Here is a 226,451-nt window from a genome sequence, read left to right on the forward strand (position 1 = left end):
TGAGCGCAACCACGATCAACAGAGCGACGATCTTGTATTCCGCCAGAAACTTTCGAAGGCTTTTGCCCGTCATCGTCATATCATGCACCGGTCATATTTTGAGCATTTCCAGCGAAGACGAGACAGGTTCTTGCGCCCGGAAATGCGTGAAAACAAAGAGTTGATCGCGGATCAGGCCGCATTGCTTGTCGGCTTGCCGATTGCAGCGGCAAGCACCTTCTCCTGGGTCAGATTTTCATTGGGGAAATCCCCGCGCAGCCGGCCCTCGCCGATCACGAGCACACGGTCGCTGATGCCGAGAACTTCCGGCATTTCGGATGACACCATCAGCACCGCAACGCCCTGCTTCGCAAGGGCGAAGATCAGTTTGTAGATTTCATATTTCGCGCCCACATCGACGCCCCGCGTCGGCTCGTCCAGAATGAGCACCTTGGGGTCCGGCAGCATCATTTTCGACAGCACGGCCTTCTGCTGGTTGCCGCCCGACAGCGAGGCGATTTCCAGCATTGGGTCGGCAGTCTTTACCTTGAGACGCAGAATTTCACGCTGGATCGTTGCCAGTTCCGCTTCCTTGTCGAGCAGTCCGCGCAAGGAAAACCGATCCAGCACCGAGATCGTCATATTGTAGCCCACCGGCATGATGGGCAGGATGCCATCCTTCTTGCGGTCTTCCGGCACCATGCAGATGCCTTGTCGAACCGCATCGCGCGGGGTGCGGATCTTCAGTGCCCGGCCCTCCAGGAACACCTGCCCGTCATGAGCGCCTGGCCAGACGCCGAACAGGCTGGACACCAGTTCCGTCCGCCCCGCGCCAACCAGCCCGGCAATGCCGAGGATTTCCCCGCGCCGAAGAGCGAACGAAACATTATCGACCACCTTGCGGTCGGGGTTCGTCACATCCCAGCAATTGATATTGCGCGCTTCGAAAATGACCTCGCCAATATCATGCGGCTCGCGCGGAAACAGGTTTTTCATTTCGCGCCCCACCATCATGGTGATGATGGCTGGCGTCGTGAGTTCCGCCATCGGCTTCGTGCCGATATGCGTCCCGTCGCGGATGACCGTCACCGTATCGGAAATTTCTGCCACTTCGTCCAGCTTATGGGAGATATAGACGCAGGCCATGCCTTGCGCCTTGAAGTCCTTGATGAGATCGAGAAGGACGCGCGTTTCGGATGCCGTCAACGCCGATGTCGGCTCGTCGAGAATGAGCAGCTTCGCATTCTTGTTGATGGCCTTGGCGATCTCGATCAATTGCTGCTTGCCGCCCGGATAGTGGTAGACCGGAAGCGCGACATTGATGTCGTGAATATTGAGCCGCGCCAGAAGTTCCGTCGCACGCGCATTCATCTGGTCGTAATCGATAAAGCCTCCGCTTGTCGGCTCTGATCCCAGAAAGATGTTTTCCGCAACCGACAGATGCGGCACCATCATGAGTTCCTGATGGATGATGACGATGCCCGCCGCCTCCGTGTCGCGGATGCCCGTCGCCTTCAATTCCTGGCCTTCCCAGAGAATTTCCCCGCTCCAGGTGCTATGGGGATAAACGCCGGAAAGCACTTTCATCAGCGTGGATTTGCCTGCGCCGTTCTCACCGCAAAGGCCGACACACTCGCCCGCGCGCACTTTCAGGTAAATTCCGTCCAGCGCTTTCACGCCGTTGAAGTCCTTACCGATATTGCGCATCTCTAGAAGATATTCGGACATCGCATATGACCTTGCAGTAACGTAGAGAATGGACCGCCGGGTTCGAGACATTCCGGCGGAACTCCTCCCAGACAACGCTGTCACCGACAGCATCGACAAGTCGGCGAGGCCAGAAGCTGGATCATGATTTCCAGACTTCCGGCCCCACTGTTTCACATCGGGCTGGCTCACCGGAGCAACTCCGGCGACACCCGCCGGAAAGGCTTACTTTCCGTAGATCTGCTCCTTGGTATAGAAGCCGTCCTGAACGTAGATGTCGATATTGTCCTTGGTCACGGCGGTCGGCGTCAGCAGAAGCGTGTCGACCTGCTTGCCGCCATTGTCGAGCTTGGAATTGAATTCAGGCGTTTCGCCCTTGACCATCTGGACTGTCAGCTTGGCGGCTTCCGAAGCAATGAGCTTCAGCGGCTTGTAGACCGTTACGGTCTGCGTGCCGTCGATCAGGCGCTTGACGGCAGCAAGGTCGCTGTCCTGCCCGGAAACGGCGGTCTTTCCGGCCAGTCCCTGCGCAGCAAGCGCCTGGATGGCGCCACCGGCGGTGCCGTCGTTCGAAGCGACGACCGCATCGATCTTGTTCTGCGCAGCCGTCAGCGCGTTTTCCATGATGGAGAGCGCTTCCGTCGGGCTCCATTCCTTGACCCACTGCGAGCCAATGACCTTCACCTTGCCGGAATCGATGGCTTCCTTGAGGGCCTTTTCCTGACCGGCGCGGAGAAGCTTGGCGTTGTTATCCGTCGGCGAGCCGCCGAGGAGATAATAATTGCCTTCCGGCTTGGCCTTCAGGACCGCTTCCGCCTGCATGAAACCGACGCGTTCATTGTCGAACGAAATATAGGCATCGATATCGGCATTGAGGATCAGGCGATCATAGGAAAGAACCTTGATGCCGGAAGCCTTGGCGTCAGCCACGACGGCGTCGAAAACCTTGGAGTTCATCGGCACGATGACGATGGCGTCAACGCCCTGCGCAATCAGGTTTTCAACCTGCTTGACCTGCTTTTCCTCATTGCCGTCAGCCGACTGCACATTGACCTTGGCGCCCAGCTTTTCGGCAGCTTCGATGAAATAGTCGCGGTCGCGCGCCCAGCGCTCGACACGCAGGTCGTCGATGGAAAAGCCGATAACCGGATTTTCCGGCGAAGCATAGACCGGCGTCGCCGCCATGGCGCCGATGCCCAAAGCCGCAGCAACCAACGCGCCGGTCAGAAAATTACGACGTTTCATGCAAATCTCCTCCAAACAACACCGGCTTGCTGCCGGCTGATACCAATCCGCGCCCCCGAACGTATTCCGCCCCCGGAGTTCGGCACGACAAAACAGCCCACTTTGGAGCTGCTTATTTCTTGAATGGCTGATCCTCCCGAAGGCGCCCCGCGCCAAGATCACTCCATCGGACAGCATTGCAAAAGCGACACTGCCCCATCCTCGAACACCATTGATACGTGAAGAAAAATGAATAGCAAGCATTTTTTGATTTACGTACCTCATTTTTGATCTTATGGTCCGCGTCGAGGAGCGAGGATGAAACCTACAGTCCATGATATAGCCAGAACAGCGGGCGTCAGCCTCGCCACGGTAGACCGTGTGCTGAACGAACGTCCGGGCGTGAGAGCGAAGACGCGCGACCGGGTCATGGCCGCGATGAACACGCTTGGCTATGTCCGCGATGTGGGTGCTGCCAACCTTGCTCGCGGACGGCTTTATCAGTTCGATTTTATTCTGCCGGACAATGAAAACACTTTCATGCTGAGCCTGCGCGCGGAACTGCAATCCGCGACCGAACGGGCCTTGGCCGAGCGTGTGCTGATCAATCTCGTCCTTGTCCCCGCCTTCGATGAAGCGGCGCTCGTGGCGGCGCTGGATGATTGCGCCACGCGCAAGCCTGACGGCGTAGCATTCGTCGCGGTCGATACTGACCCCGTGCGTGCAGCCTGCGACCGATTGGGAGAGCAAGGCGTCCACGCCGTCACGCTCGTATCCGATCTCGGGCATTCCACGCGGACGCATTATGTCGGCGTCGACAACGGTGCGGCGGGACGCACGGCGGCGCGGCTTCTGGGACTTTTCGCCAACGGAACCGAAGGCGCGCTTGCAGTCGTCGCCGGTTCGTTGAAGGTCCGCGACCATCAGGAACGTTTCGAAGGTTTTACCGCTGCCATGAAAGCGGACTTTCCTGGCCGCGAGATATTGCCCGTTCTGGAAGGCTTCGATGAGGGCCCGCGCGTGGAGAAACTCGTAGCCGAGTTGCTTGACGAGCGCAGCGATATCGCCGGAATTTACAGCCTCGGAGCAGGCAATAGCGGTCTGGTGAAGGCGCTGGCAAGGCACAACGCCAATCGGCCGCTCGTCATCGCCCATGAGCGCGATAGCGTGACGTCCAAGGCGCTGACGGATGGCATCATCCACGCTGTGCTGGCGCAGGATGCGGGCCATGAAATCCGCAGCGCCATCAGGGTTCTGAAGGCGTCTGCCGATCGTCTGGCTATCGTGCCCGGACAGGAGCACATCCGTATTGAAATTTTCCTCAAAGACAACCTGCCGCATCTCGACTGAAGCGCAGGCGACAAGGCCTTTCCAACAGGAGCAAATATGTATCTCGGGATCGATCTAGGAACATCCGGTGTCAAGGCGCTGTTGATCGATGACGCACAGACCGTCATCGGGTCGGCCCATGGCGAACTGGATGTTTCGCGACCCCATCCGGGCTGGAGCGAACAGGACCCCGCACATTGGATCGACGCCTGCCGGACAGCGATTGACGGCCTGCGCACGGCCCATCCGAAGGAGTTTTCGGCGATTGCCGGCATCGGTCTTTCCGGTCAGATGCATGGCGCTACCTTGCTGGACGAACGGGACCAGGTACTGCGTCCCTGCATCCTATGGAACGACACGCGCAGCTATCGCGAAGCAGCCGCACTCGATGCCAACCCGGCTTTTCGCGCCATCACCGGCAATATTGTCTTTCCGGGATTTACCGCGCCCAAAATCGTCTGGGTTGCCAATAACGAACCCGATATTTTCGCACGCACCCGCAAGGTGCTGCTGCCGAAGGATTACCTTCGCCTCTGGCTGACCGGCGAGTATGTCTCCGACATGTCGGATTCGGCGGGCACAAGCTGGCTCGACATCGGCGCACGCCGTTGGTCGCGCGAACTTCTGGACAAGACCGGCCTCGATGAAAGCCGGATGCCGCGTCTTGCCGAAGGCACGGACGCAACCGGACGGCTGCGGGCGGAACTGGCCGCCGAATGGGGCATTGCCGGACTACCGGTTGTCGCAGGCGGTGCAGGCGATAATGCGGCATCGGCCTGCGGCATGGGCACGGTCAAACCCGGTCACGCCTTCGTTTCGCTCGGCACATCAGGCGTGCTGTTTGCTGCAAACGGCGCCTATCAGCCGAAGCCAGAAAGCGCGGTTCATGCCTTCTGCCATGCCCTGCCCGATACGTGGCACCAGATGGGTGTCATCCTGTCCGCAGCAAGCGCGCTCGACTGGTATGCGCGGCTTGTCGGAAAGACGGCGCATGAGCTTGTTAGGGAACTCGGCGACAGGCTCAATGCGCCGGGCAGCACGACCTTCCTGCCCTATCTGTCGGGTGAACGCACCCCGTATAACGATGCGAAGATACGCGGCGTGTTTTCAGGTCTGGAACATGAATCCGATCAGCGCGCCCTGACGCAAGCCGTGCTGGAAGGCGTTGCCTTCGCGATCCGCGACAATCTCGCCGCGCTTCAGTCTGCCGGTACCGAGATCAGTTCCCTTACAGCGGTCGGTGGCGGCTCCCGCTCCACCTATTGGCTGAAGGCAATCGCAACCGCGTTGAATGTGCCGATCGCCTTGCCGGAAGAAGGCGATTTCGGCGCAGCCTTCGGCGCTGCCCGGCTGGGTCTCATCGCCGCTACCGGCGTAGACCCGCTGGCTGTCTGCACGCCGCCGCGCACCGAGCGAACCATAGAGCCGGAAGCCGCCCTCATCCCGGCCTATGAGGAAGCCTATCAGCGCTATCGCGCCCTTTATCCGGCACTTCACGCCCTCGCCGGTCAGTGACGTTGCCTCAACCAATCAGACATGACGACATTCGAACGGGAGGACACAATGAGCACCGGATTTTTCGGCGACATTCAGAAGATCAAGTATGAGGGGCCGGACAGCGACAACCCGCTGGCATTCCGTCACTATGATCCGAATGAGATCGTGCTGGGCAAGCGTATGGAAGATCATCTGCGCTTCGCGGTCGCCTACTGGCACAGCTTTGCCTGGGAGGGTGGCGATCCGTTCGGTGGTCGCACCTTCGACCGCCCGTGGTATTCCAACGAGTTGGATGCGGCAAAACTCAAGGCCGACGTGGCTTTCGAGTTCTTTTCCCTGCTTGGCGCGCCCTATTACTGCTTCCACGATGCAGATGTGCGGCCCGAGGGGCGCAACTTTGCGGAAAACACCCGATATCTCAACGAGATCGTCGATATCTTCGAGAAGAAGCAGGCCGAAACCGGCGTAAAGCTTCTCTGGGGCACGGCCAACCTGTTCTCCAACCGCCGCTATATGAGCGGGGCCGCAACCAATCCTGACCCGGACGTCTTCGCCTTTGCCGCGGCGACCGTGAAAAGCTGCATCGATGCCACCAAGCAGCTCGGCGGCGAGAACTATGTGCTGTGGGGCGGTCGCGAAGGTTATGAAACGCTGCTCAACACCGATCTTGGACGTGAACTCGACCAGATGGGGCGGTTCCTCAATCTGGTGGTCGAGTACAAGCACAAGATCGGCTTCAAGGGTACGATCCTGATCGAACCGAAGCCCCAGGAGCCGACCAAGCATCAATATGATTACGACGTCGCGACGGTCTATGGCTTCCTGAAGCGCTATGGCCTCGAAAACGAGGTGAAGCTCAATATCGAGCAGGGCCACGCCATTCTGGCTGGTCACTCCTTCGAGCATGAACTGGCACTTGCCCGCACACTTGGCATTTTCGGCTCCATCGATATGAACCGAAATGACTACCAGTCCGGCTGGGACACGGACCAGTTCCCAAACAATGTGCCGGAAATGGCGCTCGCCTATTATCAGGTCCTGCTCGCAGGCGGCTTCACGACCGGCGGCACGAATTTCGACGCCAAGCTGCGCCGCCAGTCGCTCGATCCGCAGGATCTGCTGATCGGCCATATCGGGGGCATGGATTGCTGTGCACGCGGGCTGAAGGCAGCCGCCGGAATGCTGGAGGACGGCGCGTTGTCCAAGCCGCTCGATGAGCGTTATGCGGGCTGGAACGGCGATTTCGGCAAGAAACTTCTGACCGGCCTCTCGCTGGACCAGATCACGGCGGAAGTCGAAGCGAAGGACATCAATCCGCAGCCGAAATCTGGCCGTCAGGAATATCTCGAAAACGTCGTCAATCGGTATGTCTGAACCGGCAAGGCGGTGAAAACAAAAAAGGGCGCCACTGGCGCCCTTTCTTTATTCCCCTATCAATTTCTAAAGCTTGACCCACCCACCGTTTTTCTGCGACGAGCGCACACAGGCATCGATGAAAGCAACGCCCTTCAAACCGTCATCGACGGTCGGATAGATCACGGCGCTATCCGGCTTCTTGCCATTGCGATGGGCCTCGATGGCATTGGCCGCTTCCGAATAAATGGTGGCGAAAGCCTCCAGATAGCCTTCCGGATGGCCGCCCGGCACACGGGTCACGCGGGTCGCAGCATTACCAACGCCTGCACCGCCCCGCGTGATAAGCCGCTTCTGTTCCCCAAAAGGCGTGAACCAGAGATAGTTTGGGTCTTCCTGCGCCCATTCAATGCCGCCCTTTGTGCCATAGACACGCAAGCGCAGAGCGTTTTCATTGCCCGGCGCAACCTGGCTGCACCAGAGCATGCCCTTGGCCCCGCCTGCAAAACGCAGCATCACATGGGCATTGTCGTCCAGACGACGCCCCTCGACAAAACTGTCGAGATCAGCAGCGAGACTATCGACCGTGAGGCCGGTCACGAAGGAGGCGAGATTGAAGGCGTGTGTGCCGATATCGCCCGTTGCGCCGCCAAGACCGGATTGCGCCGGATCGGTGCGCCAGACAGCCCCCTTGGCTCCGGTTGCCTCAACCGCTTCGGTGAGCCAGTCCTGCGCATATTCCACCTGTACGACGCGAAGATCGCCAAGTTCGCCATTGGCGATCATCTCACGCGCCTGCCGCACCATCGGATAGCCGGTATAATTATGCGTCAGGACGAACAATGCGCCGCTTTCGTCGGCGACCTTCTTCAGTTTCTTCGCATCGGCAAGGGTCGAGGTCAGCGGCTTGTCGCAGATGACATGGATGCCGCGTCGCAAAAACTCCTTGGCAGCTTCGTAATGAATGTGGTTCGGCGTCACGATAGAAACGGCTTCGATGCCGTTTTTCAGGCGCGCCTCGCGAATGGCCATGTCCTTGTAGCTGGAATAGATGCGGTCTTCGGCCAGCCCCAGTTCACGCCCCGAGGCCTGCGCCTTTTCCGCTGACGACGACAAGGCGCCTGCCACCAGTTCAAACCGGTTGTCGAGCCGCGCCGCCATGCGGTGAACGCCGCCGATGAACGCGCCCGCGCCGCCGCCCACCATGCCGAGACGAATACGTGAAACGGCGGTTTCCTTGGTTTTAGCTTCGATGGTCATTGCGTCCTCATAATCCAAGCATGCGTCGGTTGGCGGCGTCGTCGGTGCCACCGGATGCGAAATCGTCAAATGCCTTGTCGGTCACGCGGATGATGTGCGCCTTGACGAACTCCGCGCCTTCGCGTGCCCCGTCTTCCGGGTGCTTCAGCGCGCATTCCCACTCGACGACGGCCCAGCCGTCAAAATCGTTCGCGGCCATCTTGGAGAACACCGCGCCGAAATCAACCTGCCCGTCACCGAGCGACCGGAAGCGACCAGCCCGGTTGACCCAGCCCTGATAGCCGCCATAGACGCCCTGCCGTCCGGTCGGATTGAACTCCGCATCCTTGACGTGGAACATCTTGATGCGGTCCTTGTAGATGTCGATATTGTCGAGATAATCGAGGCATTGCAGGACATAATGGGACGGGTCATAGAGCATATTGGCCCGCGGGTGGTTTTTGACCTGCTCCAGAAACATCTCGAAGGTCACGCCGTCGTGCAGGTCTTCGCCCGGATGGATTTCATAGCAGATATCGACGCCGTGTTCATCGGCATGATCAAGGATCGGCTTCCAGCGGCGGGCGAGTTCCTCAAATGCCGTTTCCACCAGACCGGCAGGACGCTGCGGCCATGGATAGATGAAGGGCCATGCCAGCGCACCGGAAAAGGTCGCATGCGCGCCGATGCCGAGGTTGCGCGATGCACGGATCGCCATCTTCACCTGCTCAACCGCCCATTGCTGGCGCGCCTTGGGATTGCCGCGCACTTCGGGCACCGCGAAGCCATCGAAAGCTTCGTCATAGGCCGGGTGCACCGCGACGAGCTGGCCCTGCAAGTGGGTCGAAAGCTCCGTGACTTCGACACCGTTCTGACGCGCCACACCGGCGAATTCGTCACAATAATCCTTCGATTCAGAAGCCTTTTTCAGATCGATCAGCTGGCTCGCCCATGTGGGAACCTGCACCCCGGCATAGCCTTTTTCGGCGGCCCATTTGGTGATGCCATCCCATGTGTTGAACGGCGCTTCATCGCCTGCGAACTGCCCGAGAAAAATGCCCGGCCCCTTGATCGTCTTCATCAAACTTCTCCTGAATATGCTCGGACCCCGCCATCGACCGGCATCGAGCAATTTGAGAGCGCGCTTCGCGCTGCATTTCGGGATTGAAAAAGAAAAGCGTGCGCCCGCACATGCAGGCGCACGATATCTGTTCACCTTAGAACGGCGAATCCGGGAAATAGAAGTCCTTGGCGTTATCCTTCGTCACGAGCGTCGCATCGAGGATGTAATTGCCGCTCACCGGAATCTGGTCGTAGAAATGACCGGCGGCAAGCTGCATCGCCGTCGAAACCATCGCTGGCGGATAGAGGACATCGACCGGCACGAGCTTGTCGCCGTCCATGACCTTCTTGATCATATCCTTGGAGCCTGCGCCGCCTACCACATACTGAATGTCGGAGCGGTTCGCCTGCTTGATGGCTTCGAGAACGCCGACAAGCATGTCGTCATCCTGTGCCCAGACCACATCGATCTTCGGATATTTGGTCAGGAAATCCTGCATGACGCGGAAGGCATCGTCACGGTTCCAGTTGCCATACTGGCGATCCAGAACCTTCACGTTGGAGCCTTCAATGCCCTTGTCGAAACCGTCCTGACGCTGCTGATCGATCGGGATCGGCAGACCGCGAATGACGACGACCTGTGCGTCGGGCGTGGTCTTCTTGATATATTCGCCAGCCACCTGTCCGAGCGCCGGGTTGTTGCCGGCGACGTAGAGATCGCGGATGGTGTTGTCGTTGCTGCTCGGCGCGCGGTCGACCAGAGCGACAAAGGTTCCCTTGTCCTTGATCTCCTTGATGGCGTTGACGAGCGGATCGGGATCGGTCGGCAGAACGACCAGCCCGTCGAGGCCCTGTACGGCCAGATCCTGCAACGCATTGGCCTGCGATGCCGCATCGGGCGATGTCTTGACGATGACATTGAGGCCCGGATGTTCTTCCATCAGGAGCTTCGCCACGCGTTCGGCGTGATAGACGACGCCCGCCGTCCAGCCGTGGTCGGCAGCCGGGATCGACACGCCGATCGTCACTTTCTTGTCCTGAGCGCTTGCCGCGCCGCCAAAGGCCAGCGCCCCCGCCGTCAGAGCGGCGAAAGCAAGCTTCATCAAATTCCCTCGCATAGTCTTCCTCCCAGTAAACGCGGGGCTCTCATTCCTCTCTGGCTGGAATCGCCCCACCAATCCCGCCAATCTCCAAAACCTATCTCCGCGCCAGCGAACGCTGCACCAGCATGGCGATGATGATAATCGCGCCCTGAATGGCTCCCAGCAGATACTCGCTGATGAAATTCGACAGGATCATGATGTTGCCGATGAACTCCAGTATGAACGCACCACAGATCGTCCCCCAGATACGGCCTACGCCACCGCGCATCAGCGTACCGCCGACGACGACAGCGGTAATGGCATGCAGTTCCCACATCATGCCGGTCTGGGCCGAGGTGGAGCCGAGACGCGGTACATAAAGCAGCACCGCAACAGCCACGCACAACCCTTGCACCACATAAGCAATAGTGCGCACCTTCTTGACCGAGATACCGGAATAGCGCGCCACATCTTCGTTGGAACCTGCCGCCAGCAAATGACGGCCATAGCGTGTGCGATAAAGCACAAAAGCTGCTAGCGCCGCCGTCGCAAAGATGAAGATAACGGGGACCGGAACGCCAGCTATGTATCCAGAGTAAACCGGGCGATACATGGCCTGAACTTCGGAATTGCGAAGGGTGATCGCGCCGCCCTGCGACAGCCAGGTCGTCAAACCTCTGTAGATCCCCATGGTTCCAAGCGTAGCAATGAAAGGCTCAATTCCGCCAACGGTAGTAATGAGTCCGTTCAGAAGTCCGCAGGCTGCTCCAAGTACCAGAGCCAGCAGGACGGCAACCAGCAGCAGCAGGACCGGGTCGGCAATGACGCCGGAATTGATGAAAAGGATCATCAAACTCGCCACAAAGGCCACCATTGATCCTACTGACAGGTCCAGACAACCTGAAGAGATAACATAGGTCGCGCCCACTGCAATAATCCCGATAAATGCAGCGCGTGTCATGACATTGAGCAAATTGTCTAGGCCAATGAAATTCGGACTAACAATAGCACCAAGTACAAGCAGCAAAGCGAGCGCTACAAAAGGCGCAATTGCGCGCAAGTCCCAATCCTTGGACGTCCTCGGCACTCTGCTTTTATCGGTCGCAACCTGTGTCATCTATTTCCCACTTTATTGTTTTTATGCGGCGTCTTCGGCTTCAACGCCGGTTGCAAGCACGACGATGCCATGTTCCGTCATGCGGTCGCCGGATACCTCGCCGGCGACCCGCCCTTCCCGCATCACGACGATGCGGTCGCAGATGCCGATCAGTTCCGGCATTTCCGACGAAACGACGATGATCGATTTCCCCTCATCGGCCAGATTGGCGATGAATTGATAAATCTGCTCCTTCGTGCCGACATCGATGCCGCGCGTCGGTTCATCGATGATGACGATGGACGGTTCGAGCATCATCATCTTGGCGAGCAGCAGCTTCTGCTGGTTTCCGCCCGAGAGCTGGCCTGCAAGAATGTCCTTGCGGCCCGTACGAATATCGAACTCGCGGATCGCATCATCAAGCGCGGTGCGTTCCCTGTTGCGATCGATCTGCAAACCGCGCACGAATTTCTTCAGCGACGCAAGCGTCAGATTGACACCCAGGTCCTTGGTCAGCAGCAGCCCTTTGCCCTTGCGGTCCTCGCTGAGATAAACGATCCCCGCCTTCTGGCTTTCATGCGCATTGCGAAAATGAACCGGATTTCCATTGTGGCGCGCATCGCCCTTGCCGGGCCGCAGACCGACGATGCCTTCCATCAGTTCCGTGCGCCCTGCGCCAACCAGCCCGGCAAAGCCGAGTATTTCGCCCCGGTTCAGGTGAAAGCTCGCATTGTGGACGTAACCCGGCACGCTGAAGTTCTCGATTTCCAGAATGGCAGCGTTGTCATGCTGGCTTGCGCGGTCAGGGTAGAGTTTTGCGACATCGCGGCCAACCATCAGGCGGGCCATATCGGATGGCTGCAATTCGGAAGCCAGATGCGCGGAAACGAGCTTCCCGTCACGAAGCACGGTCACACGATCGGATATTTCCTTAACTTCCGGCAGGCGATGCGAAATATAGAGGACAGCTACGCCCTTGGCGCGAATATCGCGAATGACTTTCAGCAGCGCTTCCGTCTCGAAAGGCGTCAGCGAAGCGGTCGGCTCATCGAAGATCACAACACGATGCGGCACCAGAAGCACGCGGGCGATCTGGACCAACTGGCGCTGTGCAATCGACAGAGAGCCGACGACCGTATCGGGGTCGATATCGGCGCCAAGATCACGGATGGCCTTGCGCGCGCCCTCGCGCATCGACTTGTCGTCGACGACGACGCCCCGGTTCAGTTCACGGCCCAGATAAATGTTCTGCGCGACTGTCAGATCGGGTGCGAGCAGGATTTCCTGATGCACGAGCACGATGCCCTGCGCTTCGGCCTCGACCGGCCCCGAGAAGGACACCGGCTTGCCGTCAATGCGGATTTCTCCGCCCGTCGGACGCTCATTGCCCGCCAGCAGCTTCATCAGCGTCGATTTTCCGGCACCGTTCTCACCGATGATCGCGTGGACTTCGCCGCCGAAAATGCGCAGATCAATGTTTTTCAGAACCTGAACGGGACCGAACGACTTGGAAAGCGACACGGCCTCCAGCAGCGCTGGCCTGCCATCTTCTCCCGGCGCGCTCATAGGCAGCCGCCCACGGCGAATCGCCGCTTCTGGCGCTTTTTCAGCCCAGTCTTTTCCAAAGCTTTCGCCGCTGTTTGTGGCTGCACGTGAACTCCTCCCAAAGCATCACGATTAAAAGATTAGCTTTCGTTTTGAGGTACGTAAAGCAAAATATACGCGTTCTCTCACATGATCCGTCTTTGGGCAAAAGTCCGTCAGTCGTCCTGATGGATGGGCTCATCGACAAATGCGCCGCCCTGGTAGACCGCGAGCGCGGAATCCGGCGCGGGCCGCGGGATCGTGTTCTCCAGTCCGGCGCGGAAGCGTTCGGCATTGTCCTTCGGATGCCAGCCGAGGAAACGGGCGTGGCTGTTATCCCACCACATCGAATCATTGTTGGAAACGCCCCAGATGACGGGGCATCCCAGCATCGGTGCCCGGAAAACGCATTCGATCAGGCTGGCAAAATCGTCATACGACATCCAGGTGGAGAGCATGCGATGGTTGCGCGGCTCCTCAAAACAGGAACCGATGCGAACGATTGCCGTCTCCTGTCCGAACTTGTCGTGATAGAGGCTGGCGATGGACTCGCCAAAGCATTTTGAAACGCCGTAAAGGCCATCCGGTCGCGTGGGCGCCTTTGCGTCGATATATTCGTCCTGTCGATAGAAACCGATCGTGTGATTGGAACTGGCGAAGATGATGCGCGGACGGCCATGCGCCCGCGCTGCCTCGTAGAGATTGTACATCCCGACGATATTCGCGTTCAGTATCTTGCTGAAAGACGCCTCGGTGGAAATCCCGCCAAGATGCAGAATGCCGTCACAGCCCTCGACAAGGCGCATGACCGCATCCAGATCGCCAAGGTCGCATTGCACAAGCTCTTCATGGGGCCCGGCCTCGCCCATATCGACAACATCGGAAAGGCGCAACAGTTCGGCCTGTCCGACCAGCTTTTCGCGCATCACGCGCCCCAGTCCACCCGCAGCACCGGTAATCAGAAGTCGTTTCACGAAAATCTCCATTCGGACGGGATAGGGCATAATTCGACCGTTCGGCTTGCGGCCACCGGCCCTCGCCTACGGTAATCCTATGGATGGAAAAGCAGCGTCCCCTCCCAGGCATCTCGCCGCTCTGGCCATCATACATGCCAGATGGTGACGGTCAACGCCGCCCGGACTCCACTCTGCTCAGTCCGAACCATGGGGATCATTGATCCGGCAACAGGCTTATCAGATTGTCGATCAGCGGAGACCGGTTATTCTTCATCGAAACCAGGCCCAGCCGTGCCAGAAGCGGCTCCCCCTTGATCGGCCTGTAAGTGACACCGGCCAGTTTGATCTGCGCAATGGCGGCGGGAACGATCGAGACGCCGAGATCGGCTGCGACCAGATTGACGACGGACGGCATCTGTGGCGCTTCCTGCGCCACGATCATTTCAAAGCCTGCCTTCCGGCAGGCCTCGACCACATCGTCATAAAGGCTTAGCCCCACTATGCGTGGGAAAAGCACGAATGCCTCGTTTGCCAGGGCTGAAATCGGGAGCTCAGGATGAACCGCAAGCGGATGATGGCTTGGCAGGGCGATCATCATCGGCTCGTCGGCCAGCCGCTTCACGCGCACATCCTTGGGGTTTTCGAGACCGGGTCGGATAAAAGCTGCGTCTACCTCGCCCCGCATCAGGCTCTGCATCAGGAGATGGCTGTTCATCTCGGTCAGGGTCAGCCGGACTTCGGGCCATCTGGCACGAAACTTTCGGATCGTACCGCTCACCACCGGATTGAACGCGGATGATGCGGTGAAGCCCAATGCAAGCCTTCCTGTCTCTCCGCGCGCGGCACCTTGCGCCGCAAGCCTCGCCTTCTCGGCGGCGGCAAGGGAAGCCTTGGCTTCGTCCAGAAACGCCGTACCTGCCGCCGTCAATTCTGCGCCGTGCGGTACGCGGTGAAACAGCGCCACGCCAATCTCGTTTTCGAGATCACGTATCTGCTGGCTGAGCGGCGGCTGGCCGATCCCGAGCTTGGCAGCCGCTCGGGTAAAATTACCCTCTTCGGCCACCGCCAGAAAATACCGTAGATGACGCAGTTCCATCGCCATATCCAAAAGCTATTAAAATCGTCACTTCCATATATTGGACAAATGGAACGGCTTTGACTAGATCGAAAAGCGGGAGGATTTGAAAAGGCAAAGTCATGTCACGCCTCGCAGAACGCAGCCTCGACAGCGTAAGAACACCGGAAAGCCAGCTCAAGCTCGTTTCAGCTCCCGCTGCGTCCGAACAAAGACATTATCTCACCAAGGGAACCCCAGCGTTTCGCAATGCGAGCATCGCGCTGTTCCTGTCAGGATTTGCAACCTTCTCGCTGCTCTACTGCGTCCAGCCGCTGATGCCGCTTTTCGCGCATGATTTCAATATCACGCCTGCGGCCAGTTCGCTGTCGCTTTCCGTTTCGACAGGCTTTCTCGCCTTCGCAATTTTCTGTGCCGCCGCCATATCCGAGCGCTTCGGACGCAGGACGCTGATGTTCGTCTCGCTTCTCGGCTCCGCGCTCTGCACGATAGCCAGCGCGATTGTGCCGGACTGGCATATGCTGCTCGCCATTCGCGCATTGCAGGGCTTGTTGCTGGGCGGCGTTCCGGCAGTCGCCATGACCTATCTTGCGGAAGAAATCGACCCTCGCGGCCTTGGCGCATCGATGGGGCTCTATATTGCCGGAAATGCTTTCGGGGGCATGGCAGGCCGCGTCATTGCCGGAACGCTTGCCGAATATTTCTCCTGGCGTGTCGGGCTCGCGGGCATGGGCCTGCTTGGACTGGCTGCATCGATCGGTTTTCTCTTCCTTCTGCCCCCATCGCAGAACTTCATTGCGCGTCCCGGCTTCAACGCACGATTCCACCTCGGCGCATGGCTCGGCCACATCCGCAACCCGGCGCTGCCGCTGCTCTTCGCCATCGGGTTTCTGGTGATGGGTTCGTTCGTCACCATCTATAACTATATCGGTTTCCGCCTCGTTGCCGCGCCCTATAGCCTTAGCCAGACGGCGCTTGGCGCTATTTTCACGGTCTATCTCTTCGGCATCGCAGCCTCCTGGCTTGCTGGCAGAATGGGTGACAGGCTTGGCTATTTCACGGTTCTTCCCATCGGCCTTGCCATCCAGGCCGCGGGCTGTCTTCTGACCCTGTTTGCGCCGCTCCCCGTCATCGTCGCCGGTATCATCCTTGTCACCGTCGGCTTCTTCGTCAGCCATTCGGTCGCCAGTGCGCTGGTTGGAAGGCTGGCGCTCCAGACCAAGGGTCATGCCTCATCGCTCTATCTGCTGGCCTATTATCTGGGTTCCAGCGTTGCCGGGGCAGCGGGCGGCTATTTCTGGACTGCCGACGGATGGTCCGCGGTCGCTGAGTTCACCTTCGTCATGCTCGCCCTTGCCTTTGCAGCGGCGTTGGGTGCAGCCCGTCTCTCCCGGCGGAAATGACGGCAGGCAAAAAGATAAAATTTTATGGAACCATATCCTCCACGGCGCGTTCATGCGGCTCGGAAGGAGAATTATTGCATGCAAATCGTCGATGCTCTGGTCAAAAGATGCGGCAAGGAAAATTCCTATCAGGTCGAATTCATCGGTGAAGATGGTGAGACTGTCTGCGTTTCCTTCCGCCACGATTCCGAGGAAGAATTGAGCCACCACGACGCCATTGCGAGCGCACTTGCAAAGATGGCGCCGCTCACGGCCTACGGGGCTGCGATTATCAGCATCCTGTCGGCCAACAAGTTGAACACAGCAGCAACCGCTGCCTGATATTGTCCAGACAGAGCCCCTGCGATCCAGCCGGACCGCAGGGCATTTGTGTCTGCCTGGATGGCCTTTCGTAACCGGTTCGGGATTGATATCCTTCTGGAAATTGCCTAGCTGCTTGACAGGAGCAAGGCGATCGACGGAGGTGCGGACATGAGCGAACTGGCCGATTGGCTATCGGACACCCATCCGGTTACGCGCAAGAATGCGGCAGAAGTCGTATTCGACGATATTCGTTCCGCCATTACATCCGGCCGTCTTGCGGTCGGCACCCGCCTCCCCTCCGAAACGCAACTGGCTGGCCGGTTCGGCGTCAGCCGCCCCATCGTGCGAGAAGCGTTGCGGTCCCTGCAGACGCTCGGCCTTACCCATACGCGGACAGGCAGCGGCACCTATGTCCTGAATGCTTCTCCCGCAAGCGAACTGAATTACGGCAGCTATTCGGCCCGCGATCTGATCGAAGCGCGCCCCTTCATCGAAGTCCCTGCGGCTGGCTGGGCAGCAAAGCGCCGCGACGCCGGGCAGCTCGCCCGTCTGCTCGAACTCTGCGACAAGATGGACCGCCAGACCGACCTCCAGAAGTGGGAGCTGCTCGATTCCGAATTTCATTGCGCCATTGCCGAAGCCTCCGGAAATTCGGTCTTTACCAAGATCGTGGCGGATGCGCGTGAAGCGCTGATCCAGCAATCCGAACTCGTCAACTTCATGACGGGCCGCCGCGAAGCATCGAATGTCGAGCATCGCCGTATCGCGGAAGCCATCGAGGCGGGATCGGAAGCTGAAGCCCGCACCGCCATGGAAGCGCATCTGAGCAAGGTCAAGACGGCGGTAACCACCATCATCGGCAGGGATGAGGTCAGCTGATATTTCCACAGGGTCGCCACCTGCCTTGGTGCCGAACCGGACCGGAACGCTGCTTTCGTGCCATTTTAGCAAATGCCGATAAAGCGTTCTTCCGGCTGAATTTTTCACCGCCAACATAGTTCAAGCGACACAAGCGAAGCTCGTCAGTTGGCGCGCGATACTTGACGCGCGTTCTGCGATATGCGTTAAAACCGCCCAAAACCTGTCATGCAGCTTTACAGAATACCCCATCAAACGGGATGAAATCCGTCCCTCATTGAATGGCTGGCGGCGTGCCCTAAGTGGCCTTGCACGCCCCATGGCCGTCCCCGCAAACCGCGCTCTCAGGGAGGAGCAATGCCGACTGAAACCATGAAAGCCGTCCCGGCCCCACGCGAAGTGTTCGTCGAAGAGGAACGCGGCTATCACAAGGCCCTGCGACCGAGGCAGATCCAGATGATCGCCATCGGCGGCGCAATCGGAACCGGGCTGTTTCTCGGCGCTGGCGGACGTCTGGCGCTGGCGGGCCCGGCTCTCGTCTTCGTCTATGCCCTGTGCGGGTTCTTTGCGTTTCTGGTGCTGCGCGCCCTGGGCGAACTCATCATGCATCGCCCCAGCTCCGGCTCCTTCGTCTCCTATGCCCGCGAGTTCTACGGCGAGAAGCTGGCTTTCGTGGCAGGCTGGATGTACTGGCTCAACTGGGCCATGACCTCGGTCGCCGACGTGACGGCGGTTGCGCTCTACATGAATTTCTTCAAGCACTATGTGCCTTGGCTGCAAGGCATCGACCAATGGATATTCGCGCTGACGGCGCTTGTCATCGTGCTGTCGATGAACCTCATGTCGGTCAAGGTGTTTGGCGAACTGGAATTCTGGTTCAGCCTCGTCAAGGTCATCGCGCTCGTGACGTTTCTGGTGGTCGGCATTTATTTCGTCGTGACCGGAACGCCGATTGATGGCCATCCGGCGGGTTTCAGCATCATCCCGAACAGCGGAGGCCTGTTCCCGAACGGCATATTGCCGGCCTTCATCATCATACAGGGCGTCGTTTTCGCCTATGCGTCCATCGAGTTGCTGGGCACCACGGCTGGAGAAACCGAAGACCCGCGCAAGGTCATGCCCCGCGCAATCCGCACCGTCGTGTTCCGCCTGCTGGTCTTTTATGTGGGTTCGGTCCTGCTGCTGTCGCTGCTTCTCCCCTATACGGCCTATTCCGCAGGCGAGAGCCCCTTCGTCACCTTCTTCGGCAAGATCGGCGTCGAGGGGGCGGATATCATCATGAACCTCGTGGTCCTGACAGCGGTTCTGTCGTCGCTGAATGCCGGTCTCTATTCCACGGGCCGCATCCTGCATTCCATGGCGATATCCGGCTCTGCACCGGCGTCTTTGGCCAGAATGAACAAGAACGGCGTTCCCTATATGGGCATTGCCGTCACCGCCGTCGTCACCGTGATCGGCGTCATTCTCAATGCTGTCGTGCCTGCGGAAGCGTTTGAAATCGCGCTCAATCTTTCCGCGCTCGGCATCATCACGGCATGGGGCGTCATCATCCTTTGCCAGCTCAAGCTTTGGCATCTCGCGCGCCTTGGTGAAATCGCGCGTCCGGATTTCCGCATGTTCGGAGCGCCCTATACCGGTATCCTCACGCTGGCATTTCTGCTGGGCGTGCTCGTCCTGATGGCGCTCGATTATCCGGTGGGCACCTGGACGATCGCTTCGCTGGCTATTATCGGCCCGGCCCTCATCGTCGGCTGGTATATGATGCGGGAACGCATCCATCGACTTGCCGCCGAACGTGCTGTAGACGCCAGCGTTCCTGATAAATAAGAGGATTCGGAAATATGACGCTTGCAACGCCGTCCATAGCGCTGATTACCACTGGCGGGACCATCGCCAGCAAGCGTGGGGAAAATGGAGCAAGCACGCCGGTCCTGTCGGGTGGAGACCTCATGGGACTGGTGCCGGGTGCGGAAGCAAAGCTTCGCGCCGTCAATCTGATGACCAAGGATTCCGCGAGCCTCACCCTTTCAGACATGCAACGTATCAGCAGTGCCGTCGAAGCCGAACTCGAGGATGGCGCGGTCGATGGCATCATCGTCCTGCACGGAACCGACGCGATGGAAGAAACCGCGCTGCTGGTGCAGTTGCAGTGTCGCATCGGCAAGCCGGTGATTTTTACCGGCGCGCAATTTACCGCCGACCACCCCGACGCGGACGGCCCGGAAAACATCGCCGCCGCCATTCGCCTTGCCAGCGATCCGTCCAATGCGGAAAAAGGCGTCCAGATCGCCTTCGGCGGACGCATCATCCCGGCGTGGGGAGCCTATAAATTCAGCAGCGACAATGGCGATGCCTTCCGCTCCGCCCGTCCGCTCATCGTCCAGAGCCCGGTGTTCCCTGCCCCGGTCGGCGATCGCCGCGTCGACCTGATTGCCATCTATCCGGGCTGCGACGCCCTCCATATTGAAGCGAGCATTGCAGCCGGTGCAAGCGGCGTCGTGCTTGCGGCGCTCGGTTCGGGCAACGCCACGCCTTGCATTGTCGAAGCCGTCCGCGAGTGTACCCGCCGCAATATCCCGGTCGTGGTTTCAAGCCGCGTGCCGGAAGGCCTGCTGGTCCCCGGCTATGGCGGCGGCGGCGGCGGATATGATCTTGGCGAAGCGGGCGCCATCCATGCGAGCACGCTTCGTCCCGGTCAGGCCCGCATACTGCTTGCCGCGCTGATCGCCAGCGGCAGCACCAGAGAGGCGATGGTGCAGGCTTTCAGCGACTATCGATAAAGGCGGTTTAGCTCGGAAACTGGCGATAGCATTCTTCCGCCACCTGCCGCAGCCGGTCCCGCGATATCTCGCCGCTCACCGCATAACCGAGATCTTTGTCGATCCAGTAGAAGGTTTCGACGCCGTCGCTCGAAGCGAAGCGAAAACTCGTATCGCGGTTATCCGGATTGCGCCCGACGATCACCGAAAGCCGCTTTCCCGTCTCGTCTTCATACAAGAAGAAAGCGCCAGCCTTGCCCCCGACCGGCAAGAGGCGTCCGCCGACAAGCTGAAAGCCGAGGGAGCGGAGATCGGGTAGCCGAAGGTCGGCTATGTCGAGCCTTTTGCCAAGCCATGCCGCCAGATGTGCTTCTTCGTTGGAAAAGACCTCGACCGGATGCCGCACTTCGCTGGCATAGATGAGATAGGCCGCCTGAGCCTGCTCCGGCAGGGTCTGCACGCTGGCGAGTTGCGGCGCATTTTCCGAAAGCAGGCGCGAACCTGCAAAGCCGCCCGCACCGCCGATCAGCAAGGCCGCCAGAACGGCAGCAGCAACGGCTCCGTGATAGGTTCGCGACTGGCGCGTTTCCGCCTGCCGGATCATTCCGGCGTCTTCGTTCCGGGGCTCGGCATAGCGGGAAAATAAGTGCCTGATCCCCTCGTTCTGCCTGCGCCATTCGTCGGCCAGCGCCGCCTGTTCGGGGTTTTCATCAAGAAGCCCGGCAATGCGCATATGCTCTTCTTCGGACAATTGTCCGTCGACAAAGGCAAGCAGTTCCGCTTCGGTTATGGGAGAATTGGAGGCTGTCATCGGTTTCTCCGAAGCGTTACGATATTTGAGCCGTTCATATGTTCGGCAAGGCGATTGCGCGCTCGCGACAGCCGGGACATGACGGTTCCTACTGGTATGCCCAGCATTTCCGCCGCCTCGCCATAGCTGTAGCCTTCGACGACGATGAGCATCAGCACCGCGCGGTTATCTTCCAGCAGGGTGTTTATCGCCTCTTCCAGCTGCTGCAACTGGAACGGATCGGTTTCGGAAGCCGCAACGCTGACATTCTCGGCGGCGTCCAGCGTTTCGTGCCGGGTGCGCGCGCGGCTTTTATAGCCGTTGCGATAGAGGTTGGTCATCATCGTGAGTATCCACCCACGCAGGTTGAGGCCGCGCCACTGGCCGCGACGGGCCAGTGCCTTGGCCACACAGTCCTGCAGCAGGTCCTCGCCTTCCGCATCGGACTTTGCAAGGCTGCGCGAATAGCGCCGCATGACCGGCAGGAGGGCCAGAAGCTGGCCCTCGAAAGTTTCCGGAGCGGGATGGCTCACATCAGCCTCATGGCTTTGCGACGTGCCAGACCCCATTAACGCCGTCTCCGGTCACATCGCCGGGCTTCTTGTCCTTCACCCAGTAATAGAGCGGCATTCCATCCTTTGCCCATTGCTCGCTGCCATCCTTGCGCTTGACCAGCGTATATGCGCCTGAAGCCTTCGCCCCCTTCATCGCCTTGAAGGGCGGCCAGTTTTTCGCACAGGTATCATAGCAGCTGGATTCGCCCTTGCTATCCTTGTCGAAAGTATAAAGCGTCATGTCCTTGGCGCCTGCCAGGACCTGCCCCTTCGAGCTTTCCATCGTCTTGACGGATGGCGCTGCGACAGCAGCGGACGCCGCGACTGCTGCAATTGCCAGTACGGACATAAAACCAAACGTTTTCATGATTTGCCTCACAGGGTTCCAATCGCGACATGCGATATGGAGGTAAGACAATCGGCAACCGCGATTTATTCCCGCAGGCGCAGATTTTTTTCAGTTCCGTGCTTTGCAGGGGCACACGCGGCATTGATTAGCAGGCAATAAATTATTATGTATAGCTACACATATAATAGATAGCTATACAATGTCTCAATCAAAACTCGATCTCGAAGCGGCCTTCACCATGGAGCTGTCCACGGCCGCGCGCAAAATGCGCAACCTGTTCGATTCCCGTGTTCGCGAACGCGGGCTGACGCTGGCGCGCGCCCGCGTGCTCCTGCTTCTGGCCCAGGAGCGCGACTGGAACCAGCGCGAGCTGGCGGATGCGCTGGAAATCGAGCACCCATCGGTGGTGCGCCTTCTGGATGGCCTTGAGAAGCAGGGTTTGATCTATCGTGCCGCAGTCGAAGGCGACCGCCGCGCGAAACGGATCGAACTGACCGACGAAGCGCAGGCACAGGTGCGCGAGTTGCAGGAAATCACCCGCAGCATCCGGTCGGAGCTTTTGCAGCGCATCGACAGGCCCACGCTGGAAGCCGCGTTATCGGTGCTTCGGGAAATCAGCCAGACGGTAGAGACGACGCTCGCGGATAAAGACCGCTAGAACCATGTCGGAAGAAAACAAAGCCAATCAATCAGACCAGACACCCCCGGCAGCGCAACCGGCTGCGGCACCGCCCGCTCCGCATATGCCGGTTTACATTTCGGCCATCTATATTGCAGCGTCCATCCTCATGTGGTCGACACGCGGTCTCAGCATGTATTTCATTTCTGCCAATACGCAGCAGATACAGGGGTCACTCGGCGCAACGCTGACGGAAACTTCATGGCTGATCGCGGCCTATATGGCTCCCTATGCCAGCCTGACGATCCTTCTCGTCAAGATCCGCACGCAGTTCGGCCTGCGCCGCTTCGCGGAAATCGCCATCGCCGTCTTTCTGGTGTCCTCGCTCTTGCATCTGCTCGTCTATGACATCTGGTCGGCGATCCCGATCCGCTTCATCGCGGGTGCGGCTGCGGCACCGGTTTCGACGATCGGCTTTCTCTACATGCTCGAAGCCTTTCCTCCGCCCAAGAAGATGACGTGGGGCCTCAGCCTCGCGCTCACCTGTTCGGCTGCGGCAGGCCCGCTGGCGCGCGTCATCTCGCCGTTGCTGTTCGACATCGGGCAATGGCAGCAGCTCTATATGGTCGAGATCGGCCTGTCGCTCGCCGCCTTCGCCGTGGTCTATATTCTGCCGATGACACAGGCCCCGCGCGCCAAGGTGCTGCACTGGCTGGATTTCGTCGCCTATGGGCTGATTGCCATCGGCTTCGGCCTTCTCGCGGTGGTTCTGGTTCAGGGAAAGAATTACTGGTGGTTTGAAGCGCCGTGGATCGGCATATGCCTTGCGATCTCGATAGCGGCGCTGGCCTGCGCCGCCGCGCTCGAGCTCAACCGCGAGCAGCCGCTGATGAACCTGCACTGGCTGTTCTCGCCGGAAATCCTGCGCTTCACGCTGATCCTCTTCATATTCCGCATCGTGCTTGCCGAGCAGACGACGGGCGCGGTCGGTCTCTTTCAGGCATTCGGCCTGCAGGACGGCCAGAGCCGCGGGCTTTATCTCGTCATTCTCGCCGCTTCGCTGGCGGGCGGCATTGCCTGCGGCATTTGGATGAAGCTGGAACGTGTATCGTTCATCTTCGGGCTGGCATTGGTTTTCATCGCGGTCGGCGCCTTTCTGGACAGCCATGCGACCAACCTTACCCGCCCGCACAACGCCTATCTCAGCCAGGGCCTGATCGCCTTCGGCGGCGCCCTGTTCCTGCCTCCGGCCATGCTTGCGGGCATTACCAAGGCCCTCAAACAGGGACCGACCTACATGACGAGTTTCATCGTCATCTTCCTTTTCACGCAGAATATCGGCGGGCTTATCGGTTCTGCCGTATTCAGCACGTTCATCACGATCCGGGAGAAATACCATTCCGCCTATCTGGTGGAGCAACTGGTCATGTCCAACCCGATAGTCGCCCAGCGCGTTCAGGCGCTATCCGGCACCTATGCGAAGGTTCTGGCCGATCAGGGACTGACCAGGGCCGAAGGGCTGGCGCTTCTCGGGCAACAGGTCACCAAGGAGGCGACGGTGCTGTCCTATAACGATGCCTTTCTCGCGATCTCCGTCATTGCGGTCCTCTCGCTCGCATGCCTGATCGCCTATCGCCTCTATGAAAACATGCAGGCCCGCCGCCATAGTGCGACGATGGCTGGTTAAATCGACGAGTAATGAAGATGTTAGTTGGAAAACAGTATATTCGCGGCGGTCTCGCCCTCATCATCGGCCTTGCAGGTGTCCTGATGGTACTGTGGGCGTGGCAGTTGCCGCCGTTCAAGCACAGCGTCGAGACGACCGACAATGCCTATGTCCGCGGTCAGGTGACCGTTATCAGCCCGCAGGTCGCCGGCTATGTCACCAAGGTCAATGTGAACGACTATCAGTCCGTGAAGCAGGGCGACCTCCTTTTCGAGATCGACAGCCGCAGCTATCAGCAGAAGCTGGATCAGGCGCTGGCCGCGCTCAACAGCAAGAAGGCAGCGCTCGCCAATTCGGAACAGAGCCAGCGCTCGGCGGAAGCGACGATCCAGTCGCGGCAGGCGCAGATTTCCGGCGCCAAGGCAGCACTTGAGGTTGCCGAAGCCAATGCCAAGCGCGTCGAGGCATTGCTGCCGCGCGGCGTGACCACGCAAAGCTCCGCCGACACGGCGCATGGCAGTCTGCTTCAGGCACAGGCCGCAGTGGAGGAAGCGGAAGCCGCGCTGGCCGTCGCGCAACAGGACCTGCAATCCATCATCGTCAATCGCGACAGCCTCAATGCCGATATCGCCAATGCGGAAGCAACTGTCGAGCTGGCGCGGATCGACCTTCAGAACACTCATATCATCGCCCCGCGTGACGGCACGCTCGGCGAAGTGGGCGTGCGGCTTGGGCAATATGTGACAGCGGGAACGCAGCTCGTCTCCGTCGTGCCGAAGTCCAAATGGGTGATGGCCAATTTCAAGGAAACACAGCTCTACGGCATGAAGGTCGGCCAGCCGGTCACGTTCACCGTCGATGCGCTGCGCCATGCGAAGCTGACCGGGCGTATCGAAGCCTTCGCGCCTGCCGCCGGTTCAGAGTTCAGCGTGATCAAATCCGATAACGCCACCGGCAACTTCACAAAGATCACGCAACGCCTTTCCGTTCGCATCGCCATCGACGAAGATCAGCCGGATGCAGCACGTCTGGCGCCGGGCATGTCGGTGGTCGTCCGTGTCGACACCAATGCGGAGCCGATTGCAAACTAGAACAACCGCAGCTTTCTGGCATGAAAAGCCTCGGCATAAGTCTCGGGCGCACGGCATTCCATGCCGCGCAGCCGCGCCAGACCGCGAAATGTTTCGGAGTCGAACCAATCCTTGGAGCGCTGGGTGCCGAAGTGCTTCATCAACAGTTCGATCTTGCGATCCATGATTGCGACCGGTAGCGCCGAATAGGCGTTGGGCTGGCCCAGATCGCCATCCCATTTCGGAATTTCATATTCGAGGATCACCTGATCCCGAAACAGGTTCCATGTCAGTTCATTGACCGTCCGGTGATCCTGATGAGCGTCGCCATGGCGATGGGTGAACACCATGTCCGGCACCCTTCGCCCGCGCTGTTCGATCAGCCATTGCTTGATTTCGCGGCCCTGCGCGGGAAAGTAGCTATCCTCGAAAGAGGCGAGATGAATGTTGAAACTGTCTATCCCACGCAGAAAATCGCGGGCTGAAGCTTCCGCCTCCGCCCGCCTTTCCTCATTTCCCGAAAGCACGCACCATTCCACATGCAGCGGCGCGCCGCTCTCGATCAGGCTGAGAAGCGTGCCGCCGCAGCCGATCTCGATATCGTCCGAATGCGCGCCCAGACAAAGCAATTGCAGCGGGCGGCTGTGATTTGCGAGCGAACGCAGGTCGATCATAGCGCTATCGCGACATTGGTGGCGCGGCGCCTGGCCTCTTCCGCCTTGTGCCTCTTCCAGGGCATGTCGCCCTTCTCCACCATATCCTCAAGCGTCTGCCAGTCGCGCAGCGTATCCATGGAGCGCCAGAAGCCCTCATATTTATAGGCCATCAGCTGGTTTTCCGCGATCAGGCGGCCAAACGGCTCCAGCACCAGTTCCTCACCCTCGCGCATATAGTCGAAGATCTCCTTGCGGAAGAGGAAGTAGCCGCCATTGATCCAGATGTCCGAAGTGTTCGACGTCCGGAAAGCACGCACGTCGCCGCCTTCGGCAATATCGGCAAGGTGATAGGTCAGCGGCGGACGGACGGCGAGAAAACAGGCGATCTTGCCGCTGGCACGGAAGCGTTCCGTCATGTCGTCGAGGTCTACATCGCTGAGACCATCGCTGTAATTGGCGAGGAACATGTCCTCGTTCGCCACATGCGACCGGGCGCTCCACAGTCTTTCGCCGATATTGCGCCATATGCCGGTATCGAGCAGCGTGACACTCCAGTCGCGATCCACTTCCTCAAGCAGTTGCACATTGCGCCCGCCATCGGAAACCACACAGTCCGCAAAGGTCTGTGGGCGGATGGTCAGGAAGAAATCCTTCACGACATTGGCCTTGTAGCCGAGGCACAGAACGAATTCGTTGTGCCCGTAATCGCCGTAATATTCCATGACGTGATGCAGGATCGGCTGATGGCCGAGCGGGATCATCGGCTTCGGTATATTCTCCGAATATTCGCGAATTCTGGTTCCAAGACCGCCGCAGAACAGAACGACTTTCATGATTACCGCTCCTCAGTGAGTAGTGCCGGATCAATCAACGTGACGTGCGGAATGGGAATGATGAACTTCGCCCCCCATTCGACCACGTGCTGCATTTGCCGGATGATCTCATCCTTGAAGTTCCACGGCAGGATGAGGATGTAATCGGGCCGGTACTTGTCGATTGCCGATACATCATAGATCGGAATGTGCATGCCGGGCGTGAAACGGCCATGCTTGTACGGGTTTCGATCCACCGTGAAATCCAGGAAATCCGTGCCGATGCCGCAATAGTTCAACAGCGTGTTGCCCTTGCCCGGCGCGCCATAGCCGCAGATGCGCTTGCCCGCATTCTTGGCGGCGATCAGGAAGGACAGGAGATCGCGCTTGGTACGCCGGGTCTTTTCGGCGAACTGCTCATAGGTCGAAATCTCGTTGAGGCCGAAACTCTCTTCGCGCTTCAGGAGTGCCGCGACACGCGGTCCCGCCTTCCGCTTGCTGCTGTTATGCGCAAGATACACCCGCAGCGACCCGCCATGGGTCGGCAGTTCCTCCACGTCGATGACCTTGAGGTGGTGGCGATGCGCCATGAAGCGGATCGTCAGCAGCGAGAAATACGAGAAATGCTCGTGATAGATGGTGTCGAACTGGTTCTGCTCGATCAGGTTGGCGAGATGCGGAAACTCCAGCGTGATCACACCTTCCGGCTTCAACAGCAGTTGCAGGCCACGAACAAAGTCATTGAGATCAGGCACTTGCGCCAGAACATTGTTACCGATCAGGAGGTCGGCCTTGCGTCCTGCGCCGACCAGTTCGGCGGCAAGCGTCGAGCCGAAGAAATCCACGCGCGTCGGCACGCCCTTGGCGATTGCCGTTTCGGCCACATTGGCCGCCGGTTCGATGCCAAGGATCGGGATGCCCTTCGGCAGAAAATGCTGCAGCAGATAGCCGTCATTGCTGGCGATCTCGACCACGAAGCTGTTTTCATTCAACCCCAGCCGCTCGGTGATCTCGTCGCAATAGGTCTTCGCATGGCTGACCCAGCTTGTGGCAAAGGATGAGAAATAGGCATATTCGGTGAATATCTCGGCAGGCGAGAAATACTCCTTCAGCTGCACCAGATAGCAATGATCGCAGACGAGCGCATAGAGCGGGTAGTATGGCTCCATACGGTCCAGGCGATCCGCGGTGATGAAGCTTTCACAAGGCGGCGACATACCGAGGTCGACAAAGCTATGCTTGAGTAGTTTACCGCACAGCCGACAGCCGGTCTGCTCTTGCGCCATGCTCGTGCTCCGCGAAATATCCGGCGTCTGGATGGTCATACGTCATTCCTCGCCTTTTAAACCTATATGGCCGGGTCTTCTGTAGGGTTGAATTCCGATCCGCGTCGGATAGCCAAAACTACTAAGCGGTCTAAAAATTGCCGAGACTGTCATCAGGGGCGAGCCGTACATACGATCGGGCGCAACATTCACCGGATGGACTATGAAGCGTAGATACCCGATCTTCGCCCAATGGCGATGGGGGCGTAGGCGCGTACCTCTTTCGGGCAGGGTCGGCTCATCCGCAAGCCTGCCAAATGCGTCGAAGAAGGTCCTATCGCCCGAAATACCCGCTGGCAGAATGACGCTTGCACAAATCGGGGCACGACATGCGTTTCACTTCGCTCAATATTGACGGCGCCTGGTCCATCGAGCCTGAAAGGCTTGAGGACGAGCGCGGCTGGTTTGCACGCGTCTTTTGCGAAGGCGCCTTCGCCGAGCGCCAGATGGAAACGCATTTTCCGCAGCACAGCCTCTCCTTTTCCCGCGAGGAAGGAACGTTGCGCGGCCTGCATTATCAGAGCGAGCCGCACTCGGAGACAAAGCTCGTCACCTGCCTGCAAGGCGTGATCTGGGACGTTCTTGTCGATCTGCGTCCGCATTCGCCAACCTATCGGCGCTGGACCGGCGTGGAGCTTTCAGCGGAAAACGGCGTGCAGCTCTATATTCCGGAAGGCTGCGCGCACGGTTTCCAGACCCTGACGCCTGATGTGCTCGTGCGATACATGATCTCGAAGCCCTATGCGCCTGATTATGCAACAGGTTTGCGCTATGATGATCCTTCATTGGGCATTCCCTGGCCCAACAGGCCGAGCGTCATTTCCGACAAGGATCTGGCGTGGCCGCTGCTTTAGGTCGCCGCCAGCAAACCCGCATCGCGGAGCCGGTCGGCCGCATCGGCAAGGGTTGCGAAGGGCAATTTCGCCCGCTCTGCCATATCGAGGATGGAATGCTCGCCATCCGCCAGATTGAGCACCCATAACAGCGCCATTGCGTTTTGTGCGGCACGGCTGTCGCCGCCCGTGCTTCCATAAAGCCCGCGCCTTCCAAGCTGCGGTTCTCCCTTTGGAGAAAGGTTTACTGGACGCCAGTTTCGTTCAGCGATTTCAATGGCCTGCATGACCAAGTTGAAAGATTGATCGAGATATTCGGGTTTGATGAAATCGAGATTGTCGGCCGATGTGTGGTATTCGGGAAAAGTGCCATAAAGGCTGCGCTGGAACATGCCGACCGGTAGATCGAATCCCGGCGAACAGAACTGGCGCTCGTCATAGCCATAGGGCCAGAAATCATGGAGCGCCGCATCGGCGCGGCCGGCAAGCACATGGCCCATGATCCGATCGATCTCGGCATCGCCGCGACGGCTGCGCTTGTAGTTCGGCCCGCCCGCATCGCCGACGCAGGACAGGACCAGCCCATGCCGCACCAATCCCAGATGCGCCTCGTTCTGTTGAAGCCATGCAAGCGCGCCGAAAGTCGCCGGACCGAAAAGCAGGCGATAGGTCAGGCGCGTGCGCCTTGATTGCAGCACTTCGCCGAGGTGGGCCAGCAGCGCCAGTCCGGAGCAATTGTCATTGGCGAGCGACGGATGGCAGAGATGGGCTGACAGGATAAACGTCTCGTCGGTCTCTCCCCGGTGAATGAACTCGCCGAAGGTCAGAAAGCCGTCGCGCCGCTCCGCGTCGATCACAACGTCATAATCGCCATCCTGCATCACCAGAAATTCAATATGCGCCATGCAGAAACCCCATCCCTCCGCATGATAACAGGTACGGTAGGGAATGAGGTCCGGCTGGTCGGGCAGCGTATGAATATGCGCCTTCAGCGCACCGAGCGGCATTCGCGCCCGCACGCCCACGCTGAAATTCACCACATGCAGATTGTGCCGGGCGAAATCGACGATGCGATTGCCGCTCGTATCCGCGATATAGGCCTCACGAATGATCCATTCCTGCGGCGCTTTCCAGTCGTAAAGCGGCGTGCCGCTCGGCACCTGATGGACCGTCAGCGGCAGATTTTCGCCGATGATGGCGAGCGTCTCGCGCACGCCGTCGCCCGCCAGACTGCGGCAAAGCGGATAAAGGCGGGCAGCAAGTTCGTATATGGCCGTTCCGTCCGTTGGCGGTGGAACGGCCCATTCGGTGCTTCTGCCCGCCCCCGTATCCATCATGCCGTGGCCCGCAGAGGTTGCGACTGTTCTTCGACACGCCGCAGATCGGCATCCAGCACGCCTTCGGCTATCAGCTTGCGGATATGGGCGATGCGCTGGAACCGTGGCCCCTCGAACTCCTCAAGCGTGAGGGTCGAGCGGCTATAGGCTGCAAGCAGTTCACGCGTGCCGGCAACGGCATCCCATTCCGGCTTGGCTTCCGGCAGCACCCGCGCCAACTTTTCAAAACTGACGCGATAGGAGCGCGTATCCGGCCCCGCATCATCCGCATATTCGATGCGGCAATCGGGGACATTCTCGGCAACGATCCCCGCAATATCGCGGATGCGGTAATTGTGCTCGGTCGAGCCGACATTGAAAGCCTCATTCCAGACTTTCTCGCGCGGGGCTTCCATCGCCACCATGAAGGCGCGGGAAATATCGCGAATATGGACGATGGGACGCCAGGGCGTGCCGTCGGACTTGAGATAGATCAGTCCCTTCGTCACCGCCCATGCCACCAGATTGTTGAGCACGATATCGAAGCGCAGGAAGGGCGAAACGCCGTAGGCGGTCGCGGGCCGCAGATAGACCGGGCAGAAGCTTGCATCGGCGAGTTCCCGGATTTCCTGTTCCGCCCGCACCTTGGACCGGCCATAGGCCGTTACCGGCTTCAGGTCGCCGGTTTCATCGATCAGGTCGGCATCGCTGATGCCGTAATTGCTGCAGGATGAGGCAAACAGAAAACGCCCCACACCGGCGCGCTTGGCAGCTTTGGCCATGGCGACGCTCGCCCGGTGATTGATGTCGTAGGTCAGTTCCTCATTGAGATTGCCGAGCGGATCGTTGGAAAGTGCTGCAAGATGAATGACCGCATCGAACCCCTCGAGATCGCGCGGCGACACATCGCGCACGTCCTTGCGAATGGTCGGCACATTCATCACCGCGCCGCCTTCTTCAAAATGGCAATGTTCGTAAAGGCCAATGTCATAGCCAGACACTTCATGCCCCGCATTTATCAGGACCGGCACCATGACCGACCCGATATAGCCCTGATTGCCCGTAACCAGTACCTTCATGTCCGACTCCTCAAGCTTTGATAAATGCATGTTAGCGATGGAGGGCGGGAGCGACGACTTGACCGAAGGCATGTCCGGTTAGGACAAGCGTTTATGAAAGGGGGAAAAGGGCGTATCGCCTACTCCTTTCGGATGCAGCGCAGGCGCTCGGTGCTGCCGATCAGCAAAAGCCAGTCGGTTCCCCCGCCCGCGTTTTTTGCCTGCGCGGGCATATAGGTCGCAACCGTTCCCTCGATCTTCGGCGGGCCCGCATCCGCGAACATGCCGGAAACCGGATCGAACCAGATTGCCTTCCTGCCTTGCCCGACCGCTTGCTTTGCCACCGCAAAGCCGTCGGCGTCGCCATAGATGACCGACAGCGTGCCATCAGGCAGGGACGAGGCGTAGCTTTCCGGCTTCAATGCGATCCGCTTTTCACGATCAGGTTGCAAATGCGGCCATGGCAGCCTGTCGAACAGTTTCTTCATCACGGTCATCGATCGCGCGCCGGGGCTGCCGAGCGCTTCCTGCCAGCTGCGGTCAGCGTTGAAGATACCGGGGCCGGTGAAATGCCAGATCGGGTTATTGCCGAAGAACTGTCCGGCGGCACCGGCCAGAAGCGCGCCATAGGCATTGCGGCGGATCATGCGCGCCGTGGCTTCGCGCTCGAACTCATAGGCGCCTTCCAGCAGGATGACGGGCATCCTGCCCGCTTGCCGCCGGGCAGAAATCGCCGCATGAACATCGTCATAGGTATAAACCGTATCGAGGCTCAGCCATGGCTGGTCGGCCCAGAGTTCCGCCGTATCGGTGTTGCGGCCGGAATGTATCGTCTGGAGCGCATTGGGGGAAACCAGCGCTATGCCCTCGGCCAGATCAGAGACGAGCTGGCGATCCGGCGCATTGAAATCACCGCCCAGAACCCAGACGATATTGTGAAATCCGGCAAATCGCCGGGCAATCGCTTCGCCATAGCCCCGCATTTTCGCCGGTCCCGCAGCCTGAACCTTGGAAAACCAGCCCTGACTGTTGCCGTTGACGCCCAGATAGGCGGGCGCCAGAAAGACAGCCATTCCCAGTTGCTCCGCCCGCCCGATCACCCAGGCGGCATGGTCGAAATATCTCGGATTGAGCTCACCGAACGCATCGCCCTCGAAGGGCTTCTCTCCATAGGCATTGGCAGGCGGATGGCTGGAAAACCGGTGTTCGAGAAGATTGACCAGAATGGCGTTGAAGCCGCGCTTCCTGCGATCCTGAAGATAGATTTCGACGTCTTCCCGTTTCAATTCGGCGATCAGCGACCATGCCGTATCGCCCTGCAACAGGAAGGGCTTGCCCATCGCATCCTCGAAAATACGTCCGTCCTCAGCGACCCTGATCGGAAACTGGCCAGCCGCATGGGACGACCCTGCCGCCATAGACAGCAGGATCGTGGCGATCAGAACCGCCGCGAGGCGCTTCATCGCATCGCGGGCGGATAGGTCGGCGCTTCGTTGAAGCGGCGATAGACCACCTGCGAGGGACGCCCGGTCAGATAGGAACCTACCCCGTCATTGAGGGCGCGAACATAAATGCCGAGCGCACCGTCGATTGCATCCACCGTGCGCGCAATGTCGGTGTCGCTATGGGTGTAGCTGACGACCAGCGACGGCATCAGCACGCCGCGCCGGATCGTCTCCTGAAGGAACAGCGTGCGGAAAGCCTGCGACGACTGGCCCGCTTCATCGAGCGTTCCATAGGCAAGGCAGCACGGACGCCCGAACAGGCGAACATGGTTCTGAAGTCCGTGGGCGGCAATCGCCGCATTCACGCCCGCCGCCAGTTTGGAACCCTGCTCATAGAGCCTTTCGATCACCGGTTCGTCGCGATAGATCGTCATCGTGGCAATCGCCGCCGCCATTGCATGGGTTTCCGCGCCATGGGTGGTGGAAAGCAGGAACACACGGGGGTGATCCGTCTGGATCAGACCGCCAAGCTGCATATATTCCGCCTTGCCCGCGAGCGCCGAAATGGCAAACCCGTTACCCAGCGCCTTGCCGAAACAGGAAAGATCGGGTTCGACATCGTAAAGCTTCTGCGCCCCGCGCATATGCCAGCGAAAGCCGGTAATCATCTCGTCCAGAATGAACAGGGCCCCGTTTTCATGGGCGATGCGCCTTGCTTCGTGCAGGAAATTGTCCTGCGGCTCATCGGCCTTGGCGGGCTCCAGGATAATGGCGGCGATCCGCCCCGGATAATCGTCGAACACGGCCTGCACGCTTGCGATGTCGTTGTAGCGGAAAGTCGCCGTCAGGGCCGAGACCGATGCGGGAATGCCCGCATTCATTTTCGTGGTTCCGATAAACCAGTCATCGGTCGAGAAGAATGGATGATCGGCGCAGCAGGCAACCATGTCGCGCCCGGTATAGGCGCGCGCCAACCGCACCGCGCCTGAAGTCGCATCGGACCCGTCCTTGCAGAATTTCACCATGTCCGCGCTGTCGATCAGCTCGAGAAAGCTTTCCGCGCATTCGACCTCGATAGCGCTCGGGCGTGTGAAATTGCATCCATCCTGCAAGGCATCGCGCACCGCGCGGACGACTGGCGGATAGGCATGACCGAGCCCGACGGCGCGATTGCCCATGCCGTATTCGATATATTCATGGCCGTCGACATCGAAGACATGCGAGCCGGAGCCGCGCTGGATGAAGCCGGGCGCCAGAACCGGATACTGGTCGTCGCCCTTGGCATAGGTGTGACAGCCGCCGGGAATAAGCGCATGCGCCTTGCTGGCGAGCAATTGCGAATTGCGGAACTGCGGTGTGAAAAGGTTCATGCCCTTCTCCTTTCTATTCACAGGTCATGCTGCCGACCATCCCGCATGCAGGCGCTCGCGCATCTGGCGCAGCCAGTTCTTCACGGGCTTCGGCAGGCGGCTGCGCAGGCTGGAATGAAGCGCGTTCGGCATCGCCCATTGCGAAAGCGCCAGCGGCGGGGCGATGGCAGGGCGTTCCGCCGCCAGATGTTCGAGCAGGCCCGCATAGGCGCGCCCGACAACATCATTGTCGAACACCGTTTCCACCTTCTGCCGGGCGGCGGTGGCCATGCCCGCAAGCAGTTTCCGGTCACTGGCAAGCCGTTCGATATGGCGTGCCGCCTGGCGAAAATCGCCGACGCGGAACAAGAGCCCGTCCTCGCCATCGGTGACGATGGTATCCGTCACGCCGGCGATCCTCGATACAACCGCAGGGCAACCCTGGCTCATCGCCTCGATGAGCGTGAGGCCGAACCCTTCGAAGCGCGAGGGCATGACCAGCACGTCATGCTGGCTGACCCGCCACGGAACATCGGAAGGCGCAACCCAGCCGGTAAAGCTGACGTTATCGCCAAACGGCGCCAGACGGCGGCGCAGTTCCGCCAGATCGGGGCCGTCACCGGCGACTGTCAGGTGATAGGGGCAGTTGAGCTCGCGCAATATGTTCGGCAGCCAGAAAATGCCCTTGGAGTTGTCCTCGATGCGCCCGAGATAAAGCAGGCGCAGCGGCCCGCTTTCGTCCTGCTTCGTCACATTGCGCGCCAGATGAATATCCCGGTTCAAACCGTGCGGGATGACCAGAGTCCGGGCGGCATCGAAGCCGTGCTGGCGGACGAGGTCATCGCGGCAGCGCTTTGAAACGCCAACCGTCGCATGGACATGATCGCGGATCGCCCTTGCCGCCGCATAGGTGCCGGGCGTGATGTTGTGCACGATCATGACGCGCAGGATATCGGCAGGCAGATAGCGCACCAGATTGGTTTCAAAACGGTTCGCGAGAACATTGACGAAAACGGCGTCGAAGCGATTGTCGCGCAGAAAGCCGATCATGTGCCGGGCGCGGGTTTCTTCATCCAGCAGCCCCATGCGGTCGATCGCATCGCCCTTGCGCAGCGCATCCTCAAGCCCCTGCCCGCTTGGCACGTTGACCGTATCGCCAGCAGCGCCCGCCGCAAGCCAGCGAAGCTCGATCCCGGACTGGCCGAGCGACGAACGCAGCCGCGTGAAGACCGAATAGGTCCCGCCGATGTGAGGACGGACAAAGTAAGCACATTTCATGGCCAGAACCTTGTTGCCCACCTTGCAAGGGAGAGAAGACTTCGAGGGAACAACTCCCTCGAAGCCTTACTCCGGTATATCGGGGGGCAATGGATATACCGCAGGCCAGTGTATCGAAATCGCAACGCTGCGCATTTCGGCTATGAGGGGTACATGCCCTCCTACAATAGAGGATGGTGTTCACCCTTCTGCCAGTTTTCCCGACAGCGCGTCCGGCATTAGCTTCTAGCTGTAGCGGGAGACACGCGTATGAGAATTGGACTTTTCGGGCAGTTTGGTTCCGGCAATACCGGCAATGACGGTTCGCTGGAGGCCATGTTGCAGCTTTTGAAACGCAATTGCCCCGGCGCTCAACTTGTCTGTATCTGTTCCAGACCCGACATCGTTGCGCAGAAGTTCGATCTTACGGCCCGTCCGGTCTCTCAGCCCTACCCGTCCAACTGGCTGCTGCGCGCCGTCAACAAGGCCATGCTGCATGTTCCGCGCAGAGCAGTCGGCTTCTGCTGCGCGCTGCTACTCGCTTCCCAGCTCGACCTCATCGTCGTGCCGGGAACGGGCATTCTGGACGACTTCAACGAGAACCCGTTCGGCTGGCCTTTCGCGGTGCTGCGGTGGTCTCTCGCAGCGAGGCTCACCGGCACGCGCATGATTTTTGTGTCGATCGGCGCCGGGCCCGTCAGTCATCCATTGAGCCGGCGCTTCGTTCGCTGGGCCTCGACGCTTGCCGCTTTCCGCTCCTACCGGGATCAGGTTTCGCACGACTTCATGAAGCAGCTCGGCGTTGCCCCTTCCGGCGATTTCGTCAGTGCTGATATCGCCTTCGCGCTGCCGACGGCTCCCGATGGACGACAGGACGAAAGGGATCAATGTGTCGGCATCGGTGTAATGTCCTATCGCGGGTGGAAGAAGAAGAGCAGTGACGGGGATGCCGTTTACGCCGATTACCTCGCCAAAATGACCACACTTGCAAAAAGACTTCTTGGTGACGGACGGCAGGTCCGGCTGCTGATCGGCGACAAGGGCGACATGGAAGCGGCGCGCGATATACTGGAGCAGCTTGGCCCGGCGGAAGCGGGCAAGGTGATATTTGAACCCTCCGCATCCCTGCACGACCTCATGCAGCAGATCGCAAGGACCGACATCGTGGTCGCCAGCCGCTACCACAATATCGTCTCAGCCCTTGCCATGGGGCGTCCGGCAATTTCACTCGCTTATGCGAGCAAGAACGATGCCTTGCTGCACGATACCGGGCTTTCGGCATTCTGCCACCGGATCGATAGTTTCGACCCCGAAACCATTCTCTCCCAGATCGATTTTGCCTTTGCGGAGCGAACGGCATTGACCAGACAAGTCGAGGCGGGCGTGGAGCGCTATCGAAGCCGGCTGGCCGGACAGGAAGAAATCCTTCGCGCCCTTTTTCTCGATCCGACAACGCAGAAGGCTGATTGCGCGGCCCAGTCATGCACCCCGTCCGTTTCGCCAGGCGGATCGTTTCAACAGGTAGTCGAACGGGGGCATGACTGCCAGTAAGGGCTCCCGCTTCAGCGCGAACGCCATCAGCGAACCCGCCACTTTCGGCTGCCGCGCCAGACTGGAGATCGCAGACCAGTAGGCGCGCTTGGTCAGGCAATCCCGCACCATCGCGAACAACCGGTCCCGTTGCGGCAGGCTGGCACCTTCGTGCTCGAAAAAGGACCGGAAGCCGGCCTCGAATTCCCGATTCCAGTTCAGGATGCCATTCACCGCCGCCGACTGGTTCTGCGGATGCGAACGCGCGAAAGCCTGTATCCGGTTCGTCGATGCAACGCATCCACGCATGGCGATGCGCAGCCACATCTCCAGATCGTCCGTATGGGATAGCGACGTGCGGTAATATCCAGCCTGTTTTTGGATCGCGGTCCGCACCACCGCCGTCGGACCGATCACCGGGTTAATCGCATACCGGCATGCAAATTCTATGAATTCTTCCCCGGACCGTATTCGCCATTCATCCGGCACGGTGTCTGCAACGGCCAGAGGTGGCTCGCCGTCATCGGCCTTCATCCTTCCGGTCGCACCGTGCGCCAGATGAACGTCCTCCTGTTGCGAAAGCAAACCTGCCGCCCTTTCCAGCGCACCGCCTGCCAGCAGGTCATCCGAACACAGGATCAGGAAATAGTCCGATGCGGCCCAGTCTATGCCTTCGTTGAACGAAGCATGCGGCCCCCGGTTCTTCCGGCGCAGAAGCAATTCCACACGGCTGTCCCCGGCAGCAAGGCCCTTCGCCACGTCGACGCTGTTGTCGGTCGAGGCATTGTCAATAATGAGCAGGCGGACATTGACGCCTGTCTGTCCCAGAACGCTGTTGGCGCAGAGGGAAAGATAGCGGCCATAGTTGAAATTGGGGATGACAACGTCGATCGTCGGCAGTCTGTTTTCGCCCATGACCCGCCGCCCTATTCCGCAAGCCTGGAAGCTGGCGGATGCACGCTCCGCGTCCGGATCTTACCGGCAAGCCAGCCCAGTATCGGTTCAACCTCGATGATGAAGGGATGCCGCACCACGAACAGCGCGCCAAGCCAGCTGAATGCCGCGATGAGGCCCATCACAACGCCGCGCGACCAGTGAACTTCGAGCGAAAAGCCGTTCGCCGCCACCATGGCAAGCGGTATGGCGAGCGTGATCAGGGTTACGAGCCCGCTTCTCAGCAAGGCCCGGCCAAGCACCGCATAGGAAAAGGCCACATGCCTGCGCACGAACACGATGGCGATGACCATCTGGATCGGCAGGCTGATGAACTGGCCGAGCGCAACGGCAAGCAGCCCGTAGAAAGCGGCGGCGCTGATGACGGTGACCGCCACCAGCCGCGAAATCAGGTTGGACAGGAATGCCTCGCGGTTCTGGCCCAATGCCATCAGCAGCGGATAGGTCAGGATGGATGGAAACCAGAAAAGGCAGGCCAGGCTGAGGATCGCGACGATGGGTGCCGCTTCGGACCAGCCGGGACCGAGAACGATATGCACCGCCGGATAGGCAAGGAGCGCAAGCAAAGCCTGCGCAGGCCAGTAGACCACGGTGATATAGGACAAGGCCCGTATGTAGGATTGGCTGATATCGGCTCCTTCACGGACCTGTGCCGAAAGCATCGGAAACGCAACCGTGAAAACGGCGGAAAGGATGATGCGATCCGGCAGGCCGCTCAGCGTGTCGGCACGATTGTAGATTCCGACCGCCGATATCGGCATGAAGCGCCCGAGGAGGAGCTGCGGAAGCGTCATGCAGATCTTGTTCAGCCCGGCATTGCCGCCAAGAAAAATCCCGAACCGCCAGGCCGTATCGAAACTGGCCAGCGATGGGCGCAGCAAGGTGCCCAAAGGATGGATCGCAACCGCCAGCCCCGTCGTCATCAGCGCGCTTGCCAGCAGGCCGAAGGCAAAACACATATGCCCGAACCCGCAGAAGGCCATGGCAATGGTTACAAGTGCGCCGAGCCCGGAGCCTGCGGTCCGAATGCGCGCCAGTCTTCCAAAGGCCATTTCGCGCCTCAACAGCGCAACGATCGGCAAGGACAGGCTTTCGACCAGCGCAGCCACAATCGTGATGCTGAGGAAAAGCTTCAGTTGCGGATCATTGTAGGTTTCGGCGAAGTAGCCCAGCGAGAGATAGAGAGCGGCGGACAGCAGGACCGTCACGCTCATCAGGAACGTAAGCGAAGTCCGGATGTCCTGATCGCGCACCTTGTCGATCTTGATCAAGAACTCCGGACTGGCGAATTCACGCAGTGAAAACACGATTGCCGTAAGGCTGAGGCCAATCACACCCATTCCGGTTTCCGCTGGCCCCAGAAAGCGCGATACCGCAGCAACCGTCACGAAGTTGAAGAGCAGCCCCGCATACTGCTCCAGCGCCGCCATGAGAAAGCCTCTGCGACCGCCATTCATGATGCGCTCCAACAAGTGGTATTCCCCGGCGCGGCCGGCGGTTTTCGTGTCACCTTTTCGTCCCCCATCCATTTCAATCCGGCAGCAGCGCCCGCAGGCGCAATCTTCCCGTTTCCGCCCAGAATAGTCTTTTGCGACAGGCACGAAATGTCGCCCTTGGTGTTAGCACCCGACCTGAAAGGAGTATGCGGCACGCTCTAAAGCCAAGTCGTGGACCCGGGTCGCAATGCGTAAAAATTTGCCGAGTTCTATCTTTTGCACGCGCCCTTTTGCACACGCCTTGGAGGAGACATGGCGAGTCTTTCCTGGATCCCGCTTCTGGCCTTTGTCCTTTCCGTGGCCTTTTGCCTCGGCTTTCGCGGGCTGGCACGCGAATGGTATCTCATCGACGTCCCGGACGCCCGCAAGACGCATGACGGAAATGTCCCGCTTTGCGGAGGCATCGCCATTTTTCTGTCGTTTTCCGTTGCCGCGCTGCTGGCGCTCGGCGTTTCCGGTCATGCCAATGCCGTGACCCTGCTGCCGGGGCTGGTGCTGATCCTCGTTACCGGCGTTCTCGATGACCGCTTCAATCTGCCCGTAGCGCCACGCCTTGCGATTCAGCTGCTGGCAGCCTTCCTGATGCTGGGCATGGCCGGGGTTTGGCAGATCTATCTGGGCCTTGCCCCGGACGGGATCGCAACGCCCGCCGCTGACATGCTGATCCAGCTTCTTACCGGACCGCTTTTCCTCTTCATCGCGCTTGCTTTCATTGTCGGCCTCGTCAACGCGGTCAATATGAGCGATGGCGTCGACGGACTGGCGGGATCCGCGAGCGCCGCCGCCTTCTTCTGGCTGGCCGTCATCGGCTTCGGCGTGGGCGAGCATCGCCTCGGCCTGCAGGCCCTCGCCATTGCCGCCGCCTGCCTCGGCTTTCTGGTCTTCAACATGCGGCACCGCTGGCGCGCGAAGGCAAGCCTTTTCCTCGGCGATGGCGGCAGCACCTTTCTGGGCGCAGCCCTTGCCGGATTTATCCTCATCCTCGCAAGCCGAACAGCCGCCGTCCCCTTTCCCGTCCTGATCTGGATCGTCATCGTGCCAGTCATCGATACGCTGAGCCTGATCGTGCGCCGCATGTCGGCGCGCCGGAGCCCCTTCTCGCCAGACCGGCAGCATCTGCATCATCTGCTGATGGATGCAGGGCTTTCCTGTGGGCAAACAGCCGTCGCCATCATGGGGCTCAACCTCATCGCCGGTGCCGTCGCCTATGTCGCCGTCCGGTTCGACATGCCTGTCTGGCCGATGCTTCTGGCGCTGGCGATCCCCGCTGCGACGCACACGCTTTTCGTACTGCACATGACCAGAGGTCCGCGTCAGGCCGTCGCCGCCTCAATGGCCGAGGCCAATCCGGCCACCAAACCGAAAATCACTTATCCCGGGGCAACTTCATGAATGTTTCCGTACTCATCATGACGCTGAACGAAGAGGTCAACCTGCCGGCCTGCCTGGCATCGCTGGACTGGTGCGACGATATCGTCGTGCTCGATTCCTTCAGCAGCGACCGCACGGTCGAAATCGCCAGGGCAGCAGGCGCCCGCGTTTTCCAGCGCGCCTACAACACCGAGGACCGCCAGCGCATGTATGGCCTGACGGAAATCAAATTCAAGCATGACTGGGTATACACGCCTGACGCGGACGAGATCACCCCGCCGGATCTGCGTGACGAAATGCTGGCAATCGCCGCCGACCCCGACCGGCCGGAGGTGTTCTTCAAGGCGCGTTACAAGAACATGTTCATGGGGCGCTGGATTCGTCATGCCAGCCTCTATCCCACCTGGATCACACGGCTGGTGAGGCCGGACCGCGTGCGGTTCGAACGTTCGGTGCATTCGCGCGCCAGCGGCGGGCCGGAAGGTGCCTTGCAGGCCCATTTCATCCATTACAGCTTCAACAAGGGCCTCGAAGCCTGGTACGACAAACATAATCGCTATTCTTCCGCCGAGGCTGATCTGTCCGCCTCGCGCCAGCTCGAACGCAAGATCGACTGGGGCGGCATGCTTTCGGCAGTGCCGGAACGGCGGCGGCGGGCGCTGAAATCGCTTTCCTATCACATGCCGTTCAGGCCGGGCCTGCGCTTTCTCTACATGTACCTGCTGCGCGGCGGCTTTCTCGACGGCAAGCCCGGCTATCTCTATTGCCGCCTGCTTTCGGCCTACGAGTTCATGATCGTGGTCAAGATGGAAGAGCAACGCCAGCGCCGGTTGGCCACCCTCGCGGAAACAACTCCGGCGAGGCAACCGCTGGAAACCGAAGCACCAGAACGGCGTATGGTATGATGCTTCTCGTCGTTCTGCCCTGCGCCATCCTGTTCGGGATTGCCGCGATGTTCTTCTCGCAACCGGTCCTGACCTTGCAGGACGATGGCGGCAGGGCGGATGTCATCGTCGTGCCGGGAGGAGACGGCCCGCCCCGCGCGGCGCAGGCCGCACGCCTTTGGAAGGAAGGCCGCTCGCCGGTGATCCTCGTTACCGGCGATGGCGACTGCCTCTATAACAAGCGGATCATGGTGCGCAACGGCGTGAACCCGTCGGCGATCTTCGTCGAATGCCAGTCGGGCAGCACCTGGCAGAACGCGCAATTTTCCGCTCCCGTCCTGCGCGAAATCCGGGCCAGAAGCGCACTGGTCGTAACCAACTGGTATCACTCGCGCCGGGCCATAGCGAGCTTTCGCGCCGCCTGCCCGCAGATGCGCTTCATCTCGTCACCCATCGGCGGCGATGACGGACGCCCCGGCTTTCCGGCAACGCCCGCAGACATGGAACTCGTCGCCAAGGAATATGTGAAGCTCGGCTGGTATCTGGTTTCGGGCCGCATTTTCCCGCACGATCTTTCCGCGGGCGAACCCGCGCCCGACCTTTCAGACACATGCGCTGCGGCGGGGGTCACGCAATGAACCTGTCGCTCACCTGGATCTTTGTCGGCTTCGTCCTCTACCTTCTGGCTGGCGGCCTCTTCTCCCGGCCGGAGCGCATGTATCAGTTTCCCTTCCTTGCCGGGGTGATGACCTTCGGTTTCCTGCTGCCGCAGCTCCCGGCTCTCGTCTATGACCAGTTCCTGCCTTCCGGCGCTTATGCCAAGACGATGATCATGGGCATCCTGTCATTCGCAATGCTTGTGATCGGGTGGCGGATGACGAAAAAGCCGATCCGGTTTCTCCGCATGAGTTTCAGCGAGCGGCGCCTGATCTGGGCCGCAGCAGGGCTGTCGGCTTTCGGCGCCGTATTCTATTTTCTCCTGAGCCGTCTTCCCGGAGATGTCTCCATCGGCATGCAGATGACCGGAATGCCTGTTGTCTACCTCTTCTTCGCGCAGCTCATGCCCTATGGTCTTGCCATCGCCGTCCTGTGTTTTGCGCGGCGTCCCTCATGGTCGGCGCTGGCGATCATCCTGTTCGATCTGGTTTTCTATCTGGACCGGATTCTGGTGACGGGAAAACGGGCAGAGACAATTCAGCTCGTCCTCATGTTCCTTCTCGCCTTCTGGTTCTACCGGCGGATCGTCGTGCCTCGAACCGTCATGGCGATCGGCATCCTCGCCGGCACTTTCCTGATGACCAGCATGGGCGATTATCGACAGGTCACCCGCACGGATGCTAGTTTCGTTCTCGATGAGATTCTGGAAATCGACTATGCCGCCAATTTCCGCAGCACCCTTGAGCGCGGCGGCCCCGAAATGCGCAATGCCGTGCAGCGCATCGATGAAATCGACCGTCGGCTGGAATTCGACTACGGCAAATATCACTGGAACCGGATCATCTTCACATTCGTTCCGGCGCAGCTCGTCGGCGGCGACGTCAAGGAAGCGCTCTATCTCAACGTCCCCGAACCCAGCCGCGATTACAATCCGCTGACCGGCACCACCGAGACCGGGCTGGTCGACGCATTTTCGTCGTTCTGGTATTTCGGCGCGCTGAAATTCCTGGTGCTCGCCTGGGCGATGCGCAGGCTCTGGGAAACCGCGATGGCGGGCGAAATGCTCGGCCAGCTGGTTTACATGCTTTCCATCGTCCCGGCCATGCATTCCATTTCCCACCACACGGATTGGGTCGTGCCGGTCTGGATTCACATGTCATTGTTCCTCATTCCCGTTCTTTCGTTCTGCGTGATCCGCAATCGATCGATCCACCTGCCGCTTCCGGCATCGCCCAGCGGCAAGCTTCAGGAAGGATGGTCATCATGACCGTAACGTCGAACCACAATGCACTCGGAGAAGGCATCAGGGGCAGAATGAATGCGTCGCGTCCGCTTGAGGGCGGGGCGACCTTCACGCTCGGGCATCGCGTCCAGCGCCTGTGCTGGCAGGCAAGCTGGCTGCTGCTCGCCGCATGGACGCCGTCCTTCCTGTGGCGCTGGCGCGGCGCGGTGCTGCGCGCCTTCGGTGCGAGGCTGCACAAGACGGCCATCGTGCGCGGCAGCGCCCGCATCTGGTGGCCGGGCAACCTGACCATGGGCGCGCATTCATCGCTTGGTCCCGGCGCGCTATGCTACAACGTGGCCCATGTGACGCTTGCGCCTTTCGCCATCGTCTCGCAGCGCGCGCATCTGTGCACGGCCGGACATAATATCGATCAGGCCGACTTTCCGCTGACGGCGGCGCCCATTCATGTAGGCGCTTATGGCTGGGTTGCGGCGGAAGCCTTCGTCGGACCGGGGGTGAATATCGGTGAAGGGGCGGTTCTGGGCGCACGCGGGGTCAGTTTCCGCGACATGGAACCTTGGATGGTCTATGCGGGCAATCCGGCCAAGCCGGTGCGGCCAAGGCGAAAGCCCTGACCCTCAGCTTGCAGTAACGGACCGGAGCGCCTTGCGGCTTGCAACCGCGTCCGGCTTTTGTGACTGAAAATCCTGATAGGCCGCAATCGTCTGGACCGCGATGCGCGGCCAGGTGTAATTGTCGCGCACCAGTTTTGCACCGGCGACACCCATCCGCGCCGCGCGATCCGGGTCTTCCAGAATCCGCTCAAGCGCCACAGCGACCGCCATCGGATCAAGCGGGGAAACAATACCGGCCCCCGCCTCGCCCACCTCCGGAAAATGGCAGGCATCGGTAATCGCCACCGGCACGCCGCAGGCAAGCGCCTCGGTAATGGCGACGCTGAACCCCTCCTGACGGCTGGGCAGGCAGAAACAGGCCGCTCGCTTGAGGGCGGCGATCTTGGCCGGGCCGTAAAGCCCGCCGGTCATGTGCACGCGCTCTTGCAGCCCGTATTGACGGATACGCTCGCGAAATTCGTCTTCCGCCCCGCCATCGGGACCAGCCACCACCAGATCGACATCGGGAAACAGGGGTGCAACCCGGCGAAAGGCATCGGCAAGAATGTCGAGACCCTTCTTGTAGTGAAGCCGCGACAGAAACAGCACATAGGGCCGTCCGGGCAAGCCGCCCACATCGGCCTCTCCCCCCTCCACCTCGTTCAGAAAAATCCCGTTCGGGATAATCACCGGCGGAGCCTTCAGGCCCAGGGGCCGCATCAGCTCGATCTCATCCGCATTCAGCGCATGAATAAAGGCCGCGCCGTCGAGCATCCGGCGAAACCCCAGCCTCATCGCGAGTTTCTTCTTCCACGCGCTTTGCTGCATGCTCCACACGTCGAGCATCCCGCAGCAGCACACGCAATAGGGCACGGAAAAGCGGCGGCAGAGCATCGATGCGCGCAACAGATTGGTTTCCCACACGCCATGCAGATGCACGAAATCCGTGGCCCGCAACAGTGCCTCCATCGCCTTCGCTGCGGCGCTTCCAGACAGCGTCTCGCGCAGATCGGGCATCGGCAGCAACAGGGTGCGCACCCTGTCGAACCCGGGAATTGCAGCAGTCGCCGCGACAGCGCGACTGCTCACCTCATCGTCACTGTAGCTTACGATTGTCACCTCATGGCCGAGCGCCGCCTGTGCCGCTGCCAGCCGCACCACGACCGCCTGCGGCCCGCCCTTCGCAGGATCGTAGGAGCCGATGACATGGACGATGTTCATGCCGCCCTCTCCCCGAATATCGCCGCAGCAAGCCTTTCGCCATAGCGTGACAGGGTATAATCGGCCGCACGCTCGCGTGCATTTTCCCCCATCCGTTCCAGTGCCGCCGGATTGCCCGCCAGTTCCCGCAAGATTTCGGACGTCTCCCTGACGTCGCGGATCGGCACGATGTAGCCATCGACACCGTTGCGAACCACGCTGCCAGTGTTCTCGGTACAGATCACGGGCAGTCCTGCGGCCAATGCTTCATAAACGGAAATCGCCGACCCTTCGCACAAGGACGGAAGCAGGAAAGCATCGGCCCATTCAAACTGCTTGCGCATTTCGCTGCGCGGAATGGGGCCGGTCAGTTCAACTGTTGCAGCCAGCTTTGCCTGCGCGTCGGGCAGGAGTTCCAGCGGCCCCACCATCCGGAACTCCGCCTGCTCCGCCAGCAGTTTTGAAACCGCGCCGACATAGGGCGAGCCCTTGCGCAACCCCACCGCGCCCACCGTCAACACGCGCAATTTACCCGGCGCCCGCGCCTTTCGTTCGATCTGGAAGCGTGTATCGACCCCGGTCGGAACCACCACGATCTTTTCGGGCGCGCAGCCTTCCTCGGCAACATGACGGGCAACGAAAGGCGACGGACACACGACCAGATCGGCGAGCTGCCATTCGGTTCGCTCACGTTCCGCGAAAGCCTCGCAATAGCCATCGTCTTCGACTGGCAATTGCCAGCCCGGATTCAGCAATTCCTCTTCCTGCCCCAGCCGATCGACAATCGCGCGCGGCGCGATGACCTGATCGACAGCGGTCCACAGCCCCGCTTTCCGCGCAGCAGACAGCACTTCCACGGCTTCGCCGCTGAACGCATAGACCCCGCCCGCGCCGTGGAAACCGCTTTCGGCCACCAACCTGCCGAATGTTTCGCCCGCCCAGATCGCATTGGCGGTGGATTTCGGCCCGGTCTGGTTCGCCAGCCTGCGGATAGCGGAATGCAGTCCGAAAACCGGAAAGGTCGTCATCTGCTTCAGTGGGATTCCCTGCGGCTTGCGCCCGACCAGCCGGCGCACCGAGGATGGGAGCGCATTGGGCGGAACGTTACCGAGCAGACGCGGCCATCCCTGAAAGGCGCAGATATCCGTATAGAAATGCGCCAGCCTCTGATTGTTTGCGAAAATGCGCGGGACCGCATAATGCCGGCGCGCGCCAAGCTGGCTGACAACGACCGAGCCTTCCATCACAGTTCCCTCGGCTGGAACTGGCGGTCGAGAACCGGCATGGCCTGCGGCACCACCTTTTCCTCAAGCCGCGAGATGGCGGACTGCCAGACGGCTGCGCCATATTCCCGCGAATAGGCGGTTTCCATCAGATAGCGGGCATTGTTGCCCATCGACATGCGTCCGACCGGCGAGTGGCGCAGATGAAGGATCGCATCGACCAGCGCATCGACATCGCCCGGCCTCAGCGCCATGCCGCACTGGAAATCGCGGACAATCGTGCCGATCTCGCCTTCCGTGTCGCCGATGAAGATTGTCGGGCGGGCGGCGGCAAGGACGCCGTAAAACTTGCTGGGGACGATGCAATGTTCCAGTTCCGGCTTCAGCGAAACCAGATGCACATTGGCCGCGCCAAGGCTTTCGGAAAGCTTTTCCACGGGCTGGAACGGCTTCATCATCACATTGGTGAGGCCCCGCCGCCTGACCTCGCTTTCGACGAAACCGCGCTGCTGCCCTTCACCGATCATCAAAAACACTATGCTTTTCATGTGCTTGAGCCGCTCGGCTGCATCAAGCACCGTCTGAAACTCATGCGCGCGCCCGAAATTGCCCGAATAGCCGATGACGAATTTGCGCCCGAGGCCCCAGGCGCGACGGAGCGGATTTTGCGCGGGTTCCACCGGAACGATCTCGTTTCGGTCAGCCCAGTGGTGAACCACGCTCAGGCTTTCCGCCGGAATGTCCCGCGTCGAAAGATAATGCGCCATGCGCTCGATCGGACAGATGGTCAGCGCCGACTGGCGCATCGACCAGTTGCGCAGGATCAGCGCAAGCTTGCCGGAAACCGTATTGGACCTGATGAGCCCCAGTTCCATCGCCGTTTCGGGAAAAAGGTCCATCACCCAGTTGACGAGCTTTGCCCGGCGAAGACGGACGGGCAGCGCAGCCGAAACCGACAGAAGCGGCGGATCGGTGCAGACGACGCAGACATCGTCCTTTTTGGCATTGGACGCGAACCATACGGCAGCGGACAGATGGAAGGTCGCATAATCGACCGCACGCCCCACGAGCCTGCCCCGACCGAAGCCGGAGGTCCATATGCGGTGCACATCCACGCCGCCGATGGTCTCGCGCGCCGGGAGCACGTCCTTTCGCCGGTCGTGATAGCTGCGGCTTGCCAGCACCGTCGTTTCGATGCCTTCGCGCACCAGCGTGTGGGCAAGGCTCGTCACCATCCGGCTCGTCGCCGACTGGTCCGGATAGTAGTAACGATTGGCAAGCACCACACGCATGATTTCGCTTCCTGTGCATGTTTCTCTTGAACAGAGGATCGCAACAGCGCAGCCGAACCCGCAAGAAACACAAAGGCATGGCAGGCACCGACAGCGGGCGAACCGCCTACCTCTTTGGGTGAAACAGGCCATGCCGGGCGCGCCGCCAGCCTCATCCTAAGAGGGAGGTTACCGCCCGCGATTGCCGTTTTGGAGCCGTTCTGCCCGCGCCGGAAATCGCTAACATGGCTTCATCGAGTTTCTGATCGGAGGCAGGGTCTTGCAGGAGAAAACAGCTCTCATCGTCGGTGTGACCGGACAGGACGGCGCTTATCTAAGCGAGCTTCTGCTCAAGAAAGGCTATCGCGTGCATGGTCTGAAACGGCGGTCTTCCTCGTTCAACACGGCCCGCATCGACCATCTCTATCAGGACCCGCACGAAGACGACATTCGCTTTCGCCTGCATTTCGGCGACCTGACGGATGCGACCAATCTGTGCCGGGTCATTCAGGAAGTGCGGCCCGACGAGATTTACAATCTCGGCGCCCAGAGCCATGTGCAGGTGAGCTTTGAAACGCCTGAATACACGGCAAATGCCGATGCGCTCGGCACGCTTCGCCTGCTTGAATCCATGCGGATTCTGGGGCTCGGCAAGACATGCCGCTTCTACCAGGCTTCCACATCGGAGCTTTTCGGCAACAGCTCGCCCACGGCCCAGAACGAACAGACGCCTTTTGCGCCGCGCAGCCCTTATGCGACCGCGAAGCTCTATGCCTACTGGACAACGGTCAATTATCGGGACGCCTATGGCTTCCATGCCTCCAACGGCATTTTGTTCAATCACGAAAGCCCGCTACGCGGCGAGACCTTCGTCACCCGCAAGATCACGCGGGCCGTCGCGGCAATCGAACGCGGCCTTCAGGACAGGCTTCGCCTCGGCAATCTCGATGCCCGCCGCGACTGGGGCCATGCCCGTGATTATGTCGAGGGCATGTGGCGCATCCTGCAGGAAGATGTTCCCGACGATTATGTGCTTGCCACCGGCGAAACGCATACGGTGCGTGAATTTGTCGAACACGCCTTCAAGGCGGTCGACAAGGAGATCGAATGGCAGGGCGACGGCGTGGAGGAGATTGGCCGCGACCGCAAATCCGGCAATTGCCTGATCGAGATCGATCCGCGCTATTTCCGCCCGAACGAAGTCGATTTCCTGCTCGGCGATGCCTCCAAGGCGAGAAACCGCCTCGGCTGGCAGCATACGACCGGCTTCGACAATCTCGTCGCCGAAATGGTCGACTGGGATTTGCGCAACATCATGCGGGAGGTCGGACGCAATGACTTCTACGGCTGAGATCGCCCCTCTCTATTCGCTCGAAGGCAAGAAAATCTTCGTTGCCGGGCATACGGGCATGGTCGGTTCGGCCATCCTTCGCCGCCTGCAAGACACGGATTGCGACATCATCACTGCCGCGCATAACACGCTCGACCTGACCCGGCAGGGACCGACGGAAAATTTCATCAGCGGTCGCAAGCCGGATGTCATCATCATCGCCGCCGCCCGCGTCGGCGGTATTCTTGCCAATTCGCAATATCCGGCGGATTTTCTATACGACAATCTCGCCATCGGCATGAACCTCATCCGCGCCGCCCACCAGAACGGCGTCGAGCGCCTCTTGTGGCTCGGCTCAAGCTGCATCTATCCCCGCGACGCGGCGCAGCCGCTCACCGAGGACGCGCTGCTGACCGGCCCTCTGGAGCCGACAAATGAAGCCTATGCCATCGCCAAGATCGCCGGACTGAAATATGCCGAGGCCTGCGCGCGGCAATATGGCAACCGCTTCATGACGGCGATGCCGACCAATCTCTACGGCCCGAACGACAATTTCGATCCCGAAAGCTCGCATGTGCTGCCAGCGCTAATCCGGCGGATTCATGAGGCCAAGGTGCGCGGCATCGATCACGTCACGCTGTGGGGCAGCGGCAAGCCCTTGCGGGAATTTTTGCATGTGGACGACCTTGCCGATGCCTGCCTGCACATGCTGCGCTTCTATGACGGCATCGAGCCGATGAATATCGGAACGGGCGACGAGATTTCGATCAGGGACCTGGCGCTCACCGTCGCCCGCGCCGTCGGCTACGAGGGCCGCTTCGAGCATGATCTCAGCAAGCCCGACGGCACGCCGCGCAAGCTTCTCGACACGTCGCGCATGCGGGCGCTTGGCTGGAAACCGCGCATCCGTCTGGAAGACGGCCTGCGCGACGTCTATCGCGATTGGGCGCGGGAAACCGCCGATCCTGTCGCGGCCTGAAAACCGGCGCTGAAAAATTCCTAATCCTGACTGAATCTTGGCTGAAGAAAAAGCTCGCCCTATGAGGGCGAGCCGCCGACCCTGCTCATGTCGAGCTCGACGCGCAGGATATCGCCGGGCCTGATCTCCGTGCGCTCATCGGCAACGATATCCTGGAAACTTCCATCAACGATGCGGCTGATCGAGAAGATCAGCTTCTGGCGCAGCGTGGACGAGGCGATATTGCCGGAGGACTTGGCGATTTCGGCCATGGTCTGAAGCTGCGCATTGCTGCGGCGCTCCATCCGGGCAATGTTGAGGTCTATGTCCTGCAAGGCCGTCGCAGCCTCGCTCTTGCGGATTTCGTCCAGATTGGCGATGCGCTGCTGCATGGCAAGCTGGTTCTGCCTCGCCCGCGCGAGGAAGGAGGCAAGCTCCAGCGCGGCGCGCCGGGTCGCCGACAGATCGCGCTCCATGTCGCGCAGGTTGGACTTGGCGGCCAGCCCACGATCCACCAGCGACTTGCTGGAATCCACATTCTCCTGCAACAGCCCGATTTCCGTGTCGTGCAGCTTGATGCTCTGCTGCAAGGTCTCTATTTCGTCGCCATAGCTCGCGGCCTGCGCTTCCAGCGCCTGACGTTCAGCGGCGAGATTGTTGCGGCGGACATTGAAGACGGTCTTTTCCCCGTCCAGCATCTGCTGCGTCAGCGCCGCCGTTTCCTTGCTGGCGGCAGGCTGTTCCGGAAGGACATAGTTGAATTCCGTGCCGTTCAGTTCCGCCTCGAAGCGGGCGCGCCGTATCGTCATGGCGGTGATCTGCATCTGCAGATCCACATATTCCTGCTGGACGGTGATAAGCTGCATCCCGGCGGTCAGCGCCGGCGTCTCCGCTTTGCCGGCCCCGCCGCCCAGCGCCATCAGTTCAAGCGCCACCATGCCGGGCCGGAACTGGTATTTTCCCGGCGCCTTCACGTCGCCGACGACAAACACCGGCGCGTACTGGTTGATGGTTGCGGTAACCGTCAGGCCGGGAATGTGCTGCGACAGCGACCCGGCGATTTTCTCGCCGATCTCGTTGATGGTGAGCCCGCTCACCGGAATATTGCCCACGATCGGATAGCCGATATTGCCGTCCACATCGACCGGGTAAAGCCCCGTCAGGGACGGCTGGCCATAAACTGTCACCTGCAACACGTCGTTGGCCCCGACCCGGTAGGCCTGCCCTTCGCCAAGCGCGGCGAGGCTTCCGCCAACCAGAATGAGCCCCGCGAGCATGGTGGCCCGCAGATGGGCGGCGATGCGGTTTTTCATGATCCTGTGTGCCATTGGCTTGCCCTCACGCCTATTCCTGAACGCTGCCTGCGACCGGTTTTCGCCGTCGCGTGAAAATGCCGCCTATAGCCTGCCCCGTCTTGCGCAGGCCCAGCCCGCACAGCGCGACGGGAAGCGAGATCCAGCTTCGATAGGAGGCAATGTTCTGATTCACCACCGCCAGCGCCGGCTTGCGCCCGAAGGAGGCCATCGTCTGTATCAGCGCATTGGTTGCAAGCTGGTCCTGGCGGTCTGACTGGACCACGAGCAGCGCCGTATCGGTTGCCCGTGAAAGGAGAACCGAGCGCTTGTCTTCCATGACCGCCGGAAGATCGACGAGAATGATCTTGTGATCGGCGCGAAGCTGGGCAATCAGTTCGGCCAGCCAGTCTCCCTCGCGCATCAGGCTGTTCGGCTTGATGATATCGATACCGGAGCCATGGTCGTGCACGAGCGTCGCGCCGGTGAGCTGCCGACCGGTGGACACACCGCCAAAATCATTGTGCGGCAACCCGAAGGCCTCCGCCAGCCCCGACCGCCTGTTGGTCGCGTCGATGACTGCAACCGTCAGTCCGGTGGCGGCGATCTGTTGTGCGAGCGCGGTGATCAGCAGTGTCTTTCCTTCGCCGCTGGACAGGGAAACCACCGAAAGCGCCAGCGAATCCCGACCGCGCGTCAGCGCCCGAACACGATCATGCACGGACTTGATGGCGCGACCGAACGGGCTTGCCGGATCGAGACCGCGATTGACCAGAAGCGGCACGGTCATCTGCGGCGAGACCGGCAGCAGCGTCGCCGCCGGAATGCCGGGCAGCACCAGCGATGCCGTCTGTGCGGGCCTGATCTTGTCGAATGTTTCCTTCAGCATCGTGCCTGCAAGCGCAACCAGCCCGCCAAGCCCCAGCCCCAGCAACAGCCAGTTGGGCAGGTTCGGGCTGGCCTTGGCCATTGCCGGTTCCGCCGGAGAAATCATCTGCGCTTCCGGCGCAGCCATGCCGTCCTGCTCGATCAGTTGCTTGTAACGCGTCAGATAGCTTTCATAGACCGTGCGGCTGGCATTGGCTTCACGGTCAAGCTGCACGGCTTTCACCTGCGCCTGATTGGCCTCGGCAAGGTCGGCCTCCGCCTTCTTCAACGCTTCTTCCAGTCCACTGCGCCGCTGGCGCGCTATCTGGATTTCGTTGCCAAGGCTCTTGATGATATCGCCGACCTGGCTGGAAATCTGCTGTTTCAACGCTTCCTGTTCGGCTTTCAGCACGGGGATTTCGGCGCTCTTCAGCGCACCGTTCGACTGCAATTCGCCAAGCTGCCGCTCGACGCGCGCCTGCTCGCTGCGCAAGGTCTGGATCGCGGGCGACGCCAAAACTTCAGCCAGCGCGGGCGCTTCATCCTTATCCTTCAATTCTTCCGCCGTGCGCAGCCGCGCCTCGGCAAGCGAAACGGCGCCCGTTGCGGCGACGATCTCGCTGTTCAGCGCCGCCACGCGCTGGGCCTGAAAGCTGATCTGCCCCTGATCGCCCGCAAGCCGCGACTTCTGGCGGAATTCTTCCGCGGCACGCTCCGCGCTTTCAAGGTCGCTGCGCAAGTTCCCAAGCTTGTCGCCAAGCCACTCGCTGATGCGCCGCGTTGCCGATTGCTGCACGTCGATCTGGTGGTCGAGATAGGCCGTGGCGAACGCATTGGCGACCTGTGCCGCATAGACCCGGTCGGATGCGCGATAGGAAATGAAGATCGTGTAGGACCGTCCGTCATTGGTGACGCGCAACCGCGAAAGAAGCAGGTCTATCTGCTGGCGCTCACGCAGGGCCGGATCGACCTCGCGCGCGCCCTTGGCCTGCGACGCCGCATCCGAGGCGGACGACAAGACCGTGCGCGAGCGGAATTGCGTCGGCACGGTTATGTTCTCCGCTTGCAATATGTCGATGACCTTGCGCGCCATCATGCGGGAATTGATGATATCGAGTTCCGAACGCAGAACGGGACTGTCCTGCGGCAGCGGCGTGATGGCGCTTTCATTGGGAAGCGCCTGCAACCGCCGCATATCCAGCACCAGCACGGACTCCGACACATAACTGACCGGCGCTGTGAGATAGCCTGCAAAACCGACGCCAATGCCCGCGACCACCGGCACGATCAGCATCATTTTTCTGCGTTTTATAATGTCGAGCAGGTCAGCCACCGGCTGCCGCCCGTTTCCTGCCGAAACGTCGGAGATAATCACCCAAATTCTCCTTCACGGAATAGTTCAGTCCGCTGAATGTCCCCTTGCCCCTAAAGCGGGCGTCGGGTCGCGCCCTATTGCAGGTCGGAAAACGATGTTTCCGACGGGAACAGCTCGTTGATGATGCAAGCCACCTCGGTGCGGTTGGATGCCTTCAGCTTCTTCATGATGTTGCGGATATGAACCTTCACGGTGCTTTCCCGCAGTTTCAGTTCATAGGCGATGATCTTGTTCGCCTTGCCGCGGCGCAGCGCATTGACCACTTCGGCCTGGCGCTGGGTGAACATTCCGCCGAGAGGCTGCAGGCGCTGCGAATTCGGATCGGTGGCGTGCCGCAGGGCGAGCACGCTGCTGGCCGGCACGAAGGTTCCTCCCGCCATGGCAAGCCGCAATGCTTCGACGCAGACATTCACATTGACCGAGGTGGGGATATAACCCTTCACTCCATGGTCGAGCGCCTTGAGGACCTGCGAGATTTCTTCCTTGTCGGCCAGAAGAATGACGGGCGCCGGGGCGCAGTCCGTAACGATGCGATTGAGATAATTGCCGACCGCCGGGTCGGAAACCTTCTGGCCGCCGATATTGAAAAGCACCGCGCCCGCCGTGCGGCCCCGACGCTGATGCTGCCACTGCTCGAACGAGCTGAATGTGGCAATCGACATTTCGATACTGTGATTGGTCAATCCGTGTGCCAGGCACTCGCGATCCAGCGCACGGTTATCTATGATAACCAGCAACGGCAACACGCTGTCACTGGGCAGTTCAGGCTTGAAGGAAGCATCTCTTGTCGCTCCAAAGCCGTTATTCTTTATTTCAGTGGTTCTGTTGCTGAATTTTGGTGAAATGTTCATTTGTTCGCCCTCTAACCCAATTTAATTACACGCCTCCGTTTCTTGCGCATGACAATCAAGCATGCGCATCGGTTACCCTGTTTTATTGATCTTTGTGATATATAGACAACCAACGGGGGAAACTAGTCTGGAAAGTTGCCTGAAATTTTCTACAGTGTCATTAACCTAGATTAAGGGCTTCGGCAAAATATGGTTTAGAAGAAGCGCGGATATATACCCAATTAGTGGTAGAAATTACTACCTTGCCAAAACAACCGCCCTCGATAAAACTCTTGCGATGCCCCGCTTCCGGGCGAGAGCGGGGAAAAAACGAATGCGGGGACACCTGACTTAAAATTTATATTTCCTTTGCTGGGCGAAACGGCAGGTAGGCTCAATGGTGGTAAATGCCGACGAAGCAAAATCGCTGCGCCATTTTCTGGAAAGCGCGCCCATAGGCGCGGTTTTTGAAGAAAGCGATCTCAGCGTGCTCGCCGCCCTGCCCATGGCTTCCAAAACCTATGCCGCCCACACCGTGGTAAGCAGCCAGGGAGACTGGGCCAATTCGGTCCATATCATAAAGAGCGGCTGGGGCTGCATCTATCGCGATCTTCCCGATGGTGACCGCCAGATACTCGACTTTCCCATGAAAGGCGATTTTCTCGGTTTCCGCACCGGGCTCGGTTTCAACTATTACACGCTCATTTCGGTTACGGAGCTTTCCGTCCTCGAAATCTCGCTGGACCATCTCACCGAAAGCCTGCTCAAGTCGCCCCGCCTCGCCATGACGTTCATGGAACTGATGGCCCGGCAGCGTGCTATCCTGATCGAACATCTCATCAGCATCGGCCGCCGCAGCGCACTTGTTCGCATCGCGCATCTTCTGCTGGAACTCGGCCACCGGGCGCGCATCAACGGCACGGGCGACGAGAACAGCTTCTTTTGCCCGCTGACCCAGAGCGAACTTGCCGATGCGCTCGGGCTGACGCCGATCCATATCAACCGCATGCTGCGCGAACTTCGCGAAGACGAACTTCTTGTGTTCCGCAACAATGAGGTGGAGTTCTTCAACCGGTCCGCCCTCGTCCATATTTCCAGTTTCGACGAGCACTACCTGACCATGGAAATTTTTCCACGCGTCCGGATCAGCCGGTAGGTCCGGGTTTCCGGTTTTGCGGTTCTTCAACAGTTCGTCATTTGCGGCGGGCTGGAATAGTTGCTCTCGTCGTCCTAGATTCTGGAGACATATCAAGGGAGCGCACATCATGACCTACAGCAAGAACCCGGAAGCGATTGCCAGGCTGACGCCGGAGCAATATCGCGTCACGCAGGAAAGCGGCACCGAGCGCCCTGGAACCGGCGAATATCTCTATAACAAGGAGCCGGGAATCTATGTCGACATCGTTTCGGGCGAACCGCTTTTCGCCTCTGCCGACAAATATGAGTCCCATTGCGGCTGGCCCAGCTTCACAAAGCCCATCGAACCCGCCAATGTCGCGGAACTGACCGATGTTTCGCATGGCATGGTGCGGACGGAAGTGCGTTCGGCCCATGGCGACAGCCATCTGGGGCATGTCTTTCCTGACGGCCCGGTCGATCGCGGCGGGCTTCGCTACTGCATCAATTCCGCATCGCTGCGCTTCATTCCGAAGGACCGGATGGAAGCCGAAGGATATGGCCAGTATCTCGACCAGGTCGAAGATATCGGCTGAACGGAAGTCAAATCAAAGGCATGGCCGTGCGAAGTATTTGAAATAAACTTTGTGCGATTTGAAATTAATCCGGGTCCGGATTAATTGATCCACAGCCATTCCTTGCCCCTACGAAGTAAGACTTCTTTCTGTCGCAATGATCACTAATCTGATTTCGCGCACCGCTTCGGCGGAATCAGGCAAATGCGCAGCCTCGGTATGATTATGCTATCACCACACATACCGAGGCTTTTTGGGGCTATCGACCGGCTTTCCGCCATCCCCTCGCCAATTTCGTCCCCTTACCACCGGACGAGCCGCCAGTAACATCGGTTGTATTGGCCGCGTGAATTCCATTGCAAATAGCGGGCAATTATATTCAATATACTGTCTTGCTATTACTGGATGACGGATTTCGATCACGCGACATTTTGGGAGGCGGCTTGGATAGTGCGGTTGGGGCCTATCGGATCTATTCCGAAACGGAGTGCGCGGAGGCGCCGGCACTCGACTGGCCCTATGTCTGCGCATTGCATCTGCTTCGGAAACCTGTCGGAAACGCCATTTCGGAATTTCTCGCCGCCGTCGGCAATGCTTCGCGGGCGGACCGGGCATGGATGATCGAATATACGCCCGATCTCCTGCGGTTTCGCAATTCGCATGAATGGTGCAAGGGCAGTACGACGCCCTATATCGCCGAGCTTCAGGAAATTCCGACTACGCTGATCGCATGGCTGCACCGCTATCTGACCAGGGGACAGGCCGTCGCGGTTCACGACGTCCGAGGGCTGCCACGCACCGCCCGCGCCCTTCAGGCGGAGTTTCTGCGGCAGGGAAACCAGAGCATTCTCAGCATTCCCCTCTTTCATCACGATCGGCTGCGCGGGATCATCGGCTTCGATACGACAGTGGAAGCCAGACGATGGTCGCGGGCCGAGATCAAGGCCATGTTCCAATGCGCAAGCCTGATCGCCCAGGCGAAATATGCGACGCCTGAAGACGAGCCCGTCAGGCATGAGGAAACCGACCCGACCTCGGTGATCTATGTCAGCAAACGCGGCGTAATGCGCGGTGTTTCACCGGAAGAAATCATAGGGGTCCGCTCGGCAGGCAATTACAGCGAGATATGGTTTGGCGACGGTTCCAAGGTTCTCGATTCCCGACCGCTCGGCATATGGGCGGGCATTCTTCCGCCAAGTCTCTTTTTGCGCATTCACCGCACGACATTCATCAATGTTCTGCATGTTTCGGACATAGACAGAAGCATGATCGACAAATGGCTGATCAGGATGCGCGGCGTTGATCAGTCATGGCCGGTTTCGCGATCCTATCGGAAGCCCCTGCGGGAGCGAATGGGCTTCTAGCCTTGATTTCGCCATGATTTAGTCGGTTCTTCGCCACAAAAATCGATGCGAAAAGGGCACACTTTCGTTCCCCAAGCAGCGTTTCGCTGCCGGTTTTGCGGAATTCGCGGTTCTGCCTCAATTTGAAATCGCTGCTCAAGACAGGTCGAGATGCGCCTTGAGCGGCATGTCGTCATGCACCGGAACCGTCTGCCTTTCGATCATGCGATGGACCAGCGGCGGCTTGTCTCCCTTGTGCAAGGCGAGCAGCCTTTCCGACACTTCGGCATCGGCCTTGGTCCGGCGCTGGTTATGGCGGACATATTCCACCCAGGTCGGCACGTGATAGCTTTCCGTCCAGGTTTCCGGGTTCTCAAGATCGCGCAGCAGCACCCATTGCCGGGCGCCGTCGCGGATACGCATGCGCCGCCGCAAGGCCATGGCGGAAAGGAATGCGGGAACGTCTTCCTGCGCGATCTTGTAGTCGACCATGATCATGATCGGGCCGCTGCGTGAGCGAAGATCAAGCCGAAGCTGCGGCTCGCTGAAACGGTTGAGCGGATCGAGATTGAGGGATTCGAACTCGGGCTGCGGCAGGAGAAGACCGATCAGAGCGCCGAAAACGAGCACGACAGCGGCAGCAAGAAGCGCACCCGGCACGTTATATTCATCCGCCACGGCACCCCAGAGCCAGCTGCCCGCAGCCATTCCGCCGAAGGTCGCCGTCTGGTAAAACGCCAGCGCGCGCCCCACCACCCAGCGCGGCGTGGAAAGCTGCACGGTGACGTTGAACAGAGACAGCGCCAGGACCCACGACACACCGGCAGGCAGCAGGAAAATGCAGCTGAGCCACATGTTCCGGCTGATCGACAGCAGGCCGCAGCTGACCGCAAAGGCCACGAAAGCTCCGCGCACCAGCCATTCATTGCCGAGAAGCTCGCGCAGCCGGGCGCTGAGCAAGGCACCGCCAATGGCGCCAAGCCCGAAGAAACCCAGCATGATGCCGTAGGTCAGCGCCGTTCCGTGGACGAGATCGCGGGCGACCAGCGGAAGAAGCGCCAGGATGACGATCGCGGACAGGCCGAACAGAAAGCCCCTGAACATCACTTTCAGCAGGTTCGGCGACATGGCCACATAACGCAGCCCCGCCATCATGGCCGGTCCCAGCGTTTCGCGCGGCAAGGTGGATTTGACCGTTTCGGGCTTCCACTGCCAGAGCGCCAGAATGAGCGCGCAATAGCTGAACGCATTGAAAATAAAGGCAAAAGCAGCACCAGCCGCCGCAACGATGATACCGCCGATGGCCGGACCGATGCTGCGCATGAGATTGAAGCTCATGCTGTTGAGCGCCACGGCGGCAGGCAGGTCGGTGCGGGGCACGATGTCGCCCATCGACGCCTGCCATGAAGGATTGTGCAAGGCCCCGCCGCAGCCGATGAGGAACGTGAAGCTCAGCAGCATCCAGGGCGTCAATATGCCAAGATAGGCGAAAGCCGCCAGCGCGACCGAAATGACCAGCAGCAGAACCTGCGCGGTGAGCATGATGCGGCGGCGGTCGAAATTGTCGGCCAGGGCACCGGCGGCGACCGAAAAGATCATCACGGGCAAGGTTGTCGAAGCCTGCACCAGAGCAACCATATCGTCCGAATGGGCGATGGTTGCCATCATCCAGCCAGCGCCGACGGTCTGCACCAGACCGCCAAGGTTGGAAACCAGTGTAGCTGACCAAAGCGCCCGGAATGTCTTGTATTGGAAAGGCGCGAGGGGGGAAATTCTCTGCGGCACCGGACGACCTCCCGTTCCATCTGCCTCACATAGGCGATACGTGAATCTCTCCCGGGGGACAAGGGGGATAGTGCCAAACTTGTCACGACATCCCATCAACGTTTATATGTGCTGTAAATATTGAGCCAAGCCTTTATTCCTGATTATTATTTTTCCTGTTGGAGTGCAGTTGCCCATGGGCTTGCGAACAGCACAAATTTCTGACGCTTCTGTTCTCGCAGCCATCTCGATTGAGGTTTGGCTGGGCACCTACATCCGCCGGGGCGTGAACGCATTTTTTGCCGATTATGCTCTAAGCGAGTTCACGGAGGAAAAATTCCGGAACCTCATCGAAGACGCCGATGAACATATTGTCGTTTCGGAGAATAAAGACGGTCTGGATGGCTTCACCCGGATCAGTTCCAAAAGCTCCGCTCCGATAGATAATTGTTCGACAATGGAAATTTCGACGCTTTACGTCCAGCCGCGACATCACGGAAACGGGATCGGGCGAGCACTGTTGCAGGAAGCCTTGCGCCACGCGCGCGATGCGAGGGCTCCTTCCGTATGGCTGACCACGAACTCGGAAAATACCTCCGCAATCAACTTCTACACGTCCCAAGGCTTTGAACGAATTGGAACGACGCACTTCCGATTCAGAATGAGGCCTATTTGAACGACGTGTTTCGATATGCCTTTCCCTGACAACTGACAGGTCTGTTCGGGTCAGACGTCAAGGCTGACCCCGGATTGACTCCATCCTTCGATTAGGTAGACTGGTCTACCTAATCATCTAGGCATGTATTATGAGCGATTCCGTCACACCAACTTCAAAACCGGCGCGGGAGCGGCTTCTGCAAGCGGCAGCAGAACTGTTTTACGACGAGGGCATTTCGGCCACCGGGATCGACGCGATCATCCAGCGCGCAGGCGTGGCGAAGCAGAGCCTCTACAACAACTTCACCTCCAAGGCGGAGCTGGTGGCAACCTATCTGGAGCATCGCCACGCCGAATGGCTGAACCTCTATGAAAAGCGGCTGGAGAAGGCAGCAGGCCCGATGGGCGGGCTGCTGGCGGTGTTCGACGCCTATCGCGATCACGCGGAATTTGCCTATGAACACGGGTTTCGCGGCTGCGGCCTCCTGAATGCGGCGGCGGAACTGCCCGCTGGCGATCCGGGCCGCGAGGCGGTGAGAAAGCACAAGGAAGAGGTCGAGGGCCTGCTCGTGACCCACCTCACCGGCCTGATCCCCGACGATCCGCCACGCGTCCGCCAGCTGGCCGTGCAGCTCTCCTTCATACTCGAAGGAGCGATCATGCGGGCCGGGCTGGAGGGCAACAGTGCGCGTCTTGGCGAAGCCAGGGCGATGGTCGCAACGATTTTGAAACCCGTGTAAAAATGCAATCATCGAAAAGCTATTTTCTGGGCGTGGCCGCCATCATCGCCGCTTCCACGATCTGGGGGACAACCGGCACCGCGGCGACTTTCGCGCCCGAAGTCGGCGCGGCTGCAATCGGCGCCGCCGCCATGGGCCTTGGCGGGCTTGCACAGGCGGCAATCGCCTGGCGCGGCATCATCGCCTCGCGAAAGGCGCTCGCCGATCAATGGCGCATCCTAATGCTGGGCGCGATCTGCGTCGCCATCTATCCCCTCGCCTTCTATGCCTCCATGCGGATGGCGGGCGTAACCATCGGGACGGTCATTTCGCTCGGCTCCGCCCCGCTGCTTTCCGCCGGGATCGAATACAGGCAAAGCGGCTTTCGCCCATCGCTCCGCTGGCTGGCGGGGGCCACGATAGGCATCATCGGCATGGTCCTGCTCAGCATATCGGAGGATGGCGGCAGTCACGCCGTCTCCGCTGACGGCTCACCGCTCATCGGCTCGCTGCTCGGCCTCGTGGCAGGCTTTACCTATGCGCTTTATTCCTCCTGCGCGCGCCAGCTGATGCAGGGCGGCATATCGTCGACGACCGCCATGGGCGCAACCTTCGGCATAGGCGGCATTCTGCTGATGCCGGTTCTGATCGCGACCGGCGGACCGTTTCTCGCCTCCTGGAACAATGCGGCAGTCGGGCTTTACATGGCTTTCGTGCCGATGTTCCTCGGCTATGTCTGCTTCGGCTACGGCTTGAGCCGCGTGGAAACAAGCGTGGCGACCACGATCACCCTGTTCGAGCCGGTCGTCGCCGCGTTCTTCGCGGTGGTGATCGTCGGCGAGCGACTGTCCGCCCTCGGCTGGTTTGGCGTCCTTCTGGTCGTCATCTGCCTCGTCTGCATCACCATGCCGGCCCGCAGCCGCAAAAATCCGCTGGAAGTGCCTGAGCCATCAACCTGATGGGCTCGCGCTTTATCTGCATTGCGCGCATCTTTTCCAAAAACCGTTTCACACTTTTCGGGATGCGCTATGTTTGTATCGACGCGCATCTCATCCGAAAACCGTTTCACACTTTTCGGGATGCGCTTTTCAGCCAGCCCTTCACGGCCTCAACGGATTCAGGATGGCGCGGTTTTCGCAGCGAAACCGCATAGAAATCCGCGCCCACCCGCAATTCGGTGGCCAGCGCCTGAACGAGACTGCCCGCGGCAATTTCCTTTTCCACGAAGAAGCGGCTTGCCAGCGCCAGCCCGTGCCCGGCGATTGCCGCATCGATGGCGAGCGAGGTCTGGTTGAAGCGCGTATTTTTCGGTGAAGCCGACACGCCGCCGGGAAACGCCTTTTCCAGATATCGCGGCCAGAAATTATGCGCATCGTGCAGCAGCGGATAGCGCTGCAGATTTTCCGGCAGGCCCGGATCACCCAGCCTCTCAACCAGAACCGGACTTGCGACGGCAACGATCACGTGCTCGAAAAGCAGCTCCGCATTCAGCCCCGGGCCGAAAGGCGGCTCGCCATAACGCACCGCAAGATCGACGGCATCTGTCTGGAAATTGGCGACCTTGTCGCTGGCGACAATGCGCAATTCTATATCGGGATGCGCTTGCGTAAATTCGGCCAGACGCGGGATCAGCCATTTCGACGCGAAGGTCGGCGTCACGCTCACGGTCAGGTGCTGCGGCTCGGGTCGCAGCATTTCGGTCGCTTCCGAAAGCAGGTCGAAGGCCCGCCGCACACTGGCGATATAGGCGCGGGCCGCCTCGGTCATGACCAGCGTGCGGGGTTGGCGTTCAAAGAGTTTCAGTCCAAGCTCCGCCTCAAGGCCGCGTATCTGCTGGGCCACCGCCGCCTGCGTCACGCCAAGTTCTTCCGCCGCCAGACGGAAGTTCAGATGGCGCGTGACGACTTCGAACACACGCAGACCATTGAGCGAAGGAAGCCTTTTCATGAACTGAACCCGATAGGTTTTCTACTGCCTGACGTTACGCATTTTCGTTCGTCAGGATAGTGGCTCTCGGCTATAACTGCAAAGAATGGTTATCGGCGGCTGACCGCTCGTGCAACATTTTTCCCGAAAGGAAAGCATCATGACAGTAGAAAAAGTAGCGATTGTGACGGCTGGCGGAAGCGGCATGGGCGCCGCCGCCGCACGCAGGCTTGCGCAGGACGGTTTCAAGGTTGCAATCCTTTCGTCCTCCGGCAAGGGCGAGGCATTGGCGCAGGAACTGGGCGGCGTCGGCGTCACGGGCTCCAACCAGTCGAACGATGATCTGAAGCGCCTTGTTGACCTTGTTCTGGAAAAATGGGGCCGTATCGACGTGCTGGTCAACAGCGCAGGCCACGGCCCGCGCGCGCCGATCCTCGAAATCACCGATGAAGACTGGCACAAGGGAATGGACACCTATTTCCTCAATGCGGTTCGCCCGGCCCGTCTTGTCGTGCCGACGATGCAGAAGCAGAAATCCGGCGTCATCATCAATATCTCGACCGCATGGGCCTTCGAGCCGAGCGCCATGTTCCCGACTTCGGCTGTGTTCCGTGCCGGGCTTGCCTCCTTCACCAAGATTTTCGCCGACACCTATGCCGCCGACAATATCCGCATGAACAATGTTCTTCCGGGATGGATCGACAGCCTGCCGAAGACGGAAGAGCGGCGCGCCAGCGTTCCGTTGCAGCGCTATGGCAAGAGCGAGGAAATCGCCGCGACGATCTCCTTCCTCGCATCGGATGGCGCCGCCTATATCACCGGGCAGAACCTGCGCGTGGATGGCGGCTTGAGCCGTTCAGTGTGATTGGTGTTTGAAACGGTCGTCCGCCGCATGGGGGCGACCGTTGTGCGCACCGGCGAAGCTGCAAGACTGGAGATACAGCCTTGCTCCTTTTTCGGTTTAAAGCACGATCTTTTGTAACATCAATAGAAATACAACTTGTCACGCCAGATCGTAACCGCAGCAAAAATACCTGCAAAGAGCGCGACAATCATAATAGCACCACCGGCTAAAGCGGCTCCAAACACTTCTACAAAGACGCTGAGAATGTCTACGACAATTTTCATAATCCCGTGATATCCGCCATCGGAGATATTCACGCCCGCCTGAATCGTGTATCCAACAAGAAATATAAAGCCGAAGACAGCAGAGGTAAGAGCGATGTAAAACAACTTCCTTAATCGTATCATTAGTGCCTTCCATTATTCATTTCATTCTACATTACAATATTATTGGACCGCTATTCAGCGCCATCCATCCAGCTCATCGAACTTGATTACGTCCGGACACTCGCCCAGCTTGATGCCGGGGCTTCCTTACGGTGAAAACGAGGGGCTTTTCAATCGCCTCTGTCGTCTCGGGTCGCTTGATCTTCACGCCCTGGATTTTTTCCGCGTCTTTTTTGCTTGATTATGCGCGATGGCAGCGTGAACGAGCGCGATGAAGGCGTCTTCATCCACCGTTTCACCCTCGCTGATATCCAGCGCGCGGCGCGTATTGCCTTCGAGACTGGAATTGAAGATGCGGGCGGGGTCGTCCAGCGCCGCGCCATTGGCGAAAGTCAGCTTCACGACTTTCTTGTAGGTCTCGCCGGTGCAGATGATGCCGTCATGCGACCAGACCGGAACGCCGCGCCATTTCCATTCCTCGACCACTTCCGGGTCGGCCTGCCTTATGAGTGCGCGCATTCTGGCCAGCGTCTCGCCGCGCCAGTCGCCAAGCTCCGCAATGCGCCCGTCAATCAGCCTGGACGCCTCGTTATCGTCTGCCATGAAGGCCTCCCGTAGTCTAAACTGCAAATTCCTCCGGCCGTGGCGCATCACGAATCTGCGCCTACATTTTCTCGCCCGGCAGGCGGCTCGCCTGTCCGATCCAGTCCGCAAGCTGGGCTTCGTCCACCGCGTCATGCTCGTGGATGTGGAAGTAGCGCGTGTCCTTGCTCTTCGATCCGACGGGCGGCATCGGCTTCAGCCCTGCACCGCGAAAGAACGCAACCTTTATATATTTCTCGAAGCAATGATAGCTGAGGAACCAGCCCTCTCCCTTCATGCCGTAAAACGGTGAGTTCCATTTGACCGCCTTATGCACGTCCGGCACCGTGCGCACGATCAGGGCATCGAGGCGGCGGCCTGCCTCGCTCTTCCAGCCCGGCATGGCCGCGATATAGGCCTGCACCGGCCCGTCCCCTTCCCCCTTGGCGATCTGCGGGTTGCCGCCCGATAAAAGTACCGGGCCGTCAGGTTTCTTGTCGGCCATGATGCTTCCTCCACCTTTTCCAACGCGGACCATAACATCTGGCCCGGCTTGCGCCCAAGCCCCGGATGACTGGAAAGAACGACTCCCGTTTCTGCCCGGCCTCATGTAAGCCAGACGCACGATATCAAACGAGAAAATTGCGATGAGACGATTTTTCTACCTTTCGGCCCTCGGATTTGCGCTGGCCTTTCTGTCGCCGGGCCAGATGAACCGCGCTTTCGCGGAAGAGGATCTTCCGCGCCTCCTGCCGGAACCGGGCGTGAGCGCGCATATCGAAAGGCGCGAAGAGGGTTATGTTCTGATCCAGCCCGACGGATCGAAACTGGTCTTGCTGGATTCCGACTGGCTCACCGGGCTCGACGGACCTGTCGGCTTTGACACCGCCGACTATGATTTCGATGGCTATACGGACCTAGCCTTGCGTGCCCGCGAGGCGGGAAGCCTCGACGTCGGCGTCGCCCTTTATCTCTACGATCCGAAATCCAGATCTTTTTCTCCCCTGATCATCGAGGACGAACTCGGCGGAAAACTGAACTGCGGCGAACTGTGGAACGTCGAGCGCCTGGCGGAGCGAAAGCTGATCAAAAGCAGTTGCAGCCGCGACGGGCATTACACCCGGGTCGATATCCTGTCGATCGGCCCTGACAGGTCGCCACGGCTTGTGGAACAGTCGCGCCCGGAGGAACAGATGTCCGGCTGGCCCTATATGGAAAAACCCATGCGCATGGTCACTTACGACCCGCAGGGGAATATCGTCCTCGAACTGCCGCTGGCGCCCGATGAAACGGAACAGGGCTGGGAAGTTCCGATAGAAAAGCTGGCGCTTTACAGCAATCCCGACCGGGAAAGCGCCACAAATTCCCATCTGGTCCGGGGCGACAAGGCGCGCAAGCTCGCTTTTGCCGGTGGCGACTGGATGAAGATCGCTTATCAGGACAAAACCGGGCCGCTTGAACGCTGGATATCCCTGAGCGAAGCCTATGACCTTGCAGAATGGCAGGCCGAAAACGGGCAGAAGCCGCAATCCCTGCAGCTTGGTCTCGCGGATTACAGCGATGTCGACAAGGACCGGGATTACTACAGGCACCTGTTCACCCTGACGCTGGCGAACAAGGGGAGCGAAGCGGTGGAACTGAGCTATGCCGAGTTGCATCTGCTTTTCACCTCCGCCGACGGCCAGCAGACCACCCACAAGCTCTACGACCTTTTCAACAAGACCATTGAGCCGGGAAAAAGCGAAACGCTCGACGACAATCCCGTCCAGAAGCGCGACGGCCAATATGTCATCTACCATCCGGTTGGCGATGAAGACGCCTATTCGCCGTTCTTTCCGCAAGGACTTCCCGCCGGGAAATACAGAATCCGCCCTGTCGTGACCGGCCCCAACCTCAAGGCCCCCATTTACGGCCGGGACGAGATCGAGATGGACTATCCGCCCCGGCTACCGGACAGCCTGATCGACCCTTGAACCGGCGCTCGACCGGGCAAGGGCTGCGAGCGCCATGCCCATCGGCAGGGCGGGGGCGAACAGGAAGCCCTGCCCGCTGCTGCAGCCAAGCGCGCACAGCATGTCCCGGTCTTCCTCCGTCTCGATGCCTTCGGCGGTCACCTTGACGCCAAGGGCGTCGGCCAAAGCGACCATCGCCCGCACGATGTGCTGGTCGCCCTCCGATTCCGCGATGCCGCGCACAAACACCTGATCGATCTTGATCTTGTCGACGAGACCTTTCTTCAACGAAGCAAAGGTCGCAAAGCCGGTGCCGAAATCGTCGAGCGCGATGGAAACACCGGCATTCGACAGCGCATCCAGACTGTCATTCATCCCGCGCTGGTCGAAGGGCGCTTCCTCCGTGATCTCGATTTCCAGCATGGAAACAGGCAGGTCGCGTCGTTCCATCTGGGACAGGATTTCGTGCGGAATGCGGCCTCCCGCCATTTCGCGCGGCGACAGGTTCATGGCAACCGTCAGATCGCAGCGACCGCTTTCGGTGAGCTTGTCGATCATCTCGCAGCAATTGAAGAAGACATTCTTCGTAAGCTGCCGCACCACGCCCACTTCGCAGGCAACATCAATGATTTCAGGCGGGGCGATGGTGCCGTGCTGCGGATGGTCCCAGCGCAGCAGCGCCTCGAATCCCACCATCTTCCCGCTGGAAAGTTCCACCACCGGCTGGAAATAGGTCTGTATCTGCCCGGTCTCGATGGCGATGCGCAGATCGCGCTCGATGCTCTGCTTGCGCTCCCACTCGTGATGCAGGCGCTTTTCAAAAAAGAAATATTCGTTGCGGCCACGCCTCTTGGCGGCATAAAGCGCGAAATCGGCGCGCAGCAGCATTTCAACCGGGTCGAGCCGCTCCAGCCGGCAGATGCCGACGCAGGCACCGATCTCGACCGACAGGATGCCTTCGTAATGCGCGCTCAGGCTGCCGATGATGCGCGCTGCCACCAGCCCCGCCTCGATGGTCGCCGATGGTTCGGGATAGACGAGCACGAACTCGTCGCCACCGATGCGCGCCAGCACGGAGCGCTCGGGTGAAATCTGCCGGATACGCTGCGCGATGGCGACGAGGAGATCGTCCCCGACCTTGTGTCCGTAGGTATCGTTGACGGACTTGAACCCGTCGAGGTCAATCAGCATGACGATGAAGGGACCTTCCGCGACGGGAAAAAGCCGGATGGAATTTTCCAGCCCGCGCCGGTTGAAGAGGCCGGTCAGCGGGTCTTCCTGCGACTTGAGCGCCATTTCGTCGGCGAGTTGCTTGGCCTCGTGCTTCAGCCTGCTTGTCTGGATGAAGCGGTTTTGCCCCAGTAGCGCGCCGCGCGTAAGCCCGCACCAGAACAGCACGACTGAAACGGCGATCACGCCGCGTTGCAGGTCGGCTTGCACGGCCAGACATATCACCGTGACGACGAGCGGCGGGGTTATGAAATTGATCGCAATCGAAGCATAGGACGAACCGTAGGTGACGGCGCCTGCGCAAATTCCGGCAAGGATGACGAGATAGACCGGCGATTGCGGGTCGGTGAACCCACTGGAAAGGACGGCGACGCCGGACCAGAAAAAGCCCGACAGGGCGGCAAGAAACTGGAACCGCCTGATCTGGCGCTGCAAATCCGCGACATTTTCAATGGGCGCCTGACGGCGGCTATAGGCAATTGCCTCGAAGAAGCGCAGCGCATTAACGATATTGACGAGCGCGAACCAGACAATCGACTCCCAGAAATGCCCGGCGGCGCTCTGCACCAGCACGATGAGCACCGAGAGAATCGTGCTTATGGGCATCGAGAAGCGAGCGCCCTCGCAAATCTCGCCAAGCTGGTCCGCCAGTATCTTGTCGGCTATCGGACTGTCGTGGCTGCCATATGCCGACCTGACCAGTTGAAGCCAATATGCAGTTTTCGACCCCATCGATACGCAACCACCGGCCAGAGCACGTTCAGCTTTTCCCGATCGGGACGCCCCCGAGTTTCCGACCAGAAAGGAATGCAGAAAACCTGCCCCCAACTGCCAAGTATAACATGCACTTTATCTAAAATGCCAATGGTCCAGCGGTTCAATCGATACAATTACTTCGGTGGATGGGGCATACCACCCGGCAAGCCCCATCCAGCGTGGTTTCAAGAAAGCAGGGTCACTCGGTCGCGGGTTCTTCCGCCGTCAGCAGCAGCTTGTCGATACGGCGGCCGTCAAGGTCGACGATCTCGAACACCCATCCGTTCTTGACGAAGGTTTCGCCCACGTCCGGCAGGTGTTTCATTTCCTCGAGCGCCAGTCCGGCAACAGTGTTGTATTCCGCGTCCTCGTCGATCGGGAAACGCAGGAATTCCGAGAATTCGTCAATCGGCATCCAGCCGGAGACAAGATAGGAACCATCCGCACGGCGAACGATCGCCTTTTCCTCGATATGGTCCTCTTCCTGCATGGCGCCGATGATTGCCTCGATCACGTCGCCCGCAGTAATCACCCCTTCAAAATGGCCGTATTCGTCATAGACGAGCACCATATGTGTCGGCGTACCGCGAATGGCCTCCACCACGTCCAGCGCATCGGAAAAATCCGACACGACCGGAACGTCCCGGACGATCTCGCGCAGATTGACGCTGCCCGTGGAGGAAAGCTGGTTGAAGAAATCACGCACTTGCAGGACGCCGATCACTTCATCGGAATTCTCGCCGCGTACCGGCAGCCGTGAACGGCTCGTATTGTGAAGCTGTTGGCGGATTTCATCGAAACTGTCTTCAATATCGACCATTTCGACGTCCATGCGCGGCGTCATCAGCCCGCGCGCCGTCCGGTCCGCAAGGCGCATCACGCCTGCGATCATGCGGGATTCTTCCGTCTCGATCACGCCCGCGCTATGCGCTTCGGCGAGAACGGACTTGATCTCTTCATCGGTCACGCTGTCGCTCGACTTGCCGGACTGACCGAGCAGCTTGAGGACCAGACGGCCCGACGTATCGAGAAGCCAGACGAGCGGCGCAGCCATTTTCGACAGGAGCGTCATGGTCGGGGCGACGCGGCTTGCTACCGCCTCCGGCTCGCGCAGCGCGATCTGCTTCGGCACGAGTTCGCCGACGATCAGCGACAGATAGGTGATGACCACCACGACCGAACCGACGCCGAGCGCATCGGCAAGGGCTGGCGATATGCCCTGCGCCAGAAGCCAGCCGGAGAGACGGGCGCCCAATGTCGCGCCCGAAAACGCACCTGACAGAATGCCGACCAGCGTAATGCCGATCTGGACGGTGGACAGGAAACGGCCTGGATTATCGGCAAGTTCGATGGCCATGCGGGCGCCGCGGCTGCCCTTGTCCGCCATTACCCTCAGTCGTGCCGGGCGGGAGGAAACCACTGCGAGTTCCGACATGGCGAGAACACCATTGAGGATCGTCAGCAGCACGACCGTAATTATTTCAAAATACAAAACTGCCCCTCGGGATCAGATGATCGGAATATAGAGCGTTTCCAGTTAAAACGGGTTCGCAGAACCGCTCCATCTCTTTTTGTCTACGCATTATCCTATGCAAAACCGCTTCGCGCTTTTGCTGGAAATGCTCTAATAATAGAAAGGAACGCCCCCTCTTTCCAGAGGCGGCCCGCATAAAATACTGCGATACTGTCACAATAACAGTCATGATGCGCTTTCTTCTGGCTCGCTTCTGATCGACAGCAGCGGCCATTTGTCGTCCTCATAATAAATGATTCACAATTCAGGCAAAACGAGAAAAGAGAAGTTTGGTCAGGCCAATTGGGTCTAACAATAGCAATTAGGGGCCGGGCCAACCGATCATAACGAGTTTGTTGCTGCCTGCACAAAATTGGCTTGACCAGAAACCGCGTGCCTTCTACTTCTTCTGTCAATAGTTGACGAAACTTTGCGCGAGGAGGAAGCGCGATGGGAGGATTACCGTCAGCATCAGCGCGCGCGGATGCTGCGCCTGTATTGCTGAATCTGGATTCCGTTTCCAAGGAATTTCCGGGCGTCAAAGCCCTGTCGAACGTCAGCTTTGAATTGCGGGCGGGCGAGGTTCATGCCGTCTGCGGCGAAAATGGTGCGGGCAAATCAACCCTGATGAAGATCGTCAGCGGCGTCTATCAGCCCGATGGCGGGACGATCCATTATCGCGGCCAGCCGGTTCGCTTCGGCTCCACGCTTGAATCGGAAGCGGCAGGCATCGCCATCATCCATCAGGAACTGAACCTCATTCCGCACCTGAGCGTTGCGGAGAATATCTATCTTGCCCGCGAGCCGAAACGCGGTTTCTTTGTCGACCGCCGCAAGCTGAAGGAAGACGCGCAGCACTGCCTCGACCGGCTTGGCGTGAAGATCGATCCGTCCACGCAGGTGCTGAACCTTTCCGTTGCCCAATGCCAGATGGTCGAGATCGCCAAGGCGCTTTCGCTCAATGCCTCCGTCCTCATCATGGACGAGCCTACCTCCTCGCTGACCGAGCAGGAAGCGCAGCTTCTGTTCAGGGTCATCCGCGAGCTGAAGGCGCAGGGCACCGGCATCGTCTATATTTCGCATCGTCTCGATGAAATGGCGGAGATTGTCGACCGCGTCACCATCCTGCGCGACGGGCGCTATGTCTGGACCAAGGATTTCCACGATGTCACCGTCGATGAGATCGTGGCCGGGATGGTCGGGCGCTCGCTGGACGAGAAATTTCCCGAACCGACGCGAAAGCCGACGCAGGAAGTGATGTTCTCCGTCGCCGGGCTGACGCGGGGCGGTGTCTTCGAGAATATCGGCTTTGAACTCAGGCGCGGCGAAATCCTTGGCTTTGCCGGGCTGATGGGCGCGGGACGAACCGAAGTTGCGCGCGCTATCTTCGGCGCCGATCCGCATGACGCCGGAACCATCGTGCTCGAAGGCGAAACGCTTTCCATCACCAGCCCGCGCGACGCCATCGAGGCAGGCATCGCCTACCTGTCGGAAGACCGCAAGGCGCAGGGACTGGCCGTCAAGATGCCGGTCGATGCCAATCTGACCCTCGCCAATATGGAAGCCGTCAGCAGCGCCTATGGCGTTATCGATTTCGAGCGCCACCGGCAGGCAAGCCAGCGCTATGTCGATCTTCTCAACATCAAGACGCCGGGGCTGGCCCAGCCCGTTCGCCTGCTGTCAGGCGGCAACCAGCAGAAGATCATCATCGGCAAGTGGCTCTTCCGCGAGCCGCGCATCATGTTCTTCGACGAACCGACGCGCGGCATCGACGTGGGAGCGAAATTCGCCATCTACCAGATCATGGACGAACTGGCCGCAAGAGGCATTGGCATCGTGCTGATCAGCTCGGAACTGCCGGAAATTCTGGGGCTTTCGGACCGCGTGGCGGTCTTTCACGAGGGGCGCATCACCGCGGTCCTCGATACGGCTGCGACAACGCAGGAAGAAATCATGACCTATGCCTCCGGTCGGGGCCGGCAGGATAAATGAGGACGCAGTAATGGCCGAAATCACCACGGACAAGCCCCAGCAGACGGCAAAATCCAAAGGGCTCAGCGACCGCCAGAAGGATATCATCCAGAAGTTTGCGGCCGTCGGCAGCCTGATCATTCTGGCGGCGATCTTTTCCGTCACCAGCAGCGCTTTCATGACCGTCAACAATGCGATGACCATCGCCTTGCAAGTGACGTCCATCGCGCTGCTCGGCATCGGCGCGACCTATGTCATCATCACCGGCGGTATCGATCTTTCGGTCGGCTCCGTGCTGGCGCTTGCCGGTGTGGTGGCGGCGCTTGCGGTCAAGGAACTTTCACTGCCGATCCCGCTCGCCATGCTGCTCGGCATCCTGATGGGATCGCTCTGCGGTCTCATCAACGGCTTTGTCATCACCAGGCTCAAGCTGCCGCCCTTCATCGCCACGCTTGGCATGATGCTGATCGCGCGCGGCGTCGCGCTCCAGATCACCGGCGCGCGCGCCGTCTCCGGCCTTGGTGAATCCTTCGGCGTGCTCGGCAACGGATCGCTGTTCCGCATCGAGAGCATCGACGAACAGGGCTTTCCGGTCGTCACCTTCCCCGGCATCCCCTATCCGGTGGTGCTGATGATCGTGATCGCGATCGCGGCTGCACTCGTATTGAACCGCACGGTGCTTGGCCGCCACATCTATGCCATCGGGTCGAACGCCGAGGCAGCGCGGCTTTCCGGCGTCAATGTCGCCCGCGTGACAGCCTTCACCTATATCGTTTCGGGAACGCTTGCCGGGCTTACGGGCTGCGTTCTCATGTCCCGCCTCGTGACCGCACAGCCCAATGAGGGCGTCGCCTACGAACTCGACGCCATTGCGAGCGCGGTCATCGGCGGCACGTCGCTCATCGGCGGCGTCGGCACCATTTCGGGCACGTTCATCGGCTCGTTCGTCATCGGAATCCTGCGGAACGGCCTCAACATGAACGGCATTTCCGCTTTCACGCAGCAGATCATCATCGGCCTCGTCATTCTGGTCACCGTTTGGATCGACCAGATGCGCAACCGTCGATGAGAGGGGAGACGGAATGCGAGGCATTCCGGCAAGGGTAGAGCCAAGAGCTCGATAACAGGAGGAAAACATGCGTAAACTGGTGTCTGCATTGATGGCTTCGGCCTTCGTCCTTGCCGGGGCGGCAAGCGCTTCGGCTGGCGAAATCGCCGTTATCGTGAAGACCGTGAATTCGACTTTCTGGCAGAACGTCCAGAAGGGCGCCGAAGCCGCGATCAAGGATTCCAAGGACCACACCATGACCTTCCAGGGTCCGGCGGCTGAATCGGCCATCGCCGACCAGGTGAACATGGTGGAAAATGCCGTGAACCGCAAAGTGGACGCAATCCTGCTTGCACCTTCCGACCCGGACGCGCTGACGCCCGCCGTGAAGAAGGCATGGGAAGCTCGCATTCCGGTCGTCATCATCGACTCGCAGCTCGCCGATGGCGGCGACAAATATTACCAGTCCTTCCTCGCCACCGATAACCGCAAGGCCGGTGAAGCCGCGGCCAAGGCCCTGATCGACAAGGCTGGCACCACCGGCAAGATCGCCGTCATGTCCTATGTCGCGGGCGCAGGGTCCGAGATCGGCCGCGTCGGCGGCTTCGTGGACTACATCAAGGCCAATTCCAAGCTGGAAATCGTCGGTCCCTATTACTCGCAGTCGCAGATGGCGACCGCGCTCAACCAGACCACCGACGTTCTGGCGGCCAATGGCGATCTCGTCGGCATCTTCGGCGCCAACGAACCGACCGCCATCGGCATGGGCCGCGCGATCAAGCAGGCAGGCAAGTCCGGCAAGCTGACCGCCATCGGCTTCGACGGCAATCAGGACCTGCAGGAATTCGTCAAGGACGGCACGCTGAACGCCATCGTCGTTCAGGGTTCCTACCAGATGGGCGAAAAGGGCATCGAAACCCTGCTGAAGGTGCTGAACAAGGAAAAGGTCGAGAAGTTCGTCGATACGGGCGCCGTTGTCGTCACCAAGGACAATATCGACAAGCCGGAAGCCAAGAACGTGCTTTATTAAACCACGGCAGTCCCAAATGTTCGAAAGGGAGGCGCAACGCCTCCCTTTTTTGTTGGAGCGCATCCCGAAAATTGTGAAATGATGCGCGTTCCAATCGGACCGAAACTGCTCTAACGGCCCTTCCTTTCGCGCCAGTTCTGGAACTTGCGCTCGTTCTCTTCCTTCGTGCACGGATAAAGGCCCACAATGGCTGCGCCGTTCAGCACCTCTTCCAGCACGAAATCCTCATAGGTTTCCATGGCCGTGCATTCGGCGGCAATCTCATCGGCAAGATGCGCGGGAACGACCATGACGCCATCGGCATCGCCGACCAGCACATCGCCGGGAAACACCGCCGCATCGCCGCAGGCGATCGGCACGTTGATGTCCACCGCCTCATGCAGCGTCAGATTGGTCGGCGCGGAGGGCTTTGCGCAATAGGCGGGCATGTCCAGCTCGCCGATGCCGCTCACATCGCGAAAGCCGCCGTCCGAAACGATGCCCGCCGCGCCGCGCAAGGCGAGCCTCGTCACCAGAATCGATCCGGCGGTCGCCGCGCGCGCATCCTTGCGCGCGTCCATCACCAGCACGCAACCGGGCGGGCAGGTTTCTATCGCAACGCGCTGCTTGTGGTCCGGATTGCGGAAAACCGTGATGGGATTGCGATCCTCGCGCGCCGGGATATAGCGCAGCGTGAAGGCCTGCCCGACCATGTTCTCGCGCTTGCGCGCTACCGGCAGCACGCCCTGGATGAACTGGTTGCGCAGGCCACGCTTGTAAAGCGCGGTCGCGACGGAAGCCGTCGAAACCGCCTTCAGCTTCGCCCGCGTTTCGTCGGAAAGCACATAATCTGACATCGAAGCTGCCTCTCAATAGATGACCGGTTCGTCGACGGGACGGCCGAAATCGGTTTTCAGGAAGTCGAAATCGCAGCCCTTGTCGGCCTGTTCGACATGCTTGGAGAACACAAACCCGTAGCCGCGCTCATATTTGGGCGGCGGCGCCTGCCAGGCTGCGCGCCGTGCCGCCAGTTCCGCCTCCGAAACCAGCGTGTTGAGGCTGCGTGCCGGAATGTCGAGTTCCACCATGTCGCCGGTCTTCAACAGGGCGAGCGGCCCGCCGATGAAGGATTCAGGGGCGACATGCAGGACGCAGGCGCCGAAACTGGTTCCCGACATGCGCGCATCCGAAATGCGCACCATATCGCGCAGCCCAAGCTTCAAAAGCGCCTTCGGCATAGGGATCATCCCCCATTCCGGCATCCCCGGCCCGCCCTGCGGACCGGCATTGCGCAGCACCAGAACCGTGTCCGGCGTCATCGGATAGTCGGGATCGTCGATGATCTTCTTCAGGTCGGGATAGCTGTCGGCCACAAGCGCCGGTCCCGTGTGGCGGTGAAAGCGCGGATCGCAGGCCGCAGGCTTTATCACCGCGCCATCGGGACAGAGATTGCCTTTCAGCACCGCAAGCGACCCCTCGTGATAGACCGGATTGGAAAGCGGGCGGATCACGTCCTCATTCCAGATTTTGACGTCCTCCAGCCCATCGGTGAGCGGCTTGCCGGTCACGGTTATCGCAGACGGATCGAGCTTGCCGCCAAGCTGCTTCATCAATGCCCGCAGCCCGCCCGCATAAAAGAAATCCTCCATCAGATAGGTGGTGCCGGACGGCCTGATATTGGCGATCACCGGCGTCGTGCGGCCGATGCGGTCGAGATCGTCCAGCTCCAGCGGCACGCCCGCCCGGCGCGCCATCGCGATCAGATGAATGATGGCGTTTGTCGAGCATCCGGTGGCCATCGCAACCGTGACCGCATTGGTGATCGCGGCAGGCGTCATGATCTTTTCCGGCGTCAGGTCTTCCCAGACCATTTCCACGATGCGGCGGCCGCACTGCGTGGACATGCGCTGGTGATTGGCGTCGGCGGCCGGGATGGACGACGCGCCGGGAAGCGTCAGCCCCATGGCTTCGGCAATCGCGGTCATGGTCGATGCGGTTCCCATGGTCATGCAATGGCCGTAGGACCTTGCGATGCCGCCCTCGATCCCCTGCCATTCCTCCTTCGAGATGGTGCCTGCGCGGCGCTCGTCCCAATATTTGAAGCCGTCGGTGCCGGAGCCCAGAAATTTACCGGCATAATTGCCGCGCAACATCGGCCCGGCAGGAAGGAAGATGAACGGCAGGCCCATGCTGACCGCGCCCATGACGAGGCCCGGCGTGGTCTTGTCGCAGCCGCCCATCAGCACCGCGCCGTCGATCGGATGCGAGCGCAGCAGTTCCTCGGTCTCCATCGCCAGCATGTTGCGGTAGAGCATGGTGGTCGGCTTCACGAAATTTTCCGACAGCGACAATGCAGGCAACTCCATCGGGAAGCCGCCCGCCTGCAGGATGCCGCGCTTGACCCACTCCACCCGGTCCTTGAAATGCATGTGGCACGGCTGCGCATCGGACCATGTATTTATGACGGCGATGATCGGACGGCCTTCCCAGTCGACCGGATCATACCCCATCTGCATGGTGCGCGAGCGATGCCCGAATGAACGTTGGTCGTCCGGCAGCATCCAGCGCGCCGAACGCAGATCACCATAGGTCTTTCTGGTCATTTCCTACCTTCCCGATCAGAGCGCGTCCCGAAAGGCAAAAGCGGCTTCCGGGAGAAATAAATGGTTTGGGAGCATCCGGGCGGTCACGTCACACGCCCCTCATCCGGTGCACCGCGGCTCCGGCAACCGAAGCTGCGGCCAGAAACACGCCGCCCGACAGGGGTGCTGCGTCCAGTGCCGCGCCCGGCACCTGCCGGTGCGAAGTGATGGCCAGAAGTGTGAGGTCCGGTCCGCAAAAACAGGGCATTGTCGGGGCTGGAACCGGGACCGACACCTTTTCCAGCAGATTGCCGTCACGGTCGAAGCGGTTCAGGACACCCGCCGATACGCCCGCGCTCCAATAAGCGCCCCCGGCATCGCAAGCCCCGCCATCCGGCCTGCCGCCCTGCTCATCAAGATCGCGAATGCGCTTGCGCCCGCTGACGCCGCCTGTCTCCGGGTCGAAGTCATAGCGGTCGATCCACGGCCCGCGTGAATCCGTATGGAACATGGTTCTGCCATCCGCCGTCCAGGCGAGGCCGTTTGAAATCCTGAAGCCCTCGGCCTTCACGGAGGCATCGCCATCCCCCGTCACCCGATAAAGCCGCGATATGGGTTCGCGCTCGGGACGGCCATCCATGCTGCCGACCCAGAACGCGCCGTCGGGACCGACCTTGCCGTCATTGAGGCGGGACGTTGCAGGCTCATCAAAGGCGGACCATAACGCTTCCTGACTGCCGGTTTCAGGATCGAACAGCACCACCTCGCGCGAAAGCGCCACGACAAGCCGTCCGCTTTCGGTCAATCCGAGGCTTGCCACCTTGCTGTCGAAAGACCATTCGCGAAGCGGGCCCCGGTCAAGGTCGATTTCATATATGCGTCGCCCCTCGATATCGCAGGCAAAGAGTGTCTGCCTGCGGTCATCCCAGACCGGGCTTTCCATCAATTCCCCGCGCAGATCGGCTATGCAGCGAAACGGCCCCATCATTCAGCCTCCGTCTTTCTCCTGACGACGTCAGGGTGATCGAGCACGAAACCGGAGAGTTCCAGTCCAAGGCCCGCGCCTTCGAATGGATAGATCACGCCTTTTTCGATGCGCGGCATCACCGTCACCAGATCGCGATACCAGGACGTGTAATAGGCGCGGACCGACTCCTGATAGATCGCGTTCGGCGCATTGAGCGACAGGTGGATGGAAGCGGCAAACACCACCGGGCCGGTGCAGTCATGCGGCGCGATGGGTCGCTGGAAGGCCTCGGCCATGGTGGCGATCTTCTTGGCTTCGGAAAGCCCGCCGCACCATGAAATGTCGAGCATCACATAGTCGGACGCATCGGCGCGCAGCACATCGAGAAACTGCGCGCGCGTCGCCATGGTTTCGCTGGCGCAGACCGGAATGCCGGACTGGCGCGCATAAACGGCAAGCGCCTGCGAGTTCATCATCTTGATCGGATCTTCCGACCAGAATGGCCGGAAGGCCTTCAGCTCGCGCGCGATGGCGAGCGCCGATGTGAGGTCCCACATGGAGTGGAACTCGACCATGATTTCCATCCGGTCGCCAACCGCATCGCGTATCTGGCGGAACGGTTGCAGCGCCTTGTCGAGATCACCGGCATGGATGAAGTTCCCGCCGGAAGCGACGGCAAACGGATCGAAGGGCCAGATTTTCATGGCCGTTATGCCTTCCGACAGAAGGCTTTCGGCAAGCGCGCCCGCATCCCTGTGAAAGGCGACCTGGTCCTCGTATGGCCCTTCCTTCGCTTCGTCCGCATCGCCGATATAGCGGCGCGCCCCGCTCTTGTTATAGGTGTAACCGGCGCAGGTATTGTAGGTCCGGATCGATTGGCGCGACAGGCCGCCCAGCAGCTGGTGGATCGGCTGGCCGGTCAGCTTGCCGAAAATATCCCAAAGCGCGATGTCGATTGCCGATGCGGCGCGGATTTCCACGCCCGAGGAGCGAAAGCCGACATAGGGTTCCAGCAGCAGTTTTGAAATGCGGTCGATCTCCAGCGGGTTCTGGCCAAGGAGCAGCGGCGCAACATCGCTGTGGATATAGGCTGCAACCGCATTTGCCCCACGAAATGTTTCGCCAAGCCCGACGATACCTTCGTCGGTGTGAACCTGCACCCACAAGATGTTGTTGAGGTGCGGAAGCTGCACCGTTTCGATTGCGGTGATTTTCATCCCATAGCCTCAATGCGCGGACGGTTGACGGTTGCGTGCCACGATCTGCGTCGGATTGACGAAACGCAGCGCCAGAAGCAGCCAGACCAGCGAAGTGACCATGTAGATGACCGCCATGGCATCGATGGACTGCACCGAGCGGACCCCGGCGGCGAACACCGAATAATAGAGCGCGACCACCAAAGTTTGCGACGTCGGCCCGGCGGTGAGGAAGGTCAGTTCGAACATCGCCACCGTGCGCACCAGAACCAGAAGCATGGCCGCGAGAACGCCCGGCATCAGCATGGGCAGAAGCACATGGATGAAGAGCTTGAAAGTGCCTGCGCCGAACACGCGCGCCGCCGCTTCCACCTTCGGGTCGATCTGCTCGATGAAGGGGATCATCACCAGAATGACGAAGGGAACCGTCGGCACGAGATTGGCGAGCACCACGCCCCAGAAAGTGCCGCCCACGCCGAACTTGTAGAGCACGGTCGCCAGCGGAATGCCGAAGGTTATCGGCGGCACCAGAAGCGGCAGCAGGAAGACCAGGAGCACCAGCTTCTTGCCGGGAAAATCGCGGCGCGCCATGGCATAGGCTGCCGTCACGCCCAGAATGCCCGACAGGATCACCACGGCAAAGACCACCTGAAACGTGACCAGCAGCACCTGATCGAGCTGGAATTCGGCCCAGGCCGCCGCATACCAGCGCGTGGTGAACGCTTCCGGCAGCCAGGTGCCGAGCCAGCGCGTGCCGAAGCTCGAAACCACCACAGCCGTGATGACCGCAAGGACATTGAACACGAAGAAGCCGGTCACGAGCCAGACGAGGGTGATCCAGAGTTTGGAAAGGACGGAAGTATCGCGGATCATGGCCTATCCCTTTCCGCCGGCGGTGGAACCGCGATAGAAGAGCGAACGCACGCCGAGCAGCGCGCCGACGACAAGCAACTGCACGCCCGCCATGATCATCGCGATGGATGAAGCCATGGAGTCGTCATATTGCTCGAACGCCGCCTGTGCCGCGGCAATCGAGATCACCCGCGTCGGACCCGACGGCGCACCCAGAAGGACGGCGGAGGGAAACACGGCGAATGCCTGCACGAAGGTGAGACAGGCCGCGACGACCAGCCCCGGCACCAGCAATGGCAGCATGACATGGCGAAAGCGCTGCCAGCTGTTTGCGCCATGGGTGGCGGCGGCGCGTTCCAGCGCGGGATCGATGCCGGTGATATAGGAAAGCGTCAGCAGGAAGGTGAACGGAAACACCGTGATGACCAGCGATGCGAAGACGCCCCAGTAATTGTTGGTGAGCTTCAACGGGCTGTCGATAAGGCCGATGGTGATCAGCGTGCGGCTGAACCAGCCTTGCGGTCCCAGATAGTTCAGCAGCCCCTCCGCGATCAGGACGGTGCCGAGCGTTACCGGCAGGACGAGGATCGTGGTCAGCAGCCGCTGGCGGCGCATCAGCCGCACGCGCATGGCAATGGGAACCGCGAAAAGGACGCTGATGAGGGTAACGGGAACCGCCAGCCACAGCGTCGCGCCGATGGTCTTGTAGAGGTAGGGATCGGAGAAGAACTTGCTGTAATTGGCAAGCGCCCCCCCACCGTCGAGCGGGTTGAAGGACAGGACCAGCCCGTAAAGAAACGGATAGATAAACACGCCCACCACAAAAAGCAGCGCGGGCAGGATCAGAAGCGTGACGCCATCGAAGCCGCGATTGGCGAGGCGTTGCCGCAGGCCGGGCCGCAAGGCGGGATTGAGCGGTGCGTCTACATAGGTTTCAACTGCCATCGCTCAGCCCTCCGCCGGAAAGACCAGCGCATGGCCGGCATCGATGCCGAGCACGATGCGGCTGCCGGGTTCAACGCCGTGCGGCCCGTGAAAGATCAGTTCCATCCCGGTTTCGGTGCGGGCAGTGCCGACATATTCGCGCCCGCGATATTCGATGGTCTCGACGGTGGCCTGCAAGTCGTTGCGATGGCCCGAGCCAGACACGACATCATCGCCGCGCGCCATCAGCACGGCATCATCGCCCGGCCGAAGCTCGTCCATGGCGCGCCCGATGAGTTCGCTTCCGGCCACGGCAATGACCGCCTGCCCGTTTTCGACGCGCAGGACCTTGCCCGGCAAGGCGTTGCGGAAGCCCATGAAGGCGGCAACGTCGCGATAGCGCGGCTCTTCGTAAAGTTCGTGCGGCTTGCCGACCTGACGGATTTCGCCATCGCGCAGGACCACGATGCGGTCGGCAAGCGACAGGGCCTCGTCCTGGTCATGGGTCACATAGATCGTCGTCGAGCCGAGCTGGTTATGGATGCGGCGGATTTCGGCGCGCATCTCAAGGCGCAGCTTGGCATCGAGATTGGAAAGCGGCTCGTCCATCAGAACCAGCGGCGGCTCGATGACGATGGCGCGGGCAATCGCCACGCGCTGCTGCTGGCCGCCGGAAAGCTGCCCGGGCAGTTTTTCTTCCTGCCCTTGCAGGCGCACCAGAGCCAATGCGGCTCGCGCGCGCTTTTCGATCTCGCTTTTCGCCAGACCGCGCATCTTGAGGCCGAAGCCGACATTCTGCAAAACGTTCATATGCGGAAACAGCGCATAATTCTGGAACACCATGCCGAAGCCGCGATCCTCGGGCTTCAGCTGGTCCACCCGCCGCTCGTCGATATAGATGCCGCCGCCCGTCGTGCCGAGAAGTCCGGCGATGCAGTTGAGAGCCGTCGATTTTCCGCAGCCCGAGGGCCCCAGAAGCGCGATGAACTCGCCCTTGCGGATGGTGAGGTTGATATCCCTCAGGGCAGCGAAAGTCCCGAATGAACGGCTCATGCGGTCGAGCCGGAGTTCTTGAAATGACATTGACGCAAGCACCATGGTTTGGAATTGGCGAGTATCGGCGCCCCGCGACGGGCCGTTTGAGCCCGTCACGCAGCCGTCGGTTCATCAGCCCCCGGCGACCTCTTCGTCCCAGCGGCGGAACGCGGCGACCAGCGCCTCCGGCTCAAGCGGCAGCTCGATCGGATTGTTGGCGATCCAGTCAGCATATTCCGGACGGCCGAACTCCGCGATGATGTTCTGGCTTTCCTTCGGCGCCATCTCGATGGTGACATCCTTCACCGCCGGGCCCGGATAGAAATATCCGGCGTCATAGGAATAGGCCTGCTGGTCGGGCTTGAGCGCGAACTTGATGAACTCCATCAGCACCGCCACCTTTTCCTCCGGCACGCCCTTGGGGATCGCGAAATAATGCGCGTCGCAAACCCAGTGGAAGCCGTCGAGCTTGCTGACGCCCATCTCCTTCGGCACCACGCCCAGCGCACGCGGGTTGATGTCCCAGCCGGTTGTCGTCACCGTCATGTCGCGCGTGCCTTCGCCCAGTTCCTTCATGAGCGCGCCCGTGCCTGCCGGGTAATATTCGATGTTCTTGTGCAGTTCCTTCAGATAAGCCCAGGTCTTGTCCCAGCCCTTGACCGGGTCTTTCGGGTCGCTGTCCTTCAGAAGATAGGGAAGCCCCATCAGGAAGGTGCGCCCCGGACCGGAATTGGCCGGGCGGGCATAGATGAACTTGTTCGGATTTTCCTTTGCCCAGGCGAGCAGTTCTTCCGCGGTCTTCGGCGGCGTCTTCACCTTGTCGGGATGATATTCAAGCAGGGGGCCGGAAGGATAATAGGAAACGACGACGCCCTTGCCCTTCGACATTTCCTGCATGCGCCAGGCGGGTTCCAGATATATATCCTGCAACTTCGGCAGGCCGTTGTCCGGCAGCGCAATGATGTCGGTCCATATGTCGTCGGCAAGCCCGGCGGAAAGCGCGTCCGGTCCGACGATCACCATGTCGATGTCGATGCGGTTGGCGCGCTGCTGCGCCTTGATCTTTCCCGGCAGTTCCGGCGCCGGTGCCTTGTTGAAGGTGAAGCGCGAGACGAGCGCCTTCTGCCCGGCTGCGAAATTATCGAAGATCGGCTGTGTCAGCGCCAGATTGCCAGCGGCATCGATGACGTTGAGCGCCACCGGCGAGGACGGCAGCTTCGCCGACTGCGCCCATGCGCCCTTCGGCAGCATGATGCCCATGCCGGTCGCAATCCCGGCCCCCGCCATGAATGTGCGGCGTGAAATTCCCTTGTTCATGTTCTCCTCCACTTTCTGGTTATCCGGTGCGCCCCTCTTCTCCCTGTCAGGACGCCCGGGTTCATTTGTCAGACAATGCCATCGGTCTCCCAGCCGGAGACGATCTTGCGAAGCGTCTCGCGATCATTCGCTTCAAGCTGCGGCAATCCGGGAAGCCGCACCTTGCCCACATCGAGCCCCTGAATCTGCAAGGCTTCCTTCACAACAGTCACATTGGCGCCGTTGCGGTATTTGGTGCGCATGGTCTCGAAATCGGCAATGCTTTCGGCCACTGCCCGCGCCCTTGCGAAATCTCCCGCCTCCAGCGCGTTCCACACGGCGAGCGAGCGCTTCGGCGCGACATTGACGAGGCCGGAGGTGAAACCGCGCCCGCCAAGGGCATAGAACGGCAAGGCCCAGCTTTCCGCCAGACCGCAGATCCAGGTCGCTTCCATGCCCTTCGTCGCCCGGCAGCACTCGAAGAAAAGCATCGTGTTCTGCGATGCGAACTTGACGCCTGCGACCTTCGGATGGGTGGCAAGGCGCACCATTTCTTCGAGCGGGATCAGGTCCGAGCGGATATAGGCGACGATGGGCAGATCGATGGCTTCGGCAATGGCGATGAAGTAATCCACCTGCGCGTGGGGTGCGGCGAAGGGATCGAGCGGATGATGGATCATCACGCCATCGGCTCCCGCCTTTCCTGCCGCGCTCGCGACCCGGATCGCCTCACGCACCGAACGCCCGGCGGCAGCCGTTACAGCCGCCTTTCCGTCAACCGCGGCAATGGCAATCGCCTGAAGCCGGATGACTTCATCCTCGGTAAGACTGTAGAATTCGCCGGTATTCCCCCCGGTGACGATGTTATGAACACCTGCCTGCGCGATGCGCCCGACGATTTCACCCGTCAGTCCGGCATCGATCTCGCCCCTTGCGTCATAGGCAGTCGCATGCACGCCCGAAATGCCGCGAAGCACCCGGCGGTAGCCCGCTAAATCCATTATTTCCTCCCAATGTACCGGTCAGAAGACCAGTTCGATATGCGTATCCCCCGCTTTCACGATGTGCTCACGCATCAGCCGCTCGGCCAGATCGCCGTTGCGCGCCGTGATTGCCTGCATGATAGCCTCATGCTCCTTGAACGACTGGCGGCGCACATCCTCGCGCGACAGGACTGTCACCCTTGCGGCGTGGTCGTACATGCGCTGCGCATTCTGCAACCGGCGCAGATATTCGCAGCCCGATGCCTCGTGGATGCCGTCGTGGAACTTCTCGTTCAACTCGATCAGCAGATCGACATTGCCCGCTTCCACCGCCGCGCGCATTTCCTCGATCACCGCGCGAAGAAAGCCGAACGCCTCCTCGCCGCCGTGTTTGGCCGCCTGCCGCGCAATGATGCTTTCCAGCGCGGCGCGGGCGAGCGTCATTTCCTCGGCCTGCCGCGCATTGAACGATACGAACGTCCCGCGCCGCGCCTCGGTCCTGACCAGCCCTTCCCCTTCGAGCTGGCGCAGCGCCTCTTTCAACGGGCTCGTGCTGATGCCCAGATCGGAAGCCAACTGCCTCTCGTTCAGCTTCTCGCCAGACTTGATGCGTCCGGAAATGATCGCCTCCCGCAGATTGTCATGCACATGGTCTCTGAGGCTCTTCACCTTGATCGGAGAAAGGGGGGAAACGTTATCACCCAAGGCAGCACCTGTTTGTCACGAACTTTCGGCCACGATCCTGAAACAGCGAATCTGATATGTCAATATCTGATACATCAGATATCAAATGAAACTGACTCACAGACTGACGGACGGCAAAAAGACGGCGAAACGCCGTCTTTCCCGGATAGGTTCATAAAGAATATGGGAATGGGCCGTGCCTGAAACCGGCAGCAAAATGGGAGCGGTTGTTCGGGTGGGCCTGATGCGCCGCCAGAGCATTTTCAGCAAAAGTGTGCAACGTCCACGCGGGGAAATCAGTTCACTGGACTGATTTCTATCCCGCTTTGATGCGTTGGATAATGCGATAAAACAAATAGTTAGAGCGGTTCCGGCGTTTCTGCCAGAACAGGAACCGCTCTAGAACTGATCCAGCCCGGCCTGCGCGACATGCAGGCGCCTGTAGCGCCCATCCTTCATTTCCAGAAGCGCCGCATGACTGCCCTGCTCGGCGATGCGCCCGCCCTCCACCACCAGAATGCGGTCGGCATTGACGATGGTTGCGAGGCGATGCGCGATCACCAGCGTGGTGCGGCCTTGCGAAAGCTCGGCCAGCGACTGCTGGATGGCGCGTTCGGTTTCCGTATCGAGCGCCGACGTCGCTTCATCGAGGATAAGGATGGGCGGGTTTTTGAGGAATATGCGCGCAATGGCCAGGCGCTGCTTCTGCCCGCCGGAAAGCTTCACGCCACGCTCGCCGATAATCGTGTCATAGCCGTCCGGCAGGCTGGCGATCACGCCATCGAGCCGCGCGCGGCGCGCGGCCTCGGCGATTTCCGCGTCGGTCGCATCAAGACGGCCATAGGCTATGTTTTCCCGGATCGTTCCGGCGAACAGGAAAACATCCTGGCTGACGATACCAATGTTGGAGCGCAGGGATTTCAGCGTCATATCGCGAATGTCGATGCCATCGGCAAGGATCGCGCCCTTCGTCACGTCATAAAAGCGCGGCAGCAGCGAGCAGATCGTGGTCTTGCCCGCACCCGATGGACCCACGAAGGCAATGGTTTCGCCGGCGCGGATAGAAATATCGAGGCCGTCGACAATAGGACGCGCGGCGCTGTAGCCGAAGCTCACATCGCGATATTCGATATCACCGGTCAGGCGCGTAACCGTCTGCGCACCGGGGCGGTCCGCAATATCCGGGCGCGTGTCGAGAAACTCCGTATAGCGCTGGAAACCGGCAATGCCCTTGGGATAGGTCTCGATGACCGAATTGATCTTTTCGATCGGGCGGAAGAACACGTTGACCAGCAGCAGGAAGCCGACAAACCCGCCAGCCGTCAGTTCGCCGCGCACCACGAACCACGCGCCCGCCAGCATCACCACGACCTGCACGAAACGCATTGACAGATAGGAGAGCGACATGGACGCCGCCATGATCTTGTAGGCAGCAAGCTTGGTGGTCAGGTATTTGTCGTTGCTTTCGGCGAAAAGCTGCCGCTCATGGTCCTCGTTCGTAAAGGCCTGAACGACGCGGATGCCGCCGACATTCTCCTCGATGCGGGCGTTGAAATCGCCGACGCGCCGGTAAAGCGCGTGCCATGTGTTGGTCATGCGCCCGCCGTAACGGGTGGTGACATAGGCCGACAGCGGAACGATGACGGCGGTAATCAGCGCCAACGGCGGATGCACCCACAGCATAAGGATGAAGGCGCCGATAAGCGTCATGATCGCGATGAAGACATCCTCGGGGCCGTGATGCGCCACCTCGCCGATTTCTTCCAGATCCTTGGTCAGCCGCGCGACCAGATGGCCGGTCTTCTGGTTGTCGAAGAAGCCGAAGGAGAGCTTCTGCAAATGATCGAAAGCCTTGCGCCGCATCTCTGTCTCGATCTTGATGCCGAGCATATGCCCCCAATAGGTAACGATGACCTGCAAGAAGGCATTGAGAACATAGATGGCAAGCAGGCCAACCGCAGCGATGGCGATCACGCCGAGCTGCCCGGTGGGCAGCAGCTTGTCGATGAAAAGCGTGACGGCGACCGGAAAGGCAAGCTCAAGCAGGCCGGATGCCACCGCACTGGAAAAATCCAGAGCGAACAGCCCACGATGCGGACGGTAATATCCGGCAAAGCGTTTCAGCAACCCAGCCATGATGCGGCTCCCTCGAAATCAATCACAGGGTGCCTAACTCATTCATCTCCCTATTAAAAGGGTAATCTGACCCCATAGTTCAAGATTGAGGCGCCACCGTTGCCCTCCGGTTGAGAAAGCGGTCGTGGAAAAGCATTCCCAGACACATCATCGCGACGAAGAGCCAGACCTGCGGCAGGCCCATCGAGAGCGCCGATACGACAGGGCCGGGACAGAATCCGGCGAGCCCCCAGCCCGCGCCGAATATCGCGGAACCGGCAATCAGCCGCCGGTCGATTTCGGTCTTTTCCGGCAGATGGAAGGATTGGCCGAGCACGGGCCGCGCCATGCGCCGCTGCAATAGGACGCCGGGGATTGCCACCAGCAGAGCACCGCCCAGCACGAAGGCAAGGCTCGGGTCCCAATGGCCGCTGGCAATATTCAGGAATCCCGTCACGCGGGCGGGATCGATCATGCCCGACAGCGACAGGCCGAAACCGAAGATCGCACCGGCAAGCAAGGTCACGGAGAGACGCGCGAATACCGACTGTTTCATAGGAACGCTCCCGAAATGGTGGCAACCACGATGCCGGTTATGAGGAAAGTGAGCGTCGCCGCTATCGAGCGCCCGGAAAACCGCGCCATGCCGAGAATGCCGTGGCCTGACGTACAGCCCGACCCCATGCGGGTTCCGATGCCGACCAGAAGCCCGGCCACGACGATGACGGGCCATGACATGGCCATGGTGACGGGGGGAAAGGAGCCATAGATTGCGGCATAGATAATCGGTCCCAGAACGAGGCCGACGACGAAGACCGCATTGGCCGGAATCTGCTGGCCACCCAGAAGCCGCCCGACGATGCCGCTGATACCGGCGATGCGCCCGTTCACGACAAGAAGCAGGATAGCGGAAAGGCCAAGCAGCATTCCGCCTGCCAGCGATTGCAGATAGGTGGCGATCATGACCGGGCCTCCGATACACAGAAAATGCCGTAGAGAGCCTCGATCAGCTGCGCGGCCCTCGCTTCCGTCAGCCGGTAAAAAATCTGCTTCGCTTCGCGGCGGGTTTCGACCACGCCCGCCTCCCGCAGCACGCCCAGTTGCTGCGACAGCGTCGGCTGATGGATGCCTAGCGCTTCCTCCAGCTCGCCGACCGAATATTCACCTTCTGCAAGCGTGCAGGCCAGCATGAGCCGCGCCGGATGCGACAACGTCCTGAGGAGTTCGGCAACCTCTGTTGCCCGCCCTTCCATTTCCGCGCGCGTCATCCTCTTTTCATCGGCGGGCGCACGGCCCGAAATCGCATCCATCTCGTCACCTCATAATCAATATACAATTAAATATAATATATAATGAGTTTTGCAAGAGGAAGCCGGAACAATGATGCCGCCGTTCATTTCCGAACGGCGGCACCAAAGTCAGTATGCGAGAAGCGACTGGACTGCGGCCAGTTCCGTCTGGCGCAATTCGTGCCCGCCCGGATGCCAGACAAGCTCGACATCGGCTTTCTGGCGCTCGAAATATTGCGCCAGCGCTTCCGTCAGGTCCGGCGGACAGATGGGGTCCATCCGCCCGGCGGTCACGAGGATTTTCGCTCCTTCAAGCGCCGGATTGTCCTTCGGCCTGAACGGAACCAGCGGATGCAGAAGCGCTGCCTTGTCGAAGACCCTGCCTTTCTCGATCAGCAGGTTCGCCATGATGTTGGCCCCGTTGGAATAGCCGAGCCCGATCACTTCGGACGGCTTGTATTCAGCCGCAAGGGCGGCAATGAACCCGGCCATCTTGTCCGTGGCGCGGGCAAGGTCTTCCATGTCATAGACGCCCTCGCCCGTGCGGCGGAAGAAGCGTGCGGCGCCATATTCCGACACGTCGCCGCGCGGCGACACGATGGTCGCGTCCGGCAAAAGCTGTTCCGCCAGTCCGAAGAACTGGTTTTCGTCGCCGCCTGTGCCGTGAAACACGATGAAGAGCGGCGCACCCTTTGCACCGGCCTTCAGCCGGTGCTCATAGGTTTGAGTGGTCATGTTCGTTTCCTCCCTGCGCCTCATATCTTGTCGAGATGTTCTTCAAGATAGCTGCGCAGATGCTGGTGCTGCGTCGGCAGCTTCAAAGCTTCGCCAAGATGCGCCGTGTCCTCGTCGCGGTCGAAACCGGGTTCGTTGGTCGCCACCTCGAACAATACGCCGCCCGGCGTGCGGAAATAGATCGCCCAGAAATAATCGCGGTCGATGACCGGCGTGACGTGATAGCCCGTATCCATCAGCGCCTTGCGCACTTCCAATTGCTTCTCGCGATTTTCGACGGCGAAAGCCACATGATGCACGGAACCCGCGCCCTGCTGGTTGCGGCCGAGTGCCGGAAGTGTCTCCAGATCGACGACGCCCGCGCCATTGCCCCCCGGCATGATGAAGCGGCTGACGCCGTCCTTCGCGTCGAGCTTCTGGTATCCCATATATTTCAGCAGTTCGGCTGTAGCGCCCTCGTCGCGAAGCCGCATCGAGACCGAATGAAAGCCACGGATGGCATTGTCGGGATCGATCCCTTCATGCGCCCATGGCGCACGCGGATCGTCCTTCACTTCGACCAGCGCAAAGCTGTCGCCGTCCGGCCCACGAAAATGGACACGCTTTTCGCCGAACGCCTCGCCTTCCGATTCCACGTTGACGGCAGACTGATCGAACCGGTCCTTCCAGAAACCGAGCGAGCCCTGCGGCACCGCAAAGACGGTCGTTCCCACCTCGCCCGTGCCGTCGCGTCCGCGCGGTATGCCGGGGAACGGGAAATAGGTCATGACAGTACCGGGCGTGCCAACTTCGTCACCATAGTAAAGGTGGTACACGCTCGGATCGTCAAAATTGACGGTTTTCTTGACGCGGCGCAGCCCCAGGACATCGGTAAAGAACCGGTTGTTGGAGCGCGCATCGGCGGCAAGCGAGGTGACGTGGTGGAGGCCCTTGATCTGGTTAAGCATGGCGATCTCTCCTATTGTGTTGCCGCTAATATAACCATCGTCATGGGACTTGAAATATTGACGATGCTACACAGATTGTATCTGTTTCAGATACAGTTGCGGGCAATCGCGATTTCCATCTGGACGCAGCACCCTTTGAACGTTTAGCTACCGCTAACCCAACACAGAAAGGTTTCCCATGGCATCCGGCTTGTTCGCACTTCTCGATGATGTCGCGGCCATTGCGAAAATGGCGGCAGCCTCGCTCGACGATGTCGCAGGACAGACGGCAAAGGCCAGCGCCAAGGCGGCGGGCATCGTCATCGACGACACGGCCGTCACCCCGAAATATGTCGTGGGGCTGAAGCCTGAACGCGAATTGCCGGTCATCTGGAAGATCACCAAGGGATCGCTGCGCAACAAGCTCGTCTTCCTGCTGCCGCTGGCGCTCATCCTCGGCTATTTCGCGCCGTCCTTCATCATGCCGCTTCTCATGATCGGCGGTGTCTATCTGGCTTTTGAAGGAACGGAAAAGCTGGTGGAATTCTTCATTCCGCACAGCGAAGATGCACATGAGGAAACCAAGGCCGGCACGCCACAGGAGATCGAGGAAACGACCGTCAATGGCGCGATCCGCACCGATTTCATCCTGTCAGCGGAAATCATGGCGCTGGCGCTTGCGGGGCTCGCCCCTTCAAGCATCTATACGCAGGCGGCTATCCTCGCCAGCGTCGCCATACTGATCACCTTCGTCGTTTACGGCGTGGTCGGCATCATCGTGAAGCTCGATGACGTGGGCGTCTCGCTGGTGCGCAACAGCCATACCGCTTTCGGCAGGCAGCTCGGCAAGGGGCTGGTCGCGGGCATGCCCATCATTCTCAAGGTCCTGAGCACCGTCGGCACCGTCGCCATGCTCTGGGTCGGCGGCAGCATCATCGTTCACGGGCTGGATTCCATCGGCATCCACAGTGTCGAAGCCTTCATCCATTCCCTCGTTTCGCACCTGCCGACCGAAGGCACCCGTTTTGCAGCCGTCTTCGAATGGATCGCAACGTCCTTCCTGCAGGCAGTGCTCGCCGTCCTGATCGGCATTGTCGTGGTTATCGTCGTCAAGGGCTACAAGTCCCTGAAGGCGAAGGCCTGAATGAGAAAGCCCGGCAAAGGCCGGGCTTTTCAATGAATTATATCGTGAAGCTCAGATATTGGGCTCGATCTTGCCCTTCCCCTTGGCTCCGCCCTTGTCCTTGGCGGTGAGCCTGTCGATATAGGCGAGGAACAGCGCCGAGAATACGAATGCCAGATGGATGATGGTGAACCACATCAGCTGGCCCGACGTATAGCTGGTCGCGTTGAGGAATATCTGCAGCAGGTGGATCGACGAGATCGCAACGATGGTCGAGGCGACCTTGATCTTGAGCGAACCGGCATCGATGGTGCCGAGCCAGTGCACCTCGTCGCCCGCCTGATCGAAGCGGCTGACGAAATTCTCATAGCCCGAAATGATGACCATCACCACGAGGCTCGCAATCAGCGCCGCGTCGATGAGCCCGAGGACTTTCAGGATCGTGTCGGTGTCGTTGAGCGCGGTGACTTTCGTGGCAAAATCGAACAGCTTGCCCACGAAGGATACGGCATAGATCGCCAGCGCCACGGCAAGGCCGAGATAAAAGACCACCAGCAGCCAGCGCGACGCCAGAATGATGTTTTCGATCAGGAGTTCAATTCGTTTCATCGATCCGTTTCCAGGTAATCATGCGGATACCCTCTTAAAAAACATCGCGCCTTTGACAAGCGCGCGAGATATTGAATGATGTGCAAAAGTAGGAACGCGACCGCTTTCCTGCAATATCAGCCTGCCTCTGTCGCCTCGAGCAATTCCAGCGCGAGCCTTCGTGCGCCTGCGGAAATATCCGGATTGAAGATCAGCCAGTAGCCCTTGTCGCTCGTCTGCGACACCTCGCAGGCGTGGACAAGCTGACCGCGCTGCACGGCGCCGTCGATCAGCCCTGCCCAGCCGAGCGCCACGCCCTGATCGGCAATCGCTGCCTCGATCACCAGGTTATAGGTGTTGAAGACCAGCCCGTAATTGCCGTCCTCAATATCTTCACCGATAGCATCGAGCCATGACTGCCATGTGAACCAGCGGTCGCCCTGCAAGGTGTCGAGATGCAGGAGCGAGGCCGCGCCGAGCCGTTTTCCGTCCGGAAACGGACCATGCGCGGCAAGATAGGCCGGAGAGCAGACCGGCACGACCTTTTCGCCGATGAAGGCTATGGCGTCCTTCGGGAAGTCCCCGCGTCCGCCGAAGAGGATTGAAATGTCCGCGTCGCGCCGGTCGAGCGGCTGAAGCATGGACGATGCCGTGATGCGCACATCCACTTCCGGATGTTTCGGGCGGAATTGCGCGACACGCGGCATCAGCCAGAAGGTTGCGAAGCCGTAATCGGTCGCGATGCGCAATCCCGGCGCACGCTGGCGACGTCTGATCTGCTGCACCGCCTCATCGATTCCATCCAGACCGCTGCGCACCGCATCGTAAAGAATGCGGCCTTCGGGCAGAATTTCGACCCCGCGGGCGCGCCGGGCGAACAGCGCGACACCCAGACGCTCCTCGATGCGTTTTATCTGATAACTCACTGCCGGTTGTGTCATGCCCAGTTCACGCGCTGCGAGGGTCAGATTTTCCAATCGTCCCACCGCTTCGAAAACGCCAAGGCTGCCTAGATCCCAGGATGGAGAAACCATAAAAACTTTCTATAGCTTCGATAAAAAATGAATGGGTTTCTCCTTAGCCTAAATGATGTTTTCCTTAAAGTAGGAATGCGAGACATAACCGGTTTTAATCTATAAGAGGGGTCATCAAATGCGCTACTTCAAGATTGCGGCACTGGCGTTCACGGCACTGGCGGGGCTTTCGGGAACGGCTTCCGCTGCCGATCCGGCGGCTTGCGAAACCATCCGCCTGTCCGATCCGGGCTGGACCGACATTACCTCCACCAACTCCATCGCCAGCGTCTTGCTGGAAGACCTCGGCTATAAGCCGGATGTAAAGACCATGTCCGTGCCGATCGGCTATGAGGCGCTGAAAACCGGCAATCTGGACGTCTTCCTTGGCAACTGGATGCCCGCGCAGCAGAAATTCCGCGACGATCTCGACAAGGCCAAGGCTGCCGAAGTCATCGTGAAAAACCTCGAAGGTGCGAAGTTCACGCTGGCCGTGCCGGACTATGTGGCAAGCGAAGGCGTAAAGAATTTCACCGACCTTGCCGCCCATGCCGACAAGTTCGGCAAGGAAATCTACGGCATCGAACCGGGCGCGCCCGCCAACCAGAACATCCAGAAGATCATCGAGGACCAGAAATTCAAGCTCGACGGTTGGAAGCTGGTGGAATCGAGCGAGCAGGCGATGCTCGCGCAGGTGGACCGCAAGAACAAGGACAAGAACTGGGTCGTATTCCTCGCCTGGGCACCGCACCCGATGAACACAAGGCTGAACATCGAATATCTGGCGGGCGGCGATGACTATTTCGGCCCGAATTTCGGTGGCGCGGAAGTCTACACGCTTGGCCGCACCGGATGGGCCGCACAGTGCCCGAATGCGGCAAGCTTCTTCAAGAACCTCGTCTTCACCGTCGACATCGAGAACGAACTGATGGGCAAGATTCTCGATGGCGGTGCGGAAGGTCCCGCAGCCGCGAAGGAATGGCTGAAGGCGCATCCCGACCAGATCGACAAGTGGCTTGCAGGCGTCACCACCTTCAAGGGCGAACCGGGCGCGGAAGCCGTCAAGGCAAGCCTCGGCCTCTGATCCTGACAAGCACGACGAGCAAGGCGGGCGTTTCGGCGCCCGCCATTTCGCGTTTCCACACCTGCCAACGGTTCCGCACAATGAAAAAGCCGAATATCCTCATCCTCATGGTCGACCAGCTGAACGGCACCTTCTTTCCGGACGGCCCGGCCAAATTTCTCCACGTTCCACATTTGAGAAAGCTTGCCGAACGCTCTGCCCGTTTTGCCAATTGCTACACGGCCAGCCCGCTTTGTGCTCCCGCGCGCGCATCGTTCATGTCAGGCCAGTTGCCGTTCCGCACCGGCGTCTACGACAATGCGGCGGAATTTTCGTCGGAAATCCCGACCTATGCGCATCATCTGCGCAACGCCGGCTACCAGACGGCGCTTTCCGGCAAGATGCATTTCGTCGGGCCGGACCAACTCCACGGTTTTGAACAGCGGCTTACGACCGACATCTACCCGGCGGATTTCGGCTGGACGCCCGATTATCGCAAGCCCGGCGAGCGCATCGACTGGTGGTATCACAATCTCGGCTCCATCACCGGAGCAGGTTCCGCCGAAATAACCAACCAGCTCGAATATGACGATGAGGTGGCCTATCAGGCCGAAGCAAAGCTCTATGATCTGGCTCGCGGCCACGACCAGCGGCCATGGTGCCTGACGGTCAGTTTCACCCATCCGCACGATCCCTATGTGGCGCGCAAGCGCTTCTTCGATCTCTATGCGGATATTCCCGAACTCGATCCGAAAATCGGACCGCTTGATGAAAGCGGGATCGACCCGCATACCGAGCGGCTGCTGCGGGCCTGCAAGGCGGAGGACTACGACCTCACCCGCGAACAGGTTCGCGCGGCGCGGCAGGCATATTTCGCCAATATTTCCTATGTGGACGAGAAGATCGGCGCGCTGCTCGATGTAATCGAGCGCTGCGGCATGGCTGACGACACGATTGTGGTCTTCACTTCCGACCATGGCGACATGCTGGGCGAACGCGGCCTGTGGTTCAAGATGAGCTTCTTTGAAGGTTCCGCCCGCGTTCCTTTGATGATTGCCGCGCCGCAATTGCAGGCTGGCCGCGTGGACGCGCCGGTCTCCACGCTCGACGTCCTGCCGACACTGGCAGACCTTGCCGGCATAGACCTCAAGGGCATCATGCCATGGACCGATGGCGTTGCGCTGGCAGGCGTTGCTTCGGGCTCCGCCGAACGCGGCGCGGTGCCTGTCGAATATGCCGCCGAGGGCACGGTCGCGCCGATGGTTTCGCTGCGTGACGGAGACTGGAAGCTCAACCTGTGCCGGGCCGACCCGCCGCAACTTTTCAATCTTGCCGACGATCCGGACGAGATGCGCAATCTGGCGGAAGATCCGGAGTTCAAGGCAGTTCTGGACAATCTTCTGGCCAAGGCGGAACAGCGCTGGAATCTGGATCGCTACGATGCCGACGTTCGCGCCAGCCAGGCGCGCCGCCATGTCGTCTACCCGGCGCTGCGTAACGGCGCCTATTATCCGTGGGATTACCAGCCGCTGCAAAAGGCGTCCGAGCGCTATATGCGCAACCATATGGACCTGAACGTGCTGGAAGAAAACCAGCGCTTTCCACGCTGAGTGAGAAAGCGGGGCCTCGCGGCCCCGCTTGATCAAGTTCTTACTGTTCCGAGAACTCCAGAACCGTGCCGCTGGCATTTTCCGGCAGCACGGCGATGCCTGCCGATGTCGTCACGTGGGAAACGCCGTTGGCATCGAGAACGCCACGCGCCTTGTCCAGCGACCCAACGCGAATGCGCAGGGCGGCAAAAGCCTTGCCCGGCGTCTGGCCGAAATCCACACCGGGATAGAGTGCGGCGGCTTTCTCGGCGGTCACAACCCATATGTCAGCCGAACGCGTGCCGGTCGAAACCTTCCATCCGCCATCCTGCGCACCGGCCTTGCCGTCCGCGAAAAGGCGGGCAAACCCCTTGGCGGCTGTTTGCGGGTCGGACGAAATGGCAATAATGGCGGAAAGGCCATTCGCGCCATTTGCATGTTCGATCAGCTCCGGCAGCCAGACAGTCTCGCGGGTCTTGTGCTGGCACATGAACACCATGCCTTGCGGAACTTCGCTTTCCGCGAAGGATACGGTTTCAAAGGCCGCCACACCCTCGCCGCCGCCCGGCAGTTGAACCGGACGCTGGAACGCGCCGACCTCACCCGTCTCTATGCCGAGCGCGCCCAGTTCCGCCTTGGCGTCGCGCGCATTGTCGATCCGGCAGGCAATGGCATGGAGGCCTTCGCCTTGCGCCGCCAGTTTCTCGCGCTGGTGCAGATTGCCCGGCGTCTCCGCGACGATGCCAAGCAGCTCGAAATAATCCTCCGGGAACATGATCGTGTAGTTGCCGGTTCCCTTCTCCTTGCTGTGCAGCCCGCGCGGGCTCAGCGTGAAACCGAAACGGCGATATTGCGCGGCACTTTTCTCCAGGTCGCCGACCAGCAGGAAAATATGATCGACGCCTTTGACCGGATGAGACATGCAAAACTTCCTTTTACTTCTTGGTCGGAGCCAGAACGATCTCGTGGATCGTAACCTTGGGATTCATATTGGCAACATAAAGTGCCGTTTCAGCCATATCCTCGGGCTGGATGACCTCATCCATGCGGGAAAGATCGAAACCCGGACGGCGTGCCAGAAGCGGCGTCGCCACCTCGCCGGGGCAAAGCACGGTCGACCGGATGCCGTTCTGCCCTTCCTGCGCATTGAGGCTGGCGCTCAGATCGTTGAGCGCATGTTTGGACGCACCATAGGGAACGCCGCCGCCGGGCGACGAAAACCGCCCTGCCCATGACGATGTGTGGATCATCAACCCGCCCCCTTGCGCGCGCATGGGCGTCAGGGCGGCAGCAATCACGTTGATCGCCCCCTTGATGTTGATATCGATGACATCGTCCCAGGAATCGAAATCGATATCCGCCCAGCTGCGGCGCGGAATATTGAGACCGGCATTGTTGCAGAGCACGTCCAGACGGCCCGCCCATTCGACGATAGCTCCGGCAGTAGCGGCGATTGCCTCCCGGTCGAGAACATCTGCCGGAAAAATCCGCGCCTCGCCGCCATTGGCAGCAATTTCCCCGGCAATTGCTGCCAGCGCATCCGCCTTGCGGCCCGTAAGCGCCACCCGCCAGCCTTCACGAGCGAAGCGGCGCGCCATGGCAGCGCCGATGCCCGACCCGGCGCCGGTAATCCACACCGTACCGGGTACGATTTTGCCCGAATTGGCGTTCAGCTCGGGAGAATTTTGGCTCATCAACAAACTCCGTCGTAAAAAATCGACATTTAATAACGCAGGCTGGTCGAGAATTTTTACCAATTTTGCGACGCATATTAGTTTATCTTGACAATATCGCCACGGAATCTAGCATATCAATGCTTGCATACAATAACGACCCTCTGAAGCGGCATTTCGTTGCAATTTCAGGGGCTTGCACAATATTGGGACGTGCGGGAAAAGAGGCTGGAAAGCCCTCCCTCAACGTCCTTCAGGGGAACAGAGAATGCATATCAGAAAAGCTGGCCTTGGCCTGTTTGTTGCGGCGTTTTCGCTTGCGGCGGTGTCTTCGCACGCCGAAGAAGTCAAGCGCGGCGGCACTGTCATCGTCCATATGAACACCGAACAGGGTGTACTCAACCCTGCGCTGCGCGCCTCCACCGGCGTCTATCAGATTACCGGCCGCATCATGGAGCCGCTGATTGACCGCACCTATGAGGGCTATGTGCCGGTTCTGGCCACAAGCTGGTCGTCCTCGGAAGACGGCAAGGCCATCACCTTCAAGCTGCGCGAGAATGTGCGCTGGCATGACGGTCAGCCCTTCACCTGCGATGACGTTTCGTACAGCGCGATGAACCTCTGGAAGAAGCTGCTCAACTATTCGACGACGCTTCAGGCCAATCTCGAAGCCGTGGATTGCACCGATCCGCACACGGCGGTGTTCCGCTATTCCAAGCCGATGCCGCTCGACCTTCTGGTCGCCGCCATGCCAGATCTCGGCCACCCCGTGCCGAAGCATCTTTATGAAGGCACGGATGTTCTGAAGAACAAGTACAACGCCGCGCCGGTTGGCACGGGGCCGTTCAAGTTCGTCGAATATGAACGCGGCCAGCACATCATTGCCGAGCGCAACGAAGATTACTGGCGCGGCAAGGAATATCCTTACCTCGACCGCATCATCTGGCGCTTCATGCCGGACAAGGCAGCGGCTGCGGCGGCGCTCGAGGCCGGTGAAATGATGGAAACCGCCTTCAACGGCATTTCCATGTCGGATACCGAGCGTCTCCAGAAGGATGGCCGCTTCGATACCGGCACCAAGGGTTTTGAAAACAACGTCGCCCACTCGACAATCGAGTTCAACCTGCGCAATCCGATCCTTTCCAATCTGAAGGTTCGTCAGGCGATCTACCACGCGCTCGATATCGATTTCGCGATCAAGACGATCATGCGCGGCTATGCCAAGCCGGGTCGTGGCCCGATCCCGAGCACCGGCGGTGCCAACTATACGGATCAGGTTCAGACTTACCCGTATGATGTTGAAAAGGCAAAGAAACTGCTTGACGAAGCCGGATACCCCGTCAAGGAAAACGGCATCCGCTTCAAGCTGCGCCATCGCCCGGCACCATGGGGCGAATATACGCAGCTCTGGGCTGAATATTACGCTCAGGCGATGAAGGAAGTCGGCATCGATGTCGAAATCCTCACCAATGACGCACCGGGCTTCCTCAACGGCGTTTATCGCGATCATGACTTCGACACCGCCAATGGCTGGCACCAGTTCCGCTCCGACCCGGCGGTTTCCACCACGGTGTGGCTGCGCTCCGGCGCTCCGGTCGGCACGGCATGGTCCAACCAGTTCGGCTACCAGTCCGACGAAATGGACAGCCTGATCGACAAGGCCGCGTCGGAACTCGATCCGACCAAGCGCGCCGATCTCTATCATCAGATCCAGCAGCTTGAGATGAAGGACCTGCCGGTCATCTTCGCCATCGAACATCCGTTCGTCGGCGTGACCAACAAGGTGTTGAAGAACCACCACAACACGCCGCGCTGGGATTCTTCCAGCTGGTATGACCTGTGGATCGACCAATAAGCCAAAGGCAGTCGCTGCCGGTCATCCGGCAGCGGCTTCTCTCTTAAATCAATGCCGAAATGAATATCTTGCAGGATAATCCGCAATGCCCCTGCCCCCGATCCTGACCTTTGCGCTGCGACGTATCTTGCAGGCGATCCCCGTCATTCTCCTCATCATGATCGGGTCATTCCTGCTGATCAAGCTTGCCCCCGGCGACACGGTGGACGCGCTTGTCGGCGATATGGGCGGCGCCGACCCGCAATTCGTCGCCAATCTGCGCACCGAATATGGCCTCGACCAGCCGGTCTGGACGCAGCTCTGGATCTACATGACCAAGCTGGCGCAGTTCGATTTCGGCTGGTCCTATGTCTACGAGCAGCCGGTGCTGGACGTGCTGATGGCCCGCCTCGTGCCGACCCTCCTGCTGATGGTTTCCTCGCTTTCGGTGGCTTTCATTTTCGGCATCGCGCTCGGCGCTTTTGCGGCGCGACGCGCCTATTCGCTCACCGACAATGCGATCTCCACGCTCGGCCTCGTCTTCTATGCCATGCCAAGCTTCTTCCTCAGCCTCATCCTGATGTTCATCTTTTCCGTCAAGCTCGGCTGGCTGCCGGTCGGCGGCTACAAGACGCTGGGCGGGTTCTATACCGGGTGGAAGAATGTCTGGGATATTGCCGTCCACCTCGTCATGCCGACAACGGCGCTGTCACTCATCTATCTTGCCTTCTACATGCGCCTGATGCGCACCAGCGTGCTGGAAGTGGCCGACCTCGACTATGTGCGCACAGCGCGCGCCAAGGGCGCCAGCGGCGCAAGGCTGATGTTCCATCACATCATGCGCAACGCATTCCTGCCCGTCGTCACGCTGCTCGGCCTGCAATTTTCCACCGTTCTCGGCGGCTCGGTCGTGATCGAGACGATCTTCTCGCTGCCCGGCCTCGGCCAGCTTGCCTACACCTCCGTGATCAAGCGCGACCTCAACACGCTGATGGGCATCATCTTCCTGTGCTCGGTGCTGGTGGTGATCGTGAATTTCATCACCGATCTCATCTATGCGCGGCTTGATTCCAGGATCGAACTGTCATGACTTCCCAGGACCTCTCCCTCACTCGCCCGCAGGTCTCCCGCACGAAAATTCTGTGGCAGCGCTTCAGCCGCAACCGCGCCGCCGTGCTTGGCCTTGTCCTCTTCATCGCCGTGGTCCTGATCGCACTGCTGGCGGATATCATTGCGCTCGGCGATCCGCTGCGGCGCGCTGGCGATCCGCTCGTCTGGCCGTTCCTCAACGCGGCAACGCCGCTCGGCACCGACCAGCTTGGCCGCGATATCATGGCGGGCATCTTCCATGGCGCACGCATCTCGCTGCTGATCGGCGTGGTGGCCACCCTGATTTCCATCGTGATCGGCATCATCATCGGCGCGCTTGCCGGATATTACGGCGGCTGGGTGGACGACGTTCTGATGCGCATCACCGAAGCCTTCCAGACCGTGCCGAGCTTCGTGCTGCTTTTGACACTGGTGGCGATCTTCGGCTCGTCCATCGAGAACATCATCATCTGCATCGGCATCGTTTCGTGGACAGCGCCTGCCCGCATGGTGCGCGCCGAATTTCTGGCGCTGCGCAAGCGCGAATTCATCGACGCCGCACGCAATCTGGGCGTCGGCAATGTCTCGATCATCTTCCGCGAAATCCTGCCGAATGCCCTGCCGCCGGTGATCGTCTTCGCATCCGTAGTGATGGCAACCTCCATCCTGATGGAAAGCGCGCTCGCCTTTCTTGGTCTCGGCGATCCGAACTATGCAAGCTGGGGCAACATGATCGGCCAGGGCCGCGCCGTGCTGCGCACCGACTGGTTCTGCTCGGTCATTCCCGGCATCGCCATTCTGCTTACCGTCCTGTCCTTCAGCCTGCTCGGCGAGGGCCTCAACGACGCGCTTAATCCGAGGCAGAAGAAATAATGACGGCCGCACCTGTTCTTGAAATCAAAAACCTGCAAATCGCGCTGCCGAAAGGCGCCGACCGGCCTTTTGCCTTGCAGGACCTTTCGCTAACCATCAATCCCGGCGAGATCGTCTGCCTCGTCGGTGAAAGCGGCTCCGGCAAATCGCTTTCGGCGGGTGCGATTATGCGCCTTCTGCCGGAACCGCATGTGCACGTGACCCATGGCACGATCAGGCTCGAAGGCACCGATCTTTATTCGCTCAGCGAAGCGGATATGAAGAAGCTGCGCGGCAACCGCATCGGCATGATCTTTCAGGAGCCGATGACCGCGCTCAATCCCCAGAAGACGGTCGGCTGGCAGATCGATGAGGTGCTGCGCCTGCACACGAAACTCGGCCGCAAGGAGCGCCGCGCCGCCGTGCTGGACATGCTAGCAGAAGTGAAGATTCCGGACCCGGAATCCGCCTATAACGCCTATCCGCACCAGATTTCCGGCGGGCAGCGCCAGCGTGTCATGATCGCCATGGCGCTGATCCTGAAACCGCGCCTCATAATCGCCGACGAGCCGACAACCGCGCTCGACGTGACCACGCAGGCGCAAATCCTGAAACTGATCCGCGACCTGCAACGCGAGCACAATACCGGCATTCTGTTCATCACGCACGACTTCGGCGTGGTGGCGGAAATCGCCGACCGCGTGGCCGTGCTGCGGCTTGGCGAACTGGTGGAGGAAGGTCCGGCCAACGAAGTGCTGAACCACCCGCAGCACCCTTACACCAGGGCGCTGATCGCATCGGTTCCGGCGCTCACCCCGCCGCCAGTCAAACCGTCTCTTGAACAGCCGATCATTCTGAGGGCGACCGCCCTGCGCAAGACCTTCAAGGCGCGCGGCGGCTTGCTCACCGGCAAACGCAGCGCCGTGTCCGCCGTGAAGGACCTTTCGTTCGAGTTGCGCCAGGGGGAAACGCTGGGCGTCGTCGGTGAAAGCGGCTCCGGCAAGACGACCGTCTCGCGCATCGTCACCCGCCTGCTGGAAGCCGATAGCGGCAAGGTCGATGTGAATGGCAGGGATTTTCTGAGCGCCAGCCCGCGGGAAGTCCGCGCCATGCGCAAGGACATCCAGATGGTCTTTCAGGACCCTATGGCCTCGCTCAACCCGCGCCGCCGTGTCGTGGACCTCATTGCGCAGGGACCGATCGTCCATGGCGTGCCGAAGGAACAGGCACACGCGAAAGCCCGCGAATTGCTGGAGCTGGTCGAGCTTTCGCCCGCTGCCGCCGACCGTTTCCCGCATGAGTTTTCAGGCGGACAGCGCCAGCGCATCGGCATCGCCCGCGCTTTGGCGCTTGAACCCCGCATCATCGTCGCGGATGAACCGGTCTCCGCGCTCGATGTTTCGGTGCAGGCACAGGTGCTGCGTCTTCTGGCCGACCTGCGCGAAAGGCTCAACCTGTCGCTGCTTTTCGTAACGCACGACCTGCGCGTTGCAGCACAGCTTTGCGACCGCATCATCGTCATGTCGAAGGGCGAGATCGCCGAAGCCGGGTCAACGGCGCAAGTCTTCGCCAATCCGCAACATGAATATACACAGCGCCTGCTTGCCTCCATTCCCGGCAAGGGCTGGACACCGCCTCGTTTGGAACATGCGTGAAGCCATGCAAAAAGTAGAATTTCCACCCTCCATATGGGCTGCAACCGCCCCGGCTCGCACCCCGGCCACGCCGCTGACAACGGACGCGGAAGCCGATGTCGTCATCGTCGGCGGCGGTTTTACGGGGCTTTCGGCTGCACTCCATCTGGCAAAGCGCGGGAAGCGCGTCATCCTGCTGGAAGGCAATGCCGTCGGCTGGGGCGCATCGGGCCGCAATAATGGCCAGGTGATCCCCACCATGACCTCGGCGGAACCTGATGCAATCGCCAAACGCTACGGCGCGTCGGGCGAACGCTTCGCCAGACTGATCGGCAACAGCGCCGATATTCTTTTCTCCATCGTGCGCGATGAGAATATCGATGCCGAAGCCGAACAGAACGGCTGGTTCCAGCCCGCTCATTCGCCGGGCCGGGTGAAGCTGTCGCAAACCCGCGTGGAAGCATGGAAACGTTTCGGCTTCCCGGCAGAATTTCTCGACCGCGCCGCGACATCGCGTCTGCTGGGCAGCGATTTCTGGTATGGCGGCATGTTCAACCCGACCGGCGGTCATATCAATCCGCTGGCATTTGCTCGCGGGCTTGCAGCCGCCGCCGAGCGCCACGGCGCAATCATCCGCGAGCAAAGCCCGGTCATTTCCTATGCCCGAGCGGGCGACCACTGGGAGGTGAAGACCGCAAGCGCCACCGTGCGCGCCAAGGGCTTCCTGCTCGCCACCAACGCCTATACCGGCGAGTTGCGCGAGGGGCTGGCCCCGCGCCTTGCCCGCACCATCGTGCCGGTTCTCTCGTGGCAGATGGCGACAGCGCCCGTCAGCGACAATCTGCGCGCAACCATCCTGCCCGGACGGCAGGCGGTTTCCGATACACGCGGGGACCTGCGCTTCTTCCGCTACGATGCCCGCAACCGGCTCATTACCGGCGGCGTGGTGATGGGCGATTTCAACGTGGCGGAGCGCGTCAGGCGCAAGACGGCGCGCAACATGGCGGAAGCCTTTCCAGCGCTGGGCGAGCCGGAAATCACCCATGTGTGGAGCGGCTATATCGGCATGACGTGGGATCGTTTCCCGCGTGTCCATCAGCTCGGACCCAATGGCTGGGCGTGGATCGGCTGCAACGGTCGCGGCGTGGCGCTTGGCACATCGCTTGGCCGGGAGTTTGCGCGCGCGCTGGATGGCGAGCCTGTGCAGGAGCTTGCGCTTCCCGTCTCGGAACCTGCGCCGTTGCCTTTTCACAAGGTCGCACGGAAGATTGCGCCGTTCTATCTCGCATGGCTTCGGCGCAAGGATCTCTCGGAACCGAACCTGTAAATCCGCTTCTTCAATGTTCATGTGAAAGGTCAGGTCCATGAATCAAATGTCAATTCTCGAACGTCGCCGCATCGAAGCGCTGGTTCTCAAGAACGTCTACGAAGTCATTCGCGAGCGTTCCGGTGAGGACGAAGCGCAGGCCGCAATCGGCGAGGCAGTCAGCCGCTCGGCAATCGAACAGGGCAAGAGCTTTGCCGATGAGCTGGGCCGCACGCCGACGATACAGGATTTCGCCGATATCCAGCCGCTGTGGACGAAGGAAAACGCGCTGGAAATCGATGTTATTTCGCAGGGCGAAGATCATTTCGATTTCAACGTCACGCGCTGCCGCTATTCGGAAATGTATCGCGACATGGGGCTTGGCCATATCGGTCACCTGCTGTCATGCAATCGCGATGGCGATTTCTGCATCGGCTACAACCCGGCCATGAAGCTGGAGCGCACGCAGACCATCATGAAGGGCGCCAGCCACTGCGATTTCCGCTATCGCCTTGAACAGAACGACACGAAAGACGGGGAAGCCTGACATGCCGGTTGAAAACTGGACTTCAAACCAGATCGAGGAACTGGTCGCATTCCGCCGCGACCTGCACCAGAATCCGGAATTGCTCTATGACGTCAACCGTACCGCCGAAAAGGTGGCCGAAGCGCTGCGCGCCGCAGGCGTCGACGAGGTGGTGACAGGCATCGGGCGCACCGGCGTCGTCGGCGTCATTCGCGGCCAGTCGAACCGCTCCGGCCGCGCCATCGGCCTGCGCGCCGACATGGATGCGCTGCCGATCCTCGAAGAAACCGGGGCTGAATGGTCGTCGAAAGTGCCGGGCAAGATGCATGCCTGCGGTCATGACGGCCACACGACCATGCTTCTGGGCGCTGCCCGCGAACTGGCGCAAAGCCGCGCCTTTGACGGCACGGTCATCGTGATCTTCCAGCCTGCCGAAGAAGGCGGCGCGGGCGCAAAGGCGATGATCGATGACGGCCTGTTCAAGCGCTGGCCGGTCAATGAAGTCTATGGCATGCATAACCGTCCGAACCTCGCAGTGGGCCATTTCACCATCAATTCCGGCCCGATCATGGGATCGGTCGATGTTCTCGACATCACCATAGAGGGCGTCGGCGGCCATGCCGCTTCGCCCCACCAGACGATTGACCCCATCCCGGTGACCGCAGCGCTTATTCAGGCGATCCAGACGCTGACGGCGCGCACCATCGACCCGCTCGATTCCGCCGTGATTTCCATCACCACCATTCAGGGCGGCGACGCGTTCAACGTCATTCCGCAGAAAATCCGCCTCACCGGCACTGTCCGCACGTTGCGCGAGGAAGTGCGCAACCATATCGAGGAAAAGCTGACCCGCGCCGTGCAGGGCATTGCCGATGCTTTCGGCGCAAAGGCGACGCTCGACTACCAGCGCAACTATCCGGTGACGGTCAATCACGAGCAGGAAACGGAACTTGCAGCGATTGCCGCCGAGGCGGTGGCCGGCGCGGAACGCGTCACCCGCGACATGCCGGCGACGCTTGGCGGCGAGGACTTCGCCTTCATGCTCAATGAAGTGCCGGGCGCGATGATCAATATCGGCAACGGCCCCAGCGCCAATCTGCATCATCCGAAATATGACTTTAACGATGATGTGATCGCCTGGGGTTGCTCCTACTGGACGACGCTCGTCCGTCACCGGCTGCCGATCAGCAACTGAATAATCGAGTTTGACGCTTTATGACGGGCGGTCCAGCGGGCCGCCCGTTCTTTTTTCAAGCTCAGGAAGCCGCCAGTGCGGTGGCTTTGAAACCGAAATTCCTTAGCAACACTGCTCCAAAGTTGTACGAAATTCGGATTTGCCGCACTAGTCTATCCAAGATAACCGTAATATAAGGCCCTCCCAATAACCATCGCGGCTTTTCCCGATGGGACGGACAACGCATCCCGGACATTGTGAGACGGCTTTCCATCTGGACACGTGTTTCGGCAAAAAGTTGGAACGGAATCCATGAATATCGAGTCTGCCCTGAGCGACAGCGCCAATATTTTTGACCTCGCCCCAATCTCCCTGTGGCTTGAGGACTATAGCGGCCTGCGCAAGCAGTTCGAGGAATGGCGTGCGCTTGGCGTTACCGATCTCAGGGCCTTCCTGCATGAGGACACGACCCGGCTGCGCATCTGCACCAGCCATATCCGCGTTCTCAAGGTCAATCGCAAGACGCTTTCGCTCTTCGAGGCCGATAGCGTCGACCATCTGGTGACCAATCTTGAACGCGTGTTCCGCGACGACATGCTGGACCCGCATATCGAAGAGATGGTGCAGCTCTGGGAGGGCGGCAACGCCTTTTCCAGCGATACCATCAACTATACGCTCAAGGGCAAGCGGCTTGATATCCAGCTCAAGGGCGTCGTGCTGCCCGGCTATGAACACACCTGGGAGCGCGTCCTGCTTGCCATCGAGGACGTGACCGCCCGCGAGGATGCCCGCCGCGAACAGGACCGCCACAAGCAGCATGCGCAGGGGCTTTTCGAGCATTCGCCGGTTTCGCTCTGGGTCGAGGATTTCAGCCGCATCAAGCATTTGATGGACGATGTGCGCCAGCGCGGGATCGTCGATTTTCGCGTGTTCACCGACGTGCATCCAGAATTCGTGCGTCAGTGCATGAGCGAGATCCGCGTGCTCGAAATCAACTCCGAAACGCTCGCCCTCTTCCTCGCGCCGGACAAGAAGACCCTGCTGCAGAACCTGCCGCACATCTTCAAGGACGAGATGGAGGCATCATTCCGCGAGCAACTGATCGACCTGTGGAACGGCGTGCTGTTCCAGCGCCGCGAGGTGGTCAATTATGCGCTCGACGGCACCGAGCGGCATGTGCTGCTGCAATTCTCTGTCCTGCCTGGGCATGAGCAGGACTGGTCGCTGGTGCAGGTCGCGCTCACCGACATTACGGCCCGCAAAAAGGCGGAAGCCTATCTGGAATATCTCGGCAAGCACGATGTGCTGACAAAGCTGCACAACCGCGCCTTCTATGTCGATGAACTCAACCGGCTCGAGCGCAAGGGCCATGCGCCGATCTCGATCATCATCATCGATCTCAACGGCCTCAAGGCCGCCAACGATCAATGGGGCCATGCGACAGGCGATGGCTTGTTGCGGCGCCTTGGCGAAGTGCTGAACGAAGCGGTAAGGCAGCCGGGCCATGCAGCCCGCATCGGCGGCGACGAATTTGCGGTCGTGCTGCCTTATGTGGACGAGCGCGGTGCGGAAGCGATGGTCGAGGACATCCAGCGGCTGGTCGATATCAACAACCAGTATTATTCCCAGCTGAAGCTCAATCTTTCGATCGGCACGGCCACCAGCACGCCCGGCGAAAAGCTGGAAACCGTCGCGAAACGCGCCGACCTGCTGATGTATGAGAACAAGCGCCAGCAATATACGAGCCGGGTCTAGAGCATTTCCAGCAAAAGTGTGAAACGGTTTTGCGTTGGATAATGCGACAAAACAAATAGTTAGAGCGGTTCCGGCGATTCTGTTAGAATAGGAACCGCTCTAGGTGCTAATCATCAAACTTGATAACAGTCTTTCCGCGTGTCAGGTCGGTCACCAGCCTTGAAAGATCGTTCTGCGCGGCAATGGGCATGAGGCCTGCAAGCTCGACGCCCGTTCCGGTAAAGTTTTCTTCGGTGATGGCGAGATTTTCAACCGCGGTGAGACGCGCCTTCAAAAGCGCATGATCGGAAAAATCGCAGGCAAAATGAAAGCCGACCAGCGGAATGACTTCGGTCTTTTCGGCCTGTCGCAGACAGGTCGCGGCCGTGCCGCCATAGGCGCGCATCAAGCCGCCGCTGCCGAGCAGAATGCCGCCGAACCAGCGTGTCACCACCACCACGATATTGTCGAGCTGCTGGCCGTCAATGGCTTGCAGGATCGGCTTGCCCGCCGTGCCGCTCGGCTCGCCGTCATCGCTGAACCGGTAGTTCTGCCCCATGCGCCACGCCCAGCAATTGTGGTTGGCGGCAAGGTCCGAATGCTCGCTCAAAAAATCCTTCGCCGCCTGCTCGTTCGCAACAGGCGCGGCAATGGCAAGAAACCGGCTTTTCCTGATCTCCTGACTGAAGGTTTCAACGCGGCTGATCGTGAACATGGCAATCCCGAAAATATCATCCTTTGCGCCCTAACATTTTCCATTGAGAATGACGACCCCTGCCGACCTTATATCAGGGCACCGGCATGCTGGCGCATCACGCCCGGAAAATGCGCAATCGCCGCACGGGCCTGCCCAAAACTCGCTGAGCCAAACTCATTGGGTTTTGGCATTTCCCGGCATTGCGCCCACCGGTTATAGGGTATAAGGCAATTCAAAAATGAGCCCATCTTTTTGGGCTCGGTTCTTGCATACCCAGAGGAAAGGTCCCGCCGATGTTCGATTTGATCGTGAGAAACGCCAATCTCCCCGACGGTCGCGAGAAGCAGGACATTCTGGTCAAGGATGGCAAGATTGCCGATATCGTGCCTTCCACGGGAGAGCATCAGGCGGCTCAGGAAATCGATGCGACAAACCGGCTCGTAACCCCGCCTTTCGTCGACCCGCATTTCCACATGGACGCGACGCTGTCGCTCGGCCTGCCGCGCCTCAATCGGTCCGGCACCCTTCTGGAAGGCATCGCGCTGTGGGGCGAATTGAAGCCAATGCTGACCGTGGAAGCCATGGTCGAACGCGCGCTGCGCTATTGCGATCTGGCCGTCAGCCAGGGCCTGCTTGCGATCCGCAGCCATGTCGATGTCAGCGACCCGCGCCTCCTCACTGCTGAAGCGATGATCGAAGTGCGCGAGAAGGTGAAGCCTTACATCGACCTGCAACTGGTCGCCTTCCCGCAGGACGGCTACTACCGTTCGCCGGGCGCGGTCGATCTCGTCAACCGTTCGCTCGACATGGGCCTCGACGTCGTGGGCGGCATCCCGCATTTCGAGCGCACGATGGTCGACGGCGCAGCCTCGCTGGAAGCGCTCTGCCGCATCGCCGCCGAACGCGGCCTGCCGGTCGATATCCATTGCGACGAAAGCGACGATCCGATGTCCCGCCATGTCGAAACCCTGGCGGCTGAGACCATGCGCTTCGGACTGCAGGGCCGGGTTTCCGGCTCGCATCTCACCTCCATGCATTCCATGGACAATTATTACGTCTCCAAGCTCATTCCGCTGATCGCGGAAGCGAAGATGAACGCCATTCCGAACCCGCTCATCAACATCACGCTGCAGGGACGCGCCGACACCTATCCGAAGCGCCGCGGCATGACCCGCGTGCCGGAGCTGATGGCTGCCGGCATCAACGTCGCCTTCGGCCACGACTGCGTCATGGACCCGTGGTACTCGATGGGCTCCGGCGACATGCTGGAAGTCGGCCACATGGCGATCCATGTCGCGCAGATGACGTCCATCGAGGGCAAGCGACAGGTTTTCGACGCGCTGACCGTCAACTCCGCCAGGGCGCTCGGTCTGGAAGGCTATGGTCTCGCCAAGGGCTGCAATGCCGATTTCGTGGTGCTGCAGGCACGCGATCCGATCGAAGCGCTGCGCCTCAAGGCGAACCGCCTCAAGGTCGTGAAGCGCGGCAAGATCATCGCCGAAACCCCGCAGCGCGTAAGCGCGCTCAACCTCGAAGGCCGCCCGTCTTCGGTTGACGGAGCTGACTACGCACCAGTCGGCCAGCTTTAGAATCTTCTTGAATTAAAGGCGGTTTGGGCAATGATGGAAATCGTTGCTCATCAAATCCGCACGTCAAAACGAAGCAACCGGCTGCGCGCACCCGCGCGCCGAAAACACACATGAGGGGTCCCAGACCAAATGACCAAAATCATCAAGACATCCAACTTCACCCGCCGCGATATTCTTGCAATGTCGGCGGCACTGGGCGCAACGGCGATCACCAGCCGGGTCTTCGCCGCCGATGAAAAACTGAAAGTGGCGGGCATCCACGCTTCGCCGGTGGAAAATGCCTGGAACTCGCGCCTGCATGAAGCCCTGAAACAGGCCAACGACGCAGGCGTGATCGAATATGTCTTCTCGGAAGGTGTTTCGGCGAGCGACTATCCCCGCGCCATGCGCGAATATGCCGAACAGGGCATCAAGCTGATCGTGGGCGAATCCTATGCCGTGGAACGCGAAGCGCGTCAGGTTGCGGGCGACTATCCGCAGACGGCTTTCGTCATGGGCTCTTCCGGCAAGCCGCAGGGCGACAATTTCGGCGTCTTCGGCACCTGGAATTTCGAAGCGGGCTATCTCACCGGTATGCTGGCGGGCGCGATGAGCAAGTCCGGCATCTTCGGTTCCGTCGGCGCAGTGCCGATCCCGGAAATCAACATGCTGATCAACGCCTTTCAGGACGGCGTGCGCGAAACGCGTCCGGACGCGAAGTTCGTCGCGTCCTTCATGGGCACCTTCTTCGACCCGCCGAAAGCACGCGAGGCAGGCCTTGCGGCCATCGATTCCGGCGCCGACATCCTGTTTGGCGAGCGCATCGGCACGGCCGACGCGGCCAAGGAGCGCGGCATCAAGGCCATCGGCTCGCTGACCGACTATACGCCGCGTTATCCCGACACGGTTTTTGCCAATGCAATCTGGAACTTCGGGCCGATCCTTAATGCTGCAATCGCAGACGTGAAGGCTGGAAAGCCCGCAGGCAAGGACTACACGCCTTTCAGCATGATGAAGGAAGGCGGCAACGACATCATCTACGTCAAGGGCGTCGCACCGGCGGAAGCCGAAGCGAAGATGGAAGCGCGTCGCAACGAGATCAAATCGGGCGCATTCACGCTCAAGCTCAACGCCGAAGAGCCGAAATAATCACGCCTCGCGCCGGTGCCTGACACCTGTTCCAGCACCGGCGCGCCTTCTGGTTCGGATAACAATCCGCAAAACCGGCTCCCGCTTTTCAGGCCCGCTTCATGTCTTCAACCGTCCTCGAACTTCGCAACATAACAAAGCGCTTTGGTCCCCTGACCGCCAATGACGATATTTCGCTGAAGCTCGGACGCGGCGAAATTCTCGCTTTCCTCGGGGAAAACGGCGCTGGCAAGACCACGCTGATGAACATCCTGTTCGGCCATTATGTGCCGGATGAAGGCCGTGTGTTCGTCAAGGGCGAGGAAATCCCGCAAGGCAAGCCCCGCGCCGCCATCGAGGCGGGGGTGGGCATGGTGCACCAGCATTTTACGCTCGCGCCCAATCTTACCGTGCTTGAAAACATCATCACCGGCACGGAAAGCCTCTGGAAGCTCAAATCCGCGCACGGCCCCGCACGCACCAAGATCGCCGCAATCGCGAAACGCTTCGGATTGCAGGTCGATCCCGATGCGCGGCTTGGCGATCTCTCGGTAGGCGAGCAGCAGCGCGTCGAAATTCTGAAAGCGCTCTATAACGACGCCGATATCCTCATTCTGGATGAACCGACGGCGGTTCTCACCACGCAGGAAGCCGAAAACCTGTTCGCCACGCTGAAAGAGATGGCGCGGCAGGGTCTGTCGCTGATTTTCATTTCTCACAAGCTGCATGAAGTCATGTCCGCCGCCGACCGCGTGGTCGTCCTGCGCGGCGGCAAGCTTGTGGCCGAACGCAAGGCTTCCGAAACCTCCAAGGAGGAACTGGCCGAACTGATGGTCGGCCGCCGCGTCTCGCGCCCTTCCCGCGCCGCTTCCACGCCCGGCGAAACCCTGCTGGAAGCACGGAATGCAACGGTTGTGGAGGACGGCGCAACCCGTCTTTCTGACCTCGACTTTCACGTTCGCGCCGGTGAAACGCTGGGGATCATCGGTGTGTCGGGCAATGGGCAGGCAGCGCTTGGACGCCTCGTTTCCGGCCTCAGCCAGCCGGCAAGCGGTGAACTTGTCATGTTCGGGCAGACGGTGACGAAATTCGACCCCCGCCAGTTCGTGGCCGAAGGTGTGGGCCGCATTCCGGAAGACCGCAATGCGGAAGGCGCAATCGGCGATCTGACGCTTTGGGAGAATGCTGTGCTGGAGCGCGTGCGCGACCGGCAATTCTCCAATGGTCTTCTGGTCAACCGCGCGGCAGCGCGCGAGTTTACCGATCGTATCATCAAGGATTTCGATGTGCGCGGCGGCACGCCTGACAGCCGCATTCGCCTGCTTTCCGGCGGCAACATGCAAAAGCTCATTCTGGGCCGCAATCTGGAAACCGCCCCGCGTATCCTGATCGCGGCACAGCCGACGCGCGGCCTTGACGAAGGCGCAGTAGCGGCTATCCACGCCCGCATTCTGGAAGCGCGCGCCAAGGGTGCGGCGGTGCTGCTCATCTCCGAAGATCTGGATGAAATCATTGGCTTGGCGGATCGTGTTCAAGCGATTGTCAAAGGTCGGCTCTCGCCCCCGATCGATGCCGGGGAAGCAAACGCGCAACGACTGGGCCTGATGATGGCAGGTGAATGGGGCAAAGCATGATCCCGAAAAGTGTGAAGCGGTTTTCAGATAAGATCATGCTCAAGCAATTGAAGGGGCTGAACTGATGCGTATCGAACGACGCGAAACCCTGCCCGTGGCACTGGTGGCAACCGCACCGGTCATCGCCGTTCTCGCCGCCTTCGTGCTTGCCGGCCTGCTGATCGCCGCCGCCGGTGCGCCGGTTCTGGAATCCTTCCGCCAGATCGCCATCGGTGCCTTCGGCAACAAGCTTTCGATCACCGAAACGCTCACCCGCGCAACGCCCTTGATGCTGACCGGTCTGGCCGCTGCCGTCGCCTTCCGCTCCAAACTCTGGAATATCGGTGCCGAAGGCCAGTTCTACATGGGTGCGCTGGCGGTCGTCGCCTGCGGCACGCAGTTGCAGCTTCCAGCCGCCATTCTCATTCCGCTTCTGCTGATCGTCGGTGCGATTGCAGGCATGATCTTTCTTCTCATCCCGCTCGGGCTTCGCCTGCGCTTCGGCGTCGACGAGGTTGTGACGACGCTGCTCTTGAACTTCGTGGCGGTGCTTATCGTATCCATGATGATCGAAGGGCCGATGAAAGACCCCCTCGCCTTTGGCTGGCCGCAATCCGAGCCCGTACCGGACGCGGCGGTGCTGCCGAAAATCATGTCCGGCATGCGGCTTCACATCGGCATCGTGATAGCCATCGCCCTGGCGCTCATCATCGCCTATGTGCAGAAGCGAACCGTCTTCGGCCTTGAAACCAAGGCTGCGGGCCTCAATCCGCGCGCCGCGCGCTTTGCCGGTGTCCCGCTGGCAAGGACGCTGGTAAAGGTCGCCTGCATTTCCGGTGGCCTTGCGGGGCTTGCAGGCGCGATACAGGTCATGGGCGTGAAAGGCTACGTCACGACCGATCTTTCGCCGGGCTTCGGCTATTCCGGCATCATCGTCGCCATGCTCGCCAATCTGAACCCCATCGGCGCGATCTTCTCTGCACTTTTTGCTGCCGCCATGTTTGTCGGCGCCGACGGCATGAGCCGCGCCATCGGCATTCCGAGCTTCATCGCCGATGTCACCGTCGCGCTGTCGCTCCTGACCATGCTGGTCGCTCTGTTTTTCACACAATACAGGATCGCCCGATGAACGAGCTGATGGATATTCTTCTCTCCGCCGGCCTGTGGGTCTCGGTCCTGCGCATCGCAACACCGCTTATCTTCGGCACGCTCGGCGCGCTTTATTGCGAACGGGCGGGCGTACTCAATCTCGGCATTGAAGGCATCATGACCTTCGGCGCAATGATCGGCTGGCTGACTGTGTTCAACGGCGCCGACCTGTGGACCGGCGTGGCGGTTGCGGCAGCTTCCGGCGCACTGTTCGGCCTGCTTCATGCAGCGCTCACCGTGCCGCTCGGCCTGTCGCAGCATGTGGTGGGCCTCGGCATCACGCTCTTTGCATCGAGCCTCAGCTATTTCCTGTTCCGGCTTCTGGTGCCGCTGTCCTCGACACCGCCGTCCATCACGCCTTTTCAGCCGCTCAATCCGTCATGGCTTGCGGAAATCCCGTTCATCGGACAGGTGCTTGGCACGCAGACGGCGCTGACCTGGATCGCCATTCCGCTGGCGCTTCTGCTCGGTTACGTGCTTTTCCGCACGCCGCTCGGCCTTGCCATCCGCATGACCGGCGAAAACCCGCATGCAGCGGAAGCGCAGGGCATCAACCCGATCCGTGTGCGCATTTTCACGATCATGTTCGGCAGCGCGCTTATGGCTGTCGGTGGAGCATTTCTTACGCTCTCCGCCTTCAACTCGTTCTTCCCGACCATGATGCAGGGGCGCGGCTGGGTCTGTATCGCACTTGTCGTCTTCGCCTCGTGGAAACCGGCGCGTGCGCTTGTCGGCGCGCTTTTGTTCGCGCTGTTCGATGCGTTCCAGCTTCGATTACAGACGGTCTACGGCAAGGCCGTGCCCTACCAGCTCTTCCTGATGATCCCCTACATCATGTCGATCGTGGCGCTCATCGTCATGGCGCGGCGCGCACGTGTTCCGCAGGCGCTGATGCAGCCCTATCGTCGCGGAGAACGGTAAGCGCTTCACGCACACCAGCTCCTCATACTGAGGACCGCCCCACGCGCGCCCTGAGCCCTGAGCTTGGCGACAGGGCGACGAACCTGTGCTTGAGATTGGCCGCTACGCAAGCCCCTCATCCTGAGGAGCCGCCGCAGGCGGCGTCTCGAAGGGCAAGGGGCGGCAATGCCGTGCGGCAGCGCGGTTTAGACGAGATAATTTCAAATAAAAACGGCGCCCGAAGGCGCCGTTTTCTTTATGCTGTCGGGCTTATGCAGCGCTCGACTTGCTCTTTTCAAAGCGCTTGCGCTCGTTCGGGTCAAGATAGAGCTTGCGCAGGCGGATGGACTTCGGCGTCACTTCCACCAGCTCGTCATCCTGAATCCACGACAGGGCGCGTTCCAGCGTCATCTTGATCGGCGGGGTGAGCTTCACGGCTTCATCCTTGCCGGCGGCACGGATGTTGGTGAGCTTCTTGCCCTTGAGCACGTTGACTTCCAGATCGTTGTCGCGGCTGTGAATGCCGATCAGCATGCCCTGATAGACTTTGACGCCAGCGTCGATGATCATCGGGCCGCGATCTTCAAGGTTGAACAGCGCATAGGCGACAGCTTCACCCTGATCGTTGGAGATCAGAACACCGTTGTTGCGGCCAGCGATTTCGCCCTTGTATGGCTGATAGTCGTGGAACAGGCGGTTCATGATCGCCGTGCCGCGCGTATCGGTCAGAAGTTCCGACTGATAGCCGATAAGGCCACGGGTCGGAGCGTAAAACACCATGCGAACGCGATTGCCGCCCGAAGGACGCAGTTCGACCATTTCGGCCTTGCGTTCGGACATCTTCTGCACGACCGTGCCGGAATATTCTTCATCGACGTCGATGACGACTTCTTCCACCGGCTCGAGCTTTTCGCCGTTCTCGCCGTCCTTCATGACGACGCGCGGACGCGAAACGCCAAGCTCGAAACCTTCGCGGCGCATGTTTTCGATCAGAACTGCAAGCTGCAATTCACCGCGTCCGGAAACGAAGAACGAATCCTTTTCGTTCGATTCCTCGATCTTCAGCGCGACATTGCCTTCAGCTTCCTTGAGCAGGCGGTCGCGGATGACGCGGCTCGTTACCTTGTCGCCTTCCGTGCCCGCATATGGGCTGTCATTGACGATGAAGGACATGGTCACGGTCGGCGGATCGATCGGCTGTGCGGCGAGCGGTTCGCTCACGGACGGGTCGCAGAATGTGTCGGCAACCGTACCCTTGGAAAGACCGGCGATAGCGACGATGTCGCCCGCATGCGCTTCATCGATGGCCTGGCGCTCGATGCCGCGGAAAGCGAGGATCTTCGAGATACGGCCATTTTCGAGCAGCGAACCGTCCTGACCGAGAACCTTGACGGCCTGGTTCGGCTTGATCGAGCCGGAATGGATGCGCCCGGTGATGATGCGGCCCAGGAACGGATCGGCTTCGAGGATCGTGCCGATCATGCGGAACGGACCTTCAGCAACCTTCGGTGCCGGAACGTGCTTCAGCACGAGGTCGAACAGCGGTGCGAGGCCTTCGTCCTGCGGACCTTCCGGGTTCAGCGCCATCCAGCCGTTACGGCCTGAACCGTAAAGGATCGGGAAGTCGAGCTGTTCGTCGGTCGCATCGAGATTGGCGAAGAGGTCGAACACTTCGTTGATGACTTCCTCATGACGGCCATCCGGACGGTCGATCTTGTTGATCGCAACGATCGGACGCAGACCAACCTTCAGCGCCTTGCCGACGACGAACTTCGTCTGCGGCATCGGGCCTTCGGCAGCGTCGACGAGAACGATAGCGCCGTCCACCATCGAGAGGATACGCTCAACCTCACCGCCGAAATCGGCGTGGCCCGGCGTGTCGACGATGTTGATGCGCGTATTTTTCCAGACAACCGAAGTGGCCTTGGCGAGAATGGTGATCCCGCGTTCCTTTTCGATGTCGTTGGAATCCATCATGCGTTCTGCAACGCGCTGGTTGTCGCGGAACGAGCCGGACTGCTTCAGGAGTTCATCGACCAGAGTTGTTTTGCCATGATCGACGTGTGCGATAATAGCGATATTACGCAATTCCATATGGAGATCACTTCTATATGAGTTGGGAGCCGCGCCAACAGACCCGCGCGGAAAAACAATGCAGCGCTCTTACAGGTTTTTTTGCATTTTAGAAAGGGGCAGCACGAAACTGCCCCTCAATTAACCCGAAAAACCCGGATTTCATTGCGTTTTTACACTGTCAATTTGACAGTTTTTTGTACTCATTAGGGCATGTCGTTGTTACGCCCATGGCTGGCCTTACAAAAGCGTACCGGACAGAATGACCATCGCCACGCTGAAATAGATGACGAGACCCGTCACGTCGACCAGTGTGGCGACGAACGGCGCCGATGCGCTGGCCGGATCGAAACCCAGCCTTTGCAGGATGAATGGCAGCATGGAGCCCGTCAGCGAGCCGAAGGTGACGATGGCCACCAGCGCCATGCCCACGGTGAGCGCCACCAGCATCCAGTGCTCGCCATAATCGTAGATGCCGAGCGTCTGCCAGGCGATGATGCGCAGAATGCCGATGCAACCCAGAAAGCTGCCGAGCGCAAGACCGGACGGAATTTCACGCAGCGCGACACGCCACCAGTCCTTGAGCCTGATTTCCTGCAAGGCAAGCGCGCGGATGATCAGCGACGTTGCCTGCGAGCCGGAATTGCCGCCCGAAGACATGATGAGCGGAATAAAGAGCGTCAGCACCAGCGCCTTTTCCAGTTCCGCCTCGAAATGCTGCATGGCGCTTGCCGTCAGCATTTCGCCGAGGAACAGGATGCCGAGCCAGCCGGCGCGCTTCTTCAGCATCTCGCCGAAGCCGATGCGCATATAGGGCTTGTCCAGCGCCTCCATGCCACCGAAACGGTAAGCGTCCTCGCTTGCCTCTTCGGTCATGGCGTCAAGCACGTCATCGACGGTCACGATGCCGATGATATGGCGGCTCTCATCCACCACGGGCACGGCCAGAAGGTCGTGCTTGCGGAAAAGCCGGGCGACTTCCTCGCGGCTTGCCAGCGGGGAAATCGTGATCGGCTCGTCATCCCGCGCGATGGACAGAATCGGTTCGTCCGGCTGGCGGATAATAAGACGGCGAAGGCTGACCACGCCCAACAGGACGCGACTGGCCGGATCGACGACATAAATGGCATAAACCGTTTCGCGCGTGCGCTCGACCTTGCGGATATAATCCAGCGTCTGGCCGACATTCCAGTTGGAAGGCACCGCGATGAATTCGATGGTCATGAGCGAACCCGCCGTGTTCGGCGGATAGCCCATCAGTTTCTTCAGCGCGACCTTGGTTTCAGGCGCGAGGATGGGAAACAGGCCCGCGCGGTCATCGTCTTCCAGTTCCTGAAAAACGTCGGTTGCACGGTCCGCCGACATGCCGTCAAGCAGGAGGCTTGCAAGGCCGGGCGGAAGCATGGCGATGATTTCGGTGGCACGGTGCAGTTCCGGCTGATCGAGCAGACGGATGGCATCTTCGTGCGAAAGCTGTGCGATGACGGCGACTGCATCATCGGCATCGAGTTCGTTAACGAGTTCCACTGCGTCGCCGGTACGCATGTCCGCAATGCGGCTTGCGATGGCAGCAGCAGGGAGGTCGGCAACATTGAGTACTTCCGGGAAGAAGTTGTTGTCGGTCATGGGCTTGCCTTTCTGTCGATCCGCCGTCAAAGGCAGACCGTGCAAGCCGACCGCGAGCGATCAGATCACGAACTGCCTTGACGGCTGAAACAATCGACTGTGACTGTCGCTTGGCATAAGAGAATAAAACTCCGGTTGAAAATGCTGCCGCAGAAATTCGGCTGCGGGCGTGATTTGCGCTTGGTCGCCCATAAAGTCAAGCCCTGACGGATAATGTAGAACGGTTTTCCCGCAGCCTGTCATAACGACAACTTGCCCTTGCCGGCATGCAAGGCAGCGCCTAAATCTGGTTCAGCTTATCAACACCATCCGAACCGGAGTTCATCATGTCCGACAACACCGCCCACAATCACGCGCTGACAGACTGGAGCGGACCGTTGGGCCTGTCGGATTTCACCGCGTTCGGCGACGGGGATTTCGCACCTGCCTTCGATGTGGCGCTGGCTGAGGACCTCGCGGAAGTGGAAGCCATCGCCGGGGCGACCGAAGACGCCACCATCGAAAACACACTCAAAGTCCTGCAACTGACCGGCAAGGCGCTCGACCGCGTGTCAGCCATTTTCTGGCTGCGCGCCGGTGCGCACAGCAACGACACGATCCAGGCGCTGGAGCGCGAAATCGCGCCTAAAATGTCGCGTCATTATTCGCGCATCATGATGGACCCGGCGCTTTTCGCCCGCATCGACGCGCTTTATGAAAACCGCGACATGCTGGATCTCGACACCGAGACCAGACGGGTCCTTGAAAAGACCTGGAAAGGTTTCGTCCGCTCGGGTGCGAAGCTTGATGAAGCGGGCAAGACGGAACTTGCCGGCATCAATGAAAAGCTCGCCGGGCTTGGCGCCCGTTTTGGTCAGAACGTATTGAAGGATGAATCAAGCTGGGCGCTGTTCATCACCGATGAAGCCGACCTCGCGGGTCTGCCTGATTTCCTGAAAAACGCCATGCAGAGTGCTGCCGCCGAGCGCGGCAAACCGGATGCATGGGCCGTCACGCTGTCGCGCTCGATTGTGGAGCCGTTCCTTTCCTTCTCGCAAAACCGTGCACTCCGCGAACAGGCGTTCAACGCCTGGGCAAAGCGCGGTGAAAATGGCGGTGAAAGCGACAATCGCGACATCGTGCGCGAAATGGTGGAACTGCGCGAGCGCAAGGCGCATCTGCTCGGCTACGCCAACTTTGCCGCCTACAAACTTGACGACACCATGGCCAAGACGCCCAAGGCAGTCATGAACCTGCTGGAACCGGTCTGGGACAAGGCCCGCGCCAAGGCCCGTGAGGAAGAAGTCGAACTCGAACGGCTGATCGCAGGCGATGGCGGCAATCACAAGGTCGCACCGTGGGACTGGCGCTTCTATGCGGAAAAACTGCGTGCCGAACGCTTCGCCTTCGATGAAGCGGAACTGAAGCCTTATCTGCAGCTTGAAAAGATCATCGAAGCCGCCTTCGACGTCGCTCAACGCCTTTTCGGCATCCGCTTCGAGGAAAAGAAAGGCATCGCCGCATGGCATCCGGACGTGCGCGTGTTTCAGGTGCTCAATGCTGATGGCAGCGAACGCGGCCTGTTCCTTGGCGACTATTTCGCCCGGACATCGAAGCGTTCAGGCGCATGGATGAGTTCGCTGCAATCGAGCCACAAGCTCGATGGCGGGCAGAAGCCGATCATCTACAATGTGATGAATTTTGCCAAGCCAAAGGCCGGTGAACCGGCCCTGCTCTCGCTCGACGACGCACGCACCCTGTTCCACGAATTCGGCCACGCGCTGCATGGGCTTCTCTCGGATGTGACCTGGCCCGCTGTTTCCGGCACTGCCGTTTCGCGCGATTTCGTGGAACTTCCGTCGCAGCTTTACGAACACTGGCTCACCGTTCCGGCGGTCCTCGAAAAATACGCCGTGCACTATCGCACCGGCGAGGCCATGCCGAAGGCGCTTCTGGACAAGGTTCTCGCAGCCCGCACCTTCAATGCAGGTTTCAACACGGTCGAGTTCACTTCATCCGCGCTGGTGGACATGGCATTCCACACCGGCACGGAAAAGATCGCCGATCCGCTCGCCTTCGAGGTAAAGACGCTGGAAAAGCTTTCCATGCCGGATGCGATCATCATGCGCCATCGCACGCCGCACTTCACCCACGTCTTTTCCGGTGACGGTTATTCCGCGGGCTACTACTCCTATATGTGGTCGGAAGTGCTGGACGCAGACGCGTTTTCGGCATTCGAGGAAACCGGCGATGCCTTCAACCCGGAACTGGCAGCGAAGCTTAAGCAGCATATCTATGCCGCCGGTGGCAGCCGCGACCCGGAAGAGCTTTACAAGGCCTTCCGTGGCAAGATGCCGACACCGGACGCGATGATTGAAAAGCGCGGCTTGAACTAGAACCAAAGCAAAAGGCCGGGAAACCGGCCTTTTTCAATTCTTGTGGGTCAGGATATTCACGAGCCGCCCATGGGGATCACGCGTGAAGAAACGGCGCACGCCCCATTCCTCATCCGCCGGGCCGTATTCTACGGGAAATCCCAGCGCGATCGCGCGCTCCAGCATGGCGTCGACGTCATCGACCTCGATGGAAAGGTCGGGTACCGGCGTGCCGGACCCGCCTTCGCTCATTATGCTCACCTGCACCCGTGCCTGCGCATCCGCGGCATAGGTGACGATCCAGCCGAAATCCATCGCCACATCGAGGCCCAGCAAGTCGCTGTAGAAGCGCTTTGCCGCCGCCGGGTCGCCGGCCGCGATATTGGCAACGATGCGGCGCACAGTCATCAGTATTCGCCGAGCTTGATGTCCGGCGTGTAATCGACGCCGTCGACTTCCTTCACCACCGGCTGGCCGCAATGCATGACACCCGTGGCGGCATTGAAGGCGTAGGTCGGCGAGCCGTAAAGCTGCCAGCCCTTGTTGAGCGCCGCCGTGACGCGATGGCAGAAAGCGGAATCGTCCGGGCCTGTAATGAAACGGTATAACTTCATGCTTTTACTTCCTCTGTTATAACTTCACGCCGGTTCTGGCGAGCACGCGCTCGGCCATCTGAAGATGCAGGCGCTCGACCATCTGCCCGTCCAGCGAGATGACACCCTTATCGGCATTTTCAGGGCGGGCAAAGATTTCAACGACGCGGCGGGCGTGTGCCACTTCCTCCTCGCTCGGGGAGAATGCCCGGTTGGCCGCTTCGATCTGCCCCGGGTGAATGAGCGTCTTGCCGTCAAAACCCATGGCAGCGCCTTGGGCGCATTCTGCCTCGAAACCCACGCTGTCGCGAAAATCGTTATAAACGCCGTCAAGCACGGTGATCCCGCCAGCGCGCGCGGCAAGAACGATTTGCATCAGCCAGGGGATCAGATAGGGTCGCCCCTGCTGCGGACGCACACCCGTTTCCCGCGCGATATCATTCGGCCCGACGACAAAACAGGCAAGCCGCACTGCCGAACGATGTCCAAGAACCGCAATTTCGTCGGCGTTGAGAATGCCCCTTGGCGTCTCGATCATCGCCCAGACACCAACGGCCGGATCGGCGTCATGGCGATCAAGCCGGTTGGCTGCGTCGATTATATCCTGCGGACGTTCGACCTTGGGCAGAAGGATCGCATCCGCGCCCATATTCGCAGCCGCCGCAACATCGTCCTTGCCCCACGGCGTTTCTGCCGTATTCACCCGCACGACCCGTTCGAAGCCTGCCTTCGGATGGTTTGCTAAATGCGCCGCCAGCGCATCGCGCGCCGGAACCTTTGCATCGGGCGCTACGGAATCTTCCAGATCGTAGATCACACAATCCGCCGGCAGCGTCAGCGACTTCTCCAGGGCGCGGGCATTGGAAGCAGGAACGAACAGGACGGAACGGCGGGGGCGAACAATGGTTTTCATGTCCCGATTTGTGCACCGAACCGTGTAAACGCGCAAGGTCCCGAAGCGTTCGGCGTGGTCCCGCAAGCCTTCCCGGAAAGGGACTTGAAATCCGCATCACGGCTGCCTATTTTCCGGCCTTCGGTTGAATGCACCTGCCGCCCGCAGCTTCCAAGCCATGGTAAAGCATTCTGAAACTTCGTTTTTGTTCCGGTGACGGCAGAAACGGCAATGCGGGCACCCGTTCATGAAAACGCCGCTCACAATCAGGAGCGAAAACAATGACCACAGCTATCATCGCTGGGACCAATAATGTTGACTTCAAGCATCAGGCCCGCCGTCTGCGGCAGGCTTTGAGCGAGGAAGGCATCGCCATCAGCCACGGCAAGGCCCTCGACCTCGTGGCGCGCCAGTCCGGCAAGCGTGACTGGAACACACTTGCCGCCAATGGCAGCAAGGTTGAAGCCGCATCCATGCAGGACGATACCGCGCCTTACCGCGTCGGCCAGCGCATCACCGGCCTGTTTCACACCACGCCGTTCGACGCCCGCATTATCGCGGTCGAGGAAACGATCAAGCCGGAGTTGTGGCGTATCACGCTTCAGTTCGATCCGGCTATCAATGTGGCGGTTTCGCCCAACCTTTCGATGCTGCGCAGGCGCGTCACGGCTGTTGTCGGCACCGACGGGAAATCCCGCCGCCTGACCGGCAGCGAGACCGGCGGCATCGCGTTGAACGTCTGATAATTGCTCAAATTGCATCGCATACGCATGATCCGCAAACCTTGACGCGGTTTACAGACAGGATTATGCGCATAACCCGACAGTCGAACTATCCGGCGTGCTTGCAAGCGCGCCGGATAAATCGCAAGACGGGTCGGGAGTTGCGACCTATTGGGCAGTTTCGGCCTCAAACGTTGACTCTCGGTCAAGCTGATGTAAACCAGTTTGCAAATTGCAAATTCCCAACCGACAGGTTCAGGACATGGATAAGTTCACCAAGCTCACGGGCGTCGCCGCCCCCCTGCCGATCGTCAACATCGATACGGACATGATCATTCCGAAGGATTACCTGAAGACGATCAAGCGCACGGGTCTGAGCAAGGGTCTTTTCGCCGAAATGCGCTTCAACGAAGACGGCACGGAAAACCCGGATTTCGTCCTGAACAAGCCGGGGTACCGCAACGCGCAGATTCTCGTCGCAGGCGACAATTTCGGCTGCGGTTCGTCGCGCGAGCATGCGCCGTGGGCCCTGCTCGACTTCGGCATCCGCTGCGTGATCTCGACTTCTTTCGCCGACATCTTCTACAATAACTGCTTCAAGAACGGCATTCTGCCGATCAAGGTCAGCCAGGAAGATCTGGACAAGCTGATGGACGACGCTTCGCGCGGCGCTAATGCAACCCTCACCATCGATCTCGAAGCCAAGGAAATTCACGGGCCCGATGGCGGCACGATTTCCTTCGACCTCGACGATTTCAAGCGCCATTGCCTGCTCAACGGTCTGGACGATATCGGCCTGACCATGGAAAAGGCTGGCAGCATCGACGCATTCGAGGCCAAGCGCGCCGAACAGCGTCCCTGGGCATAATGACGGCATGCGCTATATATACTCGGCCAGAATGCCCGCCAGAACGCCCGGCTGCAGGTCTGGCGGCCTGCACAAGTGAATAGGACACGATTGGCTGGAATGGCCCGAGAAGATCAAAGCGGCGACTGGGCGGGACGTCTTTCGCCCTCGCTGGACGAAATCGAATCCATCGCGATTGAAGCTCTTGCGCATCTGCCGCAGGAGTTTCGTGCGTTGTGCGGCGACATCATCATCCAGATCGCCGACTTTCCTGACGACCAGATCATCGAGGATATGGGGCTGGAAACGCCTTTCGACCTGCTCGGCCTTTTTGAAGGACGCGGCATCGGCGAACGTTTCAGCCTGCAGACCGGCGAAGGTCCGAACCGCATCACGCTTTATCGTCGCGCGATCCTCGACTACTGGTCCGAACATGAAGAAGTGCTGGGCGATATCATCACCCATGTGCTGATTCACGAGATCGGCCACCATTTCGGCCTGTCGGACGACGATATGGAAAATATCGAGGCTCAGGCGGAGTAGCCGCTGCCGATTTTTTTTGGAGCGGCTTAAAACGCGCCATCTTCCTCCAGGAATTTGATCGCCATGAGCGCAGCGCATCGGCTGAGCAAGATGTCTCGTTCATCTGAAAGGTCGGCGGCAAAGCGATCCGCAAGCCTGCGATATGAAGAGTCAATTGCCGGATTTATAAGGTAGCGCGTTTCCATTCTGTCACAAGTCGAGCTATCCGGTTTTATACTCATCGACATGGCTTCCTGCTGAAATCCGGAAAGTATCATAAAAAAGGCGCCCTCACCGGGCGCCTTTTCCATTTCCTGTTACGCCACGCTCAGGCGAACATCGATATTGCCGCGCGTTGCATGCGAGTAGGGGCAGACGATGTGCGCTGCCTGAACCAGTTCTTCGGCCTTCGCCTTGTCCACGCCCGGCAATGCCACTTGCAGTGCGACATCAAGGCCAAAGCCGGTGCCGTCCTCACGCGGACCGATACCGACCGTCGCGGTCACGGTGCTGTCGGCTGCAATGGCAACTTTTTCCTTTGCGGCAACGAACTTCAACGCACCGAGGAAGCAGGCCGCATAACCGGAAGCGAAAAGCTGCTCGGGATTGGTGCCCTCGCCGCCCGAGCCGCCCAGTTCCTTCGGCGTATCGAGAACGACGCTCAGCCGTCCGTCAGCGGTTTTGGCGCTTCCCGTGCGGCCGCCGGTTGCTGTGGACTGGGTGGTGTACAGAATTGACATCTGGGTTTCTCCTTTGGTTTGTCTTCGCAGCCAAACTCGCAGATTTTTAAATTGCGCGCAATCTAATTTTGCAAAATATAATATCACGATTATATGATGCACAATCCAATTGCGTATGCTGTATATATCGACCAAGGAGTTGTCTGAATGAAGCGCGACGATCAGGATTCGAATCTCGACCTTTCCAACATGGTCTGCTTTGCGATCTATTCGACCGCAAATGCGTTGACGCGCGCCTATCAGCCGATCCTCAACAAACTCGACCTCACCTATTCGCAGTTTCTGGTGATGATCGTGCTGTGGGAACAGGACGATCGGACAGTCTCGGAGATCGGCGCACAACTCAATCTGGACTCAGGCACGCTGACGCCGCTGCTGAAACGCCTCGAAGCAGCCGGACGCATTGCGCGGCGACGCGATGCGCGGGACGAGCGGCAGGTGCGCATCACATTGACCGACGAAGGCCGGGAATTGCGCAAGCAGGCCGAGAACATCCCGGAGCAGGTGTTCTGCGCACTGGGTCAGCCTGTCGATGAGTTGCAGGATCTGCGCGCACGCTTGCTCGGTATACGCGGCAATCTCGCCAACAGCCTCAACCGCTAACAAAAAGCGCCGGAAAACCGGCGCTTGGACTTCTGATAAGGCTACGCAGATCAGCGATAATGGTTGTTGAAACGCTTGTCGTACCAAAGCCAGCCAAGACCGGCGGCCGCTACGATCAGCGGGAAAATGTACCAAAAGAAGACCCCCGAAGTCATGGCTTCAATCTCCCTAAAACGCGTCTTGCCATAAGATGTAATACGATCGCCGGCAAAATCCAAGCTGTGACGCCGAGAAAAGAGACGACCAGGCCGCTCCCCGGCGTGAAATTAAAGGTGTTGCCCAGAACCCCGACAGCGAGAAACGCCGTGGAAAGGCGATCAAGATTGTTCGCCAGCAACTTGGTTCGTTCGTTGTGTATCAAACTCATATCGCCCTCATCCCGATCAATTCTTATCCCGAAGCTTAAGGGACCGCCACCCGCATCAAACAAAAAGCGCCGGTTTCCCGGCGCTTTTCAATCTCAGTGCTGAGAAAGCAGATCAGACCGCAAGCGCCTTCGGCTTGATGAGGCCGCGCGCGACCAGCAGTTCAGCAATCTGGATCGTGTTGAGAGCAGCGCCCTTGCGCAGATTGTCCGAGACCACCCACATGGCAAGACCGTTTTCGACGGTGATATCCTCGCGGATGCGGCTGATATAGGTCGCGTCTTCGCCAGCGGATTCATAAGGCGTGATGTAGCCGCCATTCTCGTGCTTGTCGACAACCTGGCAGCCCGGGGCTTCGCGCAGGATTTCGCGCGCTTCTTCCGGCGTGATCGGGTTTTCGAACTCGATATTGACCGCCTCGGAGTGGCCGATGAAGACCGGAACGCGGACAGCGGTTGCCGTCAGCTTGATCTTCGGATCGAGCATCTTCTTGGTTTCGGCCACCATCTTCCATTCTTCCTTGGTGTAGCCGTCTTCCATGAAGACATCGATATGCGGGATCACGTTGAACGCGATGCGCTTGGTGAACTTCTTGGCCGTGACCGGATCGGCTACGAAAACAGCGCGTGACTGTTCAAAAAGCTCATCCATGCCTTCCTTGCCCGCACCCGAAACCGACTGATAGGTCGACACGACAACGCGCCTGATCTTGGCGACATCGTGCAGCGGCTTCAAGGCCACGACGAGCTGGGCGGTCGAGCAGTTCGGATTGGCAATGATGTTCTTCTTGCGGAAGCCTTCGATTGCGTCCGGGTTCACTTCCGGCACGATCAGCGGCACTTCGGCGTCATAACGCCAGGCCGAGGAATTATCGATGACGACACAGCCCTGCTTGCCGATCTTCGGCGACCATTCCTTGGAAATCTCGCCGCCGGCAGACATCAGGCAGATGTCCGTATCGGAGAAATCATACGTGTCGAGCGCCTTGACCTTCAGCGTCCGGTCACCATAGGACACTTCCGTACCCTGGCTGCGGCGCGATGCAAGCGCGACAACTTCGTCAGCCGGAAAGCCGCGTTCCTCGAGGATATTGAGCATTTCGCGCCCGACATTTCCGGTGGCGCCGACAACTGCAACCTTGAAACCCATTTTTCGTCTCCTGTCCCTCTCCGCTTCCAGATTCGGAACCCCGCAGGCCACGCGGGACTTCCGCCCCCGGGCCAGACCCGGGGAGAGGGCGAGCAGGCCAAGGGAATCAGACCGTTTTCGTGGTCGTTTTGGTAATGGCCGTGAGTGTTTTGGAAATCGAAGGCATGCGCGCTGCCCCGGCAAGAATGCCGGCAGTTCCAAGCGAAACTGACGCTACGTTGACGCGATCCACGCGGGTTCTCCTTCGTTCGCCACTGCTTTTACGCGGTTTATAGATGGAGTCAATTCTCCATCCCCGCAAGGAGCGCATTTTTTGGCGCTTTATTGCTTCCCTTCAGTATTTCAAGCCGTCAGTTCTGTCTCATACTAAAGACTACTGCACGAATCCCCTTTTTCGGTTCATCATGCAAGTGTGAGGAGAGCGCCCGGACAGTTGAGAGGAATTGTCCCGGCGCACCAGGCGAACTTCATTTACCCGGTGAAGAAGTATCGCCCTACATTTGCCCGCAGGGCTCTGTTTGGGAGGACAGATTAATGGCAGTCTCGTCAAGTGCCGAGGTCGGCACGCAGAAAATGACGAGCGAAGAACGCAAGGTAATTTTTGCGTCATCGCTTGGTACCGTCTTCGAATGGTACGATTTCTATCTCTATGGAACGCTTGCAGCCTTCATCGGCGCGGCATTCTTCAACGAATATCCGGAAGCAACCCGAAACATCTTCGTTCTGCTCGCCTTCGCGGCAGGCTTCCTCGTGCGCCCCTTCGGCGCCCTTGTTTTCGGACGCATCGGCGATCTCGTCGGGCGTAAATACACATTCCTTGTGACCATCGTCATCATGGGCGCGTCCACGTTTCTCGTGGGTATCCTGCCCGGCTCGGCCACGCTTGGCATTTTCGCACCGATCATCCTGATCGTCCTTCGCATGCTGCAGGGTCTCGCACTCGGCGGTGAATATGGCGGTGCGGCAACCTATGTTGCGGAACATGCTCCGAACAATCGCCGTGGTTTCTTCACGTCATGGATCCAGACCACGGCAACGCTTGGCCTGTTCCTGTCGCTGCTGGTCATTCTGGGCATCCAGACCATGATGAGCAAGGAAGCCTTCGCCGCCTGGGGCTGGCGCATTCCGTTCCTCGTCTCGATCCTCCTGCTTGGCATTTCCGTCTGGATTCGCATGCAGATGAGCGAGTCGCCCGCATTCAAGCGCATGAAGGAAGAAGGCAAGACTTCGAAGGCACCGCTTTCTGAAGCTTTCGGCCAGTGGAAGAATGCAAAGATCGCGCTCATCGCCCTTTTCGGCCTCACCGCCGGTCAGGCCGTCGTCTGGTATTGCGGTCAGTTCTACGCCCTGTTCTTCCTTCAGAACGTTCTGAAGGTCGAAAACCAGTCGGCCAATATCATGGTCGCCATCGCACTCCTGATCGGCACCGGCGGTTTCGTCTTCTTTGGCTGGCTGTCCGACAAGATCGGTCGCAAGCCAATCATTATGGCGGGCCTGCTTCTGGCCGCCGTAACCTACTTCCCGCTGTTCAAGGCGCTGACCCATGCCGCAAACCCGGCTCTGGCCCAGGCCGAACAGACGATCAAGGCGACCGTTACGGCTGCTCCCGGCGATTGCAACTTCCAGTTCAACGCCACCGGCACGTCGAAGTTCACCACGTCTTGCGATGTCGCGACAAGCTTCCTCGCCAAGAGTTCGGTGCCTTATGAGATCGTGCAGACGGCAGCGGCCGGAACGCCTGCAACCATCACGCTCGGTGACAGCACGATCACGTCTTACGACGCCGTTCAGGCTGGCGCCGATGCTGCGGCCAAGCAGTCGGCTCTGTCTCACGACGTGAACCTTGCCTTGCAGAAGGCTGGCTTCCCGCTCGTTCGCGATCCCGCGAAGGTGCCGGACAGCAAGCTCGACGCATTTGTCGCCGCCAATCCGGAACTTCAGCTGAATGCCGAAGCGATCCGCGGCGGCGAGAAGGCCATGGTTCCGGCTGCCGATCTGGTGAAGCAGAAGCTTCTGACCCAGACTGAGGCGGACGGACTGGGTGTCAGCACGCCACAGGCCGTCTTCACGATCCCGGGCGCCGGCGCATTCAAGATGGTTGCCGACCCCGCAGAGGTCAATTGGGTTCTGACAATCGCTATCCTGACCGTCCTCGTCATCTATGTGACGATGGTGTATGGCCCGATTGCCGCGATCCTCGTCGAGATGTTCCCGACCCGCATCCGCTACACCGGCATGTCGTTGCCATATCATATCGGCAATGGCTGGTTCGGCGGTCTGCTTCCGGCTGGCGTGTTCGCACTCAGCGCGGCCAAGGGCGATATCTACTACGGCCTCTGGTATCCGATCATCATCGCCTCCATCACCTTTGTGATCGGCATGATCTTCGTCAAGGAAACCAAGGGCGTCGACCTGCACAAGCTCGACTGACCATCGTCAACCGCACAAATTGAAACGCCGCCCTCCCGGGGCGGCGTTTTCATGTTCGTATGGTGCCACTATCGGCGGTATTGCGCCTCGATTTCGATCAGCTTCTGCTTGCGCCACAGACCGCCACCGTAGCCCGTCAGCGATCCGTCCGCGCCGATCACGCGATGGCAGGGGATAATGATGGCAATCTGGTTCGCCCCGTTGGCCCGCGCCACCGCGCGCACCGCAAGCGGCTTTTCCATGGCCTGCGCAAGTTCGCTGTAGCTACGCGTGTCCCCTGCCCGGATATTCTGAAGTTCGCGCCAGACATGCTGCGTGAAAGCACTGCCATGCAGAACCAGCGGCAGGTCGAACGTCGGGGAATTGCCCTCGAAAAAGGCATTCAGCTGTCGCTCGACAAGATCATGCGTGTCGAAACGGCCAATCCCCAGATCGCCGCGGCAGGTGGCATATAGTTTCTTGAGCTCAGCGGGCAGCGCCTTGCGATCGACGAATTCGAGAAGATGCAGGTTTCGCGCGTCACAGATGGCTATCATCGTGCCGAGCGGCGTCCTGATCCAATCGGCCCGCAGCAAGCCATCGCCGCGCAATTTTCCGGGCGGCAGTCCGAGAATACGCGCAAAGGCGCCGCGGAAAGCTTCGGGAGATTCAAATCCCGCGTCGATCTGCGCATCGATCACACGCCCGCCATCGGCAAGCGCCTGGAACCCGTGCCGCAGGCGCTCCTGCCGCGCCATTTCGAGAAACGTCATTCCGAAATGGCGGCGGAAACTGCGACGGACGGTCGAAGGATCAAGCCCCAGCCGGGCCACATCCTCTTCGCTCCAGCGTCGCTCCGGTTCGGCTTCAAGCGCGTCGAGAAGCTTCCTGACGGCCGGTTCCGCTTCGGCGGCGGGCTGTAACGGATGGCATCTTTTGCATGGCCTGAATCCATCGGCCATGCATTCGGCAACCGATGCGAAGAAACGGCAGTTTTCCTGTTTCGGTTTGCGCGCCGGACAGGTCAGGCGGCAGAAAATTCCGGTCGAGATAACGCCGACATAGGCCCTGCCCTCAAAAGCGGCATCGCGGGCGACAAGTGCATCGTAAAGTTTGTTTTGATCAGGGAGCGTGAACAACATGCCGCTATTCTTATGCAGCGAAGCACGAATTTACAGCCTCAAATCGGGCACTTATTCAAAAAAGAAAAGCCCGCCATGCAGAATGCATGACGGGCCATATATCAAGCGATCCTGTCGCGCTTATGCAGCGGAAAGCTTAGAGAACTTGTCGAGGATTGCGTCGCCCATTTCGACGGTGCCGACCTTGGACTTGCCTTCCGACCAGATGTCGGCAGTGCGCAGGCCATCATTGAGAACCTGTGCAATCGCTGCTTCCAGACGATCCGCTTCGTCGACGAGATTGAACGAATAACGCAGGCACATGGCAAGCGAAGCAATCATCGCAATCGGATTGGCAACGCCCTTGCCGGCGATATCCGGTGCCGAACCGTGAACCGGCTCGTAAAGCGCCTTGCGCTTGCCGGTTTTGGAATCGACCGCACCGAGCGAAGCCGACGGCAGCATGCCCAGCGAGCCGGTCAGCATCGCGGCCACGTCCGACAGCATATCGCCGAACAGGTTGTCCGTAACGATGACGTCGAACTGCTTCGGCCAGCGCACAAGCTGCATGCCGCCAGCATCGGCCAGCATATGCTCCAGTTCCACGTCGGCGTGTTTTTCCTTGTGGCGCGCGGTGACGACCTGATTCCACAGAACGCCGGACTTCATCACGTTGCGCTTTTCCATCGACGTGACCTTGTTGCGGCGCGTGCGCGCCAGCTCGAAGGCGACATCGGCGATGCGTTCGATTTCGTAGGTGTCGTAGACCTGCGTATCGATGCCGCGCTTCTGGCCGTTGCCGAGGTCGATGATTTCCTTAGGCTCGCCGAAATAGACGCCGCCGGTCAACTCGCGCAGGATAAGGATATCGAGACCTTCGATAACTTCCGGCTTCAGCGAGGAAGAATGGGCCAGTGCCGGATAGCAGATGGCCGGGCGAAGATTTGCATAAAGCTGCATCTCCTTGCGCAGACGCAGAAGACCGGCTTCAGGGCGCACTTCATAAGGCACGCTGTCCCACTTCGGACCGCCAACGGCACCGAAAAGCACGGCATCGGCGGCCAGCGCCTTCTCCATATCCGCATCGGAAATCGCCTGGCCATGCGCATCATAGGCGGAACCGCCAACCAGACCTTCTTCCGTCTCGAAACCGAGATTGAGGCCTGAGTTGAGGAAAGCGATGATCTTGCGGACTTCCGCCATCGCCTCTGGGCCGATGCCGTCGCCGGGCAGGAGAAGGAGTTTTCTGGATGCCATAATGCCAAGCCTCTGTTTTATTTCGCATATTCCACAAAACGGAGATCCGCTTTTTTCAAGAATATCGCGTTCAAATTCACGACAACAACAAACAGCAGGAGGCCGTCCGCCATCATCTTTATCAAGTTCCGCGAGGGTTATAGAGCCCCGTTGTCCGACAAGCAATAATGCGCGTGGCTGAAACTAATGAAAAAGATAGGGGCTTGTGTGGAAATTATATAACAGCGGGAAAAGCAGACATGTTCCGCGCGCCAAGCCTCCGGCCAGCACCAGAAAGGCCCGCTATCACTCCGTCAAACTGCGCGCTTCTGACGGGAGCATGATGGGAATGCCGCCCCGGACCGGATATGCAAGCTTTGCCTTGTGCGAGATCAGTTCGCCATGTTCCGCGTCATATTCAAGCGCCCCTTTGGTTATAGGGCATACGAGAAGTTCCAGCAGGCGCACGTCGATATTGCCGGTTTCCGTCTTGTCGTCCATGATCCTATTCCTGAAATCTACTGTAAACGCGATCCGAAATCGTCGTCCTTCACTCGGGCCAGCACCATTTCGGTGATGGCGATCAACGTCGCTGCACGCGTCTTCAAATCCGGGGCTTCCAGAAGCGCCTGTTTTTCAGCCGGGCCGAAAGGCGACATGATGGAGAGCGCATTGACGAGGGTCTCGTTGTTTGCCCGCGCGATGCTATCCCAATCGGCTTCCAGATTGTGCGCCTCGAGATAATCCCGGAACGCACCCAGCAAGGCTTCACGGTCGATCTCCGATGACTCCCGCGACTGCTCCAGGTCGGCAAGGAACGGCATGATCCGGCACTGCCGATAAGGCTGGCGGCAATTGATCTCCTCGCGCACGCGAAAACGGCAGATGCCCTGCAAGGTGATCAGCAAGCGGCCATCGCCGGTTTCGGCAAAAGTGGTGATACGGCCAAGACAACCGACACTGCTCAACTGCGGGCGAAGGCTTTCGTCCAGTTCGTCGGTCGGCTCATCATCCTCGCCGTCGATTTTCGGCTGGATCATGCCGATGATGCGCTTGCCGGCCAGCGCATTCTCGACCATCGCCAGATAGCGCGGTTCGAAAATGTTGAGCGGAAGCTGGCCACCGGGCAGAAGCAGCGCCCCTTTCAACGGGAAAACCGGCACAGTCTCAGGAATATCCGCGCCCGTCCTGTAACGGGCATTGCCCACTTGCATTACAACCTCCCTTTAGGGCTCACGCGACATGCGCCCTAACAGTTGGAATCCGCATGGCGGGCAAAGCGCAATTTGTCCGCCATGCTCCCGACCGCTCGCGGTCAGGAAAACAGAAGCGACGACAGCTTGCGCCGTGCGCCGAGCGTCGCGGGATCGGCATTGCCCCACGCCTCGAAGAACTGGAGCAACTGCTTGCGCGCACCGTCATCGTTCCACTCGCGGCTGGCCTTCATGATGAAAAGCAGCTCATTGGCCGCATCTTCACGCCGCCCCTGCGCGTTACGCACCTGCGCAAGATCGAACCGGGCCTGATAATCATTGGGATCAGCCTGAATTCGCTTTTCGAGTTCAATCGGATCACCGATGAGCTTGACCTGGTCGGCCAGTGCAAGACGTGCTTCCAGCGCCCGGACGGCAGGCGCGTTCTGCTTGTCTGCAGGAATCTGGGCCAGAATTTCCCGCGCCTTTTCCGCGTCGCCGGATTCCAGAAGGCAGGTCGCAAGACCGACAACTGCGTCGACATTATCCGGGACGGCATGAAGGATCGACGAGAATATCTCAGACGCCTGAACGAAATCGCCAGCTTCAACCAGTTCGTTCGCCGCCGCGATTGCCTCGGCAATCGCAGTTTCAGCGTCACTCGGCCCGCCAACCTTGGCGATGAACTCCTTCACCTTCGATTCAGGCACAGCCCCCATGAAACCGTCAACCGGCTGGCCGTTGACGAAAGCGATGACCGCCGGAATGGATTGAATGCCAAGCTGGCCGGCAATCGCCGGATGGTCGTCGATATTCATCTTGACCAGCTTGACGGCGCCGCCAGCCTCGCGGACCGCCTTTTCAATGATCGGGGTCAACTGCTTGCAGGGACCGCACCATGGCGCCCAGAAATCCACCAGCACCGGCTGCTTGCGGGATTCTGCGATTACATCCGCCTGAAAGCCTGCCGTCGTGGTGTCCTTGACGAGATCCGCTCCTCCAGCAGCGGCCTGCGGCGCGCCGAAAGAGACATTCGCCGTCATCTGGCCACCCGCGCCAGCATAAGGATTGTTTTGGCTGCTCATAAGAAATTCCTTCGTATTTTCCGGTCGATGCAACGCTCCGCATGCAAGCCCGCGTCGTTCATTCAGTTCGTATCTTCGAAAGCCAATTTCAAGACGGTCGATTCAGCAGTTGCGCTGTAACTTAGCGCTTCTGTTTCCCACTTCAATCGCCAATCGCCGCGTGGGAAAGCTGCCGTTCCGACCACCAGTCTATACCTAAGCATCAGCCTTGGCACGCTCGGAAACGGCCAGAATGCGCGGTTCGTGTCCCGTGGACTTGAGGAAAGCAACCAGATCATCGCGCTTGATGGAAGTCGTGGCTTCGTTGGTCAGCGGATGCCCGTTGATGACATCATGCTTCATGAGATCGGCATCAAGGATTACCTGCACATTGTGTGCGGTATCGTTGACCGCGCCGAACACGGTGACCGAACCGGGAATCACACCCAGATATTCCATCAGCTTTTCCGGCTTGCCAAACGAAACACGGCTTGCCGCACCGATCAGTTGATGGATCGATTTCAGATCGACCACCGCGTCCTCCTCGACCGTCACGAGAAAGAAATTGTCCTTCTTGTCTTTCAGGAAGAGATTCTTCGTGTGACCGCCCGGAATTTCACCGCGCAGGCTTTGGGAATCGGCAACCGTGAACAAAGGAGGATGTTCAACAGTCTTTACTTCGATACCGAGTTTATCAAGATAGTCGTGTAGCTCGCTCGGCGACAAAGGCATGGTCCCACCCCATTCTGTTCGGCATTGAATATGTTGCACATGTCGCCGCGCTCCTCACGCTTCGGCGACACACCACAGCTTATAGACCATGGATAGAGGCTTAGAAACCACGCAAAACAAATTGGATTGCTTGTCAGAAGCACAGCGGTTTGACTCGCACCAATCCTACAGAGTTCAGCCCCCCGAGCAGGCGCTTACCTCCTGTCTGGGGAAGAAATCACAGCGGAATCCAGGCCCTACACCTCAAAATAACGACATGAATACAGATAGTTAGCCAACGGCTCACAGCCAATTTCGTCGAAAAGACATTTTCATGTAATTTCCCTGTTGCAATCTCGGAAGCGTTAGTTCATATACCGCCTGCCTGACGGAAACGACTGGCGCGAGCGGGTGTAGCTCAGGGGTAGAGCACAACCTTGCCAAGGTTGGGGTCGAGGGTTCGAATCCCTTCGCCCGCTCCAGTTTTCCGATCAGATAGGCAACAAAGTCCCGGCTTCGTCCGGGATTTTTGCTTTTTCAGGCGTGTTTCCATACGATTTCTGCAAGGTCATCTGTTCAGCCAGCGCCAAGCGCCAGCTGAATCCTCGACCTGTGAATAAAGCGAACGTCACGTGACCACGTTTTCTTCGTATGTCCGTTTAACCCCCGGCACACAGAGACAAGCTGGTACGATCAACACGGCAATAAGCATCATCGCTATGAAAGTCGTGTGCAGCGCGTGTTGAAGCGCCAGTCGAAGTTCCTGCTGATCTATGAGCATGTCGGCGCCATTCAGGAGATCCCGCAGTTGGTCTGACGTAATAGCCTGGCCATGATTGGCGTTGGCAAGACCGTATGTCAGCACCGCGCCCAGAATGGCCGCTCCGAGCGTGCTGCCAAGATTGCGCGAAAAGACATTCGATGCAGTGGCACTGCCGCGTTCGGACCAGTTCACGCTGTCCTGCGTCAGGATCAGCGCCCCGATGTTGAGCAGGCCCATTCCGAAACCCATGATCAGCGAACCGGCGCCCGCCATCGTGGCCGAGCTGGACGGGTCAAGCATGACGAGCAACGAGGTTCCGATCGGAATACAAATGCTTCCGACAATCATGATCGGGCGCAATCCGAACCGCGTAAACTGCCGCGAAGCAATCGTCGCCCCGCAAGGCCAGCCCAGCAGCAGCATGGTCAGGGCAAAGCCCGCGACCACCAGAGAACGGTCGAGAACCGTCTGCACATACATCGGCAGAAACGTCGTCAGTCCCATGATCGACATGCTGGCAAGGAAAACCGCCAGATTGGAAAATGCTATCGGGCGCTTCAGCCACAAGCCGGGCGCGACCATGGGTTCCTTTGCGCGCCGTTCCTGCCAGATGAAGGCAACCAACGACAAGCCGAAGAGAACCAATGCCAGAATCGCTTCCGGCGAGACGGCGCTTTCCATGAGGGTAAGCGCAATCATCAGGGATGAAATCGAGACGGCAAAAAGCGCTGCGCCAAGCACATCGACCGATACGGGTTTGGAGCGTTTTTCTTCATGCAGGAAGAGGAGAAAGCCCGACGCCGCCAGCATACCGACCGGCACGTTTATCCAGAACACCCACGCCCAGCTGAGATTGTGAATGATCAGGCTGCCCAGGAGCGGGCCGACAACGGCTGACAGCGCCCACACGCTGGCGAGGTATCCCTGAACCTTGCTGCGCTGTGCGCCCGGAAAAAGGTCGGCGACAACAGTCATGGATGCGGGCTGGATCGCCCCTGCCCCAATGCCCTGCAATAGCCGGAAGACAATCATGGAAGGCATCGACCATGCAAAGCCCGCCAGTATCGACGCGATCAGGAACAGGGCAATGCCGAAAATGAGCACTGGCTTGCGACCGTATATATCGGCCAGTTTTCCAAACACGACGGTCGTCGCGGTCTGGGTCAAGAGGAACGATGAGAAAACCCAGGAATAGAGATTGAGCTGACCCAATTGCGCAGCGATCTGCGGCATTGCGGTCGATACGATTGTAGCCTCGACTGCAATCATGGCCATGCTTGCCATGATCGCGGCAACAACGAGCCCGCGATGAGAATGTTTTTCTGTCATGGATTGCCTTCAGACCGGAACGGTCGTCGTTGAGTGGAAGCCTCCTCGCTCCCAACCCTGTTTCTTAGACCTGCCCGATCACCACCGCAATAGGTTGCCCGCCCCGGTCGGTACACATTATTGCTACCACGTTTCCACCTATCAGCGGTCAGGCGTGCCAGAACAGCTATCGAGCCGTTTGTCCATCACGATGCGGCTTGTTTTAACAGGCAACCTGTCCGACAACGCTTCACACTTTTGAGACTCTTGGAGAATGACCATGACAAACAGCACGACGCCCTATTTCCTTGAAGACACGGACGAGAGCGAGATTTCCTCCGATGTCGCAGGCATCGGCAACTTGCTGGTAACCACGCATATTCCCATCCGGGCAGATGGCACAATGGAAACCGGCGATATAACCGCTCAGAGCGAATGCACGCTCAACAGTCTCAGGATCTCACTGGAAAAGGCAGGCAGCAGCCTGGCAAACGTCATTCATTTGACGATCTACCTGACCGATATCAACGAACGTCCTGCCTTTAACGAGGTTTACCTGCGCTTCTTCAAGAAACCTTTTCCGGTTCGCTGCGCTGTCGGCGTGGCGGGACTGGCCACGCCGGAGATGCGGGTCGAAGTCACGGCTATGGCGGTACGCAATCAGTAGCCGCCGACACACGGCGTAACTCGCCTTATCGGGGCCGCGGGACATGAACGGCCCCGAATTCGCGCTCCCTCAGCGGAATCCTGCACGATAAGCATATAATCATACGCTAATTTCATAATTCGTTTCCGCGAGCGGCCTAGCCGACGCTTGCGTGTTTATGCAATGCTCGTGCGTCAGACCAGTGGAGGGGTCGATAAGATGAGAAAAATCATAACAATAATGGGTATCGCAGGCGCTATTCTGGCAACGGGGTTCGCGGCTCATGCGGGAGAGACGCTGGATCGCGTCATGGAAAAGAAGGCCATGGTTGTCGCAACCAATGCAGGCTGGCCTCCGCAAAGCTTTCTGGACGATTCCAACCAGCTCGTGGGATTCGACGTTGACGTTGCCAATGAGATCGGCAAGCGTCTGGGCGTCGCCGTATCCTTCGAGACACCGGACTGGGCAACCTTGACCGGCGGACGCTGGCAGGGACGCTATGACGTAGGCGTCGGATCGGTCACGCCGACCAAGGCGCGCGCCAATGTCATCGATTTTGCCGGTATTTATTATTACAGCCCATATGTCTATGTCGTACACAAGGACAGCGAAGCGAAATCGGTCGCTGACCTCAAAGGCAAGGTTATCGGCGTCGAGACAGCCACCACGTCGGAAGATTATGCGCGTCACCAGCTGGAGATCGACGCCCCCGGCCTTCCCCCCATCGAATACAAGCTCGAACCCGGTGAAATTCGCACCTTCGCAGATTCCATGCTGCCGTTCGACGACCTGAGACTGGGAGATGGCGTTCGTATCGATGCGATCGTCGCACCGGAGCAGACGGCCCAGAACGCCATCAAGAACGGCTATCCCGTAAAAATCCTCGAAGGCGACTATGCCTTCCGTGAGCCGCTCGTCGTTATCGCCGAAAAGAACGATCCCGAATGGACCGCCAAGATTGGCGAAATCATCAAGCAGATGAAGACCGACGGCACTCTCGGGACACTCACCGCAAAGTGGTACGGCAAGGACTACAGCGCCGACTGACCTGTCCCTTGCTTCGATATTGAAATGAGCCATCCATGCGGTGGCTCATCCGATACCCCTATTTTGGTGTTACGATGACATATCCCGTCACTTACTACAGCCGTACCAAGGCAGACGACTTCGCACGTCCGACGCTGGAGCGTGAGATAACAGCAGATGTCGCGGTGATTGGCGGCGGACTTGCCGGATTGTCGGCGGCCTTGCAGATGGCGCGCGCCGGCAAGAAAGTAGCTGTTCTGGAAGCCGAAAGCATTGGCTTTGGCGCATCAGGGCGCAATGGCGGATTTGTCAGCCCCGGTTTTGCGACCGGCGGCGATGCGATTGCCGCCCGTGCCGGGAGCAATGTCGCCAGAACGCTTCACGAAATGTCGATCGAAGGCGTCGAGTTCGTTCGCCAGAACATTGCCTCGCTGAATATCGAGGAAGCCCAGCTATCACCCGGCATCATGAGCGTTCGTCGCCATGACGATGGCGACAGCCTGAAACACTACGCCGACGAACTCTACCGCGACTACGGCTACAAGCTCGATTTCCATACAACAGCCGAAACCCGCAACATTTTGAATTCCAGGCGCTATTTCCAGTCTGTCACTGATCCCAATGCCTTTCATATCCATCCCTTGAATTATCTGCGGGCGCTTGGGCGCGAGATAGAGCGGCTTGGCGGACGGATATTCGAGCACAGCCGTGTCGTTCAATTGCTCGACCACGGTGATGGCAAGCTTGTAAAGACGGCTCAGGGACAGGTCAAAGCAGGCGCCGTACTGATAACCACCGGCGGCTACACAGACGGTCTCGTCGGGCAGATCAAGCGGGCCTACCTGCCCATCGCAACCTATGTGATGGTAAGCGAGGAAGCGCCCGAACTGATTGCGTCGGCAATTCGCACCACATCCGCCATCGGTGATAACCGGCGGGCGGGCGACTATTACCGTGTGATCGACGGTGGCCGCAGACTGTTGTGGGGCGGACGCATCACGACAAGAGCAGCGGATACCCCCGGCGTCGTGCGGGAACTGCGCAGCGAAATGGAGGGGACCTACCCTCAGCTCGCTTCGCTGAAGACGGAACTCGCATGGTCGGGCCTTATGTCCTATGCGAGACATCTCATGCCACAGATCGGCAAGCTGGACCGCGCCACATGGTATTGCACGGCATTTGGCGGCCACGGGCTCAATACGACCGCCATCGGCGGCAAGGTCGTCGCCGAAGCCATCTGCGGACAAAGTGACCGGTACAAGCTTTTCGAGAAATTCGGGCTGGTCTGGGCCGGAGGAGCTGCGGGTCTCGCAGCTGCCCAGCTGACCTATTGGAAATTGCAGATGCAGGATTGGCTTGCCGAGCGAAAAGCAGGCTGACAGGGGAGAGAATATGCTCGGGAGGTTTTTTCTGACACGGCCAGAGGCCGCTAAACGGACTGTTCAGGTAGCGTTTTTTGTTATCCTGACAGCGCTCTTCTGTTTCATGAATGTCCGGTTCTCGGGCATAACAAACTGGCTGGGGATCGACCCCAAAGTCGCGAAGGCGGGTTTCACCAAGGCGACGTTGCTTTCCTCCGTTCTGCTCAGTCTCATAATCTTCGCCAATTGGAGCTTTCTGAGACTTTTTCCGCGTTGGGCACAGATCATCGCCATTTGGACGGAACTGTTCCTGCTGCTGATGATCTTCTTTTATTCATTCAATCTCTCGTTTGAATTCATCGCCAGAAAGATCGGATTTCTCATCAGTCAGGGCGTCGTCACGACGCTTTATATTTCCACCGCCTCCATCTTCTTCGCAACCGTTCTGGCGCTCATCGGCGCCGTGGCCAAACTCTCCAAGAACGGTCTGGTCTACGGTCTGGCGACGTTCTACACATCGCTCTTCCGCGGCCTGCCATTGCTGATGCAGATTTACATTATTTACCTGGGCTTGCCGCAGGTGGGTTATGTCATCGGGCCGATTCCCGCCGGTATTCTGGCGCTGTCCCTGTGCTATGGCGCTTACATGACGGAAATCTTTCGTGCCGGCATCGAAAGCATCCCGCGCGGACAGCAGGAAGGTGCCGCGGCCTTGGGCCTCGGACCATCACAAACAATGTGGCTGGTCATTCTTCCTCAGGCGATGCGCATCATCATTCCGCCAACGGGCAACCAGTTCATCGCCATGCTGAAAGACTCGTCGCTGGTCTCCGTCATCGGCGTATGGGAACTCATGTATCTTGCCCGCACACAAGGCCAGACCGAGTTCCGGCACATCGAAATGCTCATAACCGCATCGATGATCTACTGGGCCCTGTCCGTCGTTCTGGAATATGGCCAGGCGAAACTCGAAGCTCGCTTCAAACGTTCTCTCGTGCGTTGAACGCGTCATCGTAGAGGCGTCGGGCCTGAAGCAACATCAAACGAAAATCGGCGCGGAATTACCGCGCCGATCCATTTTTAGAACCTTTTTTTGACTATCGCCGCCATCTGAGCGACATGCATGACAGGCCTGCATCGATCCGCCCGATTTCGCCTGTCTTGAGGGCAACAACCTTATATCCCTCCTTATCAAGCTTATCGATCGTGCGGGGATAGTCCGCGCCGACGAAAACGACATCGTTGACCCGAAGCGCATTGGCGGCTGCCTCTTCACCTTCCGGCGTCACAATTTCACGCATGCCTCGAAAGAAGCCGGAGCCCGCCAGCCTGTGCGTCGCAAGCACCGTCTCCTCGTCCAGCAGCGAACAGTCGGTCTTGAAGTGCAGTACACCCTTGGGCGTCTCTACAATTTCGGCGGCGTGTCCGAGCGCTGCCAGTGCAGCCCGAAGCCCTTCGGCGCCACTCTTGTCGGTACGCGCCGACAGGCCGATCATCACCACCTTGGGCGTCACCAGCACATCACCGCCATCGGCAAAACCGGGCGAAGGGAGCGACACGACATTCTCAAAGAGCGAACGCAGAACCGGTTCGATTTCAGCCGTCTCACCCATGCGCGATGGTGCGCCAGGACGCAGCAGAACTGCGCCTTCGTGGAACACCAGCGCCGGATCTTCTACAAATATCGAATCCGGAAAATCCTCCATCGGCGGCAGAACCGTCACCTCGACACCAGCGTTTCGCAACGCCTGCACATAGGCTTCGTGTTCTTCCCTGACACCTTCGTAGGTCGGATTACCCCTGTCATCGGCGCGCAAACCATTGACGACGGATCGTCCCGGCGTGCGGACGATAGCTGCATTGAATTGATAAACGGCGGTCATGGAAATCACTCGGGTTTGAGATAGGCTTCAGCAAGCTCGGTCCAGAAGGCCGCGCCGATGGGGATCAGATCATCGTTGAAATCGTAAGACGGGTGGTGGAGCTGGAAATCGTTCTCGCCCTTGCCGCCCCCCACAAAGAAGTAGGTTCCGGGTCGCTCACGGAGCATATAGGCAAAATCCTCGCTGCCCATGAAAGGACGCTCCAGATCGATCACGTTCGTCGCGCCAAACGACTTCACCGCCAGGGAGCGTGCGAAATCAGTTTCCGCGGTATGGTTGATCGTCGCATCATAACTGCGCAGATACTCCACTTCAGCAGTTAGTCCGAAGCTCTCTGCCTGATGCGCTGCAACACGTTTGATGCGTTGCTCGATCTGATCGCGGATGGTGGGCGAAAAAGTGCGAATACCGACGACGATTTCTGCCGTCGACGGAATGATATTGCTGGCCGAACCACCATGGAATGCGGCAACCGTCACAACTGCCGGATCGAGCGCTGGCACGTTACGCGACTTGATGGTCTGCAGGGCCATCACAATCGAAGCCCCCGCTGTTATGGGATCGGCAGTTTTTTCCGGTTCCGAACCGTGACCGCCGTAGCCGTTCACCCTGATAAACGCCTCATCGACCGCAGCCATGATCGGCCCATCGCGGAAGGCAAACTTGCCGAGGGGAATGCCGGGATCGTTGTGAAGGGCAAAAACAGCATCACAAGGAAAACGGTCGAACAATCCTTCGTCTATCATGATCTTGGCGCCGCCGAAATTCTCTTCCGCCGGCTGGAAAATCAGATGAATGGTTCCGTCGAAATTGCGCCGCTCAGCCAGAGCCTTGGCAGCACCGAGCAACATGGTCGTATGGCCATCATGTCCACAGGCATGCATCAGACCCGGGGACTTGCTGGAATAGGGCAGATTTGTCTGCTCATGAATGGGAAGCGCGTCGATATCGGCACGAATGCCGACCGACTTCCGGCCCGATCCATTCGTCAAAGTCCCGATGACCCCGGTTTTCGCAAGTCCTCGCGTGACCTTGTATCCCAGAGCCTCGAGCTGCCGCGCAATGATATCGGAAGTCCGTTTCTCCTCGAGTCCCAGTTCGGGGTGGGCATGAAGGTCGTGCCGCAAGGCTGTCAGCTCTGGAAGGTTGTTGCGAATAGCAGTTGAAAAATCGCGCATTCAAGCACCTCTTGTCGGAATTCGGTTCTCGAGACGCCGGAAGACCAGGACCAGACCCGCGGTCAATATCATGTAGATCAAGGCCAGCAGCAGAAGCGGCTCATAAGTGAGATAGGTTTCCTGGCGCACCCGCGAAACGACGCCGTAGACATCGACGACGGTTATGGTTGCTACCAGCGGCGTCGCTTTCAATTGAAGGACCGTTTCGCCGTTCAGTGTCGGCAGGGCGCGATGGATCGCGCGCGGCAGCCAGATGCGGCGAAACACTTTCCAGGGCGACATGCCGAATGCACGACCGGCCTGCAGCTCACCGGACGGCACACCGGCAAACGCACCGCGCATGACCTCCCCCTCATAGGCCGCGAAAGAGATCGTCAGCGCGGCAAGTCCATACGGCCATGCCTCGCGCAGATAAGGCCAGATAAAGGAGCCGCGAATGCCGGGAATGGAGGGGAACAGCGAACCAAGGCCGTAATAGAGCAGCCAAAGCTGCAGCAGCAATGGTGTTCCCCGGATGACGGTGCAGAACGCCTTCGCTGGCCAGCTCAACCACCATGGGCCAGTCACCTGAAGCAATCCCAGCGGCAGAGCCAGCATAAACCCCAGAATTGCAGACCCGAACAGCATGAACAGAGTTACCACGATGCCGGAACCCAGACGGGGCAGGTATTGCGGCAGCCAGTCCCAGCGGCCAAACACCACCGCCGAGGTGAACAGTGCGATAGCGATGACAATCAGCACAAGGCGGTGCGGTTCGAGCCAGTTTCTGGCGGATGTCCGGTTTTCCAATACTGCTGAAGATGTGCTCATCTCAGTCAATCCGTGCGAAACCACGGCGCGCGCGCCGCTCGACAATGCCGATGAAGACGTTCGAAATCAGGGTAAGCCCGAGGTACAGCACGCCAGCCGCCATGAAGAACAGCAGATAATGCTTGGTCGTGCCCGCTGCCTGTCTCGTCACCAGCGTCAGTTCGCTAAAGCCGACAACCGCCAGAAGTGCTGTATCCTTGGTTGAGATAAGCCACAGATTGGCAAGGCCAGGTATGGCGAAGGGCAGCATGGCCGGTATCGTGATGCGTCTGAGCATCTTGGACGGGGGCATGCCGAATGCGCGGGCCGCCTCGATCTGGCCGGGCGCGATCGCTTTGATCGCACCGCGCAGGACTTCCGTCGAATATGCGCCCTGCACGACACCGATGACGAAAATGCCGGCCGCAAGCCCGCTGATATCGACTTTGCCATGGCCAAACAGAGCAAGCAGCTGGTTCAACAGGTCGGTGCCCGCGTAGTACAGGATAAGGATCAGGACCAGTTCCGGCACGGCGCGGACCACTGTCGTATACACTTCCAGAAGGTCGCGAATGATCGGGCCGCCATAGAGCTTGCCCAGCGCACCGAACATGCCGATCAGCAGACCGAGCGAATAACCGCCAACGGCAATTTGCAGCGTGTGCCAGAAACCCTGCAGAAGCACCCCTCCCCAACCCGGCGGATTGAGAGCAAGCAGGCTCCAGTTGATCAGTGGTGCATCCATGGGCAGTTCCGTTCATGCTGAAATCAGGGAGGCCAGCCGAAGAGATACCGGCTGGCCAGGAAACTCACTGGCCGTAAATGTCGAAATCGAAATATTTTTTGGTGAAGGTATCGTAGGTTCCATTCGCGCGGATGGTCTTGATCGCGGCGTTCAGCTTGTCCTTGAGTTCCGTATCGCCCTTGCGCAATCCGATGCCCACGCCCGGCCCCAGAACTTCAACATCCTTAGCGACGGTTCCCTTTTCCTCGCAGCATGCCTTGCCGTTATCCGTCGCAAGGAACGTCCGCAGAGCCAGCGAGTCCGCCTGCACGGCATCGATGCGCCCGGCGGTGAGGTCGTTGTTGGCTTCGTCCTGCGTCTGATACTCCTTGATCGTGGCACCGGCGGGCGCGAAATGCTTCACCGCGTAAGCCTGATGGATGGTAGAAACCTGCACGCCAATCGTCTTGTCCTTCAACCCCTCCGGCGTCGCGTCGAATTTGAGATCCTTGGTGCCGATGACAATCGTCGGTGTATTATAATATTTGTCCGAGAAATCGATCGTCTTGAGACGTTCAGGCGTCATCGACATTGAGCCGACGATCATGTCGATCTTGCCGGTGGTGAGTGCGGGAATGATGCCATCCCAGGCGACCGGCGTGACCACGCAATCAAGCTTGGCCTCTTTGCAGACTGCATCCGCAAAATCGATTTCCCAGCCGTGCCATTTTCCCGTGGCGTCCGGTTCCGTGAAAGGGGGATAAGGTTCGGCTGCGATACCGAGCTTCACCTGTTCAGCACTTGCCGCCCCCACGCCCGCAAGGGCAAATGCTACACCGACGCACAGACTAGCTAAAAGACACTTCATTGGTACTCCTCCCATTCCCATTTCAGTGTGTTGAACTGATAAATTTCTTCAATCGCTCGGATTTGGGCGCCCCGAAGACCTCTTCGGGAGGTCCCTCTTCCTCAATCCTGCCATCGTGCAGAAAAACGATGTGATTGGCGACCTTGCGGGCGAACTTCATCTCGTGCGTAACCAGGATCATCGTGCGCTTTTCCTTGGCCAGATCACCGATAACAGTGAGAACCTCGCCGACCAGTTCAGGGTCCAGCGCGGATGTCGGCTCGTCGAAAAGCATCACCAATGGCTCTATCGCCAGCGCCCGCGCAATCGCGGCACGCTGCTGCTGGCCACCGGACATGAAAGCCGGATAGACGTCTCGCTTCTCGTAAAGTCCGACGCGCCTTAAAAGCGCTTCGGCCCGCTCTGTCGCTTCGGCCTTGGGCACGCCCAGCACATGCACAGGCGCTTCGATCACATTCTCCAGAACGGTCATGTGCTGCCATAGATTGAAGCTCTGGAAGACCATTCCAAGCCGCGTGCGAATACGCTCGATCTGCCTTCGGTCCGCGGGTATCTGGCCGCCATTGCCGGTGTTTCGCATGGCGATGGTTTCACCGTGGATGGTGACCGCCCCCGATGTCGGCAATTCCAGCATGTTGATGCAGCGAAGAAATGTCGATTTGCCGGAGCCCGATCCGCCAATAATGGCGATAACATCGCCCTCGCGCGCCCTGAGTGAAACGCCTTTAAGCACCTCGAGATCACCGAAACGCTTGTGAAGGTCGACGACGGAGATCGCCTCTTCGCCTTGACTCATGCGGCACAAACCTCCCTTGGCCCGACACCTTTACGGTTTGTCGCAAGCCACCTGGATATTGCTTTATTATCAGCCACTTCGGAGTTCTTTCGACTTCTCGACAAGCGGCCAACCGTTCCCTTGACGTTGACTATACACTTGAATAAGTATTGCGCAAGTGCATAGTCAGACATCGAGGGAGGAGAGGATGACCGCATCGTTTCGACGTGCGCCGGACTTCGATCGTCGCACGGACATGATAGAGGCAACGCTCGACTGCATTGCCGATCTCGGAATACAGGCGACAACGGTTCGTGCAGTTGCGGCGCGTGCAGGCGTGAGCAATGGCCTGATCCGCCATCATTTCGCATCGAAGGCCAATCTCATCGCCGCCGCCTACCAGCGCATGATCGAAATGATGACCCTGCCCGCATTGAGCGTTCTGGAATCGGACGGCGGCACGCCTCACGACCGGCTGACGCGGTTCATCGCAGCCAGCCTTGGCGGAGCCGTGGCCGATCCCCGGATGCTTTCGCTCTGGGCGACTTTCGTGAGCCAGGTTCATCTTGATCCGGATCTGGAGCACGAACATCGCGAAGGGTATCTGGCTTTCCGGCGGGCCACGGAAACCTTGATTGCCGAGGTGTTATCGGCAGAAGGCCGGGAACCGGCCCCGCAATCGTGCCGAAACCTTGCCATCGCGGTCAACGCCCTGATTGACGGCCTTTGGATCGAAGGCTGTCTCAGCGCGGATGAAATCGACGAAACCACGCAAATTGGCATCGGACTAAGCTCAATCGGCGCTCTTCTCGGCATCGAGCTTCCTGACGCGCCACCACTTCCGAGAGAATGACATGCATTACGCCTCCATCACCGATAGACTCTCAGGGCTGGGTTCGGACAAATGGCGGGTCCATGCACGAGGCAGGGAACTGCGCGCGCTTGGCCATCCCGTCATAGAATTTACGATCGGCGAACCTGACGTTGCCCCAGATGCCTCGCTGCTCGAAGCCTGCAATAATGCCATGCGCGCCGGACGCACACGCTATTCCAGCGGTCGCGGCGAACCGGCGGTGCTGGCGGCCCTGGCGGCAAAATATTCAAAGCGCACCGGCCGTGCCATCACGACCAGTAATGTCCTCTATTTTCCCGGAACCCAAACAGCGCTTTATGCCGTTCTGACAGGATTGGTCGAGAGCGGCGACAAGGTTCTCGTCCCCGACCCCTATTACGCGACCTATGAAGGCGTCGTGCGGGCGCCGGGAGCCGATATCGTCCCGGTGCCACTGCGGGCCGAAGATGGCTTTCATCTTCGAGCGGAAATACTGGAAGCGGCAATCACGCCCGGCTGCCGGGCATTGCTTCTCAACAACCCGCACAATCCGACCGGAGCGGTTCTCACAAAACCCGAAATTGCTGCGATCAGCGAAGTCTGCCGCAAGCACGATCTCTGGATCGTGTGCGATGAGGTCTATGAAGAGCTTACTTTCGGCGCCGCATTTGCGTCGCCGCTCGACCTTCCTGAAATGGCTGACCGCACCATCGTGGTCTCCTCCATATCGAAGTCACACGCGGCCCCCGGCTTTCGTGCAGGCTGGGCAGTCGGTTCCGAGGAGTTTTGCCAGAGATTGCTGCCTTTCTCTGAATCCATGCTCTTCGGTGGACAGCCGTTCATTGCCGACATGGCAGCCTATGCGCTGACACATGATCTGCCTACAGCCTCAATCATGCGCGCGCAGTACCAGGCGCGGTCCGAGCTGATCGTAGAGCGTTTGCAAGGCGTTGCGGGGATCAAGCCCCTGATGCCGGAAGCGGGCATGTTCGTGCTGCTGGATATTGGCGGCACTGGCCTCGATGGCGAGGAATTCGCCAGCCGGCTGCTTGAGGAACACTATGTCTCGATGATGCCTGGCACGTCTTTCGGTCAGGTCGCGAAGAATCTGGTCCGCATGAGCGTCACCGTTCCTGAAGTCAGCATAATCGAGGCATGTGACCGCATTGCCCGTTTTGCCCGCAGCCTCAACTACAGAGCGGAAAGTCTGGTTTCATGAGCAGCGAAATAACGGTCGGACAAGCGCTGATCCGCCTTCTGGAAGCTTACGATGTCGATACAGTATTTGGCATTCCGGGCGTGCACACAGCCGAACTTTATCGTGGCCTTGCCGGATCGAGCATCCGGCATGTTACCCCGCGCGACGAACAGGATGCGGGCTTCATGGCAGATGGCTATGCGCGAGTTTCGGGCAAGCCGGGTGTCTGCCTGCTGATTACCGGTCCGGGCCTCACCAATGCGATAACCCCGATGGCCCAGGCCCGAGCCGATTCCATACCGATGCTCGTCATCTCGGGCGTCAACGCGCGCCACACGCTTGGACAATATAAGGGGCACCTGCATGAGCTTCCCGACCAGTCCGCGACCATGCGAACAATCGCCCTGTCGTCAGAGCGACTGGAACAGCCCGGCGATCTTGCAGAAGTGGTTGGCCGTGCCTTCGCCCGGATGAAATCCGGACGTCCGGGCCCTGTCCATATTGAAATCCCGACGGACCTTATGGAAGCTCCGTTTGAAGGAAACTTGCGCAAGTCCCCGGCAACTGCGACCGCTACGGCTGTGGGTTCCAATGTCGGAAAAATCAAAGCCGCCGCAACACTTTGCGCCGAAGCCCGCCGTCCTTTGATCCTCGCAGGCGGAGGCGCCAACCGGACGGGTGATGCGGTTTCCACCCTTTCGCAGATGCTCGACGCCCCGGTGGTGACCACAACGAACGCCCGTGGTTTGCTTGGCCGTCATCCGCTCGTAGTGCAGGCAAGCCCCAGCCTGCCGCCTATCCGCCAGCTGATCGCCGATGCCGATCTCGTCATTGCGATAGGAACCCAGTTCGGTCCGACCGATTACGATATGTATGTGGATGGAGGTTTCGAGCCTCCTGCCAGAATGATCCGCATCGACATCGACCCGGATGCGGAGGCAACCGGCGCCCCGGCTAGCCTGATGATCGTGGGCGATGCCGCCCCAATAACGGCAGAGCTCATCTCTGCTCTGCAGCTTCTTCCTCAGGCACCACGTGAGGACGGAAAGGAGCGCGCAACGGCGGCCAAGGCTGCGGCATACGACTTCCTTTCACCCAAGATGCAGGCTTTGACCGGAGTTCTGGACACCATTCGGGATGCGCTGCCCGGCAGTATCATAGTCGGGGATTCCACGCAGCTCGCCTATGCTGGCAACCTTTTCTTCGAGGCCGATGGCGCACGAAGCTGGTTCAATGCTTCGACCGGGTACGGCGCGCTCGGATTTGGTCCTCCGGCCGCAGTGGGCGCCAGTCTTGCGCAGGCCGACACACCGGTGGTCTGCCTGGTGGGAGACGGCGGTTTCCAGTTCTGCCTCGGCACCCTCGGTACTGCCGCAGACGAAAAAGCGCCGGTGATCTTCGTCGTCTGGAACAATCACGGTTATCAGGAAATCGAAGATTACATGCTTTCTCGGGGTATCGAGCCCGTGGGCGTGCGCCCGACACCTCCCGATTTTCTCAAGCTCGCGCAGGCCTATGGCATCCCGGGGGAACATATCCGTCTGACTAATCAACACAATCAGGATGCGCTTCATCCAGGCGCCCTCGACCTTGCGCAACTCGCCGGTGCGCTTCACCGCGCCCAGGCGGTCGAGGGGCCCGCACTTATAGAAATAACGACGCCATAGGCCGGGACGGTCTGGCAAAGCGACTGGGAGGAACGCTATGCATTTCGGACTGACTGAAGAACAGGAAATGATCGTCTCGACAGTTCGAAGCTTTGTCGAGAACGAGATTTATCCGCATGAAACGACCGTCGAGCGGCTTGGTTACGTGCCGGAGGAAATCGGTGACGAAATCAAGCGGAAGACCATCGAACTTGGCTTCTATGCCAGCAATTTCCCGGAATCGGCGGGTGGCCCCGGACTTTCCCATCTGGAGTTCGCGCTGGTGGAGCGCGAGCTGGGACGCGGGTCGATGGCGCTCACCCATTTTTTCGGACGCCCGCAAAATATCCTGATGGCCTGCAAGGGTGAGCAGATCGAGCGCTATCTCCTGCCAGCGGTGCGCGGCGAAAGGATGGATGCACTTGCCATGACAGAACCTGACGCCGGCTCCGACATTCGGGGCATGAAAGCCAATGCGCGCCGCGATGGTGACGACTGGGTACTGAACGGCACCAAGCATTTCATTTCCGGCGCCGAGCACGCCGACTTCGTCATTGTCTTCATGGCGACGGGCGAGGAACAGTCCTCCGCCGGAACGAAGAAGAAAATCACGACCTTTCTGGTGGATCGTGGAACACCGGGCTTCACCATCCGCGAGGGTTACAAATCCGTCAGCCATCGCGGCTACAAGAACATGATCCTTGAATTCGACGACTGCCGTCTTCCCGATGCGCAGGTGCTCGGAGAGGTGGATGGTGGCTTTGCGGTCATGAATGAGTGGCTTTACGCTACCCGCATAACAGTTGCGACAATGGCGGTGGGGCGCGCGCGCCGCGTATTCGACATGATGGTCGACTACGCCGCCCAGCGTAAGCAATTTGGCCAGCCCATCGGTCGCTTTCAGGGCGTCGGCTTCCAGCTTGCCGATTCCGTCACCGAAATCGATGCCGCCGACTGGCTGACGCTGGCAGCGGCCTGGCGTCTCGATCAGGGATTGCCCGCAAACCGCGAGATCGCCTCGGCGAAAGTCTACGCATCGGAAATGCTGGCTCGCGTCACCGATCGGGCCATTCAGGTGCATGGAGGCATGGGCCTGATGGACGACCTCCCGCTGGAACGCTTCTGGCGTGATGCGCGTGTCGAGCGGATATGGGACGGCACAAGCGAAATCCAGCGCCATATCATCGCCCGCGACCTCCTTCGCCCGCTCGGAGCCTGACCGTGAGCAAAAAGAACCTGTCTCGTGTCTTGCGTCCCCGTTCCATAGCCATCTTTGGCGGAGGATGGTCTACGGCTGTGCTCAGGCAATGCCGCAAAATGGGCTTTGAGGGAGAACTCTGGCCTGTCCACCCCACCCGCGATACTATCGACGATATTCCCTGCTATCGATCTGTCGCCGACCTTCCCGGCGCACCGGATGTAAGCTTCATCGGCGTCAACCGCGACGGAACAATCGAAATTGTTCGCCAGCTCTCGGCGCGAGGAAGTGGCGGCGCGGTGTGCTTTGCATCTGGCTTCAACGAAGTATCCGACGGCGCCGAACGCAATCAGGCCCTGCTGGCGGCGGCAGGCGAAATGCCGATCCTCGGCCCCAACTGCTACGGCTTCATCAACTACCTTGATGGAGCCTTGCTGTGGCCCGATCAGCATGGCGGCAAGAGGGTGGAAAGCGGCGCCGCCATCGTCGTGCAATCGTCCAATATAGCTATCAATCTTACGATGCAGCGTCGGGGTCTTCCCATAGCCTATGTGCTGACAGCCGGAAATCAGGCACAGACCGGTCTTTCCGAATTGGCGGAAGCCGCGCTCGAAGACCCGCGGGTTACCGTTCTAGGTTTGCATATAGAAGGCTTCGACAATATTTCACGGTTGGAACGTGTTTTCGCCAGAGCACGTGAGATGAGAAAACCGGTTGTCGCCATCAAGGTCGGAACTTCCGCCGCGGCACAGGCGATGACCCTCTCACACACGGCATCGCTAGCTGGAGCCGACACGCTTGCCGACGCTTTCTTTGCGCGATGTGGCGTCCTGCGTGTTGGAACGCTCGACGAATTTGTCGAAACGCTGAAGCTGCTTCATGTGCTTGGCCCCTCACCGGACAACAGCCTCGGCTCTATGAGCTGTTCGGGCGGCGAAGCTTCACTCGTCGGCGATCTTGCAAGCGCCGCTGGTCTCGATCTCAGACCGTTGGCGCCGGACGAGGCAAACAGGCTTCGCGCCACCCTGCCCGAGATGGTTACCATCTCGAACCCCCTCGACTATCACACCTTTACATGGGGAAACGGGCCGTCGCTGACTGAGACCTATCGCGCTATGCTCGATGGCAATTTCGGTCTGACCATACTGGTGCTCGACTTCCCCCGTGGGGACCGTTGTGTTGACAATGGTTGCGAAACATCGCTCGAAGCGGCGATAGCGGCGCACGAAGCTGGAGGCGGTCGCTTTGCGCTGGTTGCCAGTTTGCCGGAGAATATGACGGAAGCCCACGCCGAACGTCTGATAGCAGCTGGAATAGCCCCGATGATGGGGCTTGCAACTGCGCTTGCGGCAGCAGCCAATGCTGCCTGGATTGGCGAAATCTGGTCGAAACCGCAATCTCCAATGCTGGCTGACCAAGCGCCGGCGTCGCCATCTGCAGCCACCGCATTGGACGAGTGGTCATCGAAATCCGCCTTGCGCGAAATCGGCCTCATCACCCCGACGGGCGGCGTAGTATCGACTATCGACGATGCTGTCGCCCTTGCCGAAAAGCTGGGTTACCCCGTCGTCCTCAAGGGGGTGGGTGAGAACTTGCTTCACAAAACGGAAATGGCGGCGGTGTGCCTCAATCTGGCGAATGCCGAAGCAGTACGCGCTGCCGCCCTTTCGCTTGCCCCTTTGAAATGCGATTTTCTGGTCGAGAAAATGGTTCAGGGTGGTGTGGCTGAACTGATTATCGGCATCGCGCGCGACCCGCAATTCGGGCTTTATCTGACCATTGGCGCAGGTGGCGTGATGGTTGAGCTTTGGAACGATACACGGTCGCTGCTCTTACCTGCGAGCCGCGATGAAATCCGCGAGGCGCTTCTTACCCTGCGCTCCGCCCCCCTTCTCACCGGCTTTCGCGGCAGGCCAAAAGCCAATATCGAAGCCGCCGTCGAGGCCGCGTGGCTGGTTGGCAACTATGCGCTCGAACAGGCAGGGAAACTTGAGGAACTCGACATCAACCCGCTCATTGTCACAGCGGACAATGCAATCGCCGTCGATGCCCTGATACGCAACAGGAGAGCTTGATGACTGACGAGGTAAAGGCCGTTCGCAACGGTCAGATATTGGAGATCACGCTCGACCGGCCAAAGGCCAATGCCATCGACCAGCCAACCAGCCGAAAGCTGGGCGATGCCTTCGCCATGTTTCGCGACGACCCGGATCTGCGCGTTGCTATTTTCACAGGTGGGGGCGAGAAGTTTTTTTCCGCCGGCTGGGATCTGAACGAAGCGGCTTCGACCGGCGGAGATGGCTATATCGCCGACTATGGTCAGGGCGGAATCTATGGCTTTTCCGAATTGCCCGGATTGGAGAAGCCCATCATCTGCGCGGTCAACGGTTATGCCATCGGCGCGGGTTTCGAAATTCTCCTTACTGCCGATTTCATCATTGCCGCCGACCACGCGCAATTCTGGCTGCCGGAAACTTCGCTCGGGGTTCTGCCGGATATCGGCTCATTCGTTCTGCCCAAGCTCCTGCCCAAGGTTATAGCGAACGAAGTTCTTTATGGAGGGCGGCGCTTTAGCGCGCAGGACTGCCTCCGCTGGGGTTTGGTCAATGACGTGGTGCCGCAGGCGGAGCTGATGAGCGCAGCCCGTGCGCTCGCTGCCCGTATCCTGCGCTCCGCACCGCTTTCTGTTGCCGCAGCCAAACAGACAGCGCGTATGGCCGAACATATGGGTCTGGCCGAAAGTTACGCCGCCATGCGGGCCGGTAATTTCCCGCTGTTCAAATTGCTGATCGAAAGCGAAGACGCACTGGAAGGACCGCGCGCAGCGGTCGAAAAGCGCGATCCCGTATGGAAAGGCAGATGAAATGAGCGCACATGCCGAAGACGCCATAACAACCCGCCGGGACGGGGCTATTCTGGAAGTTACGCTGGATCGGCCCAAGGCCAACGCCATCGACTTGCCGACATCGCGCGCGATGGGTCAAACTTTTGCAGCCTTCCGCGATGACCCGGAATTGCGTATCGCCATCCTCAAGACCGCTGGCGACCGTTTCTTTTCTGCCGGTTGGGATTTGAAAGCCGCGGCAGAAGGCGCGCCTATCGATGGTGACTACGGAATTGGCGGTTTCGGCGGCATCCAGGAACTGCGAGACCTGAACAAACCTGTCATCGCCTGTGTCAGCGGCATGGCCGCGGGCGGCGGCTTCGAACTGGCGCTGTCCTGTGACCTGATCTATGCCTCGGAGCATTCAACCTTTTCGCTTCCCGAAATTCGCTCCGGAACCATTGCAGACGCGGCAAGTATCCGGCTTCCGAAACGCATTCCATACCACATAGCCATGGAACTTTTGCTGACTGGCCGCTGGATCGACGCTCACGAAGCTCATCGCTGGGGTTTCGTCAACGAGGTCCTGCCTCAGGAGAAGCTCGAAGAACGTGTCTGGGAAATTGCCCGTCTGCTCGCCTCCGGTCCTCCACTCGTTTACGCCGCGATCAAGGAGACAGTCCGGCGCGCGGAAAGCGAGGACTTCCAAACCATGATGAACCTCATCATGCGGCGCAAGTTGGCGACGGTCGACATTCTGTATGGATCGGAGGATAATTTGGAAGGCGCCAGAGCTTTCGCCGAAAAGCGCGATCCTGTCTGGAAGGGAAAATAGCGACTGTTGTATCAAGGAGCAGACGCGCTGCCGGTGGCAGATACCATCCGCCAGACCGGCTTTTTATCGCAGGCTGCCGATCAGAAAGTCCGGCAGCTTTTTTCTGCGTTCAATATGTCCCGCAATTATTGATTGCGGAGTTTCTCCAGCTTCTCCGAAACCAGGTCCTCAGCGACCAGTTTGGCGAATTCATCACCATCCTGCGGTTCGGAATGCTTGAACACGTACCAGCCGCCGGTGGGTTCCTTCCTCTGGTAGATCATCTGGCCATCGATCATGTGCTCGAAACACGTCCTGTCGCTGGATGTGCCGTTTGGAGCATGCCAGTCGGCCTCAAGGCACATCCGTCCGGTGTCGGCCACGGTCCAATGTCCCAGTGCCCAGGAAGCACGGGCACCCGAGCCTGCCCATCCCTTGAATATCCGCTCCTTGTCCTGCATGTAAGCGGCGCCATCGCACCATTTCCAGCTCTTGTCGCGGTAGAGTTCATGAAGTTCCACTGCGGTCATTGGCCGTGCATTCTCCGGCAAACGCAGGCTGACCCGCGCTTCGCCATTTTCCGGAGCGCTACAGGTTAATTCGTCAGCCACGGCTGAGGACCACGCCATCATCACGCCCACCGACGCGGCCATGATTGCCATGCAGGTCTTTCCGATACGTGATGTAAAATGTTGGAATTCGTTGGTCTTTAACATCGTTTTCGCCCTCTACGTGAAACTTTACATCTCTTGAATTAACGACAGGCCAGAGTTGGTGCGATTTACAGCCTTCTCCCGAGCAACCCTCAAGAAGCCTCCCGCACTATCGTTCTTTACCGGCGATTAGCCTTCAGCCGCGCCACTTCTGCGCCCACCCGGTCACCTTTGACCAGTTTGCGTATCTCATCGTCTTTCCGAACTGGATTGTGCGCAAAGACATACCATTTTCCGCCAAGAGCGGGTTTCTGGTAGACCACGCCATTTTTCTCGCGGTGCAGGAAGCAGGTGACTGCGCCGCTGCTGTCGCCTTGGCTACTCCAGAGCGCGCGCAAGCAGAGCTTTCCGCCATCGGTCACGTACCAATAGCCTGTTGCATGGGTTGTGGCCGCGCCTTTGCCGGACCAAGCGGAGAATTGTTTCTGTTCGCCAGAAAGGATCCAGCTGCGGGCTTTCTTGCTTGAAAAGAATCCGCCGCCGGTTTTCCATTTCCAGGTGCGGCCGGCATAGAGCTTTTCAAGCGCAGGGCCTTTCATCGGTGAGGCGGCGGCCGCAAGTTGGGTGACGGTATTATCCGTCGCTGGCTTTGGCGCTGCACTGGCGTTGCCTGCCAGCGAGAGCGCTAACATCGCAGCGCTCGCAATGACGAAATGCTTCAATAGCATTTTCTTCTTCCTGTTGATCGAGCAGTTCCGGCAAGCTGGCTTGGCGGAACTGCAAGAATGCAAAGAAAGGAGCGGCGGCGTTTTCACAAATAACAAGCCGCTCCGGTTGAATTACCCGGGTCAATCGAGCGGATGGTTTGCGACGCGCCAGTCCGGGCGTCCGACACCACGCGGCCATGGGTAGACTTCACGGTCGTTAAAGTAGATGACGGCGGTCAGGGCCGGAAACTCGGCGTGGGGCTTGTTGGCTTCCGCCGCCCAATCCCGTACGTAGCTGTCACTGCCTTCATAACCGAGCTCGGCAATGGCAACTGGTTTGCCAAAACCTGCCACACGATCATATCCCGGCTTGGTGCGCTCGACGAATGTCGTATCTCGCCCTACAACCAGCTTGTCATAGGGTTGGTAGCCGAACACCGACAGACCGATGATATCGAGATATTCGTCACCCGGATAATAGGCTTCCAACTGGGCATCTCCCCGCGGTGACCACATATATCGCGCGTTTGGAAGATGCTTCCGGCAAATGCTGATAACATGCCTGTATGCCTTGCTCAAAAGATTCGATTCAGTCCGATTGATCATTGGCGCATCGCACTCCTCCACTCAGGTCGTAATTGGACCGAAGTGGACGGCCATGTTGCACAAAATGAGCCGGGCATGATGGAAGTTCGTTCGCTCGGCCGACTGTTTCGCCGGCGTCATCTTCTCACTGCTCATGCCATGCTGGCAGATCCTGCGGGTAGCCAGAAAATTGCAGACATCGGACTGGCGATTGGCATCAAATCCTCGGCCAATTTCAGCCGCACCTTTACACCGTATTTCGGTTATAGCCCTAGCAGCGTATACAGGAAAAATTCTATTGTAGATCAAATTCCTCCTGCTGAGCGAGGAGTTATAAAAGATTACCATCAACATACATTTGAAGGCTTGTTGAGGCCCCTCGGTCTCTTCTGATCATGAAGCATTATCTGAACTTGCCCACATGTACACACCTATGACGAGTCGTGCCCCACGCAAAGTTAGCTTAACGGACTTTGGTTTCTCAACACAGCATCGGCGAACTTCAGGATGCCAGCGTTCGGGCTACGGTGGTTCTCGCCACCGAGATCGAATTCCGTGACCTTAATCGTCTCGCGTAGAATGTCGAGCCGCCGTGGATCGATGTCATCTCGATAATCAAAGATGCGTTGCTCAGGATCGGCGAGACAGAAAACGTTCGTGACGCCCAACAGCGCCCGTACGATCCCCCACTGATTGTCGTCCGTGTCCTGGAATTCATCGACGATTATCATCGGAAAGCGGTCGGCAATCAGCTCGCGCAACGCGGCGCAGCGTTCGAGCAACTCGACAGTTCCGGCAGCGAAAAGATCGAAACAATGAAGGCCAGACTCGGCCGCCTGCCGTTGGCGCTCCAAGTTCCAATCGCCGTCGAAAGATGACTTCTGAAGCCTCTCATCGCCGGGGTAGAGGAAGCGCACGGGTTTGCCGCTCAGTAAGCGACCGTGCGCTTTTTCCATGCAGAAGGCGTGATAGGTTTGCACCGTCACCGCGCGTCGTTCCGCTGGCGACAGGATTTCCTTGCAACGCCGAGAACCTGGCGGATCGCCGCGCGCGAACAACTCAGGAAAAGGATTTCCTGACCGGATTTCAACTCGGCGAACCGCTTCTGCGCTTTGAACAAGGCGATGGTGGTTGTTCCGGAACCCGGACCGCCTAACACCAGAAGGTGCCCGTCGTGCGCGATGATTGCCTTACGCTTGTCGCACAGATCGACCTTCATTCGAGCAGGTCCACGAAGTCATCTGGCGGCGGTGACGGTACAGCAATGTCTTCCGGAACCGCGCTCAGCGCCTTGTGGATCGTCTCCAAAATCTCACGGACTGTCGCCGGCAGTTCGTTGGCGTCCTGGCATTGTGCGATCAGCATGGCGGCGTAGCCATAAGCGTCGCCCTTGCGCGCCTTCAGCACCTTGCCGGCCAGCGTGAGAACATCGGCGTCTCCGGCCGCCGGATCATAGGCGCCGACCGGCGGATAGTCCGAACGGCTCTTTACCTCATCAAGAAACCGACGGACCACCTGGATGGGCATCTGTTTCAGCAGGACGTTTTCAATGCCCTTCTCCGGCTATCCCCAGAACTGGGTGTAGCCCTTCAGCTTCTCCGTGGCGTCTGCGGTCAGCGCGGCATTCGGCTTATCGTAGAACCCTAAAGACAGCTTACCGAGCGCAGAGAACACCGGCCCATGTCGGGGCACTGCCCCATCGCCGCCCGCATTGAAGATGCTGGACTTCCCCTTCAAAGGTGAAGGGCTTCTGTTAGATAAGACTGACAGGAGACTTAAAATTGAAGCGGCGAGAATTTACAGAAGAGTTCAAACGCGAAGCCGTTCGTATTTTAACGACGAGTGGTCTAAGCATTTCATCGGTCGCCAAGGACCTTGGCATTGGCAAGTCAACACTTGACCGTTGGCGGCGTAATATTGCTGAGAAAGATTTGCTTTCTGGCCCCATGAGGACATGAACTAGGAGCTTGCCCGTCTTCGAAAAGAATGAGCTTCTACGACAGGAACGAGAATTATTAAAAAAAGCGACGGCCTTTTTCGCGCGGGAGACAAGTCGATGAAGTTTGCGTTCATCGACACGGAGAAGGCCCATATGTCTCTGTCACGGCTATGTGCTTTCGCAGGTGTCAGCATCAGCGGCTATTATGTATGGAAGCGTCGTTTACCCAGTCGTCGCCAGCTTGATGACATGATTATCCTGGCTCACATTCGTAACCAGTTTGTACTATCACGCGAACCTTACGGCAGCCCTCGCATGCATGTTGAGCTGAACGAAGAGGGCATTCGGGCAGGTCGTCCCCGCACAGCGCGACTGATGCGTCAAAATGGTTTGAAAGCCCGACAAAAGACGCGTTTCAAGCGCACGACGGACAGCAATCATGGCGAGCCTGTCGCTCCCAATCTTCTGGATCAGGACTTCACTTGTGACGGACCGGATCAGAAATGGGGTGTCGATATCAGTTACATATGGACGGTAGAAGGCTGGCTGTACTTGGCAATCGTTGTCGATCTCTATTCTAGTCGCATCATCGGCTGGGAAGCGCGCGATCGGATGAAAAAGGATCTGGCTATCTGTGCTTTGAAGAAGGCTATTGCAATCCGGCAACCAAAACCGGGACTGATCCAACATTCGGACAGGAGAAGCCAATACGCCAGCCCGCTGGCCCGTATCGGCCGAGGGTCAAGGTCTCGGGTCGACCGTGCATACGGTAGTCATAGCCGAACACGACGGCGCCCGACGGGTTCACGACGACATACATACCGTCACGGTCAGTGACCTTGTATAATTTGTCCTTTGGCTTCAGTGCTTTGATTGCCGCATCGGTAAGCATCGGCCCCTCCTAGATCGTTCAAAAAACGCCAGAGAGCCCCTGAAAATACCGTCAGGCCAAAATCGACCAATCCTGTCGCCGAATTTTCCTTTATTCTCAATGGAATAAGGGGCAAAAAAATACCGTCACAAGCTCTCTAAGCCATGACGGTATATGCAATTCCGCGATGTCACAAGACACCCATACCGTCAACTCCGCCGTCGATAGCGAGGCTGGCTCGGCGATTGACGGCGAAAGACGGCGGAAAGAAAAGTGTTTATTTTGAGTGCGTTATAGAGGGAGATAGGCGGCTATTGGCGGCGTCTGGGTAGGCGCGAATTATTCCCACTCAATCGTACCCGGCGGCTTTGACGTCACGTCGTAGACGACGCGGTTGATGCCCCGCACTTCGTTGATTATGCGGGTTGCCGCATTGCCAAGGAAGTTCATGTCGTAGTGATAGAAATCAGCGGTCATGCCGTCTACGGAAGTCACAGCGCGCAGCGCGCAGACGAATTCATAGGTACGGCCATCGCCCATCACGCCGACAGTCTGAACCGGCAGCAGAACCGCGAAAGCCTGCCAGATGGCATCGTAGAGGCCAGCCTTGCGGATTTCGTCCAGATAGATCGCATCCGCTTCACGCAGAATTTCCAGCTTTTCGCGCGTGATGCCGCCGGGGCAGCGGATCGCAAGACCCGGCCCAGGGAACGGGTGACGACCGATAAAGCTGTCCGGCAGGCCCAGTTCCTTGCCGAGCAGGCGCACTTCATCCTTGAACAGTTCGCGCAGCGGCTCAACCAACTGCATCTTCATGCGCTCGGGCAAACCGCCGACATTGTGGTGCGACTTGATCGTGACCGAAGGTCCGCCGGTAAAGGAAACGCTTTCGATAACGTCCGGATAAAGTGTGCCCTGCACCAGGAAATCTGCGCCGCCGAGCTTCTTGGCTTCTTCTTCGAATACTTCGATGAAGAGGCGTCCAATCGTCTTGCGCTTCTTTTCCGGATCGGTTTCGCCTTCCAGTTCACCGATGAAACGGTCGGAAGCATCCACGAGGATCAGCGGCAGATTGTAATGTTCGCGGAACATCTCAACGACCTGCTGCGCCTCGTTCTTACGCATCAGGCCGTGGTCGACGAGAATGCAGGTGAGCTGGTCGCCAATGGCTTCGTGGGCCAGAAGGGCTGCAACAGAGGAATCCACGCCACCGGAAAGCGCGCAGATGACCTTTCCGCTGCCGACCTGCTTACGGATCGCTTCGACAGCCTGTTCGCGGTATGCGCCCATCGTCCAGCCCGGCTTCACACCGACGATACGATGAACGAAATTCTGCAACAGCTTGGCGCCATCCGGCGTATGCACAACTTCCGGATGGAACTGCACGCCGTAATATTTGCGCTTTTCGTCGGCGATGGCTGCAAAAGGTGCGTTCGGCGACGTACCGATGATTGTGAAACCATCCGGCAGCGATGTTACCCGATCGCCGTGGCTCATCCAAACCTGGTGACGGGTACCCTTGGCCCAGATGCCTTCGAAAAGCGGGCTGTCTTCCTGCACATCCAGGAAAGCCCGACCAAATTCGCGGTCATGACCACTTTCCACCTTGCCGCCCAGTTGGGCGCAGATCGTCTGTTCGCCGTAGCAGATGCCAAGAACCGGAATACCTGCCTCGAAAACCGCCTGCGGCGCACGTGGCGAGCCGATGTCGGTCGTCGAATGCGGGCTTCCTGAAAGGATGACGCCTTTCGGCTTCAGCCGTTTGAATGCCTCTTCAGCAGACTGGAAAGGAACGATTTCACAATAGACATTGGCCTCGCGCACGCGACGCGCAATCAGCTGCGTGACCTGGCTGCCAAAGTCGATGATAAGGATTGTGTCGGGATGTGCCGTAATACTCATGTGCAGCATCTATTTAAAAAGTGGCCGGGATGCAATGCCTATATGGGGTATGGACGAGATGCTCAACAAGTGTGTTGCGAAAAAAGGGCCCATACTGACACACCATTGTCAGGAGGAGATGAGGCCATCCGCGATTGCAGCTTCCAGTCGCTCGACCGCGTCGGCTAGTTTTTCATCTATAACATGCAGATACTGCGTCCAGTCGCCGACATGCTGCAACTCGCTTGTGCCATCGGAGATACCTCTAAGCCCGAAAAGAGGGACACCTGCAAGTTGGCAGGCTCGCAGGCAGGCGTAAGTCTCCATATCGACCATATCTGCATCAATTGCCGAATAAATATCGCCGGAAACAATGTTTGCGCCGGTTGAAAGCGATGCAGCAGGGATTTCGGGCACATAAATCGGAAGTTCAACCACCGTGGGGAGGTCAAGAAAGGGCGTCGCTCCCTTTTCAAATCCAAGCGGCGAAGCATCCATATCGCGATAAGATACGGAAGATACCTGAAATACTTCCGCCTGGGCTAATTTGGCTGATCCGGCCGAACCCAGCGAGACCACGAGGTCGGGTTTTTTGCCTGCGTGAATCAAGCTGCCGAGAGCATATGCGAGATTGGCCGCCGCTTCGACTGGCCCTACCCCGATCATGACCGGCGTGAAGAGCTTCGCCAGGTGCCGTCCATATTCGGCATCTGCTGCCATAACGTAGAGCAGGCGCTTTCCGGCGACGGTCTTTATCATCCCTGCAAGCCTTTTCTATCCTGCACCACCATCATCGTCCCGGTCATCGTCGCGATGAGACGCACTTCCGTGTCGGTGACCGCAAATGCCTGGCCATCGCTGACCATGATCGTCCGACCGGGTTTGGTCACCTCGCCACGGAACAGAAAGCGTTCGCCCTTGCCCGGAGCAAGCAGATTAACCTTGAATTCGATGGTCAGCACCGCCGCATCGGACGGCATCAGCGTAAGTGCCGCGTAGCCACAGGCGGAATCGAGCGCAGCCGAAATCACGCCTGCGTGGAGAATGCCGTGCTGTTGCGTCAGTTCTTCCCGGAACGGCATCTCGATTTCGACAATACCGGGCTCACACCGTGCCAGCTCAGCACCAATCAGCTTCATCGCAGCCTGCCGCCCGAAACTTTCCTCCACGCGTTCCTTGAAATCCGGTTCGGCTACACGGTGTGCTGACATCGGCTCGGTTCCCCCGTTCCATCCGTTTGCTTTTACACATTGTCCGGCGCAAACCGCTTCGCACTTTTGCCGGGAATGCTCTAGTTCGACCTTTGCAGAATGCTCACATAAAAACCGTCAGTGTCAGTAGACAATGGCGAAAATACCGCGCCGTACTCGGGGAATACCGGCTTGATGTCACCGGCATCTGCAACAACTGCGTCCCACAAGGGCTGCGGGGCGACTTCCGTAAAATCAGCATTATCGCGAAGAAACCGCGCCACTTGCCGGGTATTTTCTTCAGCAAAGAGCGAGCAGGTGACATAAGCAAGCCGCCCACCCTGCTTCACATAGTGCTTGGCCGATTCCAGCACTTCCCTCTGATCCTGAACGCGCCGCTCAAGCTGCTGCTCGTTCAGCCGCCATTTTGCATCGGGACGGCGGCGCCATGTGCCGGAACCGGTGCAGGGCGCATCGGTCAGCACCAGATCCATCTGCCCCGTGAGCGGGTCGAGCGCGTCGAGATTTCCATGCACCTGTGTATTGCGAACCCCTGCACGCTGCAGTCGTTCATGCATGGGTGAAAGCCGCGCACGTTCGGCATCGTAGGCGTGAATTTGACCGCTGTTTTGCATCGCAGCCGCCAGAGCCAAAGTCTTGCCCCCGGCCCCGGCACAGTAATCCAGTACCTGCTGACCGGGTTTCGCACCGGCAAAAAGCGCGGCAAGCTGTGATCCGAGGTCCTGCACCTCGAACCAGCCATCGAGAAAAGCCTGCTCACCCTGTACATTCGGATGGCGACCAAGCGCTTCGATCGGCGGTATGCGCAAGGCTTGTGCAAGGAACGGCGCCGGCGCAGCGCCGGCTTTTTCCAAGGCCGCAAGCGTTTGCTCAGGCTTGGCCTTCAAACTGTTTACGCGCAGATCGACGGGTGGCCGCGTTGCCAGTGCCCTGCCCTCGTCCATCCAGCGCGCACCAAAAAGCTCCTCAAGCGAAGAGGCACACCATTCCGGTATGTCTGCTTGAACGTGCGAGGGCGCTTCGGCAATATCCCGGCTTTCCCAGGCAATACGGCGCGGCTGTTCCAGCGTTTCAGGCGCGAACTTGTCGCCGTCGAGGACCGTATCGATGCCCGCGATATCCATGCCACCATCGGCCAGCAAAGCGCCGAATGCGAGCGCGCGCGCGTCATCAGCATCCATTCGCCACGCAATGGACAGTTTGCGGCGCAGTGCGTCATAGACGATATTGCCGATCACAGCGCGATCGCCTGCGCCTGCGAAACGATGGGTAGCGCCCCAATCCTTCAGCACATCAGAAGCCGGGCGCGTGCCCGCTTCGATCTGATCCAATACCTCGATAGCTGCCTGCAGGCGTCCGCCAAGCCGCATTGTGTCTCCTTCTCGAATGCCTGCTCGGGCATAGCCTTCCTTGCAGGGAAAAGGCAATCGGCAAATCAAAACAAAAAAAGCCGAAGCGGCGAGCTCCGGCTTTTTCAAGCTTACAATGCCAGCTTATTCTGCCGCTGTTGCCTCTTCGCTCAAGGCAATCGTGTTGGCTTCATAGCCATGAGCATCCTTAAGCGCTTTGCGCACCCCGGCTTCATAATCGGGATGGACCAGCTTGAAGTGACCAAGCTGGCGCTCAACGATGAACCCTGGCACTCCCGCCATTGCCGCAGCAATGTTGGAGAACAGGCGCTGCTTCTGACCGTCATCGAACAGATTGAACAGAGCACGTGGCTGCGAATAGTCGTCATTGCCGACACGGTGGTCGTAACGGGCGGCATCGCCGGAAATACGCAGCGGCGGCTCCTTGGCAGCTGGCTGCTCGACCGGCCCGTTGAAGGAATTCGGCTCGTAATAAGCGTCCGGATTGCCGGTCTTGATGCCGCCATAGACATTCATCTGACCGTCGCGGTGATAATGATGGACGCGGCATTTCGGCTGGTTGACCGGAATGCTTTCGTAATGCGTGCCCAGCCGGTGGCGATGAGCATCCGCATAGGAGAAGATACGAGCCTGAAGCATCTTGTCAGGCGAGTAGCCAATGCCCGGCACGATATTCGACGGCGAGAACGCTGCGTTCTCAATCTCGGTGAAATAGTTTTCCGGATTGCGGTTCAACTCCATGATGCCGATGTCGATCGGCGGATAGTCGGCATGCGGCCAGACCTTGGTGAGGTCGAACGGGTTGTAAGGCGTTTTGTCGGCATCGAGTTCCGGCATGATCTGCACCTGAACCTTCCACTTCGGATAATCGCCCTTATCAATGGAAGTGAAGAGGTCTTCCTGTGTAGATTCACGCGTGCGGCCAATCACGGTCTCGGCTTCCGCATTAGTCCAGTGCCTGTGGCCCTGCATGGTCTTGAAATGGAACTTGACCCAATAGCGCTCACCGGCATCGTTCCAGAACGAATAGGTGTGAGAGCCGTATCCGTTGATGTGACGGACGTCCGTAGGCAAGCCGCGATCCGACATCAGGATCGTTACCTGATGCAGGCTTTCCGGTGAGAGCGACCAGAAGTCCCACATGGCTGTCGCTGAACGCAGGTTCGTCTTGGGATGACGCTTCTGGGTATGAATGAAATCCGGGAACTTGACCGGATCGCGCACGAAAAACACAGGCGTGTTGTTGCCGACGAGATCCCAGTTGCCTTCCTCGGTGTAGAACTTCAGGGCAAAGCCGCGCACGTCGCGCTCAGCGTCGGCGGCTCCAAGTTCGCCGGCAACGGTGGAAAAACGCGCCAGCATCGGCGTCTGAGCACCCGGTTGGAGAGCCTTGGCCTTGGTATATTTTGAAATGTCGCCGGTGATGGTCAGTGTACCATAAGCACCCCAACCCTTGGCATGGACCGCACGTTCCGGGATACGTTCGCGATTTTGATGGCTCAGTTTTTCAATGAGCTGGTAATCCTGCATCAAAAGCGGGCCGCGCTCGCCTGCGCTCAGGGAATTCTGGTTGTCCGGTATCGGAGCACCTGCGCTCGTCGTCATTATCGGGCGATCTGCCATGGGAATTCCCTCCTGAAAAGCCAATATTGGAATACGACCAGCGTCCGAGAAGCATGACACGGCTTGTCCGCGTCACACCGGGGCTAGTGAACGGGCGTAGATTAGACCTACTCCAATCATAATCTCCAATTGCTTTTCCGATTATTTCCGATAAGTTTTTCCTATCATGTTTACAGTACGTCAGATGCGCTATTTCGATGCGCTCGCCACCACACTGCATTTTCGCAAGGCGGCCGAACTGGCCCACGTGTCGCAACCGGCCCTTTCGGCTCAGATAGCGGAAATGGAAGCGCTTGCAGGTGCGCCGCTCTTCGAACGCTCGCAGCGGCAAGTGATAATGACAGAGCTCGGCAAGCAACTTTATCCGGGCATTCAGACGGTTTTGCGCGAGCTCCACTCCCTTGAGGAAATAGCAGCGCAGAGCCGGGGGCTTCTGCAGACACGGTTGCGGCTGGGCATAATTCCCACAGTGGCCCCCTATTTGGTCCCGGTTCTGATTCCGCTTCTGCGCGAACGACATCCGTCGTTCCGCCTTCAATTACGAGAAAGCGTGACTGCCAGACTACTGGATGAACTGCATGCAGGCGATATCGATGCGATTGTTGCCGCTCTTCCAATTGACGACGAGCGACTTACCCAAAGGAAGCTCTTCGATGATCGCTTTCTGATCGCGACCTCCACCAACGATCAAACTGTTCTCGCTTCGCCGATGACACAGGACAATGTCGCTCTCGATCGTCTGCTCCTGTTGGAGGAAGGACATTGCATGCGGGATCAGGCGCTTGCCGTTTGCTCGCTACCGTCGCAGCGCCAGCTGGTAAAATATGGCGCCACCAGCATGACCACCCTTTTGCAAATGGTGAGCCATGGCATGGGCCTTACACTCATCCCAGAAATCGCGGTGCGCGCCGAAGCACGCAGCAATCATATGCGTATTGTCCCGTTTGACGGCGAACAGCCGAAGCGGGAGATTGCCCTCTTCTGGCGGCGGCAGAGCATGCGTCGAGAGGATTTCAACGCCCTCGCCGACTGTATCGTCGAAAGCGCACAAAAATTGAAAGTGAACCCGGACGATCTCATCACCCTCGGCTCGTAAGACCTTTGCACTCTTAAGGCTGCATTAAGCTTCGAAGCCTAGCCACCAAACGTTTTGATTCTGAAACGTATTGCCTGGAGGGGATGATGAGGTGGTCTGATTTGACGGCCTATGGCGTGGTCTTTTGCCTTAGCCTGGGATATTTCGCGGCGACGAGCGGCAGTTCGCGATCGTCTGCACCGCCACGTACCAGCAATAGTGTCGCCAAGAGTACGGCGACTGCGCCGCAGAAAGCGGCGACTGCTGCAAACACGCAAAGCGCGCCCGTAAAAGCCGCAGAGACTGAAGAAGCAGCCTGGAACATACCGGATCCAGATACATTGCCTGATGACGCGTGGGGACGCGTTGTGCGCGAAGGCCGTGATCTGATTATTGCGACTTATGCGCATATAGGCCCGGAAGTAGCCGATGAAACCAAACGTTTTGCAGGCAACAATCTTTCCTGCCAGAGCTGCCATCTGGAAGCAGGAACCAAGAAGTATGGATTGCCACTGGTTGGCGTCTACGGGGACTTCCCACAATATCGTTCCCGTGAAGGGCAAGTGGGCACGATTGAGGATCGCGTCAATGGCTGCATGACCCGAAGCCTGAACGGCAAAGCGCTCCCTATCGACTCTGCCGAGATGAAGGCGATGGTCGCATACATCAAATATGTATCCGCTGGCACGATTGTCGGTGAAAACACGAAGGGGCGCGGCTCCGGAAAAATGCCTGAATTGAAGCGCGCGGCGGATCCGGTACATGGCGAGAAACTCTACGCCGAAACTTGCGCCGCCTGTCATGGAGCGGATGGCCAGGGCAAGCGTGTTGGCGTCGTGGGCGATGCAAAGGGCTATGAATTTCCACCGCTTTGGGGCCCGGATAGCTTCAACGATGGCGCAGGCATGAACAGGCTGATCTCAGCCGCGAATTTCATTCACGCCAACATGCCGAACGGCGTATCGCTGGAGGAACCACAGCTGGAGCCGGAAGACGCCTGGGACATCGCTGCTTTCTTCCAGTCCAAGCCGCGTCCGGCGAAAGCGGACCTGGATAAAGACTTCCCGAACCGGTTGGAAAAGCCGGTAGACGCTAGCTACGGCCCTTATGCCGACGACCTGCCCGTTCAAACGCATAAAGTTGGGCCGTTTGACGAAATCAGAGCCGAGATCAAGAAGCTGAAGACAGTGACGAACTGAAAAATGAAAAAGGCGGCGCAACCGAGCCGCCTTTTCCTTTTACCTATGCGAAATGATATTACATACCGCCAGGATAGTTCGGGCTCTCCCGGGTAATCGCAACACCATGCGAATGGCTTTCCCTCAAACCGGCATTGGAAATGCGCACAAAGGTTGCCTTTTCGCGGAATTCTTCCAGCGTCTTCGCCCCCACATACCCCATGGAAGCGCGCAGTCCACCAGCAAGCTGGTGAAGAACCGCGGAAATCGGACCCTTGTAGGCAACCTGTCCTTCGATACCTTCCGGTACGAGTTTCAGCTCATCGCGCACTTCCGCCTGGAAATAACGATCAGCCGAACCACGCGCCATGGCTCCGACCGAGCCCATGCCGCGATAGGCTTTAAACGAGCGGCCCTGATGCAGATAGACTTCCCCGGGGCTTTCCTCGGTACCGGCCAGCAGCGAGCCTGCCATCGCGGCGACTGCTCCGGCGGCCAGAGCCTTGGCAAAATCACCGGAGAACTTGATGCCACCGTCTGCGATCACCGGGATATTTTGCTTCTGCGCCGCCTCGACCGCTGACATTATGGCTGAAAGCTGCGGAACGCCGACGCCCGCAACGATGCGAGTGGTGCAGATGGAGCCCGGCCCGATACCAACCTTGACCGCATCCGCTCCGGCATCGATCAGCGCCTTGGTACCGGCAGTGGTTGCCACATTGCCTGCAAGAATTGCGACATTGGGATAGGCTTTCTTGATGCGCGCCACAGCATCCAGAACGCGCTGTGAATGGCCATGTGCCGTGTCGACGACCAGAAGATCAACACCCGCTTCGATCAGGCGCTCGGCGCGTTCGTATCCGTCTTCACCGACGCTTGTTGCAGCAGCGGCGCGCAGGCGACCTTGCGCATCCTTCGCGGCGTTGGGATTGAGCTGCGACTTTTCGATATCCTTGACCGTCACCAGACCGACGCAACGTCCCTGATCGTCGACGACAAGAAGCTTTTCAATGCGATGTGCGTGCAGGAGGCGCTTTGCTTCGTCCTGATTGACATTCTCACGGACCGTAATCAGGTTTTCGCGGGTCATCAGTTCGTGGATTTTCTGCTTCGGATCGGAAGCAAAACGCACATCGCGATTGGTCAGGATGCCAACAAGACGTCCGGGCCCCTTGGCTGCATTCTCGACAACCGGAATGCCGGAAATTCCGTGCGCCTTCATCAATGCCTGCGCATCGGCCAGAGTGGCGTCCGGTCCGATGGTAACCGGGTTCACAACCATGCCGGACTCGAATTTCTTCACCTGGCGGACTTCCTCCGCCTGACGCTCCGGCGTCAGATTGCGGTGGATGACCCCGATGCCCCCGGCCTGTGCCATTGCGATGGCCAGACGGGACTCCGTTACGGTGTCCATGGCCGCCGAAAGAAGAGGAAGATTAAGCTCGATGTCCTTGGCGATGCGCGTGCGCAGATCGACCTGCCCCGGCATTACTTCGGAATGGCCCGGCTGAAGCAGCACATCGTCGAATGTGAGAGCGAGCGCGCCAGTGGGCGATTCCACGATTTTAGCCATTGCCAATTCCTTTGCCGGTTTTATCGAATGAGAAAAGCCGCCTCTCCGGAATAGGTCCGGGAGCAGCGACGAGTCTGATTTGCTAGGTTGAATTGGCACCGGCTGGTAACACGGTTATGACCAAATGGGAAGCCTTTTGCAGACAAGTTTCAGTTACCGATAAGGATTTGGGTGATAAATCTTCGCTCATCGCAATCCGGGAGTGACAGATTTGCAGGCAAAGTGAAAAATTCCGCCAGCGAATTCGCCTTTATCCGCGGCCCAAAACTATGTGAAACATCGCATAGCAACCATAAGAACGATGTCCGCGACGCTCGGCACGCTAAAGAATATGCACTCACCACAGAGTGAAAATGGAGGAGAAAACTGTTCATGGATCGCAGAAGATTTGCCATGTCGCTTGCAGGACTTGGAGCAATGCCCCTTGTCGTCAATGTAGCGTCCGCTGCCAACAAGGGAGGAGAAAGCGTGCTGGAACTCATGGGTGGAAGTATTACGGATGTGCCCGGAATTAAGCTGGGTCATCATACGCTGACAAAGCGCCCGACCGGATGCACGGTTCTGCTTTGCGAGGAAGGCGCTTCTGCCGGGGTTGATGTGCGCGGTTCCGCACCCGGTACGCGGGAAACCGATCTGCTCGATCCGATCAATTATGTGCAGCAGGTTCAGGCTATCCTACTATCCGGCGGCAGCGCCTATGGTCTGGCGGCCGCCACCGGGGTGATGCGATATCTCGAAGAGAACAATCTCGGTTTCAAGATTGGCAAGGGCGTTGTTCCGATTGTACCGGCGGCAATCCTGATGGACCTTGGTGTTGGCGATTTTTCTGTCCGCCCCGGAGAGGAAGACGGCTATCTTGCCTGCAAGGCAGCCAAGGCGGAACCATCGGGCGAAGGCAATATCGGCGCGGGTGCAGGAGCAACTGTCGGCAAGATGTTCGGCATGGACTATGCCATGAAGGGCGGGCTTGGCACGGCGAGTTACAAGGTCCCTGGCACCGAAATCGTGGTCGGCGCCATTGTTGCCGTCAATGCTGTCGGTGACGTCTATGCCCCTAACTCACGCCGGATACTGGCCGGCGCGCGTACCGAGGACGGCAAGGGATTCCGTGATACGATGTCAGCCATCATGCAGGGTTACGGCGTGGTTAAATCGGGTGGCGCGAACACAACGATCGGCGCGATAGCGACCAATGTCCCGTTCGACAAAGCGCAGCTTAAGAAGATCGCCGGCATGGCGCATGACGGCTTTGCGCGCACGATCAACCCGATCCATACGATGTGGGACGGTGACACGATCTTCGCTCTTTCCACAGGCAAGGCGAAGGGGGTGGAGGCCGACGTAACGGCAATAGGCGCGATTGCAGCAACCGTGATGGCAGAAGCCGTGGCCCGTGCAGTTATCAATGCGGATAGCCTCAAGGATTTGAACCTGCCCGCACACAAGGATTACGCAAAAGAATAAGCTGACTATCGGGATGACGCTGGCAGGCGGATTTTGGCAATTCCTCCCAATGCGCATAGGCGAGTCTTGGCGGGCGATAGAAGCGTGTTCTTTACGGAAGCGAATCCTTTTATAGTCCGCCCATGCCCATTCGACACTTAAGCGAAACCATCATCAACCAGATCGCGGCGGGTGAAGTCATCGAGCGCCCCGCCAGCGTCATCAAGGAACTTGTCGAAAACGCCATCGACGCCGGAGCGACCCGCATCGAGGTCGTAACGGGGGGCGGCGGCAAGACCTTGTTGCGGGTAACGGACAATGGGTCCGGCATTCCCGTTGACGAACTTCCCTTGGCAGTTTCCCGCCACTGCACCTCCAAGCTTTCAGACGATGTGCACGACATCCGTGCTCTGGGATTTCGTGGCGAGGCCCTTCCATCAATCGGCTCGGTGGCCAAGCTGGTGCTCAAATCCCGTCCGCAAGACGCCGACTCCGGCTTCGAAGTTTCTGTTTCCGGCGGGCATCTGGACGGGCCCCGCCCCTCAGCGCTCAATCGCGGAACGATAGCGGAGGTGCGTGACCTTTTTTATGCGACGCCGGCCCGCCTCAAATTCATGAAGACTGACCGCGCGGAAGCTTCCGCCATAACCGATGTCATCAAACGCATCGCGATTGCCTTTCCGCATATCCGCTTTTCCCTTGCAGGCAGCGACAGGACGCCGCTGGAGCTTGCGGCAACGGGCAGCGGCGCCGAAGCAACGCTTGAGCGCATCAATCAGGTATTGGGAAAAGAGTTCGGCGAAAATGCGCTGGCCATAGATGCCGAGCGCGACGGTGTGCGGCTGGCGGGTTTCGTCGGCATTCCCTCTCATAATCGCGGCAATGCCTTGCATCAGTTCGCCTATGTGAACGGTCGCCCGGTGCGTGACAAGCAGCTTTTCGGTGCATTGCGCGGAGCCTATGCAGACGTGATGGCGCGGGATCGCCATCCGGTTGCCGTATTGTTCCTGACGCTGGATCCCGCGCTGGTCGACGTCAACGTGCATCCTGCCAAGGCCGACGTGCGTTTCCGGGATCCGGGTCTTGTGCGCGGGCTGATCGTCGGCGCGATCAAGCAGGCACTGGCGCAATCGGGCATAAGGCCCGCGACGAGCGGCGCCGATGCCATGCTGCAAGCCTTCCGCGCCGAAGGGTTGCAGCCCTCGCCGTCCTCCTTTGCCTCGCGTTCTTCCTCTACAGGTTACGCCTCCGGCGGCTGGCGTCCTGCACCTCCCGCCCCGCGGACGGAATGGTCTCCGCAGACTGCGCATCCAGCCCATAGGCCACTCGATTTCGCAACCTCGCCATCTTTTCAGGAGAGCGAGCAGGCGACGCTTGCAGCCGTCAATGTGCTCGCGGCGGATGCCCGTGCAACAGTTCACGAAGCGCCAGCGGAACTACAGCAGAAACCACTGGGAGCAGCCCGCGCACAAATCCACGCCAACTACATCGTGTCACAGACGGAAGACAGTCTCGTCATCGTGGACCAGCACGCTGCACACGAACGCCTTGTTTACGAAGCCTTGAAAAACGCATTGCATTCCCGCCCGATACCGGGACAGATGTTGCTTATTCCTGAAATCGTCGACCTTCCGGAGGAGGACGCCGAACGGCTGGCAACACACGCGGAAACGCTTGCTCGCTTCGGCCTCGGGATCGAGCAATTCGGGCCGGGCGCTATCGTCGTGCGTGAAACGCCAGCCATGCTCGGAGAAATGAATGTGCAGCAATTGATCCGCGATCTGTCGGACGAGATTGCGGAGCACGACACTTCCGATGGGCTGAAAGCAATGTTGAACCATGTGGCGGCGACGATGGCCTGTCATGGTTCCGTGCGCTCTGGACGGCGGTTGAAGCCTGAAGAAATGAATGCGCTTCTGCGTGAAATGGAATCCACTCCCGGCTCAGGCACCTGCAACCACGGTCGTCCGACCTATATCGAACTGAAGCTGACTGACATCGAACGGCTTTTCGGCAGGCGCTGACAGAATTACGACAGAGCAAAATGCGGTACTGCTGGACGCAACGCGCGACGCTTGCTAGAGTCCGTTACAAAGGTTTTAGACACATGAATAAATTTGAATCGCCCCGTTCCTCCGAAGCTGTTCTGCGCTATCTCGACGGTGACTACGAGATCGTCCGGCATGGTGCCTATGTGGCATGTGCAGTGACCGGCGCTCACATCCCGCTCGATGAACTGAAATATTGGAGCGTAGCCCGGCAGGAGCCTTATGCAACGGGGCTGATTTCTTTTGAACGGGAGTTGGAAGTCAATCCCGAGCTGCGCAGCCGCAGGAAGGCTTAAACTAGCTCGTCACGCGGCTTTTGAAGCGCTCTGTGACCGTATCCAGAATTCGGCCGAGCGCATCCTTGCGATCAAATTTAAGGTCGACGTCGAGGACAGCAAGTTTTTCCAGAAATCCGGCGGGGACTCCAACCATCGTTGCCAGGCGCACCTGATCCTTCGCCGTGGTGATCAGACCCAGGCCTTGGCGGCGGGCAGCATCTGTCAGGTTGCGGATATCATCCGCTTCGAAACTGTGATGATCAGGAAACGAGCGCGTTTCCACAATCTCACCTCCTGCTTCAGCAACACTTGCATAGAATTTTTCAGGGTTGCCGATACCGGCAAATGCAAGCCAGCGATTACCCGCGACCGGTGCTGTAGACGAGGGCTCAAGACGCGCTTCATATATGGGTCGGCCCGCTCGCGCTGCCTGACGGATCACGAAGTCGGCGCCGTCGCCCTTGCCAATGCGCAGCAAGGCATCGGTCTTGCGCATCTGGTCGGTCAGCGGAGCCCGCAACGGGCCTGCCGGTATGACTTTCCCATTTCCAATGCCGCGTGCCGCATCCACCACCAGCAGCGAAAAATCGGCAAAAAGCCGCGCGCTCTGAAAACCGTCATCCATGATGATGAAATCGCAGCCGAGCGTCTGCAGATGTCGCGCTCCCTTCAGTCGATCAGGACAGAGAGCTACCGGGGCATGGCGCGCTAATAGCAGCGGCTCGTCCCCAACGTAGCGCGCACTGTCATGTGCGGCATCGACAACGTGCAATCCCCTGTAAGCGCCACCATATCCCCGCGAGACGATACCGGGGCGCAAACCCCGCGCTTTTGCGCCATTGGCAAAGGCGATGGCGGTCGGGGTTTTTCCAGCTCCCCCCACCGTGAAATTGCCAATGCAAAGTACGGGCAGGGAAATTCGCGGCGGATCCGCCTTCAAAAGCCGACGCCCGGCCACCGCTCCGTAAAGCAGGGCAGCAGGCGCCAGAGACATCGCACGCCAATCAGGCTTTTCCCACCAGAAAGGCGGCGCCTCACTCGCCATGGTCAGTGTCCGCCCGACTGATATGCAACCTCATTGCGATTGCCGGGCAATTGTGCCTGCAGGATCAATGGCTGGATGAAAGGCTCAAGTGCTACGAGCGTCCGGTCCAGCGCACCGCGCATGTCTTTCACCGTATTCACACCGGCATTGATCATGCCACGCAGATGCTGGGGATTGTTGAACAGGAAGTTGATCGCCCCTGCCAGCATGTTGCGATCCTTCACAATGCGCGCACCGCCATTCTTGATGAGACGCTGGAAGGATTCCCGGAAGTTCTGGACATTCCGCCCTGTCAGTACGGCGGTCCCCATCATTGCTGGTTCCAGCGGATTATGCCCGCCTTCCTTGGTCAGGGAGTTGCCAATGAATGCAATCTCCGTGAGCTGGAGATAAAGCCCCATCTCCCCGATCGTGTCACCCAGAAGGATATCCGTGTCGGCTTCAATCGGCTCACCGGCGCTCCTGCGTGCAACCTTCAGGCCTTTTTCAGCAAGCATGGCTTCAATGGTGGGAGCGCGATCCGGATGGCGCGGCACGATGATCGTGACAAGATGCGGATAACGGACTTTCAGCATCTGGTGGACTTCGGCGGCAATCGCTTCTTCACCATCATGGGTCGAAATGGCAGACCATGTCCGCCGTCCGGCGATCTGGCGTTGCAATGCAGCTAGCGCCTGCAGATCGGCTGGTGGTGGATTCGTATCCACCTTCAGATTTCCTGAAACGCTTACCGGCCGTGCACCCAGCGCCCGGAAGCGATCTGCGTCGAGTTCCGATTGTGCGACCACATAGGCAAAATTTTCAAAGAGCGCTTCTGCCAGGGCCGGTCTTTTTTGCCAGGCGGCAAAAGAGCGATCAGACATGCGCCCGTTGACCAGAACCTGCGGCGTATGGCGGCTGCCTAGTGAAAGGACTGTTGCCGGCCAGACTTCGGATTCACAACCAATCGCAAGATCAGGCTTCCAGTGGTTGAGAAACCTGTTGACCGCAGGCTGCAGGTCCAGCGGTGCATATTGGTGGATAACCTTGTTACCCAATTGTTCCGCAACAACTTTCGCCGACGTCACCGTGCCGGTTGTCAGAACGATATGAATACCCGTTGCAGCTATCCGCTCAATCAACGGTGTGATTGCAACTGTTTCTCCGACGCTCGCCGCATGAGCCCAGATGACTGGCCCCTGGGGACGCGCGATAATGGATTTGCCGTAGCGCTCGCCACGACGCATGCGTTCTTCCTTGCCGCGAGAAGCGCGGTAGGCAATGTAAGGCCCCATGAGAGGATAGGCCGCGGAGCCGAGTACGCGGTAGGCAGACAACATATTGCGCGCCCAGCGTTCGCTCATTTCGCTTTCTCCAACGCTGCATAGGCCTTGGCGGTCGCGTCGTTGAGTTGGCGCGTTAGCTCCATGCGTTTTTCTTCCAGTTGCGTTTCATCGGCATCCGCGTCGACCCATACATTGTCGCCGCGCACGATAATCGAACGCCCGAAGGGCAGCGGAATCGCCGTTTTATCCCACGACTTTTCCAAAACATGGTTCCGGGAGAAGGCATAAGCAACCGGTATTATCGGACGGCCGGATAATTTCGCCAACAAAATGATACCTTCTCCTGCCTCACGCGGCTTCCCGTGAGCAATATCCGCTATCATTGACGCCGATTGCCCTTTCTTGAGAGCATTCTTCAGCGTCAGAAGTGCCCGTGCCCCGCCCTTTTCAGGTTTTGAGCGAGAACCGCGACCGCCAGACCCGCGCACCGTCACCAATCCGAGCTTCTCCGCCACACGCGCATTCAGCTCCGCATCCGCGCTGCGCGAAAACATGGCAACCAATTCGATTCCCCGGGGACAGATGAACGGCCCCATAAGATGCTGCCCATGCCAGAAAGTCACGATGAATGGATCGTCCTTGCCGACGAGTGCTTGCGGATCGGCAGATTCCTTCAGGCGCGAATTGGTGAGATAGACGAATTTGAAGTATGCGGTGATCAGCCACACAAGCACAGATCTGACCACGGCAGACTGCGCCAGCGGTCCGCGAATGCGCCGCCATAAGCGCTTCGCGAATCCCTGTTTTTTCCGTCCGGTTGCCTGACCTGAGCTGTTTTCACTGTGCATCCGGTATGGGCCGCTGCTCAATCCGCCTTCAATGTCACACCTTCGGGATCGAGCAACCGATGCAGGTGCACGATGAAGTAGCGCATGTGGGCATTATCTACCGTTTGCTGGGCCTTGGACTTCCACGCGGTCTTGGCCGATTCGTAATCCGGGTAGATGCCAACGATATCGAGGTTTTCAAGATCACGGAATTCAACGGTACCGAGCTTTTTCAGCTCGCCGCCAAACACCAGATGAAGAAGCTGCTTTTTGTCGCCTTCGACGCTCATGACAATTATCCCTGAACAAATTTGGTTCGCGGCATGATTAACCCAAGGGTCAGCCCGCGACAACACTCAACATTTCTTGCAGAAGGTTCCCGCTGGCGGCAACGAGAGCGCCATGGCTCCGCGTTGGTCCACCATATGCGATCGGCAAGGCATCGCTTGTCAGGATTGCCCCGCCCGACTCACCGAGGATCAGATCAGCTGCTGCCAGATCCCAATCATGCGAATTGGGCCGAATGAAGGTGCCAGCTATATCTCCACGCGCCACCATTGCAATTCGGTAAGCAAGAGACGGAACATAGGGATGAACCTTTGCGCGGCCTCGCCAGCTTTCCGGAAGTGCCGTCACCATGTTGCGCGCAGATGCTATTGTCACCTGTTCATCGGGCGATGGTAATCTGACACGAATGGCAGCGCCGTTCTGCGAAGCGCCGACACCTTTTCCCGCCACGATGAGTTCCGCTCGCGCCGGACATTCCAGCACACCCGCCAAAGGACGACCATTTTCGATGACGGCAATGCTCACACACCATTGATCCTGTCCGGCGATATAGGCACGCGTGCCGTCGATTGGATCGACCACAAAGGCACGGCTGCGTTTGGCCGCCGCCCGATCATCGACAGTTTCTTCCGATATCCAGCCATAATCCGGCCGCGCGTTCAAAAGAACCTCTTTCAAATAGCGGTCAACGGCAAGATCCGCTTCACTCACCGGCGACACGCCATCCTTCAGCCAAACCTCCGGCGACCTGCCAAAGTAGCGCATCGCGATGCGGCCTGCTTCGCGGGCCGCATCTCTTAACAGGGCCAGTTCTCCAGAAACGTCGTTGTGCTTGTCAATTTCCGGCAAGGGTCATGCCTTCGATTACGAGTGTCGGCGCCGCCATTCCAAAGTTCCTGTCAATATCGGACGCAGGCGTCATATTGAGGAACATATCCTTGAGGTTCGAAGCAATCGTCACTTCGCTTACAGGATAGGCAAGTTCCCCATTCTCGATCCAGAAGCCCGACGCGCCACGGCTGTACTGGCCGGTAATCATGTCCACGCCCTGCCCGAACACTTCCGTCACGTAAAAGCCTGTGCCGACGGAACGAATTAACTCTTCCGGCGATTGCGAACCGGGCTCTATCGCAAAATTGGTGGATGCTGGCGAAACACCAGAGCCGGAACGAACGCCCCGGCCATTGCCTTGCAGTCCAAGTTCACGGGCGCTCGATCCTGAAAGCAGCCAATAATTGAGAACGCCGTCCTCGACCATCATCAACGGCTGTCCTTCAAACCCCTCACCGTCGAACGGACGCGAGGAAGAGCCGCGCACACGCAGCGGATTATCGGTAACATTTATACCGGACTTGAGAACCTGTTTGCCGAGACTGTCACGAAGAAAACTGGTCTTGCGCGCTACCGAAGCGCCGTTGATGGCGCTGGCAAGATGCCCGGCAATACCACGGGCAAGCCGGGGATCATAAACGACTGTGACGGGACCGGTTTTTGCCTGACGCGCACCCAGTCTCCGCACAGCGCGTTCTCCCGCGCGGCGGCCTATTTCGCTAGGTGTATCCAGATCGGAAAAATGCAGCCGCGAACTGAAATCGTAATCGCGCTCCATTTTCGTGCCCTCGCCAGCAATGGCAGAGACCGACCGGCCAAATCGTGTAGCCGCATAGTGCCCCGAAAAACCTGTTGATGTGACGAGCACCAGGCCACCCAGACTGCGCGAAGCGCCAGCCCCGCCCGAATTCGACACGCCTTTAACCGCAAGCGCCGCCTCTTCCGTCGCAAGGGCATCCTGAGTCAAACGTTCGGTATCGATTTCCGTTGAATCGAAGAGATCAAGATCGCGAGGCGAGACCACGAGCAGCGAGGGATCGGCGAGTTGCTCATAAGGGTCTTCCGGTGCAACACGCGCCATGGCTACAGCCCGCTCAGCGAGCCGGTCAGGGTCGGCACTCGCATTCGCGGAAACACTGGCAATGCGGCGACCTACAAAAACCCGCAAGGAGAAGTCATCGCTCTCCGACGATTCGGTTCCCTCAACCTTGCCAAGTCTCACCGACACGCTGACAGAACGCGCCCGCATCACGACTGCGTCAGCGTGATCGGCACCTGCCCGCCTAGCAGCGGCCACGAGCACGGCGGCTCGATCGACAAGTTTTTCCGCCGAATTATCTGAAATCATTATATAATCCGAGTTTCCCAAGCGCTTCGCGGTTCGACCACGCACCATAGTCTGCGGCATGATCGAAACCGGGACTTGTCAAAAAATATCGTCAAATTGTTCGACATCGGGCTGATTACAGCCATATCTTGTTTCTATATTGACGAAATCCAAGGGCTTCAAGGCAAGTCCTCCCACATTTCTCCAAATTCCAAGAGCTTGGCATGGTTGCGACTGGCGGAAACCTCTACCTACAGTGCCTGATGATTCTGGGCGGCGCGATTATCGCGGCACCGCTGTTCAAGCGATTAGGGCTTGGCACGGTCCTCGGCTATCTTGCGGCAGGCATTACGATAGGCCCCGTGGCAAGCCTTGTCGCCGATGGAGAGGAATTTCTGCATTTCTCCGAACTCGGCGTCGTGTTCCTGCTCTTTATCATCGGTCTCGAGCTGAAGCCGTCAAGGCTTTGGGCTCTCCGCCATTCGATTTTCGGCCTTGGAAGCGCGCAGGTACTGCTTTGCGGAGCCGCACTTACTGCCCTTGGCATCTACTTTGCCGGTCTCAGCACAGAAGCAGGAATCATCATCGGTTTCGGCCTCGCGCTCTCTTCCACGGCATTTGCCATGCAGGTGCTGGAGGACCGGGCTGAAACCAACCAGAAACACGGGCAGCGCGCCTTTGCGATTCTGCTGTTTCAGGACCTGGCGATCGTACCAATTCTTGCAATCATTCCAGCGTTATCCCCGAACGAGCCTTCCCAGGCCAGTGCTGGTTTTCATCTCGCCACTGCCATCGCAGCCATTGCAGCGCTGGTGATTGCGGGACGCTATCTCATCAATCCCATGTTCCGCATCATCGCCAATACCGGCGCTCGTGAAGTCATGATCGCCGCCGCGCTCTTTGTGGTGCTTGGGTCGGCCAGTCTGCTTCAGGCTGCTGGCCTTTCGATGGCCATGGGCGCATTCATTGCAGGGGTCTTGCTGGCGGAATCATCCTACCGGCACGAACTTGAAGCCGACATCGAACCATTTCGCGGAATTTTCCTTGGCTTGTTCTTTGTCGCAGTCGGCCTGTCCCTGAACCTTTCGGTAATCCTTCAATACTGGAAAATAATCCTTCTTGCTGTTCCCGTCTTCATGGCAGCCAAGATTGGGATCATTTACCTTCTATGCCGCGCCTTCCGGTCCAGCCATAATGATGCCGTGCGGATCGCTTTTCTTCTTCCGCAAGGCGGCGAGTTTGCGTTCGTACTTTTCTCTGCGGCCACTGCGGGAGGCATAATCTCCAGCGCTCTCGGTTCAGAGCTTGTGGCCGCGGTTACCGTTTCCATGGCACTCACCCCGCTTTCTGTCGCACTCGGCTCGAAACTGCTCATCAAGGACAAGACGGTCGATGTCATCGAGGAGAATTTTGACGGCGCCGGTTCCGACGTGCTGATGATCGGTTTCTCGCGTTATGGCCAGATCGCCGCTCAAATCCTGCTTGCTGGCGGTATCGACGTAACGGTGATCGACAGTTCTCCCAATCGCGTCCGCGCAGCCGGAAAATTCGGTTTCCGTATCTATTTCGGCGATGGCACCCGCAAAGACGTGCTGGAAGCATCAGGAATCCGAAAGGCGAAGATCGTCGCCGTCTGTACCCACAAACGGGAAACGACCAACCACATCGTCAATCTCATCCAGTCGGAATATCCAGACGTAAGGCTGTTCGTTCGTTCATATGATCGCGAACATACATTGCAATTAAGGGCCCAGGGCGTGGAATACGAACTGCGCGAAACGTTCGAGTCCGGTCTGCTTTTCGGTCAGCGCACGCTCGAAGGGCTCGGCATGGCCGAAGCGCAAGCCTATGGAATTCGCGAAGACGTGCGTCAGCGGGACGAGGACCGGCTCCACGTACAGGCTTCGGAAGGCATCATGGCTGGTCGACATTTGTTGTTCAATAAGCCTGTAACGCCTGAGCCGCTGGTCAAACCCACTCGCGAAGGCCAGCGTATCGACAAGGCGGTGGAAGATGCAACGGCCTCGTCAGCACAGGCCGTCCCGGCAGAATAGCTCTGCGCTACGGCGGCGATAGACTCAATTCGCCAGAGTTGAGCCTATCGGCGCCGCTTTCCCCTCGATCGTCAGTTCTATGGCGCGCTTCAGTTCGTCGCGAACACTGGCACTTTGCGACAGGATCTGTTCGAACTTCAGGAAATCCAGAAGCCCGATCCGTTCGACATTGGGACGGATAAAAATGTGCGGCGGACGGATGCGAAACTTGTTCTCGATGATGGAGCACATAGTCAATTGGTTGGCGCCGATCACTGCTTCGAACGTAGTGGGCATATAATCGTCCGGGCCAACAGGCGTGCCGACAACGTCGATACCGATAACGATATCGGCCTTGTCGAATAACAAATCAAAAGGCACGGGATTGAACAAGCCGCCATCGACCAGAATTCGACCTTCCCGGCGCACGGGTGCGAAAACCGGCGGTATTGCACAAGATGCCGCTATCGCTGAATGCAGATCGCCATCGCGGATATGAATCTCCTGAGCGGCGTGAAAATCCGCCGCCGTGATGCTCATGGGAATTTTCAGCTCTTCCACATTGGCGGGCAGGCTCTCAGGCAGAAAAACGTCCAGCACCTTTTCGATATTGAACTGGCTGACACGCAGGCCGCCCTTGAGCAATTCGACCCAACGGGCCGGACGGGTTTGCCACATGCGCTTTGCGACTTCCGAACGGCGATTGAAAATCGCCGCCATATATTTGTGTATCTCGTGGCCGGTCATGCCACTCGCCATTCCTGCCCCGACGATCGAGCCTATCGAAGAACCCGCAATGGCGACCGGCTTGATGCCCAGTTCATCGAGCACTTCGACGATATGGAGATGAGCAATACCCCGCGCCCCGCCGCCGCCGAAAGCGACGGCAATTCGGGGCGATGACGGCACTGCCTTTTCCAATCTGCCACCTGTTAGCTTTGGGCCGGACCGAAGATCAGAATAGCTGGTTCTGCTTCAAGAAGTTTCCTGGCGATGGCTTTGACCTGATCCAGCGTCACTGCCTCAATCAACTCTGAGCGCCGGTCGATATAATCACGCGGGAGCCCTGCTTCCTGCAAGCTTACCAGAGTTTCAGCAATTGCCGCGGACGAGTCCAGATTATTAACGGCATAGGACCCCTTGAGGAAGCTCTTCGCAGCAGCAAGTTCTTCTTCGGTCGGTCCATCGGCGGCCATCGCGGCAACTTGCTCGCGAATGATTTTCAGAGATTCCTGCGCCTTGTCGGGACGGGTTGCCGTCGAAATCATCAATGCCGAAACATGGTCGCGCAGAACCATGGACGAGGAGACAGAATAGGCAAGACCACGCTTTTCACGCACCTCGGCATAGAGACGCGAAGTGAAGCCACCACCCAGAATGTGATTCATGAGGTAGGCCGCGAAAAACTCCGGATCCTTGCGCGGAATCGCAGGATATACAAAGCTGATCGAGGTCTGTGGCATATCGAAATTGAGGCTGGTCGTTGTACCGAGCGCCAGTTTGGCATCAGGAACGGGAACCAGTTCAGCCATCGCTGGCAGTTCGCCGAACACCTTGTCCAGCAACGCACCCAGATCCTGCGCATTGATGGCTCCCACGACGCCTATCGTCAGGTGGTCACGCGCAAAATTCCTGCGATGAAAGTTCACCAGATCGTCACCCGTGATCAACTGCAACGACTTCACCGTGCCGTCATTGGGCCGCGCATAAGGATGATTGCCGTAGAGAACTTCGGAAAACTTGCGCGATGCTATCGTTGAAGGATCGCGTTGCGAAGCTTCGATACTGGCAACGACCTGCTGACGAATGCGATCAACGGCGTCCTGATCGAAACGAGGCTTGTTGACGGCGAGAGCGAGTAGGCTGGTTACCGCATCGCGATTTTCGGCAAGCATCCGAATGCCGCCAGAAACCGAATCCTGCGTTGCGGAAAAGCTCATTTCCGCGCCAAGATTATCCATCCGTTCCTGAAAGGCATCCGATTTCAGATCGCCTGCGCCTTCATCGAAAAGCCCCGTCATCAGATTGGCTAAACCTTCCTTGCCGGAAGGGTCCTGCGACGTGCCGCCCTTGAACGAAAACCGCATTGAAATGAGCGGAACCGAGTCATCCTCTACCAGCCAGGCTCTAATGCCCTTTGGCGAGACGACCTCCTGAATTTCAATCGCGCGCGCGGGCAATGCGCACACGATCAAGACTGTCATTGATGCCACGAACATGCCAACCATAGAGCGGGCATAGCGAAATGCGAGAACACGTTGGAATTTCAGCATAAGAATGTTCTTCACTGGATCGCTCCTCCCGAACCATTGGCCCCGACGCCTTCAGGTGATGCATCCGGGTTTTCCCGAGCACTTTGCGGCTCTGCATTCGGTGGAAGCAGGTAGCTTGTTACCGATTGGTCCTCGACAAGGTAACGTGTCGCAACATCTTTAACCTGGTCGACGGTAACGCGCTTGATGACTTCTGGCCACTTCTGGATATCGTCGACCGTTTGTCCAACGGACAGTGACGAACCATAAATTCGCGCCATGCCTGTCTGGCTATCGCGTGCAAAAATAACCGCTTTGAGGAAACGGTTACGAGCCTGATCAAGCTCGGTCTGGCTCACACCTTCCTTGATGATCCGTGCGACTTCGGCTTCGACGGCCTTTTCCACGTCACCCAGCGTGGCCCCATTGCGTGGTGCGCCATAAACGGAGAACGTGCCGTCATCGAGCGCGTCACCGCCATAGCTCGCACCTGTATTGGCGGCGATGCCCTGCCTCACTATCAGTTCCTGATAAAGGCGTGAACGCAACGAACCGCCGAGAATTTCGCTCAGGAGATCAAGCGCGGGCGCATCCCCCGGCTTTGCATTCGGAAACCGCTTTTCATTCGCATAAGACGGCACCAGCCAGGATACACGAAATGAAGGCGTGCTCACGCGCTCATCATGCAGCGTCACTATTCGGGCGGCATGTTTCTTGGGCTCCTGTGGACGTTCGCGCGGTAGGACTTCAGCGCGTTTCGGAACGTTTGCCCAGGTTTTCAGGGTCAGTTCGCGCACGCGTTCCGGCGAAACGTCTCCGGCGATCACGAGCGTCGCGTTGTTCGGTGTGTAATATTGCTGATAAAAGTCGATAGCGTTCTTCAGGCTCAGCTTTTCCATCTCCTGCTGCCAGCCGATGACGGGCTTGCGATAAGGATGGTTATAGAAAAGAACAGCATCGGTATTTTCCATCAGCATGGAAGCGGGATTGGAATCGACCCGCATGCGACGCTCTTCCAGAATAACATCCCGTTCCGTTTTCACGGCTTCTTCGTTGAGTACCAGATTCTCCATCCGGTCCGACTCGAACTGCATCACCATTTCCAGAGCTTCAGGAGATACGCGCTGGAAATAGGCCGTATAATCGTAAGAAGTGAATGCGTTTTCCTGCCCGCCAATGGAGGCAACTTTTGCTGAAAACTCACCGGCGGGGTGATTTTTCGTTCCCTTGAACATCAGATGTTCGAGGAAATGCGCAATGCCTGAAACACCGGGCGCTTCGTCCGCCGATCCGACATGGTACCAGATCATCTGTGTAACCACGGGCGCGCGATGATCGGGAATGACGATTACTTCCAAGCCATTCGGCAAAGTGAAATGGCTGACCCCGTCCGACTGGGAAATTTCGGGAAGTGCTGTCTGCTCAGCGGCTGCCGGTGCTGCCGGCGCGGGCTGTGCTTCAGCAGTGGCGGCAGCGGGTTGGCTTTCTGCCCGCACGGCACCGCCTGCCAAAGGCAAAGCCAGTACGAAACCCAACGCGGTGGACAATAGCAAGCGCCGGAGTGAGGGGTTCTTCACCAAGCGACATCTCCAATCGGTTTCATTACTGCCCGGTTCTTCCGGACAGCATATCAATTTGATGCGGACCATATTTGTCCGCGAATTCAAGCGGCGACTTTCAGCCGGATCAGCCGAATGATCGTGCCCCCGTAGTTGCGCTCTTCCAGGATGACGAATCGTTCATCAAGCTCAAGTGCCGCCTCGCCATCTTCTTCAAGCACCAAAAGTGCGTCAGGATTAAGCCAACCGCCTTGAAGTGCTGACAAAAACGCCTTTTCTCCCATGCGCCGTCCATAAGGCGGATCGGCAAAAACGAGATTGAAGGGCTCCATCGTGCCAACGATACCCAACTGGCAGGCGTCGCGCCGCAATATCTTGGTATGTCCCTGCAGACCGAAGGCCTCGATATTCTGGCGCAGCAAACCACGGCCCTCAGCAGATTCTTCCACAAAGGTCGCATAGCGCGCACCACGCGACAAAGCCTCCAGGCCAAGCGCGCCAGTCCCTGCAAACAGGTCGAGGACGCGTGCGCCCTCCACCTTGTCGGGGAAATTATGCGCAAGAATGTTGAAGAGGCTCTCGCGCGTACGGTCGGTGGTGGGGCGAATGGCGTTGGTTGAAGGCGTTACAAGTGCACGCCCGCGCAGCTTACCGCCGACGATCCGCACCGCCGCCTCCAGTTCTGCCACCACCCGGCTTGCCGCCGCCCGGTTTTCCGCCCGGCCCGCCGCCTGACTTGCCTCCCGGCCCGCTACTACGTGGGCCTGAGCGCGTATCACGGTCGGAAGCGCTAAAACGTCCTTCCCCCCGCGGCGCGCCCGGCTTACCAGACTTGCGGCCTTCGAAACCGCCCTTGCCGCGTTCACCTACGCGGCCTTCTGCATCGCGCAATTCTGCACGCTCGCGTTTTCCGGGGCGGCGTTCCTTGCGTCCATCCTCACGCGGCTCGCGACGCTCTGGACGCCCCTCTTCCGAACGATTTCCTTCCGGGCGCGGCCGCTGTGGACGGGAATCCTTGTCGAAACGACCTTCCGGGCGCTTGTTGTAACGACGCTCACCGCCTTCTTCGCGACCCTGCTCCTCTTCGCCAGCCCGGCGTGGGCGCATCTGCAGATCGCCACTGAACTTTGCGGAACGGTGCGGAACCTGATGTTCGACGCGGGGCGGCTTTGCGGCAGCCTTTTCTCCCTTGGGGCGAGCGCCCGGAGCCATCCAGACATTGGCATTCCCGCGACGGCGAGGCTCGACCTTTTCCGTCTTGTCTTCGCGTCCGCGACGGCGTTCGGGGCGGCTGGAAATCCACTCACGCTCCCGCGGTGCCCGACGGGTCTCGCCGTCCTGCTCCGGCTGACCTTCCTCCATCTCGCGGCGAGTGCGTCCCTGAACCGCGGCATTGGAAAATTCGTTCAGGACAGGCGCATCAAAATCTGCTCCCGATTCCTCAATCAGCTTGTCACCCAACTGGTCTCGCAGGGTGCGTCCCTTGATTTCGCGGACAGCACCTTCTTCAAGATCGCCAAGCTGGAACGGACCGAATGAAACACGGATAAGTCGTCCGACCGTCAGCCCAAGGGCACCCAGAATGTTCTTCACTTCACGGTTCTTGCCTTCGCGCAACCCGATGGAGATCCAGACATTCGCGCCCTGCACGCGCTCAAGTTCGGCCTCTACGCTGCCGTAGAATACGCCATCAACCGCGATCCCGTTCTTCAGCTCATCCAACTGCTGTTGCGTCACCTTGCCGTGCGCGCGCACGCGATAGCGGCGCAGCCAGCCCGTGGATGGCAATTCGAGAACACGCGACAACCCACCATCATTGGTGAGCAGCAGGAGACCTTCGGTATTGATATCGAGACGACCAACCGAAAGTACGCGCGGCATTTCGGCAGGCAGCGCCTCGAACACGGTTGGACGCCCTTCAGGGTCACGATTGGTCGTCACAAGGCCAGCCGGCTTGTGATACAGCCAAAGGCGAGTGCGCTCTGTCTGCTTCAAAGGTTTGCCGTCAACCGTGATAATGTCCGTGCGCTTGACATTGACTGCCGGGCTTTCGAGCACCTTGCCATTCACAGCAATACGGCCGGCTGCAATCATCGTCTCCGCTTCGCGGCGGGAGGCTATGCCAGCGCGCGCCATACGCTTGGCTATACGCTCGCTCGCATCCTCCTGCGCTTCGGCATTGCGAGGTCCGAATTTACGCGGCTTGTCACGGGCACCGTCGTCGCGGCGCGGACGGCTGTCGCGGTCTTTGTCACGATCTGGCCGGCCCGGGCGATCACAGCGCCCTCCACGGCCATGGGGACGCTTGCCGTCCTTGTTGTCGTCATCTGTAGTCATCTGGTATTGGCCTTTCAGCAGCGCTGCCGTGTCATCTTACACCCTTAAGCACAGGTAAGAGACAGCCGGAAACAGGAACGCCGTATAAATCCGTTCGCAAATCGGTTTCGATTTCGAGAATTATGCAGTAACAAATCGCTCCATGGCTTGCGAGCGAAATTTCCCAAAGAACGCACGAAATGGAGCAGGCATGAGCAAGGGGGTCGAGGTCCTGAACCAGAATGATACCACTCCCATGGAGATCGCGCTCGAAGAAGCGCGAGCTGCAGGCGCACGTGGAGAAGTCCCCATCGGTGCAGTCATCGTCCATCAAGGCACGATCATCGCGCGGGCGGGCAACCGGACACGCGAACTCAATGACGTGACCGCTCACGCCGAAGTGCTGGCCATCCGCGAGGCCGGAGAGACCCTGCAATCGGAACGTCTGGTTGGTTGCGACCTTTATGTAACGCTGGAGCCGTGTGCGATGTGCGCAGCCGCCATTTCATTCGCCCGCATCCGTCGCCTCTATTATGGCGCAACTGATCCCAAAGGAGGCGGCGTCGAACATGGGCCGCGCTTTTACACGCAGCCCACCTGCCATCATGTGCCGGAGATTTATGCCGGTTTCTCCGAAGGAGATTCGCAGAAAATCCTGCGGGAATTCTTCCGCGACAGACGATAGCTTCAGTTCAGAGCCTTTCTTCCGGTCATATAGCGCAACGTATCGTCACGCAGTGCAAAATGATGGATAAAGGCCATCACAACATGCCCGACGATTACGGCGAGCAAAACCCAACCCAGCAAACCGTGCAATGCGCTCCCCGGTGCAGTCAACGCGGCGTTCTGCACGCCCGTTTGTTCGAAAATCTGGATACCGAGGAAGGAAAACCCGCGCCCGCTGCCATATGTACGCAGCAAGGCCAGTGCGGGGACTACAAACATAAGCCCGTAAATAACGATATGCCCAAGCGCTGCCAATTTGCCCACATGGCCTGACTTGTGCGGGCGGCGGCTCAGGTTCAGCAGCCCCCACGCCCCGCGCAATAACACCAGCACGAGAAGGGCAAAGCCAAGCTGATAGTGCGCCGACCAGAAGATGCTATAGATTGCTGTGTCTTTAGCCGCGACCCGCAGCAATGCAGACGCAAACTGCCAAATAAACAGGAGAGCCATCAACCAATGCAGGGCTCGACTGATAAGGCCATATCCCGAGGGCCTATCCCATATAGTGTTTGTATTGTTCATCAGATCATACCTTCCATCCCGAGTTGGCATGATGACGAACTGCACCAAAGAAATCTTTGATTGAAATCAAATATTCGTCAGATTCCAAAACATTAAAAATATTTAATCTTTTGCTTCAATTATGGGATTTATGCGCTCAACCTCGCCCAATCAAGTATATGGTATAATAAAAAATAGGTCGCAGTAAATTTCCTTCACTGCGACCTATTGTTAAGAATAATAAATTCAGGCGACATTAGTTCCAAGGCAGGTAATCGCGCCAGCCCTTGGACTTACCAGAGGCCTTCTTGCGTTCACGCTCTTTCTGCGCCTCGTCTGTTCCCAACTCGCCAACTGCAGCGGTGGAGGCAGGCTGACGATAGGTAAGTGGCGGCTCGCTCAAATAACGGCGCGTCGAGGAAGATCCCTGAACCTGCTGCTGACGCATTGCCTTATAGGCTGCGACCTTTGCCGGATCGAACGTTGGCGTGCGGGATTCATAGTCTTCGCGGCGGCTGTTACCGCGCGGCAACGCTGCCTGAATATTGGACGCGACGGGCACATCCTGAACGACCGGCGACACGAAATTCGGATCGTCACGGTTCGCGGTAATCTCGTCGCGCAGGCGCTTGCGGCGCTGCTCGGGCGATTCCGGCCAATTTGGATCGTTAGCGCTGGCAACACTCTGCTGCGGAGCAGGCAACTGGCCTTTTTCGCCCGGTGCCGGACGGACAAGATCGGGACGCGGCTTGTAGTCAATCCGCTCTTTCTTGTTCTTACCCTGTCCGAAACTTGCTAAATTCGACACATCGTCCAGGAGCTGTGCTCCCGCCGTTTTGTCGGTTCCGTAGGTTGGCGAAGAAACGCAGCCGGATAGCGAAACTCCCGCTATCGCTGTCATAAGCACCAGAACTCGTCCTTCAATCTTCATTAGCGCCACTTCTTTTACGCTTGCCGATTTTATCTTCACCAAGATTTGCTCAGGCGAGCCTTGAATGAAGAAACCGGCAACTCCAAGGCAGATCTTGAAATTATCCGAGGAATGCCTTGTACATGAGTGCAACTCATGCGGCAATCCGATGTTAACCGCTATTTCACCATGTCCGAAGCGGAGATTGCAACCCCATTTCCCCTCCCGAAGCTCCCGGCATATGAACTGCCGAGAGCAAGATCGTCAGAATTCGATCAAACTTCGAGCTTGCCCAAAGACTTGAGTTCGCGAAGTGCAACAGCATCACGCGCCGACACTTCCGGAAACTCGGGATCTGAGCCAACATCCGTCGTATACCGCCATGAGCGGGCACACTTTTCGCCCTCTGCACGTGCGGGCACGACAGCCACGCCTTTCACATCGCCAAGCGTGAATGCTCCTTCGGGCGCATCGGCGTCACTGAACGAAATGCCGCTGGTGATGCAGATTTCCGCAAAATCTAGACCTTCGAGCGAATCGGTCAGGCTCTTGTCGGAAACATAGACGACCGGAGAAGCTTCCAGCGACGAACCGATGCGCTTGTCGGCGCGTTCCAGTTCCAGTGCGCCGGTTACTACGCGGCGAACAGCACGAACCTTGCGCCACTTTTCGGCCAGCACATCATCCCGCCATTGGGCTGGCGTCGGGCGGAACTGCTCGGCATGAATCGAAACCGAAAGCGGATATCGGTCAAGCCAGGCTTCCTCCATGGTGAAAGGCAGCATTGGAGCGAGCCAGGTCGTCAGGCGATCAAAGATTTCACGCACGGTCTGCAGCGCCGCCTTGCGGCGAACACTCGACGGCGCATCGCAATAAAGGGCGTCCTTGCGGATATCAAAATAGAACGCCGAAAGCTCGACATTCATGAAATCGATCAGCGTGCGGGCAATGCGCTTGAAATCGAATGCGTCATAGCCGGAGCGGACGATCTCATCCAGTTCCGTCAGACGGTGCAGCATCAGGCGTTCGAGTTCCGGCAGTTCCGCATGAGCGACGTTTTCGCCTTCATCATGAGCAAGCGTGCCCAACATCCAGCGGATCGTGTTGCGCAGCTTGCGATAGGCGTCGATATTGGTCTGGATGATGCTCTTGCCGAGGCGCTGATCTTCCCAGTAATCGGTCGTCATAACCCACAGACGCAGAATATCCGCCCCGGATTCCTTGATGACGTCCTGCGGCGTGACCGTATTGCCGAGCGACTTCGACATCTTCTTGCCGTGCTCGTCCATGGTGAAACCATGAGTCACGACGGCGTTATATGGCGCCCGGCCGCGCGTGCCGCAGCTTTCCAGAAGCGAAGAATGGAACCAGCCACGATGCTGGTCCGAGCCTTCCAGATAGACGTCAGCCGGCCATTTCATGTCCGGACGATCTTCCAGCGTGAAAGTATGCGTCGAACCAGAATCGAACCAGACGTCCAGGATATCGCGTACCTGCGTCCAGCCTTCATTGGCGCGGCTGCCGAGGAACCGCTCGCGCGCACCTTCGGCAAACCACGCATCGGCGCCTTCTGCCTCGAACGCTTCAAGGATGCGCTTGTTGACGGCATCATCCTGAAGGATGTTGCCTTCCTCATCCACGAAAACGCAGATCGGCACGCCCCACGCCCGCTGGCGCGAAAGTACCCAGTCCGGCCGGCCTTCGATCATCGAGCGCAGACGCGTCTGACCAGACGCTGGCACAAAACGAGTGTCGTCAATGGCTTTCAGCGCGCGTGAGCGCAAGGTTGTGCCGTCACCAAGGTTCTTGTCCATATAGACGAACCACTGCGGCGTATTGCGGAAGATGACCTGCTTTTTGGAACGCCACGAATGCGGATAGGAATGCTTCAGGCGACCGCGCGCGAAGAGCTTGTCGCGGGCGATCAACTGATCCATGACGGACTTGTTGGCATCGCCCTTCTTGCCGTTGTCATCGATAACACGCGCAGGTCCACCTTCGCGGTCCGGGCCGAATCCGGGCGCGTCCTTGGTATAGAAGCCGGCATCGTCAACGGGGAACGGGATGCTTGGATCGATGCCCCGCGCTTCCAGTTCGCGGGCATTGTTCATCCAGGCTTCAAAGTCTTCGCGACCGTGGCTTGGCGCGGTATGCACAAAGCCCGTACCGGCATCGTCGGTCACATGATCACCGTCGAGCATCGGTACAACGAATTCATAACCGCCGCCAAACCCCTTGAGCGGGTGATCGAGTACGACTTTGCCCAATTCGTCAGCCGCAATACCGCGCAGGCGCTTGAACTGAAGCTTTGCCTTCGCGAAGCTTTCTTCGGCGAGCTTGTCAGCGAAGATGAGCTTCTCCCCCGGGCGCGGCCCAAAGTCGTTCTCGGCTTCCGTGACTTCATAAAGTCCATATTCGATACGCGAGGAGTAGGACACAGCGCGGTTGCCGGGAATGGTCCACGGCGTGGTCGTCCAGATCACTACTGCGCTACCGGCAAGATCGTTCTGGCCAGCGACAGGGAACTTGACCCAGATCATGTCGGACTCGACGTCGTGATATTCGACTTCGGCTTCCGCCAGCGCGGTGCGTTCCACAACCGACCACATCACCGGTTTGGAGCCGCGATAAAGCTGACCGGATGCAGCGAACTTCAGGAGTTCCCCGGCGATCCGCGATTCAGCGTGGAAATTCATCGTCGTGTATGGATTTTCAAAGTCGCCGAGAATTGCAAGGCGTTTGAATTCTTCCGTCTGAACCTTGATCCAGCCGGCAGCAAAATCCCGACATTCCCTGCGGAATTCGTTGATCGGCACTTCATCCTTGTTCTTGCCTTCGGCGCGATATTTCTCCTCGATCTTCCATTCGATAGGCAGGCCGTGGCAATCCCAGCCCGGAACGTAGTTCGAATTGTATCCGCGCATCTGGAAGGAGCGCGTGATGACATCCTTGAGGATCTTGTTCAGCGCATGGCCGATATGGATATTACCGTTGGCGTAAGGCGGGCCATCGTGAAGCACATAAAGCGGACGGTCCTTCGCCTGCTCACGCAACTTCTTATAGAGGTTCATGTTCTCCCATCGCTCGACGAAAAGCGGCTCGCGCTGCGGAAGCCCGGCGCGCATGGGAAATTCGGTCTGCGGAAGATAAAGGGTTTTGGAATAATCGATTTTGGTCGTCTCAGTCATGAGGGTATTCGCCTGTGAAGCCCTGGCCAAAGATGGCGGGCATGTGGATCAAAGAAAACAGGGGACTGTAGAGCACAGCCGGTCGCTCCCGGACCTCCGCGCCGTATATTGCCTGGCAAAACAGCCGTTCAGGCAAAGCGGGAGGCCGGGCCAATAATTCGTATGGCCGTCATGATAAGCCGAAAATCCGTCATCATGGGCACGCTTTTAACAATGAGCTTCACAGGAATAAAGAGGTGAAGGGGCAAAGACGCAATAAAACTGCATCCCTGCCCCGGAAAATGTTTACATTGATGCGGCTCAAATCAGTCCAGCGAGAAATCGAAACGATAAGTTGCCGAGACACCGACCATGAACTGATCTCGCGAGCCGCGTTCCTTGACGATGCTCGAGTCCTTCGCGGGCCCTTGCAGACGGCTATATTCGCCAAACAGGCTGGTATCGATCTTGTCGGTTGCCTTCCACGTGATGGCACCGCCGACACCAGCGGACTTGAAGCCGCTACCCGGATTATATTCTGAAAGTCCCGACGCTGCCGCTTCCTCGGCATCCACGCCGTAATAAGTCTTGAAATAATCCTTGGACGCGAAGGTCGCACGTGGACCGCCCGACACACGAACGGTCGGCGTAACGTCATAGAACGCATCGGCAGCGATATCGCCTACGACGCCCTTATGCGCACGAATACCTTGACGCACTTCGCCGCGCACGCGCAGCCAATCGGTTGGATAAACGTCAACAAACGCGCCCGCCTCACCGCCAAACTTTGTGTCTTTCAGGCCATGGATATCGTCATCGCGTTCGAAGAGAAGCTTGCCTGCAAGCCCCACGCGGAAACGATCATTGTCGATCAAGGCGAAGGATACGTTGTCATTTCGTGACGAGAAACGCGTCGCTTCTCCCTGTCGACCCAGCGAGATCAACGGCTGTGCGGAAAAGCGATATTTGTTGGAACCCTCGAACTTTGGAGCAACGAGACCAGCCGCACCGACCTTGAGATACCAGTCACCGGACCAAAAATGCTTGCGGGCTGGCTGCGCGGTTTCCGCAGCATAAATATCGGGCTGCTGCACGTCTGCTGAAAACGCAAACGGGCTGCTCATCAGGAATGCGGCACCTGCAACAAGTGCCCGAGGAACAATACGTGCCACATTAAACTCCAACAAAAAGCGCCCCAGTTAGTTTTGAGGCATTTTTCTCTTTTGGTCGAGAATAAGTAAAATTTGATTTAAATTTTAAGTGGAAAAAGCAACCACAAATTCGCTTCACGCGAAAGAAAGCAAGCGATCCAGTTCAGACAGCGGCTTCGCCCCCGCAAGAAGAGCTCGTGCCTCGGCATCGTCCCGCTTCATCTGATCGATAAGCGGATCAAGGCCATCGAACTTTATCTCGCCCCGCAGGAACCCGAAGAACGATACACAAGCGGTCTCGCCATATAGATCGTCTGAAAAATCGAAGAGAAACGTTTCAAGTAGCGGAGAACCATCGCTGTCGACAGTGGGACGCCGACCGAAACTTGCAACACCGTCGTGAAGGTCGCCGTTCGCACGCCGGAACCTGACGGCATAAATTCCATGCTTCAAGCCCGCCTGGGCATCGATTTGCATATTGGCAGTAGGAAACCCTAGCGTTCGCCCGAGCTTCTTGCCGTGGATGACTTCACCGCAGACCATATAGCGATAACCGAGAAGTCCCGCCGCCTGAGCGACATCGCCTTCGCAAAGCAGATTTCTTATGCGGGTCGACGAGACAAGATTATCGCCTTCATCCGTAAAGGCATCGACAAGCGTAACCGTAAACCCGGCAGTTTCTCCCGCCTTCTGAAGGAATTCCGGTGTTCCACGCCGTCCCTTACCGAAGTGAAAATCATACCCCGTGACCACACAGCTTGCGTGCAATCGTTCGACGAGAATGTGCTCGACGAAATCTTCCGCCGACCGGGAGGAAAACTCAACGGTGAAGGGCTGCTCAACGACAGCATCAAACCCCATGAGACGTAGGATTTCGGCCTTTCTGGGTGCTGCTGTCAAACGATCGATCGGCGCATCCGGCTTGAAAAAGCTGCGTGGGTGCGGCTCGAAAGTCAAAACAACGGCCGGCAAGCCACGTTTTTCGGCAATCTCCAGCGCGCGTTCGAGAACGGCCTGATGACCGCGGTGAACTCCGTCGAAATTGCCGATTGCCACCACACAATTGTGCAGGTGTCCCGGCAGGGAATCCGTTCCAGAAAGGCGCTGAAAGCTGGATTTGGTCATTTTGATCTGGTCTTTGACTGGTCGTAGGAGGTTGCTCTCATTCAAACAAGAGCATTCAGCGCAGCAACCGGGCGGTTGCCATGCTTCTGGAGAAACGCCTCCATTCGGGCAATGTCAACGGTGCCGTCGGTCGTATAGTCTGCTGCATGAACTCCACCGGAGATGTAAAGCACATCCAACCCGAAATCCGCAGCCCCCTTAACATCGGTGAGAACCCCGTCACCAATCCCAAGAATTTGGCTTTTCTCGACTTTCGTGCCGCGAATTTCTTCGGCAAACCGCAAAGCGGCCTCATAAATGGGGCGATGTGGTTTTCCGGCTATGAGGGTTCGCCCGCCAAGCTGACCATATTCGCGCGCGAGAGCGCCAGCGCACCAGATCAGCCGCGAACCACGTTCAACCATGATATCCGGATTGGCACAGATGAACGGAAGATTGCGCGAGCGCAACCGGACGAGCAATTCCTTGTAGTCGTCCGGCGTTTCGCTTTCGTCATCGTAAAGCCCGGTACAGACGACGCCCGAAGCTTCAAATTCTTCGACCAGTTCGACATCGAGACCGTCATAGATGGTCAGTTCGCGCTCGCAGCCGATGTGAAACACCTTGCGCGGACCTTCTGCAATCAGATCGCGGGTTACATCACCGGACGTGACTACGCGATCATATGTATCCGAGGGCACACCAAGGCCAAGCATCTGCTTTTCAACATCGGGATGCGGCCTTGGAGAATTGGTTACAAGAATGACCGTAACACCCTTGGCGCGTGCGCGTTTCAGTGCCTCGATTGCAGGCGGATAAGCGGCCACGCCGTTGTGTACCACACCCCATACATCGCAGAAGAGCACATCGTACTGGTCGGTCAGATCGTCGAGGCGTTCAAGCTGCTTCATGGTTTCCTCTTGATAATTCGTCTGTAAGGCGAGAACCGCTAGGGCCGTTTGATGGATTGCCAGCGCTCCATCTAGCGTAGCCAACCACATCTGTCACGGCCTTTAGGCCCGAATCCGACAGCTAAAGCGCGTCCAATTATCCCAGGGGATTCTTCATCGTTCATTTACCCTGCTTCGTGACCGACTGTTAGAAAGATGCTGGTAGGAGCAAGCACAACTTTCCATTTCATCAATTGCGAACACAACCGTCGGCGGGGGCCAAAATGAAGAACTGGATCACGAAAGCCGGCAGGCTTCAGGCGCGCGTTTTTCGCTGTTTGCCTCAATTGACCATCCTGCGCTTCGGGAAAGACGAGCGCGGGAATTTCGCCATGATCGCGGCTTTGGTGCTCGTCCCCCTGCTTCTGGCCGGCATGGTTGCGGTTGACACCGCAAACCTCATGCGCGTGCGCAACAACGTGCAGGCTTCGCTGGATGCCGCCGCTTTGGCTGTAGGCAAGAGGTTCTCCACGGGCGAAAGCCATACGGTCGTACAGGACTACGGTGCCCGAATTTTTTACGCCAACGTCACCGCGCTGAGCGCAGACGCAATCAATTTCCAGATTGCCTTTCCCCAGGACAAGACGACGGACCAGCAAGTACAGGCCACTGCCGCATTCACCTACAAATCCCTATTTGGCGTCGTCGCCTCCCGCCTTACAGGCGACAATTGGGATAAACACCAATATACGCTCACAGCGTCTGTCCGGCTCAAGAACACCATCGAAGTCGCTCTCGTCCTCGACAACTCCAAATCAATGGATGAAACAAGAAGCGGATCGTCAAAAAAACGCATCGATCTTCTAAAGGATGCCGCCTCGCAACTTGTGGAGACGATGGCCTCACAATCCGCGCTCATAACCTATGTCGAAAAACCAGTGCAATTTTCACTGGTTCCTTTCGCCGGTTCTGTGAATGTCGGCCCACAATATCTCAATGCGGCCTGGATGGACCCGGAAGGCAAATCTTCCGTCAATCTTGAAAATTTCACCCTGCCCGTCACGATCGACGCTAGCCGCAAGATAGAAGAAAAGCCCGCGGGCAGCGGACGATATTACAAAGTGGGAACCGGCTGGGGAGACCGTAACAACAAACCTTTTTCACGGGCGGAGCTTTATGCTGACCTCACACGGAGATCAAGCGAGCCGTGGCTCGCCTGGCAGGGGTGCGTCGAATCTCGTCCCGGACCTTTTGCGCTGGATGTAACGCCACCTTCTGACAATAATCCAGATACGTTGTTTGTGCCAATGTTCGGTCCGGCTGAATATTACAACGTGGATAGCAGGGGAAATGTAATTTCCACAGTTTTGAACAGCTGGTGGCAAGATGATATGTCTCTTGCCTACTCACCCCGACAAAGCGACTTGAAAAAATACTATCTGCGCGATTCCCTCGACAAGATCTATCGGAAGGGAAGATCGGAAGGCGGTGGCCCTAACTATAGCTGCACAACATTACCCCTCACGCCTTTGACTGACGTTACAACCGAACAAGGGATGAAAACGGTCCAGACGGCAATCAAGGCAATGGTGCCGAACGGCGGTACGAATGTCCCCGAAGCCATGGCCTGGGGCTGGCGAACCATCGTCCAGGGCGCCCCGTTCACAGAAGCCCGGGCCTCAACGGAACGAGGCAATGACAAGGTGGTGATCGTACTCACCGATGGTGCCAATACTTATTACAAATATGACGGCCTGGCTGGCTCAGGGCCCGACCGTGCCGGAAACCTGTCCTATTACTCGACACATGGCTATACCGCCCGCATAACCAAAAAATATAGCCAGAGCCGCCTCTTTCAGGAAAGCGGCGTTTCAGTTTCCCAAAACAACACGACATACACCAAGGCTTTGAATGCCCGCTTTGCCAAACTCTGCGACAACGCCAAAGCCGCCAATATCATTGTCATGACGGTCGCGCTCGATCTCAACGAAGCAAACAGCACGGAGAAAGCACAAATAGACTTGTTGAGATCGTGCTCTTCAAACTCACGCGTGCGCATGGAAGGCGGCAAACCGGCTAAACTCTTCTGGAATTCGACCGGCGGCGAACTGAGCGAGACCTTTCGGCAGATTGGCGATGAACTGTCAAACTTGCGTCTCGTCGATTGATAACAGCAAAAGCATCACCATATGCGGGTATCGGCTACGACTGCCCATGGCGGTTCTGCGTTAAGGATGGTGCAAATTAACCATCATTCGCCTGTCAAATTCCTCAGGCAATCTTGACAAGATCAGACGCGCCTTCTATCTCAGAACCACGTTAGCACTCTCACACGGTGAGTGCTAACAAGCGCGGATCGGTTCGATCCGTTATCAGGGTTCAACGTCTATAACACCAAGGGTTATACCATGGCTGATATCAAGTTCCGCCCGCTTCATGACCGCGTCGTCGTTCGTCGCGTTGAATCGGAAGCCAAGACCGCTGGCGGCATCATCATCCCTGACACCGCCAAGGAAAAGCCGCAGGAAGGCGAAATCGTCGCTGTTGGCGCTGGCGCTCGTGACGAAGCAGGCAAGCTGATTGCTCTGGAAGTCAAGGCTGGCGACAAGGTTCTGTTCGGCAAGTGGTCGGGCACCGAAGTCAAGATCGGCGGCGAAGACCTGCTGATCATGAAGGAATCCGATATTTTGGGTATCGTTGGCTAATCAAGCCTCGGGCGGTTTCGCCCTTACCTGAAACCAATTCACCATAATCTGACCGGGACAATTCCCAGGAGAGTAAAATGGCTGCTAAAGACGTAAAATTCGGCCGCACTGCGCGCGAAAAGATGCTGCGCGGCGTCGATATCCTCGCTGACGCTGTTAAGGTAACGCTCGGCCCGAAGGGTCGTAACGTTGTTATCGACAAGTCCTTCGGCGCTCCGCGCATCACCAAGGACGGTGTATCGGTCGCCAAGGAAATCGAACTGGAAGACAAGTTCGAAAACATGGGCGCACAGATGCTGCGCGAAGTGGCTTCCAAGACCAACGACACCGCTGGCGACGGCACGACGACCGCTACCGTTCTGGGCCAGGCTATCGTTCAGGAAGGCGCAAAGGCTGTTGCTGCCGGCATGAACCCGATGGACCTGAAGCGCGGCATCGATCTCGCAGTTTCGGAAGTCGTTGCTGAACTTCTCGGCAAGGCCAAGAAGATCAACACCTCGGAAGAAGTTGCCCAGGTTGGCACGATCTCCGCTAACGGCGAAGCCGAAATCGGCAAGATGATCGCCGAAGCGATGCAGAAGGTCGGCAATGAAGGCGTGATCACGGTTGAAGAAGCCAAGACCGCTGAAACCGAACTCGAAGTCGTCGAAGGCATGCAGTTCGACCGCGGCTACCTGTCGCCTTACTTCGTCACCAACCCTGAAAAGATGGTTGCTGACCTCGAAGACGCATACATCCTTCTGCACGAAAAGAAGCTCTCGAACCTCCAGGCTCTTCTGCCGGTTCTGGAAGCTGTCGTTCAGACCTCGAAGCCGCTCGTCATCATCGCTGAAGACGTCGAAGGCGAAGCTCTTGCAACGCTCGTCGTCAACAAGCTGCGCGGCGGCCTGAAGATTGCTGCTGTCAAGGCTCCTGGCTTCGGCGACCGCCGCAAGGCAATGCTCGAAGACATCGCGATCCTCACGGGTGGTCAGGTTATCTCCGAAGACCTCGGCATCAAGCTCGAAACCGTCACGCTCGACATGCTCGGCCGCGCCAAGAAGGTCTCGATTTCGAAGGAAAACACCACGATCGTCGACGGTGCAGGCCAGAAGGCTGAAATCGACGCTCGCGTTGGCCAGATCAAGCAGCAGATCGAAGAAACCTCTTCGGACTACGACCGTGAAAAGCTTCAGGAACGTCTTGCCAAGCTCGCTGGTGGCGTTGCCGTCATCCGCGTCGGCGGTGCAACCGAAGTTGAAGTGAAGGAAAAGAAGGACCGCGTTGACGACGCGCTGAACGCAACCCGCGCTGCGGTTGAAGAAGGCATCGTTGCTGGCGGTGGTACCGCACTCCTCCGCGCTTCGGCCAAGATTTCTGCCAAGGGCATCAATGCCGACCAGGAAGCCGGCATCAACATCGTTCGTCGCGCTCTGCAGGCTCCGGCTCGCCAGATCACGACCAATGCCGGTGAAGAAGCTTCGGTCATCGTTGGCAAGATCCTTGAAAATGCCTCTGAAACCTATGGCTACAACACTGCCTCCGGTGAATTTGGCGACCTGATCAAGGCTGGCGTTGTCGATCCGGTCAAGGTTGTCCGCACCGCCCTGCAGAATGCAGCATCGGTTGCCGGTCTCCTGATCACGACCGAAGCCATGATCGCCGAACTGCCGAAGAAGGATGCAGCTCCGGCTGGCATGCCTGGCGGAATGGGCGGTATGGGCGGCATGGATTTCTAAGAAATCCACGTCCTCGTTTCGATGGAATGTGAGAAAGGCGGCCCTTGGCCGCCTTTCTTTTTACGTGACGTAACTATTTGTGATTTATGAAAAATTTACTTTGCTTGCGCTTTGCCGCCGCGAAGCGGTTATTTCAGAAACTTCTGATTGACACTCTACCACCAATCATGATCAATCCGAGATGACATAGAGACGGACTTCCTGTTTGCCCCCGCACTATGGAAGTCCTGTCTCAGGCAACAGGAAAGACAGGCTTCGGCCTGTCTTTCCACTTGCTCTCCTTCACAAGTCCAGCCTCTATTCTGCAGCGTCGCTCTGCGTCTTCACCGATGTGAGGGCGTCATATCGGGCGCGCGCCATCACCACTTTTGCTTCATTGGCTATTGCCCATTCACCCAGCGCACGCACAGGCCTCAACAGGTCACGCCCCATTTCCGTCAGTTCATACTCGACCTTGGGCGGAATTGTCGGAAAGATGGTACGATTGACGAAACCGTCCCGTTCCAGATTGCGCAGGGTGGTTGTCAGCATCTTCTGGGAAATGCCCTCGACGGTTCGGCGCAATTCATTGAAACGCATCGGGCGATTGCCGAGATAACTCACCACGAGCACAGTCCATTTATCGCCAACACGCGACAAAATCTCCGTTACGGTCCTGCATGCATTGGTTTCCTTGAAGTCACCGGGTTTCATAAAAGTGCCTCCTTGCGTGGGAATTTGGTCACTTATATAGCGTCGGTCTCCAATGGTTACCACTGCAATAAAGGTGTCATCAATGTCCAAGCTCAAAGTCGCCGTTATCATCGGCAGCACACGTGAACAACGTTTTGCGCCCGTTCCAGCCCAGTGGATTGCCAGGCTCGTTGCCGAGCGGCCGGAACTGGACGTGGAAGTTCTCGATGTCGCGGATTATCCGATGGGTTTCTATGGCGACACGTCCACCACGACCGCTCAGGCAGAAACAGCCGACAAATGGAAAACGAAACTGCGGGAGTTCGACGCCTACATTCTTACGGCCGCTGAGTATAATCACGCGCCGACCGCCGTTCTGAAGAATGCCATCGACTACGGCGACTGGATACAGAAGCCCATGGGCTTCGTTGGCTACGGAGGCGTGGGCGGCGCTCGCGCTGTCGAGCAACTGCGGATGATCGCCGTCGAAATGTCCTCCATGTCCGTCAAAACGGGCGTCCACATCCTCTTCCCCGACTATCTTGCGGTCGTGAAAGGCGAGAACAAGCTGGATGATTTCCCTCATCTGGCGGAAGCGGCCAAGAATATGCTGGACCAGTTGATCTGGTGGGGCAAGGCACTAAAGGTCGCTCGCGGCTGATAAGGAACAAGGCAAGCCGGAACACGGAATTCCGGCTTGCCGCGGGCATCGTGTGCCCTATGATTATTTCCGATTACAACGGAGTGATAATCATATGCGCAAGGAACTTCCCATCGCCACGGCGCCGAAAGATGGCCGAAAGATAACAGTCGTCTGGACCGACGACGACGACCAGCGCAACGAGTCGATCGCACAGTATCGAACACTTGCCCAACTGCAGGCCGGGGGCGGTCAATGGGATGAGGCGGATACCGGGTGGTGGACGTTCACCGACAGCAAAACCCAGCGTAAGATTGAACCGACCGCCTGGATATCCGAAATGGATGACGACGAAGACAGCGATACTTGACAGTGCCGACGGTCAATAAAAATTGACTTTTTTCGTCATATTTTATCAAATGATTGCGCTTTAAAGTTTCACGAAGAAACATGAGCCGCCACCAAATGGCGGTGTTATATTCGTTGTGCACGGCTCGGTTCCGAGTCCACGTCAGCCGGAGACCAGAAATGACCGCTACTCGTACCGAAACAGATACTTTCGGACCGATTGATGTTCCTGCCGACCGCTACTGGGGAGCTCAGACCCAGCGTTCGCTGCAAAATTTCAAAATCGGTGGAGAGCGCATGCCGCTGCCATTGGTTCATGCGCTGGGTGTCGTCAAGCGGGCGGCAGCGGAAACCAATATTGCACTGGGAAAGCTCGATCCGGTTCTTGGTCAGGTGATCGCGGTGGCCGCCTCGGAGGTGATCGAAGGTAAACTTGACGATCATTTCCCATTGGTCGTCTGGCAGACCGGTTCGGGCACTCAATCAAACATGAATGCCAATGAGGTCATTTCAAACCGGGCTATCGAGCTCCTCGGTGGTGAAATGGGGTCGAAAAAGCCGGTCCATCCCAACGACCACGTTAATATGAGCCAATCGTCCAATGACAGCTTCCCGACAGCGATCCATATCGCCACAGCAGTTGAAGCGGTCCATCGGCTCTATCCGGCGCTGGAACATCTGACCAACGCGCTCAAGATCAAGGAAGAAGCGTTCAAGGATATTATCAAGATCGGCCGAACGCATACGCAAGATGCAACCCCGGTCACACTCGGACAGGAATTTTCCGGTTATCGTGCTGCATTGGAATATGCGCGCCACCGTATAGAACAATCGCTTGCAGACGTCTTTCTGCTCGCCCAGGGCGGGACAGCAGTCGGGACGGGGCTGAATGCACCAATCGGCTTCGACACAGGCTTTGCTGAAGCCGTGAGTGAAATAACTGGCCTTCCCTTCAAGACGGCGCCGAACAAATTCGAAGCCCTTGCCAGCCACGGTGCGATTCTTGACTTCCACGGCAGCTTGAACGCCTTGGCGGCGGATCTCTTCAAGATCGCGAATGATATTCGTTTCCTTGGCTCCGGGCCGCGCTCTGGCCTCGGTGAACTGTCACTGCCGGAGAATGAACCGGGATCCTCCATCATGCCGGGCAAGGTTAACCCGACCCAGGCCGAAGCTTTGACGATGGTGGCAACACAGGTGTTCGGCAACCAGGCGACAATTACGGTTGCTGCCAGCCAGGGGCACTTTGAACTCAATGTGTTCAAGCCGGTGATCGCATATAATGTCCTGCAGTCGATCCGCATCCTAAGCGACGTGATGGTGTCGTTCGCCGATCATTGTGTGGATGGAATCGAGCCAAATCTGAGCCGCATCAAGGAACTATTGGATCGTTCGCTGATGCTCGTCACTGCGCTTGCTCCAGCTATCGGTTATGACAATGCGGCCAAGATCGCCAAGACCGCACACAAGAATGGAACGACCTTGCGGGAAGAAGCGCTGGCGAGCGGTCTCGTGTCGGAAGAGGATTATGAGCGACTGGTGCGCGCAGAGAGAATGATTGCGCCGGAGTGAATTGGTATTCATACTGTAAACAAACTGTCGAGGATTAGACGGCTTTCCTTGACAGTCCGCAGTCGTTAATTGATGGCCCAGTTCAACAGGAGATAGCCCCGCATGTCCTCTATCACCCCGCAGTCCAACGGCGTTGTTACGCTCATTGCCCGCATCTTTCTTTCAGTTCTTTTCATCATTGCCGGCTACGGCAAACTGACCGCCATTGCCGGCACCGCAGGTTACTTCGCTGGCCTCGGCCTTCCGCTCCCCACCGTTACGGCTGTTGTCGTCGGTCTGGTTGAATTTGTAGGCGGCCTCGCAATTCTCGTTGGCTTTCAGACCCGCATTGCTGCGGCTGTTGTCGGCCTCTTCACCATCGGTGCGACGCTCGTTGCCCATATGGACTTCTCGCAGGGCATGAACGCCATGATGGCGCAGAAGAACCTCGCAATTGCTGGCGGCCTGTTCATTCTTGCCCTGCACGGCGCTGGAGCCCTCTCGATCGACGCCAAGCGCGGCTGATCGACATTCTCATCGCAATAAAATGAAAAGACCGCACCATGAAAATGGTGCGGTTTTTCTTATTTCAAAATCGTGTTGCGAAGAACTAGAGCGCATCCCGAAAAGTGGGAACCGGTTTTCGGATGAGATGCGCGATAAAATAAACAGAGAGAGCATTCCAACGATTCATGAAAACAGGAAATGCTCTAACTGCTCAACCCTTTACGGATGCGCGTCGCAACGTCCATGACGCGTGCGTTCTCCCGGCTTCGGCGTGCCGATACGAGGCATGCTTGCGAGCGCAGGATAATGCCGTCTTCCAGAATCTTCAGCCTGTTGGCCCGCAACGTGGAGCCAGTCGACGTAATATCGACGATCATATCGGCGGAGCCCGCAGCCGGAGCGCCTTCGGTCGCGCCAAGGCTTTCTACAATGCGGTAAACCTGAATGCCGTGTTTCTGCGAAAAGAACTGCTGCGTCAGCCGCCAGTATTTGGTGGCGATGCGAAGGCGGCGACCGTGGCGCTGGCGGAAATCTGCTGCCACATCGTCCAGATCGGCCATGCTGGTCACATCACGCCAGACTTCCGGTACGGCCACGACAACATCAGCGTGACCGAAACCCAGTTCGGCTTCGATAGCCACACGCTCTTCCGAGTGCGCCAGCGTCTCGCGAATGAGGTCTTCGCCAGTTACGCCAAGATCCACGCTGCCATATCCCAGTTCACGGGCAATTTCGGAAGCGGAAAGGAACAGAATATCCAGATCAGGCTCGCCCTCGACACGGGCGCGATAATTGCGTGAGTCATCAGGCAGGATCACCTTGTAGCCAGCTCTTTCAAGCACAGCGAGCGTCTGCTCCTTCAACCGCCCCTTGGACGGCAATGCCAGCGTCACACTCATTTTTTCTCTCCCGCCAGCATCTGCAACCGGTCGAGCCAGATGGAAAAGCCGACGCCGGGAATGTTTTCCGAAGCGCCAAGCATGGTCAAAAGTCGGTCATATCGCCCACCACCCGCAAGAATGCCATCTTTCTCGACGCCAGCAGCCCGGATTTCGTAAACGAGACCGGTATAGTAATCGAGCGGGCGCCCGAAGGACGCATCATAGATAATGTCTCTGGTGGCAATGCCTGCATTCGCAATCGCATCGCTGCGTGCTTCGAATTTCTGCAGCACCGCAGCCAGATCAAGAGCGTGTTCCGAAGCGAATGCTCGCAGGGTGATGGCTGCGGAATCGAGCGAGACGCGCATTTCGAGGAAGTGCTTCAGAAGATCGAGCGCCGATGCCGGAAAGCGCGTAGCCGCCAGGTCTTCCTTTTCGATCAACCGCCGCGCGATCTCGGCAGGGGAACGACCGGCACCGGGCGAAATTCCAGCTTCGAGCATTTCTGCTTCCAGCATGCGCGCAAGCCCGGATTCGTCGCCTTCCGCCACAAGAACCGCAAGCGTTTCCGGTAATGGATCGCGTCGCTGTGCGCCCGTCAGTTCAGCGAGCACCTGCTCCATCGAACCCGCATCGCCGAAGGAACGCAACAGTTTCTTGCGCCATCCTTGCGGCAGGCCCAGCGCTTTCAGCATGCCGGCAAAGACCGACTGGTCTCCCAGAACAATCTCAAGCGCAGCTTCGGGAGCGGCCGCGCGAACGCAGGCCAGCGCATCAGCGATGGAGCGGGCATCGGACGTCGCTTCGTCGGTAGCCCCCAGATCCTCTATACCGGCTTGAAGAAATTCGGCTGCCCCGTCACGACGCTGACGGAACACTTCGCCGAGATAGGCGTAACGCTTCGGCGTGGCTGCGTTAAGCTCGATGTGATTGCGGCAAACAGGAATGGTAAATTCCGGTCGCAGGCACAGACTGTCGCCGTTTTCGTTTTCGGTCAGAAAAATACGGCGGCGCAAATCCTCGCCCGCCATATCCAGAAATGGATCAGCCGGCTGAATCAGCGGAATTTCGACAAGTTCGGCTTCACGCGCATCGAGGGCCGCGCGAAGAGAACTGAGAATACCGGGCGAGTTTGATCCAGCCATGGCTTTCGTCACTTCGACTGTTCTGCGCGATCCCGCGCCTGACTGGCAAGGATTTCGCGGACTGCCTCGACAAGCCCTTCTTCCTTGACCGTGATCTGCGCCGGGCGGCTCTCGCGCCAGGTCACATTGTCTTCGATCTCAGCAGACAGGCGCTTTCCCTCGACCAGATCCTTGATCTGCACCTCACCGGCCTCGCGTTCCTGCGAACCCTGAATGATGACGCACGGCGCCTCGCGGCGATCCGCATATTTCATCTGCGCCTTCATGCCGGAGCCGCCGACATACATTTCGGCGCGAATGCCCGCCTGACGCAGATCGGAAACCATCTTCTGATAGCGGCCAAGACTTTGTGAGTCCTTGTCCATGACCAGGACAACCACGGGACCGACAACATCGGAAACGTCCAGCTTGCCCAGGTTCTTCAAAGCCGTCATCAGACGCGAAACACCGATGGAAAAGCCCGTTGCCGGCACCGGCTCACCACGGAAGCGCGACACCAGACCGTCATAACGCCCCCCGCCGCCTACGGAACCGAACACGACCTTCTGGCCGTCTTCGTTGGTTACGTCGAACAGAAGCTCGGCTTCGAAAACCGGGCCGGTGTAGTATTCGAGCCCGCGCACGACAGACGGGTCGATCTTCACGCGGCCATCATAGCCACCCGCCGAGAACAACGCCTGCATGTCGGCAAGTTCTGTCACGCCTTCTTCACCCTTGGCGTTACCCGCCACAACCGTGTGGAGATTGGCAATCGTATCAGCCCCGGTAACGCCGCCAGCAGCAGTGAATGACAGGATTTTTTCAATCGAGGCGTCAGGGAGTTCAGCACCCTTGGTGAAATCGCCGCTTTCATCGAGACGTCCCTTGCCGAGCAGAAGGCGAACACCTTCCGGGCCGAACTTGTCGAGCTTGTCGATAGCGCGCAGCACATTGAGACGCTTGGCGGCATTGCCCTCGCCTTGCAGCCCGATAGCGTCCAGCACGCCGTCGAGCACCTTGCGGTTGTTGACGCGGATCACATAATCCCCGCGGCGAATGCCGAGACGTTCCAGCGTGTCGGCCATCATCATGCACATTTCGGCATCAGCCGAGACATTCGGTGCGCCGACCGTATCGGCGTCGAACTGCATGAACTGGCGGAACCGACCCGGACCTGGTTTTTCGTTGCGGAACACCCAGCCATTGCGGTAGCTGCGATACGGCTTTGGCAGCGACTCAAAATTTTCAGCGACGTAACGCGCAAGCGGCGCGGTCAAATCATAGCGCAGCGACAGCCATTGGTCGTCATCGTCCAGAAACGAGAACACGCCTTCGTTCGGACGGTCCTGATCCGGCAGGAATTTTCCGAGCGCATCCGTATATTCCACAAGCGGCGTTTCCACCGGCTCAAAGCCATAGAGGTCGTAAACTTCGCGGATGGTCGCCATCATCTTTTCGGCGGCGCGCAAATCATCCGGCACCCGATCGACAAACCCGCGCGGCAACCGCGCCTTCATCTTGTCCGCTTTATCGGCCATTTTTCCCGCCTGATCGCTGATTTGTACATATATGCCGATTGGAGCCGGCACCAATTCTGTTGCCGGTTTCCTAACCGATCAAGTCCGTTGCGGCAAGTGCGGGGAATATGTTCAGCGTGTCGCAATGGCGACTGCAGCCCCCGCCATCATCCCCGCGCTGGTCCTGTTGGCAATCCGCATCATGCGCGGGCTGCGAAGAAACCGCCGAGCCTGCGCTGCGAGCACCACCCATGCGGTATCGACCGCCGCAAGAACCACGAACATGACCAGCAACAGTTCGGCCCAGCCAACCAGCGAAACATGGGTGATGTCGACTACCGTCGGCAGGATGGCAAGGTAGAAAACCATGATCTTCGGATTGCCAAGCGTGATTGCCATTGCGCTAAGGAAGAGCTTTCCGGCCTCCCCCTGACGGGGAATGGCATTCTCATCTGCGACTTCGTCAACTGGCGCGATCCACATCTTCCACGAAAGATAGATCAGATAGGCCACGCCGACATATTTGAGGATGAGAAACGCTGTGTGGAACGTGTTGGCCAGTGCGGCCAGTCCCCAGACGGCCAATGAAAGCCAGATAGCGTCACCGAGCCACAGGCCGAACATGAATGGAAAGACGCCCTTGTGCCCGCGGCTGATGACACGTGCCACCAACGCTCCGACATTCGGCCCGGGCGTCCCCGCCGCAACAACCAGAATGCCAGCAAATGCCAACAACGACACCAGATCCATGACCATCTCCCATCTTCAAAGGCGGATGTTTCTCGCAGAAATGAGGATGCTTAGCAATCGGCCGCCTTAACTGGGTCTTTTGAAACTCTGTCGCAATTTTTCAATGTGCGCACGGCAATGACAACCTTCAATGTGATCGTTCACCAGCCCCATGGCCTGCATGAAGGCGTAGACCGTGGTTGGCCCGACAAATGACCAGCCGCGCTTTTTCAGATCCTTGGAAATGCGAATAGATGTCTCGGTCTTTGGATTGGCGATCAGGGTTGGATAGTCCACGACAACGGGGCGATCTTTTGCACCCGGCTCGAAAGACCAGAAATAAGCCGCCAACGAGCCTCTTTCTGCCACCAGTTCAATTGCGCGTTTGGCATTATTGATCGTCGATTCAATCTTGCCCCGGTGGCGCACAATGCCTTTGTCCGCCAAAAGGCGCTCCACATCCGCCTGCCCGTACCGGGCAACCCGATGGAAATCAAAGCCATCGAAAGCAGCGCGAAAATTCTCCCGCTTTCGCAAGATTGTCAGCCACGACAACCCAGACTGGAAACCTTCGAGACAGATTTTCTCAAAAAGTCGAAAATCGTTTGAAACAGGAACGCCCCATTCATTGTCATGGTAGGCAAGATAGTCAGGTAACTCGCCCGGCCAGAAGCAACGTGTCATTCCATCGGCACCGACAATCAGACCGGTTCTTGCCTCGGCAACATCATTCATTGCTCTGCCTCCCAAGTTTTATCGATAATTAATTATGTCGCGCAACTTGCCACTAACCACAACTTTAATTGGAAGGGGCGCCAGGCGAAACACGCGGCCGAAATTTACCTTTACGATTCCATTCCGGCGCACAATCCCCACTCGAGCATGAGGGCCGCTCTCCTGACAACCGATGTCAGGAGCTGCAAGGGGCAACTGCGCCATAAAGAGTCTCCGGCGCAAAGAGACGGATTTGGATTATGAAACCACGTCATCTTCTTTTAATCGGATCGCTTGCGGCGATTGCCGTTTCCATTGTCAGCACTAGCATGGCGTTTGCCAATGATCGCTATGCCACCCTCCCGCCGGTACGCGTGAGCCCTGATCTTTCCGCTCCGTGGGTTGCGCAGTTGCATGGGCAACCTGCCCGCATCAAAGCCGTGCCGCAAAATCTGCAGCCAGCACCGCGCGTTGCCAACAGACAAAAGCAGAGAGCGAAATCAAGCTATCGCCAGGTTTCATACCAACGCCCGGCTGCAAACCCTGCCACCACCGTGCGAAAGCACCAAATCGACCCGGCTTATCTGCCGCAGACTGTTTCCTATTCGGGAAAAGAAAAGCCGGGCACGATCGTCATCGATACAGGCAAGCGCTTCCTTTATCTCGTGCAGTCGGACGGCAAAGCCATGCGTTATGGTGTCGGTGTCGGAAAGCAGGGATTCAGCTGGAAAGGTTCCCAGCGCATCAGCCGCAAGGCTGAATGGCCTACCTGGACACCCCCGAAGGAAATGATGGCCCGCGAGCGCAAGAAGGGACGCATCCTGCCCGCGCGCATGGAAGGGGGGATCAATAATCCTCTTGGTGCGCGCGCCCTATATCTCGGCGCCACGCTCTATCGGATCCACGGGACCAATCAACCCTGGACCATCGGCAAGGCCATGTCTTCGGGCTGTATTCGAATGCGCAATGAAGATGTGACCGATCTTTACGAACGTGTGCCGGTCGGCGCGAAGGTCGTTGTCCGTTAGAACAACCGTCATTTTCAAGCTTCTCGCGACCGCCTTTTCACCGGGGCGGTCGCATTATTTTCATAAATCTGAAACGACCAAATTTTCTGCACAGAAAGAATGATCGCAGATTTGGAAACATGATTGAAAGGGCTTTTCCTTTTCCCGCGAACACCCATATGCTGACCATGGCAAAGTCCAGAAAGATACGAAAAGGACTGCCACATGGCAGTCCGTGCCGGGGGAAGACCCGGCACGCAGGTCAAATAGCATTCCAGCGCATCGAAGGATCAATCCTGCGCCGGGTGCTTCGAGGGAAAGGATAAAACATGACCGTACCGATGGTTAAACTGAACGACGGAAATCACATCCCGCAGCTCGGTTACGGTGTCTGGCAAGTGGGCAACGACGAGGCGGTCGCCGCTGTCAGCGAAGCATTGAAAGCAGGATATCGCCATATCGATACCGCTGCCATTTATGGCAATGAAGAGGGCGTCGGCAAGGCGATCAAGAATTCCGGCATCGCGCGCGGCGACATTTTTCTCACCACGAAACTGTGGAATAGCGAGCAAGGCTATGAATCGACGCTGAAAGCGTTCGACACGAGCCTGAAAAAGCTCGACACGGATTATGTGGATCTCTATCTCATCCATTGGCCGACGCCTTCAAAAGACCTCTTCATGGAAACATGGCGTGCGTTTGTGAAGCTGAAAGAAGAGGGTCGAGCGAAATCCATTGGCGTGTCCAATTTCCGCACAGCCGACCTCGAACGCGTCATCAAGGAAAGCGGCGTAACGCCGGTTCTCAACCAGATTGAATTGCACCCGCAATTCCAGCAGGACGAGTTGCGTCTGTTCCACGGCAAGCACAACATCGCAACGGAAGCATGGAGCCCGCTCGGGCAAGGTAAGATACTGGAAGATGCCACGCTGAAGGCCATCGCTGAAAAGCATGGCAAGTCGGTTGCGCAAATCATCCTGCGCTGGCACATCGAGACCGGCAATATCGTCATTCCGAAGTCTGTGACGCCCGCCCGCATCAAGGAAAACTTCGATATTTTCGATTTCCGCCTCAACGGAACCGATCATGATGCGATTACGAAACTGGACAAGGCCGACGGCCGGATAGGCCCGAACCCGAGTACATTCTCGGCTGGCTGAACGGGCGAAAAAACCGGGCGATTGCCCGGTTTTTTTATGCAGAGATCTGCGACAATCCTTGCGGCTTCGGGCCACCATAGGCCCAGTCAATCAACTCTACCGTGTGAACGATGGGCAGTTTGCTGCCCGTAGCAATCTGCGTCATGCAGCCGATATTGCCGGTGGCGATAAGATCGGCCCCCGTCGCCTCGATATTTCTTACCTTGCGGTCCCGAAGTTTTACGGCAATCTCCGGCTGCAGGATGTTATAGGTGCCCGCCGACCCGCAGCAAAGATGCCCCTCGAGCGGCTCTTTCACCTTGAAACCTGCCCTTGAAAGCAGGTCTTTGGGTTGGCGTGTAATTTTCTGCCCGTGCTGCATGGAACAGGCAGAATGATAGGCCACCGTCAAGGCTTGGGATACGTCCGGTTCCGGCAATTCGATGCCGGCGAGATATTCGGTGATGTCCTTGGCCAGTGACGACACGCGCGCAGCTTTCTCGTTATAAGCAGGGTCCAGCCGAAGCATGTAACCATAATCCTTGATGGTCGTCCCGCAACCCGAAGCCGTGACAATGATTGCATCAAGCCCGCCTGCTTCCAGTTCGCGGGTCCAGATATCCACATTATGACGTGCCTGCTCAAGCGCCTGCTCTTCGCGCCCCATATGATGGACCAGCGAACCGCAGCATCCCTCCCCCTTCGGCGTCACCACCTCGATGCCGAAACGGTTCAGAAGACGCAAGGTCGCAGCATTGATGCCCGGATTGAGTACCGGCTGCGCACAACCATTGAGGATTGCCACGCGGCCACGCTTCTCCCCTTTGGCAGCACTGATGGCTTCGACCCTGGAAGTCTCGGGCAAATTCCGCGGTGCGAGATCGAGCATTGCCGCCACCGGTCGCAAAGTCTGGCTTTTGCGCAGCAGCGGCGCGAAAGGCTTGCCGAGCTTTGCAAACTTCAGCGCGGCGCGGAAGCGGCCCGGATAGGGCAGAACCTGCGCCAGCACCCCACGCAGGAAGCGGTTCATGAACGGGCGTTTATACGTTTTTTCGATATGCGCGCGCGCATGATCGACCAGGTGCATATAATTGACGCCCGACGGGCAGGTTGTCATGCAGGACAGGCAGGAGAGGCATCGGTCCACATGGCGCACGATTTCCTCATCCGCCGGACGGCCATTTTCCAGCATATCCTTGATCAGATAGATGCGCCCACGCGGACTGTCGAGTTCGTTGCCAAGCGTCACATAGGTCGGGCATGTGGCGGTACAGAATCCGCAATGCACGCATTTGCGCAGGATTTTTTCCGCTTCACTGACACCGGGATCGCGCAATTGCTCGGGGCTGAAATGGGTCTGCATGGTTTCAAGCTCCGGCCTGACGGGGATGCATACGCCCCGGATTGAGGATATTTTCTGGATCGAACTGATGCTTCAGCCGCTGCGAAAGTGCGGCAAGTGCGGCCGGTTGAGGTTCAAACACTTCAACGCTTGAACGAACACTCTCCGGCGCACGTACAAGCGTCGCGTGGCCACCACCATATTTGGCAATGAGTTGACGCAGTGTTTGCGCTTCGGGATCGGCTTCCATCCGCATCCAGATCAAACCGCCCTGCCAGTCGTAGAAGGCATCGACCCCGGCATAGCGACGGAACTCGTCCACCATGCACCAACCCAGCATCGGAGCCATCGAAACCCGCCACACAGCGCGATTGTCTCCCGCATTGGCATAAGGCAGGACATCACGCACCTCGCGCCAAAGCTGGTGCGACTGCGCTTCATTGAGCACGTCAACCACCCCGCCGAGCAACGCCTGCAACTGGCGGCTGCGATGCTCAACCGAAGGCGCAAAGCCTTCGAGCCGCAATACAGTTGCCGCCTCCCAGCCCAGCTTGCCATCCAGAAAGCGATTGGCAACCGTCGGCGGCAGATGCGCTGCGGAAGCGACTTCCTCCCGCGACCCCATGGCCATCGCCATCGCGCGCACCGCCTGTTCATCAGTCAGACCACGCACGGCAAGCGTTGCCGCTGTTTCCGGTTTCGGCAGAACTTTGAACGTTACCTCGGTGGCAACGCCCAGCGTGCCCCAGGAATTGGCCATCCCCTTGGACAGGTCATAACCGGTCACGTTCTTGACCACCCGTCCGCCGGATTTGAACAATTCGCCGCGTCCGGACACCACACGCACACCGAGCACATGATCGCGCGCAGCACCTGCCTTAAGACGGCGTGGACCCGAAAGGTTGGCGGCAAGCGCACCACCGATCGTACCACGGCCACTTTCACCCGACAGCAGCGGGCCGTAGTCCATCGGCTCGAAATGAAAACACTGGTCGTTGTCGGACAGAAGTTTTTCGATCACGGCCATCGGTGTTCCTGCCTTGGCGGAAAGCACCAGTTCGTCCGGTTCGTACAAGGTCACGCCCTTAAGTTCAGACACATCCAGCACATGACCTGCATCGACCCGATGGCCAATGCCACGCTTTGAACCGTGGCCAATAATCTCCAGCGGCGTAGAACCGGCCAAAGCTTCTTGCACCGCGTCAACAACGCCCGCTTCGTCCTGCGGCTTGAGAATAGTTCTATCACTCATGAACCAGACCTCAGATCAGAATCGCGGAATGTCAGGGAAAGCCAGTTCCCCACGATGTACATGCATACGGCCAAGTTCGGCACAGCGACGCAATTGCGGAAAGACCTTGCCGGGATTGAGCAGATGCTTGGCATCAAAGGCACATTTGACCCGCATCTGCTGGTCGAGATCGATTTCGTTGAACATTTCCGGCATCAAATCGCGCTTTTCTATGCCGACCCCATGTTCGCCGGTGAGAACGCCGCCGACTTTCACACATAGCCGCAAAATATCGGCACCGAAATTCTCCGCGGCTTCCAGCTCGCCCGGAATATTCGCGTCGTAAAGGATCAACGGGTGCAGATTGCCGTCGCCCGCATGGAACACATTGGCGACACGCAGTCCGTATTTCTCCGACAGGTCGCGCATACCCGACAGCACTCGCGGTAGTTCCTTGCGCGGGATCGTGCCGTCCATGCACAGATAATCCGGCGAGATGCGCCCCACTGCCGGAAACGCCGCCTTGCGCCCTGCCCAGAAAGCCAGACGCTGCTCTTCCGACTGAGACAGGATACAGGTTGTCGAGCCATTTCTGAGCGCCAGCGCTTCGACCCGCCCAATCAGATAGTCCACCTCAACGGGCGGCCCATCCAATTCGACGATCAACAAGGCTTCGACGTCAAGCGGATAGCCCACCCGCACAAAATCTTCTGCGGCTTTGATGGCTGGTCTGTCCATCATCTCCATGCCGCCCGGAATGATGCCTGCGCCGATGATATCGGCCACGCACTGCCCGGCCTGTTCGCTGGAGGGAAAGCCAACCATCACCGCCCGCGCTGTTTCGGGCTTTTGCAGGATGCGTACCGTAATTTCGGTCACGACGCCGAGCAGCCCTTCCGAACCGGTCATCAGGCCGAGGAGATCGTAGCCCTCGCTATCGAGATGCTTGCCACCGAGCCGGATTACCTCGCCCGTAATCAACACCATTTCGATCCCGAGCACGTTGTTGGCCGTGAGCCCGTATTTGAGGCAATGCACTCCACCGGCATTTTCCGCGACGTTTCCGCCGATGGAGCAGGCAATCTGCGATGATGGATCGGGCGCGTAATAAAAGCCCTCATGTTCGACGGCCTTGGTGATACCGAGATTGGTCACGCCGGGCTGCACCACGGCGACACGGTTAGGATAGTCGATTTCCAGAATGCGGTTGAAGCGTGACATGACCAGAAGCACGGCATCCTGCAACGGCATGGAGCCACCGGAGAGCGAAGTCCCCGCCCCTCTCGGCACGACACGAACATTGTTATCGTGACAATAGCGCAGAACCCGCGCAACCTGATCGACGGTTTCAGGGAGCACGACGACCAGCGGCAGCGAGCGATGTGCCGTCAGACCGTCGCTCTCGAACACACGCATCGCATTGATCGCATCGACAACGCCTTCGCCGGGCACTATGCCGCGCAGGTCCGCGACGATCTGCTCACGCTTTTGCATGACGGACGCGTCCGGCTCCGGCATTATGAGTCCGCTCATATTCTCCTCCACCACTTATGCGGTCAAAGTGCACTCCACACCATTTTCGTCAAGTGGTAAATCATTTTTACCACTTTAGCCGATGGTTAAACAGTTTCCACGCCGCGGCATAATTACTTGCCTAGTTTCCCAGCGCTCGGCTAGATGCTTTTAAAACCCAAAGCTTTAGCAAATGCAGCAGGAAGTGGGATAGCAGAGCATGATGAGCAGTCTGGCAGATATGGAAATCTTTGCCCGCGTCGTGGCAACGGGCAGCATGTCAGCCGCCGCTCGTGATCTGGGCCTTTCCCCAGCGGTGGTTTCAAAACGCCTCGGACGTCTGGAAGAGCGGCTCGGAACCCGCCTGCTTCAACGTACGACGCGCCAGATCGCACTTACCGAGGCCGGTCAGGGCTATCATGAGCGCGTTCTCGCCATTCTCTCCAACATCGAGGAAGCGGAAGCCTTTGTCGCCCGCCGTTCCGCCGACGCACGGGGTACATTGAAAATTTCGGCCCCGACGACTTTCGGTCGCATGCATATTGCGCCTTATCTCGTGCCCTTCATGCGCGCCAATGCCGATCTCACCGTCAATATGCAGCTCACCGACGAAATGGTGGACATTGTGGGGGATGGTTACGATCTTGCTATCCGGATCGCGGAACTTTCCGATTCAACACTCGTCGCACGTCGCCTAGCGCCCGTGCGCCGCATTCTCGTTGCATCGCCCGGCTATATCGCAGAACGCGGCACGCCACAGACGATTGAGGACCTGCAAGACCACATCTGCCTTGCCCCGCACAACAACGACCCCTGGCGGCTGGAAGGCCCCAAAGGGCCGATCGTCATCCGTCCGGTCGGGCCCTTGCAGACCAATTCCAGCGAAATGGTAAGGGAGGCAGTGCTCGCGGGCCTTGGTATCGCGCAGCGCTCAACCTGGGACATCGGGCCAGAACTTGCGGCCGGAAAGCTGGTACAGGTTCTGCCCGACTATGCCGCTTCTCGCAACGTAGCAATTCATGCCGTCTATCCATCGAAACAGTTTCTTCCAGCAAAGGTCCGGCTGTTCATCGACTACCTTGCCGATCTTTATGGCCCCGTTCCCTATTGGGAGAGCGGGACATCCCACCACGAAGCAGCAAAAAAATAGACCAGCTTTCATTCGTCGGTTAATAAGCCACGTGCTTTATATCAGCGTGCCAGCATATAAAGCTGACTAAGCTTTTGATTCAAAAGACTTAGCTCCCTCCGCACTCCGTTATTCAAGCGAATCGGATGCCCTCCTCCTGCTATCCTGATTTTCTGGGAAAAATGATGAACACACCTGTACGCTTCATTCTTGCAATTATCGTCGCCGTGATCGTTGGCTGCGGCTTCATGTTTTATGACAAATCGCGTGGCGCCGAATGGGTCGTTTCCCCTCAGCAGATCGAACAGGCTAAAGCCGAAGGCAAACCCGGTGTGGAAAGCCGTCCCGGCACCGTGACCGTACTGCCCATCCGTAGCGAGACCGCAGACGCACTTCCATTCAAATGGGCGATGTATGGCGTGGTCGCAGGACTTTTCGTCCTCGTAGCAACACGCAAGCGCAATAAAGCCTGATCATTTTTCGATGACAAAGCACGAAAGCCCGGTTGTCTTATGAACCGGGCTTTCAATTCCAATATATTCCGTTGCCGGATATGGGGCTAACGGCTACTTTGCCGCCGTTACAGAGAGGCTTCAGAGGGCATGGCGGAAACGGTTTTTTCACGCATACAGGCAAGCCGCACAGCAGATGATGTTGTGCACCAGATCGAAACGCTTATCCTCGAAGGCGTTCTGCGTGGCGGCGACCGGCTTCCCGGTGAACGCGAGCTGGCGCGCCAGTTCGATATTTCGCGCCCAATCCTGCGCGACGCTCTAAAGAGACTTGAGACCGCAGAACTTCTGATTTCCCGCCATGGAGGAGGTACGTTCGTTGCTGATGTGATCGGGCAGGTATTCAGCGCGCCTGTCGTGAAGCTGTTTGCCGATCACCGCAAGGCGACAGCGGACTATCTCGAATATCGTCGCGAAATCGAAAGCATTGCCGCCGAATATGCCGCGCTTCGAGCCACACCGGCAGACAAGGCGCTTTTGACCGAAATCATGGAAGCCATGGAAAAGGCTCATGGCGCTAGTGATTTCGACACGGAAGCGCGCCTAGACGTTGAACTGCACAATGCCATTGGCGAAGCCGCTCATAACATCGTTCTCCTGCACACCTTGCGGTCATGCTATCAACTGCTGAAGGATGGCGTTTTTTACAATCGCAGCCTTATCTACAGCTATCCCGGCGTCGCCGACATGTTTTTGTCGCAGCATCGCGCCATTTACGATGCAGTGATGGCCGGCAATCCGCAAGCGGCCCGGGAAGCGGTTCAAAAACACATCCGTTTCGTGGAGCAGGCGACACATGATCGCGAGCTTCACGAAGAACGCGAACGTGTCTCGCGCCTGCGCTACCGGCAGCGGGCCGGCGTGAAGACAGCCAAAGACGTGAAGGATGATAACGGCGAATGAGTGTTGTTTTCAAAGATGCGAAAGGGCCTGACGGTATCCGCCTTTATGCAATTGGCGACATACATGGCCGCCTGGACTTGCTTCTGGATATGCATGGGCTGATCCGTGCCGACCTTGATCGCCGGCCCGTTCACGACTGGCGCATCATTCATCTGGGTGACTATATCGATCGCGGTCCGAAATCGAAGGAGGTGCTGGATTTCCTGATCGATGCGTCGGAACGGGACGAGCGCGTGATTTCGCTGCTTGGCAATCACGACGACGGTTTTCTCACTTATCTGGCAACGGGGGACATCGCCGGGATATTCGCGCTGCATGGCGGCATTGACACCGCTCGGTCCTACGGTGTGGAAATTGATTTTAACGATGCGGTTTCAGCCCGCCATGGTCATGCCGCGCTCGTCAAAGCCGTTCCGCAAAGTCATATAGATTTCATCCGCACCATGCCCCGCTCGGTCGGTTTTGGCGATTTCTTCTTCTGCCACGCCGGCATCAATCCCGCTGTGCCGCTCGATACACAAGATCCCGAAGAGCTGATCTGGATTCGCACAGCCTTCCTGAAATGGACTGAACCATTCGAAAAAGTCGTCGTCCACGGACATACCCCACAAAGCGCCATCGACATTCAACCCAACAGGGTCAATCTCGACACCTATGCGTGGAAAAGCGGACAGCTTTCGGCCATCGTGATCGATGGCGCGGAAAAGCGTTTTATCGAAGCGAGATAATGCACTTAGGGCGCATCCCGAAAACTGTGAAACGGCTTTCGGAAAAGACGCGCGTCAAAAAGAGATAAAACGCCGACCTGATCCAATCAGATCGAAACGCGATCTAGTGCGCGCTCGAAATGCCGTACCCGTCGGTCGACATAGCATTGTCGCCTGCGTCGACGGTGAATATGCCGACTGCCATGAACACAATCGCGGAAACCATCAGAACGGTGAGAAGAGCGGCATGCTTGGCGGTCATATTCGGAAACTCTTTCGACGGGGCCGGACAAAGTTCGTTAGACGAGCCGCCACTTGCGAGCATGGCGATCAGCCTTGCCCATTCGGTCGCTGCCCGGGGAGACGGCGTTCAGTTACACCCGAAAAAAGTTACCCGCAACTGAACGGTTCCAGCCGGATCACCGCTTTTTTCGGGGAAGCACTGTTTGGCTGAACGGTGTGGCAAAGCGGCAACGCAAAACTGCGACTTAAGGTTAAAAGGCAGTTACGATGCGTCTAGATTTGGCTAACCCAAGCTTTTGCTAATACAGCGCCTGCAGCATCTGCCTTTATCCCCAATGTCTCTGCAAGGACTGGGTACTGCTCAGTCCACTGAGGTGCGAAGCCTGATATCAAGCCGCCAAGCTGATCGTTCCACTCTGCCACAAGCTTTGTGTCTGCCTCGAAATGGAACTGCGTACCGTAGACCGCACGCCCGATGCGATAGGCCTGATGAGGTGTCATATCGCTGGTGGCCATGTGGATGGCATTCCCGGGAAGCGAAAACGTGTCGCGGTGCCAGTGAAAGATTGGAAAGGCCTCACCCGCCGCGGACAGGACTGGATCGCTTTTACCCTCTTCCGTGAGCTGAACCTCCCGCCAGCCGAACTCCATGGGTCGATCCAGAATGTTCTCGCCGCCATATGCGCGAGCTATGAGCTGGCTGCCCAGACAAATGCCGAGAACGGCCTTATCGCTGCGGCCAAACTTGCGTATCAGTTCAAGCAAATGCGGGAAATAAGGACATTCGTCATCGGCGAGCGCATTCTGTTCGCCACCCAGAACGATCAGGGCCCGATATCCATCGTCGGCCGCCGGTAGCGCATCCCCATCGTAGGGATGACGCAGATCGATGGAAAAACCCGCATCTGTCAGTATGGGTTCAATCTGCCCCAACCCGGAGCCTTGGTAGTTTTGAACGACCAGTACACCCATGAGAATCCCCCACCGACTTTCACATTCGGTAACATGGAAATGACCCGGACAACAGCGGGGTCATCGATCAGTTCACTATCGACACGCTGACTGTCCGGCCCGCAACAAGGTGTACACCATCAGGCACGTCTTCAAGCTTCACACGCACCGGAACGCGTTGCGCCAGCCGGACCCAGTTGAATGTTGGCGAAACATTCGCCAGCAGGCTGGATGAGTCGCTGCGCTCGCGATCCTCGATACCTCCCGCAATACCTTCGACCTTCCCCTTGAGCTGAACCTTGCTGCCCATGATATCGATCACCACCGGATCGCCTACCTGGATACGTTCGAGCTTGTTTTCCTCAAAATAACCGGAGACGTAGTAGGAATCCGTGTCAACGAGAGCCGTCACAGCCGAACCTGCGGAAACATAGTCACCCGGTTGAAGCGAGAAGTTGGTCACCACGCCGTTTACGGGCGCTTTCACCGATGAACGGTCCAGATTGAGCGCTGCAAGATCGCGATCCAGCTGCGCCTGCCGATAGGCAGCTTCTGCCTGCTGAGCCGTCGTTTCAATCTGTTCCAGTTTCTGACGCGTCACGGTCGTATCGTTAAGCTGGCGATAGCGAACCAGATCGCGGTTGGCCATGTCGAGCGCCGCCTTGCTGCTATCGATCTTGGCTTCCGCCGTTTGCAGGGCGAGCTTGTAACGGGCCTGATCGATGCGGAAGATCACATCGCCACGGTGGACCGCTTCATTATCATGAACGAGCACTTCGCCAACCAGTCCAGAAACATCCGGCGCAACACGCACAACATCCGCACGAATCTTGCCGTCGCGCGTCCAAGGCGCGTTCATGTAATAGTCCCACAAATGCCAGCCAAGAAGCCCCGCCATCGTGACCATGACGAGGGTTACAAACACACGGCCTGAATGTGCAAAGAGCTTTTTCATAGCGGTCCATTGAGAATGACGGCTGCTGAGCCGAGAATGCAAAAATACATGGCAGCATCGAACAGGGGCCGGTGCCATACGAAACGGTAGAAGCGGGCGCGCGCCAGAAGGCGTTGCATAATCGTGTTTGCGAAATAGGCTCCGAGCGCCAGCACGCCGAGGGTCGGAATGTAAATTCCGTAAATGTCGAGTTCAGGTTGCATCACAAATCACATTGTTGTTCTAGGCTGCTTGCGGAAGTTCCATCAGCGGACGCGGCGGCAAGGCAAAAGGCGGCGCTTTCGGGAAAAGGTTGAAGCGCAGGGCGACCAGCGCCATTCTTGTGCGCTTGGCATTTGCCGGCGATCCGCTTTCGATGATGGTCGTGATCGCTTCGTCGATGGAGACGAGCAGATTTCTGTCGATCTCATCAGCCTCCTGCGGCTTGCTGGCCAAGGCTCTGTAATGCGCACCGACACCGTCCAGCACCGCATCAACAGCCGCCCGGCAGTTTTCGGGCAGCTTGGAACGATATTGCTGAAGATCGATCGTGTTCATGCCGTTTCGCAGGTCGCGCAGCAAATCGACCTTCGCGACATCAGCCGCCGCAACCAGCGCCAGGCGAGGTGTCATCATGCCGATGCGGTCGATCATGCGGAGCAGCAGGCGGTTCATGCGCTGGCGGCGATGTCGTCCCGGGCGGCGTTCGGCGGCAAGCGCGATGTCGTTCCAGCCCGCCTTGATCAGGCGGCGAACGCTCCATTCCGCCCCCACCGATCGTACAATCGAAGTTACCGCCGCGGCGATCACGATCCCCAGAACCGTGGCCAGATTGGCGTTGGCAAAACTCACAAAATCGTGGGTCAGATGGCCCTGCAGCATGAGCATGTTCGGCAGATTTACGCAAAGAACCATTCCCAGCAAAAATTGCGACGGAATGGCAAGCAGCAGGCCTGCCGGAATGAGGAAAAGCCCCAGCACCAGAACCAGCGGGAAGAAGCCGTCCACAAGCGGCAGAAGCGCGAATTCAAAAATGAAAGCAGCCGCAATGACGATCAGAAGCAGCCAGTTGAACTTGCGCATGACTGGCACAGGATCGTCCATCGTTGCGAAGATGCAGCAGAAGATGCCCGCCATCATGGCTGCGGCGCTGCCTTGGGACCAGCCGCTGGCGATCCAGAAAGCGGTTGCCACGCAGGTGGCCAGAAAAGCCGAAAAGCCTGACAGAAGCGCCATGCCGTAGTCGCGATGCATGGGGCGAGCTTTCAGATGGGCGTCATAACGGCGCCACCGTAGCGAATGCCGCGAACCCGACAGGATATCCTGACGCAGTGTGATACAATCGCTCCATATCTGGACCAGATCGCGAACGCGCGCAGCCACGTTGAAAGGCAGCAATTCGCCCCAGCTTGTCGCATCTTTCCCGTGCCGGTCAATGTCTTCGATCAGCCGTAACAGGACGGCGCGGCGTTCCTCCGTCAGGTTCTCGCCGCTTTCTATCCAGTCGCAAGCTTCGTCCAGGAGCTTTTGCACCGCCGGATGCCAGGGCTTCTCGTTTTCACCGGGCTTCAGCGCCAGCACGTCGTGCAGGCTTGATATGATCGGAAGAACCGCCACCATGCGCTGCTGCAACACATGAAGCAGCGCACCGACATTCCTGATCGACGAGGTGTCATAGGCAACATGCGTGGTCAGATTGCGCAGCTCCAGCGCATCGGCCGCCAAACGCTGCCGATCCCGAAGGAATTCGGGCGTCGCGCCTTCCCCCCGCAAGCTCGCGAGCGCGAGCTTTGAACCATCCCGCAGCCAGTTATCGATACGACTGACGAGCACCGGACCGCTATGGCGCGGAAAAACGAGACGATTGACGACAGCGGCACAAATGATGCCGATCGCGATTTCCTCCACTCGTCCCACGGCGTAGTCGAAGGTGGTTTCCGGCACGGAAACAACGGCAAAGCTGGCGATTGCCACCGTATAACCGGCAAGCATGAACAGATAGCTGCGCGGTGTGCCGTCAAGCAGGCTGATTGCAAGGCAAAGCCCCATCCAGAGGCCGATGGCCAATGTCAGAATTTCAGGCGAATTGACGAGATGCGGCACGAACAGAATGGTCACCGCGCCGCCAATAATCGTACCGATGAGGCGATAGAACCCCTTGGACGTGGTGGCCCCAGACAAGGGATGCGCCACGATATAGACCGCCGCAATGGACCAGTAAGGATTGGGCAGATTGGCCACCAAACCGATCCACAGCGCAAGCATGCCCGCAGCGAAAGTCTTCAATGAAAAGACTACATCCCAAAATTTGGGGTTTGTTTCGGCTGGTTTCGTCATGGCTTGTGGGGGCACCGGTTGAACGCACTGCGTCTTTCCGGTCAGACGGCCGATCAGAAAGACTATGTTTGAAATTTCTCATTCAGCTTGCGCAAGACTTCCATGGCGACATCGACCGCATCGGAGTCGAAATCGCCGAGGAAAAGAGCGCGAAGACGGGCAGCAGACTTTTCCACCTTGGCGGCAAGAGCGCGGCCATCCCCTGTCAGTTGGATGAGCTTGACGCGACGATCGGCATCATCGGCAATCCGCTGGATCAGGCCATCCTTTTCCAGCTCATCGACGACCCGGACAATCGTGGCGCCCTCAATACCGACCCTTTCGGCCAGCACACCTTGAGGAATACGATCTCCATGCCGCAAGAGGGTCATCAGCGGTATGGCTTTCGCGTCGGAAAGACCATGTTCCGCCATCGCCGCATCGAAAGCTTTCCGCCATCCTCTGGCAGTACTGGCAAGAAGCGGCGCGAATTCGACCCACGCTTGTTTCATCACATCAATTCCATTCAAATAGATAGCTTCATACCTATATGGATACAATCTAGTTAAATGCAACTTCCCTGATATTTCCCATCAATTGTTTGTGTAGGAATGCTCATCGATTGCCTCGACATGCGTCGCCAAAGCGCTTGACCGCCGCCCCTGCCCTCTGCCATCGATGCTGACATGCGCGCAAATTACAAAATGCAGAGACTGTACGTCGAAAACGACCTCCAATCTGGCAGCCAGATCGAGGTTGCCTCGCAGGCCGCACATTATCTTACCCATGTCCTGCGATTGAAGGAGGGGGATGAAATCCTCGCCTTCAACGGACGTGACGGTGAATGGAAATCACGACTGAGGCCGGAAGGTAAAAAGCGGCTTTTTCTCGAACCTTTCGATCAAACGCGTCCGCAGCCCCCAGCAAGTGACCTGATCTATTGCTTCGCCCCGCTGAAACAGGGACGGCTGGATTATATGGTGCAAAAAGCAGTGGAGATGGGTGCGGGCGTTCTGCAACCGGTCATTACACAGCACACTCAGGTACCGAAACTCGGAACCGACCGTATCAGGGTCAATGCGATAGAAGCCGCGGAACAGTGCGGCGTTCTTTCCTTGCCGGCATGCCGCGAAACCATTCGCTTTGACCGATTCATCGAGCAGTGGGACGAAACCCGTCACCTGATCTTCTGCGATGAAGGACACGAATCGGACGATCCGCTGACCATCTTGCAAGCCATGAAGCCCGGCCCTGCCGCATTGCTGATCGGTCCGGAAGGTGGTTTTTCCGAAGACGAGCGCCAGACACTCCGAAGGCTCCCATACGTGACGGCTATTCCCCTCGGCCCACGAATCCTGCGCGCCGATACCGCTGCCGTCGCAGCCATGGCTTTGGTGCAATCCGTGCTCGGAGACTGGCGCAATGCAGGATGACATTCTCGAAACCCGATGTTCAATGGAATTGACTTGCGTGATTTGACAAATTTGTCCAATCACGCTGAAACGCGAAAAATCGACTAGGGACAGACTGCATGGCGCGCGATACGACGGACGAAACGGCACTGACGGGCGTTGAACAACTGGCAGGTTATCTGGCTGGCGGATGCAAGCCCAAAGACGCCTGGCGCATCGGCACCGAGCATGAAAAATTTCCATTCTATACAGCCGACAACAGTCCGGTTCCCTATGAGGGTCCGCGCGGTATCAAAGCCATCCTCGAAGGCATGCAGGCCAAGCTTGGCTGGGAGCCCATCATCGATGAAGGCAACATCATCGGTCTGGTAGAACCAACCGGACAGGGTGCGATTTCGCTTGAGCCCGGTGGCCAATTTGAGCTTTCCGGGGCACCACTTTCCACCATTCATCAGACATGCCGTGAGGTGAATGCACATCTTTCCCAGGTTCGCGAAATTGCAGAGCCGCTCGGCATCCGCTTTCTTGGCGTTGGCGGCAGCCCGAAATGGACCTTGGCCGAAACGCCCATCATGCCGAAATCGCGCTACAAGATCATGACCAACTACATGCCGAAAGTGGGGCATGAAGGTCTGGACATGATGTACCGCACTTCAACCATTCAGGTGAATCTGGATTTCAGTTCCGAACGGGACATGCGCCGCAAGATGCAGGTATCCATGAAGCTGCAATCTGTGGCGACAGCACTTTTCGCCAGTTCTCCATTCACGGAAGGCAAGCCGAACCGCCTGCTGTCCTGGCGTTCGAATATCTGGCGCGATACCGACAATCAGCGTTCGGGCGTTCTGCCTTTCGTCTTTTCGGAAAATTTTGGTTTTGCTGACTATGTCGAATGGGCGCTTGATGTTCCGATGTATTTCATCCTGCGCGACGGTCATTATCATGACTGCACGCATGTCACGTTCCGGCAGTTCATGAATGGAGCGCTGAAAGGCGAAGTAAGTGACCCGCTACCCAACATGGGCGACTGGACCAACCACCTTTCCACTCTTTTCCCGGAAGTGCGCCTGAAGCGCTTCCTGGAGATGCGCGGAGCCGATGGTGGCCCCTGGCGCCGCATCTGCGCACTTCCCGCCTACTGGGTCGGCCTGCTCTACGACGAAGAAGCTTTGACGGCGGCCGAGCTTCTGACCAAGGACTGGACCTACGAAGAAGTTCTCGCGCTGCGCAACGAAGTTCCAGCCAAGGCACTGAATACAACCTTCCGCGGCAAGCCGCTGGAACAGGTCGCACGCGAAACTCTGAAAATTTCCAGGCTCGGCCTTTTGAACCGCAACAAGCTCAACAGCGATGGCCATGACGAAACGCATTTCCTCGCACCGCTTGAGGAAATCGTTGCGGCTGGCATCACAGACGCCGAGCGCATGCTGAAAGCATATAACAGTGTATGGGCAGGGTCGGTCGACCCAATCTTTCTGGAATATGCCTACTGAGCGTAGGCCTCGACCACATCCATTAAAAAAGGGCGCGTTATTCGCGCCCTTTTTTTCAGCTCACAACCTGCTGGCCTTTGCTGGGATCCGGTATCACGACGATTGTGCTGCCATCGCGCACATTGTTGTAAAGATCGATTACATCCTGATTGAGCATACGGATGCACCCGGACGATACCGCCTTGCCGATGCTCCAGGCTTCCGGTGATCCGTGAATGCGATAAAGCGTGTCCCGCCCATCCTTGTGAATGTACATCGCTCGTGCGCCAAGCGGGTTCTTGATCCCCGGAGGCATTCCGCCATTGGCGATGCTGTAAGGCTCCAGGGCGGGTTGACGCGCGACCATCTCATCCGGCGGCGTCCAGCGCGGCCATTGGCGCTTGTAAGCGATCTTTGCGCGTCCCGCCCAGGCAAAACCATCGCGCCCGACCCCAATACCATAGCGCATGGCCCGGCCATTACCGAGAACATGGTAGAGATACTTGTTCGGCGTATCGACGATAACAGTGCCTTTCACTTCATCGGTTGGATAATCGACCTCCTGCCGCCAGAATTTGGGATCGACCTTGCTCGTATCGACGGCCGGGATCGGGAATTGTTCGTCAGGCAACGCCTGGTACATCAGCGGTACCGGTCGCGACGGCGCAGGTTGAGGCAGTTTTTTAACCGGTTGAGACGGCTCTGGCACCGTCGAGACACAGCCCGACAATGCAAAGGCGCTGGCGCCTATGAGAAAGCCGCGACGGCTGAAAGCAGCCTTCGCGAAGCCATTTGTAAGGTCGTCCTGGGATTTTTTACGCGACATCCTGAATCTCTAGCAATGACAGATGCGCGAGAAAAAGATGCTCAAGCTTAAGTCAGCCTTAAGGCTGCACAAACCCGGCACAAAGCGGAAAATACAGCGAGCGACTGTTGCTAAAATAGCGATCCCTGATTACCGGATCCGGGAGATTGAACTTTCTTTGTTTGAACGGGCTTTGCGGGCTCGCTCCCGCCCCCCTCATCCGCAATGACAGCCACGTCACCATCGCGAAACCGTATCGACAAGGCGTCACCCGCCGATACGGTTGCAGCCTGCTTTATCGGCTTCCCTTCTGCGTCGAAGACAACCGCAAAACCACGCTCCAGCACGCTTTCGTAAGAAAGCGTGCGCATGAGGCGCTCCAGTTCCTGCCCGCGCCGTTTGGCTCTTTCGATGAGAATTCGCACCGCCTGGTCACGACGGCGGTCCAGCTGTTCCATGGAATTGGTTGCAAGTTTCGTGCGCCGCAGTATCGGCTCTGCCGATAGACGATTTGCCCGATGTGTAAAGGTCGTTCGGCGCTCCCTCAGGAATGTCTCAAGGGCTCGAGGCAATCTTTGCCCGAGAACGGAAATACCGCGTTCCAGTTCCGTAAACCGACGTTGCAGAAGGCGCGGCGATAGCTGTCGCACATGCCCTTCAAAGTGTACCCGCTTCTTCTGCGTGTTGACGAAAAGAGCACGGGTGAGACGCGAAGCCGCTTCATCGAACCGCCGACGCGGCAAAGCCAGCAACTGGTCAGCCGATGGGAGAGCGCGCGCCGCCGAACGGTGGCTTCGCCGTTTCAGATCGATAAAACGGGAAATAGCCGAGGAAAGCCGTGCGGATTGCCCCGCCAGCGCCGCCAGCAGGTCGGCCTTTACCGGCACGGCCATTTCCGCCGCACCGGTCGGCGTGGGGGCGCGAATGTCGGCTGCGAGATCGATCAAGGTCCAGTCGGTTTCGTGGCCGACAGCCGAAATCACGGGTATGTGCGATGCGGCAACAGCCCGAACGACGATTTCGTCGTTAAACCCCCAAAGGTCCTCAAGACTGCCGCCACCGCGCGCCACGATGACCACGTCGGGCCGCGGAATTGCCCCGCCCTCCGGCAAAGTATTGAAACCATGTACTGCGGTGGCC

At 58.6% G+C, this 226,451-nt stretch carries 213 protein-coding genes, 1 tRNA gene and 3 pseudogenes (2 of these 217 running past the window's edge); 89 read left to right on the forward strand and 128 right to left on the reverse strand.

Going from position 1 to position 226,451, the window contains the following annotated elements; genetic code table 11:
* From JNC63_RS00985 to xylF, 3 genes are all read right to left on the reverse strand, one after another.
* Positions 1-79: the 5' portion of a sugar ABC transporter permease gene (locus tag JNC63_RS00985; protein ID WP_021585499.1), read on the reverse strand. The gene continues 1,091 nt to the left of window position 1, outside the view; only the first 79 of its 1,170 coding nucleotides appear in the window; the start codon lies at positions 77-79; its stop codon lies off the left edge, out of view.
* Positions 80-171: 92 nt separating this feature from the next.
* Positions 172-1,707, reverse strand: coding sequence for a xylose ABC transporter ATP-binding protein (locus JNC63_RS00990; protein ID WP_021585500.1), 1,536 nt, complete (start codon positions 1,705-1,707; stop codon positions 172-174).
* A 204-nt stretch (positions 1,708-1,911) separates the two neighbouring features.
* Positions 1,912-2,931 carry a D-xylose ABC transporter substrate-binding protein gene (gene xylF / locus JNC63_RS00995; RefSeq protein ID WP_075041481.1) on the reverse strand — a complete coding sequence of 340 codons (1,020 nt, stop codon included), beginning with the start codon at positions 2,929-2,931 and terminating at the stop codon, positions 1,912-1,914.
* 297 nt (positions 2,932-3,228) lie between these two features.
* Between xylF and JNC63_RS01000 the strand changes: the two genes are divergently transcribed.
* Genes JNC63_RS01000 through xylA form a run of 3 tightly spaced genes read left to right on the forward strand, consistent with a single transcriptional unit; the run spans position 3,229 to position 7,110 of the window.
* Positions 3,229-4,260: a LacI family DNA-binding transcriptional regulator gene (locus tag JNC63_RS01000; protein ID WP_075041482.1), complete on the forward strand. Its 1,032-nt coding sequence runs from the start codon at positions 3,229-3,231 to the stop codon at positions 4,258-4,260.
* Between the two features lie 36 nt (positions 4,261-4,296).
* Positions 4,297-5,754 carry a xylulokinase gene (xylB, locus tag JNC63_RS01005; RefSeq protein ID WP_075041483.1) on the forward strand — a complete coding sequence of 486 codons (1,458 nt, stop codon included), beginning with the start codon at positions 4,297-4,299 and terminating at the stop codon, positions 5,752-5,754.
* 48 nt (positions 5,755-5,802) lie between these two features.
* Entirely contained in the window at positions 5,803-7,110 is a 1,308-nt protein-coding gene (xylA, locus tag JNC63_RS01010) for a xylose isomerase (RefSeq protein WP_075041484.1), read from the forward strand.
* Between the two features lie 66 nt (positions 7,111-7,176).
* On the opposite strand, the gene JNC63_RS01015 is transcribed toward xylA, so the two are convergent.
* The 7 genes from JNC63_RS01015 to JNC63_RS01045 all read right to left on the reverse strand — a co-directional run bounded on the left by JNC63_RS01015 (position 7,177) and on the right by JNC63_RS01045 (position 15,204).
* Complete coding sequence (locus tag JNC63_RS01015; RefSeq protein WP_075041485.1) at positions 7,177-8,349, reverse strand: Gfo/Idh/MocA family protein; 1,173 nt, start codon at positions 8,347-8,349, stop codon at positions 7,177-7,179.
* 7 nt (positions 8,350-8,356) lie between these two features.
* Positions 8,357-9,409, reverse strand: coding sequence for a sugar phosphate isomerase/epimerase family protein (locus JNC63_RS01020; protein WP_075041486.1), 1,053 nt, complete (start codon positions 9,407-9,409; stop codon positions 8,357-8,359).
* A gap of 136 nt (positions 9,410-9,545) precedes the next feature.
* Positions 9,546-10,508 carry a substrate-binding domain-containing protein gene (locus JNC63_RS01025; protein WP_006470336.1) on the reverse strand — a complete coding sequence of 321 codons (963 nt, stop codon included), beginning with the start codon at positions 10,506-10,508 and terminating at the stop codon, positions 9,546-9,548.
* Between the two features lie 79 nt (positions 10,509-10,587).
* Positions 10,588-11,589: an ABC transporter permease gene (locus JNC63_RS01030; protein WP_374846100.1), complete on the reverse strand. Its 1,002-nt coding sequence runs from the start codon at positions 11,587-11,589 to the stop codon at positions 10,588-10,590.
* 21 nt (positions 11,590-11,610) lie between these two features.
* Positions 11,611-13,134 (reverse strand): sugar ABC transporter ATP-binding protein, encoded by a 1,524-nt coding sequence (locus tag JNC63_RS01035; RefSeq protein ID WP_063620453.1) that lies wholly within the window; start codon positions 13,132-13,134, stop codon positions 11,611-11,613.
* A 194-nt stretch (positions 13,135-13,328) separates the two neighbouring features.
* The gene (locus JNC63_RS01040; RefSeq protein WP_075041577.1) at positions 13,329-14,126 is read right to left on the reverse strand and encodes an NAD-dependent epimerase/dehydratase family protein; all 798 of its coding nucleotides are present in this window, start codon (positions 14,124-14,126) and stop codon (positions 13,329-13,331) included.
* 196 nt (positions 14,127-14,322) lie between these two features.
* Positions 14,323-15,204 (reverse strand): LysR family transcriptional regulator, encoded by an 882-nt coding sequence (locus JNC63_RS01045; protein ID WP_075041578.1) that lies wholly within the window; start codon positions 15,202-15,204, stop codon positions 14,323-14,325.
* 101 nt (positions 15,205-15,305) lie between these two features.
* On the opposite strand from JNC63_RS01045, the gene JNC63_RS01050 reads away from it, so the two are divergent.
* The 5 genes from JNC63_RS01050 (at position 15,306) to JNC63_RS01070 (ending at position 20,527) form a co-directional block, all read left to right on the forward strand.
* A complete protein-coding gene (locus JNC63_RS01050; RefSeq protein ID WP_075041487.1) occupies positions 15,306-16,586 on the forward strand; it encodes an MFS transporter in 1,281 nt (426 codons plus the stop codon).
* A 78-nt stretch (positions 16,587-16,664) separates the two neighbouring features.
* On the forward strand, positions 16,665-16,907 hold the full coding sequence (locus tag JNC63_RS01055; protein ID WP_374846101.1) for a hypothetical protein: 243 nt from the start codon (positions 16,665-16,667) through the stop codon (positions 16,905-16,907).
* 150 nt (positions 16,908-17,057) lie between these two features.
* A complete protein-coding gene (locus tag JNC63_RS01060; protein WP_075041489.1) occupies positions 17,058-17,768 on the forward strand; it encodes a FadR/GntR family transcriptional regulator in 711 nt (236 codons plus the stop codon).
* 336 nt (positions 17,769-18,104) lie between these two features.
* On the forward strand, positions 18,105-19,574 hold the full coding sequence (locus JNC63_RS01065) for an amino acid permease (protein ID WP_075041490.1): 1,470 nt from the start codon (positions 18,105-18,107) through the stop codon (positions 19,572-19,574).
* Positions 19,575-19,588: 14 nt separating this feature from the next.
* The gene (locus JNC63_RS01070) at positions 19,589-20,527 is read left to right on the forward strand and encodes an asparaginase (protein WP_075041491.1); all 939 of its coding nucleotides are present in this window, start codon (positions 19,589-19,591) and stop codon (positions 20,525-20,527) included.
* A gap of 7 nt (positions 20,528-20,534) precedes the next feature.
* Here the strand turns inward: JNC63_RS01070 and JNC63_RS01075 are convergent, their stop codons facing one another.
* The 3 genes from JNC63_RS01075 to JNC63_RS01085 are packed head-to-tail and all read right to left on the reverse strand — an operon-like array spanning position 20,535 to position 22,217.
* On the reverse strand, positions 20,535-21,317 hold the full coding sequence (locus JNC63_RS01075; protein ID WP_075041492.1) for an anti-sigma factor family protein: 783 nt from the start codon (positions 21,315-21,317) through the stop codon (positions 20,535-20,537).
* Positions 21,314-21,865 (reverse strand): RNA polymerase sigma factor, encoded by a 552-nt coding sequence (locus JNC63_RS01080; RefSeq protein ID WP_075041493.1) that lies wholly within the window; start codon positions 21,863-21,865, stop codon positions 21,314-21,316. The genes JNC63_RS01075 and JNC63_RS01080 overlap by 4 nt, the downstream gene beginning before the upstream one ends.
* A complete protein-coding gene (locus tag JNC63_RS01085) occupies positions 21,837-22,217 on the reverse strand; it encodes a COG4315 family predicted lipoprotein (RefSeq protein WP_063620460.1) in 381 nt (126 codons plus the stop codon). Before JNC63_RS01085 ends, JNC63_RS01080 begins: the two co-directional genes overlap by 29 nt.
* Positions 22,218-22,398: 181 nt before the next feature.
* Between JNC63_RS01085 and JNC63_RS01090 the strand changes: the two genes are divergently transcribed.
* The 3 genes from JNC63_RS01090 to JNC63_RS01100 are packed head-to-tail and all read left to right on the forward strand — an operon-like array spanning position 22,399 to position 25,575.
* Positions 22,399-22,857: a MarR family winged helix-turn-helix transcriptional regulator gene (locus tag JNC63_RS01090; protein ID WP_075041494.1), complete on the forward strand. Its 459-nt coding sequence runs from the start codon at positions 22,399-22,401 to the stop codon at positions 22,855-22,857.
* Between the two features lie 4 nt (positions 22,858-22,861).
* A complete protein-coding gene (locus JNC63_RS01095) occupies positions 22,862-24,505 on the forward strand; it encodes an MFS transporter (RefSeq protein ID WP_075041495.1) in 1,644 nt (547 codons plus the stop codon).
* Positions 24,506-24,522: 17 nt separating this feature from the next.
* Positions 24,523-25,575, forward strand: coding sequence for an HlyD family secretion protein (locus JNC63_RS01100; protein ID WP_006470344.1), 1,053 nt, complete (start codon positions 24,523-24,525; stop codon positions 25,573-25,575).
* Here the strand turns inward: JNC63_RS01100 and JNC63_RS01105 are convergent.
* From JNC63_RS01105 to JNC63_RS01115, 3 genes are read right to left on the reverse strand one after another with little or no spacing between them, the layout of a single operon-like run.
* Entirely contained in the window at positions 25,572-26,228 is a 657-nt protein-coding gene (locus tag JNC63_RS01105; protein ID WP_075041496.1) for a PIG-L deacetylase family protein, read from the reverse strand. The genes JNC63_RS01100 and JNC63_RS01105 overlap by 4 nt on opposite strands.
* Positions 26,225-27,043: a sugar phosphate nucleotidyltransferase gene (locus JNC63_RS01110; protein WP_063620463.1), complete on the reverse strand. Its 819-nt coding sequence runs from the start codon at positions 27,041-27,043 to the stop codon at positions 26,225-26,227. Before JNC63_RS01110 ends, JNC63_RS01105 begins: the two co-directional genes overlap by 4 nt.
* A 2-nt stretch (positions 27,044-27,045) precedes the next feature.
* Positions 27,046-28,347: a class I SAM-dependent methyltransferase gene (locus JNC63_RS01115; RefSeq protein WP_021585523.1), complete on the reverse strand. Its 1,302-nt coding sequence runs from the start codon at positions 28,345-28,347 to the stop codon at positions 27,046-27,048.
* Between the two features lie 329 nt (positions 28,348-28,676).
* On the opposite strand from JNC63_RS01115, the gene rfbC reads away from it, so the two are divergent.
* Positions 28,677-29,201 (forward strand): dTDP-4-dehydrorhamnose 3,5-epimerase, encoded by a 525-nt coding sequence (rfbC, locus tag JNC63_RS01120; protein ID WP_075041497.1) that lies wholly within the window; start codon positions 28,677-28,679, stop codon positions 29,199-29,201.
* Here the strand turns inward: rfbC and JNC63_RS01125 are convergent.
* The 5 genes from JNC63_RS01125 to JNC63_RS01145 form a co-directional block, all read right to left on the reverse strand.
* The gene (locus JNC63_RS01125; protein WP_075041498.1) at positions 29,198-30,517 is read right to left on the reverse strand and encodes a DUF4910 domain-containing protein; all 1,320 of its coding nucleotides are present in this window, start codon (positions 30,515-30,517) and stop codon (positions 29,198-29,200) included. The genes rfbC and JNC63_RS01125 overlap by 4 nt on opposite strands.
* Entirely contained in the window at positions 30,514-31,575 is a 1,062-nt protein-coding gene (locus JNC63_RS01130; RefSeq protein WP_075041499.1) for an NAD-dependent epimerase/dehydratase family protein, read from the reverse strand. The genes JNC63_RS01125 and JNC63_RS01130 overlap by 4 nt, the downstream gene beginning before the upstream one ends.
* 119 nt (positions 31,576-31,694) lie before the next feature.
* A complete protein-coding gene (locus tag JNC63_RS01135; RefSeq protein WP_075041500.1) occupies positions 31,695-33,017 on the reverse strand; it encodes a glycoside hydrolase family 140 protein in 1,323 nt (440 codons plus the stop codon).
* A complete protein-coding gene (locus tag JNC63_RS01140; RefSeq protein WP_113368532.1) occupies positions 33,014-34,369 on the reverse strand; it encodes a glutamate-1-semialdehyde 2,1-aminomutase in 1,356 nt (451 codons plus the stop codon). Before JNC63_RS01140 ends, JNC63_RS01135 begins: the two co-directional genes overlap by 4 nt.
* A 24-nt stretch (positions 34,370-34,393) precedes the next feature.
* Complete coding sequence (locus JNC63_RS01145) at positions 34,394-35,626, reverse strand: glycosyltransferase family 4 protein (protein WP_075041579.1); 1,233 nt, start codon at positions 35,624-35,626, stop codon at positions 34,394-34,396.
* Between the two features lie 249 nt (positions 35,627-35,875).
* Here JNC63_RS01145 and JNC63_RS01150 point away from each other — a divergent pair, with 249 nt between their 5' ends.
* Entirely contained in the window at positions 35,876-37,156 is a 1,281-nt protein-coding gene (locus JNC63_RS01150) for a polysaccharide pyruvyl transferase family protein (protein ID WP_075041502.1), read from the forward strand.
* Here JNC63_RS01150 and JNC63_RS01155 read toward each other — a convergent pair.
* Positions 37,085-38,050 (reverse strand): glycosyltransferase, encoded by a 966-nt coding sequence (locus JNC63_RS01155; protein WP_075041503.1) that lies wholly within the window; start codon positions 38,048-38,050, stop codon positions 37,085-37,087. The two genes, JNC63_RS01150 and JNC63_RS01155, sit on opposite strands and share 72 nt — an antisense overlap.
* Before the next feature lie 11 nt (positions 38,051-38,061).
* On the reverse strand, positions 38,062-39,546 hold the full coding sequence (locus JNC63_RS01160; RefSeq protein WP_075041580.1) for an oligosaccharide flippase family protein: 1,485 nt from the start codon (positions 39,544-39,546) through the stop codon (positions 38,062-38,064).
* A gap of 291 nt (positions 39,547-39,837) precedes the next feature.
* On the opposite strand from JNC63_RS01160, the gene JNC63_RS01165 reads away from it, so the two are divergent.
* Genes JNC63_RS01165 through JNC63_RS01185 form a run of 5 tightly spaced genes read left to right on the forward strand, consistent with a single transcriptional unit; the run spans position 39,838 to position 44,357 of the window.
* Positions 39,838-40,977 carry an MraY family glycosyltransferase gene (locus tag JNC63_RS01165; protein ID WP_075041504.1) on the forward strand — a complete coding sequence of 380 codons (1,140 nt, stop codon included), beginning with the start codon at positions 39,838-39,840 and terminating at the stop codon, positions 40,975-40,977.
* On the forward strand, positions 40,974-41,861 hold the full coding sequence (locus JNC63_RS01170; protein WP_075041505.1) for a glycosyltransferase family 2 protein: 888 nt from the start codon (positions 40,974-40,976) through the stop codon (positions 41,859-41,861). Before JNC63_RS01165 ends, JNC63_RS01170 begins: the two co-directional genes overlap by 4 nt.
* Positions 41,861-42,478: a YdcF family protein gene (locus JNC63_RS01175; protein ID WP_025092056.1), complete on the forward strand. Its 618-nt coding sequence runs from the start codon at positions 41,861-41,863 to the stop codon at positions 42,476-42,478. Before JNC63_RS01170 ends, JNC63_RS01175 begins: the two co-directional genes overlap by 1 nt.
* Entirely contained in the window at positions 42,475-43,764 is a 1,290-nt protein-coding gene (locus JNC63_RS01180) for a hypothetical protein (RefSeq protein WP_075041506.1), read from the forward strand. Before JNC63_RS01175 ends, JNC63_RS01180 begins: the two co-directional genes overlap by 4 nt.
* The gene (locus JNC63_RS01185; RefSeq protein WP_006470352.1) at positions 43,761-44,357 is read left to right on the forward strand and encodes a putative colanic acid biosynthesis acetyltransferase; all 597 of its coding nucleotides are present in this window, start codon (positions 43,761-43,763) and stop codon (positions 44,355-44,357) included. Before JNC63_RS01180 ends, JNC63_RS01185 begins: the two co-directional genes overlap by 4 nt.
* A gap of 3 nt (positions 44,358-44,360) precedes the next feature.
* Here JNC63_RS01185 and JNC63_RS01190 read toward each other — a convergent pair whose 3' ends face one another.
* Genes JNC63_RS01190 through JNC63_RS01200 form a run of 3 tightly spaced genes read right to left on the reverse strand, consistent with a single transcriptional unit; the run spans position 44,361 to position 48,051 of the window.
* The gene (locus tag JNC63_RS01190; RefSeq protein WP_075041507.1) at positions 44,361-45,557 is read right to left on the reverse strand and encodes a glycosyltransferase; all 1,197 of its coding nucleotides are present in this window, start codon (positions 45,555-45,557) and stop codon (positions 44,361-44,363) included.
* The gene (locus JNC63_RS01195) at positions 45,554-46,780 is read right to left on the reverse strand and encodes a glycosyltransferase family 4 protein (protein WP_075041508.1); all 1,227 of its coding nucleotides are present in this window, start codon (positions 46,778-46,780) and stop codon (positions 45,554-45,556) included. The genes JNC63_RS01190 and JNC63_RS01195 overlap by 4 nt, the downstream gene beginning before the upstream one ends.
* Positions 46,780-48,051 carry a glycosyltransferase family 4 protein gene (locus JNC63_RS01200; RefSeq protein ID WP_075041509.1) on the reverse strand — a complete coding sequence of 424 codons (1,272 nt, stop codon included), beginning with the start codon at positions 48,049-48,051 and terminating at the stop codon, positions 46,780-46,782. Before JNC63_RS01200 ends, JNC63_RS01195 begins: the two co-directional genes overlap by 1 nt.
* Before the next feature lie 259 nt (positions 48,052-48,310).
* Here JNC63_RS01200 and gmd point away from each other — a divergent pair, with 259 nt between their 5' ends.
* Both gmd and JNC63_RS01210 read left to right on the forward strand, forming a co-directional pair.
* Entirely contained in the window at positions 48,311-49,381 is a 1,071-nt protein-coding gene (gmd, locus tag JNC63_RS01205; protein WP_075041510.1) for a GDP-mannose 4,6-dehydratase, read from the forward strand.
* Positions 49,365-50,339 carry a GDP-L-fucose synthase family protein gene (locus JNC63_RS01210; protein ID WP_075041511.1) on the forward strand — a complete coding sequence of 325 codons (975 nt, stop codon included), beginning with the start codon at positions 49,365-49,367 and terminating at the stop codon, positions 50,337-50,339. Before gmd ends, JNC63_RS01210 begins: the two co-directional genes overlap by 17 nt.
* A 59-nt stretch (positions 50,340-50,398) precedes the next feature.
* On the opposite strand, the gene JNC63_RS01215 is transcribed toward JNC63_RS01210, so the two are convergent.
* From JNC63_RS01215 to JNC63_RS01225, 3 genes are all read right to left on the reverse strand, one after another.
* Positions 50,399-51,646, reverse strand: coding sequence for a polysaccharide biosynthesis/export family protein (locus tag JNC63_RS01215; RefSeq protein ID WP_075041512.1), 1,248 nt, complete (start codon positions 51,644-51,646; stop codon positions 50,399-50,401).
* Between the two features lie 16 nt (positions 51,647-51,662).
* Positions 51,663-53,852, reverse strand: a complete 2,190-nt coding sequence (locus JNC63_RS01220) for a GumC family protein (protein WP_374846102.1) — start codon at positions 53,850-53,852, stop codon at positions 51,663-51,665.
* A 74-nt stretch (positions 53,853-53,926) separates the two neighbouring features.
* The gene (locus tag JNC63_RS01225) at positions 53,927-54,703 is read right to left on the reverse strand and encodes a response regulator transcription factor (protein ID WP_006468628.1); all 777 of its coding nucleotides are present in this window, start codon (positions 54,701-54,703) and stop codon (positions 53,927-53,929) included.
* Between the two features lie 376 nt (positions 54,704-55,079).
* Here JNC63_RS01225 and JNC63_RS01230 point away from each other — a divergent pair, with 376 nt between their 5' ends.
* The 3 genes from JNC63_RS01230 (at position 55,080) to JNC63_RS01240 (ending at position 57,737) form a co-directional block, all read left to right on the forward strand.
* Positions 55,080-55,838: a Crp/Fnr family transcriptional regulator gene (locus JNC63_RS01230; protein WP_075041514.1), complete on the forward strand. Its 759-nt coding sequence runs from the start codon at positions 55,080-55,082 to the stop codon at positions 55,836-55,838.
* Positions 55,839-55,947: 109 nt separating this feature from the next.
* Positions 55,948-56,394, forward strand: coding sequence for a peptide-methionine (R)-S-oxide reductase MsrB (gene msrB / locus JNC63_RS01235; protein ID WP_006468626.1), 447 nt, complete (start codon positions 55,948-55,950; stop codon positions 56,392-56,394).
* A gap of 422 nt (positions 56,395-56,816) precedes the next feature.
* Complete coding sequence (locus JNC63_RS01240; RefSeq protein WP_075041515.1) at positions 56,817-57,737, forward strand: GAF domain-containing DNA-binding protein; 921 nt, start codon at positions 56,817-56,819, stop codon at positions 57,735-57,737.
* 135 nt (positions 57,738-57,872) lie between these two features.
* Here JNC63_RS01240 and JNC63_RS01245 read toward each other — a convergent pair whose 3' ends face one another.
* On the reverse strand, positions 57,873-59,501 hold the full coding sequence (locus JNC63_RS01245; RefSeq protein WP_374846103.1) for an MFS transporter: 1,629 nt from the start codon (positions 59,499-59,501) through the stop codon (positions 57,873-57,875).
* Positions 59,502-59,676: 175 nt separating this feature from the next.
* On the opposite strand from JNC63_RS01245, the gene JNC63_RS01250 reads away from it, so the two are divergent.
* From JNC63_RS01250 to JNC63_RS01260, 3 genes are all read left to right on the forward strand, one after another.
* Positions 59,677-60,156 carry a GNAT family N-acetyltransferase gene (locus JNC63_RS01250; RefSeq protein ID WP_247644410.1) on the forward strand — a complete coding sequence of 160 codons (480 nt, stop codon included), beginning with the start codon at positions 59,677-59,679 and terminating at the stop codon, positions 60,154-60,156.
* Positions 60,157-60,286: 130 nt separating this feature from the next.
* Positions 60,287-60,877 (forward strand): TetR/AcrR family transcriptional regulator, encoded by a 591-nt coding sequence (locus tag JNC63_RS01255; RefSeq protein ID WP_075041516.1) that lies wholly within the window; start codon positions 60,287-60,289, stop codon positions 60,875-60,877.
* A 2-nt stretch (positions 60,878-60,879) separates the two neighbouring features.
* Entirely contained in the window at positions 60,880-61,815 is a 936-nt protein-coding gene (locus JNC63_RS01260; protein WP_075041517.1) for a DMT family transporter, read from the forward strand.
* A 106-nt stretch (positions 61,816-61,921) separates the two neighbouring features.
* Here JNC63_RS01260 and JNC63_RS01265 read toward each other — a convergent pair whose 3' ends face one another.
* Entirely contained in the window at positions 61,922-62,803 is an 882-nt protein-coding gene (locus tag JNC63_RS01265; RefSeq protein ID WP_075041518.1) for a LysR substrate-binding domain-containing protein, read from the reverse strand.
* A 139-nt stretch (positions 62,804-62,942) separates the two neighbouring features.
* On the opposite strand from JNC63_RS01265, the gene JNC63_RS01270 reads away from it, so the two are divergent.
* The gene (locus tag JNC63_RS01270) at positions 62,943-63,647 is read left to right on the forward strand and encodes an SDR family oxidoreductase (RefSeq protein WP_075041519.1); all 705 of its coding nucleotides are present in this window, start codon (positions 62,943-62,945) and stop codon (positions 63,645-63,647) included.
* A 119-nt stretch (positions 63,648-63,766) separates the two neighbouring features.
* Here the strand turns inward: JNC63_RS01270 and JNC63_RS01275 are convergent, their stop codons facing one another.
* The 3 genes from JNC63_RS01275 to JNC63_RS01285 all read right to left on the reverse strand — a co-directional run bounded on the left by JNC63_RS01275 (position 63,767) and on the right by JNC63_RS01285 (position 65,099).
* Positions 63,767-64,033 (reverse strand): hypothetical protein, encoded by a 267-nt coding sequence (locus JNC63_RS01275; RefSeq protein ID WP_075041520.1) that lies wholly within the window; start codon positions 64,031-64,033, stop codon positions 63,767-63,769.
* A 183-nt stretch (positions 64,034-64,216) separates the two neighbouring features.
* Positions 64,217-64,615 carry a DUF1801 domain-containing protein gene (locus JNC63_RS01280; protein WP_075041521.1) on the reverse strand — a complete coding sequence of 133 codons (399 nt, stop codon included), beginning with the start codon at positions 64,613-64,615 and terminating at the stop codon, positions 64,217-64,219.
* 61 nt (positions 64,616-64,676) lie between these two features.
* The gene (locus JNC63_RS01285; RefSeq protein WP_063620489.1) at positions 64,677-65,099 is read right to left on the reverse strand and encodes a DUF1801 domain-containing protein; all 423 of its coding nucleotides are present in this window, start codon (positions 65,097-65,099) and stop codon (positions 64,677-64,679) included.
* A gap of 142 nt (positions 65,100-65,241) precedes the next feature.
* On the opposite strand from JNC63_RS01285, the gene JNC63_RS01290 reads away from it, so the two are divergent.
* Positions 65,242-66,567, forward strand: coding sequence for a hypothetical protein (locus JNC63_RS01290; protein WP_210272938.1), 1,326 nt, complete (start codon positions 65,242-65,244; stop codon positions 66,565-66,567).
* On the opposite strand, the gene JNC63_RS01295 is transcribed toward JNC63_RS01290, so the two are convergent.
* From JNC63_RS01295 to JNC63_RS01305, 3 genes are all read right to left on the reverse strand, one after another.
* Complete coding sequence (locus tag JNC63_RS01295) at positions 66,541-68,508, reverse strand: putative bifunctional diguanylate cyclase/phosphodiesterase (RefSeq protein WP_075041523.1); 1,968 nt, start codon at positions 68,506-68,508, stop codon at positions 66,541-66,543. The genes JNC63_RS01290 and JNC63_RS01295 overlap by 27 nt on opposite strands.
* A gap of 223 nt (positions 68,509-68,731) precedes the next feature.
* Complete coding sequence (locus JNC63_RS01300; RefSeq protein ID WP_006468612.1) at positions 68,732-70,024, reverse strand: hemolysin family protein; 1,293 nt, start codon at positions 70,022-70,024, stop codon at positions 68,732-68,734.
* Complete coding sequence (locus JNC63_RS01305) at positions 70,014-70,280, reverse strand: hypothetical protein (protein WP_075041524.1); 267 nt, start codon at positions 70,278-70,280, stop codon at positions 70,014-70,016. Before JNC63_RS01305 ends, JNC63_RS01300 begins: the two co-directional genes overlap by 11 nt.
* Positions 70,281-70,495: 215 nt before the next feature.
* Here JNC63_RS01305 and JNC63_RS01310 point away from each other — a divergent pair, with 215 nt between their 5' ends.
* The 3 genes from JNC63_RS01310 to JNC63_RS01320 all read left to right on the forward strand — a co-directional run bounded on the left by JNC63_RS01310 (position 70,496) and on the right by JNC63_RS01320 (position 74,094).
* Positions 70,496-72,037 (forward strand): sugar ABC transporter ATP-binding protein, encoded by a 1,542-nt coding sequence (locus JNC63_RS01310; RefSeq protein WP_021585558.1) that lies wholly within the window; start codon positions 70,496-70,498, stop codon positions 72,035-72,037.
* Between the two features lie 10 nt (positions 72,038-72,047).
* On the forward strand, positions 72,048-73,085 hold the full coding sequence (locus JNC63_RS01315; RefSeq protein ID WP_075041525.1) for an ABC transporter permease: 1,038 nt from the start codon (positions 72,048-72,050) through the stop codon (positions 73,083-73,085).
* 67 nt (positions 73,086-73,152) lie between these two features.
* Positions 73,153-74,094, forward strand: a complete 942-nt coding sequence (locus tag JNC63_RS01320; protein WP_006468607.1) for an ABC transporter substrate-binding protein — start codon at positions 73,153-73,155, stop codon at positions 74,092-74,094.
* 110 nt (positions 74,095-74,204) lie between these two features.
* On the opposite strand, the gene JNC63_RS01325 is transcribed toward JNC63_RS01320, so the two are convergent.
* The 16 genes from JNC63_RS01325 to JNC63_RS01400 form a co-directional block, all read right to left on the reverse strand.
* Entirely contained in the window at positions 74,205-74,930 is a 726-nt protein-coding gene (locus JNC63_RS01325) for a ribonuclease activity regulator RraA (RefSeq protein ID WP_006468606.1), read from the reverse strand.
* 12 nt (positions 74,931-74,942) lie between these two features.
* The gene (araD, locus tag JNC63_RS01330; RefSeq protein WP_075041526.1) at positions 74,943-76,676 is read right to left on the reverse strand and encodes an L-arabinonate dehydratase; all 1,734 of its coding nucleotides are present in this window, start codon (positions 76,674-76,676) and stop codon (positions 74,943-74,945) included.
* 88 nt (positions 76,677-76,764) lie between these two features.
* Positions 76,765-77,643, reverse strand: a complete 879-nt coding sequence (locus JNC63_RS01335; RefSeq protein WP_075041527.1) for an SMP-30/gluconolactonase/LRE family protein — start codon at positions 77,641-77,643, stop codon at positions 76,765-76,767.
* The gene (locus JNC63_RS01340; RefSeq protein ID WP_075041528.1) at positions 77,640-78,839 is read right to left on the reverse strand and encodes a mandelate racemase/muconate lactonizing enzyme family protein; all 1,200 of its coding nucleotides are present in this window, start codon (positions 78,837-78,839) and stop codon (positions 77,640-77,642) included. Before JNC63_RS01340 ends, JNC63_RS01335 begins: the two co-directional genes overlap by 4 nt.
* Before the next feature lie 9 nt (positions 78,840-78,848).
* Positions 78,849-79,691 carry an ABC transporter permease gene (locus JNC63_RS01345; RefSeq protein ID WP_075041529.1) on the reverse strand — a complete coding sequence of 281 codons (843 nt, stop codon included), beginning with the start codon at positions 79,689-79,691 and terminating at the stop codon, positions 78,849-78,851.
* Positions 79,692-79,694: 3 nt separating this feature from the next.
* Complete coding sequence (locus JNC63_RS01350; protein ID WP_075041530.1) at positions 79,695-80,615, reverse strand: ABC transporter permease; 921 nt, start codon at positions 80,613-80,615, stop codon at positions 79,695-79,697.
* Positions 80,616-80,618: 3 nt separating this feature from the next.
* Positions 80,619-81,692: an ABC transporter ATP-binding protein gene (locus JNC63_RS01355; RefSeq protein WP_170873239.1), complete on the reverse strand. Its 1,074-nt coding sequence runs from the start codon at positions 81,690-81,692 to the stop codon at positions 80,619-80,621.
* A 69-nt stretch (positions 81,693-81,761) separates the two neighbouring features.
* Positions 81,762-82,916, reverse strand: coding sequence for an extracellular solute-binding protein (locus JNC63_RS01360; RefSeq protein WP_241084143.1), 1,155 nt, complete (start codon positions 82,914-82,916; stop codon positions 81,762-81,764).
* A 98-nt stretch (positions 82,917-83,014) separates the two neighbouring features.
* Positions 83,015-83,926, reverse strand: coding sequence for a dihydrodipicolinate synthase family protein (locus JNC63_RS01365; protein WP_063620500.1), 912 nt, complete (start codon positions 83,924-83,926; stop codon positions 83,015-83,017).
* A 21-nt stretch (positions 83,927-83,947) separates the two neighbouring features.
* The gene (locus JNC63_RS01370) at positions 83,948-84,556 is read right to left on the reverse strand and encodes a GntR family transcriptional regulator (protein WP_006472239.1); all 609 of its coding nucleotides are present in this window, start codon (positions 84,554-84,556) and stop codon (positions 83,948-83,950) included.
* A 435-nt stretch (positions 84,557-84,991) separates the two neighbouring features.
* Positions 84,992-86,728, reverse strand: a complete 1,737-nt coding sequence (locus JNC63_RS01375; protein WP_075041532.1) for an ABC transporter ATP-binding protein — start codon at positions 86,726-86,728, stop codon at positions 84,992-84,994.
* Positions 86,729-86,807: 79 nt separating this feature from the next.
* On the reverse strand, positions 86,808-87,263 hold the full coding sequence (locus JNC63_RS01380; RefSeq protein WP_075041533.1) for a YeeE/YedE family protein: 456 nt from the start codon (positions 87,261-87,263) through the stop codon (positions 86,808-86,810).
* On the reverse strand, positions 87,260-87,670 hold the full coding sequence (locus tag JNC63_RS01385; protein ID WP_075041534.1) for a YeeE/YedE family protein: 411 nt from the start codon (positions 87,668-87,670) through the stop codon (positions 87,260-87,262). The genes JNC63_RS01380 and JNC63_RS01385 overlap by 4 nt, the downstream gene beginning before the upstream one ends.
* Entirely contained in the window at positions 87,667-88,017 is a 351-nt protein-coding gene (bigR, locus tag JNC63_RS01390) for a sulfite-sensing transcriptional repressor BigR (protein WP_075041535.1), read from the reverse strand. Before bigR ends, JNC63_RS01385 begins: the two co-directional genes overlap by 4 nt.
* Before the next feature lie 108 nt (positions 88,018-88,125).
* Entirely contained in the window at positions 88,126-88,731 is a 606-nt protein-coding gene (locus JNC63_RS01395) for an alpha/beta hydrolase (RefSeq protein ID WP_075041536.1), read from the reverse strand.
* A 20-nt stretch (positions 88,732-88,751) separates the two neighbouring features.
* Positions 88,752-89,678 carry a VOC family protein gene (locus JNC63_RS01400; protein ID WP_075041537.1) on the reverse strand — a complete coding sequence of 309 codons (927 nt, stop codon included), beginning with the start codon at positions 89,676-89,678 and terminating at the stop codon, positions 88,752-88,754.
* A 178-nt stretch (positions 89,679-89,856) separates the two neighbouring features.
* Here JNC63_RS01400 and JNC63_RS01405 point away from each other — a divergent pair, with 178 nt between their 5' ends.
* Positions 89,857-90,801 (forward strand): DUF808 domain-containing protein, encoded by a 945-nt coding sequence (locus JNC63_RS01405; RefSeq protein WP_374846104.1) that lies wholly within the window; start codon positions 89,857-89,859, stop codon positions 90,799-90,801.
* A gap of 51 nt (positions 90,802-90,852) precedes the next feature.
* Here JNC63_RS01405 and JNC63_RS01410 read toward each other — a convergent pair whose 3' ends face one another.
* Entirely contained in the window at positions 90,853-91,389 is a 537-nt protein-coding gene (locus tag JNC63_RS01410) for a TIGR00645 family protein (RefSeq protein WP_075041539.1), read from the reverse strand.
* Positions 91,390-91,505: 116 nt separating this feature from the next.
* A complete protein-coding gene (locus JNC63_RS01415; protein WP_025092064.1) occupies positions 91,506-92,402 on the reverse strand; it encodes a LysR substrate-binding domain-containing protein in 897 nt (298 codons plus the stop codon).
* Between the two features lie 118 nt (positions 92,403-92,520).
* Here JNC63_RS01415 and choX point away from each other — a divergent pair, with 118 nt between their 5' ends.
* On the forward strand, positions 92,521-93,465 hold the full coding sequence (gene choX, locus JNC63_RS01420; RefSeq protein ID WP_075041540.1) for a choline ABC transporter substrate-binding protein: 945 nt from the start codon (positions 92,521-92,523) through the stop codon (positions 93,463-93,465).
* Between the two features lie 80 nt (positions 93,466-93,545).
* A complete protein-coding gene (gene betC / locus JNC63_RS01425) occupies positions 93,546-95,054 on the forward strand; it encodes a choline-sulfatase (protein WP_075041541.1) in 1,509 nt (502 codons plus the stop codon).
* Between the two features lie 40 nt (positions 95,055-95,094).
* On the opposite strand, the gene JNC63_RS01430 is transcribed toward betC, so the two are convergent.
* Both JNC63_RS01430 and JNC63_RS01435 read right to left on the reverse strand, forming a co-directional pair.
* Entirely contained in the window at positions 95,095-95,955 is an 861-nt protein-coding gene (locus JNC63_RS01430; protein ID WP_075041542.1) for a VOC family protein, read from the reverse strand.
* Between the two features lie 13 nt (positions 95,956-95,968).
* Positions 95,969-96,727 carry an SDR family oxidoreductase gene (locus tag JNC63_RS01435; protein ID WP_063620513.1) on the reverse strand — a complete coding sequence of 253 codons (759 nt, stop codon included), beginning with the start codon at positions 96,725-96,727 and terminating at the stop codon, positions 95,969-95,971.
* A gap of 247 nt (positions 96,728-96,974) precedes the next feature.
* On the opposite strand from JNC63_RS01435, the gene JNC63_RS01440 reads away from it, so the two are divergent.
* The 8 genes from JNC63_RS01440 (at position 96,975) to JNC63_RS01475 (ending at position 106,876) form a co-directional block, all read left to right on the forward strand.
* Positions 96,975-98,561, forward strand: coding sequence for an ABC transporter substrate-binding protein (locus tag JNC63_RS01440; RefSeq protein WP_075041543.1), 1,587 nt, complete (start codon positions 96,975-96,977; stop codon positions 98,559-98,561).
* An 85-nt stretch (positions 98,562-98,646) separates the two neighbouring features.
* On the forward strand, positions 98,647-99,630 hold the full coding sequence (locus tag JNC63_RS01445) for an ABC transporter permease (protein ID WP_075041544.1): 984 nt from the start codon (positions 98,647-98,649) through the stop codon (positions 99,628-99,630).
* Entirely contained in the window at positions 99,627-100,502 is an 876-nt protein-coding gene (locus JNC63_RS01450) for an ABC transporter permease (protein ID WP_075041545.1), read from the forward strand. Before JNC63_RS01445 ends, JNC63_RS01450 begins: the two co-directional genes overlap by 4 nt.
* Complete coding sequence (locus JNC63_RS01455) at positions 100,502-102,136, forward strand: ABC transporter ATP-binding protein (RefSeq protein ID WP_075041546.1); 1,635 nt, start codon at positions 100,502-100,504, stop codon at positions 102,134-102,136. Before JNC63_RS01450 ends, JNC63_RS01455 begins: the two co-directional genes overlap by 1 nt.
* Before the next feature lie 4 nt (positions 102,137-102,140).
* Complete coding sequence (locus JNC63_RS01460; RefSeq protein WP_075041582.1) at positions 102,141-103,442, forward strand: NAD(P)/FAD-dependent oxidoreductase; 1,302 nt, start codon at positions 102,141-102,143, stop codon at positions 103,440-103,442.
* 37 nt (positions 103,443-103,479) lie between these two features.
* A complete protein-coding gene (locus tag JNC63_RS01465; RefSeq protein ID WP_006468580.1) occupies positions 103,480-103,968 on the forward strand; it encodes an L-2-amino-thiazoline-4-carboxylic acid hydrolase in 489 nt (162 codons plus the stop codon).
* Position 103,969: 1 nt separating this feature from the next.
* Entirely contained in the window at positions 103,970-105,142 is a 1,173-nt protein-coding gene (locus JNC63_RS01470) for a M20 aminoacylase family protein (protein ID WP_075041547.1), read from the forward strand.
* A 291-nt stretch (positions 105,143-105,433) separates the two neighbouring features.
* Complete coding sequence (locus tag JNC63_RS01475; RefSeq protein ID WP_075041548.1) at positions 105,434-106,876, forward strand: sensor domain-containing diguanylate cyclase; 1,443 nt, start codon at positions 105,434-105,436, stop codon at positions 106,874-106,876.
* Positions 106,877-106,982: 106 nt separating this feature from the next.
* Here JNC63_RS01475 and JNC63_RS01480 read toward each other — a convergent pair whose 3' ends face one another.
* Complete coding sequence (locus tag JNC63_RS01480; protein WP_075041549.1) at positions 106,983-107,570, reverse strand: IMPACT family protein; 588 nt, start codon at positions 107,568-107,570, stop codon at positions 106,983-106,985.
* Positions 107,571-107,845: 275 nt separating this feature from the next.
* Here JNC63_RS01480 and JNC63_RS01485 point away from each other — a divergent pair, with 275 nt between their 5' ends.
* The 5 genes from JNC63_RS01485 (at position 107,846) to JNC63_RS01505 (ending at position 113,931) form a co-directional block, all read left to right on the forward strand.
* Positions 107,846-109,141: an amidohydrolase family protein gene (locus JNC63_RS01485; protein WP_075041550.1), complete on the forward strand. Its 1,296-nt coding sequence runs from the start codon at positions 107,846-107,848 to the stop codon at positions 109,139-109,141.
* A gap of 129 nt (positions 109,142-109,270) precedes the next feature.
* The gene (locus JNC63_RS01490) at positions 109,271-110,269 is read left to right on the forward strand and encodes a BMP family protein (RefSeq protein ID WP_021585589.1); all 999 of its coding nucleotides are present in this window, start codon (positions 109,271-109,273) and stop codon (positions 110,267-110,269) included.
* Positions 110,270-110,370: 101 nt separating this feature from the next.
* Entirely contained in the window at positions 110,371-111,882 is a 1,512-nt protein-coding gene (locus JNC63_RS01495) for an ABC transporter ATP-binding protein (protein ID WP_075041551.1), read from the forward strand.
* Between the two features lie 64 nt (positions 111,883-111,946).
* Positions 111,947-112,990 carry an ABC transporter permease gene (locus JNC63_RS01500; protein WP_075041552.1) on the forward strand — a complete coding sequence of 348 codons (1,044 nt, stop codon included), beginning with the start codon at positions 111,947-111,949 and terminating at the stop codon, positions 112,988-112,990.
* Positions 112,987-113,931, forward strand: coding sequence for an ABC transporter permease (locus tag JNC63_RS01505; protein WP_075041553.1), 945 nt, complete (start codon positions 112,987-112,989; stop codon positions 113,929-113,931). Before JNC63_RS01500 ends, JNC63_RS01505 begins: the two co-directional genes overlap by 4 nt.
* A 249-nt stretch (positions 113,932-114,180) precedes the next feature.
* Here the strand turns inward: JNC63_RS01505 and typA are convergent, their stop codons facing one another.
* Together typA and mgtE are read right to left on the reverse strand one after the other, a co-directional pair.
* Entirely contained in the window at positions 114,181-116,004 is a 1,824-nt protein-coding gene (gene typA, locus JNC63_RS01510; protein WP_006468571.1) for a translational GTPase TypA, read from the reverse strand.
* A gap of 219 nt (positions 116,005-116,223) precedes the next feature.
* Positions 116,224-117,609, reverse strand: coding sequence for a magnesium transporter (mgtE, locus tag JNC63_RS01515; protein ID WP_006472231.1), 1,386 nt, complete (start codon positions 117,607-117,609; stop codon positions 116,224-116,226).
* A 326-nt stretch (positions 117,610-117,935) separates the two neighbouring features.
* On the opposite strand from mgtE, the gene JNC63_RS01520 reads away from it, so the two are divergent.
* Positions 117,936-119,984 (forward strand): M3 family metallopeptidase, encoded by a 2,049-nt coding sequence (locus tag JNC63_RS01520; protein ID WP_075041554.1) that lies wholly within the window; start codon positions 117,936-117,938, stop codon positions 119,982-119,984.
* Between the two features lie 33 nt (positions 119,985-120,017).
* Here JNC63_RS01520 and JNC63_RS01525 read toward each other — a convergent pair whose 3' ends face one another.
* Genes JNC63_RS01525 through JNC63_RS01535 form a run of 3 tightly spaced genes read right to left on the reverse strand, consistent with a single transcriptional unit; the run spans position 120,018 to position 121,469 of the window.
* Positions 120,018-120,371: a VOC family protein gene (locus tag JNC63_RS01525; protein ID WP_075041555.1), complete on the reverse strand. Its 354-nt coding sequence runs from the start codon at positions 120,369-120,371 to the stop codon at positions 120,018-120,020.
* Positions 120,371-120,577 carry a DUF1737 domain-containing protein gene (locus JNC63_RS01530; protein WP_002965766.1) on the reverse strand — a complete coding sequence of 69 codons (207 nt, stop codon included), beginning with the start codon at positions 120,575-120,577 and terminating at the stop codon, positions 120,371-120,373. The genes JNC63_RS01525 and JNC63_RS01530 overlap by 1 nt, the downstream gene beginning before the upstream one ends.
* 16 nt (positions 120,578-120,593) lie before the next feature.
* The gene (locus tag JNC63_RS01535) at positions 120,594-121,469 is read right to left on the reverse strand and encodes an HpcH/HpaI aldolase/citrate lyase family protein (RefSeq protein ID WP_075041556.1); all 876 of its coding nucleotides are present in this window, start codon (positions 121,467-121,469) and stop codon (positions 120,594-120,596) included.
* Positions 121,470-121,729: 260 nt separating this feature from the next.
* On the opposite strand from JNC63_RS01535, the gene JNC63_RS01540 reads away from it, so the two are divergent.
* The 3 genes from JNC63_RS01540 (at position 121,730) to JNC63_RS01550 (ending at position 123,560) form a co-directional block, all read left to right on the forward strand.
* Positions 121,730-122,191 carry a glyoxalase superfamily protein gene (locus JNC63_RS01540; protein ID WP_075041557.1) on the forward strand — a complete coding sequence of 154 codons (462 nt, stop codon included), beginning with the start codon at positions 121,730-121,732 and terminating at the stop codon, positions 122,189-122,191.
* A 241-nt stretch (positions 122,192-122,432) separates the two neighbouring features.
* Positions 122,433-123,038 (forward strand): 3-isopropylmalate dehydratase small subunit, encoded by a 606-nt coding sequence (leuD, locus tag JNC63_RS01545; RefSeq protein WP_006472229.1) that lies wholly within the window; start codon positions 122,433-122,435, stop codon positions 123,036-123,038.
* A 99-nt stretch (positions 123,039-123,137) separates the two neighbouring features.
* Positions 123,138-123,560 (forward strand): metallopeptidase family protein, encoded by a 423-nt coding sequence (locus JNC63_RS01550; protein WP_006472228.1) that lies wholly within the window; start codon positions 123,138-123,140, stop codon positions 123,558-123,560.
* Positions 123,561-123,586: 26 nt separating this feature from the next.
* On the opposite strand, the gene JNC63_RS01555 is transcribed toward JNC63_RS01550, so the two are convergent.
* Together JNC63_RS01555 and JNC63_RS01560 are read right to left on the reverse strand one after the other, a co-directional pair.
* On the reverse strand, positions 123,587-123,850 hold the full coding sequence (locus tag JNC63_RS01555) for a hypothetical protein (protein ID WP_075041558.1): 264 nt from the start codon (positions 123,848-123,850) through the stop codon (positions 123,587-123,589).
* A 6-nt stretch (positions 123,851-123,856) separates the two neighbouring features.
* The gene (locus tag JNC63_RS01560) at positions 123,857-124,279 is read right to left on the reverse strand and encodes an organic hydroperoxide resistance protein (RefSeq protein WP_075041559.1); all 423 of its coding nucleotides are present in this window, start codon (positions 124,277-124,279) and stop codon (positions 123,857-123,859) included.
* A 147-nt stretch (positions 124,280-124,426) separates the two neighbouring features.
* Here JNC63_RS01560 and ohrR point away from each other — a divergent pair, with 147 nt between their 5' ends.
* A complete protein-coding gene (gene ohrR / locus JNC63_RS01565; RefSeq protein WP_021588127.1) occupies positions 124,427-124,882 on the forward strand; it encodes a transcriptional regulator OhrR in 456 nt (151 codons plus the stop codon).
* A 151-nt stretch (positions 124,883-125,033) separates the two neighbouring features.
* Here ohrR and JNC63_RS01570 read toward each other — a convergent pair whose 3' ends face one another.
* The 3 genes from JNC63_RS01570 to JNC63_RS01580 all read right to left on the reverse strand — a co-directional run bounded on the left by JNC63_RS01570 (position 125,034) and on the right by JNC63_RS01580 (position 126,628).
* Positions 125,034-125,249: a hypothetical protein gene (locus tag JNC63_RS01570; protein WP_230349924.1), complete on the reverse strand. Its 216-nt coding sequence runs from the start codon at positions 125,247-125,249 to the stop codon at positions 125,034-125,036.
* A gap of 112 nt (positions 125,250-125,361) precedes the next feature.
* Positions 125,362-126,396, reverse strand: a complete 1,035-nt coding sequence (locus JNC63_RS01575) for an aspartate-semialdehyde dehydrogenase (protein WP_021588129.1) — start codon at positions 126,394-126,396, stop codon at positions 125,362-125,364.
* A 106-nt stretch (positions 126,397-126,502) separates the two neighbouring features.
* Positions 126,503-126,628 carry a hypothetical protein gene (locus JNC63_RS01580; RefSeq protein ID WP_006472225.1) on the reverse strand — a complete coding sequence of 42 codons (126 nt, stop codon included), beginning with the start codon at positions 126,626-126,628 and terminating at the stop codon, positions 126,503-126,505.
* A 302-nt stretch (positions 126,629-126,930) separates the two neighbouring features.
* On the opposite strand from JNC63_RS01580, the gene JNC63_RS01585 reads away from it, so the two are divergent.
* Positions 126,931-128,826 (forward strand): MFS transporter, encoded by a 1,896-nt coding sequence (locus JNC63_RS01585; protein ID WP_021588130.1) that lies wholly within the window; start codon positions 126,931-126,933, stop codon positions 128,824-128,826.
* Positions 128,827-128,894: 68 nt separating this feature from the next.
* Here JNC63_RS01585 and JNC63_RS01590 read toward each other — a convergent pair whose 3' ends face one another.
* The 6 genes from JNC63_RS01590 to JNC63_RS01615 all read right to left on the reverse strand — a co-directional run bounded on the left by JNC63_RS01590 (position 128,895) and on the right by JNC63_RS01615 (position 134,151).
* On the reverse strand, positions 128,895-129,947 hold the full coding sequence (locus tag JNC63_RS01590) for a bifunctional transcriptional activator/DNA repair enzyme AdaA (RefSeq protein ID WP_021588131.1): 1,053 nt from the start codon (positions 129,945-129,947) through the stop codon (positions 128,895-128,897).
* A 120-nt stretch (positions 129,948-130,067) separates the two neighbouring features.
* Complete coding sequence (gene leuB / locus JNC63_RS01595) at positions 130,068-131,183, reverse strand: 3-isopropylmalate dehydrogenase (protein WP_021588132.1); 1,116 nt, start codon at positions 131,181-131,183, stop codon at positions 130,068-130,070.
* Between the two features lie 285 nt (positions 131,184-131,468).
* Positions 131,469-131,663, reverse strand: a complete 195-nt coding sequence (locus JNC63_RS01600) for a Trm112 family protein (RefSeq protein ID WP_006468553.1) — start codon at positions 131,661-131,663, stop codon at positions 131,469-131,471.
* Positions 131,664-131,680: 17 nt separating this feature from the next.
* Positions 131,681-132,376 (reverse strand): LON peptidase substrate-binding domain-containing protein, encoded by a 696-nt coding sequence (locus JNC63_RS01605; protein WP_006468552.1) that lies wholly within the window; start codon positions 132,374-132,376, stop codon positions 131,681-131,683.
* A 101-nt stretch (positions 132,377-132,477) separates the two neighbouring features.
* The gene (gene trxA, locus JNC63_RS01610; protein WP_021588134.1) at positions 132,478-133,440 is read right to left on the reverse strand and encodes a thioredoxin; all 963 of its coding nucleotides are present in this window, start codon (positions 133,438-133,440) and stop codon (positions 132,478-132,480) included.
* Between the two features lie 195 nt (positions 133,441-133,635).
* On the reverse strand, positions 133,636-134,151 hold the full coding sequence (locus JNC63_RS01615) for a prolyl-tRNA synthetase associated domain-containing protein (protein WP_021588135.1): 516 nt from the start codon (positions 134,149-134,151) through the stop codon (positions 133,636-133,638).
* A gap of 386 nt (positions 134,152-134,537) precedes the next feature.
* On the opposite strand from JNC63_RS01615, the gene JNC63_RS01620 reads away from it, so the two are divergent.
* A tRNA-Gly gene (locus tag JNC63_RS01620) sits at positions 134,538-134,612 on the forward strand.
* Between the two features lie 146 nt (positions 134,613-134,758).
* Here JNC63_RS01620 and JNC63_RS01625 read toward each other — a convergent pair.
* Positions 134,759-136,222 carry an MDR family MFS transporter gene (locus tag JNC63_RS01625; RefSeq protein ID WP_374846105.1) on the reverse strand — a complete coding sequence of 488 codons (1,464 nt, stop codon included), beginning with the start codon at positions 136,220-136,222 and terminating at the stop codon, positions 134,759-134,761.
* Positions 136,223-136,481: 259 nt separating this feature from the next.
* On the opposite strand from JNC63_RS01625, the gene JNC63_RS01630 reads away from it, so the two are divergent.
* The 4 genes from JNC63_RS01630 to JNC63_RS01645 all read left to right on the forward strand — a co-directional run bounded on the left by JNC63_RS01630 (position 136,482) and on the right by JNC63_RS01645 (position 140,237).
* A complete protein-coding gene (locus JNC63_RS01630; RefSeq protein ID WP_021588137.1) occupies positions 136,482-136,868 on the forward strand; it encodes a RidA family protein in 387 nt (128 codons plus the stop codon).
* A 198-nt stretch (positions 136,869-137,066) separates the two neighbouring features.
* The gene (locus JNC63_RS01635; RefSeq protein WP_025092069.1) at positions 137,067-137,894 is read left to right on the forward strand and encodes a transporter substrate-binding domain-containing protein; all 828 of its coding nucleotides are present in this window, start codon (positions 137,067-137,069) and stop codon (positions 137,892-137,894) included.
* Positions 137,895-137,968: 74 nt separating this feature from the next.
* Positions 137,969-139,252: an NAD(P)/FAD-dependent oxidoreductase gene (locus JNC63_RS01640; RefSeq protein ID WP_025092070.1), complete on the forward strand. Its 1,284-nt coding sequence runs from the start codon at positions 137,969-137,971 to the stop codon at positions 139,250-139,252.
* Positions 139,253-139,265: 13 nt separating this feature from the next.
* The gene (locus tag JNC63_RS01645; RefSeq protein ID WP_021588140.1) at positions 139,266-140,237 is read left to right on the forward strand and encodes an amino acid ABC transporter permease; all 972 of its coding nucleotides are present in this window, start codon (positions 139,266-139,268) and stop codon (positions 140,235-140,237) included.
* 94 nt (positions 140,238-140,331) lie between these two features.
* Here the strand turns inward: JNC63_RS01645 and JNC63_RS01650 are convergent, their stop codons facing one another.
* From JNC63_RS01650 to JNC63_RS01675, 6 genes are all read right to left on the reverse strand, one after another.
* Positions 140,332-141,117, reverse strand: coding sequence for an arginine deiminase family protein (locus JNC63_RS01650; protein WP_025092071.1), 786 nt, complete (start codon positions 141,115-141,117; stop codon positions 140,332-140,334).
* A gap of 5 nt (positions 141,118-141,122) precedes the next feature.
* Complete coding sequence (locus tag JNC63_RS01655) at positions 141,123-142,295, reverse strand: M20 aminoacylase family protein (RefSeq protein WP_021588142.1); 1,173 nt, start codon at positions 142,293-142,295, stop codon at positions 141,123-141,125.
* Positions 142,296-143,105: an ABC transporter permease gene (locus JNC63_RS01660; protein ID WP_051556979.1), complete on the reverse strand. Its 810-nt coding sequence runs from the start codon at positions 143,103-143,105 to the stop codon at positions 142,296-142,298.
* Between the two features lies 1 nt (position 143,106).
* A complete protein-coding gene (locus JNC63_RS01665) occupies positions 143,107-143,829 on the reverse strand; it encodes an ABC transporter permease (protein ID WP_021588144.1) in 723 nt (240 codons plus the stop codon).
* A gap of 64 nt (positions 143,830-143,893) precedes the next feature.
* Entirely contained in the window at positions 143,894-144,676 is a 783-nt protein-coding gene (locus JNC63_RS01670) for a transporter substrate-binding domain-containing protein (protein ID WP_021588145.1), read from the reverse strand.
* Between the two features lie 22 nt (positions 144,677-144,698).
* Positions 144,699-145,472 (reverse strand): ABC transporter ATP-binding protein, encoded by a 774-nt coding sequence (locus JNC63_RS01675; protein ID WP_021588146.1) that lies wholly within the window; start codon positions 145,470-145,472, stop codon positions 144,699-144,701.
* A 187-nt stretch (positions 145,473-145,659) separates the two neighbouring features.
* Between JNC63_RS01675 and JNC63_RS01680 the strand changes: the two genes are divergently transcribed.
* The 7 genes from JNC63_RS01680 to JNC63_RS01710 are packed head-to-tail and all read left to right on the forward strand — an operon-like array spanning position 145,660 to position 153,984.
* On the forward strand, positions 145,660-146,304 hold the full coding sequence (locus JNC63_RS01680) for a TetR family transcriptional regulator C-terminal domain-containing protein (protein ID WP_021588147.1): 645 nt from the start codon (positions 145,660-145,662) through the stop codon (positions 146,302-146,304).
* 1 nt (position 146,305) lies between these two features.
* On the forward strand, positions 146,306-147,502 hold the full coding sequence (locus JNC63_RS01685; protein WP_021588148.1) for a pyridoxal phosphate-dependent aminotransferase: 1,197 nt from the start codon (positions 146,306-146,308) through the stop codon (positions 147,500-147,502).
* Positions 147,499-149,148 carry a 5-guanidino-2-oxopentanoate decarboxylase gene (locus JNC63_RS01690; RefSeq protein WP_021588149.1) on the forward strand — a complete coding sequence of 550 codons (1,650 nt, stop codon included), beginning with the start codon at positions 147,499-147,501 and terminating at the stop codon, positions 149,146-149,148. The genes JNC63_RS01685 and JNC63_RS01690 overlap by 4 nt, the downstream gene beginning before the upstream one ends.
* A gap of 37 nt (positions 149,149-149,185) precedes the next feature.
* A complete protein-coding gene (locus tag JNC63_RS01695) occupies positions 149,186-150,346 on the forward strand; it encodes an acyl-CoA dehydrogenase family protein (RefSeq protein WP_006468536.1) in 1,161 nt (386 codons plus the stop codon).
* Positions 150,343-152,400, forward strand: a complete 2,058-nt coding sequence (locus JNC63_RS01700; RefSeq protein WP_025092074.1) for an acetate--CoA ligase family protein — start codon at positions 150,343-150,345, stop codon at positions 152,398-152,400. Before JNC63_RS01695 ends, JNC63_RS01700 begins: the two co-directional genes overlap by 4 nt.
* Complete coding sequence (locus JNC63_RS01705; protein WP_006472212.1) at positions 152,400-153,188, forward strand: enoyl-CoA hydratase-related protein; 789 nt, start codon at positions 152,400-152,402, stop codon at positions 153,186-153,188. The genes JNC63_RS01700 and JNC63_RS01705 overlap by 1 nt, the downstream gene beginning before the upstream one ends.
* 1 nt (position 153,189) lies before the next feature.
* Positions 153,190-153,984: a carnitinyl-CoA dehydratase gene (locus tag JNC63_RS01710; RefSeq protein ID WP_021588151.1), complete on the forward strand. Its 795-nt coding sequence runs from the start codon at positions 153,190-153,192 to the stop codon at positions 153,982-153,984.
* Positions 153,985-154,109: 125 nt separating this feature from the next.
* Here the strand turns inward: JNC63_RS01710 and JNC63_RS01715 are convergent, their stop codons facing one another.
* The 3 genes and pseudogenes from JNC63_RS01715 to JNC63_RS01725 all read right to left on the reverse strand — a co-directional run.
* Entirely contained in the window at positions 154,110-154,679 is a 570-nt protein-coding gene (locus tag JNC63_RS01715; protein ID WP_006468533.1) for a DUF995 domain-containing protein, read from the reverse strand.
* Positions 154,680-154,795: 116 nt separating this feature from the next.
* On the reverse strand, positions 154,796-155,344 hold the full coding sequence (locus tag JNC63_RS01720; protein WP_006468532.1) for a DUF995 domain-containing protein: 549 nt from the start codon (positions 155,342-155,344) through the stop codon (positions 154,796-154,798).
* A 120-nt stretch (positions 155,345-155,464) separates the two neighbouring features.
* Positions 155,465-155,896, reverse strand: a pseudogene (locus JNC63_RS01725) (glycosyl hydrolase); the annotation flags it as partial.
* Here JNC63_RS01725 and JNC63_RS01730 point away from each other — a divergent pair.
* Positions 155,858-156,301 (forward strand): AraC family transcriptional regulator, encoded by a 444-nt coding sequence (locus JNC63_RS01730; protein ID WP_112669425.1) that lies wholly within the window; start codon positions 155,858-155,860, stop codon positions 156,299-156,301. The pseudogene JNC63_RS01725 and the gene JNC63_RS01730 overlap by 39 nt on opposite strands.
* A gap of 65 nt (positions 156,302-156,366) precedes the next feature.
* Here the strand turns inward: JNC63_RS01730 and JNC63_RS01735 are convergent, their stop codons facing one another.
* Genes JNC63_RS01735 through JNC63_RS01745 form a run of 3 tightly spaced genes read right to left on the reverse strand, consistent with a single transcriptional unit; the run spans position 156,367 to position 157,435 of the window.
* Positions 156,367-156,894: a UvrD-helicase domain-containing protein gene (locus JNC63_RS01735; RefSeq protein WP_021588154.1), complete on the reverse strand. Its 528-nt coding sequence runs from the start codon at positions 156,892-156,894 to the stop codon at positions 156,367-156,369.
* A complete protein-coding gene (locus JNC63_RS01740) occupies positions 156,891-157,127 on the reverse strand; it encodes a DEAD/DEAH box helicase family protein (RefSeq protein ID WP_021588155.1) in 237 nt (78 codons plus the stop codon). The genes JNC63_RS01735 and JNC63_RS01740 overlap by 4 nt, the downstream gene beginning before the upstream one ends.
* A complete protein-coding gene (locus tag JNC63_RS01745; protein ID WP_021588156.1) occupies positions 157,124-157,435 on the reverse strand; it encodes a hypothetical protein in 312 nt (103 codons plus the stop codon). Before JNC63_RS01745 ends, JNC63_RS01740 begins: the two co-directional genes overlap by 4 nt.
* A gap of 236 nt (positions 157,436-157,671) precedes the next feature.
* Between JNC63_RS01745 and JNC63_RS01750 the strand changes: the two are divergent.
* Positions 157,672-158,564 (forward strand): annotated as a pseudogene (locus JNC63_RS01750) (IS3 family transposase); the annotation flags it as partial.
* Here the strand turns inward: JNC63_RS01750 and JNC63_RS01755 are convergent.
* The 6 genes and pseudogenes from JNC63_RS01755 to katA form a co-directional block, all read right to left on the reverse strand.
* Positions 158,563-158,739 (reverse strand): annotated as a pseudogene (locus tag JNC63_RS01755) (Arm DNA-binding domain-containing protein); the annotation flags it as partial. The pseudogenes JNC63_RS01750 and JNC63_RS01755 sit on opposite strands and share 2 nt — an antisense overlap.
* A gap of 318 nt (positions 158,740-159,057) precedes the next feature.
* On the reverse strand, positions 159,058-160,620 hold the full coding sequence (gene guaA / locus JNC63_RS01760) for a glutamine-hydrolyzing GMP synthase (RefSeq protein ID WP_006472762.1): 1,563 nt from the start codon (positions 160,618-160,620) through the stop codon (positions 159,058-159,060).
* A gap of 108 nt (positions 160,621-160,728) precedes the next feature.
* Entirely contained in the window at positions 160,729-161,358 is a 630-nt protein-coding gene (locus JNC63_RS01765; protein ID WP_006468526.1) for a 5'-methylthioadenosine/S-adenosylhomocysteine nucleosidase, read from the reverse strand.
* Positions 161,355-161,810: a PaaI family thioesterase gene (locus tag JNC63_RS01770; RefSeq protein ID WP_006468525.1), complete on the reverse strand. Its 456-nt coding sequence runs from the start codon at positions 161,808-161,810 to the stop codon at positions 161,355-161,357. Before JNC63_RS01770 ends, JNC63_RS01765 begins: the two co-directional genes overlap by 4 nt.
* 80 nt (positions 161,811-161,890) lie before the next feature.
* Positions 161,891-163,180 (reverse strand): RsmB/NOP family class I SAM-dependent RNA methyltransferase, encoded by a 1,290-nt coding sequence (locus tag JNC63_RS01775; protein ID WP_006472760.1) that lies wholly within the window; start codon positions 163,178-163,180, stop codon positions 161,891-161,893.
* Positions 163,181-163,303: 123 nt separating this feature from the next.
* Complete coding sequence (katA, locus tag JNC63_RS01780; RefSeq protein WP_006472759.1) at positions 163,304-164,803, reverse strand: catalase KatA; 1,500 nt, start codon at positions 164,801-164,803, stop codon at positions 163,304-163,306.
* A gap of 166 nt (positions 164,804-164,969) precedes the next feature.
* Here katA and JNC63_RS01785 point away from each other — a divergent pair, with 166 nt between their 5' ends.
* Together JNC63_RS01785 and JNC63_RS01790 are read left to right on the forward strand one after the other, a co-directional pair.
* Complete coding sequence (locus JNC63_RS01785) at positions 164,970-165,899, forward strand: hydrogen peroxide-inducible genes activator (protein ID WP_006468522.1); 930 nt, start codon at positions 164,970-164,972, stop codon at positions 165,897-165,899.
* 86 nt (positions 165,900-165,985) lie between these two features.
* Entirely contained in the window at positions 165,986-167,077 is a 1,092-nt protein-coding gene (locus JNC63_RS01790) for a c-type cytochrome (RefSeq protein WP_006472757.1), read from the forward strand.
* Positions 167,078-167,135: 58 nt separating this feature from the next.
* Here JNC63_RS01790 and guaB read toward each other — a convergent pair whose 3' ends face one another.
* Positions 167,136-168,629: an IMP dehydrogenase gene (gene guaB, locus JNC63_RS01795; protein ID WP_006472756.1), complete on the reverse strand. Its 1,494-nt coding sequence runs from the start codon at positions 168,627-168,629 to the stop codon at positions 167,136-167,138.
* Positions 168,630-169,001: 372 nt separating this feature from the next.
* Between guaB and JNC63_RS01800 the strand changes: the two genes are divergently transcribed.
* The 3 genes from JNC63_RS01800 (at position 169,002) to JNC63_RS01810 (ending at position 172,416) form a co-directional block, all read left to right on the forward strand.
* On the forward strand, positions 169,002-170,093 hold the full coding sequence (locus tag JNC63_RS01800) for a P1 family peptidase (RefSeq protein ID WP_006468518.1): 1,092 nt from the start codon (positions 169,002-169,004) through the stop codon (positions 170,091-170,093).
* Positions 170,094-170,215: 122 nt separating this feature from the next.
* Complete coding sequence (gene mutL / locus JNC63_RS01805) at positions 170,216-172,096, forward strand: DNA mismatch repair endonuclease MutL (protein ID WP_006468517.1); 1,881 nt, start codon at positions 170,216-170,218, stop codon at positions 172,094-172,096.
* Between the two features lie 83 nt (positions 172,097-172,179).
* The gene (locus tag JNC63_RS01810) at positions 172,180-172,416 is read left to right on the forward strand and encodes a DUF2093 domain-containing protein (RefSeq protein WP_006472755.1); all 237 of its coding nucleotides are present in this window, start codon (positions 172,180-172,182) and stop codon (positions 172,414-172,416) included.
* A gap of 1 nt (position 172,417) precedes the next feature.
* Here the strand turns inward: JNC63_RS01810 and lpxK are convergent, their stop codons facing one another.
* The 6 genes from lpxK to JNC63_RS01840 are packed head-to-tail and all read right to left on the reverse strand — an operon-like array spanning position 172,418 to position 178,002.
* The gene (gene lpxK / locus JNC63_RS01815) at positions 172,418-173,443 is read right to left on the reverse strand and encodes a tetraacyldisaccharide 4'-kinase (protein ID WP_006468515.1); all 1,026 of its coding nucleotides are present in this window, start codon (positions 173,441-173,443) and stop codon (positions 172,418-172,420) included.
* A gap of 2 nt (positions 173,444-173,445) precedes the next feature.
* Entirely contained in the window at positions 173,446-174,786 is a 1,341-nt protein-coding gene (gene waaA / locus JNC63_RS01820; protein ID WP_006468514.1) for a lipid IV(A) 3-deoxy-D-manno-octulosonic acid transferase, read from the reverse strand.
* Positions 174,783-175,556, reverse strand: coding sequence for a lysophospholipid acyltransferase family protein (locus JNC63_RS01825; RefSeq protein WP_006472754.1), 774 nt, complete (start codon positions 175,554-175,556; stop codon positions 174,783-174,785). Before JNC63_RS01825 ends, waaA begins: the two co-directional genes overlap by 4 nt.
* Before the next feature lie 17 nt (positions 175,557-175,573).
* Positions 175,574-175,825 (reverse strand): DUF4170 domain-containing protein, encoded by a 252-nt coding sequence (locus tag JNC63_RS01830; protein WP_006472753.1) that lies wholly within the window; start codon positions 175,823-175,825, stop codon positions 175,574-175,576.
* Between the two features lie 49 nt (positions 175,826-175,874).
* Positions 175,875-176,672 carry a 3'(2'),5'-bisphosphate nucleotidase CysQ gene (locus tag JNC63_RS01835; protein ID WP_006468511.1) on the reverse strand — a complete coding sequence of 266 codons (798 nt, stop codon included), beginning with the start codon at positions 176,670-176,672 and terminating at the stop codon, positions 175,875-175,877.
* Positions 176,659-178,002, reverse strand: a complete 1,344-nt coding sequence (locus JNC63_RS01840) for a TldD/PmbA family protein (protein ID WP_006472752.1) — start codon at positions 178,000-178,002, stop codon at positions 176,659-176,661. Before JNC63_RS01840 ends, JNC63_RS01835 begins: the two co-directional genes overlap by 14 nt.
* A 203-nt stretch (positions 178,003-178,205) precedes the next feature.
* Here JNC63_RS01840 and JNC63_RS01845 point away from each other — a divergent pair, with 203 nt between their 5' ends.
* Positions 178,206-180,035 (forward strand): monovalent cation:proton antiporter-2 (CPA2) family protein, encoded by a 1,830-nt coding sequence (locus tag JNC63_RS01845; protein ID WP_025092075.1) that lies wholly within the window; start codon positions 178,206-178,208, stop codon positions 180,033-180,035.
* 24 nt (positions 180,036-180,059) lie between these two features.
* Here the strand turns inward: JNC63_RS01845 and JNC63_RS01850 are convergent, their stop codons facing one another.
* The 5 genes from JNC63_RS01850 to JNC63_RS01870 form a co-directional block, all read right to left on the reverse strand.
* The gene (locus JNC63_RS01850; protein WP_025092076.1) at positions 180,060-180,935 is read right to left on the reverse strand and encodes a patatin-like phospholipase family protein; all 876 of its coding nucleotides are present in this window, start codon (positions 180,933-180,935) and stop codon (positions 180,060-180,062) included.
* Positions 180,936-180,946: 11 nt separating this feature from the next.
* A complete protein-coding gene (locus JNC63_RS01855) occupies positions 180,947-182,287 on the reverse strand; it encodes a M16 family metallopeptidase (RefSeq protein WP_170873243.1) in 1,341 nt (446 codons plus the stop codon).
* An 11-nt stretch (positions 182,288-182,298) separates the two neighbouring features.
* Positions 182,299-183,843, reverse strand: coding sequence for a M16 family metallopeptidase (locus JNC63_RS01860; RefSeq protein WP_025092078.1), 1,545 nt, complete (start codon positions 183,841-183,843; stop codon positions 182,299-182,301).
* An 86-nt stretch (positions 183,844-183,929) separates the two neighbouring features.
* On the reverse strand, positions 183,930-184,493 hold the full coding sequence (gene rsmD, locus JNC63_RS01865) for a 16S rRNA (guanine(966)-N(2))-methyltransferase RsmD (RefSeq protein WP_006472515.1): 564 nt from the start codon (positions 184,491-184,493) through the stop codon (positions 183,930-183,932).
* Positions 184,474-186,162 carry a pseudouridine synthase gene (locus JNC63_RS01870; protein ID WP_006468503.1) on the reverse strand — a complete coding sequence of 563 codons (1,689 nt, stop codon included), beginning with the start codon at positions 186,160-186,162 and terminating at the stop codon, positions 184,474-184,476. Before JNC63_RS01870 ends, rsmD begins: the two co-directional genes overlap by 20 nt.
* Positions 186,163-186,352: 190 nt before the next feature.
* Between JNC63_RS01870 and JNC63_RS01875 the strand changes: the two genes are divergently transcribed.
* Complete coding sequence (locus JNC63_RS01875) at positions 186,353-186,826, forward strand: nucleoside deaminase (RefSeq protein ID WP_006472514.1); 474 nt, start codon at positions 186,353-186,355, stop codon at positions 186,824-186,826.
* Positions 186,827-186,828: 2 nt separating this feature from the next.
* On the opposite strand, the gene JNC63_RS01880 is transcribed toward JNC63_RS01875, so the two are convergent.
* From JNC63_RS01880 to JNC63_RS01905, 6 genes are all read right to left on the reverse strand, one after another.
* A complete protein-coding gene (locus JNC63_RS01880; protein WP_006472513.1) occupies positions 186,829-187,389 on the reverse strand; it encodes a cytochrome b in 561 nt (186 codons plus the stop codon).
* Between the two features lie 235 nt (positions 187,390-187,624).
* Positions 187,625-188,299 (reverse strand): hypothetical protein, encoded by a 675-nt coding sequence (locus tag JNC63_RS01885; RefSeq protein WP_006472512.1) that lies wholly within the window; start codon positions 188,297-188,299, stop codon positions 187,625-187,627.
* A 254-nt stretch (positions 188,300-188,553) separates the two neighbouring features.
* Entirely contained in the window at positions 188,554-191,466 is a 2,913-nt protein-coding gene (ileS, locus tag JNC63_RS01890) for an isoleucine--tRNA ligase (RefSeq protein WP_006472511.1), read from the reverse strand.
* 305 nt (positions 191,467-191,771) lie between these two features.
* Positions 191,772-192,632 (reverse strand): MipA/OmpV family protein, encoded by an 861-nt coding sequence (locus JNC63_RS01895; RefSeq protein ID WP_006468498.1) that lies wholly within the window; start codon positions 192,630-192,632, stop codon positions 191,772-191,774.
* 99 nt (positions 192,633-192,731) lie between these two features.
* On the reverse strand, positions 192,732-193,721 hold the full coding sequence (locus tag JNC63_RS01900; protein WP_006472509.1) for a bifunctional riboflavin kinase/FAD synthetase: 990 nt from the start codon (positions 193,719-193,721) through the stop codon (positions 192,732-192,734).
* A 41-nt stretch (positions 193,722-193,762) separates the two neighbouring features.
* Positions 193,763-194,611, reverse strand: a complete 849-nt coding sequence (locus JNC63_RS01905; RefSeq protein WP_006472508.1) for a TIGR01459 family HAD-type hydrolase — start codon at positions 194,609-194,611, stop codon at positions 193,763-193,765.
* A 263-nt stretch (positions 194,612-194,874) separates the two neighbouring features.
* Between JNC63_RS01905 and JNC63_RS01910 the strand changes: the two genes are divergently transcribed.
* From JNC63_RS01910 to groL, 3 genes are all read left to right on the forward strand, one after another.
* Positions 194,875-196,758, forward strand: a complete 1,884-nt coding sequence (locus tag JNC63_RS01910) for a VWA domain-containing protein (protein ID WP_006472507.1) — start codon at positions 194,875-194,877, stop codon at positions 196,756-196,758.
* Positions 196,759-196,998: 240 nt separating this feature from the next.
* A complete protein-coding gene (gene groES / locus JNC63_RS01915; protein WP_006472506.1) occupies positions 196,999-197,295 on the forward strand; it encodes a co-chaperone GroES in 297 nt (98 codons plus the stop codon).
* Between the two features lie 77 nt (positions 197,296-197,372).
* Positions 197,373-199,013: a chaperonin GroEL gene (gene groL, locus JNC63_RS01920; RefSeq protein WP_006468493.1), complete on the forward strand. Its 1,641-nt coding sequence runs from the start codon at positions 197,373-197,375 to the stop codon at positions 199,011-199,013.
* A 297-nt stretch (positions 199,014-199,310) separates the two neighbouring features.
* Here the strand turns inward: groL and JNC63_RS01925 are convergent, their stop codons facing one another.
* Positions 199,311-199,706 carry a winged helix-turn-helix transcriptional regulator gene (locus JNC63_RS01925; RefSeq protein ID WP_006472505.1) on the reverse strand — a complete coding sequence of 132 codons (396 nt, stop codon included), beginning with the start codon at positions 199,704-199,706 and terminating at the stop codon, positions 199,311-199,313.
* An 82-nt stretch (positions 199,707-199,788) separates the two neighbouring features.
* Between JNC63_RS01925 and JNC63_RS01930 the strand changes: the two genes are divergently transcribed.
* From JNC63_RS01930 to JNC63_RS01945, 4 genes are all read left to right on the forward strand, one after another.
* Positions 199,789-200,346 carry an NADPH-dependent FMN reductase gene (locus JNC63_RS01930; RefSeq protein WP_006472504.1) on the forward strand — a complete coding sequence of 186 codons (558 nt, stop codon included), beginning with the start codon at positions 199,789-199,791 and terminating at the stop codon, positions 200,344-200,346.
* A 94-nt stretch (positions 200,347-200,440) separates the two neighbouring features.
* The gene (locus JNC63_RS01935; RefSeq protein WP_006472503.1) at positions 200,441-200,695 is read left to right on the forward strand and encodes a hypothetical protein; all 255 of its coding nucleotides are present in this window, start codon (positions 200,441-200,443) and stop codon (positions 200,693-200,695) included.
* A gap of 158 nt (positions 200,696-200,853) precedes the next feature.
* Positions 200,854-202,245 (forward strand): class II fumarate hydratase, encoded by a 1,392-nt coding sequence (gene fumC, locus JNC63_RS01940; protein ID WP_006472502.1) that lies wholly within the window; start codon positions 200,854-200,856, stop codon positions 202,243-202,245.
* Positions 202,246-202,347: 102 nt separating this feature from the next.
* Entirely contained in the window at positions 202,348-202,749 is a 402-nt protein-coding gene (locus JNC63_RS01945; RefSeq protein WP_006468489.1) for a DoxX family protein, read from the forward strand.
* Positions 202,750-202,934: 185 nt separating this feature from the next.
* Here JNC63_RS01945 and hisG read toward each other — a convergent pair whose 3' ends face one another.
* The 5 genes from hisG to JNC63_RS01970 all read right to left on the reverse strand — a co-directional run bounded on the left by hisG (position 202,935) and on the right by JNC63_RS01970 (position 207,717).
* Positions 202,935-203,630, reverse strand: coding sequence for an ATP phosphoribosyltransferase (gene hisG / locus JNC63_RS01950; protein ID WP_006468488.1), 696 nt, complete (start codon positions 203,628-203,630; stop codon positions 202,935-202,937).
* Positions 203,627-204,757: an ATP phosphoribosyltransferase regulatory subunit gene (locus JNC63_RS01955; RefSeq protein WP_006472498.1), complete on the reverse strand. Its 1,131-nt coding sequence runs from the start codon at positions 204,755-204,757 to the stop codon at positions 203,627-203,629. Before JNC63_RS01955 ends, hisG begins: the two co-directional genes overlap by 4 nt.
* Before the next feature lie 8 nt (positions 204,758-204,765).
* A complete protein-coding gene (gene hisS / locus JNC63_RS01960; RefSeq protein ID WP_006472497.1) occupies positions 204,766-206,274 on the reverse strand; it encodes a histidine--tRNA ligase in 1,509 nt (502 codons plus the stop codon).
* A 111-nt stretch (positions 206,275-206,385) separates the two neighbouring features.
* Complete coding sequence (locus JNC63_RS01965; RefSeq protein ID WP_006472496.1) at positions 206,386-207,003, reverse strand: LysE family translocator; 618 nt, start codon at positions 207,001-207,003, stop codon at positions 206,386-206,388.
* Between the two features lie 66 nt (positions 207,004-207,069).
* Positions 207,070-207,717: a DNA-3-methyladenine glycosylase I gene (locus JNC63_RS01970; protein ID WP_006472495.1), complete on the reverse strand. Its 648-nt coding sequence runs from the start codon at positions 207,715-207,717 to the stop codon at positions 207,070-207,072.
* A 239-nt stretch (positions 207,718-207,956) separates the two neighbouring features.
* Between JNC63_RS01970 and JNC63_RS01975 the strand changes: the two genes are divergently transcribed.
* The gene (locus tag JNC63_RS01975; RefSeq protein WP_006468483.1) at positions 207,957-208,724 is read left to right on the forward strand and encodes a L,D-transpeptidase; all 768 of its coding nucleotides are present in this window, start codon (positions 207,957-207,959) and stop codon (positions 208,722-208,724) included.
* Positions 208,725-209,032: 308 nt separating this feature from the next.
* Positions 209,033-209,863: an aldo/keto reductase gene (locus JNC63_RS01980; protein ID WP_006468481.1), complete on the forward strand. Its 831-nt coding sequence runs from the start codon at positions 209,033-209,035 to the stop codon at positions 209,861-209,863.
* A gap of 34 nt (positions 209,864-209,897) precedes the next feature.
* Here the strand turns inward: JNC63_RS01980 and glcF are convergent, their stop codons facing one another.
* Genes glcF through JNC63_RS01995 form a run of 3 tightly spaced genes read right to left on the reverse strand, consistent with a single transcriptional unit; the run spans position 209,898 to position 213,948 of the window.
* Positions 209,898-211,205, reverse strand: a complete 1,308-nt coding sequence (glcF, locus tag JNC63_RS01985; RefSeq protein ID WP_006468480.1) for a glycolate oxidase subunit GlcF — start codon at positions 211,203-211,205, stop codon at positions 209,898-209,900.
* Positions 211,206-211,209: 4 nt separating this feature from the next.
* Complete coding sequence (gene glcE, locus JNC63_RS01990; protein ID WP_006468479.1) at positions 211,210-212,436, reverse strand: glycolate oxidase subunit GlcE; 1,227 nt, start codon at positions 212,434-212,436, stop codon at positions 211,210-211,212.
* A 15-nt stretch (positions 212,437-212,451) separates the two neighbouring features.
* Positions 212,452-213,948, reverse strand: coding sequence for an FAD-linked oxidase C-terminal domain-containing protein (locus JNC63_RS01995; protein WP_006472494.1), 1,497 nt, complete (start codon positions 213,946-213,948; stop codon positions 212,452-212,454).
* Positions 213,949-214,147: 199 nt separating this feature from the next.
* Here JNC63_RS01995 and JNC63_RS02000 point away from each other — a divergent pair, with 199 nt between their 5' ends.
* The 4 genes from JNC63_RS02000 (at position 214,148) to JNC63_RS02015 (ending at position 217,199) form a co-directional block, all read left to right on the forward strand.
* Complete coding sequence (locus JNC63_RS02000; RefSeq protein ID WP_006468477.1) at positions 214,148-215,077, forward strand: LysR family transcriptional regulator; 930 nt, start codon at positions 214,148-214,150, stop codon at positions 215,075-215,077.
* Positions 215,078-215,241: 164 nt separating this feature from the next.
* On the forward strand, positions 215,242-215,529 hold the full coding sequence (locus JNC63_RS02005) for a hypothetical protein (RefSeq protein WP_006472493.1): 288 nt from the start codon (positions 215,242-215,244) through the stop codon (positions 215,527-215,529).
* 129 nt (positions 215,530-215,658) lie between these two features.
* Positions 215,659-216,471 carry an FCD domain-containing protein gene (locus tag JNC63_RS02010; RefSeq protein WP_006468475.1) on the forward strand — a complete coding sequence of 271 codons (813 nt, stop codon included), beginning with the start codon at positions 215,659-215,661 and terminating at the stop codon, positions 216,469-216,471.
* A complete protein-coding gene (locus JNC63_RS02015; RefSeq protein ID WP_006468474.1) occupies positions 216,468-217,199 on the forward strand; it encodes a metallophosphoesterase in 732 nt (243 codons plus the stop codon). The genes JNC63_RS02010 and JNC63_RS02015 overlap by 4 nt, the downstream gene beginning before the upstream one ends.
* A gap of 103 nt (positions 217,200-217,302) precedes the next feature.
* Here JNC63_RS02015 and JNC63_RS02020 read toward each other — a convergent pair whose 3' ends face one another.
* From JNC63_RS02020 to JNC63_RS02045, 6 genes are all read right to left on the reverse strand, one after another.
* Complete coding sequence (locus JNC63_RS02020) at positions 217,303-217,440, reverse strand: hypothetical protein (RefSeq protein WP_006472492.1); 138 nt, start codon at positions 217,438-217,440, stop codon at positions 217,303-217,305.
* 254 nt (positions 217,441-217,694) lie between these two features.
* Entirely contained in the window at positions 217,695-218,393 is a 699-nt protein-coding gene (locus tag JNC63_RS02025) for a type 1 glutamine amidotransferase (RefSeq protein WP_006468472.1), read from the reverse strand.
* 67 nt (positions 218,394-218,460) lie between these two features.
* On the reverse strand, positions 218,461-219,327 hold the full coding sequence (locus JNC63_RS02030; protein WP_006468471.1) for an efflux RND transporter periplasmic adaptor subunit: 867 nt from the start codon (positions 219,325-219,327) through the stop codon (positions 218,461-218,463).
* Positions 219,324-219,530 (reverse strand): DUF1656 domain-containing protein, encoded by a 207-nt coding sequence (locus tag JNC63_RS02035; protein WP_006472491.1) that lies wholly within the window; start codon positions 219,528-219,530, stop codon positions 219,324-219,326. The genes JNC63_RS02030 and JNC63_RS02035 overlap by 4 nt, the downstream gene beginning before the upstream one ends.
* A gap of 19 nt (positions 219,531-219,549) precedes the next feature.
* Positions 219,550-221,643 (reverse strand): FUSC family protein, encoded by a 2,094-nt coding sequence (locus JNC63_RS02040; protein ID WP_006468469.1) that lies wholly within the window; start codon positions 221,641-221,643, stop codon positions 219,550-219,552.
* A 62-nt stretch (positions 221,644-221,705) separates the two neighbouring features.
* Positions 221,706-222,134, reverse strand: a complete 429-nt coding sequence (locus JNC63_RS02045) for a MarR family winged helix-turn-helix transcriptional regulator (protein ID WP_006472490.1) — start codon at positions 222,132-222,134, stop codon at positions 221,706-221,708.
* Positions 222,135-222,308: 174 nt separating this feature from the next.
* Between JNC63_RS02045 and JNC63_RS02050 the strand changes: the two genes are divergently transcribed.
* Both JNC63_RS02050 and JNC63_RS02055 read left to right on the forward strand, forming a co-directional pair.
* Entirely contained in the window at positions 222,309-223,055 is a 747-nt protein-coding gene (locus JNC63_RS02050) for a 16S rRNA (uracil(1498)-N(3))-methyltransferase (RefSeq protein WP_006468467.1), read from the forward strand.
* A 98-nt stretch (positions 223,056-223,153) separates the two neighbouring features.
* Positions 223,154-224,527 (forward strand): glutamate--cysteine ligase, encoded by a 1,374-nt coding sequence (locus tag JNC63_RS02055; protein ID WP_006468466.1) that lies wholly within the window; start codon positions 223,154-223,156, stop codon positions 224,525-224,527.
* Between the two features lie 55 nt (positions 224,528-224,582).
* Here the strand turns inward: JNC63_RS02055 and JNC63_RS02060 are convergent, their stop codons facing one another.
* Complete coding sequence (locus tag JNC63_RS02060) at positions 224,583-225,332, reverse strand: L,D-transpeptidase (protein ID WP_006468465.1); 750 nt, start codon at positions 225,330-225,332, stop codon at positions 224,583-224,585.
* Between the two features lie 110 nt (positions 225,333-225,442).
* Positions 225,443-226,451, reverse strand: the 3' portion of a protein-coding gene (gene xseA, locus JNC63_RS02065) for an exodeoxyribonuclease VII large subunit (RefSeq protein WP_025092081.1). 575 nt of this gene lie beyond the right edge of the window; the window shows 1,009 of its 1,584 coding nt (coding positions 576-1,584); its start codon lies beyond the right edge, outside the window; it ends in the stop codon at positions 225,443-225,445.

It is taken from the genome of Brucella ciceri (assembly GCF_041930145.1).
Taxonomy (GTDB): Bacteria; Pseudomonadota; Alphaproteobacteria; order Rhizobiales; family Rhizobiaceae; genus Brucella; species Brucella intermedia.

What these genes read in the sequence shown, in the direction of transcription:
- JNC63_RS00990 (WP_021585500.1), bottom strand. Translation starts at nt 1,707, where the DNA reads ATGTCCGAATATCTTCTAGAGATGCGCAATATCGGTAAGGACTTCAAC.
- xylF (WP_075041481.1), bottom strand. Translation starts at nt 2,931, where the DNA reads ATGAAACGTCGTAATTTTCTGACCGGCGCGTTGGTTGCTGCGGCTTTG.
- JNC63_RS01000 (WP_075041482.1), top strand. Translation starts at nt 3,229, where the DNA reads ATGAAACCTACAGTCCATGATATAGCCAGAACAGCGGGCGTCAGCCTC.
- xylB (WP_075041483.1), top strand. Translation starts at nt 4,297, where the DNA reads ATGTATCTCGGGATCGATCTAGGAACATCCGGTGTCAAGGCGCTGTTG.
- xylA (WP_075041484.1), top strand. Translation starts at nt 5,803, where the DNA reads ATGAGCACCGGATTTTTCGGCGACATTCAGAAGATCAAGTATGAGGGG.
- JNC63_RS01015 (WP_075041485.1), bottom strand. Translation starts at nt 8,349, where the DNA reads ATGACCATCGAAGCTAAAACCAAGGAAACCGCCGTTTCACGTATTCGT.
- JNC63_RS01020 (WP_075041486.1), bottom strand. Translation starts at nt 9,409, where the DNA reads ATGAAGACGATCAAGGGGCCGGGCATTTTTCTCGGGCAGTTCGCAGGC.
- JNC63_RS01025 (WP_006470336.1), bottom strand. Translation starts at nt 10,508, where the DNA reads ATGCGAGGGAATTTGATGAAGCTTGCTTTCGCCGCTCTGACGGCGGGG.
- JNC63_RS01030 (WP_374846100.1), bottom strand. Translation starts at nt 11,589, where the DNA reads ATGACACAGGTTGCGACCGATAAAAGCAGAGTGCCGAGGACGTCCAAG.
- JNC63_RS01035 (WP_063620453.1), bottom strand. Translation starts at nt 13,134, where the DNA reads ATGAGCGCGCCGGGAGAAGATGGCAGGCCAGCGCTGCTGGAGGCCGTG.
- JNC63_RS01045 (WP_075041578.1), bottom strand. Translation starts at nt 15,204, where the DNA reads ATGGAACTGCGTCATCTACGGTATTTTCTGGCGGTGGCCGAAGAGGGT.
- JNC63_RS01050 (WP_075041487.1), top strand. Translation starts at nt 15,306, where the DNA reads ATGTCACGCCTCGCAGAACGCAGCCTCGACAGCGTAAGAACACCGGAA.
- JNC63_RS01055 (WP_374846101.1), top strand. Translation starts at nt 16,665, where the DNA reads ATGCAAATCGTCGATGCTCTGGTCAAAAGATGCGGCAAGGAAAATTCC.
- JNC63_RS01060 (WP_075041489.1), top strand. Translation starts at nt 17,058, where the DNA reads ATGAGCGAACTGGCCGATTGGCTATCGGACACCCATCCGGTTACGCGC.
- JNC63_RS01065 (WP_075041490.1), top strand. Translation starts at nt 18,105, where the DNA reads ATGCCGACTGAAACCATGAAAGCCGTCCCGGCCCCACGCGAAGTGTTC.
- JNC63_RS01070 (WP_075041491.1), top strand. Translation starts at nt 19,589, where the DNA reads ATGACGCTTGCAACGCCGTCCATAGCGCTGATTACCACTGGCGGGACC.
- JNC63_RS01075 (WP_075041492.1), bottom strand. Translation starts at nt 21,317, where the DNA reads ATGACAGCCTCCAATTCTCCCATAACCGAAGCGGAACTGCTTGCCTTT.
- JNC63_RS01080 (WP_075041493.1), bottom strand. Translation starts at nt 21,865, where the DNA reads ATGGGGTCTGGCACGTCGCAAAGCCATGAGGCTGATGTGAGCCATCCC.
- JNC63_RS01085 (WP_063620460.1), bottom strand. Translation starts at nt 22,217, where the DNA reads ATGAAAACGTTTGGTTTTATGTCCGTACTGGCAATTGCAGCAGTCGCG.
- JNC63_RS01090 (WP_075041494.1), top strand. Translation starts at nt 22,399, where the DNA reads ATGTCTCAATCAAAACTCGATCTCGAAGCGGCCTTCACCATGGAGCTG.
- JNC63_RS01095 (WP_075041495.1), top strand. Translation starts at nt 22,862, where the DNA reads ATGTCGGAAGAAAACAAAGCCAATCAATCAGACCAGACACCCCCGGCA.
- JNC63_RS01100 (WP_006470344.1), top strand. Translation starts at nt 24,523, where the DNA reads ATGTTAGTTGGAAAACAGTATATTCGCGGCGGTCTCGCCCTCATCATC.
- JNC63_RS01105 (WP_075041496.1), bottom strand. Translation starts at nt 26,228, where the DNA reads ATGATCGACCTGCGTTCGCTCGCAAATCACAGCCGCCCGCTGCAATTG.
- JNC63_RS01110 (WP_063620463.1), bottom strand. Translation starts at nt 27,043, where the DNA reads ATGAAAGTCGTTCTGTTCTGCGGCGGTCTTGGAACCAGAATTCGCGAA.
- JNC63_RS01115 (WP_021585523.1), bottom strand. Translation starts at nt 28,347, where the DNA reads ATGACCATCCAGACGCCGGATATTTCGCGGAGCACGAGCATGGCGCAA.
- rfbC (WP_075041497.1), top strand. Translation starts at nt 28,677, where the DNA reads ATGCGTTTCACTTCGCTCAATATTGACGGCGCCTGGTCCATCGAGCCT.
- JNC63_RS01125 (WP_075041498.1), bottom strand. Translation starts at nt 30,517, where the DNA reads ATGATGGATACGGGGGCGGGCAGAAGCACCGAATGGGCCGTTCCACCG.
- JNC63_RS01130 (WP_075041499.1), bottom strand. Translation starts at nt 31,575, where the DNA reads ATGAAGGTACTGGTTACGGGCAATCAGGGCTATATCGGGTCGGTCATG.
- JNC63_RS01135 (WP_075041500.1), bottom strand. Translation starts at nt 33,017, where the DNA reads ATGAAGCGCCTCGCGGCGGTTCTGATCGCCACGATCCTGCTGTCTATG.
- JNC63_RS01140 (WP_113368532.1), bottom strand. Translation starts at nt 34,369, where the DNA reads ATGAACCTTTTCACACCGCAGTTCCGCAATTCGCAATTGCTCGCCAGC.
- JNC63_RS01145 (WP_075041579.1), bottom strand. Translation starts at nt 35,626, where the DNA reads ATGAAATGTGCTTACTTTGTCCGTCCTCACATCGGCGGGACCTATTCG.
- JNC63_RS01150 (WP_075041502.1), top strand. Translation starts at nt 35,876, where the DNA reads ATGAGAATTGGACTTTTCGGGCAGTTTGGTTCCGGCAATACCGGCAAT.
- JNC63_RS01155 (WP_075041503.1), bottom strand. Translation starts at nt 38,050, where the DNA reads ATGGGCGAAAACAGACTGCCGACGATCGACGTTGTCATCCCCAATTTC.
- JNC63_RS01160 (WP_075041580.1), bottom strand. Translation starts at nt 39,546, where the DNA reads ATGAATGGCGGTCGCAGAGGCTTTCTCATGGCGGCGCTGGAGCAGTAT.
- JNC63_RS01165 (WP_075041504.1), top strand. Translation starts at nt 39,838, where the DNA reads ATGGCGAGTCTTTCCTGGATCCCGCTTCTGGCCTTTGTCCTTTCCGTG.
- JNC63_RS01170 (WP_075041505.1), top strand. Translation starts at nt 40,974, where the DNA reads ATGAATGTTTCCGTACTCATCATGACGCTGAACGAAGAGGTCAACCTG.
- JNC63_RS01175 (WP_025092056.1), top strand. Translation starts at nt 41,861, where the DNA reads ATGCTTCTCGTCGTTCTGCCCTGCGCCATCCTGTTCGGGATTGCCGCG.
- JNC63_RS01180 (WP_075041506.1), top strand. Translation starts at nt 42,475, where the DNA reads ATGAACCTGTCGCTCACCTGGATCTTTGTCGGCTTCGTCCTCTACCTT.
- JNC63_RS01185 (WP_006470352.1), top strand. Translation starts at nt 43,761, where the DNA reads ATGACCGTAACGTCGAACCACAATGCACTCGGAGAAGGCATCAGGGGC.
- JNC63_RS01190 (WP_075041507.1), bottom strand. Translation starts at nt 45,557, where the DNA reads ATGAACATCGTCCATGTCATCGGCTCCTACGATCCTGCGAAGGGCGGG.
- JNC63_RS01195 (WP_075041508.1), bottom strand. Translation starts at nt 46,780, where the DNA reads ATGGAAGGCTCGGTCGTTGTCAGCCAGCTTGGCGCGCGCCGGCATTAT.
- JNC63_RS01200 (WP_075041509.1), bottom strand. Translation starts at nt 48,051, where the DNA reads ATGCGTGTGGTGCTTGCCAATCGTTACTACTATCCGGACCAGTCGGCG.
- JNC63_RS01210 (WP_075041511.1), top strand. Translation starts at nt 49,365, where the DNA reads ATGACTTCTACGGCTGAGATCGCCCCTCTCTATTCGCTCGAAGGCAAG.
- JNC63_RS01215 (WP_075041512.1), bottom strand. Translation starts at nt 51,646, where the DNA reads ATGGCACACAGGATCATGAAAAACCGCATCGCCGCCCATCTGCGGGCC.
- JNC63_RS01225 (WP_006468628.1), bottom strand. Translation starts at nt 54,703, where the DNA reads ATGAACATTTCACCAAAATTCAGCAACAGAACCACTGAAATAAAGAAT.
- JNC63_RS01230 (WP_075041514.1), top strand. Translation starts at nt 55,080, where the DNA reads ATGGTGGTAAATGCCGACGAAGCAAAATCGCTGCGCCATTTTCTGGAA.
- msrB (WP_006468626.1), top strand. Translation starts at nt 55,948, where the DNA reads ATGACCTACAGCAAGAACCCGGAAGCGATTGCCAGGCTGACGCCGGAG.
- JNC63_RS01250 (WP_247644410.1), top strand. Translation starts at nt 59,677, where the DNA reads ATGGGCTTGCGAACAGCACAAATTTCTGACGCTTCTGTTCTCGCAGCC.
- JNC63_RS01255 (WP_075041516.1), top strand. Translation starts at nt 60,287, where the DNA reads ATGAGCGATTCCGTCACACCAACTTCAAAACCGGCGCGGGAGCGGCTT.
- JNC63_RS01260 (WP_075041517.1), top strand. Translation starts at nt 60,880, where the DNA reads ATGCAATCATCGAAAAGCTATTTTCTGGGCGTGGCCGCCATCATCGCC.
- JNC63_RS01265 (WP_075041518.1), bottom strand. Translation starts at nt 62,803, where the DNA reads ATGAAAAGGCTTCCTTCGCTCAATGGTCTGCGTGTGTTCGAAGTCGTC.
- JNC63_RS01270 (WP_075041519.1), top strand. Translation starts at nt 62,943, where the DNA reads ATGACAGTAGAAAAAGTAGCGATTGTGACGGCTGGCGGAAGCGGCATG.
- JNC63_RS01275 (WP_075041520.1), bottom strand. Translation starts at nt 64,033, where the DNA reads ATGATACGATTAAGGAAGTTGTTTTACATCGCTCTTACCTCTGCTGTC.
- JNC63_RS01280 (WP_075041521.1), bottom strand. Translation starts at nt 64,615, where the DNA reads ATGGCAGACGATAACGAGGCGTCCAGGCTGATTGACGGGCGCATTGCG.
- JNC63_RS01285 (WP_063620489.1), bottom strand. Translation starts at nt 65,099, where the DNA reads ATGGCCGACAAGAAACCTGACGGCCCGGTACTTTTATCGGGCGGCAAC.
- JNC63_RS01290 (WP_210272938.1), top strand. Translation starts at nt 65,242, where the DNA reads ATGAGACGATTTTTCTACCTTTCGGCCCTCGGATTTGCGCTGGCCTTT.
- JNC63_RS01295 (WP_075041523.1), bottom strand. Translation starts at nt 68,508, where the DNA reads ATGGGGTCGAAAACTGCATATTGGCTTCAACTGGTCAGGTCGGCATAT.
- JNC63_RS01305 (WP_075041524.1), bottom strand. Translation starts at nt 70,280, where the DNA reads ATGGCCGCTGCTGTCGATCAGAAGCGAGCCAGAAGAAAGCGCATCATG.
- JNC63_RS01310 (WP_021585558.1), top strand. Translation starts at nt 70,496, where the DNA reads ATGGGAGGATTACCGTCAGCATCAGCGCGCGCGGATGCTGCGCCTGTA.
- JNC63_RS01315 (WP_075041525.1), top strand. Translation starts at nt 72,048, where the DNA reads ATGGCCGAAATCACCACGGACAAGCCCCAGCAGACGGCAAAATCCAAA.
- JNC63_RS01320 (WP_006468607.1), top strand. Translation starts at nt 73,153, where the DNA reads ATGCGTAAACTGGTGTCTGCATTGATGGCTTCGGCCTTCGTCCTTGCC.
- JNC63_RS01325 (WP_006468606.1), bottom strand. Translation starts at nt 74,930, where the DNA reads ATGTCAGATTATGTGCTTTCCGACGAAACGCGGGCGAAGCTGAAGGCG.
- araD (WP_075041526.1), bottom strand. Translation starts at nt 76,676, where the DNA reads ATGACCAGAAAGACCTATGGTGATCTGCGTTCGGCGCGCTGGATGCTG.
- JNC63_RS01335 (WP_075041527.1), bottom strand. Translation starts at nt 77,643, where the DNA reads ATGATGGGGCCGTTTCGCTGCATAGCCGATCTGCGCGGGGAATTGATG.
- JNC63_RS01340 (WP_075041528.1), bottom strand. Translation starts at nt 78,839, where the DNA reads ATGAAAATCACCGCAATCGAAACGGTGCAGCTTCCGCACCTCAACAAC.
- JNC63_RS01345 (WP_075041529.1), bottom strand. Translation starts at nt 79,691, where the DNA reads ATGATCCGCGATACTTCCGTCCTTTCCAAACTCTGGATCACCCTCGTC.
- JNC63_RS01350 (WP_075041530.1), bottom strand. Translation starts at nt 80,615, where the DNA reads ATGGCAGTTGAAACCTATGTAGACGCACCGCTCAATCCCGCCTTGCGG.
- JNC63_RS01355 (WP_170873239.1), bottom strand. Translation starts at nt 81,692, where the DNA reads ATGGTGCTTGCGTCAATGTCATTTCAAGAACTCCGGCTCGACCGCATG.
- JNC63_RS01360 (WP_241084143.1), bottom strand. Translation starts at nt 82,916, where the DNA reads ATGGCGGGGGCCGGGATTGCGACCGGCATGGGCATCATGCTGCCGAAG.
- JNC63_RS01365 (WP_063620500.1), bottom strand. Translation starts at nt 83,926, where the DNA reads ATGGATTTAGCGGGCTACCGCCGGGTGCTTCGCGGCATTTCGGGCGTG.
- JNC63_RS01375 (WP_075041532.1), bottom strand. Translation starts at nt 86,728, where the DNA reads ATGGCTGGGTTGCTGAAACGCTTTGCCGGATATTACCGTCCGCATCGT.
- JNC63_RS01380 (WP_075041533.1), bottom strand. Translation starts at nt 87,263, where the DNA reads ATGAAACAGTCGGTATTCGCGCGTCTCTCCGTGACCTTGCTTGCCGGT.
- JNC63_RS01385 (WP_075041534.1), bottom strand. Translation starts at nt 87,670, where the DNA reads ATGATCGCCACCTATCTGCAATCGCTGGCAGGCGGAATGCTGCTTGGC.
- bigR (WP_075041535.1), bottom strand. Translation starts at nt 88,017, where the DNA reads ATGGATGCGATTTCGGGCCGTGCGCCCGCCGATGAAAAGAGGATGACG.
- JNC63_RS01395 (WP_075041536.1), bottom strand. Translation starts at nt 88,731, where the DNA reads ATGACCACTCAAACCTATGAGCACCGGCTGAAGGCCGGTGCAAAGGGT.
- JNC63_RS01400 (WP_075041537.1), bottom strand. Translation starts at nt 89,678, where the DNA reads ATGCTTAACCAGATCAAGGGCCTCCACCACGTCACCTCGCTTGCCGCC.
- JNC63_RS01405 (WP_374846104.1), top strand. Translation starts at nt 89,857, where the DNA reads ATGGCATCCGGCTTGTTCGCACTTCTCGATGATGTCGCGGCCATTGCG.
- JNC63_RS01410 (WP_075041539.1), bottom strand. Translation starts at nt 91,389, where the DNA reads ATGAAACGAATTGAACTCCTGATCGAAAACATCATTCTGGCGTCGCGC.
- JNC63_RS01415 (WP_025092064.1), bottom strand. Translation starts at nt 92,402, where the DNA reads ATGGTTTCTCCATCCTGGGATCTAGGCAGCCTTGGCGTTTTCGAAGCG.
- choX (WP_075041540.1), top strand. Translation starts at nt 92,521, where the DNA reads ATGCGCTACTTCAAGATTGCGGCACTGGCGTTCACGGCACTGGCGGGG.
- betC (WP_075041541.1), top strand. Translation starts at nt 93,546, where the DNA reads ATGAAAAAGCCGAATATCCTCATCCTCATGGTCGACCAGCTGAACGGC.
- JNC63_RS01430 (WP_075041542.1), bottom strand. Translation starts at nt 95,955, where the DNA reads ATGTCTCATCCGGTCAAAGGCGTCGATCATATTTTCCTGCTGGTCGGC.
- JNC63_RS01435 (WP_063620513.1), bottom strand. Translation starts at nt 96,727, where the DNA reads ATGAGCCAAAATTCTCCCGAGCTGAACGCCAATTCGGGCAAAATCGTA.
- JNC63_RS01440 (WP_075041543.1), top strand. Translation starts at nt 96,975, where the DNA reads ATGCATATCAGAAAAGCTGGCCTTGGCCTGTTTGTTGCGGCGTTTTCG.
- JNC63_RS01445 (WP_075041544.1), top strand. Translation starts at nt 98,647, where the DNA reads ATGCCCCTGCCCCCGATCCTGACCTTTGCGCTGCGACGTATCTTGCAG.
- JNC63_RS01450 (WP_075041545.1), top strand. Translation starts at nt 99,627, where the DNA reads ATGACTTCCCAGGACCTCTCCCTCACTCGCCCGCAGGTCTCCCGCACG.
- JNC63_RS01455 (WP_075041546.1), top strand. Translation starts at nt 100,502, where the DNA reads ATGACGGCCGCACCTGTTCTTGAAATCAAAAACCTGCAAATCGCGCTG.
- JNC63_RS01460 (WP_075041582.1), top strand. Translation starts at nt 102,141, where the DNA reads ATGCAAAAAGTAGAATTTCCACCCTCCATATGGGCTGCAACCGCCCCG.
- JNC63_RS01465 (WP_006468580.1), top strand. Translation starts at nt 103,480, where the DNA reads ATGAATCAAATGTCAATTCTCGAACGTCGCCGCATCGAAGCGCTGGTT.
- JNC63_RS01470 (WP_075041547.1), top strand. Translation starts at nt 103,970, where the DNA reads ATGCCGGTTGAAAACTGGACTTCAAACCAGATCGAGGAACTGGTCGCA.
- JNC63_RS01475 (WP_075041548.1), top strand. Translation starts at nt 105,434, where the DNA reads ATGAATATCGAGTCTGCCCTGAGCGACAGCGCCAATATTTTTGACCTC.
- JNC63_RS01480 (WP_075041549.1), bottom strand. Translation starts at nt 107,570, where the DNA reads ATGTTCACGATCAGCCGCGTTGAAACCTTCAGTCAGGAGATCAGGAAA.
- JNC63_RS01485 (WP_075041550.1), top strand. Translation starts at nt 107,846, where the DNA reads ATGTTCGATTTGATCGTGAGAAACGCCAATCTCCCCGACGGTCGCGAG.
- JNC63_RS01490 (WP_021585589.1), top strand. Translation starts at nt 109,271, where the DNA reads ATGACCAAAATCATCAAGACATCCAACTTCACCCGCCGCGATATTCTT.
- JNC63_RS01495 (WP_075041551.1), top strand. Translation starts at nt 110,371, where the DNA reads ATGTCTTCAACCGTCCTCGAACTTCGCAACATAACAAAGCGCTTTGGT.
- JNC63_RS01500 (WP_075041552.1), top strand. Translation starts at nt 111,947, where the DNA reads ATGCGTATCGAACGACGCGAAACCCTGCCCGTGGCACTGGTGGCAACC.
- JNC63_RS01505 (WP_075041553.1), top strand. Translation starts at nt 112,987, where the DNA reads ATGAACGAGCTGATGGATATTCTTCTCTCCGCCGGCCTGTGGGTCTCG.
- typA (WP_006468571.1), bottom strand. Translation starts at nt 116,004, where the DNA reads ATGGAATTGCGTAATATCGCTATTATCGCACACGTCGATCATGGCAAA.
- mgtE (WP_006472231.1), bottom strand. Translation starts at nt 117,609, where the DNA reads ATGACCGACAACAACTTCTTCCCGGAAGTACTCAATGTTGCCGACCTC.
- JNC63_RS01520 (WP_075041554.1), top strand. Translation starts at nt 117,936, where the DNA reads ATGTCCGACAACACCGCCCACAATCACGCGCTGACAGACTGGAGCGGA.
- JNC63_RS01525 (WP_075041555.1), bottom strand. Translation starts at nt 120,371, where the DNA reads ATGACTGTGCGCCGCATCGTTGCCAATATCGCGGCCGGCGACCCGGCG.
- JNC63_RS01530 (WP_002965766.1), bottom strand. Translation starts at nt 120,577, where the DNA reads ATGAAGTTATACCGTTTCATTACAGGCCCGGACGATTCCGCTTTCTGC.
- JNC63_RS01535 (WP_075041556.1), bottom strand. Translation starts at nt 121,469, where the DNA reads ATGAAAACCATTGTTCGCCCCCGCCGTTCCGTCCTGTTCGTTCCTGCT.
- JNC63_RS01540 (WP_075041557.1), top strand. Translation starts at nt 121,730, where the DNA reads ATGACCACAGCTATCATCGCTGGGACCAATAATGTTGACTTCAAGCAT.
- leuD (WP_006472229.1), top strand. Translation starts at nt 122,433, where the DNA reads ATGGATAAGTTCACCAAGCTCACGGGCGTCGCCGCCCCCCTGCCGATC.
- JNC63_RS01550 (WP_006472228.1), top strand. Translation starts at nt 123,138, where the DNA reads ATGGCCCGAGAAGATCAAAGCGGCGACTGGGCGGGACGTCTTTCGCCC.
- JNC63_RS01555 (WP_075041558.1), bottom strand. Translation starts at nt 123,850, where the DNA reads ATGGAAAAGGCGCCCGGTGAGGGCGCCTTTTTTATGATACTTTCCGGA.
- JNC63_RS01560 (WP_075041559.1), bottom strand. Translation starts at nt 124,279, where the DNA reads ATGTCAATTCTGTACACCACCCAGTCCACAGCAACCGGCGGCCGCACG.
- ohrR (WP_021588127.1), top strand. Translation starts at nt 124,427, where the DNA reads ATGAAGCGCGACGATCAGGATTCGAATCTCGACCTTTCCAACATGGTC.
- JNC63_RS01570 (WP_230349924.1), bottom strand. Translation starts at nt 125,249, where the DNA reads ATGAGTTTGATACACAACGAACGAACCAAGTTGCTGGCGAACAATCTT.
- JNC63_RS01575 (WP_021588129.1), bottom strand. Translation starts at nt 126,396, where the DNA reads ATGGGTTTCAAGGTTGCAGTTGTCGGCGCCACCGGAAATGTCGGGCGC.
- JNC63_RS01585 (WP_021588130.1), top strand. Translation starts at nt 126,931, where the DNA reads ATGGCAGTCTCGTCAAGTGCCGAGGTCGGCACGCAGAAAATGACGAGC.
- JNC63_RS01590 (WP_021588131.1), bottom strand. Translation starts at nt 129,947, where the DNA reads ATGTTGTTCACGCTCCCTGATCAAAACAAACTTTACGATGCACTTGTC.
- leuB (WP_021588132.1), bottom strand. Translation starts at nt 131,183, where the DNA reads ATGGCATCCAGAAAACTCCTTCTCCTGCCCGGCGACGGCATCGGCCCA.
- JNC63_RS01600 (WP_006468553.1), bottom strand. Translation starts at nt 131,663, where the DNA reads ATGGACGACAAGACGGAAACCGGCAATATCGACGTGCGCCTGCTGGAA.
- JNC63_RS01605 (WP_006468552.1), bottom strand. Translation starts at nt 132,376, where the DNA reads ATGCAAGTGGGCAATGCCCGTTACAGGACGGGCGCGGATATTCCTGAG.
- trxA (WP_021588134.1), bottom strand. Translation starts at nt 133,440, where the DNA reads ATGAGCAGCCAAAACAATCCTTATGCTGGCGCGGGTGGCCAGATGACG.
- JNC63_RS01615 (WP_021588135.1), bottom strand. Translation starts at nt 134,151, where the DNA reads ATGCCTTTGTCGCCGAGCGAGCTACACGACTATCTTGATAAACTCGGT.
- JNC63_RS01625 (WP_374846105.1), bottom strand. Translation starts at nt 136,222, where the DNA reads ATGACAGAAAAACATTCTCATCGCGGGCTCGTTGTTGCCGCGATCATG.
- JNC63_RS01630 (WP_021588137.1), top strand. Translation starts at nt 136,482, where the DNA reads ATGACAAACAGCACGACGCCCTATTTCCTTGAAGACACGGACGAGAGC.
- JNC63_RS01635 (WP_025092069.1), top strand. Translation starts at nt 137,067, where the DNA reads ATGAGAAAAATCATAACAATAATGGGTATCGCAGGCGCTATTCTGGCA.
- JNC63_RS01640 (WP_025092070.1), top strand. Translation starts at nt 137,969, where the DNA reads ATGACATATCCCGTCACTTACTACAGCCGTACCAAGGCAGACGACTTC.
- JNC63_RS01645 (WP_021588140.1), top strand. Translation starts at nt 139,266, where the DNA reads ATGCTCGGGAGGTTTTTTCTGACACGGCCAGAGGCCGCTAAACGGACT.
- JNC63_RS01650 (WP_025092071.1), bottom strand. Translation starts at nt 141,117, where the DNA reads ATGACCGCCGTTTATCAATTCAATGCAGCTATCGTCCGCACGCCGGGA.
- JNC63_RS01655 (WP_021588142.1), bottom strand. Translation starts at nt 142,295, where the DNA reads ATGCGCGATTTTTCAACTGCTATTCGCAACAACCTTCCAGAGCTGACA.
- JNC63_RS01660 (WP_051556979.1), bottom strand. Translation starts at nt 143,105, where the DNA reads ATGAGCACATCTTCAGCAGTATTGGAAAACCGGACATCCGCCAGAAAC.
- JNC63_RS01665 (WP_021588144.1), bottom strand. Translation starts at nt 143,829, where the DNA reads ATGGATGCACCACTGATCAACTGGAGCCTGCTTGCTCTCAATCCGCCG.
- JNC63_RS01670 (WP_021588145.1), bottom strand. Translation starts at nt 144,676, where the DNA reads ATGAAGTGTCTTTTAGCTAGTCTGTGCGTCGGTGTAGCATTTGCCCTT.
- JNC63_RS01675 (WP_021588146.1), bottom strand. Translation starts at nt 145,472, where the DNA reads ATGAGTCAAGGCGAAGAGGCGATCTCCGTCGTCGACCTTCACAAGCGT.
- JNC63_RS01680 (WP_021588147.1), top strand. Translation starts at nt 145,660, where the DNA reads ATGACCGCATCGTTTCGACGTGCGCCGGACTTCGATCGTCGCACGGAC.
- JNC63_RS01685 (WP_021588148.1), top strand. Translation starts at nt 146,306, where the DNA reads ATGCATTACGCCTCCATCACCGATAGACTCTCAGGGCTGGGTTCGGAC.
- JNC63_RS01690 (WP_021588149.1), top strand. Translation starts at nt 147,499, where the DNA reads ATGAGCAGCGAAATAACGGTCGGACAAGCGCTGATCCGCCTTCTGGAA.
- JNC63_RS01695 (WP_006468536.1), top strand. Translation starts at nt 149,186, where the DNA reads ATGCATTTCGGACTGACTGAAGAACAGGAAATGATCGTCTCGACAGTT.
- JNC63_RS01705 (WP_006472212.1), top strand. Translation starts at nt 152,400, where the DNA reads ATGACTGACGAGGTAAAGGCCGTTCGCAACGGTCAGATATTGGAGATC.
- JNC63_RS01710 (WP_021588151.1), top strand. Translation starts at nt 153,190, where the DNA reads ATGAGCGCACATGCCGAAGACGCCATAACAACCCGCCGGGACGGGGCT.
- JNC63_RS01715 (WP_006468533.1), bottom strand. Translation starts at nt 154,679, where the DNA reads ATGTTAAAGACCAACGAATTCCAACATTTTACATCACGTATCGGAAAG.
- JNC63_RS01720 (WP_006468532.1), bottom strand. Translation starts at nt 155,344, where the DNA reads ATGCTATTGAAGCATTTCGTCATTGCGAGCGCTGCGATGTTAGCGCTC.
- JNC63_RS01730 (WP_112669425.1), top strand. Translation starts at nt 155,858, where the DNA reads ATGCTTCCGGCAAATGCTGATAACATGCCTGTATGCCTTGCTCAAAAG.
- JNC63_RS01740 (WP_021588155.1), bottom strand. Translation starts at nt 157,127, where the DNA reads ATGAAGGTCGATCTGTGCGACAAGCGTAAGGCAATCATCGCGCACGAC.
- JNC63_RS01745 (WP_021588156.1), bottom strand. Translation starts at nt 157,435, where the DNA reads ATGCCCATCCAGGTGGTCCGTCGGTTTCTTGATGAGGTAAAGAGCCGT.
- guaA (WP_006472762.1), bottom strand. Translation starts at nt 160,620, where the DNA reads ATGAGTATTACGGCACATCCCGACACAATCCTTATCATCGACTTTGGC.
- JNC63_RS01765 (WP_006468526.1), bottom strand. Translation starts at nt 161,358, where the DNA reads ATGATAAAGACCGTCGCCGGAAAGCGCCTGCTCTACGTTATGGCAGCA.
- JNC63_RS01770 (WP_006468525.1), bottom strand. Translation starts at nt 161,810, where the DNA reads ATGTCAGCACACCGTGTAGCCGAACCGGATTTCAAGGAACGCGTGGAG.
- JNC63_RS01775 (WP_006472760.1), bottom strand. Translation starts at nt 163,180, where the DNA reads ATGCGGCTTGGCGGACGCCTGCAGGCAGCTATCGAGGTATTGGATCAG.
- katA (WP_006472759.1), bottom strand. Translation starts at nt 164,803, where the DNA reads ATGGCAGATCGCCCGATAATGACGACGAGCGCAGGTGCTCCGATACCG.
- JNC63_RS01785 (WP_006468522.1), top strand. Translation starts at nt 164,970, where the DNA reads ATGTTTACAGTACGTCAGATGCGCTATTTCGATGCGCTCGCCACCACA.
- JNC63_RS01790 (WP_006472757.1), top strand. Translation starts at nt 165,986, where the DNA reads ATGAGGTGGTCTGATTTGACGGCCTATGGCGTGGTCTTTTGCCTTAGC.
- guaB (WP_006472756.1), bottom strand. Translation starts at nt 168,629, where the DNA reads ATGGCTAAAATCGTGGAATCGCCCACTGGCGCGCTCGCTCTCACATTC.
- JNC63_RS01800 (WP_006468518.1), top strand. Translation starts at nt 169,002, where the DNA reads ATGGATCGCAGAAGATTTGCCATGTCGCTTGCAGGACTTGGAGCAATG.
- mutL (WP_006468517.1), top strand. Translation starts at nt 170,216, where the DNA reads ATGCCCATTCGACACTTAAGCGAAACCATCATCAACCAGATCGCGGCG.
- JNC63_RS01810 (WP_006472755.1), top strand. Translation starts at nt 172,180, where the DNA reads ATGAATAAATTTGAATCGCCCCGTTCCTCCGAAGCTGTTCTGCGCTAT.
- lpxK (WP_006468515.1), bottom strand. Translation starts at nt 173,443, where the DNA reads ATGGCGAGTGAGGCGCCGCCTTTCTGGTGGGAAAAGCCTGATTGGCGT.
- waaA (WP_006468514.1), bottom strand. Translation starts at nt 174,786, where the DNA reads ATGAGCGAACGCTGGGCGCGCAATATGTTGTCTGCCTACCGCGTACTC.
- JNC63_RS01825 (WP_006472754.1), bottom strand. Translation starts at nt 175,556, where the DNA reads ATGCACAGTGAAAACAGCTCAGGTCAGGCAACCGGACGGAAAAAACAG.
- JNC63_RS01830 (WP_006472753.1), bottom strand. Translation starts at nt 175,825, where the DNA reads ATGAGCGTCGAAGGCGACAAAAAGCAGCTTCTTCATCTGGTGTTTGGC.
- JNC63_RS01840 (WP_006472752.1), bottom strand. Translation starts at nt 178,002, where the DNA reads ATGATTTCAGATAATTCGGCGGAAAAACTTGTCGATCGAGCCGCCGTG.
- JNC63_RS01845 (WP_025092075.1), top strand. Translation starts at nt 178,206, where the DNA reads ATGGTTGCGACTGGCGGAAACCTCTACCTACAGTGCCTGATGATTCTG.
- JNC63_RS01855 (WP_170873243.1), bottom strand. Translation starts at nt 182,287, where the DNA reads ATGCTGAAATTCCAACGTGTTCTCGCATTTCGCTATGCCCGCTCTATG.
- JNC63_RS01870 (WP_006468503.1), bottom strand. Translation starts at nt 186,162, where the DNA reads ATGACTACAGATGACGACAACAAGGACGGCAAGCGTCCCCATGGCCGT.
- JNC63_RS01875 (WP_006472514.1), top strand. Translation starts at nt 186,353, where the DNA reads ATGAGCAAGGGGGTCGAGGTCCTGAACCAGAATGATACCACTCCCATG.
- JNC63_RS01880 (WP_006472513.1), bottom strand. Translation starts at nt 187,389, where the DNA reads ATGAACAATACAAACACTATATGGGATAGGCCCTCGGGATATGGCCTT.
- JNC63_RS01885 (WP_006472512.1), bottom strand. Translation starts at nt 188,299, where the DNA reads ATGAAGATTGAAGGACGAGTTCTGGTGCTTATGACAGCGATAGCGGGA.
- ileS (WP_006472511.1), bottom strand. Translation starts at nt 191,466, where the DNA reads ATGACTGAGACGACCAAAATCGATTATTCCAAAACCCTTTATCTTCCG.
- JNC63_RS01900 (WP_006472509.1), bottom strand. Translation starts at nt 193,721, where the DNA reads ATGACCAAATCCAGCTTTCAGCGCCTTTCTGGAACGGATTCCCTGCCG.
- JNC63_RS01905 (WP_006472508.1), bottom strand. Translation starts at nt 194,611, where the DNA reads ATGAAGCAGCTTGAACGCCTCGACGATCTGACCGACCAGTACGATGTG.
- JNC63_RS01910 (WP_006472507.1), top strand. Translation starts at nt 194,875, where the DNA reads ATGAAGAACTGGATCACGAAAGCCGGCAGGCTTCAGGCGCGCGTTTTT.
- groES (WP_006472506.1), top strand. Translation starts at nt 196,999, where the DNA reads ATGGCTGATATCAAGTTCCGCCCGCTTCATGACCGCGTCGTCGTTCGT.
- groL (WP_006468493.1), top strand. Translation starts at nt 197,373, where the DNA reads ATGGCTGCTAAAGACGTAAAATTCGGCCGCACTGCGCGCGAAAAGATG.
- JNC63_RS01925 (WP_006472505.1), bottom strand. Translation starts at nt 199,706, where the DNA reads ATGAAACCCGGTGACTTCAAGGAAACCAATGCATGCAGGACCGTAACG.
- JNC63_RS01930 (WP_006472504.1), top strand. Translation starts at nt 199,789, where the DNA reads ATGTCCAAGCTCAAAGTCGCCGTTATCATCGGCAGCACACGTGAACAA.
- JNC63_RS01935 (WP_006472503.1), top strand. Translation starts at nt 200,441, where the DNA reads ATGCGCAAGGAACTTCCCATCGCCACGGCGCCGAAAGATGGCCGAAAG.
- fumC (WP_006472502.1), top strand. Translation starts at nt 200,854, where the DNA reads ATGACCGCTACTCGTACCGAAACAGATACTTTCGGACCGATTGATGTT.
- JNC63_RS01945 (WP_006468489.1), top strand. Translation starts at nt 202,348, where the DNA reads ATGTCCTCTATCACCCCGCAGTCCAACGGCGTTGTTACGCTCATTGCC.
- hisG (WP_006468488.1), bottom strand. Translation starts at nt 203,630, where the DNA reads ATGAGTGTGACGCTGGCATTGCCGTCCAAGGGGCGGTTGAAGGAGCAG.
- JNC63_RS01955 (WP_006472498.1), bottom strand. Translation starts at nt 204,757, where the DNA reads ATGGCTGGATCAAACTCGCCCGGTATTCTCAGTTCTCTTCGCGCGGCC.
- hisS (WP_006472497.1), bottom strand. Translation starts at nt 206,274, where the DNA reads ATGGCCGATAAAGCGGACAAGATGAAGGCGCGGTTGCCGCGCGGGTTT.
- JNC63_RS01965 (WP_006472496.1), bottom strand. Translation starts at nt 207,003, where the DNA reads ATGGATCTGGTGTCGTTGTTGGCATTTGCTGGCATTCTGGTTGTTGCG.
- JNC63_RS01970 (WP_006472495.1), bottom strand. Translation starts at nt 207,717, where the DNA reads ATGAATGATGTTGCCGAGGCAAGAACCGGTCTGATTGTCGGTGCCGAT.
- JNC63_RS01975 (WP_006468483.1), top strand. Translation starts at nt 207,957, where the DNA reads ATGAAACCACGTCATCTTCTTTTAATCGGATCGCTTGCGGCGATTGCC.
- JNC63_RS01980 (WP_006468481.1), top strand. Translation starts at nt 209,033, where the DNA reads ATGACCGTACCGATGGTTAAACTGAACGACGGAAATCACATCCCGCAG.
- glcF (WP_006468480.1), bottom strand. Translation starts at nt 211,205, where the DNA reads ATGCAGACCCATTTCAGCCCCGAGCAATTGCGCGATCCCGGTGTCAGT.
- glcE (WP_006468479.1), bottom strand. Translation starts at nt 212,436, where the DNA reads ATGAGTGATAGAACTATTCTCAAGCCGCAGGACGAAGCGGGCGTTGTT.
- JNC63_RS01995 (WP_006472494.1), bottom strand. Translation starts at nt 213,948, where the DNA reads ATGAGCGGACTCATAATGCCGGAGCCGGACGCGTCCGTCATGCAAAAG.
- JNC63_RS02000 (WP_006468477.1), top strand. Translation starts at nt 214,148, where the DNA reads ATGATGAGCAGTCTGGCAGATATGGAAATCTTTGCCCGCGTCGTGGCA.
- JNC63_RS02005 (WP_006472493.1), top strand. Translation starts at nt 215,242, where the DNA reads ATGAACACACCTGTACGCTTCATTCTTGCAATTATCGTCGCCGTGATC.
- JNC63_RS02010 (WP_006468475.1), top strand. Translation starts at nt 215,659, where the DNA reads ATGGCGGAAACGGTTTTTTCACGCATACAGGCAAGCCGCACAGCAGAT.
- JNC63_RS02015 (WP_006468474.1), top strand. Translation starts at nt 216,468, where the DNA reads ATGAGTGTTGTTTTCAAAGATGCGAAAGGGCCTGACGGTATCCGCCTT.
- JNC63_RS02020 (WP_006472492.1), bottom strand. Translation starts at nt 217,440, where the DNA reads ATGACCGCCAAGCATGCCGCTCTTCTCACCGTTCTGATGGTTTCCGCG.
- JNC63_RS02025 (WP_006468472.1), bottom strand. Translation starts at nt 218,393, where the DNA reads ATGGGTGTACTGGTCGTTCAAAACTACCAAGGCTCCGGGTTGGGGCAG.
- JNC63_RS02030 (WP_006468471.1), bottom strand. Translation starts at nt 219,327, where the DNA reads ATGAAAAAGCTCTTTGCACATTCAGGCCGTGTGTTTGTAACCCTCGTC.
- JNC63_RS02035 (WP_006472491.1), bottom strand. Translation starts at nt 219,530, where the DNA reads ATGCAACCTGAACTCGACATTTACGGAATTTACATTCCGACCCTCGGC.
- JNC63_RS02040 (WP_006468469.1), bottom strand. Translation starts at nt 221,643, where the DNA reads ATGACGAAACCAGCCGAAACAAACCCCAAATTTTGGGATGTAGTCTTT.
- JNC63_RS02045 (WP_006472490.1), bottom strand. Translation starts at nt 222,134, where the DNA reads ATGAAACAAGCGTGGGTCGAATTCGCGCCGCTTCTTGCCAGTACTGCC.
- JNC63_RS02050 (WP_006468467.1), top strand. Translation starts at nt 222,309, where the DNA reads ATGCGCGCAAATTACAAAATGCAGAGACTGTACGTCGAAAACGACCTC.
- JNC63_RS02055 (WP_006468466.1), top strand. Translation starts at nt 223,154, where the DNA reads ATGGCGCGCGATACGACGGACGAAACGGCACTGACGGGCGTTGAACAA.
- JNC63_RS02060 (WP_006468465.1), bottom strand. Translation starts at nt 225,332, where the DNA reads ATGTCGCGTAAAAAATCCCAGGACGACCTTACAAATGGCTTCGCGAAG.